The following is a 185,961-nucleotide window of genomic DNA, read 5'->3' as shown; positions in this document are numbered from 1 at the left end:
CACGAAATATGACGCGTATTATTTGCGACGCCACGTAGTACCAGTAGCCCCATCCTCAAGCACAACCCCCATAGCTGTCAGCTCATCACGAGCCGCATCTGCTTGCGCCCAATCTTTATTTTGACGCGCATCTAGGCGTTGTTGAATTAATGCCTCGATTTTTGCCACTTCCGCATCATCTTCAGTCTGTGCGCCACCTTTTAAGAAACTTTCTGGGTCTTGTTCTAACAAACCAAGAACGCCAGCCAGTTCACGAAGTTGTGCCGCCATCGCATTAGCCGCTGACATATCTTCTGATTTCAGACGGTTAACTTCACGTACCATGTCAAACAACACGGAATAAGCTTCTGGTGTGTTAAAGTCGTCATTCATCGCCTCAATGAAACGTGCTTTAAATTCATCACCACCAGCAGGAACTGCCGATTTATCGGTACCGCGCAATGCCGTATACATACGCTCAAGCGCAGTGCGCGCCTGTTTCAAGTTTTCTTCTGTGTAGTTAAGTTGGCTACGATAATGGCCTGATAACAGAAAATAACGCACTGTTTCTGCATCGTAATACTCAAGTACGTCACGAATAGTGAAGAAATTATTGAGAGACTTAGACATTTTCTCTCTATCAACCATGACCATACCGGAGTGCATCCAGTAATTCACATAAGGGCCATCATGAGCACAGGTAGATTGTGCGATTTCATTTTCATGGTGTGGAAACATTAAATCTGAGCCGCCACCGTGAATATCAAAATGGTTGCCTAATGTTTTACTGTTCATTGCCGAACATTCAATGTGCCAACCTGGACGGCCTAAGCCCCATGGGGATTCCCAGCTTGGTTCGCCTTCTTTAGACATTTTCCACAAGACGAAGTCCATTGGATTACGTTTTACATCAGCCACTTCGACGCGAGCACCTGCTTGCAACTGCTCTAAATCTTGACGGGATAACAGGCCATAATTTGGGTCAGTTTTCACCTCAAACATGACATCGCCATTCGCAGCAACATAAGCATGTCCACGCTCAATCAAGCTTTGGGTTAATTCAATGATTTCACCAATATGACGCGTTGCACGTGGTTCGCTATCAGGGCGTAAAATATTCAATGCATCGAAATCTTTATGCATTTCAGCCAACATACGTGTTGTTAGCTCTTCGACACTTTCATTATTTTCTGCTGCACGTTTAATGATTTTATCGTCAATATCGGTGACGTTGCGCACATAATTTAAGTCGTAACCCAAATAACGTAAATAGCGGCTAATTGCATCAAATGCCACAAATGTACGGCCGTGGCCGATATGACACAAGTCGTAGATAGTGATGCCACACACATACATCCCAATCTTCCCTGCGTGGATGGGCTTAAACTCTTCTTTTTGACGACTTAGTGTATTAAAAATTTGTAGCATCTGAACTTTTCCATTTATTTGAAAAATGATTATCGATTTCTACCGATAAAATATCATGTTATTGAACCCCGATCACCTTAAGAATGCAAGGGTTTACCCCGCTTCCTTTTCAGTTTATTCATTAGGTTTAATACACACCTATTATGCTATAAACTACCCGCTAAGCTTCCTTCCGCTTCAAGTCAGGTTTTATCTGTGATATAAACGTGCTGATCTCAACGCTTTCGCAAGTTAGCGCACAAAAAACAATTATTCAGGATAGCTATTATGGTTACATTTCATACCAATCACGGTGATATTGTTATCAAAACGTTTGACGATAAAGCCCCCGTTACAGTCGAAAACTTTTTAACTTACTGCCGTGAAGGTTTTTACAATAATACCATTTTCCATCGTGTTATTAATGGTTTCATGATCCAAGGCGGTGGTTTTGAGCCAGGCATGGAACAAAAAAACACTAAAGCACCTATCAAAAACGAAGCTAACAACGGTTTAAAAAACAGCCGTGGTACCTTAGCAATGGCTCGTACTAACGACCCTCATTCAGCAACAGCACAGTTCTTTATCAACGTTGCTGACAACGACTTCTTAAACTTCCGTTCAGAACGTCCAGATGGCTGGGGTTACTGTGTATTTGCTGAAGTGGTTGAAGGTATGGACGTTGTTGACAAAATCAAAGGTGTCTCAACTGGCCGTAGCGGTTTCCACCAAGACGTTCCACGTGAAGACGTTATCATTGAAAAAGTGACTGTCAGCGAGTAAACCTGACGCATGTCCACTTACATCATTGCAGATTTGCATTTAAGTGAAGATGAACCGGCGATCACCGCCGGTTTTATCAACTTTATTCAACAGCAAGCCATCCATGCCGAAAGCCTGTATATTCTCGGCGATTTTTTCAATTATTGGGTGGGCGATGATGACAACAACCCGCTACATCAACAAGTTGCCAACGAACTAAAACAGCTTACAGATCGCGGAATACCCTGTTATTTCATTCATGGAAATCGGGATTTTTTAATCGGTAAACGCTATGCGAAACAGTGTGGCATGACCCTATTACCGCAAGAAACATTGCTCGAACTTTATGGTAAACGTATTTTAATTTTGCATGGTGATACATTATGTATAGACGATGCCGCCTATCAAAACTACCGTAAAAAAGTTCACACACCTTGGGTCCAACGGCTGTTTCTGCTACTCCCCCTCTTTGTGCGTCGCCGTATCGCGCAAAAAATGCGACAAAATAGCCAATATGCAAGCAGCATGAAAGCCGAGTCGATTATGGACGTCAATTCGCAAGCCGTTATTGATGCATTACAAAGGCACCAAGCGCAATGGATGATCCATGGTCATACTCACCGCCCTGCTATTCATGAGGTGAATATCGGTGGTGAATTGCATTATCGAGGTGTATTAGGTGCATGGCACTATGAAGGTTCTGCTTTTGTCATTAGCGAGCAAGGCATTGAACTGATTTTCTTTCCATTCGAGTAATTTTAATTAGCCCCAGAATTTCTCATCGCATACACGACTCGTTTGCTTAATTATTAATCACGCAAACGTTTTCCTGACTGCATTACCGTGATATGATCACCTTAATTCAATTTCCCCATCTTAGGGTCATGTTTTTTTCACTACAGGAAAGCACCAAATGACTGCCCAAGTTTCTGCTCAATCTGCGGCAAAAATCGCCATTGTTATGGGTTCGAAAAGTGATTGGACGACAATGCAGCACGCTGCTGATGTATTAAATGAACTCCAAATTCCTTTTCATGTCGAAATCGTCTCTGCGCACCGTACCCCGGATAAATTATTTTCCTTTGCTGAAAATGCGAAAAAAAATGGGGTTGATGTGATTATTGCAGGCGCTGGTGGTGCCGCTCATCTACCGGGTATGTTAGCTGCAAAAACCTTAGTACCTGTCTTTGGTGTACCAGTACAAAGCGCTGCTCTCAGTGGTGTCGACAGCCTATACTCCATCGTTCAAATGCCTAAAGGTATCCCTGTCGGCACACTAGCAATCGGTAAAGCAGGTGCAGCAAACGCAGCACTGTTAGCCGCTCAGGTATTAGCAATAAGTGATACTGCTATTTTCAACCGCCTTGCCGCGTGGCGTGAAGCACAAACCAATGATGTGCTAAACAACCCAGACCCGAGGGAAGCATAATGAAACCCGTTTGTGTGCTTGGTAATGGCCAACTAGGTCGCATGCTGCGTCAAGCGGGTGAGCCATTAGGTATCGCCGTTTTTCCTGTTGGGCTTGATGCAGAGCCGGAAGCCGTTCCTTATCAGCAAAGCGTCATCACCGCTGAAATTGAACGCTGGCCAGAAACACCTTTGACAAAAGAATTAGCTCGCCATAATGCCTTTATTAACCGTGATATTTTTCCACGTTTAGCGGATAGGTTCCCACAAAAAAGTTTATTTGATAGTTTGCAACTTTCCACTGCACCTTGGGCATTATTAGAATGCCCTGAACAATGGCCTGAATTATTTGCAACTTTAGGCGATTTCCTCATTGTAAAACGCAGAACTGGCGGCTACGACGGGCGTGGTCAATGGCGTGTTCGCCCTGGTGATGAAAAAGACTTACCCGCTGAAATTTACGGTGAATGTATCGTTGAACAAGGCATCCCTTTTGACGCGGAAGTGTCTGTCATTGGGGCCCGAAATGCAGAGGGGAAATCCGTTTTTTACCCAATTACTCATAATTTGCACCAAGAAGGTATTTTGCGGACGAGTGTAGCCTTCCCTAAGTCAACTAACCCGCAACAGGAACAAGCTCAAGCCATGCTCAGCGCGGTCATGGATGAGTTAGGTTATATTGGTGTGATGGCAATGGAATGCTTTGTCGTGGGCAATAACCTACTGATTAACGAAATTGCGCCTCGAGTACATAATAGCGGCCATTGGACACAAAATGGCGCATCCATTAGCCAATTTGAGTTACATCTACGTGCCATTTTAAACCTGCCAATGCCATCACCTGAAGTGTATAGCCCTGCTGTTATGGTCAATTTAATTGGTACGGATGTAAATATAAACTGGTTAAATTTCCCCCTAGTTCACCTTCACTGGTATGAAAAAGAGGTGCGCCCTGCTCGGAAAGTGGGCCATTTAAACCTTTCTCATCGCGACTGCAATCAATTGTCTGCAACACTTGCTGCTTTAGTTCCACTTTTACCAAATGAGTACAAAAGTGGCATTGAGTGGGCAAATGCAAAATTAGACTGGTACTCTCACCAATAAATAGGGAAAATAGCCCTATTCGATGCCCGAACCTATTTTCGGGCATTATGCTATTTACGCCGTCATCCAGAAAACAAATATCCTGATTTAAGGTGTGCGGCATTACTGGAGTCAATATGTCCTCGCAGCCTTTTAGTCCGTTTTATCAGTGGTGCATTCTTGTTCTATTAGGGCTGGTTTATTTTTTAGCCACTGCAACCACCTTTACATCTCTTGGTGTGGTTTTGCCTGAGATGATAAGTGAGCTCAAATGGAGTTGGAGTGAGGCTGGATTTGGTTTTACGCTACTGGGCTTAACTTGCGGGCTTGCGAGTTTTCTCCCTTCTCTACTGATCCGTAAAGTCGGTGTACGGGCCACTTTATTGCTAGGTACTAGTGTCTTTGTTGCGGGTTTTTATAGCCTTTATTCCACGCAAGCCATCAGCACCTATTTTTTAGGCACCGCATTAATTGGTATTGGTTTCACCTTACTCGCCACAGTTCCTGGGACTTACGTACTTTCACGGCTATTTGAAAAGCAATCCCTTGCCTTTGGGTTATATTTCACCATCGGGGGTTTGGGAGGCGTTGCAGGCCCTTGGATTTACTTTTACGCCTCAAACCAGTTAGGCTCTTGGCGTATGCATTGGGTTCTATGCGCCGTTTATCTGAGCATTGTCACGTTAATCACTATTTTTATGCTGCGTGAAGGTAAACAAGAACAAGAACACGCAAAAAAAGTGATGCAAAAACAAGTGAGTGATGCGAGTAAACCCATTTATCGCACTCCAGAAGTATGGACAGTCGGCAGAGCACTACGTACATGGCAGTTTTACTTAATTGCTGCAACTTATACCTCATTTTTATGGTGTGGTATTACCGTTAATAGCTTTGCTGTTGCCCATATTGAAGAGCGTGGTTTTGGCTTGACCGTGGCGGTTTCATTGTTAAGCACAATGGCATTTGTTAATGCATTCTCAAGGCTTATTGGTGGAGCCGCTGGGGAATGGCTAGAACCAAAGAAACTATTAATTGGTAGCCTAATTACCATGGTATTAGGTGTTATCTTCCTCAGTATTGCCACCTCATGGCTATGGCTAATCTTGTTTGTGTTATGCGTTGGCATTGGCTACGGCATGACTTTTTTGGCATCAAGTGTTTTGCTTTCAAATTATTTTGGCCGAGGCCCATACCTAGAACTATTCTCTGTGGTGAATTTAATTTCAACCGTTGCTTGTTTAGCGCCTTTTATTGCTGGTGCAATAAAAGATTTCACAGGGAGTTTCACCCCTGCATTTTTGATTATTGCTGCGCCTGTTGTCGTGATTTTAGGTCTTACCTTGATGATGAAGCCCCCTGCACTCAATCACAAATAAAAAATCCCGAGTGCTTAGCTCGGGAAAAATTAAAACCAAAGGGAAAACAAGTTTAAGACCAGATATTGGATCAAAACATACCGCTTATTTGTGCCACCGGAAAAATCAAAATGTGGCGCAAAATCAATTATGGTTTTAACAGCTCAGGAACTTTTAATAAGATAAATTCGTTATCATCCGCTTTATTTGGTTCACGACTGGATGAGAACGGGTAGTTATTATCATTGCCAACAATAATGTGTTCGCTATCAACCACATCAACGTTCTCTATGGTAAAGAATGGGAAAGTAAACACCCCGTCATTTAAAGGTTTTCTTGCCATATTGTTCGGGTCTTTGATATTCATTAAATCAATATAAGCCTGCTTATTTACTGGTTTGCCTATATTGTTATCTGAAAATTCAATACGATAAACACGCTTGAATTTAGCTAAATTACTAAAACAATTTTCAGTATTACTGCTTCCCGCCGTGCAGGCTTTATCTGCTGTACCTTCACCATTATCACGCTCAATGATTAGGCCGTGAGTATCATCAATAAGATTAAAATCACCAATGGCGTTTTGGTTATCTTCAAAGACATATAACCAACTTCTGCCAGTCCAATCTTGTTTTTTTACATCAAATTCAAGAAGACGTGCTGCACGTTTGCCATCAACATTTTCATAATCTTGTTTGTCATCAAGCCAAATCGCCCCTTCTAGCATTGGATAGAGCTTAGAACCGTCTGGCGATGATGCCATACCTTCAAAACCTTTCGAACGGTTGACTTGGAAAGTCACTTTATCTGTGGGTTTGCCCGGTGTGGTGATTTGGTAGTGGTCAGGAGAAACGACTTTCTTTCCATCTACTTGCGTTTCAAACAAGGCTAATACCTTGCCATCCAAATCCATTTTGATTAAGTAAGGACCAAACTCATCACCAACCCATAAAGCACCATCCGCAAATTGAAAGCTTTCAGGATCAAAATCACTGCCTGTTAAATAGCGTTCTTTTGTACTTTCATTCGTAATATGAAAAGGGATAATTTTATCGGGATCATGGAAGAAAACCGTTTTTAATGGTGTCGTATTACCCGTTTGAAAATCAATGTCATATTGAGTGACATACAACATAGAGTCAGGAGAGTTTACTTTGTTGCCAAATCCATTATCAGTTAAAACCCAGTAAGTACCATCCGCCATGCGTTTGATACCCGAGTGCCCTTGACGTGGTTGGCCTTTAATTGGAATGTGCATTCCCGTTGGGCGATCTGCAGATTTACCTTCCACTTTCCCTAAACTATCTACACGAGCGCCTGTGGTAAATTTACCACTCACTTGCATGTCTGAAGGTGCATTTTCAGGTGTAGCGACAGTGGAATTAGCCGGAAGAATGGAGTGACCCGCTAATGTAGCTGGCACTTCTTGTTGAGCAAACCCAGTGATGCTAAATGAAATTAAACTAGCCAATAAAGATAACGAGCCCAGTTTACGTTTAATAGAATAGTTATTCTGCATTATTATGTTTCCATTTTAAGGCTATCAATAATTGATGGTGGAATCATAACGTTGATGAATGAAGCTTTTATGAAGGATTGGAGACAGTTATTTTACTGAAAAACAGGTTGTTTTTAGAATATTCAATAAATAGGGGTATCAAGGTATTCCCCTAATACCACATACTCTAAATAATTCGAGTTACAGCTAGGCGACAAGCGAAGATAGACCGATGAGCATACATAAGTCTATGATCCGGCTATCTGAACGCAGTCAACAACGCTGCAACTCGAAGTATGACGAGTATTTAACTATTAGGTAAACGACGGTGCTGATTACCCGTCCCTAATAAACGCAGTCCTAACCACCCACCGCAAATAGACAATAAAATTGCCGCGCACAAAGGCAATAATACCCACATACGCCATTCAGGTTGCCATGGGAAATCAAACACTTTACTTTGCAACAGCCACAATGCAATTTCTGCTCCAAAAGCTGCGGCAAGCCCGGCCATTAAGCCAAGTAATGCAAATTCGCTCCATAGCGTTCTACGCATTAATTTTTTGCTAGCGCCTAATGTTCGATATACCACAAGCTCCCGCTCTCGCTGGCTCATCCCCACTTGAATTTGAGCCAATAGTAGCAATAACCCACAAAAAATAACCAGTACCACCATAACTTCAAGAGCTTGGCTAACTTGCTGAAGAATTTGCTGAATTTGGGTAATAATTGCGCCAGTATCGAGCACATTAATTGTCGGGTAATGACGGCTAAGTTGCGTCAATAGCTGCCCATCACCGTCATAGTGGAAGCTGCTCAGCCAGGTGGCCGGCATTTGAGAAAGACTTTCTTCAGAGAAAATAAAATAGAAGTTCGGTCGTAGGCTCTCCCAATCAACCGTACGAATACTACTGACTGTTGCACTAAAGACCTGAGCCCCTGCGTTAAATGTTAGTTTATCGCCTAATTTCAATCCGAGCTCTTTGACAACCGTTTGTTCGATCGAAACTTCTCCCGCTTTCGGTGGCCATGTCCCTTCGTCAACCACATTAGCTGGCGCTAAATCAGATTGCCAAGTTAAGCTCAATTCACGTCGCACCGTATTATTATTTGGATCACGTTGATCTGCCCATTCAATCGCTGACTGGTCATTAATATCGGTTAAGCGCGCTAACACCACAGGGTTGAACTCTGTTGGCTTGACATCAAACTCAGCCAATAACTTGGTAACAGGTTCAAGCTGTGACTGGTTCATATTAATTAAGAAATAGTTCGGGCTATCTGCGGGTAACTGTTGCTGCCAGCGATCAAGCAAATCACCACGTACTAAAATTAGCAGCGCCAATAACATAAATGATAGCGAAAATGCACTCATTTGTGTGATGGTTTGTAACGGCTGGCGCAATAGGCGACTAACGGATAAACGCAAACTTAATTGGCGAAACTTAATATGACGTAGCCCCCATAAGCCTACCCAACCAATCAGCGCAAGTAGAATGGCCACCACGACAATACCCGCTAAAATTGACCATAACAGAGGGTTTACGCCAGCAAAAATAAATAACCCACCAACCACAATTAAAATAACAATTGGCAGATAATAATACAGCGGCCAAACGGGTGATTTGGCATCTTCACGTAATACCCTTGAAGGCTGGGTTGCCATCAGTTGGTAATAAGGGCGACTGCCAACAATAATAGCAATAATGAATAATGTACCGATTGCCCAAACCCAAGGCATTAAACTCGCAGGTGGCAATTCCTTCGGCAACATAGCCCCTAAGATTTGCATTAAAATGCCTTCAAAAGCCAAACCTAATAATGAGCCGAGTAAAGCCGCAGCGATTAAAATCACTAACCACTGCCCAATAATCCACTGACGTAATGCGCTACGCCCTGCTCCTAGAGTTTTTAATACTGCGATTAGTTGATGACGGCTGCGGCAATAATGCGTCATTGAAACCACGACCGCAGCAATGGCTAGCAACAGTGTTAATAACACTGATAGCAATAAAAATTGTTGAGCACGTTGAAACGTTTTCCCTACTGCGCCATTATCTTCGCTTAATGTATACCAACGTTGATCATTTCGCAGATCTTGCTCATATTTTTGTTGAAATGCATCAATCAGCTGACGATCACCGGCAAACATGTCGCGATACGTTAATCGGCTGCCTACTTGAATAGCCCCCGTTAGTGGCGCATCTTCAATCGCTATTAATACTCTTGGAGCAATCTGGAACGGGTTAAATCCGCTGTCGGGCTCTTGGATTAATTTACCCGAGACTTTTAGCGTTGCATCTCCGATATCAATGTTATCCCCTACATTGAGGTTCAATAATTCTAATAGCCGCGGAGCGACTAATATTTCCCCTTTTGTCGGGGTTAACCCAGCGGGTTCAGTGATAAGCTCGCCATATAATGGATATGCCTTATCTGCAGCTTTCACTAACACCAATTGTGGCCGAGCGTCTTCATCTTCTGTCGCATAAGCCATGGTAGAAAATGATATTTGTTGGCTGAGCGCTAAGCCCTCTTTTTGGGCTTCTTGTAACCATATAGGGTCGCTTGGATGAGAAGAGCGTAAAACTAAATCCCCCGCTAACAACTCACGGCTTTGGTAGCTCATGCTATTTTCAATGCGATCGCTAATTCGCCCTAAAGCCAATACACAGGCAACTGCAAGAGTAAGCGCAAGCCAAACAATCAATAACGAGGGTGTTTTCCATTCACGCCAAAACCAACGCCAAATCATGCTTCTTCCCTCAACTGCCCATCAACCAAACGCAAACGACGTTGGCAACGCGCAGCTAGCTCGTTATCGTGAGTAACCAAAATCAAGGTTGTTCCATGCTCTTTGTTCATCGCAAATAATAAATCTGCAATTTTATCCCCTGTATGGCGATCGAGGTTACCCGTTGGTTCATCAGCAAATAAAATCTGAGGGCGGCCATTAAAAGCTCGAGCAAGTGCAACGCGTTGTTGTTCCCCCCCTGACAACTGTGGTGGCATGTGTTTTAAGCGATCTTTTAAGCCTAAATCAGTCAGTAAACTCGCCGCGTGTTGATAACTTTCAGACTCAGATTCGCCACGTAGCAAAGAAGGAAGTTGCACATTTTCAATGGCATTTAAGGTTGGGATTAACATAAAAGATTGGAACACAAAACCGACACTTTGTGCCCGTAAACGTGCCCGTTGCTCTTCGTCCATTTTAGTGAGGTCTTGGCCTAATAAATTAACCGTTCCACTGGAGCCGTCATCCAACCCCGCGATAATCCCTAACAAGGTTGATTTCCCCGAACCAGACTCCCCAATTAAAGCAATTGTTTGCCCGGACTCGACAATTAGCTCAACACCTTGCAATATAGTCAGTTCATGTTCACCTTGGCCAACACGTTTAATGAGATGATGAACTTCAAGAATATTATTCGCCGACATATATTGGTATTTCTCCTGTTACTGACTGCAAGTGGGCACGCACTTGCGTCAACTAAGCTATTAATCTTAGGTGATAGCCTAAGTGCAGGCTACCGTCTACCGGCTGAGCAGGCTTGGGCCTCTTTGCTTGCCGAACGTTGGCAGAAACTTTCCCCACCCGTTGCTATTATTAACGGTAGTATTAGTGGGAATACCTCTGCGCAGGGGTTAGAACGCCTTTCCATGTTACTCGAACAAAACAAACCTAACTGGGTATTGATTGAGTTAGGTGCAAATGACGGCTTACAAGGTCTCCCAGTAGAACAACTTGAAGCTAATTTACAACAGATTATTAAGCAAATCGTGCAATCCGGTGCGAAACCGCTCTTAATGCAAATTCGTATTCCACCTAACTATGGAAAACGTTATACGACAAGTTTCGAAAAAGTCTATCCGAAATTGGCGCAAAGTAATCAAATTCCATTACTGCCATTTTATATGGAAACCGTGATAACTAAGCCTGAATGGATACAACAAGACGGTATTCACCCGACGGTTGAAGCCCAGCCATCCATTGCTGATTTTATGGAAAAACAACTTTCTGAACATATTTTACCGTCTAGTCAATAAAACAGACGTTAAACAAGGGGGATTAAAACGCTCTTTTATACCCGAAATATATTCAGTTGCATGAAACCAAGGTAAAGTTATGCAAACATCAGCACGAAACAAAAAATCAGTCCTAGTCACAGGTGCTTCAAGCGGTATTGGCTTTTGTGCTGCACAAACACTTCGCCAGCGTGGCTACCATGTTATTGTTGCCTGCCGTAAAGAAAGTGATATTTTGTGCCTGAAAGAACAGGGTTATGACACCGTCTCCCTTGACCTCGATGATAAAGATAGCATAGAAACAGCGGCTCAAACGGTGCTAACACTCTGTAATCATCGCCTTTACGGGTTATTCAACAACGCCGGTTTTGGGGTGTATGGGCCATTAAATAGTGTCAGCCGCGAGCAACTCGAAGCACAATTTTCCACTAATTTTTTTGGTGTTCACCAGTTAACTTTTTTGCTATTACCCGCCATGAGCGCGCACCATGAAGGCCGAATTATCCAAACCAGTTCGGTAATGGGGGTGATTTCAACCCCCGGCCGTGGCGCTTATGCAGCCAGTAAATACGCACTGGAAGCATGGTCTGATGCCTTACGCCTAGAGTTGGCAGGAACGGGGGTAAAAGTAAGCTTAATTGAGCCCGGCCCTATTCATACAGCATTTACTCAAAATGTTGAACAAACTCAAAAAGATAAGCCTGTTAAAAACCCAGGTATTGCCTCACGTTTTACCTTAACACCGGAACATGTGGTAGAAAAATTGATCCATGCGTTAGAAAGCCCGCGCCCAAAAGTACGCTATTCTGTCACGTTATTAACTGTCGCTGTGCGTATCTTAAAGCGTATTTTACCTGACAAAATAATGGATAAAATACTGGCAAATCAGGGGGAAAAAGCTTGAAAAAAGCAAAATCAGCCCCATTTTATTACCATCGCCCAAAAATTCTATTGATAACAAATTCAAAAGAGACTTCTTATGTTTGCTAACGCTCAGATAATTGATATTAACGAAACCAACCTACACCAAGTCATTGAACAATCAATGAACTTACCTGTCATGTTTTACTTTTGGTCACCGCGTAGCCCTCATTGCCAAGATTTCGGTACTATGTTGGAAAAAATTGCCAACGACTACGCAGGGTCATTTATTTTAGCTAAAGTTAATTGTGATGAAGAACAAATGATCGCCAGTCAGTTTGGCTTAAAAGCGATCCCTACCCTGTATGTGTTGCAAAATGGTCGTCCTGTTGATGGCTTTGAAGGGCCACAACCCGAAGAGGTCGTACTGGAAATTTTATCTCGCGTGCTGCCAAGCCCAGAAGAAATGAAAGCAGCACAAGCCGCTGAATTAATAGCAGAAGGTAAAACACAAGAAGCGCTACCATTGTTAAAAGAAGCGCATCAGCTGAACCCAAAAAATAGCGAAATCACATTATTGTTGGCAGAAACCCAAATCGGTTTAAATCTTGTTGATGACGCACAAGCTACCTTAGAAGCAGTCCCATTACAGGATAAAGACAGCCGCTACCAAGGTTTAATCGCACAAATTGAATTATTAAAACAAGCTGCGGACACCCCTGAAATTCAGCAATTGCAAGATGAATTCAATCAAGATCCGCAAAATACAACGTTAGCTGTTCAATTAGCCCTAAAACTGCATGAAGTGAACCGCAACGAAGAAGCGCTGGAAATGTTATTCGGCTTTTTACGTACCGACTTGGGTGCAGGTGACGGCGCAGTGAGAAAAACTATGATGGACATTATGTCTGCCATGGGAACCGGTGATGCCATTGCCAGTAAATACCGTCGCCAAGTATATTCATTACTTTACTAATTAAGGGTTAAATATGGACTTGTTCGCCTTTGGTGCAATACCGATTATCATTTTTGTCGCTGTCGTTATTGTTTTTACCTGTGTTAAAACAGTACCGCAAGGCTTTCAATGGACAGTTGAGCGCTTCGGTCGCTATACCCGTACGTTACAACCAGGCTTGCATATTATTGTGCCATTTATGGACAAAATTGGCCGTCGTATCAATATGATGGAACAAGTCCTTGATATCCCATCCCAAGAAGTTATTTCTCGCGATAATGCCAACGTCACTATTGATGCGGTCTGCTTTATTCAAGTCGTTGACCCAGTACGTGCGGCCTATGAAGTCAGCAACCTTGAGCTTTCCGTACTAAATTTAACCATGACGAATATTCGTACCGTATTAGGTTCCATGGAACTAGACGAAATGTTGTCGCAACGTGATTCCATTAATAGCCGTTTATTACACGTGGTGGATGAGGCAACTAACCCTTGGGGTGTCAAAATTACCCGTATCGAAATTCGTGATGTGAAGCCACCAAAAGAATTAATTAGTGCGATGAATGCGCAGATGAAAGCTGAACGTACCAAACGGGCTGATATTCTTGAGGCTGAAGGTATCCGCCAAGCAGCAATTTTAAAAGCTGAAGGTGAAAAACAGTCACAAATTCTCAAAGCTGAAGGTGAACGCCAATCCGCATTTTTACAAGCCGAAGCACGCGAAAGAGCTGCGGAAGCGGAAGCAAAAGCAACACAAATGGTATCTGAAGCGATTGCCGCTGGTGATATGCAGGCGATTAACTACTTTGTGGCGCAAAAATACACCGATGCACTGACCAGTATTGGTTCTGCCGAAAACAGCAAAGTCATCATGATGCCATTAGAAGCCAGTAACTTAATGGGCGCAATTGGTGGAATTACTGAGCTAATCGGTGAAAGCAAGAAAACCGGTGCCATAAAAAAACAGGTAAAAGAATGATAGAGCTTATCAGTGCTCAACCCGCATGGTTTTGGCTGTGTCTTGGTGGGCTATTGCTGATTGGTGAACTTCTTGGTACCGCAGGCTATCTTTTATGGTCGGGTATTGCTGCGGTGCTTGTTGGGGTTATCGTTTGGGCTCTGCCATTCATCGGTTGGGAGTGGCAAGGGATCTTGTTTGCCATTTTTACCGTTGTCTCTGCTGTGTTATGGCGCAACTGGTTGAGGAACAAGCAAAAAAATAAGGCAGATAACGTCAATCAAATCAGTCATCAACTGATTGGTGTGAAAGGCCGTTTGTTGTCAGATACCGAAGAAGGCTTTAGCCGAGTACGCCTTGCAGATGGTAGTTGGCGCGTGTATAGCGACACGCCATTAAGCGCCAACACAGAAGTGGTGGTCATCGCAGTAGACGGTATCACCTTGCAGGTTAAACCTTCTCATGATGACAACACCCACGTGCCAAGTGGTCAATAATCGGGCAATCTGCGCCATCATCCCCAGGGCATACGTCCACGAGCTCTTGTAATGTATCTCGAATGGCAGACAATTTAACGATTGTCTGCTCTATTTCATTTATCTTAGCTATCGTTGTCGCCTTTACATCAGCACTATGTCGGATTGGGTTGCGAAATAAACCTAATAGTTCGCCACATTCATCCAAGGTAAAACCCACATCTTTTGCCTGTTTTAGCAATACGAGTTCGTTTAGATGGCACTCCTGATAATAACGGTAGCTATTTTCCCCTCTTTCAGGTGGTGTAATTAGCCCTTTGTCTTCATAAAAACGAATAGCTTTTGCAGTTAGCCCCGTTTTTTTGGCAATTTCACTAATATTCATAATTCCTCTTGACCTTAACCTTGCTGGAAGGTGTAACCTTTGTTCATTGTCGAATTATAGACCTAATTGTAGATAAAGTTATAGACCCAATACATCAAACGGGTTTTGGAGGCTGCAAAATGAGTAACATGATTATTTTAAAATTACAGGGGCTAAGCTGCATGCACTGTGTCGGCTCAGTCACTAAAGCGCTCGAAGGGCGCGGTGATGTCACTAACTTAAAAGTCACTATCGATTATGCCGTAATGGAAAGTGATGCCAATGTGGCTGACTTAATTAAAACCATCGTTGACGCAGGTTATGAAGCTGAAGTGGCTACAACCCCTGATATCGAGTTACAGCTTTCTGGCCTCAATTGTATGAAATGTGCAGGTAAAACACAAAAAGCACTCGAAGAGGTTGATGGCGTTGCTGCTGCCGTTGTCGATACCACCAGCGCCAAAGTATACGGTTCTGCTGATGCACAAGCGTTAATCGCCGCTGTTCAACAAGCGGGTTACAACGCAGAACTAGCTCAAACAAAAGCGATCACTTTAGCCCTTTCGGGTCTAAGTTGCATGAAATGTGCCGCTAAAACACAGCAAGCACTAGAAGCAGTCGATGGTGTTCAAAGTGCAACTGTCGATACCCAAACCGCTGTTGTCCAAGGTACGGCATCCGCAGAATCCCTAATTGCTGCGGTTCAAGCCGCTGGCTACCAAGCAACTGTGGGTGAATCTCACCCAAAAACTGAGCCGCTGAGTACCACAACTGAACAGCCGGAAGCTGATTCAGCGGCAATCTGTGAGATCCCGGCACAAGAGTCTGATTTAGGTGAACAACCTGAAATTAGCCCAATGGATGACAGTGTGCAGTTACTGCTTGATGGCATGACCTGTGCCAGTTGTGTCAACAAAGTCCAAAAAGCCTTAAATAGCGTACCAGGCGTTGAAAATGCACGTGTCAACTTAGCTGAGCGCAGTGCTTTAGTCACCGGAACTGCTGAGCCGAATGATTTAATCGCCGCGGTTGTTAAAGCAGGTTATGGCGCGGAAATCATTCAAGATGAAGCTAAACGCCGAGAGCGCCAACAGGAGGTCGTGCAAGCCAATATGCGCCGCTTCCGCTGGCAATCAGCATTAGCACTTGCCCTTGGTATCCCTGTGATGGTGTGGGGGATGATGGGCGATAACATGGTGCTGACTGAGCAAAACCATACCATTTGGCTCACCATTGGTGTATTAACCCTTGCGGTCATGATATTTGCAGGTGGGCACTTTTATCGAAATGCATGGCAAAGCCTAAAAAATGGCAGTGCGACCATGGACACCTTAGTCGCGCTAGGAACAGGGGCGGCTTGGCTCTATTCTATTGTAGTCAATATTTGGCCTGAATGGTTCCCAGACCAAGCCAGACACCTTTATTATGAAGCCAGTGCCATGATCATCGGTCTTATTAACCTAGGTCATGCCTTAGAACAACGAGCTCGCCAACGCTCATCCAAAGCCCTTGAACGCTTGCTAGACCTGACGCCGCCAACGGCCCGTGTTGTCACAGAACAAGGCGAAGTGGATATGCCGCTGGAGCAAGTCAAAAAAGGAATGGTTTTACGCTTAGCAACAGGTGACCGTGTCCCTGTTGATGGTGAAATTATCGAAGGCGAGGTTTGGTTAGACGAAGCCATGCTAACGGGTGAACCGATCCCTCAGCAAAAAAGCAAAGGGGATCAAGTCCATGCGGGAACTGTTGTACAAGATGGTACCGTACTATTTCGTGCCGCTGCTGTCGGCAGCCAAACGACTTTAGCGCGCATTATTCACCTTGTTCGCCAAGCACAAAGTAGTAAACCACAAATTGGCCAGCTTGCTGACCGTATTTCTGCTGTGTTTGTACCGGTCGTTGTGGCTATTGCCTTAATTTCAGGTGCAATTTGGTACTTTATTGGGCCTGCACCACAAATTACTTACGCACTCGTTATTACCACAACGGTATTAATCATTGCGTGTCCTTGTGCGCTAGGCCTTGCAACGCCAATGTCGATTATTTCTGGCGTGGGCCGAGCGGCTGAGTTTGGCGTATTAGTGCGCGATGCGGATGCATTACAGCAAGCAAGTGAGTTAGACACCATTGTCTTTGATAAAACAGGTACATTGACTGAAGGTATGCCACAAGTTACGGATATCCATGTATTTAATGGGTTCGAACAAGACACCGCCTTACAGTTTGCCGCTTCATTAGAAAATGGTTCTAATCACCCACTGGCTCGCGCTGTTTTAAATCGCGCAAAAGGCTTAACACTGCCCGCTAATCAGCAGTTTAGAACCTTAGCAGGGTTAGGTATTAGTGCAATAATTGATGGAAAAACTATTTTATTAGGTAACCAAAAACTGTTAGCACAAAATAATGTTGATACCCGTGATATTGAAGAAACACTACACCAACAAGCCACTCAAGGTGTCACTCCCGTCTTACTGGCTGTTGATGGTAAAGTTGCCGCGCTGTTATCTATCCGTGACCCATTACGAGAAGACAGCATAAGTGCGCTGGCGCGGTTGCACAAACAAGGTTTCCGTTTAGTCATGTTAACCGGGGATAACCCAGTAACAGCTAACGCGATAGCCAAAGAAGCGGGTATTGATGAAGTGATTGCAGGCGTTATGCCAGACGGTAAATCCGCCGCAATTGAAGCCTTGCAAGCCAAAGGGCACAAAGTTGCAATGGTGGGTGATGGCATCAATGACGCCCCTGCTCTAGCCCGAGCTGACGTTGGTATTGCGATGGGTGGCGGCAGTGATATCGCGATTGAAACTGCATCCATTACCCTAATGCGCCAAAGCTTACATGGTGTTGCCGATGCGGTGTCTATTTCAAAAGGAACACTGCGTAATATGAAGCAAAACCTATTTGGTGCCTTTATTTATAATACGTTAGGTATCCCGATTGCCGCTGGTATTTTGTACCCAATAACGGGAACATTACTAAACCCTGTCGTTGCAGGTGCAGCAATGGCATTATCATCGATTACAGTAGTCAGTAACGCAAACCGTTTACTACGCTTTAAACCTGAAAAATAATAGCTTAAAGTGGGAGGAACTGATGTTCTTCCCACTTTTTAATGATTGATATTGTTCATCTCTAAACCTTCTCTCTACAACACTTCATTTTCATACTAATACTAAGTAAAAATTGTATTATCTTATATGTCATTAATATCAAGCTAAGTCTATACTAGTAAATAGTTAGTTATTTCATATTTGGAGAGCAAAATGCTTAATATTGATCGTGAAAAACTTGCCAAACTTGCGGGTGAAGAGTTTAAAAAACAACGTACATTTTTGGTGATATTATCCATTTTATTATTAGCGGGCGGAATTTTTTGTATCATCAACCCAATGATATCGGGTATCGCTGTCAGTACCGTACTGGGTGTGCTCCTGATTATTGGTGGCGTTGGCGCGATTGTGAGCATTCTAAGTACCGTGATCTATACCGGTTGGTCTCGACTGTTTGGTTTTATCATTGGTCTTATTTATATTATTGTCGGCTACTCTTTCATTAAAGACCCGTTGCAGAGCCTAGTCGCGTTGGCTATTTTAGTGGCGGCTTTATTTATCATCGGTGGGGTTATTCGGTTATATGTCGGCTTCCAACAAATTAGCTCAGCCGGCGGCTGGTTACAAATCATCATCGGGCTGTTAGATTTCTTCATTGCTTATTTACTCATCGGTAATGGCCCAATTACATCAATTACTTTACTGACAACCCTAATTGGCATCGAAATGGTGTTTAGTTCCTTTAGTTTATTCACGTTGCTCAGTGTATTTAAAGGTATTAGTAAAAATAATTAATCCTATCATGCCCCTTAATAGGGGCATTTTTTTACATTATTTCACCTCCACGATGACACCAATCGGCTAAAAAATGCGTAATCGACGATGAGCATTCGCAAATTGCGGTAAGATTGTTTACCCTAAGAAAATGAGAAATAACGCAGGAACGAAATCGTGGGTAACTTGTTTGAAAATTTAAAGAATTGGCTTCATACAGAAACTGCTCCGGTTTACCCTTACCCTGCTGTTGATATTCGGCTATCAAAAAAACTGAAATTGCACATTGTGGGTAGCATTCACATGGGAACAGAAACGATGTTTCCTTTGTCTGCCACATTATTAGACAAACTTAATCTCGCAGATGCCTTGATTGTTGAGGCGGATATCACTGAAACCCACTCTCCATTTCCTAGCGATGATATCGCTGAGCTTCTTCCTGTTGAACAACGGCTAACTCGCGATGAATATCACCTTTTTCAACAATATTGTTTAGAGCTCCGCCAATCCCCCGAGCGTTTTGATACCTTACCCTCATGGCAAATTGCCCTGATTTTGCAAGCGACCCAAGCCCAAGAACTCGGGCTAAGAGGCCACTATGGCATTGACTACCAACTTATCCGTAATGCGCAATCACAACTCAAACCAATTATTGAACTAGAGGGCACTGCCTCTCAAGTTGAATTGCTGCTTTCTTTGCCTAATAATGGGTTAGCGTTATTACAAGACTCGCTGAACCACTGGCGTGCAAACGCGCGCTCGCTACAAACGATGATAGGCTGGTGGTTAGACTACCAACCCAATAATCGTACCGCTTTACCCAATACCTTTAGCGAAGACATTTATCAGGTATTGATGAAGCAACGAAATGCGAATTGGAACGAGCAGCTTAGATCACTCCCTGATGGTAACTATGTGGTCGCCGTTGGTGCGTTACACCTGTTTGGTGAAAATAGTCTGGTAGAATATTTGCGAAACTAAGTTATAAATAGAAGGCTCAAAATGACCCCAGCCGTAAAATTACTCGAAAAACAAAAAATTTCCTTCACATTACACCCCTACGATCACGACCCAAATGAAAGTAACTTTGGTGATGAAGCAGTACGAAAACTTGGGTTAGATGCCAAGCAAGTGTTTAAAACCTTATTAGTCGCACTCAATGGCGATCAAAAAACATTAGCCGTGGCCGTAACACCTGTTTCAGGGCAACTAGATTTAAAACTGGTTGCTAAAGTGTTTAAAGTCAAAAAAGTTGAAATGGCAGACCCACAAATCGCTCAAAAAACAACGGGGTATTTGCTTGGGGGCATTAGCCCATTAGGTCAAAAAAAGCGCTTACCAACAGTCATTGACGACCAAGCTCAGCAATATGCCAGTATGTTCGTTTCAGGTGGAAAACGTGGTTTAGATATTGAACTTGCTCCTAACGATCTCGCCAAAGTACTGAATGCAACCTTCGCTGAAATACGTAAATGATATTAAACCCGTGACAGTCGCAGCGACGATTGAATGGTTATCGTCTCAAGAAGGTGGTAGGCAACAGCCGCCAGCAATTGGGACTTATTATGCTGTTGCTCGTTTCAGCCTCAAACCCGATGAATCTTGGAGTGTGATATTCCAGCTAGCGTTTCATTTACGCAATAGCCATAATCGACAAGTAAGCCGAGGAACTGTGCGTTTTCTTGTTGATCATGCGCCTCATGAATATTTATTACATTATCATTCATTTGATATTTATGAAGGCCCTCATTTAGTCGCTCATGCTTTTTTGCTCTAAATAATGACGATAAAAAGCCCCACCGCGAGCGGTGAGGCTTTCAAGGTAATAATGATTTAATTATTTATTATTATAAATAATCTCACCTTTTGGTTCATAATCTGCCGCTTTCAGCGGGGAATGTTTTTCAATATACCCTTTGAGCACTTCCGCATCGACAAAGCCGGTATTAACGTAGTTAGGATGGTTGTCAATTTTCGGGTAACCGTCACCACCAATCGCATTGAAATTCAACGTTGCCATACGATAAGTTTTGGCTGGGTCAACAGGCTTACCATCAATTTTGACATCACTAATCGTGCCATCTTTATTCAGCGTTAAGTTCACGTTGTAGAACTGGCCATACGCACCTGCATCCGGTTTCATATTCGCAACTGCGGTCAGGTATGGGATAACTTCATCCCCTTTGAAATCGACATAAACTAACTCATTAGCAAACGGCTGAACCTTGAGCACATCTTTATAAGTGATATCGCCACTTTCGATAGAGTCACGAACACCGCCGCCGCTCATAATCGCAAAATCAGCCCCTGCGCGTTCTTTTTGTGCGGCTAACAGAAGGTGCCCCATATTTGTTTGCACAAAACGCACTTTACTGCGATCACCTTCAAGTTTACCTTCAACTGAGCCCACTTTAACACTCAATTGCTTGTCACCTTTTTCTTGATAAGGTGTCAATAATTTCATCATGTCAGGGTTATGAGCAATTTCTTGCGTATAATAAACACGCTCGCTAGTCCCATCTTCTTTTGTCACTTTTTTCTTCAAGTTAATTGGGATTAACTGGTAGTGTTTCAGCGTAAACTTGCCATTTTTAAATTCAAAATCTGCACGACCAACATATTTACCCCATTCATGGGCTTGCACAATCCAAGTTCCATTTTGGTTATCTGGCGCACACGGTGTACCTGGTACATAATCCTCTTGTTTGTAGTTTTTCTTTTCTTGAGACATACAAACAGGGTCTTGTGAGTGACCACCCACTATTATATCTAAATAGCCAGCAGGTAAGCTGCGCGCCATTTCTACATCGCCCGGAGCATTTGAACCATGATTACCATCATCATAGTGCCCCATATGAGTTGCTGCGATGATAATGTCTGGTTTTTCTGTTGCGCGAAGCTCTTCAACCACTTTTTTGGCTTCGTCCGCAGGCACACGGAATTCGACATCAGGGAAATTGGCAGGGTTACCGATACGCACTGTGTCGTCGGTTGTCAGCCCCATAACAGCAATTTTCACACCTTGTTTATCAAAGATTTGGTAAGGTTTGAAAAGGCGTTTACCTGTGCTGCTTTGATAAATATTGGCAGATAAAAACGGAAAAGTTGCCCATTTTTCTTGCTGACGCAACGTCTCAAGTGGGTTATCAAACTCGTGGTTCCCTAATGCCATTGCATCGTAACCGACTAAGTTCATTCCTTTAAAATCGGGTTCTGCATCTTGTAAATCAGACTCTGGTACACCGGTATTAATATCACCACCAGAGAGCAGTAAAACACTGCCGCCTTGTTTAGCGACTTCGTCACGAATTTCATCAACTACCGTTTTTTGCGCCGCTAAACCATATTCACCATGGTCGTTATGCCAGAAGTGGCCGTGATGGTCATTGGTATGCAAAATGGTAATATTGTATGTTTTGTCTTTTTCCCACGCATTTGCCATAGTTGCGGGTATTAACGCTAACGATACCGTTAATGCGCATGCCTTAAATGCAAACTTCATACATTTCTCCCTGCTGGTATAGGAATTTTTATACAGTCATATTAGATTATAGTTTGTCACTACCTGCTGTCTTATAGCATAAAAATATGAGCAGGATTTGATACCTATTGCAGAATAAGAAATTCGTTTCATAAAAATGAGATCGCCATCAAATAATTTACGAACACTAGTTATTCACGTGATTTATTTATTTATTTAAATAAATTGTATTTCAGTTATATTGATAACAATTATGTAACACATAAAGTTGATAATGACATGAGTGAGCAAACCACAACACCCAACAACCCAAGCCCGTCAAAGCCATTAAATAAAACAGGGAAAACGGTCTTTAGTATCCTAACCGCGATCAGTGTCTCTCATTTACTTAATGATATGATCCAGTCACTAATCTTAGCGATTTATCCTTTATTACAATCTGATTTTTCACTGAGTTTTGCCCAAATCGGGATGATAACCCTTACTTATCAGATTACTGCATCACTGTTACAACCGATTATTGGCTACTATACGGACAAACATCCACAACCTTATTCCTTGCCAATAGGAATGAGCTTCACGCTAACGGGGCTAATCTTGTTAGCGATGGCAGAAACTTTCCCGACCATATTACTTGCAGCCGCATTGGTTGGAACCGGTTCTTCTGTCTTCCATCCTGAATCTTCTCGTGTGGCGCGTATGGCTTCAGGCGGTCGTCATGGTCTGGCGCAATCCTTTTTCCAAGTCGGTGGTAACTTAGGTGCCTCCCTTGGGCCACTACTTGCAGCACTGATTATTGAACCATACGGAAAAGGCAACATTGGTTGGTTCTCGCTTGCAGCCCTGCTTGCGATTGTTATTTTATTGCAAGTTAGCAGCTGGTACAAACAACAACACCGCGCTGCAAGTAAGAAACCACTCAATTCAGGGAATGTTAAAGTCTTACCACGAAAGACAATTATTGGCTCTTTGGCGGTACTGTTAATTCTGATTTTTTCAAAATACTTTTATTTGGCGAGCATCAGCAGCTATTACACCTTTTATTTGATCGATAAGTTCGGTGTTTCTGTGCAAAATGCGCAAATTCATTTGTTTGTTTTCTTATTTGCCGTAGCCGCTGGTACTATGATTGGCGGGCCAATAGGCGACAAAATAGGGCGTAAATACGTTATTTGGTTCTCAATCCTTGGAGTTGCACCATTTACCTTAATTTTACCCTATGCATCCCTCTATTGGACTGGGGTACTTACCGTCATCATTGGTATGATTTTAGCCTCCGCATTTTCGGCTATTTTAGTCTACGCACAAGAGCTGATCCCCGGTAAAACCGGCATGGTATCAGGGTTGTTCTTTGGATTAGCATTCGGTATGGGAGGTGTTGGTGCGGCAGTTTTAGGCCATATCGCAGACCAGACCAGTATTGAACAAGTTTATCATTATTGTGCTTTCTTACCATTACTTGGGATTTTTACAGTATTGCTACCAAATATTGGTAACAAATAGATTTATTTTCTTATTTTACCCATACTTACCTAAAAATAAGTATGGGTCTTTCCTTCCATAATCTCGATAAATTTCAGATAAAAATCTCACAAACACAAAGCTTGTAACGATTTAGCTCCTTTAACCTGCATTTTTTTTAAAAACATTTCATTTTTTTAAGGAAATTTATCTCAAAAAAAGTTAGAATATAAAAACATGCAATTTGCATTTTAAAATGAAGGCCTCATTTTAAAAGTCAACGGCATGTACCCACCTTTCTATTTTTATACTAACCAGAGGAGACTAAATGGAGCATTCAACGCCCTTAATCACAACCATTGTTGGTGGTCTCGCCCTTGCATATTTGTTAGGTATGATCGCACAGCGATTAAAAATTTCCCCTTTAGTTGGCTATCTTGCAGCCGGTGTCCTAGCAGGCCCATTTACCCCTGGGTTTGTTGCTGATGCAGCACTGGCACCTGAACTTGCTGAAATCGGTGTTATCTTACTGATGTTTGGGGTAGGCCTACATTTCTCATTAAAAGATTTACTTGCTGTTAAAGCCATCGCCATTCCCGGAGCTATTGCTCAAATCGCAGTAGCAACCTTACTGGGCCTTGGCCTGTCGATGTTATTTGGCTGGGGAATATTTACAGGCGTTGTATTTGGCCTATGTTTATCAACTGCCAGTACCGTCGTATTACTTCGTGCATTAGAAGAACGTCAATTGATTGAAAGTCAGCGTGGGCAAATTGCTATAGGCTGGCTGATTGTTGAAGACTTAGCGATGGTCTTAACACTCGTTCTACTGCCTGCGGCGGCAGCTATCATGAACACGGATGATGCCAGCTTCAGTGAGCTCGCATTTGGCCTTGCATGGACAATTGGTAAAGTTGTTCTATTCATATTTATTATGATTGTCGTGGGCCGTAAAGTAATCCCATGGATTTTATCGCGTACCGCATCAACAGGTTCTCGTGAGCTCTTCACTCTTGCTGTTCTCGCACTCGCATTAGGCATTGCCTATGCTGCTGTGGCTATTTTTGATGCTTCATTTGCCCTTGGTGCGTTCTTCGCAGGAATGGTATTAAATGAGTCTGAACTCAGCCATCGCGCCGCACAAGACACTCTGCCACTACGTGATGCCTTTGCCGTACTGTTCTTTGTATCAGTTGGGATGCTGTTCGACCCAGTCGTATTAATTGAGCAGCCTCTGGGAATTTTAGCCGTTCTCGCCATTATCATTATTGGTAAATCCGCAGCTGCCTTGGTACTTGTTAGGATGTTTGGCCATTCACGACGAACCGCATTAACTATTTCAGTTAGTCTTGCGCAAATTGGTGAATTTGCCTTTATCTTAGCCGGAATGGGGTTAACCCTAGGTGTCATGGATAAAGACGCGCAAAACTTGGTGTTAGCGGGTGCAATTGTCTCTATTATGCTGAACCCTGTGTTATTTAGCTTATTAGATAAGTATCTTGAGAAAACCGAAACTATCGAAGAGCAACTGCTGGAAGAGACTCTGGAAGAGGAAACCCAAGTTCCTGTCGATATCTGCGGCCACGCCATCATCGTTGGTTACGGCCGAGTAGGTGGCATGCTTGCAGACAAACTGCGTAGAAGGGAAATTCCGGTTGTCGTTGTTGAAGATACCCGCTCTCGGTTTGAAGAACTTGCTGAAAATGGCTTTAGCGCAATCTTAGGTAATGGCGCCAATAGAGAAATTATTAGCCTTGCCCGTATTGAATGCGCCAAAACATTGCTCTTAACTATCCCTAATGGTTATGAAGCCGGTGAAATTGTCGCAACCGCGAAAGAAATGAACCCAGATGTCACTGTGATTGTTCGTGCCCATTATGATGATGAAGTCAGCTTTATTAAAGAACGAGGAGCAGACCATATCATTATAGGTGAACATGAAATTGCAAAATCCATGGCGACACTCATGTGCAATGATGTGGAAGAGTTCGGTTGTTCTATCGATGATATGATTGATGGTGACAATGATAAAAAAGGTGAAGGCAAAAGTTTAGATGATTATCTAAAACCCGCTCATTAACCTCTATTTCCATTAATAAAAAAAGGAAGCCATTGCTTCCTTTTTTATTACATTGAAATTTATACGCTTATTATTTCTATCCACTCTAGATAGTTTATCTTCGGTTTTTACTTTCCCTCATCGTTCACTCTAAATAGTGAGCGATAAACTCATCCCCAGTCCAAACTGGCAGCCCTTGGTCTTTAAAAAACTGAATTTCAGCTGCAACACCACCGCTTTTTTCCCAGCCAGGTAATGTCAGCACAATTAAACCATCACACCGCTTTAGAAATTCCATATCAATAGAAGACCATGCGACTTTTTGTCCTTGTGAGGCTAAGTATTGGTTAATTGGATGGGTCATTGTGATTTGGCTATAGGTAGCGATACCTTTAAGCGCCAGTTCTGCTGCAAATTTAGTGCATTCAGCAAAGCGCATTTCTACAACATTGCTATCGGGGTCTGAATAAGGGCAAGCAATAAAATAAAGGCTCATAATCTTTCCTAGGTGTTGTTAATTTTCGATGAACATTTTTTAGTTAAAGCAACCCCATGAAAAATAATTAATTATTTTCCATGGGGAGTGTTTAATTTATAGAATTAAAACTTATTCAACGTCCGCAACAATAATTTTCGTTTTAGGATGTTTTTTACTTTCAGGTAATTTAAATTCTTTGCTGGTTGTCACTAAATAATCAATATTGTCCCAACTTGTCACAAAATTAATCGCATGTTTATTCGCTTTCGTGCCATCCGCTAACACCATTAATTTATCGCTGTTTTCCATCATCTTTTGTGCGATTGCCGCTTCATCGACGTGCTGATCCATCACGCCATGCAATGCGTGTATCGCCCCTGCCCCAATGACTGCATAATCAGCAAAAAACTCAGCAATATTTTTTAGTGCAATAGCCCCTAAGCACGCATTTTGCGCTGCGTTAAATTGCCCTCCAATCAAAATCGTTTCGATAGTTGAGTTTTCTTGTAACGTATTTGCCAATAACGGCGAATTTGTAATAACGGTTAAGTTATCAATCAATTTGATTCTTTGGCTAAATTCAAAGGTGGTTGTGCCAAAATCAATAAACAATGTGTCTCCAGGTTTAATCAGCTCAGCCGCTTTCGCCGCAATCGCTTTTTTCTCATCAACCGCGGCTTGTGCTCTTTCCGTAAAATTACGCTCAAATTTTGATTGAATATTGACAGCCCCACCATGGACTTTTTTCAGTAACTTCTGTGTTTCAAGCTTACTAAGGTCACGACGGATGGTTTCTTGCGCGACATTAAAATGTTTAGCAAGCTCCTGTACGTAAACCTGCCCTTGAGTAGAAAGCAGCTCAATGATGGTTTGATGACGTACTTTTGAGGAACGTCCCTCACACATAGTTTAATCCTTCTTAACCATTTAACTTTCCAGCACTATACAACAGTGATACTAATTTCAGTAGCTTCCTGCTGTATTTTTGTTAAATCAATGTTTTTCAGTAAAATACGTCGTGTTGGTAAACAGCGATGGCGTTTTTCATATAACAGGGTATCCCCTGCCATAACACGAATAGTTCCGTTCACTGGCTGTTCAACTTTGATATTAAAATCAATTTGTCGCACTGATAAATTATCCATATCAATACACGCTGGAACACTAAAACAAATTTTCTCATTAACTTGTACAGGAATACGCTGGGTAACTTTGACATGTTGTTGGTGATGATTTGCTAATAAATCGTCTGCAATATATCCGCCAGTTATAAGACCTTCTTGGTAACATTGGTCACCCATATCGGCTGGATGCAACATATTGCCAGCGGCATAGTAGCGAGTATCAGAGCAACGCCCATATTGGTCTGTTACCGGTTTTCCTGTCGCCGCATCAAAGCTCAAATGGCTTTTACGGATTAGCGTATTTTCACCCACAAATTGCCCCGTAAAAATGACCGAATCACACATGATTTTGTGGCTTTTACCTTTCGTTTCAACAACCACATATTCCACACGATCTAAGCCACCAATTTCAGTAATTTTACTATTTAAATAAACGGGGGTTCCCATCGCTTTAGCAAATAAAGTCGCGGGTTTAAAAGCTAAAATCCGCTCACCACTTTCAATCATCGCTTGGGCTTTAACGCCTGCGTTTTTTAGTGTCCATAGCGCAGAAAAACTCACTAATTCACTGCCTACAATCACGGGATTACGGCAAGGCTTCTTGCCATTTAAATAAACAAATTGCTGTAATGCCCCTGCGGTTAAAATTCCTTGTGGCCGCAAGCCTGAAACTAAGCGCGGATGGCGAGGTGTTTCTCTTACCCCTGTCGCTATCAAAACCCGTTTAGCTTGCATTTCAACAAGACCTTCTGGTGTTGAAACGGTTAATTTCCCATTAGGTTGTAACGCAGTCACCGTGCTACGGGTAAAAATCGGGGTATCTCCCAATTGATTAACAATTTTTTCAGCAAATTGGTTGCCTTTCATCGGCCGTTTAAAAGCTAAAATGCCAAAAGTTGGGTGCTGGCAGTGACGTGGAACGCCACCAGCATGGGCTTCACGCTCAATGATGGCGATATTTTGTATACCACGACGACGTAGTGCCTGTGCCGCAGCGACACCTGTAGGGCCCGAGCCAATGATAATAACATCATAATTTACACTCATTTTACGGCCTCCACTGCCAATGTGTGGTCGAAGCGACCATTAATAATTTCAGCCACCTGACTACTACAATAAAACCCATTACAACGCCCCATCATCACTCGCGTTCTGCGGCGTAAAGCCCCTAAACACTCAGGAGGAATATCCGAATCAAATGCGGCTTCAATCTCCCGCTGGGTCACTAATTCACAATGGCAAACAATACCGCCATTACTTTTACATTGGTAATCCCGTTGATGATATTCAGAAATCATTGGCATAGTTGGCCAAATCAGTACTTCTGGTGGTGATAGCTCAAAAAGCGGTGTGAAATTCTCTTGGTACAATTTACCAAGATAGCTTGCCACCCCTAAGGCCGAAGTTAAACCTGTGGAACGAATTCCCCCTGCACATATCCACTGTTTTTCTGGATAGTCATTAATGCGGTAATATTTTTCTTCTGTAGCAGGGCGTAACCCCGCATAGGTTGCGGTCACACTGTAATTGTGCAATGAAGGTAACATGCGAGAACCTTGGGCAATTAAGTCCTCAAGCACTTCTTGTTTTACCTCTGCTTTCCAGCGGTCATCTTGTTCTTCCGCTGTAGGGCCAAGCAAGAGGTTGCCGAAGATGGTTTTCGATAGCAATACACCTTTTGTGATAGCAGTCGGCACTGGTAGGATAATCGCATTGATATCCGCTGCTGCCGCTTTGTCATAAACAAGAAATTGCCCTTTACGTGGCTTTATTTGGAACGGTGATGGGTGGCAAATTGATTCGACAATATCCCCATTAATTCCTGCACAGTTAATGACTAAACGGGCAGAAAACTCACCTTTTGATGTGGTTAAATGCCATAGTCCATCATGGAGTGTTCCACCATTAACCTCACAATGAAAGCGGTACTCAGCCCCATGCTTCACTGCTTGGGTTAAATACGAAAGTGGCGTACTCCATGGGTCAATAACCGCTTCACCTGGCACAGAAACAGCTGCAAGTGCCCCGGGTGCTAAATGGGGTTCTCTGCGATATAGCTCTTCTTTATCAATAATTGCCACATCTAATACGTTGTTAGTATGTGCTTGTTCTACTATCGCCGGTAATTTACTGAGTTGCTCATCATTCCATGCAACCACTAATGCCCCCGTTTCAAGAAGAGGTAAATTCATTTTTTCTCTGATTGCAATGAATTCACGATACCCTTCTTGCATGCACTCAAGTTCTAGACTCCCTGGTGTGGCGTCAAAACCTGTGTGTAATAGCGCACTATTTGCCTTACTTGCTCCCGAAAGGATGTCACCTCCACGTTCAAGTAACAACGTGTTGGCACCCATCAGTGTGAATTTACGTGTCACAGCACAGCCAATGACACCACCGCCGATGACAATGACATCCCAAATTTTTTTATTATTAATATCCATGGCTGAGATCCTTAACTTAAAACTTGCACACATAAAACCACATAATTCCCACAATCACAATAATTAAAACAACACAAAGCACAGCAACAACCAAAAACTTACTCACATTGTTACTTTATTGTGATTTTTGTCACATTAGTGAAACTTACTGTGAGTTTTTTGTGGATTTTATTTCCGATTAAACGATAGTAAGCAAAAAAACAGACCTATTTACAACATTTATAACACTGGGAATACTGTGATGCTCAATCAACGTTATGCGGCTATCGATCAGGGAACAACGGGAACCCGGGTCGTTGTCTTTGAAGAAGGCGGCCATTACCACTCCCCTATGAGTATTCCTCATAAACAAATCACGCTGAATAGTGGTTGGGTTGAACATGACCCAGAGGAAATACTGGCAAACATCATTAAATGCTTACATAGCTGCGAAGTCGTTGATGCTATTGGGCTTTGTCACCAAGGTGAAAGCATTGTCGCATGGGATGCGGATAGCAAGCGCCCTTTATACAACGCAATTGTTTGGCAAGACTTACGGACAGAAAAAACCATCTCAATGCTCAAGGAAGCAGGGTTAGAGCCGCTGGTACAGTCTAAATCAGGCTTACCTCTCGACCCTTATTTTTCCGCCAGCAAAATGGGCTGGATTATTAACAATGTTGTCGGTGCGAAAACATTAGCGGATAAAAATAAATTACGCATCGGTACGATGGATGCTTTTTTTCTCGACCGGTTATGTGGCGTATTCGTCACCGACTATAACTCGGCATCTCGAACTTCATTACTCAATATTCATACGCTAGAGTGGGATCAAGAACTATGTGACATTTTTGGTGTTCCCATCCATTGCTTGCCGCCTATTAAAGATAACATTGGTGACTTTGGCGCTATCAACCTCGATGGGCACCTCACCCCAGTCACCGCCATTATCGTTGACCAATTTGCTGGCACATTCGGCCATGGCTGCCGTGAGAAAGGTGATGCCAAAATCACCTTCGGTACCGGCGCGTTCTTGCAAGCACTAACTGGCACTGATATTCCACAAACTCATGACAGCGGTTTATTGCCCACACTCTGTTGGAAGTTTCCCAATCAACCTCCTGTATTTGGTTTAGATGGCGGCGTCTACAACGCAGCATCTGCCATCAATTGGGCTCGCAAAATCGGTTTATTTGACTCATTCGATGAACTCGGGGATTTCAGAGCTGAATCCGCTATTAAACGCGGCCTAGCCTTTGTCCCTGCATTATCCGGTTTAGGATGTCCATATTGGGATCGCAGTGCTGCTGGCCTTTGGGCGGGTCTTTCATTAGATACCGACAAAAAAGACATGATGCAATCGGTTTTGGAAGGCATAGCCGCACGTTCCGCTGAAGTTATTTTTGCAATGGAAAAAATTTCACCACTAGGCCAGTCAATCTCAGTCGATGGAGGGCTCTCTTCAAATCAATATTTTAAGCAATTTTTAGCCAATTTATTACAAAAAAACATTGAAGCACCAGCAAACCGTGAAGTAACTGCACTAGGCGCCGCCTTGTTAGCTCGCAAAGGTCTCGGGATCACTCATGAAATGGCGGTAAGACGCAATGCAACCGTGACACATCCTGATGGAACGAATATGCAAGGTGTGATGGAACAATATCGCGACATCATTGCCCGTTCTCGCCAATTAAGACACTAAAATAATAAAAGGAAACCCTACCATGGCTGAATTCGGAAATTACATTATTTATTTAATTATGTGTGGCGCCATTATTGGTGCTGTCGCATCCATTGTTAGACCCGCCAGCGAGCTTGGAAAAGAGTTTGTTAATGGGATCTTTTCTATTGGTCCCGTATTTCTCGCTCAAGCCGGGATCATGGCTGCTGTTCCGCTACTCTCGCAATTAATCTCTTACATTCTTGGACCCGTCTTTTCCTCTGTCGGCTCAGACGTTTCTATTGCAGCCTTATCGATTATTGCCGTTGATATGGGCGGCTACCAACTTGCCGATGCACTAACGACTAATCGAGATATGTGGATCACCGCAATGTTGATCGGTTATACCTCTGGAGCCACTATTGTTTACCTGATCCCTGTAGGGTTAACAATGTTAAATCGTAAAGATCATAAATACCTTGCACTTGGTGCGATGGCAGGGTTGATCTCCATACCATTTGGTGTATTGGCTTCGCTGCTATTAATTACCTTCAATAATATTCCTGTAAGGGACATTATTTCTACGAACTCACCAGCGGCACATCAATTAACCTTAGATTTCTTTACCATGTTGCAATACCTGATGCCGTTGTTTGTATTCTGTTTTTTATTAGCCGCAGGGCTAAAATATCGCCCGATGTTAATGGTAACGGGCTTCCTGATTTTTGGTAAAATTATGGATGCATTCGTCAAATTAGTCTTAGCATTTTCCATTGTTGAACACTTTACTGGTGTATTCACCAAAGTTTTCGGCGCATGGGGCTTTGACCCACTGTTTGCTGACCAAAATGAACTATTCCGTGCCATCGAAATTGCGGGTTATATCGGTATCATGTTAGCGGGCACATTCCCCATTTGTTATCTGTTCCAACGCTACTGCAAGCCTTTAGTCCGTGCATTAAGTAACCGTTTAAAACTGAGTGATACAGGTTCTTTAGGTTTTATTATGGTTATGGCAAACATTATCGCTACTTATCATTTATTCAAAGAAATGCGAGCGAGGGATAAGGTATTATGTGTGGCATTTGGTGTTTGCGCACAAGCGACCATCGGTGATCATCTTGCCTTCACGGCCAACTTCCAACCTACTCTCGTTTTACCTATTTTACTGGGCAAACTAGTAGGCGGCTTCTTAGCGGTATTTATTGCGATTAAAATCTCAGTACCACAGGCGATGCGTTATGAAGCTGAAGATGCAAAAGCAGCTGAAATAGTTAAAGAAGAAAGTGAGCTCACTGTTGCTAAACAACATTAATTAGCATTAACCATACTTATATATTTAAAAATAATTAGCTGTATGCCAAATATGAATACTCCTAAAGTAGCATACAGCTTTTATTTATTAGTCTGAAATTAACTCAAACTCTCATCCATTATTAATATTACACTCACCATATGAATATCTATATTAGTCATCATTAAGCATTACATTATTTATAGATATATAATTTGAAGGTAAAAAAATCACCTCAATTAATAAAATTTAGTGACAACAATTCATCAGAATAATTGTTCGAAAAAAAGCACCTCAATAACAATTATATTGAAGTGCCTTAAAATTGACATCATTAATTCAAATGAGAATTATTTCGCTTTAACGTTCCCAATAAGACTCTTCTAAACTATCTTCTTTTTCAGGTAAGCCACGACTCAAACGAGGTGAATGCTGAGTTAATACTTGATAACTCACACGGTTAGCATATTTGCATACTTGAGCTAAAGAGGAATATGTTAAGTATTGGCGTTCATGTTTACTGGAATTCGGTACATTTGAACGATGGTAAGAATTGGCAGTAATATCGTGAAGTAATGCCGATAACGCCCCATCTCCCGCCCCATTCGTGTTCATTATTTTTTCAGGCCCGCCCATATAAGGCTCAATATGAGAGAAAATACGTAATGGAACTTGGCAATCTTGTTGGCGCATTGCTCGGCTAAATTCATATAAGTTAAATTCTGCAATCGCACCCGGTAATAGTGGGTGCTGCGTCGTACGTTTATAAGCGTCTTCGGTGTAGCCGGCCATATATAGGCCTGATGGGCCCGCTGTACATAAAACTAAATCGACCCAGTCTAATGCCATATTAGAGGCGAGTAATGGGTCGCTCAGCCCTGTCAGTTCCTGCGCTTCGTCCTCATTCATTGCAACGACTGAAATATGTTCCGCTAAGAAATCACGCCAGAATTGAGGGTCTTGAGCGATGACAAATTTTGTTCCAAGCGTCAACACAACGGGAACATTGTGCTTTTTCGCATACGCAATAGCCTGCATAGTCGCATCAGGCATGGTTTCTCCGGGTTTACAACGGACTAAATAAGCGGTTAAAACCAATGCAGAAGCCCCCGCAATAATATCCTCTGGAATACTATTTGGGTGCAAGCGATTCATATGGCCAGGGCTGATAGCAAAAGTTCGCTCGCCATTTTCAGTGATCAAGGTAAAACAGCGCCCAATAGGCCCATCCACACCTTGTAGAAAATTTAAATCCATGCGGCTTGAGGTATGGCACAGGTAGCGATATGCATAGCTACCAATTTGGATGTTATTACACATTGTGCCCAATAAAACAGACCTGTCATCCGCTAATACCGAATAATTGTGCAAGGTATTGCCAATCGTTCCACCTGCAAATTCATGAGTAATCAATGCATTATCTGTGAGCTCTTTATACAAAGCTTCGGCGGCATCATCTTCAATAACCAGTGAATGCCCCTTACTCAACTGGTAGCGCTGAATAAAGTCGTCATCCACTTTCGCTTCAATATCGACTAATGTTTGGTCGATACCAACGATATAGGACTTACAATTCTCATCATCTGCCAAGGTTTCTTTTAAAGGCTGTAATAAAGGATCTCTGAGACTAACAGGAAAATAGTGTTTTGATTTGCGCTGACCGGGGAATTTCATAATTAGAAGATTAACAATGGAACATCGCCCTATTCTAACACGATAAAATAAAGCCAGCACCTGCAAAGAAGGCACTGGCTTCATTGTTTGTCATTTGGCGGTAATTTTACTGATTTTGATATTTATAATCGCGATAAAGCTCCCGACTTAACACAAATGCACAGCTCAAAATTAAACCTAATATGGCGCTCAACGCAACAATTAACGCTGATTTAGGCGAATCTTTATGCAATGGTAAGTCTGGCGTTAAAATAAATTTAACTGGCGTAAAATCTAACTCTTTACTGGTTAACTCTTGTAAATCATCAATATAAATCTTACGGTTTTGTAGGTTTTCGCTCATCAATGCTAAATCACGATTTTGAGTTTCAATCAGTAATTTTTTCTCTAAAGCTTCAGTCCCTAACGCAATAGGGTAATCAGGGTCATCATTGATGGCAACAGATTCGCTGGCGATCGGTTTTTCAATTCCAGCGGCTTTTGCAATATCAACAGCTCGTTTAAGCCTTTCAACCTTAACATCGTATTCAGTTTGAATTTTGCTGACTTCGCGTTTTAGTGACTCACTGGCATAAATAAGTTTCTCTGAAATCATATTATCGATTTCAACTTTTAGCTGTTGCCTTACTTTCGATGCACTATAACGAATATAGCCTTCTAGTAAATCTTGGGCTTCAGTTGGCAACGGAGCAGTGAAGCTTAAAACAATATCATTTGAAGTACTGTTTTTTTCTTTTGACAGATCTTGAATTTTAATATCATTTGAAATGATTGAATTCACTAGCCTTTGCTGAGCGATAACATCATCTTTTGGGTCAATTTTCTCTGCAAGGTTATGATAATACTCAGTACTTCTCACATAACTTTCTTGATTAACTTTCGAACGATATTGGTCAATAAACGCAGTAAAAACACGTTGAGCACTTAGATCAACAGGAACATCTAATACATCCAATTGCGCTTTAAATGCATTAACTTCTTTGAGCTCTTCAGATGCGGGGGGAATAACAATAGCAGTACTGCTCCATTTTTGAGGTAATAGTTTAACAACACCAACACTCACCGCAATACAAACAATCGTAAATATAAGAATCAAAAATTTATGTTTTAACAAAATGGAAAACAAGGCCATTAAATCAATCTCATCGTTTTGTTGTATATGAAATTGATGAGCAGAAGACGGCTTCTGCTCTATATTACCTTGTGGGGGCTGCTTATTGCTCATATTAATTCCAAAAGACATAACATTTATTCAATCATTTATAATTTCAGATAAGTGATTATAGTCCATAATGAGCCTATTGATATATCGATAAGCAAACTTTTCTTCATTAATTTGCTGAATTAGTTATTTTAGTACATCTTGAATTATTGAATTAATCATATGAATGCTATTTGGATTATCATTTAAAGCCGGTATGTAATTATATTTATCACCGCCACTACTCATAAAAAATTCTTTATTTTGTTCGCTAATTTCTTCTAATGTTTCTAGGCAATCAACTGAAAACCCTGGACAAATGACCTGAACGGATTTTACGCCTTGGGAGGGTAATTCATGCATAGTTTTATCCATGTAAGGCATCAACCAAGGCTCACGTCCAAAACGTGACTGATAGGTGAGCATGACTTTATCGCTTGGGTAATTCAACGCCTCACGGAGTGCCTCTGCCGTTTTTTCGCACTCTTGCTGGTAAATATCACCTGTATCGCAATAACGCTGTGGAATGCCATGGAACGACAATATTAGCCTATCGGGTTCACCATGCAGGGCAAAGCTTGCTTCTATCGAGGCCACTAAAGCTTGAATATAAGCAGGATGTGTCGCATAGCTACGAATGAATTGCACGCTTGGAATGGTACGTCTACTTTCAAACGCTCGGGTTAATGCATCATAAACCGCTGCAGTTGTCGTGCAGGAATACTGTGGATACAGTGGAAGAACCACTACGTCGGTAACACCTTGGTCTAGCAAACTATCTACCGCACTTTTAATTGAAGGCGAACCATAGCTCATGCCTATCTCTACAGCAATATTAGGCAATAACTCTGCTAACTTTTGTTTTTGACGCAAAGAATAAACCAGTAATGGTGAGCCACCTTCTAACCAAATAGACTTATATAACTTCGCCACTTTAGAAGAGCGAAGAGGCAAAATCGCCCCATGTAAAATCGGCTTCCAAATCAAGCGCGGTACATCAATAACGCGTTTATCACTAAGAAATTCGGCTAAATAGCGTTTCACTGCTGAGGTTGTTGGGGCATCAGGGGTTCCTAAGTTTGCTAACAAAATGCCGTATTTTTTTTCTGACATGAAACAACTCCTAATTGATAATTATTCCCAACTTTAGCACAGTTAATTAACGATTTTTGTCACCAAGTGGTATAAAAAAGAAAGGCAGCGATCATCGCTGCCTCCATATAATACCTTATACTTAAAATAATTCGAATTGCAGTTACAATTACTGCAACACAAAGCATAGTTAGTACAAATATTAACCTAAAATTTTCGCCAGTTCTTCACTAACTTCAGACACTTTACGTGTACCATCTAATTTGAAGTACTTGGTGTTCCCTTGTTTAGCTTCATTTTGGTAATACGCAATTAAAGGTGCAGTTAATGCATGATATTCAACCAGACGCTTACGCACGGTGTCTTCTTGGTCATCTTTACGGATGGTTAGTTCTTCACCTGTTACATCGTCTTTGCCTTCAACCTTTGGTGGGTTAAAGTTGATGTGATAAACACGGCCTGATGGTGCATGTACACGACGGCCAATAATACGCTCAACAATGATTTCGTCTGGTACATCAAACTCCAGTACATTATCAACAGTGATGCCCGCTTCTTTCATCGCATCCGCTTGTGGGATTGTACGAGGGAACCCATCCAACAAGAAGCCATTGCGGCAGTCATCTTGTTTGATACGCTCTTTAACTAATGCGATAACTAATTCATCAGTAACTAATTTACCGTTATCCATCAGCTCTTTAGCTTGTAAGCCGAGTTCGCTCCCTGATTTAACAGCGGCACGTAACATGTCACCTGTTGAAATTTGAGGGATCCCAAACTTTTCCATAATAAATTGAGCTTGAGTGCCCTTACCAGCGCCTGGAGCGCCAAGCAGAATGATACGCATTGCGTAAACCCCTTGCTATTTAGATTTTTATAATTTGAAAAGAAAACAAGCTACCATACCATTAGCATGCTGCTTTACTCAAGAACACACGTAAACGATTTCGCATTTATCTTTTTTCGCAAAAGAAAAAAACCACGCTAAAGCACAAGCAAAAGCGTGGTTTATGCTCAATATCGAAAATATCAAATTAAATTACTTTAAAAGTAATTCATTGATTTTACGTATAAATAGGTTTGGATCTTCCAATGTGCCACGTTCGGCTAACAGTGCTTGATCCAACAAAACATCCACCCAATCAGCAAACACGGATTCATCTGACACTTCTGCAGCTTTTTTCACCAATGGATGCGTTGGGTTCAATTCGAAGTTATATTTTACTTCTGGTGCGGCTTGCCCAGCTGCTGCAAACAGTTTCGCCATTTGTGTACTCATTTCATCCACGTCTGTTGTGACAATGGCAGGCGTATCCGTTAAGCGATGCGTGAGTTTAACGTCTTTAACGCGCTCACCAAGGAATGACTTAACGCGTTCAACAAATGGCTCTAATTGCTTATCCGCTTCCTCTTGTTCTGCTTTGTTTTCATCCGCTAGCTTATCTAATGACTCGTCTGCTTTACTTACGGATTGGAACTGTTTACCGTCGAATTCAGACAGATAGTTCATCATCCATTCGTCAATACGGTCAGATAACAGCAAGACTTCAATACCTTTTTTACGGAATAACTCAAGGTGTGGGCTACCTTTTGCCGCTGCATAGCTGTCTGCAGTGATATAGTAAATTTTATCTTGGCCTTCAACCATGCGGCTAACATACTCTTCTAGAGAGACGTTCTGTACACTGCTATCGGTATGAGTCGTCGCAAAACGCAGAAGTTTAGCAATAGTTTCGCTATTTGCCATATCCTCTGCAGGACCTTCTTTCATCACTAAACCAAATTGTTGCCAGAAAGTTTGGTATTTTTCTGCATCAGACTTGGCCAGTTTTTCCAACATTTGCAGAACACGTTTGGTTAATGCGCTGCGTAAACTACGAGTTAATGCGCTATCTTGCAGTATTTCCCGCGAAACGTTCAACGGTAAATCATTGGAATCCAGCACCCCACGAATAAAGCGCAGGTAATTCGGCATGAACTGTTCCGCGTCATCCATAATAAATACGCGTTGAACATAGAGTTTCAAACCATGCTGTTGGTCACGATTCCATAGATCAAACGGGGCTTTAGACGGCACATACAGCAAGCTAGTATATTCTTGCTTACCTTCTACGCGGTTATGTGTCCATGTCAGCGGGTCTGCATAGTCATGGGAGATATGTTTATAGAATTCTGCGTATTCTTCGTCTGAAATTTCAGATTTACTGCGAGTCCATAATGCTTTCGCTTGGTTAATTTTTTCCCAAGTTACCGTACCGTCTTCTTCATTTTTTTCTTCGATTTCAACGGGTAAAGCAATATGATCAGAATATTTGCTAATCACTGAGCGTAGACGCCAGTTATCGAGATATTCTTTTTCATCATCACGTAAATGCAAGGTAATTTCAGTGCCGCGCTCCGCTTTTTCAATATCAGCGATGGTATATTCACCTTCACCAGCAGATTCCCAGAACACACCTTCATCGGCAGGAGCACCCGCCGCACGACTACGTACCGTCACTTTATCGGCCACTATAAATGCGGAATAGAAGCCGACACCAAATTGACCAATCATTTGGCTGTCTTTGACTTGGTCGCTACCTAATGACTCTAAAAATGCTTTCGTGCCTGATTTTGCGATAGTTCCAAGGTTTTCAATCACCTCTTCACGGCTCATACCGATACCGTTATCACTGATGGTCAATGTACCTTGGTCTTTATCGGCACTAATACGCACACGCAACTCACCATCGTTTTCATACAATTCTGGTTTAGATAATGCTCGAAAACGCAGTTTATCTGCTGCATCTGATGCGTTGGAGATCAATTCACGTAAGAAAATCTCTTTATTCGAATAAAGAGAGTGGATCATTAATTGGAGGAGTTGTTTAACTTCTGATTGGAAACCACGCGTTTCCTGTCCTTTCATACTCATTAATCGCCTCTATTTCATCAATCTAATTGGATAGGTTTGACTTATCGATGCAGATTAGTTGGGGGCGAAAAACAGAAATTCAAGCGAAAGGGATAAAAAATTTAGCAGACCAAACTCAAAAGCCAATGATTAGAAAGAAAATAATAACAACCGCAATCATTTTAAAGGTAGTTAATGAAAGGAATAATTTTACTCATCTCCAATCATATCCTCTAAATAATTTGTGCTGTAGCTAGGCGTCAAATACGTTAATTCCTAGGAGCATACTAGTATGAGAACCAAGTCACCGAGCCCAGCCCCCTACGGCTCAAATTAGTAACTGAATTCTGTAGGGGGATTTTAGAAAAACGAAATCAATATCATCCTCTAAATAATTTGTGCTGTAGCTAGGCGTCAAATACGTTAATCCCTAGGAGCATACACCAGTATGTGACTAGGGTTAACGCATGAAGACAACAACGCTACAGTGCAAAGTATGACGAGGATATCAAAGTTTAAGGCGGCCGGAGAGCGAATGAGACAACGTCGTACTATCGACTAACTCTAACTCCCCACCCACTGGCACACCGTGCGCAATTCGGCTCGCCGCCACCCCATATTGAGCACACATTTGCCCAATATAGTTTGCCGTCGCTTCTCCTTCAACCGTTGGATTGGTTGCTAAAATCACTTCAGTGATAGTCTCGGACGCCAAGCGCTCTTCGAGTCTATCAAGGCCGATATCCATTGGGCCGATTCCATCAAGTGGGGACAAATGCCCCATAAGGACAAAATAACGCCCGGAAAATTGCCCGGTTTGTTCTATTGCATAGATATCTGCTGGACTTTCAACAATACAAATCAAACCATTTTGTTGACGACGTGGGTTATCGCAAATATTACAGATATCTTGTTCTGTAAATGTTCTGCAATCACGGCAATGACCTATTTCAGACATGGCTCGAGTGAGCGATTGCGCTAAACGCATTCCCCCACTTCGGTCACGCTGTAAAAGATGAAAAGCCATTCTCTGCGCTGACTTGGGGCCAACCCCCGGGAGACAGCGCAGAGCTTCCATCAACGATTCAAGAAGCGGACTTGTTTGCATTAGAATGGCATCTTAAAGCCTGGTGGTAATTGCATACCACTAGAAACACTCGCCATTTTTTCTTTTTGAGTTTCTTCGATACGACGTGCAGCATCATTAAATGCCGCTGCAATCAAATCTTCTAACATTTCTTTGTCGTCTTCGAGCAAGCTAGGGTCAATCTCAACACGGCGGCAGTTATGTGAGCCATTAATCGTCACTTTAACTAACCCTGCACCAGATTCGCCTGTAGCTTCTAGTTGAGCGATTTCTTCCTGAACTTTTTGCATTTTATCTTGCATTTGTTGGGCCTGTTTCATCAGGTTACCCAATCCACCTTTACCAAACATAGTTATCTCTCACAACTGAGGCTACAGCTTAATAATGAGACTGTAGCGTTAAACGGGGCGAATACTCTCTTCATCTAATTGCGCATCAAACATTGAGCGCAGTTTTTGAATCGTTTTATCCGCAATAATAGACTGGCGCGCTTGTGCCAGTTTTTCTTCATAAATCGCCTGTCGCCATTCTAACGGGGTTTTCACCTCGCTATTATCATCATGAACGATTTTCAGTTCAACAGTACGACCATATTGTTCACTCAGAGCTTCTTCCAACACTTTGTGGGCCGATGGTTTATCGAGGTGCTTCTGAGCTGAGCGCAAATGTAAAATAATTTGCGAATCACTTAATTCTTCTATATATGAATTCAAAGCTAATTGTTCAACCAGTTTGGGAATATTTAATTTTGCGATTTTCCCTGACCAGCTATCCCGAATTCGCCCTTCTTCAATAATTTTAACGGCTAATTCAGGCGTTTTTTCATATTCCAACGCCTCTTTGATTCCGCTTGGCGTTGTTACCGCTTCTTTTGGAGCCATCGACTCTTCATTTTGCGGTTTCCACTGGTACTGCTTTGGTTTTTGTGGTTTTGCTGCCTGAGCCGCTCTATTTTCCACATTTTGTTGATGTTTGCTGGTCACGGCGGCCAGCCTTTCCAGTGCTGATGCCGCCGGCTTAGCCCTTTCAGGCATCACCGGTTTAGCCTTTTTTGGGCTAGGATCCTCACTTTGGGGAGATTGTAACGCCTGCCTCGCCTTCAATAACTGTAATGTTGGGCTATTGTCTGGCAGATTTTCCGCTCGCACTTGTGTCGGAGGCACCCTTTGCGACATATTTAATGCCGCAGACGGTGCTGATTGAACAGCGGCTTGCGGGATAACCTGTGGCGGAGCTTCAATTTCAGCAATCACATTTTTAGGATGAAAAGCTAATGCACGTAATAGTGCCATTTCAACCCCCATACGCCGCTCAGGGGCATAGGGAAGTTCTTTTCTTCCGACTAATAACGTTTGGTAAAACAATTGGAGATCTGCAGGGGAAATTACCCTTGCAACCTGCCGTAACCGCCCCTCTGTCGAAGATGGGTCTGTTTCTTGCTCAGCTGGAAGCAGTTGGATCATTGCGATACGGTGTAATTGCGACAGAATTTCCACCAGCAAGTTTTCCCAATCTGCACCGCGACTAGCAGCTTGCTCTACCTGTTCCATTACCGCCATGCTATCGGCACGTACTAGTGCTTCAATAATAGCTAATGGCTGTTCGTCATCAAGAGTTCCTAGCATTTGGCTAACGATATCAGCCGTGACTTTCCCTTGCCCCATCGCAATGGCTTGGTCAGTTAAGCTTAATGCATCACGCAAACTGCCATCCGCTGCTCTTGCTATCAACTGACGAGCACGTTGATCATGTTCAATATTTTCTGCATTCAGGATGAGTTCAAGTTGCTCACTGATTTGCGTGACATCTAACGCTTTTAGATGGAACTGCAAGCAGCGGGACAAAATGGTCACAGGGAGTTTTTGCGGATCAGTCGTCGCCAACAAAAACTTCACATGTTCAGGTGGTTCTTCAAGCGTTTTTAATAACGCATTAAAACTATGACGAGACAACATGTGTACTTCGTCAATTAAATAAACTTTGAAGCGCCCACGTGCTGGCGCGTATTGGACATTGTCTAATAATTCACGAGTGTCTTCGACTTTAGTACGAGAGGCTGCGTCAATTTCAATTAAATCGACAAATCGCCCTTGCTCTATTTCAAGGCAGTTGGCACATTGCCCACAAGGCGATGCAGTTATCCCTGTTTCGCAATTAAGGCCTTTGGCAAACAGGCGAGCAATCGTCGTTTTTCCTACGCCACGTGTACCGGAGAAAAGATAGGCATGATGAAGCCGCTGATGCGTTAGCCCATTAGCGAGTGCAGTCAAAACGTGCTGTTGACCAACAACGTCTGAAAATTTTTGGGGGCGCCACTTACGGGCAAGTACCTGATAGCTCATGGATTCCACTGTCATTTAACATGGTACGTGAATATATATAATCATAGTACCATGCTACCACAGCCTCAACCTATACAGCGAGGCTGTGATAAAAATAGAGGGAAAATAAAGATTAGTGGCCTGGGAACTCAACAAGGCTATATGAAGAAACACCTTCTTTTTGTAGACGCTCAACACCGCCAAGATCAGGTAAGCTGATGATAAACGCAGCTTCAACAACATTAGCACCAAGCTGTTTGATCATTTTCACCGTTGCTTCCACTGTACCACCTGTCGCGAGTAGATCATCAACAACTAAGACGTTATCGTCAGGGTTGATGCTGTCTTTATGGATTTCAAGTGTATCCGTACCATATTCAAGGTCGTAAGTCATACTTAATACTTCACGTGGTAATTTCCCTTTTTTACGTACAGGGACAAAACCTACGCCTAAACGTAATGCGACTGGAGCACCGAATAGAAAACCACGTGCTTCAGTTCCTACAATTTTAGTGACGCCTTTATTTTGATAATGTTCGACTAACATATCAATTGTTGCTTGGTATGCAGCAGGGTTATTTAATAAAGTGGTAATGTCACGAAAAATCACACCTTCGATTGGATAATCTTGGATAGATGCGATACTTTCTTTAATCAATTGCAGTTGTTGCTCTTTAGCGGTCATAATAAAAGCCATGTAGTAAACACGAAAGTGTAGAATCTATGTAAAGTACCATAAAAATGCAATAAGAAGCCGTCAATTTGGCATCAGTTTTGTTGCTGAATATCAATATTCCGCTATTTTTGACACTTAATGAGAACAAAAAATGAAAATCCCCGCTCTTTTAGATGCGTTAAAAAAGCAGATTGATGAATTGAAAACTCGAGTGGACCCCATAAAAGACCTTGAGTTTTCACATTCACGCTTCGACATGCAATTGTTTAGCCGCAAATCCACCCGTCTAGGGGATTGCCAAAATGAATTACAGACCTTGTATCAGCAATTGTGCCACAGCGTAACGTTAAACCACAGCGAGCAGGTCAATTTCCTAACGGAGAAAATAGTCCACCAAATACAAGCCATTTCTCGGGAGATTTCTACACAAGCTTTACGTGAGAAAGAATCCAGTTTTACTAAGAAAAAGGAACAGATTGATTTATATGAACGTTTATCACAACACCAAGACTATGAACGACGCTTACAAGCGATGGTGAGTGAAAAAGAGCTTCATTTAAGTGAGCTAACTGACCACCGTCTTCAACACCAGTGCCAAAAAGAACTCGCTGTACTTGCAGGGCGTTTGTACCGTTGCCGCCAAGCACTTTTGCGTATTGAGAAAGCCATTGAACATCAAGAAAATCAATATTTTGATTAAATATTGGAAGGAATCAGTATGAGTTCACTCAAAGATGCTCCACAAGAAATCCAACTTGCTGTTGATTTAATCTACTTATTAGAAACCTCTGAGATAGACACCAATGTGGTTCTCAAAGCACTTGAAATTGTGAAAAATGATTATATGTCAAAACAAGTGCAAGCAGCACAAGCTACCTGCACCAAAGAAACTTAACGGGTCTAGTGCGTTTCACCATCACTATCTTTAGGTCTTCGCTTCACTTCTTGCACTTCATCACCTTTATTATTATGCAAATGAACCTCTAACTGGTTGAATGCAATATCAATGTCATTTTCTCGACATAATTTGTCTATCGCGCGGTTCACTTCATCACTTGTCACGCCACGGTCACCAATTTGCCGCACATAAAAACGTAATTCATGGTCTAACGTACTGGCGCCAAAACTGGTGAAATAAACATTGGGAGCGGGTTCGGTCATCACCTTGTTATTGCTGGTTGCTGCCGATAATAAAACCCGCTTCACTTTATCCAGATCTGAACCATAAGCCACGCCGATCGCAATCGTGATGCGCGTGACGGTGTCTGATAGCGACCAGTTGATCAACCGCTCAGTCACAAAAGCTTTATTCGGAATGATCACTTCTTTACGATCAAAATCGACAATAGTGGTTGCCCGGATACGAATTTTACTTACCGTTCCTGAGTAGGTGCCAATCGTAACAGTGTCTCCAATACGGATCGGCCGTTCGAATAGTAAAATGATCCCTGAGACAAAGTTGGCAAAAATTTCCTGTAAGCCAAACCCTAACCCGACGGTTAAAGCAGCGGCTAACCATTGCAATTTGTTCCATGTCACGCCAATCATCCCTAACGAGGCAATCGCGCCAATCCCCACGATAATATAAGTTAATATTGTCGTAATAGCATAAGTAGAACCCTGACGGAGTTTTAACCGTGATAACACCAATACTTCCAGTAACCCAGGGAGATTTCGAGTCATCACCCAAGACACAATGATGATCACAAGAGCCAATATTAAATTCGCTAAGGTTACGAATTGTAAAATATTTCCCCCTTCTGCCGATGTGGCGGTGTAGCTCCACAAGTTCACGCTATCTAAGAAAGAGAAAATGGTGATAAAGTCAGACCAAATTGCATAAAACGCTAACGCAAAGATAATAAACAACACCATCGTTGTCAGGCGTAGCGATTGCTGGCTAATCAACTCGATGGTCATGGGTGGCTCTTTAATGGGTTCGTTTTCAACATCTTCTTGCTTCAACATCGCACGACGTTCTATAGCACGTTGATATGCCAACTTACGAGCCACCAGTGTTAGTCCCCTTAAGCAAGCATTGTAAGTGATATACCACAGGAGTAGAAGATAGAGGCTATCTAACCAACGATTGGCCAAACGCAATGTGGTGTAGTAATACCCCGCCATCATTAAGCCCACTAAAATTAATGGCGAAAATGTCAGTAATGTCATGACAATACTGCGCGTTAAGTGACTACCTTTCTCTTGCCAAACCTGTTTACAAAATGGGATTGTAAAAATACACAACAGTATAAGAGAAACTAGCACAATTAATTGGCCAATCACGTCCTCAGACACTTTCAGTGGGTTGCTAACGCCATAAGTGGAAAAGAAAATAAGTGGCACCAGAGGAATCGATAGCCTAATCATTCTACGTCGTGTTTGAGATATTTTCTCTTTTTCAATACCAAAATGTTTTTGTGCAATACCTTGGGGTTTCAACACACGAAACGTCAGCTCAAATAACGCCCAAAATATCGCTAACTGTTGGCTGAACTGCCAGAAAAATGGGCCTTGTACATTCCCTGTTTTCAAAAACCAGTAACCAAATGCGAGTAAAAACAGTGAAATAGGCAATGTTTGCATTAATGTCAGCAGAATCGCAAATGGCGTACTTAGTACGCTATCATTGCGCAAACTTGAAAGCCGTTGGTCAATATCTTGCAATCGGTTATTAATTTTACGATTAAACCAAATAAACAGTAGCGCGACCAAAACAAGTGGAATAACCACTAACAGTGAATTACTCACGCCCCGTTTAATGCTGCGGTTTGATAAACTAAAATCAAAGCTATTAATTTGTGTCGCTGCGGCTTCAGGAAAAGCTTTCACCCATTCCAAATCAATCGGTTTATTACTATTCACCCAAAATATTTGCTGTGCCAAGGTATTTTCAAGCGACCCCACTACACTCAATAATTGGTTTTGATCCAGTTGTAGGTTGATTGCTTGCGAAATTTGCCCGCCAAGCTGCTGGTTAAGTTCATCTAATAACCCACGGCGAACTTCCAATAGTTTCAATAACGTGGATTTATCTTCCGTTGATAATAATGTGCTATTGGTAAGCTCATCCCCAGTTTTTATCTCAAATTGCTGTTCCAACTTCGTAATATAATCATTAGGTTGGTAAAGTTCATCACGTTGTTGGTTAACATCAAATTGTTCAAGCCGCAAATCGGCGATCGTTGTGGGTAAATTTTTCGTTAGAATATCAGGTGGTAAGTCAATTTGTTGTTGAAACAAAATTCGTGAAAGCAATAAGCTACCGCGTAATACATTAATTTGTTCTTTTAGATTTCGTTCTGACTGTGTCGCTCTTTCAAGCCAGGTTTTTACACGGATACCATTTTGAACCAATTTATTGCTATTTTCTGTCACTGTAATTAACCGGTCGCTCAGCGCATTATTAATCGCAATTTCTTTTTGAATAAGGGGATTTTGTTGAGCTTTGATATCGGTTTCAGAAGTACTTAATGCTTCACGCACCGTTGATTGGGAGTCATTTAGGCGGCGATGACTAATAGCATTTTGTACTTGCTGAATATGATGTTCCAATTGTTCAATATATGCTGCGGTATAATCACGCTGTTTTTGCAGTACATCTTGTAATTGAGTGTTAGCCTCTAGAATACGTTTTTGATATTCATTTTGCTGCTGTAATAAGTACTGTTCAACTTGCAGCATTGTGATTTGAGTCGGCCTTAAATTCACAGATTCATTTAATGAACTATTTAGCTCATTACGAATTTCCTGCAATCGTCTCGCATTTTCCAACATCATCGCTTGTGCCCTTTCAGGCTGCGTTTGTAAGCCAATTAATTGGCTACTATAGGTTGCGAGGTCATTTTGTTCTGTTTGCAGATTTTCTAAGTAAGAGGTTTGTAATGCTTTTAATTGTGAAAGAGAGCTATCTTGTATTTTTCGTAGGAAATTTTCGGTGAGTTGTTCATTTTCATTTTTTATTTGCAACAAACCTTGTGCAGCTTGTTTTGATTCTTCACTCGCGCTACTGAGTTTTTTTTGCAGATCAGCCGTTCGTTGTTCGAGTTTATCCAGTTCGTCATAAAAATCTGAGGTTTTTTCCAGATCGGCGAGAACAAGTTTATCTTCCTCACTGAGTGAGTTTTTTTTATTCAATGCATTGAGTGCACTTTTAATTTCATTCTTATCAGGTAAGTTATTTGACGTTAGTGCCGTAATTGAGCTGGAAAAAGATGCGATGAAAAAGAACAGTATGATTGATACTAACTGCTGCCACTTCCATTGTTGTTTCATCATAATGGCATTCCTTTATACGAATAATACGTTGCTTAATTAAACAAAGTGCCGATAACAGCCTATCAGCACCTAATTTTACCTAACCAAACACATTTTACGTAGAATATTAGAAAGTTAATACTTTATCAGCCGTTAATGTCCAGCTTGCAAGCTCGACCAATGTACCAACCTCAACACCATCAGCAAGGGTTAATTCACTCACACCACGGGCATCTGTACAAGTTTTGCATAATTTAACGGGAACATTTTGTGCCGTTAAAATCTCTAACATTTGTTGAAGGTTGTAGCCTTCTTTAGGCTTTTGAGCCGCTAAACCTGCTGTCACTGCATCTGACATCAGAAAAATTTTTAAATCTAACTGTGGCTCTTGCTCTTTTAACGTTATCGCTAATCGCAATGAGTTGAACAATGTTTCACTGCCGTAAGGTGCTCCATTGGCAATAATCAAGATAGAGGTCATGTCGGACTCCACTTATTCAGTTTGAATGGGTTTTAACCGGATCGCGGTATTACATTTTAGTGTTTCTAATAGTGTATCAACCAATGTAATTGTATGTTGATTAATATTAAAATTTTCTGATTGGAGTAGCCAGTTTTCTAACAAACCAGACGTTAATGAACGGATCATAATCGCGGCACACTCCACATCAAGGTCTGCTGGAAGCTGCCCCGCATCAATACAGGCAGTCAAGTTATCCACAATTCGGCATTGGCTTGCGACGTAATTAGCGCGTTTAAAATCAACTAACTCTGCCATTTCGCCAACTAATTCGCACTTCAAAAAGAAAATTTCCATCAAAGCGCGGTTTTTAGGGCTTTCAATAAAATCAGTCAAAATATAAACTAATAATTCTCTTAGTATTGAAAGTGGATCGTTGGTATATTTAGAACGATAATATTCTTCGGCTTGTACTATTTGGTTATCACCAAATTCACAAGCTTGATAAAAGAGATCAACTTTGTTTTTGAAATGCCAATATATTGCACCTCGGGTAACCCCCGCTGCTTTTGCAATATCGGCTAATGATGTGGCAGAAACTCCTCGTTCAGAGAATGTTTTGATGGCAGCATCTAATATTTCCTGACGGGTTTCTTCAGCCTGTTGTTTAGTTTTTCGTGCCATTGTGACCCGTTTCTATCGAAAGCTGATTTACATACATTCGTGTATGTTTGTACTATAGCACAGTGATAAATCATATTGTTTACCATTTTTCTTATTTTTGTTTTGAACTCATATTGATTAATTGAGGTTAACTTATGCGAAAAAACAGAGGGGTGTTACCTCTGGCTCTGTTAGTTCTTTCAGGTGGCTTGGCTCTATCCGGTTGTAACGATGAACAACAAGGTGGCGGAGAACGCCCGGCGCCTGAAGTAGGAATTGTTACGCTTAAAGCCGAACCTCTGACGCTCAAAACCGAGTTACCAGGCCGAACATCCGCATTTCGTGTTGCCGAGGTTCGCCCTCAGGTTAGTGGCATCATATTGAAGCGCAACTATAAAGAAGGTAGCGACGTAGAAGCAGGGACATCTTTATACCAAATTGACCCGGCACCATTCCAAGCAACCTATGACAGCGCAAAAGCGGAGCTAGCAAAAGCACAAGCTAATGCGAATCTGGCTGCATTAACGGTGAAGCGTTATAAACCATTGTTAGGGACTAATTACATTAGTCGTCAGGAATACGACCAAGCAACGTCAACCTATGCGCAAGCACTCGCTGCCGTCAAAGCGGCTGAAGCGGCGGTTGAAACTGCACGTATCAACCTGAATTATACTAAAGTGACTGCACCGATTAGCGGCCGTACTGGCAAATCGAATGTGACTGAAGGGGCTTTAGTATCAACAGGGCAAACCACTGAATTAATGCGTGTTCAGCAACTTGATCCTATCTATGTTGACGTAACACAATCAAGTGACGATTTCTTACGCCTCAAAAATGAGATAGCGAAAGGCGCTGTACAGCGGGAATCAGGAAAAGCACCTGTCAGCTTGATCAACAACAACGGTCAAGAATACGCACAAAAAGGTGTTCTGGAATTCTCTGATGTCACTGTTGATGAAACAACAGGGTCTATCACGATGAGAGCCATGTTCCCTAACCCGAACAAAGAATTACTTCCAGGTATGTTTGTTCGTGCTGTATTAGAAGATGGTGTTATTGATAATGCGATTCTAGTTCCGCAACAAGGTTTATCTCGTACGGCTCAAGGAACTTCTCAAGTCATGGTTGTTGACGCTGAGAATAAAGTTGAAGTCAGAAAAGTTAAAGCAGGACAAGCAGTTGGCAACAAATGGCTGGTAACTGAAGGTCTAAAAGCAGGTGATCGTGTCATTGTCATCGGCTTACAAAAAATCAAACCAGGAATTGTTGTGAATCCTAAGGAAGCAAACTTAGAAACGCAATCCATAGACAATCAGGCAAAACCTGAAGAAAAGTCTAAATAAGGGAGCGGCTGATTAATGCCTAAGTTTTTTATAGAAAGACCAATTTTTGCGTGGGTAATTGCTATTATCACCATGCTTGCTGGTCTGTTGGCAATTATCCAGTTACCTGTTTCGCAGTACCCGACCATCGCGCCACCGGCTGTTTCTATTTCAGCTAACTATCCGGGAGCGGATGCTGAGACGGTACAAAATACAGTAACGCAGGTTATCGAACAGAACATGAACGGTATCGATAACCTGGTATATATGTCATCGAGCAGTGATTCATCAGGTTCTGCTAGCATTACGCTGACATTTGAAGCAGGAACTGATGGTGATATCGCGCAAGTACAAGTGCAAAACAAATTGCAACTGGCGATGCCATTGTTGCCACAAGAAGTTCAGCAACAAGGTATTAGTGTCGATAAATCAACTAGTTCATTCTTAATGGTTGCGGGTTTCGTTTCTAACGATGGCTCAATGGGGCAATATGATATTGCCGACTATGTAGGGTCAAATATTAAAGACCCACTTAGCCGAGTTAACGGTGTCGGTGAAACTCAACTGTTCGGTACCCAATATGCAATGCGTATTTGGCTAAAACCAGAGCAACTTGTTAAGTACAACATGACCACTACAGATGTCATTAATGCGATCAAGGTTCAAAATAACCAAGTCGCAGCAGGACAACTCGGTGGTTCACCATCTGTAGCAAATCAGCGTTTAAACGTTTCTATCATTGCGCAGACACGGTTAAATAGCCCTGAAGAATTTAGCAATATTTTATTACGTGTAAACCAAGATGGTTCACAAGTACGTATTAAGGATGTTGCTGAGGTCCAATTAGGTGCTGAAAACTATAGTACGATTGCCCGCTTTAATGGTAAGCCAGCAGCAGGTATCGGTATTAAACTGGCAACGGGAGCGAACGCATTAGATACGTCTAATAACGTTCGTGCCGCGCTTGAGGAAATGAAACCTTTCTTCCCTCAAGGGTTAGAGATTGTTTATCCATACGATACAACCCCATTTGTTAAAATTTCAATTAACGAAGTGGTTAAAACGTTAGTAGAAGCAATCATGCTGGTTGTTGTTGTAATGTATTTGTTCCTACAAAACATCCGTGCAACACTGATACCAACGATTGCAGTACCTGTCGTATTGTTAGGTACCTTTGCTATCTTGTCGGCATTTGGTTATTCCATAAACACGTTGACCATGTTCGCGATGGTACTCGCCATCGGGCTTCTCGTCGATGACGCCATCGTTGTTGTTGAGAACGTTGAGCGTGTTATGCAAGAAGAAGGCTTATCACCAAAAGAAGCGACCAAAAAATCAATGGGTCAAATCCAAGGTGCGTTAGTCGGTATTGCAATGGTGCTGTCTGCGGTATTTATCCCTATGGCCTTCTTTGGGGGTTCTACAGGGGCAATTTACCGTCAGTTCTCAATTACCATTGTATCCTCCATGATCTTATCAGTACTGGTTGCGATGATCTTAACGCCAGCACTGTGCGCCACCATGTTGAAGCCAATTGAAAAAGGCAGCCATGGTAGCCAGAAAGGGTTCTTTGGGTGGTTTAACCGTACATTTGAAAAACAAGCACACCACTACACCGACAGTGTAAGCCGTATGCTTAACGGTACTGGTCGTTATCTCGTCATTTACCTGCTGTTAGTGGTTGGTATGGCGTTCATGTTCGTTCGCTTACCGTCTTCCTTCTTACCGGCGGAAGACCAGGGGGTATTCTTGTCAATGATCCAATTACCACCGGGATCAACGCAAGAACAAACCCAAGCGGTACTAGATGAAGTGAATAACTACTACCATACCGAAGAAGCTAAAAACGTTGAATCGGTCTTTACCGTTGGGGGCTTTAGCTTCGCAGGTCAAGGACAAAATATGGGTCTTGCCTTCGTCGTTCTGAAAAATTGGAGCGAACGTAAAGGCGATGAAAACCACGTTGATGCGATTGTACAGCGTGCGAATATCGCACTATCAAAAAAACAAGAAGCATTGATTTACGCCTTTAACCTACCCGCAATTGTTGAGTTAGGTACCGCAGACGGGTTTGACTTTGAGTTAGTTGATAAAGGTAACTTGGGGCATGATAAACTAATGCAAGCCCGTAACCAGTTGCTTGGATTGGCGGCTCAGCACCCAGAAATGCTTCAAGGTGTTCGCCCAAATGGTCAGGATGATACCTCGCAATACCGTATTTATATTGACCAACAAAAAGCACAGGCTCAAGGTGTCGCTATCAGTGATATCAACGCAACATTGAGTTCTATGTTTGGTGGAAGCTACGTGAATGACTTTATCGACCGTGGTCGTGTGAAGAAAGTTTACGTACAAGGTGACGCAGAAAGCCGTATGTTACCTTCTGACATCAGTAACCTGTATGTTCGTAATAACCAAGGTAAAATGGTTCCGTTCTCTGCATTTATGGACGAATCCAAAGATCCTTGGAAGTATGGTTCACCACGTTTAGAACGTTATAACGGTGTCCCTGCGATGAATATTCAAGGCCAAGCAGCTCCGGGACAAAGTACGGGTGATGCGATGCTGTTAATGGAAAAACTCACCACTGAAAACCTGCCTGAAGGAATTGGTTACGAGTGGACGGGTATGTCTTATCAAGAACGTTTAGCAGGTAACCAAGCCCCTGCACTGTATGCGATTTCTTTGATAGTGGTATTCCTGTGTCTGGCTGCTCTATATGAAAGCTGGTCTGTTCCATTCTCAGTTATGTTAGTGGTTCCATTAGGTATTATTGGTGCGTTATTGTTCACCAGTGTTCGTGGTTTAGACAACGACGTTTACTTTAAAGTGGGCCTCTTAACCACCATTGGGCTATCGGCGAAAAACGCAATATTGATTGTTGAATTCGCCAAAGACTTGATGGAAAAAGAAGGCAAAGGGTTAGTCGAAGCAACACTGAATGCAGTTAAAATGCGTTTACGACCAATTCTGATGACATCTCTAGCATTTATGTTAGGTGTTATCCCACTGGTATTTAGTAATGGTGCAGGTTCTGCATCCCAGAACTCAGTAGGTACTGGTGTTCTTGGGGGTATGTTCGCAGCAACCTCGCTGGCTATCTTCTTCGTTCCTGTATTCTTCGTGGTGATCCGTCGCCGTTTCTCGAAGAAATCAGAGGACATTGAACACAGTCACCCACCAACAGCTCAATAAACGCTGATGAATGACAAAAAGAGCCACTAAATGTGGCTCTTTTTTTATCTAAATGCTGATTCCTATAATGCGCTCTAATACATCATCCCAGTGGACAAAAATAAAAAATCAAGCCAAATTAATTTGGCTTGATAAGCCAATTGGTATAAGTTCAGTTCGTTCATTTTTTCCGTCTAGCATAATATCTACATTTAATTGTTCTATGTGACGCATAAAATTTATTCTGTCCGTTAATAAATCTATAATATCGGTAGAGTCTGACTGTCGTTTTGCTCTTTCATTAAAATATGTCGATAAATACATTAATCCGTAATTTTCCTTTAGCTTGTTAACTAGATTATCGAGTACTATATAATCATGCTCCTGCGCTATTTTAATCATCAAGTGGCGATAAGACTCAGATTTTGAACCATAGACTTCACGTAATATTAACGATGTGTCATTATGGATATCTGTAATAATGAGATCATTACCTTGCCGGTTAATGAACATCTTTCTCCAATTGTCAACTGACGGTATAATAATATCATCTACAGCATTATCTTTTGCGTTATTATCAATAATAATGGCACGATAAGCTTTCCAAGCATCTACACTAAATTCATATGTATCCCCCCCTTCTCCACCACTTAATATTAATGTATCAACATGAGCTATTTTAGATGGATTAATGATATCTGCCTCATGCGTTCCTTTAATTACAAATGAAGCGCCTATCTTGTTCGATTCTTTTGTTCCATTGTCAGGCTGATAAAGTATTTCGTTCTTATCCGTTAGCATCATGAAGCCATTATCAATTTTCTTAATATTTTTAAATACTAACTCTGGGTATATTTTAATGCTATCAGCTATATTATTATTTGAACTCATATAGGTATTAATAACACCGAATGAATGTCGCATAGTATCAATATTAACAACTTGCTGACTATATAATTTACCGGTATTTCTATCAAATATAAACCCGTTTTGATTATCTGAATCAAATCCTAAAAATTGTAGCTCATGTTCTGATAACAAAGAGTGAGCAATAATAAATTTGCGATCAAAGTACCATGCAGGAATGATACTCTCATCTGAGCGCCTTAATCCCAATAAAGCAATTGCCTGTTTTGTTCCATTATAGTTGTCGTCAAGCTTTGATAACCAATTAGATGAATCTAATGTTTTTAACCAATGCTCATTAAATGCGACTATATCTATACTACCATCCGCATTAACTTGCTGTATCTTTCCTGACTTTCTTATAACAATAATATTTCCATTCCAATTAAAAACAGTGTTTATTTGTGTAATCGGGATTGAGTGTCCGTATATTTCTTGTGTGATAATCTTTGTTGTTGGATTGTTGATATCAAATACATCTTGCCCCAAGCCTTCTTGACGATATAATCTATCTTTTTCTTTACTATAGAAAAAAAACACTTCCGTTTCACTGTCGTCAATTAAACTACCAACAAGTGTTAAATCAGCAGGGTTTTCAACAACCTTTGTATATTTATTTACACCAAGGTTAACCTTAATTAAAGTATTTGTGTCACGACGTAGCCAATAACGACGATTGATACCATTTTCATCTTTACCATCAATAGTTACTATCTTTGCAAGATTTAACGTAGAAAAATCTAACTTATCAGATTCTACTTCGCTAAGATTTTGACTGTAACGATCATTAGGTACATTATAATACATTTTTAAAATATGGTATCCCGAACTATTTATTTTTGTTGGTGAATTCGCTAAATATTCTAACAGCTTACTACTATTAAAAATATTAACGAGTTCAGATTTTTTTCCATCTATTTTATATTTAGTGAAAATTTCGTCATTATTATCATGATGAGTTAAACTAAAATAAATATTTTCATGCTCCCTCCATAGCTTATGTACTTTAAACGGTGATGATTTCTCATCAGCTAAATAATAATTATTATCGAGTTGACCACCATTATTAATATTGCTCCGCCAAATAATATTTTCTTCCTGAGAAAAGAAATAGGCATACTCTGCATCAATAGTTCCGAGTGTAGGCGAATGATAGATTTTATTTATTGAATTAGTAAAAAGCATTCTTTTTGTTGCGACCTCATAAAAAGCTCTCCCAACATTTTTCTTACCATATATATAATCATCAACTACAATAAAGTTACCGTGCAATTGGTGTTTATCAGCCAATTCATCTAGGTGCTGTTCAATTGACTGGCCTTTATTACTCCACTGTCGACCATCCTCTCTGATAACTTGAATGAGTTTATTTTTAAAATCTACCTCACGAACTTCATGCTCTGAATTAACTAAAATAACTTGATCAGATAAGGCACTTGGATCAATATTTATATTTAAACTGCCAATTCTTAGATAACCATCATTAACTTCTACTGTAGGATCACCGCCATCAATCAAACTTGTATCAATAACCCATTTTGAATTATGCTTAAAATTTGAATCATTTATTAATGTAATATTAACACCATGGTTAATACTAATAATATATTCACCACCCGCTCCGCTAAGGTTATAAGATAGTTTCCCATACCATTCACTGGATATTTTAGGCACGGCAATATGTGCTTTATTTATGGGTAAAATAATATTTGTTTTGGTACTGACATATTCATGATAAATTCTAGTTACAATATACTCACCAGGAAAAGAATAAAAATCATAATCAAATTTATCTGTTTCTTCTAATCTCCGCAAAACATTAAAACCATAATCATAACGAGTCAATGCACCTGGAAATAGATTAAAAGAATAATTAATATATGACTTTGGCACCCCTGGTAAAATAACGGTATCTGTCTCTTGAAATGGAATGTCATGCTTGCTCTGATAACCAAGTCCTTCTCGAATATTAATGGCTTGTTTTTTATCAACCACCGAATAGGGAAGATACGCTGCCCAAGCAATATAATCTTTGCGCCCACTACCATTTCCACTGCGATGGGGCTGTGTACGGTAGAGATACTGGCTATCAAAGTTAATTTTTTTTGAGCGTAAGTCAATACGATCAAATACAGCCAAAGGACGTGGAACTAAGATCCGTTTACCACTTTTATTATCTATTTGATAATCAAATCCATTCCCACTATACGCATCATCTAAATGTTGGAAGTAGACCCCAACTTCTTTCGCATGCTCGCCAATTTCAGCATATGCACGTGCTAGTCCCACAATTCCAATTCCGAGGCCACCAACAATCACACCCACACCACCAAATACAGCAGCTGCCTCTGTAGCTCCGACAATACCTGCACCAATTGTTGCACCACTTAATAGTAAACTTGCTGAATCGAATGCCAGCTGAGTTCCAAATACAGCCTTTTGTGGATCATTTTCTGCATGTGTTAATTCATAAATATCAAACCCAACCATTGCGCCTTGAAAAGCAGTACCGATCCCTTCATTAGCTACCCGGGCAAATGATGATGAAAAAGTCTTCATCGCAGAGTGGGTAATTCCCGCCTCCTCACACCAAAGCGTTTTAACTAACTTTACAACCTTTGTCACATCATTTACTGCACCATGCGCCATCATACTATAAGTGACATAAGCATGAATTTTTAATGCTTCCGCTAAATTTGATGACATGCCACTGCTTATGTTTTGTCTATTTTTATTCGCAGCCCACTGAATTAATGCGTGAACGGCCATTCCCATGTTCATTCCATCAACATGTTCCGCATTACCTATGCCACCTCGGCGCCGTAATTCAGAATGGTGAAATTCGTAGCTTTGTTCAAATGTATTTATATTTTCATTAAAGTACTCTTTAAATTCCATCAAAGTACTATCTGTTGTTTCAATCCAGCGCTCTCGAAATGCGATGTCTTTATTAATAAATTGAATGCGGTATTTTCCCTCCTCAGTCATTTCTATACTAGAAAAATTAGGTAACCATGTTTCATCTAATTGATACTGTTCAGATATCTCATTAAATACTCTCTCAATTTTGTCCCCCCATCGTTCAGCGGTCAAAATTGTTAACGATGCTTTTATATTTAACTCTTTAGTAATTTGTATTTGATTTTCAATAAATTTAATCGTATTTTTACGCCTTTCAGCAACAAGATTCAAATCATCTGTATTGGATAAATCTGATACGACTAATCCCCCGCCCACTGCCACATTTCTCATCCCGTCAACATCAATAGAAATTAATTCAAAAATAGGTTTCGAATCAGAGCCTAAAGCAACATATAATTTAGCCATTTTTTTATTTATCATAAACTTATTTAGAGCTGAAAAAAGTTTATGACTACTTTCAAATGTAAATATACCGAAATTAGGATCGTAAAAATAATAGGTTACACTATCTTCATATACAATTTTCCCCAACATCATCGCATGCTTCTGGCTATTTAAGGCATACATTTTCGTTGCATTCCCCTCAGTTAATCTAGCCTCAATAGCATTTAAATCTAGGTTACCTTGAGAACTCGAAGACTGTACCGCTTCAATATTTGAATGAAGCCTTATTAATGATTTTTTTAATAGAATTGAGCTGTTATCTGTTGGTGATGCGGCAGCTAAAAAGAGTTTGTCGAGTAGTACATTACTACCATTTGGCCCATTCTCCTCTAATGCAACAGCCATAGCTCTAACAAGCGGATAACAGCGACCATCTGACATATCTCCCATTAAAGGTAAATAAAAATCTTGGGGGGATAGCCTAGAATTTATACTGCCCTCTCTCTTAAATAATTCATTTATTTCCCTCGTATTTTCTAAAATTTGATGACGACCTTCGTTATCTATCGTATTTTGAATATGCCTATACAATGCGCCACGTTCTGTCACGCTCAATTCAGGATTTAAATATAGAGCCATCATCTCTGATGAAGTCATTTCTTGATTAAAGCCTCGAATATCAGTTTTATTATAGTTATCATAACCTTCATTAAATTTATCATTAGCAATATTACGATCTCGCATCACCGCCAATTTATATTCTTTATTTAGCGCTATATTCGTAACACCGTTACCAAGTTCTTCATTTACGACTTGAACAACAGAGTCAATTCCAGTCTTATTTTTTATTTGTAGCCATAACCTGCTTTTTTCTACAGATAATGACTCAGTTAATATCGATAAATGTTTTTGAGAATAGTAATCTTTAATAATTTTTTTTATTTCCAGAATTGATATTAATTTATCGATCCTTATATTTTCGTCATTACTTCGTATTGACTTACTCTTTAGATTGCTTAATTCAACTTTAAATTCATCAATTTGTTTAATTAATTGATTGATTTTATCATAAATTTTATTTTTAACCTTGCCATTTAAATCAACCCATGATTTTATTGCTGAGTTCTCCAGCGAAAACCCCCCATCAATATATTCACCTTCTGAAACCTGGTCCGTATTTATACCAAATTCTTTTGCTATTTCTTTTAATTTATTTTGTGATGCATGGCGATATCGATTGAATTTTTCTAATTGTTTCTCGGAAAATTGATTATCAACATAATAACCTATCATAGAACTTTCGTTGTTACGTAGCTTAGGAATAGGTGTTCCATTGATCAATTCATATTCTTGCTTTTGTAATAATAACCGCCAATGGCCATCCTTAAAATACATATACGCCATCGCAAGGCCTTCATCTGAGCCTGGAACTTGGTAGTCCATATAATCAAATGCCATTACAACGTTATCATACAATATAGAACTATTCACACGGCCATCATGATAAACACGATAGGTTGTTTCATTCAGCTTAGTAACAATAACGGAGCACCCTGTTAAAGAGCCCGTGAATAAAAAACTATCCTCAGCAGCCTGAATAGGTATATCAACATAAGCAGGCGTTGCACTGGACTGATTAGCCCCGTTATAACCTAAAAAATAAGCATGGAATGCTAATGAAGGCGAGATGCTTGAAGGCTCATATCTATATTCAACCGCATAACTATTCGGACCAATTTTAACTAAGTGTGCACGTCCATAAGGTGGTATTTTACCCATTGTTGTCATGCTATCCCCACTAATCGCATGCAAGCGGGTAAACGATAATGTGTCTGCAAGAAAGTTCTTAACATCAGGACTTGCTGGACTATTTTTAAGTGGCATACTGCCAAATAATCCAGATTTTAAACGACTATCACGCAGTACTTGTGCAACTAAATTAGAGTTAACTGTATCATAGCCCATCTCTTGCACTGTTCTCAGTAAAATTTGTTTTATTTGGCGAATTATTAATAATGATTCTTTATTAATAATTAGAAAATTATTATTTTTTTTAATTTCATCCATTTTATAAATGGAATTTTTTAATAAACAACTATTATTAAACATATAATTAAATCCTTTTATTTACCTATGTTATATAAGAGCATCTCCACATATCAAGAATTACATTTTATAAAAAATAATTCCATTAACAATCATTAAACAAATAATAAAATAAATATAATAGCTATCATTAAACAAATAATAAAATAAATATAATAGCTATCATTATCTTTTACAGGGATTATATAAGCAATAAGAATACAACTTTCTAAACTTAATATCTTAGCCGATAGAACTGGGGGAAAATACCAAGCTATTAGGCCGGTTCATTTCATTTGAGAGCTATCAATATCAGTGTCAAGACAGTTTTCTTTAGCTTCAAAATACCATTGATATCAAGGTGCTGGTACAAACAATGAATTTTTCATTACGTGGCGACGGTTATTTTGTAATATGTAGCACAGATAAAATACAGATAGGGGAAAATCAATTTAGTGATATTTCTAGTTTATTCTCAATAGCCTATTAGATTTACTACCAAACATAATATGTTCGGTATCAGTCTGATACCGGTCATTAGACTAGCATTTTTTATTTGGTAATCTTTGTAATCTACGCCATCACTACATTATCAAAAGGAATCGAACTATTAATTCTCCCATCATGATAGACCCGATAAGTTGTTTCATTTAGTTCAGTAACGATCACAAAACTATCAGAAAGTGTACGTGTAAATAAAAATTTTGCTTTAGATGAGTACTTGGGTATATCGATATAAACGAGCGATTTTTTACCTGATGATTGCCGTTATATCCTAGTAAAACGAATTGAACATCAACTTTATTATAAATTGTAGGAATGTGACTTAAATGATTTAATATCTACACTTGCAACTCTATTTGTTACACTTACCCAACTAATCGTTGTTGATTTTAATTTTGCATCATTAAAATTTAAAATAATTATTTTTATAGCATCCATGTTAAATTTTAATATACTAATGAAAAATAAAATAGATTATATTTAATTACACCTATTAGGGTTATTATTACAAGGAAACGTAATGAATAAAAAAATGCAATTTATCTTTCTAACAAACTCTTTTTTATCATGTTTGAGTTTTTCTTCCTTTTCTCAAGCCGATGTATCTAAAGCAAAATTAATTAATATCGAAGCTCCTCTAAAAAATCATATTTCATTTAACTCTTTTGAGAGTTTATCTTCTAATGATCATGGTCTCATTTTTAATAATGATATTAATGATAATAATCAACTTGCAAACAAAGCTGCAAAACTAATATTGGCTGAAGTGACAGGAACAGAAGAAAGTAAAATTAAAGGTGTCCTCGGTATTAAAGGACAAGCCGCGAACCTAATTATTGCTAATCCCAATGGGATCTCATGGGCTGATGGCTCCATAAGTAATATTAATAGCTTATCTTTAATTGCAGGTAAGTTAGAAAAACAATATGTTAAAAATAAAGAAACGAAGCAGCTTGAAGCAAAAGCACTAGATGAATACAGTCAATTGAAATTCTCAGTTAGCCCCGCAAGCCAAATCAACATCAGCCAACAGCATGCCAGCCCGTTACAGCTTTCTAAACTGAATGTGTTCGCCGATCGAATAAAACTACAAAATGCACTAAATATTACGGCTGCGGTTCAAAATTATCTGAGTACATCCGGAAGTGCTTCAATTTCCCCACGAGAAGCAGTCATTCACTCAGGCTCTAAATTTAAAACGGATACACCTTATAGCCAAGGCAGCCACCTAGAACTGGGAGAAAATACCAAGCTATTAGGCCGGCTTATTTCATTTGAAAGCCATCAATATCAGTGTAAAGACAGCTTCCTTTGTCCTCAAAATACAATTGATATCAAAGGTTTGATACAAACAATGAATTTTTCATTACGTGGCGACAGTGATTTTGTAATGCACGGCACAGGTAAAATACAAATAGGGAAAAATCAGCAAGTGCTTGTCGCACAGTAATGAAAAACGGGCTCATTTTTAATGAGCCCGTAGGTCGTTGGGAAAGTGAAATAAAAATGTGTTTCTCTCACTTTATACTTTTAGCTAAAATCAATTTAGTGATTTTTCTTGTTTGCTTTATAGCCAAAAGAACCAAGCAAATAGAGAGATAACAATAATACATGCTACGTTCAGAACTGCACCGACCCGTACCATTTCAATTTGCCTGATATAACCAGAACCAAATACAATCGCATTTGGCGGAGTCGCAACAGGCAACATAAACGCACAAGAGGCACCAATACCAATAATCATAGTTAATACAATAACTGGCATACCTAATGCTTCCGCAACAGTAGCAAAAATAGGAACTAACAGGGCGGCACTTGCAGTATTACTCGTAAATTCAGTCAGGATGATAATAAAGGTTGTCACCGCTAAGATAATCACAAACCAATGACTTGTCCCAAATGTCATCTGCATCCAGTCAGCCATAATTTTACTAGCGCCTGAAGAACTTAAAATTGCACTGAGAGTCAACCCCCCACCGAACAGCATCAATACGCCCCACTCGGTATTTTTTTGGATTTGTGACCAACTAGCAACCCCTGTTATACCAATCAAAATTGCAGCAATCATAGCAATAATGGTGTCGAGATCCTTCACACCACCAAGTGCTTCACTAATAAACGTACTGGTGATCCAACAAACTACCGCAAATAGGAAGATCCCCATTGCTGTAATACGTTTGCCATTCCATTTAACATGCTCTAATTCAATTTCAAAACGGTGTTTCAGATTTGGGCGTAACATCATGTACATCAATACAAACATCATCGGTAGTAAAACTACCATGATTGGAATGCCGTATTTCATCCACGATAAGAAATCTAAACCTAATGCAGCAGCGGCAATTGCGTTTGGTGGGCTACCCACAATAGTTCCTAGACCACCAATACTGGCACTATAAGCAACACCTAATAAAACAAACACAAACGTATTACGTTCATGACGTACATCGAGATTAGATAAAATACCTAATACAAGGGGTAACATCATTGCAGCAGTTGCTGTGTTACTAATCCACATTGATAGCAGCGCGGTAACACCAAACAACAGTAATACTGCGACTGATAAACGACCACGTGCAGCCATTAGTAAGCGGTTAGCAATTAGACGGTCTAAGCCTTGAATATGCAAAGCCGTCGCTAAAGCAAAGCCACCGAAGAATAGGAAAATAATTGGGTTTGCGAATGATTTAAGCGCTTCCCCAGTATTCATTAATCCAAGCCCAACCGCTAAGATAGGAATACAAAGTGCAGTAATAGTGACATGGATAGCTTCAGTTAGCCAAAGCACACCAATGAAAACCATCATTGCAAGGCCTGCATTTGCCTTGTCATCAAAAGGCAAATATTTTAAAAGTAAGATCAGTAGAACAATATCAACCGCTAAAATGATCCAACCCCGTTTATTGGATGGGGTCGGGCTGACCGCTGGTTGTAGGGATTCGGAAGCGTCCATGTAAACTCCATTAGCTCGGAAGCAAATTATTTTCGAGTATTATTGTTAATATTTTTTTGCAAGAGCTGGAATATAAAGTTAATTGTATGAAATTAAAATGTGGAGGAACTAAAAGTGCGATCTACACCGTATAATTTCATCGTTTTTCATGTAAACTCCAAAAAACCTACCCATTCACTCGTAAAAATCGAAGAATTAAATACTAAAATAGCTACTATAAATTAGCATATTATTTCTAAAGAGACGTATATCAATCAACTATCTAATTGATTGATTTTAAATTGATTATTAAATATAAAGTGAGTCAATAAAAGGCTGATCAATCATTAAGCTTACTAAAAATCCAATCAAATTTATTATGATACATTAGAGATAATCATAAATTACTGGGAATATATAGTGAAAATGGCTTCCTCAGCAAAGGTTTCAGTCGAAAAAAAGGAAGCCATCGGCTTCCTTTCGTATAAATTGGTTAACGAACTAAAATTACGCTTGGCCTTTAACTTCTTTTAAGCCATTGAATGGTGCATTTTTACCTAATGCTTCTTCAATACGAATCAGTTGGTTATATTTAGCAACACGGTCAGAACGGCTCATTGAACCCGTTTTGATTTGGCCTGCAGCTGTACCGACTGCTAAATCTGCGATAGTTGCATCTTCAGTTTCGCCTGAACGGTGAGAGATAACAGCTGTATAGCCTGCATCTTTCGCCATTTTAATTGCAGCCAAAGTTTCAGTTAAAGAACCAATTTGGTTGAATTTGATCAGGATAGAGTTAGCAATGCCTTTATCAATACCTTCTTTCAAGATCTTAGTGTTCGTTACAAACAGGTCGTCACCAACCAGTTGGATTTTGTCACCAAGAACTTTAGTTTGGTATGCGAAACCATCCCAGTCAGACTCATTCAGACCATCTTCAATAGATACGATTGGGTACTGTTTAGTCAGTTCTTCTAAATAGTGAGTGAACTCTTGTGAAGTGAAGGTTTTACCTTCGCCTTTCAGCTCATAATTGCCTGTTTCTGCGTTATAGAACTCAGATGCTGCACAGTCCATTGCCAGTGTTACGTCTTTACCTAATACATAACCTGCTTGCTCAACCGCCTCTTTAATTGCTGCTAATGCCGCTGCGTTTGACTCTAAGTTAGGCGCATAACCACCTTCATCACCTACAGCAGTGTTCATACCTTTAGATTTCAGTACTTTTGCTAAGTGATGGAAAATTTCAGAACCCATACGAACAGCTTCTTTCAGCGTTGGTGCGCCAACAGGCTGGATCATGAATTCTTGGATATCAACGTTGTTATCTGCGTGCTCACCACCATTGATGATGTTCATCATAGGTAGAGGCATAGAGTATTGACCGTGAGTACCATTCAGGTCAGAAATGTGCTCATACAGAGGCATACCTTTCGCTGCCGCAGCTGCTTTAGCATTTGCTAAAGATACAGCCAGAATTGCGTTTGCACCAAATTTAGATTTGTTCTCAGTGCCATCGAGATCAATCATGATTTTATCGATGTTAGCTTGGTCTTTAGCATCTTTACCGATCAGCGCTTCTGCGATTGGACCATTAACAGCAGCAACTGCTTTCAGAACACCTTTACCCAGAAAACGTGCTTTATCACCGTCACGCAGTTCCAGAGCTTCACGAGAACCTGTTGACGCACCTGATGGTGCTGCAGCTAAACCAACAAAGCCACCTTCTAAATGAACTTCAGCTTCTACAGTTGGGTTACCACGAGAGTCAATGATTTCACGACCGATCACTTTAACAATTTTGGACATTAGGTTTTCCTCAGTACAAGTTAAATTTTGGGAAGTTGGTGCACCTGCGCCGACTTCCCCATATCTTATTTCAACTCACCTTTCTGGTACTTACCAGCGGCTTTAACAAAACCTGCAAACAACGGATGACCATCTCTTGGTGTAGAGGTGAACTCTGGGTGGAACTGACAAGCCACAAACCATGGATGATTTGGGTTTTCAATAATTTCCACCAGCTTGTTATCTACTGAACGACCTGCAATTTTCAGGCCCGCATCTTCAATGCGTTTCAGCAGTAAGTTGTTCACTTCATAACGGTGGCGGTGACGTTCAATAATGGTTTCTGAACCATACATCTCACGTACAAGGCTACCATTCACTAGGTGGCATGGTTGACTACCAACACGCATTGTTCCACCAAGGTCGCTCTCTTCTGAACGCACTTCAAGGTTACCCTCTTCGTCACGCCATTCTGTAATCAGCGCAACAACTGGGAATTTACAATCCGCTTTAAATTCTGTTGAATTTGCATCTGCCATATTGGCCACATTACGTGCAAATTCAATCAATGCAACTTGCATACCCAAACAAATCCCTAAGTAAGGGATCTTGTTTTCACGTGCATATTGAGCAGTCAGAATTTTACCTTCAATACCACGCTCACCAAAACCGCCTGGCACTAAAATAGCATCTAAATCTTTTAGTAACTCAACACCACGCGTTTCGATGTCTTGTGAATCAATCAATTTGATATTCACAGTTAAACGGTTTTTCAATCCACCGTGTTTTAATGCTTCAATTACAGATTTATACGCATCTGGTAACTCAACATATTTACCAACCATTCCAATGGTGACTTCACCTGCAGGATTAGCTTCTTCGTAAATAACTTGTTCCCACTCAGATAAATTAGCTTCTGGCGCATCAATGCGGAAACGGTTACAAATGTACTCATCCAAACCTTGTGATTTTAACAAGGCTGGAATTTTATAAATTGAATCAACGTCTTTGAGAGAAATAACCGCTTTCTCTGGCACATTACAGAACAATGCGATTTTTGCACGTTCATTTGCTGGGATCACTCTGTCTGAGCGACAGATTAACACATCTGGCTGGATACCAATTGACAGCAATTCTTTCACAGAATGTTGAGTTGGCTTAGTTTTCACTTCACCAGCTGCTGCAAGGTAAGGCACTAATGTTAAGTGCAAATATAAAGTACGCTCACGGCCGACTTCTGCAGCCATTTGACGAATCGCTTCAAGGAATGGCAATGATTCAATATCACCCACTGTACCACCAACTTCAACCAAAACAACGTCATGGCCTTCGCCACCACGGATGATGCGGTCTTTAATTTCATTAGTGATATGAGGGATAACTTGAATTGTAGCGCCTAAGTAGTCGCCACGGCGCTCTTTGCGCAGAACTTCAGAGTAAACACGCCCAGTCGTAAAGTTATTACGACGAGTCATTTTAGTACGGATGAAGCGCTCATAATGACCCAAATCTAAGTCAGTTTCAGCGCCGTCTTCTGTAACGAAAACTTCCCCGTGTTGGGTTGGGCTCATTGTGCCTGGATCTACGTTGATGTAGGGATCCAGTTTCATAATAGTCACATTGAGTCCACGGGCTTCGAGTATAGCCGCCAAAGAGGCTGCGGCAATGCCTTTACCCAGAGAGGATACGACCCCGCCGGTCACAAAAATATAATTAGTTTTCATGCTGAACCTGAAAGTTTAGGTTTAAAAGATGATGGATATAACAGGACGGGAAAACAGTATACCCGAACCTTAATTTCGCTACAAATGTTCTAAGCATAATAAGGCTAAATTTCATCAATACTCTAATATTATCAGCAAGTTAAAAGCGAAAATTATTTATCGCTTCAAAATTAGTCATCTTTGTCTATTTTCATAGATTAACACAGTTCAAATGCAAAAGCTAAATCCTTTCAGCTCATTGTATGGTATAAAAAATGCGATTCTGCACTAACTTTGATTTTGAATAACTATTTACTCTACTTGTCGCTATTTAACACCTCAATATTTCACGTCACCCATTATTTTTGAAGCTTTGTTTGGTGCTATTGAATGAAGTGCTTTTAGAACAAACCAACAACCGCCAGATTTTAAAACAACTAATGGTTTAAACAATTGCAGACAAGGTTCGCATTACAGCTAGGCGGCAAGAGAGGATATATTCGGGGAGCATACACTAAGTATGTCACCCGAGTAGCCGAACGCAGCCAACAACGCTGTAGTGCGAGGCCCGACGAGAATTGGCTCTATATAGTTCGTGCTACAGCTAGGCGGCAAGAGAGGATATCTTCGGGGAGCATACACTAAGTATGTGACCCGAGTAGCCGAACGCAGCCAACAACGCTGTAGTGCGAGGCCCGACGAGAATTGGCTCTATATAGTTCGTGCTACAGCTAGGCGGCAAGAGAGGATATCTCGAGGAACATACACTAAGTATGTGACCCGAGTAGCCGAACGCAGCCAACAACGCTGTAGTGCGAAATATGACGAGCCATTTTATTCTTGGCTCTTAACCTGCTGCCAAAGCGCCTCCATCTCATTAAGTGTAGCACTTTCTGTCGTTTTACCACTTTCCGCGAGGCTTTTTTCGATTTGGCGAAAACGACCTTCGAATTTGTTACACGCTTTTTGCAACGCTATTTCAGGTTTATAACCTAAATGGCGTGATAAATTCACGGTTGCAAACAATAAGTCGCCAATTTCCTCTTCTAAGCGCGCCTGGTCAACAACCGCCTGAGTGGCTTCTTCCATCACTTCTTCAAGTTCTTCATGAACTTTACCAACAACAGGGCCTAGCGTATCCCAGTCAAAACCAACTGACGCACAACGTTTTTGAATTTTATAGGCTTTCATTAGTGCTGGGAGTGAATTTGGAATATCATCTAGCACAGAAAATTGCGATTTTTCAGCTCGCTCTTTGGCTTTTCGTTTTTCCCATCCCTCAATCACTTCTGTGCTACTCAGTGTATTATTTGCATCGAAAATATGAGGGTGGCGATGTTCGAGCTTATCACTAACAGATTGGCAGATATCGCTAAAATCAAAGAGTGATTTTTCATTCGCCATTTGCGCATAGAAAACCACTTGGAATAATAAGTCTCCCAACTCACCTTTTAAGTCGCTAAAATCTTCACGTTCTATCGCATCAAGCACTTCATAAGTTTCTTCAAGCGTATAAGGCGCAATAGTTTTAAATGTTTGTACCTTATCCCATGGGCACCCTGTTTGCGGATCTCGAAGCTGCTTCATAATTGATAATAAACGTTCGATTTGAAGATTTGTCTGACTCATTGTATTAACCTTTAATTTTTTTGTTTCTAGTTGTCCTTTATCCCAAACTTATCAGAGTTGATGAGCAATCGACAAATTTTTCCCAAAAAAATAAATTTTTGCTAACTAACTCATGAAGAAACAGAAGTTGTATAGAAAAGAATAATTAAAAACATGAAGAGAGGGATTTTTAGAATATAAATATACCGATTTTCAAAATAGTTTGAATTGTAGGTAGGCGGCAAGCGAAGATATCTCGGGGAGCATACACAAGTATGTGACCCGAGTAGCTAAGCGCAGCCAACACCCCTACAACTCAAAATATGAAGAAAATCACTGAGAATGACGCTTTGCTTCTATAACATCCGCCAACTGATTCAGCTTAGCTAACACCCGACTCAGCACCTCAATGTTATACAGCTCAATAGTCATATCTATCGTTGCCAGTTGCTGTTTTACATCGCTGCGGCTACTGACACCAAGCACATTGACTTTCTCATTTGCTAATATTGTCGTGATATCACGCAGCAGGCCGCTGCGGTCATTAGCAATAACTCTAACCACAAGAGAATAACCACTCGAGTAGTTTTCTCCCCAAACTGCATCTATTACGCGTTCTGGTGCATGGCTTTGTAGTTCAGCTAATTGTTCACAGTCTGCACTGTGAATGGAAATACCTCTTCCTTTCGTGATAAAACCGACAATTTCATCCCCTGGAATTGGCTGGCAGCAGCGTGCAATATGGTGCATTAGGTTACCAACCCCTTCAACCACCACTCGGCCGCTACTATGAGATGGTGCTCTTGGGAGTGAAGACTTACTTTCTAATGTCTTCATTGCCGCACGGTCTTCTTCTTCGGCAGTGGCTTTGTTAAATTTGCTCTGCAGGAAATTCACTAATTGGTTGATACGGATATCACCGCCGCCAATTCCTGCCAAAACCTCATCCAATGAATGAACATTGTAGCGTGCGATTAGCAGTTTTTCTGCTTCACGAAGGCTAATATCAAGCTGTGATAGTTCGCTATCTAAAATTTGACGCCCTGCAAGGATATTTTTGTCTCTATCTTGTTTACGGAACCAATTTTGGATTTTAGCTCGCCCACGGCTGGTTGTGACATACCCTAAGTTAGGGTTTAACCAGTCGCGGCTTGGATTTGGATGCTTTTGAGTAATAATTTCAATTTGATCGCCCATTTGTAATTGATAGCTAAATGGGACAATACGCCCACCTATTTTTGCACCAATACAACGGTGGCCGACATCACTGTGAATATGATAAGCAAAATCAAGCGGTGTCGAGCCTGCTGGTAAATCCACCACATCCCCTTTTGGGGTAAAGACATACACTCGGTCATCAAACACTTGGCTACGAACTTCATCTAGCATTTCGCCAGAATCTGCCATTTCTTCTTGCCATGCAATCAGCTTACGTAACCATGCAATGCGGTTTTCGTAACTACTGCCTTTACCAATGCCAGTCGCGCCTTCTTTGTATTTCCAATGGGCCGCAACTCCCAGCTCTGCATCTTCATGCATTTGGCGGGTACGAATTTGAATTTCAAGCGTTTTACCGTTTGGCCCTAACACCACTGTATGAATAGATTGATAACCATTAGGTTTCGGGTTCGCCACATAGTCATCAAACTCATCGGGAAGATGGCGAAAATGGGTATGTACAATCCCTAACGCGGCATAACAATCCTGCAAGCGTTCAACAACAATACGCACCGCTCGCACATCAAACAGTTCATCAAATGCCAATGATTTTTTCTGCATTTTACGCCAAATACTGTAAATATGCTTAGGCCGGCCATAGATATCAGCTTGAATATTCTCTTTTAACATGTACTTACGTAAGGTTGTTACGAAAGTATCTATATACTCTTCACGGTCAATACGACGTTCATGGAGGAGCTTTGCAATTTTCTTATATTCATCGGGATGCAAATAACGAAAACAGAAGTCTTCTAACTCCCATTTTAACTGCCCAATTCCTAGGCGATTTGCTAAAGGTGCATAAATATTTGAGCACTCTTTTGCCGCTAAAACGCGCTCATCTTCAGTGGCATCTTTGACTTCACGTAAATGTGCAATTCGTTCCGCTAGTTTAATGACAACGCAGCGGAAATCTTCCACCATCGACAATAGCATACGGCGAATATTATCGACTTGTGTCGAGCTCGTTTCACTCGATTGCGTGGCTTTGAGTTGACGAATCGCATCCATTTCCAGCACGCCTTTAACGAGTTCGTGAATGGATTGACCAAACTCATCAATAACTTCTTGCTCTTCCAACTTCCCCTCTTCCACTAAAGGAAAAAGTAAAGCTGCTTGTAAGCTGCCGATATCCATACTTAATGTCGATAGGATTTCGGTCATTTCAATACCGCGCCACAGTAACAGAGGGGCGATTTCTTGTCCGGCTAGTTTATCGTGACAATATTGCCAGGTATGGATGAGCTTTTCTTCTGATTGTTTATTGCTCAATCCCAGACCGTTAACCCACTTTTCTGGGGCAAACTCACCTGCTGGGGTAAGATGCGCACTTCTTACTGCAACCATATATTCTCCCTACCTATTAAACCTCTGGGCGACGGATAAATAACGCCATTGACTCTAAATGGCTAGTATGCGGAAACATGTCTAGCATCCGCAACTGTAATAACTGATAGCCCCCATCAAGTAAAACTTTGCTATCTCTTGCCAATGTTGTGGGGTTACATGAAACATAGACAATTTTTTCTGGCATCAGTTTAATTAAATGTTCCATAACACCAGCGGCTCCAGCTCTAGCGGGGTCTAATAATACTTTATTAAAGCCATGAGCCGCCCAAGGTTGTGTGTGTATCTGGGCTTCTAAGTTTTCATTATAGAATGTCGCATTACAAATAGTATTGAGCTGTGCGTTATTTCGTGCCTGTTTGACTAAATTTTCCACACCTTCAACACCCACAACGGATTTCACTAACCGTGCGATAGGTAATGTAAAGTTACCCATTCCACAAAAAAGGTCTAATACCCTATCTTCACTGTTTAGATCTAACCATGCTAAAGCTTGTTCTACCATCAACTGGTTAACTTGCCCGTTCACTTGAATAAAATTTAATGGGTTAAATTTTAGTATTTCCCCAGCAACTTGATACTCAGGTTGTGGCGAATTTGGTGACAGAGCTTGTAAGTTTTCATCATTACCCGCTAACCAGATAGACACTCCGTGCTGATTTTCAAAATTGCTTAACTTTTGAGTATCTGATAACGAAAAAGGTGTTAAGTAACGAATCAATACAATTTTGCTATTGTCTGCGTGAATAAGCTCTACGTGGCCCAATTTCGCTTTATTACTGAGCTGGTTAATGCATTCAGAAAGTGGTTTTAATAAGATATCCAAATCAGGAGATAATATAGGGCAATTTTTTATATCAACTAATGTGTTAGATTGAGATTGACGAAACCCCATAACGACATTTTTACTTTTAGGCTGATATTGTAGCCCCAACCGAGCTCGGCGACGGTAGCCATATGACTCACCATAAATCACCTCGGCACAGGATATATCTTGCAATGTTTCGCGTCGCATCAGATAAGCTAAAGCATGAGCTTTACTTTCTCTTTGTAGTGCAATGTCAACATGTTGCTGTTGACATCCCCCACATTGGTTAAAATAACGGCACCGTGGCTTTACTCTTTGAGGGCTCGTGCTCAAACGTTTAATTACCTTCCCTTTAGCAAACTGCCGTTTCTCTTCCGTCAATTCAATTTGGGCTTCTTCTTCAGGCAATAAACCTGTTACAAAAATGGTTTTTCCTTCGATACGAGCAACACCTTGCCCTGCGGCATCAAGGCTATCAGCTACAACCGTGATCTGGCGGCGTGGAGTGGTACGGCGATTAGGAGAGTAAAATTGAGCCATAAAATAGTCACTACAGAATATTAAGTTATAAAAATCATGATTGCCGAGTTTTCAATTTTAATGCGTTGTTTTTTTTCGCTAATTAATCAAGGAAAACGAGCAGGCTATTATACCTGCTTTCCTATCATTTGATTGACTACTTTTCTATTTTTATTAAGCTATTCAGTTATTATATCAATTGCTAACCATAAATTTACGATATTCTTCATAGGCATAGTGGTCTGTCATACCGCTAATATAGTCTTGAATCAAACGAGCTCGATAATAAAACTCAAGGATAGATTTATCTGCTTCATTCGTTGCAGAAATTTTCTCAAGTGCTTCCGTGTAAGATAAGCGATGCTTATTAGATAATTTATGGAATAACCTCGTTTCAATGAAAAAATGCTTGTGGTAATTTTTGTCCACGAGGTCAGCAAAATCGCTTCTATCCATCATCAGTAGTGGACTATAAAAATCTAATAATCCACTGATAATTCGATAGCCTTGTAGTTCTAACTCTTCAACTTCATGGTGGTTAAATACATGTTTAAAAGCCACTGTTTTCAGTACTTTTAATAGCCTATGCTCTGGACTTTTATCTTCTAACAAAGCACTGTTAAAAGTGCCGTTATAAATTTCGGGTAGATTCTTAATGAATTGTTGTGCGCTATAATGAGACAATTTTCCTGTGATATTTACGCGCAAATACATAAAGAATTGATCTTGCTGAATACGCCTTGTGTGGTTGTCACTGATATTATTGAAAGCTCGCATAATGGTTTGATCGAATAAATCATTTTGTTCAATATCTCCCCACTCTGCTTTTAAATACTCAATCAACTGCTCAACAGTAAAAATGCCTTTTTCCGCAGCGTCATCCAAATCAGCAATGCAATATGAAATATCATCAGCCGCTTCCATAATATAGGACAGCGGGAAACGGCAATATTTTTCCATATCGAGCTTTTTGGTTAGCTCACTGACAAAGTCCACCTCTGACCAATAATAGCCTGGTTTTTTCATCAAATAATCAAACTCAGGGGGAATTGGCTCCAAATCATAAGCTCCACGCGTATATTTTAAGATAGAGCCAACTTGCGCATAAGTTAAGTTTAGTTTGAGTAAGCGATGCGCCATACGTAACCCTTGCGCATTACCTTCAAATGAGCATAAATCCTGTTTTAATTGACGGCGGAATAAATCTTGCTTTTCATTTCCAGTTAACTGTAATGCAGGTATTTTGCATGGATCAGGGGAATTCGGAGTAAATAAGTAACTAGGCGATAGTAATTTAGTAAACCACCGTTGAATTGCTGCCTCACCAAAATGCCCAAATGGTGGATTGCCAATATCATGCATTAAGCAGGCCATTTCGACTAAGCTCTCAAAAGCATCACACCGTTCATCTAGCCCATAAGGTTCAAGCAATTTTTTCTTTTTTAGTTCGCCTAAAACCGTTTTACTGATGTAACGGCCAACCTGCTGTACTTCTAGTGAGTGAGTTAAGCGACTGCGAACTGCTGCATTTTGCTCTAAGGGAAAAACTTGCGTTTTTTGTTGCAAACGGCGAATGGCAGCTGAATTAATGATCCTCCCGCGGTCACTTTCGAATAAGCGATTAACCGCATCTTCATCTTTAGGTGAAATTTTTTGGTTTTTCGCACTGCTCATGTAGTTACGCTGAAAGTTTAACTTCTTAACAAAATTAATCTCACCCACTCTGCCACCTTCCCTATCTCGATTGATGCTTCATTATATAGCCTAAATATAGGAAAAAAACTTCACGACTCACCTTTCAATGTTACACTTCGTGCATCTTTGTAATTTCGTTGTCTAAATCCGAGTTGTTGCAATTAAAATTGCGAACCCACTCGAAGAATACAGCAATAACACAATAAAACATTATCGTCCCTAGTCAAAATATTGACACTAATAGTGCAAATTGAGCAGGGAAAAGGAGACAAAATGAAAGTTGGAATAATTGGTGCCATGGAACAAGAAGTGGCGATTTTGCGCTCGCAAATTGAAAACTGCCAAACTATTAACCGCGCTGGCTGTGAGATTTATACAGGTCAAATTAATGGCGTTGACGTTGCGTTATTGAAATCAGGTATTGGTAAAGTCGCTGCCGCAATCGGCACAACATTGTTACTGGAGCATTGCCAACCAGATGTCGTGATTAACACAGGCTCCGCCGGTGGGCTAGACCCTCGTTTAAATGTTGGTGATATCGTGGTTTCTACTGAAGTTCGTTACCATGATGCTGATGTGACAGCATTCGGTTATGAACCTGGCCAAATGGCACAGTGCCCACCCGCTTTCGTCGCGGATACTAAACTGATTGAAGTTGCTGAGCAGTGCATTCAGCTATTGGATATGAACGCTGTTCGTGGTTTAGTTTGTAGCGGCGATGCTTTTATTAATGGTGCTGAACCACTGGCTCGCATCAAAGCGATGTTCCCGCAAGTTGCGGCAGTAGAAATGGAAGCCACCGCGATTGGCCAAGTGTGTCACCAATTTGGTACCCCGTTTGTCGTTGTCCGTGCCATTTCAGATGTGGCTGATAAGGAATCCCACACAAGCTTCGATGAATTCTTACCCGTTGCTGCCCGTCAATCGTCATTAATGATCACTGCAATTTTATCCAAACTCGCTTAATAATTCTCATAAAAAGTATAACTAATTGTTAGTTATACTTTTTTAATGTCACGATGAATTTTGTTATGAAAAGAATAACGCATTATTTCTCTCTTACTATTACCTTATTATGTGGTTTATTGGTGGCTTTTTCGGCACTAGGAGCGGCAAAGCAACGCGTTATCAGCTTATCACCAGCCAATACTGAGCTTGCTTATTCAGCAGGGCTTGGGGATAGCTTAATTGCGGTCAGTGCTTACTCCGATTACCCAGAACAAGCTAAAAAACTAGAGCAAGTCTCTGATTGGCAAGGCTTAAATGTAGAACGTATTATCGCACTAAAACCTGATTTAATCCTCGCATGGCGAGGAGGCAACCCCCAACGCCCTCTTGATCAGCTTGCGAATCTCGGCATTCCAATTATTTATTTTGACCCTCAAACCATTGATGATGTCATTAATTCAGTCACTGAGTTGGCACAATACAGTCCAAACCCAGAGCTTGCACAACAAAATGTGGGAATAATGCGCGCTAAGCTAGCGCCTTATCAAAATACAAAAATTTCTAATAACAAACCTAAGAGAGTGTTCATTCAGCTCGGCTCTCAACCTCTATTTAGCGCTGGTAACCATACGCTGCAAAATGATGTCGTCGAGTTTTGTGGGAGTGAAAATATTTTTGCTAATAGCTCAGTTCAATGGCCACAAGTCAGTCGTGAGCAGGTACTCACTCGCAAACCAGATGTAATAATCATGACGGGCTCAGCAGAACAGGAAAAAGCAGTGAAAGAATTTTGGCACTCCCAGCTCAATATCCCAATAATCCGATTAAATGAAGATTGGTTTCACCGAGCAGGCCCAAGGATTGTGAACGCAACCGAACAACTGTGTGAGCAGTTAAATTCATTATCTAATTAAGAATTAAGAATTAAGAATTAAGAATTAAGAATTAAGAATTAAGAATTAAGAATTAAGAAAATTTTCTAAATAGTTCGAGTTGTGGCAAGGCGGCAAATGAAGGTATCTCGAGGAGCATACATAAGTATGTGACCCGAGTAGCTGAATGAAGCCAACACAGCTACAGGTTGAAGAAGAACTCAATAATTCTCTAAATCATTCGGCCTGTAACAAGGCGGCAAATGAGCTAGAACCTAGGAGCATACAAAAGTATGTGACTAGGTCTAGTGAATGCAGCCAACACAGCTACAGGTTGAAGGATGACGAGAATTAGACGCTGAAGGACGAACCACACCCACAAGTAGACTTAGCATTCGGATTAGTCACAATAAAACGCGAACCTTCCAAACCTTCGGTATAATCAACACTTCCACCGACTAAATATTGTAAACTCATTGGGTCTACGACAAGAGCAACACCTTGCTTTTCAATTGTCATATCGCCTTCGTTGATTTGGTCATCAAATGTGAAACCATATTGGAAACCGCTGCATCCGCCACCAGTGATATAAACACGCAGACGCAGATTTGGGTTGTCCTCATCAGAGACTAGATCTTTAACTTTAATTGCTGCCGCATCAGTAAATTGCAAAGGCAGAGCTGCATCATCACTCATTTTTTACTCCAAACCGGTGACCGGTAAATTCATGCGTAGGCTAAAACCTACTCAGATCAATTAACCTAATTATCCGCCACTTGACTAAATGGTTCAAGTGTTGTTAAGCAATTAGACACATTGTGCATATCTTCGTATCAATATTTGGTTTAATTGGTGTGGTGCTTTAGAATGAGGGCAATTTTTTTCTTAGCCTCTTTCTGGAGCCCTGCGATGTCACAATCTGAAAAACTTTACGCACAAGCAAAAGAACAAATCCCTGGTGGTGTAAACTCCCCTGTTCGTGCTTTTAATGGTGTTGGTGGAACCCCATTATTTATTGAAAAAGCGGATGGCGCTTATATTTATGACGTTGACGGTAAAGCCTATGTGGATTACGTTGGCTCATGGGGACCGATGGTATTAGGCCATAACCATCCTGAGATCCGTGATGCCGTGATCAAAGCTGTCCATAAAGGGTTAAGTTTTGGTGCACCGACTGCCGCCGAAGTTGAAATGGCTGAATTAGTTTGTGAGTTAGTCCCCTCTATGGATATGGTACGCATGGTGAATTCAGGTACTGAGGCGACCATGAGTGCAATTCGTCTGGCTCGAGGTTACACAGGCCGCGACAAAATCATCAAATTTGAAGGCTGTTATCATGGCCATGCAGACTGTTTATTAGTCAAAGCTGGTTCTGGGGCGCTTACGATGGGTGAACCAAACTCTCCAGGCGTCCCCGAAGATTTTGTAAAACACACATTAACTTGTACCTATAATGACCTAGCTTCAGTTCGCCAAGCATTTGAAAATTATCCAGAAGACATTGCCTGTGTGATTGTTGAACCTGTTGCTGGAAATATGAATTGCGTACCACCAACGGCTGAGTTCTTACCGGGTTTACGTGCGTTATGTGATGAATTCAATGCCGTACTCATCATTGATGAAGTCATGACTGGCTTTCGCGTCGCATTAGGTGGAGCACAAGATTACTATGATGTTCAACCTGATTTAACCTGTTTAGGTAAAATCATCGGTGGTGGTATGCCTGTAGGTGCCTTTGGTGGCCGCCTTGAAATTATGGAAAAACTAGCCCCAATTGGGCCTGTTTACCAAGCGGGAACCTTATCTGGTAATCCTGTCGCGATGGCTGCTGGTCTTGCTTGTTTAAAAGAAGTCTCTCAACCGGGTGTGCACTCACGTTTAAATGAATTAACAGAAAAGTTAGCTCGTGGTTTAAAACGTGTTTCCCAAGAGCAAGGTATCCCGATGGTTATCAATCACGTCGGTGGTATGTTTGGTATTTTCTTCACCGACGCACCAACAGTGACTTGCTACCAAGATGTGATGAAGTGCGACGTTGAACGCTTTAAGAAATTTTTCCATTACATGTTAGAGCAAGGCATTTACCTTGCGCCTTCTGCATTTGAAGCGGGTTTTATGTCAATCGCCCACAGTGATGAAGATATTGAGAAAACAGTTAAAGCGGCAGAAACAGCGCTGATGAAGATCAAAACGAATTAATTCATATTGAAATTACGGAGGTGAAATGTTACCTACTTTCACCTCTATTCTTTTGCATCGGTAGAGAAAGATTGGATAGCCACCAGTTGCAGCCTTACACCACAATTTTCTAACTCATTAATTCTCTAAATAATTCAGCCTATAGCTAGGCGGTCAGCGAGCTAGAGCCTAGGAGCATACAATAGTATGTGACTAGGTCTAGTGAGTGCAACCAACAACGCTACAGGTTGAAGTATGACGAGAATTTAGGGATTAATTCTCTAATTCTCTAGCTCATTAATTCTCTAAATAATTCAGCCTGTAGCTAGGCGGTCAGCGAGCTAGAGCCTAGGAGCATACAATAGTATGTGACTAGGTCTAGTGAGTGCAACCAACAACGCTACAGGTTGAAGTATGACGAGAATTTAGGGATTATTGCCAAACATATCCTTAACCCAATCCGGTGCATCATCTTGCTGCTCGCCATTATTACCATTGAGATCCCAAATTGGCGCTTCGTTTTCAGACGCTTGGCATAACCCTTCTGGATTATCCGTCCAAATCGGCAACATTCTACCGCCGCCGAAGTTTGAGCAACTTAATTGGCCGTCAGCTGTGACTTGCATATCAACAATGCCCTCTGGTGCACGGTTGATAAGAGCTAATGGCGCTTGGTTATCTAAGTAGCGTTGGTACACTTTCAGTGCGCCTGTCGCCCCTGTTAATTGTGTTGGGCCGTTATTATCACGGCCAACCCACACGATCGCTACTTCTTTGCCATCAATACCTGCATACCAGCTATCGCGTAGATCGTTAGTTGTCCCTGTTTTACCAGCTAAATTATACTTAGCATATTTGGTCAATAAAACTCTGCCCGTACCTTGTTTAACCACTTGCTGCATACCATACAATGTGAGGTATGCAGCTTGGGAAGGTACTGCTCGCTCAGCTGATGGGTAGCTTTGGTAAATTTCATTGCCATCTCCATCAATAACAGAACGCAATGCCGATAATTTCGCACGATTACCGTTACCACCAATGGTTTGATAAACTTGAGCAACTTCCGCTGGTGTTAGGTTAATTGCACCTAATAGCATCGCAGGAACTTTTTCCATAGCAGCCGCGGGAGCTCCTAAGCGTACAAACGTATTAAACACTTGGTCTAAACCAACCTCTAGCCCTAAGTTTACCGTTGGGATATTTTGTGATTTTGCCAAAGCGTCAACTAACATCATACGGCCGTTGAAATTACGGCTGTAGTTTCTTGGGCTCCAGTTTTGGTTTCCGACTTTTACTGTTAGTGGCTCATCTTTTAACCATGTATTTAAACGAAAACGGTCCGGTTCACTTAGTGCAGCGAGGTATACCGGAGGTTTTGCCAGAGAACCAATGCTACGCCGTGCATTTAACGCACGGTTAAACCCTGAATATTGGGGTTGAGAGCCACCAACCATCGCGCGTACTTCGCCATTAATGCGGTCAACTACCACCATTGCCCCTTCTATGTCATCTAATTTACGAGATTTACGCAAATCAGCGACACCATTTTCAACTGCATTTTCAGCCGCAGTTTGAGCCACTGGGTCTAGAGTGGTAAAAATTTTCGCACCAGAGAGTTCTTTAACTTTATCACCCAATTTTTCATTGAGTTCTAAACGAACCATTTGCATAAAGGCAGGTTGAGAAGCCACCAGCCCTTCTTTGTTTTTCACACCGAGAGGCCTTGCGCTTAGCACTTGATACATTTCTTGGTCAATCACGCCACGCGTTTCCAAGATTTTCAGCACAATGTTTCGACGTTTAATCGCATTTTGTGGCTTAGTCCAAGGATTATACGTTGATGCCCCTTGTACCATACCGACTAATAACGCCTGTTGGTCAAAGCTTAACTCATTGATTGGTCTACCGAAATAATACAGGCTCGCTAACGGGAAACCACGAATTTCGTCATTACCATTTTGGCCTAAAAAGACTTCGTTTAAATACAGCTCTAAAATACGCTCTTTGCTGTAATTGTAGTCCAGTAAAACCGCCATATAGGCTTCATTGGCTTTACGCTTTAATGTCCGTTCATTGGTCAAAAACAGATTTTTGACTAACTGTTGGGTTAAAGTACTTCCCCCTTGAACGGAGCGCCCTGCACTTAAGTTAGCAACAACAGCACGGCCAATAGAGTATAAACTGACGCCATCGTGCTCATAAAAGTTGCGATCTTCGGTTTCTAGTAAGATTTTAACTAGAGACTCAGGAAAATCAGATATCGGTAAAACTAACCGTTGCTCATTATTCGCCGACTGCATCATCGTGATCAGTTTCGGGTCTAAACGGAAAAAGCCAAATGAGCGACCGTTTTCCATGTTTTCAATCTTGCTCAACGCGTTATTTTCAAACACCATGCGCGCAAGGATTTGCCCTTCTTTTTGATCAGGGAAATTAAACGGCCTACGTAAGATTTCGATGCTATTACCACGCACCACAAATTCGCCCGATGTCGTTATCTTACTCACCTTACGGTATTGCATACCTTCAAGTAGGCGAACCATTTCTGCCTGGCTGTAGTCCATCCCCGGCTCAAGGTTGACCATTCGGCCGTATACTGCGGCGGGTAAATCCCAAACCTTACCATCGAGGCGTTCTTTAATTTGTTGATTTAAATAAAAACCATATGCCGCAAGTAAAACAGCAAACACGATCATCAGTTTGACTAGTAGCCAAAACCAACGCCATTTACTTTTTACCTTTCGAGGTTTGTTATTTTTTGAGCCTTTTTTAGCCATTTGCTCTTCTTCATCTTCATCATCGAGATATTGTTCGTCAATATCATCATCTTCGAATAAATCTTCATCGTCATAGTCATCGCGGTCTCTACGGCGGCGGCGGGATGAAGACTGTTTTTTCCCAGCAGTTTTTTTGTTACGTCTGCCGATTGGTTCAAAATCTTTACCTGACATGGTCACTCCATATCACATTACAAAATAACTTAATAACGCACTAGTAATGTCAGTTTAGTGGTTAATTTTGGCCTAGAACCCCAGAGATTTCACCAAAGAAAGCTCTTAATTACATTTCCTTACTCAGTCGGCTCATTGATAGAGCCAATGAGGAAACCCGCTATTAGAGCATAAAAATAGATTATTTCGCACCCATCATCGCTTTTTTTGTTTGTCTCGTTGGCGCAGTATTTACAGGGTCATCTGGCCATAAATGTTTTGGATAGCGCCCTTTCATCTCTTTTTGTATCTCTTTATAGCTGCCTTGCCAAAATGCACCAAGGTCTTGCGTGATCTGTAACGGCCGCATGGCAGGAGACAACAGAGAAACTGTTACGGTTATTTTTCCTTGTGCAACAGTCGGGTTCGCTTTTTCCCCGTACATTTCTTGCATACGAATCGCTATGACTGGTGGTTTATCTAATGCGTAGTGAATGCTTACATCATGTGAAGATGGCGCTCGATAGGTTACCGGAAACATGCGTTCTAACCACTGTTGCTGCTGCCAATCTAATCGATTAACCAATAAGGAGGCTAAATCAATCTGCTGTAATTTTTGTTTATTTGTTATGCCATCAAGATAAGGCTCTAGCCATTCATCCAGTGAATCCAATAGTGCCGCTTCATCAAAATCAGGCAAATTAATATCAGGAAAATACTGCTTAGCTAACGTGCAGCGGATACACAGTTGTAGAGCATTTTCCTGCCAGTTTAATTGCTGCAAGCCATTTTGCTTCAACCAATAAACTAACGCATAACGAATTTCAGTGTTATCAGGGTTGCTTAAACGTTCTGATTTCACCACTAATTGACCGCATTGCAAGCGTTTCCAAGCTAATAATGTCCCTTTTTGTTCATCCCATTCGACCGTTTCTTGTTTGTTAAACAGCGATGGGCAATCTGCTTGTAGTCTGTCAATATCTACAGGGTAAGCCAAGGAAATACGGGCATCTGCCATATTTTCGGGTTGCCATAAAGCCACGACGATTAACCATGGAGAACCGGATAATCTATCCGATTCATTCAATATCGCCCCTAAACCATTCGCCAGTTGATAGCGTTGTTGGTTATCTCGAGATTTCGCTATGTAGTCGGGAAACGCTGTGGCCAGCAACGTTGGTAACCACTCACTAAGGAGTGCATCTTGCTTACCAATGATACTCGATACTCTTTGTTCACAAAGCACTGATGCTCTCTTACACCACCCCTCTGTTGGCCTTTCTATGCAATAGCGAAGATCCGCATCTTGTTGACGAGGTGGTTCCTCGATAATCGCCACCAACAGTGCAGCTAATTGGATAACAGACTGATTTTGGCTTTGTTGTGCTTTACATAACATTGCCGCTGTTCGTACTGAACTGCCTAACTCCGCCATCTGCTGCCCAAAAGGCGTTAACTTGTTTGCTGCATCAATAGCACCTAATTTGCCAAGTAAATTTTTTGCCGCTGATATTGCCGGTTTAGGGGGTAAAGTCAGCCAGTTCAGCTGTGCGGCATCGTGACAACCCCATTGTAATAAAGATAACCATAAGCTGCTCAAGTCACTTTGTGCAATTTCGGCCTCGCTAAATTGTGCCGCACGCTCAGCCTGCTCTTCACTGAATAAGTGCCAGCAAACACCTTCTTCCAAACGGCCTGCTCGGCCTGCACGTTGTGCCATCGACGCTTGGCTAATTCGCTGTTTAACTAGTTTTGTTAGTCCTGTTCGTGGATTGAATTGCCCCACGCGTTCAAAACCACTGTCTATCACAAGGCGGATCCCTTCAATCGTCAAGCTGGTTTCTGCAATATTGGTGGCTAATACGACCTTTCGCACTCCTTCTGGTGCTAGCTGAATCGCCTGTTGCTGGGCTTGTAGGGATAATGCACCGTATAAAGGACATAAAAGTATGTCCTCACTAACCATCAAAGCGAGCTCTGCTCTTACTTTCTCGATTTCCCCCATACCTGGAAGAAATAATAATAAAGACCCATGTTCTTGCTGCAATAACTGCCAAGCCGCCAATGCGACTTCTTTATGAAAGAGTTTATTTGGGTTAATAGGATGATATTCACGTATTACGGGGAATGTACGCCCTTGTGACGTGATAACCGGAGCATCAGGAAACAACTGAGACAGCCCTTGATTATCCAATGTCGCAGACATCAATAGAATACGTAAATCTTCACGTAAGGCTTGCTGTGAATCAATTAGCAAAGCGAGACCAAGGTCTGCCTGTAAATTTCGCTCATGGAACTCATCTAAAATGACTAAACCAACCCCTTCAAGCATGGGATCATTTTGCAGTAAGCGAGTGAGTACGCCTTCGGTAACCACTTCAAGACGCGAGTGGCGACTAACTTTAGTTTCAGAGCGCATGCGTAAACCAATAGTATGACCAACTTCTTCACCGAGTTGCTGTGCAAGGCGAGCAGCCACTGAGCGCGCTGCTAAGCGACGAGGCTCTAACATGATAACCCGCCCGTTAATAACCCCACTCTTTAATATTTCTAACGGTAAAACTGTTGATTTACCAGCACCTGTCGGTGCATGAAGCAAAACTTGAGGAGAAGAGGTTAATGCGGTAAGTATGTCCTCACAAACTTCAAATATCGGTAACACTGGGGTTATCACTCCATGTATTTAACTTTTACTGTTAGACATTGTAGCATTAGCCTCTTTTGCCAGTAAGCATATTACCGACAACGATAGCGGAGACCCCATGGAATTTGAACCCGCCTTACAACCAGCTACTTTAATTAAGCGTTACAAGCGCTTTTTGGCTGATGTCACTTTACCGAGCGGTGAAGAAATTACCATTCACTGTGCAAATACAGGCGCTATGACAGGTTGTGCTACCCCTGGTGATACCATTTGGTATTCGACTTCCAATAATACAAAACGCAAATACCCGTATAGTTGGGAGTTAACCCAAACCGCAGACGGCCATTTTATTTGCATTAATACCCTTCGTGCGAACCAATTAGTTGCACAAGCATTAACCGAAAAACACATTCCAGAATTATCTGAATATAGTGTAATAAAACCTGAAGTTAAATATGGCACAGAAAATAGTCGAATCGATTTTTTTCTAACGCAAAATGGATTGCCAGATTGCTTTATCGAAGTAAAATCAGTAACTTTACTCGAAAATAATCAAGGATTCTTTCCTGATGCAGTGACACTTAGAGGCCAAAAGCATTTAAGAGAGCTCATGCATATTGCGAAAGAAGGAAAAAGAGCCATACTATTGTTTGTTGCTTTGCACACAGGTATTCACGTAGCATCAGCAGCGGCTCATATTGATAAGCAATATGCGCAATTATTAGAGGCAGCGAGACAAAGTGGTGTTGAAGTGCTTTGTTATCAAGCTGATATAACTGTTCAACAAATGGTGTTAAGTAAGCAGATTCACTTTAACTCTATTAAATAAAGTTTTTTTAACCGATTTTTATACGAGGCCGCAGAGTTCTGGGCGCTAAAAAGGGAATAAACACGCTCGCCCTCACAGCATTACAAAACTCATTGCAGGAACGATTGCCAAGAGAGCAGTCTTCTGCTATTTATAGCGACCTTAATTTTTCCCCCTTGGGGTTTTTGTAAAATTTGCGTGTGTAGGAGAAGCATTATGCAAGAAGGGCAAAAACGTAAGACATCGTCCTTAAGCATTCTCGCCATTGCTGGGGTTGAACCCTATCATGAAAAAGCTGGCGAAGAGTACATGAACGAGGCCCAGTTGGCGCATTTTAAGCTCATTCTCGAAGCATGGCGCAATCAACTCAGAGATGAAGTGGACCGGACTGTTACTCATATGCAAGATGAGGCAGCTAACTTTCCAGACCCCGTTGATAGAGCCGCTCAGGAAGAAGAATTCAGCCTTGAATTACGTAACCGGGACCGTGAACGTAAACTGATTAAGAAAATCGAAAAAACGCTGAAAAAAGTTGAAGATGACGACTTTGGCTATTGTGAATCATGTGGTGTAGAAATTGGTATCCGTCGTTTGGAAGCCCGTCCTACCGCTGATTTATGTATCGACTGTAAAACATTAGCAGAAATTCGCGAAAAGCAAATGGCAGGCTAGTGTCTATATGGAGTCCTGAACGGCGCATATTACTGCGCCGTTACAAGGGAAACGCTTCATGCTATTATGTTCCACTCCTGACATGTTCCGCTCCTGACTTTTGATTTACATTAACCATCAAGTCAACCCCATCCTACTCCCTATTTTCTGCCAGTTGATGGCCACGATCGCCTCTCACTCACCTTTAAATAAGATAAATATTTACTTTCACATAATTTTTTACGCAAATAGATTATGTTATTTTTTTGCTCTACAGTTTGAGCTTAAATAATTAACTGACAACAAAAAATCGCTTAAAATAAGGCTTCTAATCGTATCCGCCTATAGCGAGAACGCTTTTCTGGCTATTATTTTACGTAAATTTTATTGGTAACGTTTATAATTAGAGGTGACTTTTATTCGTTTAACCATTCTCAAAGAAACTTCTGTGAGCTATGATTAGCCGCTTATTTTGTTTAATGAATATTGGTAATGACATCGAGGTGTACTATTTTTAACCGAGTAGCAAATTTCTGCCGTAATATTTTATCTCGCAATACAGACGCATCCCCTGAAGATGCAGTACAACATCGTGATCCTTCGCGAGATATACAGGCAGCCGGTAAAAGGCCAGTCACTCATTCTGCTCATGCGCAAACCGCATCTAAAGAGCAGAACACAGCTCAACCCCATAAAACAACCCCTATTAAAAAAACGGTTCGTCAATCTCAACGTGCCGATTCAACACCTGAGAAGCGCCCTACAATGACAACCGTAAACGACGAAAACATTACTGTTATCCCGCGTTCCGAGCACCCTATTTCACGCAGTGATATTAGTGACAATGCATTAAAAGTGCTGTATCGCTTAAACAAAAGTGGCTTTGAAGCCTACTTAGTGGGTGGTGGTGTGCGTGATTTGCTTTTAGGTCAAAAACCTAAAGACTTCGATATTACGACAAACGCAACGCCTGAACAGATCCGCAAATTATTCCGTAACTGCCGTTTAGTGGGTCGCCGTTTTCGGCTGGCACATATTATGTTTGGCCCCGAAATCATAGAAGTTGCAACTTTCCGTGGCCACCATGACCAAAATGCATCAGATGACAAAAACTTATCTGCACAAGCACAAAACGGCATGCTATTGCGCGATAACATCTTTGGCTCCATTGAAGAAGATGCGATTCGTCGGGACTTCACCGTTAACAGTCTATATTACAACATTGAAGACTTCACATTACGTGACTACGTCAATGGCTTGAATGACCTCAAAGCTGGCGTTATTCGTCTAATTGGTGATCCTGAAACGCGCTATCGTGAAGACCCTGTTAGAATGCTAAGAGCGGTACGTTTTGCCTGCAAATTAAATATGAGCATCGAACCAAAAACCGCTGAGCCAATTTACCAACTTGCTCATTTATTGAGAGAAATTCCATCTGCTCGGTTATTTGAAGAGTCTCTCAAATTACTCCAAGCAGGCCAAGGTTACGCTACCTATAAAATGCTCAAAAAGTATGGTTTGTTTGAGCAACTTTTCCCTGTTGTCGCAAGCCGTTTTACAGATAACAGTGATTCGCCAATGGAAAAAATCATTGAGCAAGTTCTTAAAAATACTGACTTCAGACTAAAAAATGATAAGCGTGTTAACCCTGCTTTTTTATTTGCTGTTATGTTATGGTACCCAGTTACAGAGCATGCTGAGAAGTTATCTCAAGAAGGCGGGTTGGCCTATTACGACGCCTTTGCGCTGGCAATGAATGATATTCTAGACGAGCAGTGCCGTTCAATTGCTATCCCAAAACGCATTACAACCACAATGCGTGATATTTGGTTATTGCAGTTACGCTTACCTCGCCGCCAAGGCCGTCGTGCCAATAAATTAATGGAACACCCAAAATTCCGTGCAGCGTTTGATTTATTAGAATTAAGAGCTAATGTCGAGCACCGCAACGAGTTACAAGAGCTAGCGTTATGGTGGACTGATTTTCAGCAAGCAAATAATATCAAACAGCGTGAAATGATTTCGGAATTAGGCAATGCACCCACTCGCCGCCGCCATCGTCCACGTTCATCACAAGGCGGTTCTGGGGCACGTCGGTCAAATAAGTCATAATAGATAGAGAGAATATAATGGAACAAGTCTATATTGCTGTAGGAAGTAACCTTGGTGAGCCACTATTACAGGCACAGCAAGCTATTGCAGCTTTAGATGCGATACCCAATAGCCGCGTTGTTTCTACCTCTTCTGTTTATCGAACTAAGCCTCTAGGCCCGCAAAATCAGCCAGATTTTCTTAATCTGGCTGTGTTACTTGAAACAACTCTTGAGCCCGAAGTTCTCCTCAACTATACACAAAAAATCGAACTTGAGCTGGGCCGTGTACGCAAAGAGGAGCGTTGGGGGCCACGAACGCTGGACCTCGATATCATGCTTTTTGGTAACCGTATCATCAATACTGAACGGTTGATCGTTCCACATTATGGGCTAAAAGAGCGTGAATTTATGTTGTATCCGCTTAGTGAAATCGCCCCTTCTCTTGTTTTTCCTGATGGCGAAAAGCTTTCAGAAAGACTCACACAAGTCCCTCGAAATGGCCTAACGTTTTGGGATATTCCAGCCTGAAATGTTCAACCTCTTATGAGGTATGGTCGCAGGGAGATCATTTCCGGAGGTTATTATAATGAAACCAATTTCTCTGGCTGATTTATGTCAGTTTAAAAAAGACAAACACAAATTTGCAACTATGACAGCCTATGACTCAAGCTTCGCTCAATTATTTTATGAGCAAGGTATCCAAGTGATGCTCGTTGGAGACTCACTTGGAATGACGATTCAAGGTGAATCCTCCACCTTACCCGTTACTGTCGAGCAAATTGCTTACCACACCCGATGCGTTCGCAAAGGCGCGCCAAATGCCTTCATTATTGCAGATATGCCATTTATGAGTTACGCCACACCAGAACAAGCTTGCGCCAATGCGGCTATTTTAATGCAGGCAGGCGCAAACATGGTCAAAATTGAGGGTGGCAGTTGGTTATGTGATACGGTAAGAATGCTAGGAGAACGCTCTGTTCCTGTGTGTGGCCATCTAGGTTTAACGCCACAAGCCGTCAATGTCCTTGGCGGTTATAAAGTCCAAGGACGTGATGAAGTCACCGCCAATCAATTACTCAAAGATGCGATTGCACTAGAAAATGCAGGCATCCAATTGTTGGTTCTTGAATGTGTCCCAACCACCTTAGCCAATCATGTTACGGAAGAGCTACTATTGCCCGTGATTGGTATTGGTGCGGGAAATGGGACTGATGGACAAATTCTTGTTATGCATGATGCGCTGGGTATTACCGCACGAGCCCCTAAATTCGCAAAAAACTTTTTAGCTCAAGCGGGCAACCTTCATGATGCTATTCGTATGTATATCCAAGAAGTGGAAGATGGCATTTACCCAAGTGAAGCCCATTCTTTTTCTTAATTGATGTCAGAAATTATAAGGAACACACGTATGCTTATCGTTGAAACGGCGCTTATCTTACGCCGTGAAATCCGCCGCTGGAAACAAGAAGGCAAACGTATTGCACTTGTCCCAACAATGGGTAATTTACATGATGGTCACTTAACACTCATTGACCAAGCAAAAAAACAAGCTGATGTTGTGATTGCCAGTATCTTCGTTAACCCGATGCAATTTGATAGGCAATCTGATTTAGCCAATTACCCACGAACGTTGCAAGAAGATTGCGAAAAACTAAAACGTCGTGACATCAATTTGGTTTTTGCGCCTTCCCCTCAAGAATTCTACCCAGAAGGGATGGAAAAACAGACTTTTGTTGAAGTTCCAGAGTTATCGACCATATTAGAAGGCGCAAGCCGCCCTGGGCACTTTAAAGGTGTCGCAACGGTTATTACTAAGTTGTTCAACTTAGTACAGCCAGATATTGCCTTGTTTGGTGAGAAGGATTACCAGCAATTACAATTAATTCGCAAGTTAGTTGCTGACTTATCATTTGATACACAAATTGTTAGCGTCCCAACAGTTAGAGCCAAGAATGGTCTAGCACTGAGCTCACGCAACAATAATTTGTCAGCGGAAGAGCTAAAAACAGCGCCTAAGCTGTATCAAATTATGCAACAAGCGGGTGAAAAATTAGTGGCTGAACCTGATGCATCTGAAGTTATTATTGAAGAGATGAACAATAGCTTACGAGAAGCCGGCTTTACTCCTGATGAGCTATTTATTCGCGATGCAGATACATTATTACCACTTGGTGAGTCCAGTAAACGTGCGGTTATTTTAATGGCGGCATGGTTAGGTCAAACGCGTCTTATTGACAATTTACAAGTTGACCTACCAAGTAATATTGCATAAAACAATAAGACTTATAACACTATCACAGCAACCATCTTGCTGCGTTGCTAAGCCTGTTGCGACTTATATACACGTAGTCAACAACGCTGCAGTTTTGAAGGCACTATGATTTTATTCAAAGTCATTCAGATTGCAGCTAGGCGACAAGTAAGTGAGTCCCTAGGAGCATACATAAATATGTGACTAGGGCGAGCGCACGTAGTCAACAACGCTGCAATTTGAAGGACGAAGAAGACATGTTAAGAAGAATGTTGCAAGGCAAACTCCATCGCGTCACAGTCACACAAGCAGACTTACACTACGAAGGCTCATGTGCGATTGATCAGGACTTTATGGATGCCGCTGGGATCCTTGAATACGAGGCCATTGATATTTACAACGTTGATAATGGCGAACGTTTTTCGACTTACGCAATTTCAGGCGAACGGGGCTCAAAAATCATCTCGGTTAATGGTGCTGCTGCCCGCCGCGCTGCGGTTGGTGATAAGCTGATTATTTGTTCTTATGTACAAATGGAAGATGAAGATGCGCGCCTACATAAGCCAAAAGTGGCTTATTTTGATGAAAACAATAAAATGAGTCGCATCGCAAAAGCAGTCCCTGTTCAAGTGGCATAATGTTGGATTTTATTTATCCAACAATTTGATTAGTATTGCCATTTATATACATCTCAATAAAAAACGGCTTTTGATTACGCTAAGTACCAAAAGCCGTTTTTTTTACACAATTTCAGCCCAAAATTTAACTTCTTAAGCCTCTACCTTGCTCAATCAAAAACCATGTTAATGCATAAAAGACGACTAAGAAAATCATTAAGACGCCTAACGTAATCGCGATAGAAACATCGGCTATTCCCAGAAAACCATAACGAAAGCCGCTGATCATGTACACAATTGGGTTCAGTTTAGAAACGGCTTGCCAAAACGGTGGTAACAGTGATAGTGAATAAAATACACCACCTAAATACGTTAATGGTGTTAAGACAAAGGTTGGAACAATACTAATATCATCAAATGTCTTTGCGAAGATAGCATTTAGTAAGCCAGCAAGTGAAAATACAATTGCGGTTAGCAATAACGTTATGACTACCATTGCCCATGAATGTACTTGCAATGGAATAAAGAATAACGATACCAATGTAACAAGAAAACCCACTAAAATCCCTCTAGCAACACCACCGCCGACAAAACCTGCGATAATAATATGCGTCGGAACGGGGGCTACCAGTAATTCTTCGATATTTTTCTGAAATTTAGAGCCAAAGAAAGAAGAACAAACATTTGAATATGAATTAGTGATCACCGCCATCATGATTAACCCAGGGACGATGAATTGCATATAATCCACACCACCCATATCACCAATTCTAGAACCAATTAAGTTACCAAAAATCACAAAATACAGCGACATGGTGATCACCGGTGGTAATAGTGTTTGTATCCAAATACGACCAAACCGTGTGACTTCTTTTATCCAAATGGTTTTCAATGCGACCCAATATAATGAGATCATCTTGCAATCTCCTTCTCGGTTGCATTACTTTCTCTTTTAACTAAGTTAACAAATAACTCTTCTAATCGGTTTGCTTTATTTCGCATACTTAAAATCTGAACACCTTGCTCACTAAATTGGCTAAAGACACTATTTAGACCTTGCTCTCTTTTAACATCCACCTCAAGTGTTGAAGTATCTATCAAACGAGATTCATACCCTAATAATTGAGGGATCGGACTTTTTGGCATTAAATCAAAAATAAAGGTTTCTGATTCTAATTGGCTCAGTAATTGCTTCATACTAGTATTTTCAACTAATTCACCATGTTGAATAATGCCAATATTACGGCACAACATTTCAGCCTCTTCCAAATAGTGAGTTGTTAAAATAATTGTCGTCCCCTGAGCGTTAAGATTCTTTAAAAATGTCCACATTGAGCGACGAAGCTCAATATCAACACCCGCCGTGGGTTCATTCAAAATTAATAGCTTTGGTTGGTGCATCAATGCACGGGCTATCATTAAACGGCGTTTCATACCACCGGACAAATTACGTGCCCGCTCATCACGCTTTTCCCATAAATCAAGTTGGGTTAGGTACTGCTCTGCACGTTGTACCGCAACAGAACGCGTAACCCCATAATAACCGGCTTGGTTAAGGACAATTTGTAATACCGTTTCAAATGGATTGAAATTAAACTCTTGAGGCACTAATCCAAGTTGCTGCTTTGCTTGCACAACTTGTTTTTCTAAATCATAACCAAATACTTTTACAGACCCGCTTGTTTTGTTTACCAGCGAGCTAATGATCCCTATTGTAGTTGATTTACCCGCGCCATTTGGTCCCAACAATGCGTAAAAGTCACCGTCTTCAACGCTCAGATCAATCCCTTTCAGGGCTTTCACACCACCTGGGTAGGTTTTGGTTAACTGCGATAACTCAAGTGCATATGTCATATGTAAAAAAAACCTTTATTCTTAGAACGGTTTGAAGGCAATATATCACCATGATGCCACTTTTTTCTGCTCTATGTTATGCAGAAAAGAGATAATTAGTTTATACAATATAATTCAATATGTTATAAATTTAGGGTTGTCTTGTCTAAAAGACAGGTTCATCATAAGGGCATTAAAATTAGTATAACTAATTATTAATTAATCAATAAATGTTGTATAAGATTTTATCGCAAAGTAACACAACTAGGCTATAAGTCATGATGAGAAAAATCGAAGAGCTGTTTGCTAACAATGAAGCATGGTCAGCATCAGTCAATGAACAAGACCCCGAATTCTTCAAAGAATTATCAAAAGCACAAAAGCCGAGATTCTTATGGATAGGCTGCTCTGACAGCCGAGTACCTGCAGAAAAACTCATTAACGCGGCACCTGGGGACCTTTTTGTGCACCGTAATGTTGCCAACTTAGTCATTCACACTGACCTAAACTGTTTATCAGTCATTCAATATGCGGTTGATGTCTTACAAGTTGAGCACATTATTATTTGCGGCCACTATGGCTGTGGTGGTATTGAAGCGGCGGTTGATAATACCGAACTTGGCTTAATTAATAACTGGCTATTACACATAAGAGATATTTGGTACAGACATAGCTCTATGTTGGGTGAATTAAAGCCTTGTGAGCGTCTTAACCGTTTATGTGAGTTAAATGTTGTTGAGCAAGTTTATAACTTAGGGCATTCAACGATCATGCAGTCTGCATGGAAACGTGGCCAAAAAGTGATGATCCACGGCTGGGTATATGGGATTAATAATGGTCGATTACAAGACTTACATATTACTGCCGATAGTCGAGAAAAACTTGAATTGTGTTACCGTGAAGCCATTTCTACTTTAACTCAAAAAAAGTAATTTAAAATATAAATTGGAAGCTCTTATAATTAAGAGCTTCTTTCTTATTAATCCCCAAATCAGCATAATTAAAATATAAAAAACTTTCCTTTCAATTGACTAAAAAAAAGAAAATAAAATTCAATTAAAGCAAATTTATCATTAACAACAAATGAGAGTAAACAATTAAAATTAAGATATAACGTGTTGTTAATATTATATTAAAACAAAAGGACAGCTTACGCTGTCCTTTTTATTCATGCTATTCTAAAGTTTTATTCTTCAAGTAACGTTACATGGCCAATATAAGGTAAATGGCGATATTGTTGAGCGTAGTCAATACCGTAACCCACCACAAATTTGTCTTCGATAGAATAACCAATCCACTCAACAGGAACCTGTACTTCTCGACGTGAAGGTTTATCCAGCAATGTACAAATAGCGACAGATTTAGGGCCGCGTAATTCGAAAATCTCACGTACTTTATTTAAGGTATTACCTGAATCAATAATATCTTCAACAATTAAGACGTGTTTATCGCGAATATCTTCATCCAAGTCTTTGACAATTTTAACATCACGGCTTGATGTCATCGCATTACCGTAACTTGAAACAGTCATAAAATCGACTTCATGGGGAACATCAATCTTACGGCATAAGTCGGCCATAAAAATAAATGAACCTTTTAGTAAGCCAACAAGGACTAATTCACCATCAAGTTTTTGATAATGAGCACTAATTTTATCGGCTAATTCGCTGATTCGCTGAGCAATCTCTTCTTCAGAGATCATCACTTCAAGGGTATGTTTCATCTTCTATTACGCATCTATGGGAATGGAAAGCGCGTAATTTTATCATAGGCAGCACGCATATACTAATAAAGGAAAATGCAGTGCTAAAATTTCACACTACATTTTCTCTGAAAGTAAATGTGGCTGTTAACTCACAGTGAAGCCCAACATCATCCCTGTATCTTCATGCTCTAAGAGATGGCAATGAGCCATATAAGGGTGCTGTTGTGTTGCAGGGTGTTTAAATTCAACTAAAATTTCACTCACCTGCCCTTCTACTTTGACAATATCTTTCCATCCTTGACGATGAGGCTCTACGGCTTGGCCGTTTTCTTTTAGGATACGAAAACGCGTGCCATGAACATGGAATGGATGCAACATCATATCACCGCGTCCTGAAACGACCCAAATTTCTTGTTGATTCATAGGAGCGTTGAATGCAGGATGCGTCATTGAGAAAACTTGCCCATTTATAGTATTCGCATTATGAATATCCAAGCCATCAGAACCTGTACCACAATGGCCGCCACTTCCCATTTTGCCATTCATATTTCCATGATTCATATTACCTGCATTCATGTTACCGTGGTTCATATTCCCCATCATTGCACCATGACCGCCCATATTCCCCATCGCCTGATCGCCATATTTTTCACGCAACATCATCATGCCTTGCATATCTAAGCGCATATCCATCATTAAATGGAAACGACGGCGATTTAAGCCAGCAAGAGAAGGAATCGCGGGTATGGCTGCTAGTGTTGATGGTAAGTCACCTTCCCCTTTCGTCAACGTTGTTTCGATACGCAGCACTGGCAAAGGCTGGTCAAATGGTGCAATCGTCATTCCCATTTGCCCGACAGGTAGCGTTACCAAATCAAATGCGCGGCCATCGGAGGCGTCAATTAATACCTCAAAACGCTCTCCCATCAAGATAGGTAATTCGGTTAGCGCAATCGGCTCAGCTAATAAACCACCATCACTCGCAACGACATACATTTTACGTCCATCACTGGTGGAAATATTTAAGCTTCTAGCATTACAGCCATTTAATAACCTTAATCGTATCCAACCTTTCGGGGCAACATGTTTAGGATAAACAGCACCATTCGTTAGCATGATATCGCCAAACCAACCCACTGCGGCACTCATCACATCAAGTTGATAATCAATTTGGCCATCATCTTTTAGGCGTTTGTCTTGCAAAATGACTGGAATATCATCAACACCCCAATCGTTTGGTAAGCCATGCTTTGTGCTGTCATCATCTTTAATTAATACAAGGCCTGCTAACCCCATAGCCACTTGATAGCCGGTTTTTCCATGAGTATGAGGATGGAACCAACATGTCGCTTCACTTTGGTTTACCGTAAAATTCACTTTTCGGCTTGCGTTTGGTTCGATTATTGCTTGGGGGCCGCCATCTTGTTCACCTGAAATTTCTAAACCATGCCAATGAACTGTCGTGTCTTCTGCCAGTTGGTTAACAATATTGATATTAACATTCTGTCCATTTTTCAAGCTAATTGCAGGGCCTAATAAATTGCCGTTATAACCCCATGTTGTCGTTTGCTTTCCAGGAACAAATTGTGAAACGCCCTTCTGGATAACCAACTGAATGTTACCTTGCGCATCAGGCTCCAATAAGGGGGGGATCGCTAATGTTGGATAATTTCCCGCTGCGACCGCGATGCGGCTCCAAATAGGCAGCGCACTTGCAGCATATGTGATAGCACTTAATTTAAGAAAATCGCGACGTAGCATTGATAACCTTCCTTTTATTTATCAAATCGATAATCATCTGTGGTGTGATTTATGACAAATTACACTTTCGAAGCAAAACATGGTTTAATGACGGTATGATAAAGCTTCCCCTTACAGGAAGGTCAATAAAACCACTCCATAAATGTGGGTTTATTACATGGATTTAAGAAAAATATAGTTGACTAACAATTCTATTCTTATGCTAACGTAACTTGACATAGAAAACAGATAGAATAACGAATGCGCAAATTTATATTGATGTCATGCTTAATGACTCTGTTAGGGATAACCAATTCTGCCAGAGCTCTTTCCACCAACGAAGCTGAAGATCTTGCTGATCTCACGGCCGTTTTTATTTATCTAAAATATGATTGCGGGTATTCACAAATCCCAGATAGAGAAATTGAACGTGCTATTGTTTACTTTGCGAAAAGTAACAAATGGGATCTTAGTAACTATAATGCGGAAAAAATGACCGTTCTTAACAAAGAAAGTTATAGTGATCTAAAAGGGATACCACTCACCACCGAGTTTAAATGCCAGTCTCTTGCTCGCGATTCACTAGGCCTCTTTGCTTACGTCAAATAAGCAGATGAAAAAAGCCTATCAAGAAAACATGCCAAATATCGCCTGCATGTTTTCTTTCTTTACTTTAAATGACTATTTCTTTTTTGCCTTCTTTCTTGCCAAAACAACGCTATCGATGGAATACTTTGAATAATTACCATCCTGATAATATGGTTTGACATAACAAAGCCCGCATCTAAATTCATGGTGATTGCGGCGAATGTCATCGCTTCCATACTCCCCGGAGCCCACGCTAACAATAGTACCGAAATATCATAGCCTGTAATCCAAGAGGCAAATACCGTGATAAGAAAAGTCAGCACGATATTAACCACCACAACTTGGGCCGAAGAGTATATATTTTTAATTAACGATGAAAGTGGAAACACAATGAAATGGTTACCAATGTTCATCCCAATTAATACCATACTGAGTTCAGTCAACATCAACGGGAAATTTAATGGGATATCCGCCCAACCTTGAATAAGAGTTGCTGCCGCTAATGACGTTAACATAAAAGGTGCGGGGACTTTTAAACGCTGTAATATTGCCCCTGAAATTACCCCAACTGCAATAATGAGCACTAGCCATCCCGTTGCAACTAATGTCAATTCTGGAAATTCTATTATCGGTTGAGGATCTCCATCGCTCCCCACAACAATTCCTGCTAATAAAATAAGAATAATTAAGCGAATTGTATGGGAAATAACAATTTTCTGAGGTGGGGTATGAGTATGGTCAGTTAATGCCAGAATAGCTGCCATAGCACCGGGGACAGAGCCAAGCATCGCTTCTTGTTTTGTCCAACCGACTTTGCGGTAAAACCAAAAAAAACTAAATGAAAATTGTACAGCCAAACAGACAACTAGCATCAATAGTAAAAGAAATAAATTGTCTGCTTCATTAAGTGATACTTGATTAAACATCAAGCCCACAGAGGTCCCGAGCGTGACTTGAACAAAGGTAATAGTATGTTTAGGGATGGCAAACGAAACACCAAAACGATGAAAAATGATAATGGCAATGATTGGGCCAAACATCAATGCAAGGGGAACTCCGAGGTAAGTCAGCCCGCCACCAATCAAGGCACAGATGGAAATCCCACCTAACATTTTTAATAATTTCATCATATGGTATTAACCATTAAGTCTTTTTATAGTCCTAATTTATATCATATTATTTTAAGTCATATGACTTTAGTTTTTATTTATTTATTACCCTAGTGGTATCCACCAGAATTTATCTATTTATTAGGTTTTGATCTTATTATTTTGACTTGGTTTGAAAAATTTCTCTTAACTAAAATTAACATAACGTAGCCATAAAACTATTTTTTCCGTTTTATATTATCAGCACGAGCTTGATTCATTATTGCTTTGGACATCCATTGAGCTAACGCAGTGACTTGGGCATCATCCATTTTCCAAATATCTTTTAATACTAAAAATATTTCGGAACCATAAATAACAGAAAAGGCTCTAATCACTTTATCTATAATTTCTTGCGGATATTCTGATTTCATTGGCGATGTCACCATCGCAAGAATTTCTTTGCGATTTCCACGTTCTAGACGCTTATCATTAACATTTTGTGGATCAGCTCGACCCTGAGCCCACTGCTGCAATGACGCTTGCAATGCAGCCCGTAAAACACCTTCATGTTCAAACATACGCGGAAATGCATAGGTTAATAACTCGTCAATACGATCTTCAGTTTGCTCACTTTGTGGGCGCCAAGTTAAAATTGGCCCTAAGCTCTCATTAACCGTTGCAGTAATTAAATCGGCCTGCGTCGGAAAATAACGATAAGCTGTCGCACGAGAAACTCCCGCTTCAAGCGCTAATTCAGAAACAGAAGGCATTGCCCCTTTTTCAAATAAATCTAAAGCCGTCGTAACCAATAATACATAGGTCCGTTTTCGTGTCCCTTTGTATTCTGAGTATGAATTAGTTTTAGACATTAATTTATCCTTAAAATACTGTCACTTACTATAAATCGAGTTAATACTCATGAAAACATATAAGTGTGAATAGGTAAACATACTTGATTGATAATTTGTAAAAATTTATCCATAAAGATGATTTTAAAAGTAATAACAAAAGACAGAATAATTACATTTAAATATTATAAGTTTCCACATCCATTCAAAATAATTCAAGACTCTTATTGATAATTTATTTCGATTAATCAATAGGATATATTACCCAAACACCAATACCCTTCACCATAAAATGTAAAATGAGACTACAATCTCATTTTACAACCAAACAAAATGATACTATAGTCTCATTATGATGAAAAATTCAACGTTAGTTTTACTCTGAAAGGGTTTTTCTATGAAAAAATATCCGGGTTTTATTTATATTGTAACAACGCTTGACACGAAAAGTGCTGAACTATTTTATGTCAGTGAATTAATCAAAAACGCCGGATTGGCGGTACGTACCGTTGACCTGACAACACAACCAACGCAATTAGATAAAAACGCAGATATCAGCGCGCATGCCGTTGCAAGTTTTCATCCACTTGGCGCTGAAGCCGTTTTCTGTGGTGATCGCGGTAAAGCCATTGAAGCCATGGCACACGCTTTTAGCCTTTACCTTGCCGCACAAACAGATGTTGCCGCTATTCTTGGTTTAGGAGGGTCTGGCGGAACCGCACTCATTACACCCGCCATGCAAGTGTTGCCTGTAGGTATTCCAAAATTAATGGTTTCTACGATGGCATCAGGGGATATTTCCGGTTATATCGGCGCCAGTGATATTTCGATGATGTACTCCGTCACTGATGTGTCTGGTTTGAATATCATTTCCCGTAAAGTATTAAAAAATGCAGCCAACCAAATTGCAGGAGCGGTTTGGTTTGATAGCGAAGAACAACCGCACGACTTAAAGCCTGCGATTGCCCTAACCATGTTCGGGGTAACGACCCCATGCGTCCAGCAACTTACAACACAGTTAGAAGCCCAATATGACTGTCTAGTCTTCCACGCAACAGGCAGTGGTGGTAAAGCCATGGAAAAACTGATTGATAGCCAGTTATTGCATTCTGTTTTAGACATTACAACCACTGAAGTGTGTGATTACTTATTTGGTGGCGTACTAGCATGTGATGAAGACCGCTTTGGTGCTATTGAGCGTACTCAAACCCCTTGCGTGATGTCTTGTGGAGCCTTGGATATGGTGAATTTTGGTCGCCCTTCCACTGTGCCTAAACACTATCAAGATCGCTTATTTTATCATCACAATGCTCAAGTCACTTTAATGAGAACGACCAAAGAAGAAAATCAGCAAATGGGTCGTTGGATTGCCGAAAAGTTAAATCGTTGTCATGGTGAAGTGCGCTTTATTATTCCAACAGCAGGTTTCTCAGCTTTAGATGTTGAAGGTGCTCCATTTTGGGATCCTATCGCAGACCAAGCCTTCATTGATACTTTAACCGCAAATTTAATAATAACAGAGAAAAGACAGCTTATTTTGAGTCCTTATCATATTAACTCCTCAGAGTTTTGTGATCAGGTTATTCAGCTTCATCAGGAAATTTTGAACAAATAATAGAGGTTAATTATGAAACATAACCGCACAGATTTATTAAAAAAATTTAGAGACATGATTGCTCGGGGAGAACCAATCATCGGTGGTGGCGCAGGAACAGGACTATCGGCGAAATGCGAAGAAGCGGGCGGTATTGATTTAATTGTTATCTATAACTCAGGCCGTTACCGCATGGCGGGTAGAGGTTCCCTTGCAGGTTTATTAGCTTATGGTAATGCGAATGAAATCGTTATGGATATGGCAAAAGAAGTTTTACCTGTAGTAAAACAGACGCCAGTTCTTGCGGGTGTGAATGGAACAGATCCATTCTGCCAATTCGATAAGTTCCTTGATGATATCAAAGCAACAGGTTTTGCAGGGGTGCAAAATTTCCCTACTGTCGGTCTAATTGATGGTAATTTCCGCGCCAACTTAGAAGAAACAGGTATGGGTTATGGGTTAGAAGTTGAAATGATCCGTTTAGCCCACGAAAAAGATTTACTTACAACGCCTTACGTTTTTAGTGCTGAAGATGCCATTGCGATGACTCAAGCTGGTGCTGACATTATTGTACCACACATGGGGCTAACGACTGGCGGGAATATTGGCGCAGAAACGGCACTGACGCTCAAAGATTGTGTGCCATTAATCAATGAATGGGCAAAAGCGGCAAAAGCAGTACGCGAAGATGTGATTGTTCTGTGCCACGGTGGCCCAATAGCTACCCCAGAAGATGCTGAATACATTTTAGCCAACTGCCCTGATTGCCATGGCTTCTATGGTGCCAGCTCAATGGAACGTTTGCCAACAGAAGTGGCATTAACCGCCACCACACAAAAATTTAAATCAATTACACGTTAGTTTTTTACTTTATATTTTGCCAACACCAGGCGCCTACTTCGGTAGGCGTTTTTTTATCTTTCTAGCTACAAAGTTATTTCCCTTTTTCCTGGTAAATAGAATGCCCTTTGCATAAAAAATGTGTTAGGCAAGCCATAAATATAGGCATACCAAAATAGAGCACGCCAAAGGCAAAAGCCACATGGGGTTTATCTGGAAACTCGCCCCCCGTAGAAATACTCGAATAATAGTCAATCGACCTTAAATATTCAGGCGTTAATCCGCCATAAGGTACGAGAAAAGATAAAATTAACACCGAGAAAATACAGAACATAAAATTGAGTGCCATTAACGCTGAATAGCCCATATTTTCAGAGCGTTCTTGCTCTGTTCGACTGGTTAAACCAAAAAGCATTCGATTTGCGACAGTGGCACTATACAAATATAAAATTAATGGGGAATCCCCTAAGACTGACATATTAATAGCCAGAGCAAAAAGGCCATAGAAAAGGGCAAATAACGTTAATATTCGCCAATCACGAAATACCGCCATAAAGACGCCTGAGTGAACTAAAATAAATTCAAAAATCAGGATCAGTGTCAGGTTATAAATAATTTCTACTGTATAGTATTCAGGAAAAAACCATACCGATAAAATAAAACCGACATAAAATAATGAAAAGCCATAATTTATTATTTTAGAAAAAGCACGAATAATGCTGAAAGAATGCGGAGTTTCCTTCACACTTTTTACTGAAGATTGTTTTGGGAAAAAACCTTGGTTGTTATCTTTCCCATTCCTTGGTGGCTTTACCATTACCTCACTCCATGTCATCAATATCACTTTACTAATAAGCTACTTGATAACACAAAAAATAAACAGTGGCTAAAGTCCGAATGGCGGATTCAGGATAAGATAAAGTGTAAGGAATATCGACAAGATGGCATGAACGTACACTCGCCATGCCACAGATAGATTAAATTGAAATTAAACCAATTTGGCGATCAGCGTATCTAAATCACCTTGTAAGAAATTCACGGGTGGAATTTCAATCACGGTATATGCACCTGCAGCTTGTTTCATGGTCGCACGTGCGGCAGAAACCATAAACTGAGAAGTGAGTGCGGGATTATTAATACGCATTGAATATTCGAATAACTGGTTATGTGTTACCCCTGAAACCCCTTTATGGGTCATGTGCACACCATGCCCAACATCTTTTAATGCATCAATGCTATCGACTTGACGAATATGTGTTTCATCAGAAGAAAAATAGCTATCTGCTTTAATTGCTTGAGTCACTGCATCAAAATTCACGCCACTTTCTAATTCAACATAAACCATACGGCGATGAACCCCAGTCCCTAATGGGATTGTGACAGAAAGTGCATCTTTGACGCCATCAATTGCTTTGGCAGCCACACTGTGCCCCATACTCATCCCTGGTCCAAAATTAGTAAAAGTTACCCCTTTTGGTGCCATCGCTAACATTAGAGTTCGCATAATCGAATCCGAACCAGGATCCCATCCAGCAGAAACAACTGCCACGCTATTATGTTGCTTCGCAATATCATCTAAGCTGTGTTTTAAAGCGACAATATCTGAATGAACGTCAAAGCTATCAACCGTATTAATTCCCAAACTTAAAATTTTTGCTGCTAATGGACCGATTGCACGCGTAGGTGAACAGAGTAGCGCAACATCAACTTCTCCTAGTTTTTCAATATCATCAACCACTTTGTAGGCTGAAAGTTCAGCTGGAATATCTTGTGTATTGCGACGAACTACCCCGACTAACTCAAAATCTTCAGCGGCCAGAACAGCTTCTAGTGCATAGCGGCCAATATTACCGTAGCCCACTATTGCTGCTTTAATTTTTGTCATTTTTACTCCTATACCGTGCTGATGTTGCTTATTAAATTATTTATACCCGTAATCCTTCAAGTTGCAGCGCTTTTCGTTGAGGTATAAGTGACTACGCTCAGCTCGCCGAGTCACATAGTTTATCTATGTTCCCCGCCTATCTTCCCTTGTCGCCTACCTGCAACTCGAATTATTTAGGGTATATAGCGAAATTAAATTTAACAGAATAATTAAAAGTAAACAAAACATTAGCCTAATTAAATCAGATGCATTTTAACCCTATTTTCATTGTTGAAATCCATGTAGAATTAGCCACTCAACAAGCTTTCCCTAACATTCATGAATATATAAAGGTTCTCAATGCATCAATCTGATGTGACTGAGCGGTCACTCTTTTCGCTCAGCTGGCCAATTTTTATCGATATTTTTCTTCATTTGGCCACATTATTAATTAATACCTATATGGTTAGCCACGTTTCTACTGCCTACCTTGCTGCTATGGGGGTGGGAAACCAAGTGTTTGACCTATTTATTACTATTTTTAACTTTATAAGTGTGGGATGTAGCGTTGTTATTGCCCAATACTTAGGAGCAGGCCGCAGAGAAAAAGCCAGCCAAGCAATTCATATTTCAATCGCGTTTAACTTTATTCTTGGTTTTTCTAGCGCGCTAGTCGCATTATTTTTTGGCTATAGCATTCTAACTATCATGAATATGCCATCACATTTAATGGCTGATGGTTATACTTATTTACGTATTTTAGGGATATGTTTAATTCCTGAAGCGATTTCAATTATTTTAGCCGCATGCTTGCGAGTTTATGGTAAAGCACAGCCTGCAATGTGGGTCACATTAATCGCTAATGTGATTACCGTGTTTGGTAACATCATTGTTCTTTATGGTTTCTTTGGGTTACCACAATATGGCCTTGAGGGCGTTGCTTGGTCAACTGTCGTTGGGCGTATTGTTGCCGTTATTTTACTCTTCTGCCTACTGTTTTATGGGTTGAGGATTAAATTTGTCCCAATGATGCTAATACACTGGTCGCGAAAAATGTTGGGTAAAATTTTACATATTGGCTTACCCTCCGCCGGTGAAAACCTCGTTTGGATCCTCCATTTTATGACCGCATCTGCGTTTATCGGTCTCATGGGAGAAACATCTCTTGCGGCACAAACACTCTATTTCCAATTGTCATTATTTATCATGCTGTTCGGTATCTCTATCAGTATTGGTAATGAAATTATGGTTGGCCATCTTGTTGGAGCAAAACGCTTTGAAGATGCCTTTAGGCGCGGGGTAAAAAGCCTCAAAATGGGTTTTTACGTAACAATTGGTGTCGTTATTGCCTTTTGGTTATTCCGTGATCCTATCCTAAATAATATTACGGACGACCACGGTATTATTGAATTATTGCTGCCATTGTTCTTACTTTCGGTGTTCTTAGAACCCGGCAGAACAATTAATATCGTGATGGTGAATGCCTTACGTGCCTCAGGTGATGCCCGCTTTCCTCTGTGTACCGCCATTATTTTTATGTGGGGCGTCGCTATCCCATTAGGCTACTTCTTAGGCATAAAAATGGAGATGGGTCTCTTAGGTATTTGGCTAGGTTTCTTTGCTGATGAATGGTTACGCGGCTTAACGAATGCATGGCGCTGGCGTTCACGTAAGTGGCAAAGTAAACGTCTTGATGTAGAAAGCTAATCTGTTCCGTTATCACTCAGTCCTGCCGAATTTTATAGGCAGGACTTTTGTGACCAGGCTCAAAATTAGAATTTTTTCATTTTTATAATTCAAATTAGAGATAATATTTCTCTTCACTCTCTTTAAATCCCCTAACTTAGTGAAGTTTTTCTCCAGACTGTTGTTTAAAATAATAAAATCGAAAAAGATTTTATTAAGGGGACTTGCCATGCATGCTCAATCACAACCACTACTTTGGCAATATTTTATCAAAGCAGTAAAACAAGAAGTAAAACCTGCCTTAGGTTGTACTGAGCCAATTTCATTGGCATATGCTGCTGCTAAAGCCGCTTCATTTCTTGATGGGCAAGTGATCCGTGTCTGTGCTTTTGTCTCTCCTAACCTCATGAAAAATGGCATGGGTGTAACCGTCCCCGGGACAGGTATGGTAGGTCTACCTATCGCAGCTGCGCTTGGTGCTGTTGGGGGCGATGCCGATGCAGGTTTAGAAGTTTTAAAATCAGCGTCCGCGGATGCCATTGCTTTGAGTAAAACCATGTTAGCGCAAGGAGCTATTACTGTAGATATCAAACACCCTTGTGATGATGTTATCTACTCTGAAGCCACGGTATACACACAAACTGAATCCGCAACCGTCATCATTGCAGGGTCGCATACCAATATTGTTAAAATCGTTCATAACAATCATACCGTATTTGATGCCACAACAGCTCAACCTCACCATGAATCGCCCGTTGACTGTGCGGCTGATGTCCCTCTGCCCCCCGTCACCGCCAAGTCTGTTTATCAATTTGCTACCGAAGCACCTTTAGAGGATATTCGTTTTATTCTTGAAGCCGCACATTTAAACGAAGCTTTATCTCAAGAAGGCTTACGCAACGTTTATGGCTTACATATCGGTAAAACATTACAAACCCAGCGAGACCGTGGCCTGCTTTCAAAAGACTTAATGTCAGAAATTATGATCCGCACCTCTGCCGCCTCAGATGCGCGCATGGGCGGTGCCGTATTACCCGCAATGAGCAACTCCGGCTCAGGCAACCAAGGTATTGCAGCCACCATGCCTGTTGTTGTGACTGCTGATTACCTACAATCTTCAGAAGAACAACTGGCTCGTGCATTGATGCTCTCCCATCTGATGGCAATCTACATTCATAACCAGCTTCCTGCATTATCGGCATTGTGCGCTGCGACAACAGCGGCGATGGGAGCTGCCGCGGGCATTGCTTGGTTACTAGAATCCCGCTATGAAGTCGTTGCAATGGCAATTTCCAGTATGATTGGTGATGTTAGTGGTATGATTTGTGATGGCGCATCAAACAGTTGTGCAATGAAGGTGTCAACCAGTGCGAGTGCCGCTTATAAAGCCGTGCTAATGGCATTAGATAATAGCTGTGTTAGAGGGTCGGATGGTATTGTGTCTGATGATGTCGACCAATCTATTGCCAATTTATGTTCTTTAGCCGCGGGTTCAATGAAACATACTGACGTGCAGATTATTGAAATTATGGCCGCTAAAGCACGCCCTTAACGCCGTCGCGTTGTTGGCTACATTCGCCAACCCTAGTCACATACTTGTGTATGCTCCTAGGGATTATTTCTTTTGCCGTCTTGCTACGTCGCTAATTCTTCGCCCTTAACGCCGTAGCATTGTTGGCTACATTCGCCAACCCTAGTCACATACTTATGTATGCTCCTAGGGATTGGCTCTTTTGCCGCCTTGCTACGCCGCTAATGACTTTGAATTTCGTTTTGAATTTCTTTTTGAATTTCTTTTTGAATTTCTTTTTTGAAATTATTTTTTTGAATTGTTCTATTTTGAATTAACTTCTAGGGCTGCGAATTTTTCACGAATTATATCTTCTGGTAGGTCAATACCAATAAACACTAATACACTGCGGCGTTGTTCATCAACTTCCCAGTCTCTATCCCAATCCGCACTATAGAGGCGTTGAACACCTTGGAATAATAAGCGTTTTGGTTCACCCATAATGGAAAGAATTCCTTTATAACGCAGTAAGTTATCTGCAAAACCGAGTAATAGGTCTTCCATTACTTGAGAAACGGCCATCAGTTCAACAGGATAATTAAATTCAAGGACAATCGAGCCGACTTCATTTTGTTGTTTAGGCGCGAAACGGAATGTCGGTTGTTTGACATTCAACTGTGAATCCAATAAAAACCCTTCGATATCCAATAATAAACTCAGGTCGATATCACCTTGAATAACTGGGTAAATCGGTGCTCTCGCATTAATACGTTGTAAACGTTCAATTAAAGCTTCGTTATTCGGCTCAATATCTGTTTTGGTCAATAAAATGCGATCTGCATAGCCAATTTGCGCTTGAGCAATGGCAAAATCATTCAATTGTTTATCAGCGTGAACAGCATCCACTAGTGTAATAATGCCATCTAACACATAACGTTCGCATAGGACTTCATGGGAAAAAAAAGTTTGAGTGATCGGGCCTGGGTCTGCCATGCCAGTGCACTCAATGACGAGACGCTCAAAGTCTAATTTTCCATTATCAAGGCCATCTAATAGGTCTAATAAGGCATTTTCTAATTCATTCGAACGACTACAACAAATACAGCCATTACTTAATGTGGTAATTTGTGTCGCACGATCACCAATTATTGCGTTATCAATGGGGACTTCACCAAACTCATTTTCAATCACTGCAATTTTATGACCGTGCTCAGCATGAAGAATATGGCTAAGGAGAGTCGTCTTACCAGCCCCGAGAAAACCGGTTAAAATTGTTACGCTAATAGGTTTCATTATTGCCCTCACACTTCATTGATTAACAGCAGCGAAATCCGCCTTTACCGCTACCACCATACCGTGCATCTTGTCTTTCGCGAAAAAATTCTTTGTAGGTCATCACAGGTTTATCTGGGTGATTATCACTCATATGCTGCACATAGGTATCATAATCAGGAATACCAATTAGCATGCGTGCTGCTTGCCCGAGGTATTTTCCTGTTTTGCCGAGATTTCCAAACATCAGCCTCTCCAATACAAATGCCCTACATCATGAACACACAATGTAGGGCGACCTTTCATTTACCGAACATCTTCCGATGTTCAATTTCGTTGAAGGGTGACTTAATGTGAAGATGAAACTTTCACGCCCTCTTTAGGTACAGGAACATAAGGTGTTTCTTTGTCTGTACGCTCTGGGTTTTTGTGCGCTTTCATCCCAACGCGAATACCATAGAAAATGATACCGTAGACAACCACCAAGAATAGAATACTCAGCCCTGCGTTGGTGTAGTTATTAATAATAATGTGATTCATATTAGTAATTTCTTGTGCAGTTAACTCTGCACCACCTGCCGCAATCTTATCTTTATAAGATTTCGCTAAGTATAGGAATCCTTCCAGTTGTGGGTTATCACTGAATAATTTCAGTCCCAATGCCCAAGTTGTACAGATTAATAGCCATACTGCAGGTAATACAGTCACCATAATGTATTTACTGCGTTTCATCTTAATCAGCACTACTGTACTCAAGACTAAAGCAACTGCTGCTAACATTTGGTTCGAGATACCGAACAGAGGCCATAAGCTCTTAACACCGCCCAGTGGGTCAACAACACCTTGATACAATAAATACCCCCACAGCCCAACACAACCAGCTGTACCTATGATACCAGCAACCAGTGAATCTGTTTTCTTCAAGAATGGAACAAAGTTACCCAATAAATCTTGCAGCATAAAGCGGCCTGAACGAGTCCCTGCATCCAATGCGGTTAAGATAAACAGAGCTTCAAACAGAATACCAAAGTGATACCAGAAGCCCATATTTGCCGCAGGCATGATTTCGTGGAAAACAAACGCAATACCCACCGCTAATGTTGGCGCACCACCTGCTCGGTTTAATACCGACGGCTCACCAATATCTTTCGCAGTTTGCATGATTTGTTCAGGTGAAATCACAAAGCCCCATGAGCTTACTGTAGCTGCTGCATGAACAGACACATCTTTCAGTTGAGCCATGATAGCCGCGCCATCTGGCCCCCCCAGCTCATGTAAGTTAGGCATGGTAATACCTAATGCAGCTGGCGGCGTATTCATAGCAAAATACAGGCCTGGTTCGATAATAGAAGCCGCGACCAAAGCCATAATCGCAACAAATGACTCCATTAACATTGCACCATAACCGATGTAACGCGCATCTTTTTCGTTTGCTAATAACTTAGGTGTTGTCCCTGAGGAAATAAGCGCATGGAAACCGGATACCGCACCACAAGCGATGGTAATAAACAAGAATGGGAATAGAGTACCTTTCCAAACAGGACCTGAACCATCAACAAATTGCGTCACTGCTGGCATTTTTAATTCAGGGTTTAGAATAACGATACCAATCGCTAAACCAACGATAACCCCAATTTTCAAGAATGTCGCTAAATAGTCACGAGGCGCTAAAATTAGCCATACAGGTAATAATGCAGAGACAAATGCATAACCCACTAACGCGTAAGTAATCGTCGTGTCTTTGAATGTCAGTGCTGGGCCCCAGTAAGGGTCGTGAGCAATCACGCCACCAAACCAGATAGAGGCAACTAACAAGACGATACCAATGACTGAAACCTCACCAACACGCCCTGGTCGGATATATCGCATATATATCCCCATAAATAAGGCGATTGGTACCGTTGACACAACAGTAAAGACACCCCATGGGCTTTCTGCCAAGGCTTTCACCACAATCAATGCTAATACAGCAAGGATAATGATCATGATTAGGAAGCACCCAAAGAGTGCCAGCGTTCCCGGAATTGGGCCTAGCTCTTCTTTAACGATTTCCCCTAATGATGCACCATTACGACGTGATGAAATAAATAACACCATGAAATCTTGCACTGCACCGGCTAACACAACCCCTGCAAGCAACCATAAGGTGCCGGGTAAATAGCCGACTTGAGCAGCAAGAACAGGTCCGACTAATGGCCCCGCCCCTGCAATCGCGGCAAAGTGGTGACCAAATAGAACGTTTTTATTTGTCGGAACATAGTTTAACCCGTCATTATTAATGACGGCTGGAGTCGCACGTGTTTCGTCCAGCTTCATCACTTTTTTAGCGATATATAAGCTGTAATAACGATATGCTATGAGATACACCGCCACAGAAGCGACGACAATCCAAAGAGCACTGATGTGCTCACCACGCCTGAGTGCAACTACCCCCAGACAGACCGCACCGATTATCCCAAGGATCATCCACGGAATGTGCTTTAAAATACCATTTTTGTTCATAGAACACCCTTCTGAGGTAAAACGAACATGCCATTGATTTTGTATTAGCCATCATAAAAAACGATATCGCTGTGTTTTCATTGCTTATCATTTATCGTTGATGGGTTTTTAATTGGCAGTGGTTGAACTGTATTGAATCAAAAAATTGAGCTCTGCCATGGTGTATATGGTATGAAATTACACTCAGCAAATGACTAAAGTTATGCTAAGTGGTGCCATATGGAATTAAGCGGTTTGTTTTTTACTTTGAATGGTTTTTAGGGAGGTCAAATGAGCTTAAAAACGTGATCTGCATTACAATTTCAATTTGTTTTCAATAAGTTAAAAAATGACGTATGCATAGTTAAAATGATGTTTATTGTGAATAAATTTCACTAATAACGTAAAAACCTAAAGCTGAGTTACCTGAAACCTTATGATATCTATATACGTTTAGCGTGTAATCGTAGTCCAATTACCACCAACCCACCAACTGTGCTCACCATCAGTTTGTGTTTCACATCCGATACCGACTTTCGCTTTCCCTGCTTCAAAGGGATATGCGCAATCATAAATTGCATCAATCACGACTTCCCCTGATATCGCATCTGCAAAACCAATTTTATTTTCTTTACGAATTCGGTATACCCCGTCCTGTGCTTCATCTGGCCAGTTGTCAAAATAATAAAGCTGGTAAACTTCTTGCCCTTTCTGGTCAAAAACAGCCAAACCGCTATTTGGTCGTTCACCTAAGCAATACTTAAATGATGATTGCGGTTCAAAACACTCGATTTTATCTTTTTCATTCGCCACCCATAAGCTAAATTGTTGTTCAAGATTTTGTGCTGTTGATAAAAAAGACATTAATCCTAATGACATTAAGCCAGCGACATAACGAACCATCATCACTTTCCTTATTCTACTTTTACGCCGGATTATAGTAAGAAGTGGAGCGCATCAATCTTACTCCAATAAATACTCGCTTATTAAAGATAGCGGATATCTCTTTCAATGAAACTAGGAATAAGGGTAAATAAAATCTTGTACAAGAATAACCTTAAGATTCAAATTAGTAAGAATTCAGCCCCAAGAAGATGCATTTAAAAATATTTACGTAACTCAAAATGCTAATGGGGTTAAGTTAGTCAATAAGCTACCTTACTCTATCAATCTGGCTGGATTAGCGATTAATAATAATTTCTTTAATGACGAGCACTTTAACGGGGCTATTGGCATTCAATTATTAGGTGGAATCCCCGTTATTAGTGCCAATCAAACCCCATTAGCCAAGCCAGATGCAACCTCAATTATTTGGGATAATATAAAAAGCAGTAGCGAAACAAAAATGTTCAGCACTAACTTCATTAAAATCAACCAGAAACACACACTGTATTAGCGGTTTTTTGCGCCAGCTCTAATGCACTTTCAATCGAATCTGCAATTGCCAAAGCAACGCCTAACCGGCGAGTTCCTGCAATTTCAGGTTTACCAAATAACCGTAATTGAGTATCCGATCCCAATGCTGCACCAATATTTGAAAAAATCACATTTTGGCTTTGTAAACTAGGTAAAATAACCGCGGATGCACTTGGTCCATATTGGCGGATCACACCGATTGGGAAGCCAAGAAATGCACGAACATGTAAAGCAAACTCAGATAAATTTTGTGAAATCAGCGTCACCATGCCTGTATCATGGGGACGAGGCGAAACTTCATTAAAAATAATATCATCACCGCACACAAATAATTCAACACCAAATATTCCGTAGCCCCCCAGAGAGGTAACAATTTTCTCAGCAACATCCTGCGCTTTTTTCAACGCCACCTCACTCATGTACTGTGGCTGCCAAGACTCACGATAATCCCCTTTTTCTTGTCGATGCCCTACTGGCGCACAAAAGTGAATCCCATCCACGGCACTGACCGTTAATAATGTAATTTCAAAATCAAAATTAACCATTTTTTCAACAATTACACGGCCTTGACCTGCTCGACCACCTTCCTGTGAGTAATCCCAAGCTTGATTTAATTCGTCTCGAGAATGGATCACACTTTGCCCCTTCCCTGACGAACTCATCACTGGCTTAACAATACAAGGAAAGCCGATTTTTTCTGCTGCTGCGATAAAATCGAGTTTACTGTCTACAAATTGATACTCTGATGTTGGTAATTTCAACTCTTCTGCGGCTAAGCGGCGGATCCCTTCTCTATCCATAGTAAGAACAATCGCTTTCGCAGACGGAACCACTTTTTGTCCTTGTTGTTCCAGTTCCATTAATACCTGTGTCGCAATCGCTTCAATTTCAGGCACAATAATATCGGGTTTTTCAATTGAAACTATTTGCTTCAGCGCTTCGCCATCAAGCATGTTTATTGTATAGCTACGGTGTGCAATATGCATCGCTGGCGCATTATCATAGCGATCAACCGCAATGACTTCGATGCCCAACCGTTGACATTCAATCGCAACTTCCTTGCCTAACTCTCCAGCACCTAACAACATGACTTTTGTTGCAGATTTACACAGCGCAGTACCTAATTGATTCATGATTGATAACCTTACCGACAAAAAAGTTACTGCCAATTATATACGCAACCGTTTGCTTTTGCTATCGAGGAAAAAATGCCATAAGACAATAATCTTATAAACTATTGATAATGATGGTTAACTATTTAATCTAATGGTGTTTTGTCACGCCCAGTAATAAAAGGTTCTTTATGAGAAAATTTAATATACTGTTTGCGTAAGATTGCTAACACACAAAATATTAAACCAATCCAAATAAGTGAGAAACTAATGCCTTTGACCCAATCAAATAGCTCATTAAATAAAAATACGGCTAATAAGAATTGAATTGTTGGTTCTATATATTGTGCTAAACCTATTACCGTTAATGACGTTCGTTTAATTGCCGCAGTAAAAAAGAGCAAAGGAATGATCGTGACTGGAGCCGCTAACATATAAAGAACTTTAATTTGCCAATCCCCTTGCGCCACAGCGCTTAAACCATTAGAAGCTAACCACCAAGAGATCGCTATTGCAATGGGCAGCAACCAAAGCGCTTCTAGAAATAAAGACGTAATCACATCAAATCGAATAAATTTACGGATTAATCCATATACCGCAAAAGCACTCCCCATAACTAACGCTAAAATAGGTAATTCACCATACTGCCAAATTTGGTAACCAACCCCCGCACAAATAAAAATAACAGCCATTTTTTCTGCAAAAACAAGCCGTTCGCGAAGAAACAAAACACCAAGTAGAATAGAGAATAATGGGTTAATAAAATATCCAAGACTCGCGGCTAACACCTGTCCGTGAGTTAATGCGTAGGTAAATGTTGTCCAAGATATCGCCATAACCGACGAACTAAATAAACACAAAATTATCGACCGTTTATCAGACCATACCTCGCGCCATAAAGATTTATTTTTAATAATTAAGCGAACAAAAAAAAGTATAGGCACAGACCAAATAAGACGTTCTGCAAGTAGCTCTAAAGGTTCCGCTCCGGGAAGTAAACGATAAAATAATGGTGTGATTCCCCATAAGATATAGGAAAAAATAGCAAGAGCTACTCCCGAGCGAAGCAACATAATTTATCCACAATAAATCTGATTAAATAATATTAGCTACTTATCATACGCCAAAATGCAAAAAATAAAACTTATCAACATCATAATATAGGTTGAATTATATCAAGTATTCTTAAAATAAAAGGTAACTATATCGCTACCTTTTATTTACTCGCTGCATATATATTCATCAAAAAACATCACGCTGATGTAATGGTGGTTGCTGCTGCATAAATGCATATAATTCCTCTTGTGTCGGCGCTGCGGCAATAGCACCTTTTTTGGTTGTCGCCAATGCACCACAAGCAGTAGCTTGCGAAATGACCTTCATCAGCCCCTCTTTTTCATTGATTAGCCCATATTGTGAAATGGCCGCCAACAACCCCGCCATAAATGCATCGCCAGCCCCTGTGGTATCAATACTTTCTACTAAATAAGCACTTACGGCCATTTGAACCAAAGAAGTGAACACCTGACAACCTTTAGCCCCTTGAGTAACAATTTTTAATTGGGCAGGATAGCCTTGCAATTTGGCGATTGCATTTTCAAAACGACTTTCTTGCGTTAACCACAGCAGCTCATCATCAGAAAGTTTTAAAATATCCGCTCGTTTTGCAAAATTATCAACAACTTGGTGCATTTCATCGGGATCAGACCACATTTGTGGACGAATATTAATATCAAAACTCAGTAACCCACCAGCGAGTTTTAGTTGTTCGATAGCTGTTGATAGAGACGCTCTACATTGGTGATGCACTAGAGCTAATGAGCAAAAATGCAAAATATCATGACCAAATTGCGGTAAGTTATTTGTCGTTAAAAATTGGTCAGCCGAAGGAGAAACTAAAAAAGAAAATTCACGTTCTCCGTTTTCATGCAACGAGACGAGAACAGTACTTGTTTTATACTTTTCATCAAATTCCATCGCACTCGTATCAACCCCTATATCAAATAAGGTTTTTTGCATGAAATGCCCGAAAGCTTCTTCACCGACTCGTCCAATAAAACCACTATTTTGCCCTAAGCGTGCAACCCCAGCGGCGACATTTACAGGCGCACCACCAGCACAAGCTTCATATTGCATGTTTTGAAGAGGAATTAAATCAATAACTGCATCCCCTAATGCCCAAACTTTCATTATATCTCCTTTGCGAGTTTTATATTTTTAACCTTTATTCTTATTCATAAATAACACATTACCAACTCATGAAAATAAAACTAGTAAACGCAAACTGTTAACGTTAACATTAAGTATAAAGAAGCCAGCAAATAAACGCACCTATTATTGAATTTCATGTGCCCATTTTGTTATCGCGATCGAAAAATGTTCAGGAAGCCATAATGAAAAAACAACTTGAATTAGCCAACGAAACCATCAAAACAGCAAGAGAAAACATGAACTTGCAGTTCTACCCACAATACCACCTTGCCCCTTATGTAGGCTGGATGAATGACCCTAATGGTTTGATCTATCACCAAGGACAATACCACGCTTTTTATCAACATCATCCATTTAGTGCGATTTGGGGTCCCATGCATTGGGGTCATGCAACAAGCACTGATATGGTCCATTGGCAACACCAACCCATTGCGTTAGCACCAAGTGAAGATTATGACCGAGATGGTTGTTTCTCAGGCTCCGCAATTAGTTACGATAACAAATTGTATTTGTTTTACACAGGCCATATCTGGTTAGCAAATCCAGGTGATGACAGCCAAATCATCCAATCACAGTGTGTTGCAATCAGTGAAGATGGTATTCATTTCGAAAAGAAAGGTGTTGTACTCCCTTCCCCTGATGGCTATATGCACTTTAGAGATCCTAAAGTTTGGCAACAAGATGGTAAATGGTGGATGGTGGTTGGTGCAAGAGACTCTCAAGATCAAGGGCAAATCCTCTTATTTAACTCTACTGACTTATTAAATTGGGATCAAAACTATCAAATCCTAGCAAAAACTGACGACAATAATGTTTATATGTGGGAGTGTCCTGATTTCTTTCCATTAGGCGAAAAATTTATTGCCCTTTTTTCTCCTCAAGGAAAAAAAGCAAAAAATTATCAATATCGAAATTTATTTCAAAATGGCTATTTGGTTGGTAATTGGTCACCTAATTTACCTTATCAAATTTCACATTCATTTACTGAGCTTGATTTTGGCCAAGACTTTTACGCACCTCAAACCTTTTTAGCTAAAGATGGCCGTCGTATTGCTATCGCTTGGATGGATATGTGGGAAAATCATATGCCCACACAAAAACATGGGTGGTCAGGGTGCTTTACTTTACCTAGAGAGCTAACACTGAATGAGCAAGGTAAAATTATCTCTAAACCTATAGAGGAATTGAAATCATTACGCCAGTCTGCAAGCCATTTTCCCGCAACAATGTTAGCCAAAAACAGCACCATAGTATTAAATGAAAATGCGACAAGTTGTGAAATAGAACTTATTTGGGATTTACAGCAAAGCCCAGCTGAAAAATTTGGCTTTTGGATTGGATACGGCGTGCAGTTCTATGTTGATAACCAAAGTCAGCAATTAACCTTAATGCGTCATTACCCTGAATATACCATTAGTGATAATCGTTGTGCTCCGATACCGCAAGGTCATCAACTTAAAATAAATGCTTTTATCGACCACTCTAGCTTGGAAGTATTTATTAATGATGGTGAACTCAATTTTAGTTGCCGTATCTACCCACACCAAAGTGAACGAGATTTAAGATTATTTGCAATAAATCACCAGGCTAAGCTAGAAAAAGCGATTTATTGGGAACTCAAGAAAGCGATTGAATAACTGTCTATTCGATTTGCCTTCTCGGCGAAACTAAAAAGAATTACGTTCTAACAAGTCGCAAGCAACATATTCAACACTATTTTGCTGCCGTTCTTCTATGATGTGCAAAGCGGCTTGTTGACCTAACTGATAGTGCGGTAACACAACCGTACTTAATGGTGGATAAAATAGTTCTCCAACACCTATCATATTATCGTAGCCAAGTACTGCGATATCTTGTGGGATACGTAAACCACGGCTAAGTAGTACTTGGTAAGCTAAAAATGCAATACGGTCATTTCCACAAATAATGACATCAAAATCCGGTTTTTTATTCTTAAAGTGACTATTAATTAAAGCTATAACATCTAAATAGTGTTCATCACCTAACTCTAAATGGTATTGCTGAAGCGATTCTAGAGGTAAATTAGCCGTTGCCCACGCAGATTCCACCGCTTCACGGCGCGTTTTTCCAGCAAGTGTTTCTTGCGGGATATAAAGACAAAGAGGATTCCGATACCCTTTCTCTATTAAGCGATTAACTGCATTCAATTGACCATTAAAATCATCTGGTACATAGGCTGGAAACTGCCCTTTTTTATCTATGCAATTGGCAAGAACCAAACGATTATTATGTAATCCTTCAGGAATAGTCACTTCTCGAAGGCCCATCGTAGTATAAATAATACCATCTGGTCGCTGGGATAATAATTGCCGGACAGCTCTTTCACTATCTTCACTGGAGGTAATATTAACAACAAAGCTACTCCAGCCGAATTGCCTCGCGGTTTGCTCTATTGAAAGAATGATTTCCACAGAAAACGGAGTTGTCGCTGTATCAAGGGCCAAAACGCCAACTGTCGAAACCCTAGAACCTTTTCCTCTAATCTTACGAGCAGAAAAATCAGGAACATAATTGAGTGACTCAATAGCTTGTTGGACCTGTTTTAAGGTTTCAGGCTTGAGTAATTCAGGGTTATTAATTGCCCGTGATACTGTCATCAATGAAACATTTGCAAGTCGAGCTACGTCTTTTAAAGAAGCCATTAAGTATATTCACTCATCAAAACTAGATTAGAGTAAATTTTAACATGTCAGATATAAAAAGCACTTAATCTTCGTCAATTCACAGATTAAGTACTATCACCTAAGAAAACAGCATAAAGTGTACATCTAAGACTTTTTATGACTAATGATTTAAGATATTATTGATTAGCTTTAACAATATTTCTGTCTATTACTTTATGTTAAAAAACACATTTAATAAGTAAATTCACATAATATGTTACACGTCATTAATCGAATATTACCCAATGACACAAACTTTAACTATTGTTTCTATTTTTATATTAAATTTAACTAGATGATGTTTTTAATATAAATTAAGGTCAGTAATACACTAATAAAAAGAACAACGATCAGTAGAAAATATTATTGTGAAATTTTAATTTCACTTTATTTATCTACGTATTTAATCAGATTGGTATGAATATCAAATCAGTTCAACAGGAGTATGGTGATGAATAACACCATTCACGTAATCGTAGAAAGTGATAATGTCTTTAAGAATAAACTGAAACTAATGATGGAATCTTTTGGTTTTATCTTTAGATTTTATAATAACGAAGAAGTGTTTATGAGTAATTATACTTACCCTAATGAGGGTAATGTAAAAGAATGTATTTTATTATTCTTAAACAATGATGAAAATCGTATTAGTAGATTAAACAATATAAATAATTCATTTGGTATTGTTCCATTCATTGTGCTTGCTGAAGAGCCTTCTATCAGTTTGTGCCGTGAGAGTTTTAAAGCCGGAGCTTTTGATTTTTTCCCTTTGCCTTTCAAGGACATTGAAATTTTAAACTCCATCAGTAACGCAACAGAATTATTTTTAAATATGCATGAAAAGTATAAAAAATATACCTACCTCTCTGATAAATTTAACCGTCTTTCGGTTAGAGAACGAGAAATCATGGATATGATATTAGAAGGTAATACCAGTAAAGAAACCGCTGAAAAACTGTCACTATCACCAAGAACTGTAGAAGTTCATCGCTCTAACATTTATACGAAACTAGGTATTAAATCACTGCCACAACTTATTCAAGAATACGAATACATTAATACCTATCCTAAATATATTTAATTTATATGATATGTTCATCTTGTTATAGCGTAATTAGTTTCTGGTGGTTTGACTCTAAGCCATCAGAAACTAATTACCTAAAAAATGCCAAGAGCACTATAATTTAGATAAATATAGATAAAAATCCTGTCAATTTTAAAATAATAACTTGTTTTTATAAGTGATAAACAATAGTTCTACTCTATCACAGATTAAAGAAACCTAAGTGAATTGATAATTCCACTAGTAATAATAACTACTAATACTTGTAAAATAAAATAATACTTTTTTGTGTTACTGAAATATCATTTAAAATAATAGTGCACCTATCACACCATTTTTTAGTAAGACAATGCGCTTTCTCATCAATATTTATCCATCACAAATCTAAAAAAATAGGGCTGTAAACGACATACCAACTTACCTAACTCAAGCATAATAAGTATCGTTTTCATTTTCTTTTCTCGATACATCAAGTAACGACACAAGCAGATAGATTATGCTTTATTTATCTATCGACTGTCGTTCAAAATGTTGGTAAATTCTTCGCGCTTCGCTGTTTTTATGCTTTTTTGTTGTTGTCCACAAAACATGCGAAAGCGCTTTTTTTTTACGGTCCAAAGCATATGTAAGAAGCTATTTGTAGTCTTTAATGTTAATTTCATACTGCTTTAGTTTGCGCCATAACGTTGTCCGCCCCATATCAAGGACTTTATGCATTTTTTGAATTTTACCTTCACAAGCCTGCGCCACTTCAATAATCAAAGCTTTCTCAACTGAATGAATATCCAAGCTAGCGAATCGTTGCTCTACCTTATTTTCCTTAAAAATTTCTTGTTCATAATAGTGAAATTTCAATTTCCCACTCGCTTCCCTTGCTAAAGCCTGCGTGAGTGCAAACAAAATATTGCAGCTATTCTGAGTTGAAGATAAAGCGACAACTAGAACTGGCTCTCCAGCATGTGAATACACTGGAGCTAGATAATAAAAAATCCCATGTAATTCGATTGGCGCAGTATACAACTTAGCCCGCGCACCATAAGTCAAATTATCAGATAATAAAGCTGCTATCTCAAAATTGCCCCCAAACTCATGACTAAGCCAAAGCGTTTTTCCATCAGAGCTAATCAGAGAACTTCGAATATTATTATCATGTAATGAGGCTAATCCACCTTCAATAGTTGTATAAGCAAGCTCTACAATATATTTATAATCATCTGAATTATAAATACTTTCTTTTACAGGTGTTGTAGTTGGAAATATTAAATGAACCGACATAGTTATCCTTATTCTTCGATAAGAGTTATCTGATTATGTCAATTTCCCATTTAATTATTATATTCTAGATCAAGTTATTAATTGATAGATTTAAACCGCTTGATCCACATCAATTCTTCACAATTAAAAGCAGTAAATCAATGTGGTAAAAAACAAAATGGCTAACTTAATTTACCTAAGTTAGCCATTTACACTTTTAAAACGCTCTGATTCACTTAGGAAGTGACAATATTTCCCCACAGGTCATATTCATCTGCATGCTCAACGAATACTTTCACTATATCCCCCGCGTTAACACCAAATTCACCATTAAGATAAACCATACCATCAATTTCTGGCGCGTCTGCCATACTACGCCCAATAGCACCTTCATCATCAACTTCATCAATAATGACTAAAATTTCTTTACCAATTTTATCTTGTAAACGCTGTGTAGAAATTTGTTGTTGTAATTGCATAAAACGATGATAACGATCTTCTTTAATTTCCTCAGGGACTTGATCCGCCAGCTCATTCGCTTTCGCTCCCTCGACAGGGCTATACTTAAAGCAGCCTACTCGGTCTAACTTCGCTTCCGATAAGAAATCGAGTAGCATTTGAAAATCGTCTTCTGTCTCACCAGGAAACCCCACAATAAATGTTGAACGTAAGGTGAGTTCAGGGCAAATTTCACGCCAACGCTTAATTCGCTCAAGTGTTCTTTCTACAGCGCCAGGGCGTTTCATTAACTTTAAAATTTTGGGACTTGCATGCTGCAGCGGAATATCTAGGTAAGGTAAAACTTTACCTTCTGCCATCAAAGGGATGACATCATCAACATGTGGATAAGGATACACATAATGTAAACGTACCCATACACCCAGTGAAGCAAGTTGTTCACATAACCCCACCATGCTAGTTTTTACCGGCTGCCCATCCCAAAAACCCGTTTTATTTTTAACATCAACACCATACGCAGAGGTATCTTGTGAAATAACCAGTAACTCTTTTACCCCTGAAGCGACTAAACGCTTAGCTTCATTTAACACATCTCCAATTGGACGGCTATCTAAATCCCCTCGCATAGAAGGAATAATGCAAAAAGTACAACGATGATTGCACCCTTCGGAAATTTTTAAATAGGCATAATGCTTTGGAGTCAGTTTTACCCCTTGTTCTGGAACTAAACTCAAGAAAGGGTCATGTTCAGGTTTTGGAACGTAGTGGTGCACGTGGTTAAGTACTTGCTCATAGCTATGTGGACCAGTGATTTCTAAAACTTTTGGATGTACTTCACGAATTTGGTTCTCTTTCGCGCCAAGGCATCCTGTGACAATCACTTTGCCATTTTCATTCAGAGCTTCCCCAATCGCTTCTAGTGATTCCTGCACCGCGCTATCGATAAACCCACACGTATTCACAATGACTAAGTCAGCATTATCATAGCTTGGAACGACTTGGTAACCATCAGTGCGCAACTCAGTTAAAATGCGTTCTGAATCAACTAGATTTTTCGGGCAGCCGAGTGAAACGAAGCCAATTTTTGGCACCGGATTAGTATTTTGCGACATAACTCACTTCTTTTATTGTTTTAAAAAATGGGCGAAATTTTACCTGAAGAATTGAGGGAATTGTATAAATTTTTATCGAAAATAATCTGTAATTAACGCGAGGATAATAGAAAAAACTTATGTTAAATAGGTGATTTCTACAAACCATTTTTGTAAAAATCACCTAAAAATGTCAACTAGCGATTAACCGAACGAGCAATACGTGAATAGGTGTGACGAACACCACGGATCACAATACTATAATTTAAAATATTCTCAGGTAATGCGATTCCGTTATAACCCGAATCACCAATATGGTGTAAATCTGTCCCGGCCATTTTGCACATTAATGCAATTTGCCGAATAGTTTGTAAATCTGCACCTTCTTGAGAAGTGCCAATCGCCGTCATTGTCATCACGCCTTGGGAATGGCAATAACCTACCATTTTTTGCACAAATTCTAATGAAATCCCAGGTACCGTTCCCGGAGCTGGGAGCAAAATAATATCCGCACCATTGTTAATAAAGGTACGAATATCATCATCTGTGATGAGTTGCTCTGCGGAAGCATTTAAAACACCAGCAGCGTGCATTTTTCCCGTAATAAGCACAATATCTTCACCCACAACAGCTTTAAGCTCTTTAAGGCTTTGGTTAATTTCCTGATTAGTTACTCCATTGCCAGGGTTCCCCGTTAGAACAATAATATCCGCACCCATTTCTTTTAATTTAAGAGCATTTTTTACTGTTGCTAATCGCCCTTCTGACATTTTCCATTGCGCATCTTGTGTCGGATTATTAAAGCCCTCAGGTACAGGCTCTAAATTAACACCGATTGCTCGTCCCGTTAAATGCTTAAGTGTGCGAATGATTTCCTCAGGTTCAACCCCTTCGGGTAGGCCTTGCATAATCGGTTGATTAACATCAAAAACATTCAATAATAAAATGTCTGCACCTTGGCTTGCGGCTAATTCAGCATTCGTCACTGTCATTAATACGGGTTGAATTGTGCCTATGGTTTCAGAAACCAAAATTCGCCCTTCACTTGCTTTAATTGATTCTAATAGATTCTTTTTATTGAGTTTTACAATTTCTGAAGCAGAGCAGTCAAGATAACGTCGTTGCATGGCTATACCTTTATTTTCAACAAAATGAATGAAGTGTTCTTTCGCAGTAAAATTCACACCTTCAAAATATATCATGTAGACAATAATAAACTGCCTAATAGAACACACTATTAGCAAGTTATTTTTCAAAGAATAATAACTTTTTCTAACACTTAGATTTTTATATAAAAACAAACATTTTTAGCGACGAGTAATTTACTTATCGTAAATTACCACTTGTTTTTTAGTAATAGTAATGATTATCATTACAGCTCTATATCACTTATGGTAAGGACGAAAATAATGAAACTCGCCTATAAAGCTGCTGTTTCAGGTCTCGCGTTGTTTTCAATCTCAGCATTAGCTCAAGAGTACCCTCTCGGTCACCCTGTGATCAAAAACGGAATGGAAATCCAAGGTGTTTACCTACAACCAATTACAATGGATACCGAAGAAGGCCATCATGCAATGTCTCACTTAGCTGCAGATAAAGCAGATGTCCACTTAGAAGCAGATATCCACGCTGTTGAAGATAACCCAAATGGCTTTGCAGAAGGCGATTGGATCCCTTACCTAACCATTGAATATTCAGTCACTAAACTTGGTGATAAACCACAAACTCAAACAGGCACATTTATGCCTATGGTGGCAAGTGATGGCCCTCATTATGGGGAAAACATCAAATTAGATGGCAATGGTAAATACCGTGTCACCTATAAAATCTATCCGCCATCACACAATAAAGATGTTGCCTTTGGCCGTCATATTGATAAAGAAACGGGTGTGGCCCCTTGGTTCCAGCCTTTCGAAGTCTCTTGGGATTTTGACTACGCAGGTGTTGGCCGTAAAGGTAGTTACTAATTTTTTAACCTAAATTAGTTAAGGGCTTAACCAAGGGAATTTTCTTGCGTAAGCCCTTTTTTGTTTGTCGTTATAAAAGGATAAACCAAGCCAAAATGAAAACATTACTGAGCTTTTTACTGGTTATCACTTGTACAATAATTCCCCTATCTTCATTTGCTGCAGAAAAATATACTGTCGAATTAGAAATGAAAAATGGTGATCTTATCCCGCGAGTTCTTGAAGTCCCTGCAAAAACAATTATCCGCATTAAAATTACCAATACAGGCACTGAGCCCGCAGAATTTGAAAGTATTCAATTAAGAAAAGAAAAAGTTTTAGCCCCCGGAGCAAGCTCTGTTGTTGTTATCGCACCATTGAAACCTGGCACATATACTTTTTTTGATGACTTCCACCTTTCTCACCCCAAAGGCGAGATCATTGCGAAATAAAAGGATTTAGCATGGGACAAGTTCTGTTTGTTGTGTGGCGTGAAAGTTTTGAAGCGTTGCTTGTCATTGGTATTATTTATGCATGGATTAAACGTCACCCTGACGCACATAATGGTATGAAATACCTTTGGGCCGGTGTCGCTATTGGGGTTATTACCTCCATCTTACTCGCACTTCTCATCTATGGCGTATTTAATGTCCTTGATGATACAGGGCAATCACTGTTTATGATTTTTATGGAGCTACTCGCTTGTATCCTGATTGTCCAAATGGTGTATTGGATGAACAAGCATGGCAGCTCAATGAAATCAGAAATTGAATCAGGAATAAGCCGTAATGCGGCTCACCATAACTGGTGGGGCGCCGCATTGATTATTGCCATTGCCATTGCCCGTGAAGGAAGCGAAATCGTCGTCTTTTTATCTAGCTTTATTATGTCGTTAACCGCGTCTAATGCATCGGCTTTCTTTATTGAAGTCGGTGGTGGAATTGCAATTGCAGGCCTTACACTCTATGCATTCTTATTAACAAATCGTTTAGTTTCATGGTCTATCTTCTTTAAGGTTACCGGCGTTATTCTATTATTCCTCGCGTTATCTCTCCTACTTAAAGGGGTAGAAGAAAGCGCTAACTTACTGATTGAATATGATTTTTCCATCCCTGATTTTTTAATTTATCCCGCTTGGGATACAACTGCATTTCTTGACGATTCGGGTATTGCTGGTAATTTTATCTCATCTTTCTTTGCCTATCGTTCACAGCCTATTTGGCTCAGTGTCATTACCTTTATCCTTTATTGGGCTATTGTGATCCCATTGTTTACTCGGAGCAAAAAAAATGTCTAGCTCACTGAGGCATAACATCAAATGGGTCTCGATTAGCTTAATACTCAGTATGGCACTACCTAACTTGGTTCAAGGTAAAGCACTGAGATCCCCTGTACAAACAGGGGATAACATCATTATCGCTAAAGGGGATATTCCTACTCCTGAAAAATATCAACATGCTATCCAAACCTATTTAGCCTTTGCCACTGCTGAATTGGCAGAAATGGTGACGCAATTGGAATTGTTACAACAGAGTTTACAACAAGGAAAGCTAGAACAAGCCCAAGCCGCGTATATTCAGGCTCACCAACATTATGAAACAGTACGCCCGATTATTATTTTATTTGGTAATACGGATAGAACAATTAATCCAAGAGCCGATTACTTCCTTGATAAAGAAACTGATTACCGCTTTACGGGGTTTCATCTTGTTGAATACCAATTATTTATGCAAAAAAATACTGAACTTGCCTCAACGGCAAACCAAGAATTATTACTTAAAGGGCGTGATTTGTATAAACGGGTAGCAACTGAAACCATTGAAATTCCTAAGCTCGTGCAAGCCTCAGCTGATTTTATTGAAATGATCTTAGAAACAAAATTGGGCGGTAAAGAAAATATCTACAGTTTGTCTGATTTAACTGATATTGCTGCTAATTTAAAAGGGTCACAAAAGATAATTGAAATTATTAAGCCTTTTATCAAGCCAGAGACCCTTGAAAAAATACAAAAAAATGACCAACTGATTAACCAAATAATGCAGTCATATCAACTATCAAATACGACATATCAACCTTATAGCCAATTACAACTCAAAGACAAAATGGCGCTTTATTCATTACTCACTCAGCAAGCCGAAACTTTAGCAAAATTACGTGCTGAGCTCGATGTCGATGTTTACTATAAATATTAAGGCATACATTTATGCAAGCTAAACTGAGAAATATATTGCAAACCAACGGAATGTCCCGGCGTAATGCCCTAAAAATGCTCGCAATTAGTAGTGCAGTTTTAGCCGCCCCAGCATTAAAAGCACAAGATAAAATCGCCGATTGCCAACTCACTTATGACAAAGCAATCAATTATCTTGGGCCACACCAAGCCGGTGTTTTGACGCCTGAACCCAAAAATGCCTCCTTTATCGCATTTAATATGACGGCAAATTCCATCGAAGAATTACAGACTGTTTTTACTCTACTGACCCAGCGCATTGCTGATTTAACCCAACCCCAAAAAGCACCTTCAATCAATAATGATAAAATGCCTCCCGCTGAATCCGGTATTCTGGGAACGCAACAGCAACCCGACTCACTAACCATCACCGTTGCTTTAGGTAACTCTCTGTTTGATAACCGGTTCGGATTAAATAAAATCAAGCCTAAATATCTTAGTGAAATGACCAGTTTCCCCAACGATAGGTTAGAGCAGAAATGGTGTGGTGGCGATCTTCTTCTACAAATATGCGCGAATAGCCAAGAAAGCGTTATCTATGCATTACGTGATATTTTGCGTCATATTTCTCCATACAGCTTTCCTCTCTGGAAAATCGACGGCTTCTTACCTGCACGAGATATTGATAACCATTCCACTCCTATCAATCTTTTTGGTTTTAAGGATGGAACGGGAAATGCACCCGCTGATGACAATTTATTGATGAACGAATTAATTTGGATAACAAAAGGCAGTCAAGAACCATCTTGGTGTGACGGAGGGACATACCAAGCAGTACGTCTCATTCGTTTTAATTTAGAATTTTGGGATAGAACGCCATTAGAAGATCAAGAAAATGATTTTGGTCGGCATAAAGATTCAGGAGCCCCTATCGGCATGAAAAAGGAGCACGATGATCCTGAGTTTGGCCAAGACCCTCATGGTGACCGTATTTTATTTGATTCCCATATGCGCCGTGCAGAACCCCGTAATCCTGAACGTTATACCGCAAAACTAAGGCGAAGAAGCTACAGCTATTCACTCGGGTTAACCGAAACAGGGGCTCTCGATATGGGTTTAATTTTCGTCTCTTTTCAGAAAAATTTAAAAACAGGCTTTATCGACACTCAAAAGCGCCTTAATGGTGAACCGCTTGAACGCTATATCAAGCCCTTTGGTGGTGGGTACTACTTTGTATTACCAGGAATCGAGTCGGCACAAAACATACTTGCTGAAAAAATGTTTACAGCCTTAAAACAAACTAAATAATGATAATAATAAAATAAAAGCCCCTATTACCCTTGCTATAGGGGCTTTACTGGCAACTCTATCATCAACTATTAGGCATTTTAAATAATAAAATACTGCGTAGATTTGAACATATTATTATTTTTTTCGTTCCTTCACATCCGCTTCAACTTCTTGTTTCCAATCCTCTGATATTGGCGCAGACTTTTGTTTAGCTTCCACCGCTTTATTTACCGCACGGTAAGCCTTGTCGTATCCAGTCCCATCTTGGACATAACCAGTGGCATTTGAACTTTTAATTCCAATATTTTCTGCTTCAGAAATGGCATCAATATTCGCTCCCAAGAAAATAAAATCCCATTTATCTTCTGTTTCTGCGGACTTAATCATGGCTTTAATTTTTGCTTGAGAATATTTACGGCTACTATTTTCTTGTCCATCTGTAATTATCACAAAAAGAACATTATTATTTTTTGTAACCTTTCTATTTTCTTGCATTTTTTCAATGCCGTCTCCTATCGCATCTAATAATGCGGTATAGCCACCAACGGGATAATCATCAAGTGTTAGATTAGAAACCTTTTCAATGGGTTCTCTATTATGAAGTAAACTTGTTTTGTCATTAAATAAAATAGTTGTAATGTAGGTTTTTGCTTTTTTTCCCTTATTTTCAGTTAATACACTATTATATCCACCGATTGTATCGGTTTCGAATCCTGACATTGAACCACTTTTATCTAGAATAAACACTAAATCTAAAATATCGGGATCTTTTTTAGTATTAATAATAGTAGTACTACTAGCAATAGAGGAAAATAAAAACAAAAATGCAGCTGATATGACGGTGAAAACGGATTGTATGGATAAATTCATCGCCGAGTTCCTTGGTGTGGTTAATATAACCATACCAATCTGGCTTTTTCATCAGTTATTTAAAATAAGATTACTCTGTATACTTAATAAGCATTTTCTTAATTAATTCCAAAAATTATTACTTGAAAATAATCTTCCTAAGTAAGTATATAAATAGTATATCCCCTTAAACCATTACTGTTTTAACCAAATACCATGTTCTCTTACTACATTAATTTCTTGAATAAAATTATTATACTTTATATTTTCTGTAACAGAGTTTGATGAAGCGCTTCGAGCCTGCTCATGTACTAACTCAGTAATAGCATGGTGAAATTCTTGGTTTAATTCTTTATGGATATCAACATCATCAGTATTTTTTAATCGTGTAGCTAACTGAATTAATTTTTCGGCTTTTATCTGTACATCCGTATTATCAAAAGTAACAGTTGGAACTTCATATATAAATGCCATATTGATAGAATCTGCAGCTTCATGATTAGCAGGATCCGGTAATAATTTTTGCCCATATTCATTATCTAAATAGGCAATTAATTCATGTTTATCAAAGCATTTAGATTTAATATTTCCATCTAACTTATCATCATAGAGTGTGATTGAATCAGGAAAGCTTTCTCCTACTGGGTAGCTACACCTAAATATATTTGCATCAATAAGCGTTGCGTTAGAACTGCGGGCCGGTAGCTCAAGCTCGTGCCCATTAATTGTAATGGGATAGCTAGCAGGTTTAAACCTATCTTCTTTACCATCAACAGCATAAACTTCAGACAAGGTGTAGTAAACAAAATGATTTGGGTTAATAATCCCGCCAGAGTTATTTTCAAAAACAAAGAAATCCGTCACGTCACCTTCACCACTAACTAATTGGTGTGGTCCACTAGAAAGTAAAACAACGCCTTTATCATCCGGTAAAACATCATAACCTTTGCCATCTAGCTTAAACGTAATCGTGTTTGTACTTGGATTACTATAATAAAACTTACCCTTACCACTTAAAAGTTCCATATCGTCACAAGCGGAAAGTAATATAGTTACAGTTATAAAACAGCTATATTTTAGTATAGTATTCATAATGTTATTCCAAAAATCATTAACCCTGACTTATTAACTAAAAATTAGAGCTATTGTATGACGCTCTTTAAAATATTATTTTGGATATTAGAAACCATTATTCAGTTATTCGAATAAAATAACTTTACGATAAATGCGGTAGTTACCAATTTAATGGATATAACTTATGCGTTATTATCACGCAATACTTTTAACAATACCTGAAAAACCTCATCCATTAACGGCGTCGTTTGTTGGCTATTGCGAATTAAGGCTACTGTACGAGTTAACTCGGGTTGTTGTAATTGTAAAACTTTCAATTCTGGATCACGTAAATGTACAGTATAAAGCTGTGGTAAAATCGCAATCGCGAGTTTTGAGCGAACTAAGCCATATAGCGTTTCAATGTAATCCACTTGATAGCGAATCTTTAATTTTAAACGGTGACTTTCCACTGTCGCAGCGACCAAGCGTTGAATATTACCCTTCGAAAATACAGCCACATCACGGTTATTGAGTAGCTTCCATGGCATATGAAATCTATTATCCGCTACTGCGTCATCATTATGGATAACAGCCACAAAAGGGTCATCTTGTAGTGGAAAAATAGCTAAATTCTGAGGTACTGAACTATCTAACACCCCAATACCGAAATCAATTTCATGATTGATAAGTTTATTAATCAAAGCGTCATTCGTTTGGTCATAAAACTCAATATTAAGCCTCGGAAAATATTGATTTAATAGTTCAGGCACAGCAGGAAATAACAGAGAACTTACGGAAGGAACTAAGCCAATACGTAATGTTCCATCCCCTCCTTCCGCGATTATTTTTTGAATTTCACTAAATGCGCGATGAGAAACACTCAGTATTTGCTGTGCATGTGGCAAAATTGCAGCACCTAGCTCCGTTAATGTTACGGATGAAGCTGTGCGATTAATTAGCTTTCCTCCGATAACCGTCTCTATTTGCCGCAAAGCACTACTCAAAGCAGGTTGACTTACCGCTAGACGATTAGCGGTCTCGGTAAAATGACGAAGTTTCGCTAACGTCACAAAATACTGTAGCTGTTTGAGCGTGAGTGCAGGCAGCCTCTGCCAAGGTTCTATCATAATAATGTTCTTTTACTTTTATTGGATTAGCCAATATCTCGATTCATTATAACCATTTCTTATCACATGATAAATTTTATCATCTTGGCAAACGTTTGCGTTGCTCATAAAGTAACAATCATAAATTGTAGGAATGGTATCTTTATGTGCATAACAGAACAAAATAGGCGTCACGTCATTCAATCTGCTAAAGGCGAAAAGCCTTTTGACCTTTTACTCGCTAATGCCAATATTGTTGATATGGTAACCGGTGAAGTTCGCCTTGCAGATATCGGGATCACCGGCAACCTAATTGCTAGCGTTCATCCTACTGGAACCCGTACGGACGCAAATGAAACCCATGATTTATCAGGCTATTTCATTTCACCTGGCTTAATAGACACTCATGTCCATTTAGAAAGCTCACACTTACCCCCTGTACGTTATGCCGAAATAGTTCTAGCTCAAGGAACAACGGCTGTATTTTGGGATCCCCATGAGCTTGCCAATGTATTAGGCCTAGGAGGTGTACGTTATGCTATTGATTCTAGCCGAAATTTACCGCTAGATGTCATGGTTGCAGCCCCTTCGTCAGTGCCATCAACACCTGGCTTAGAAATGTCTGGAGCAGACTTTGCTGGGAATGAAATGTCAACCATGCTGAGTTGGCCGGAAGTTCGTGGCGTAGCCGAGGTCATGGATATGTTTGGTGTGCTCCATGGCAGTGACAGAATGGAAGAAATTCTAAATGCAGGAATTACATCAGGCAAGCTTATAGAAGGCCATGCAAGAGGTTTAAAAGGAGCTGATCTCCAAGCATATCTGGCTGCCGGCGTCACCTCTGATCACGAGTTAACCTCGGCTGAAGATGCCCTTGAAAAGCTACGTGCGGGCCTTACATTACAAATTCGTGGCTCACATCCTTACCTCCTTCCTGATATTGTTGCCACATTAAAATCCTTACCGCATTTGTCATCACAAATCACAGTATGCACGGATGACGTGCCTCCCGACATATTAATTGAAAAAGGTGGCATTATTGCGTTATTAAACCTGTTAATTGAGCATGGAATGCCAGCAACGGACGTACTACGCTTTGCTACATTTAATGCTGCAATACGCTTGCAACGCCATGACCTTGGCCTAATTGCTGCAGGGAGAAAAGCAAATTTAGTCATCTTCGATTCATTGGAAACGTTGAAAGCACAAGCCGTGTATGTATCAGGCCAAAAAATTGCAGAAAATAACCAACTTATCAATGCATTAAGTGCACATAATGATATTTTACCACCGCGAGACACCATGCAACTCTCGCCAATCACCCCAAATGATTGCACGTTAAAAATTGATGGAATCAATAATGGTAGTGCGCGTTTACGTCATATTCGTGGGGCACGTTTTACCCAATGGGGCGAAATTGACGTACAAATCAAAAATAGCGTGGTACAAGTGCCGAATAATTTCAGCCTTATTCGAGTTCAACACCGTCACGGCCGCCACGATGCTTTACCTCAGATAGCCTTACTTGAGGGTTGGGGGGAATTACGCGGAGCCATTGCGACTAGCTATTCACACGATTCACATAACCTCGTTGTCCTTGGTCGTGACCCTGATGATATGGCCATCGCCGCTAATTTATTAATCGAGAGTGGTGGAGGTATGGCGTTAGTACAAAATGGTCAGGTTTTAGCTCATGTCGCTATGCCAATTGCCGGTATGCTATCTGATTTACCCGCAACTGAGCTGGCTGCTCAATTTCGCCAATTGCGTGAATTAAGCAGTGAAATCGCTGATTGGGAGCCACCTTATCGAGTCTTTAAGGCTATTGAAGGAACCTGTCTTGCTTGCAATGCAGGCCCACATTTAACCGATTTAGGATTAACGGATGGAACAACACGTCAAATCGTTGACGCTGTCATCCATACTGCTAAGCACGCATAGAAAATTAATAATAATGATAGGAGAGCCAATTAATGGCTGACAATTCAATAAATACGCCAACATCAGGGAGTTGGCTAGAAAGGCGCTTTGCTTTACGTGAGCGCGGCAGTTCAGTAAAAACAGAGTGTTTAGCTGGGGTGACCGGTTTTTTAGCCGCAGCTTACTTGCTCGTGGTGATCCCCGGTTTACTTGCCGTTGGAGGGATGGATAAAGGAGCCGCAACCACCGGAACAATTATTGTCTTCGTCATTGCCAGTTTATTAATGGCATTCTATGCAAACTTACCTTTTATTGTTGGCCCTGGTATTGGAGGCTCAGTCCTTGTCGGTATTACACTTGCAGGCAGTGAAGGTATTGACTGGCAAATAGGGCTCGGCATTGCTTGTTGGTCAGGGATCTTATTTTTCCTATTAACTAAATTTGGTTTGCGTGAAGTTGTTACGCGCTCTGTCCCACAATCAATTAAACTCGGATTAACTGCATCAATTGGTCTTTTCGTTGCCGTATTAGGCTTTCGAAATGCAGGATTAGTACTCGCTAACCCAAAAACAAATGCATTAATGCTTGGTGATTTTCTTTCCCCCGGAGCATTAGTTGCACTTGCTGGCTTTTTCGTTGCAATTGCACTACAAGCTCGCAAAATACCGGGCGGAATTTTATGGGCTATTTTATTTGCAACCCTCTTAGGTATTCCTTTTGGTGTCACAAAATTACCTGAAAGCTTTATTGGTATTCCACATTCTGTGGCTCCTGTATTAGGGCATGTAGACTTAATTGGCGCATTAAATATCGCGTTTCTTCCTTTCTTATTTGTCTTTTTTGCTGCTGAATTTTTCTCAACCATGGGGACAACATTAGCGGTTGGCGGAGAAGCTGGTTTATTAGATAAAGAAGGTAATATGCCCAATATTAACCGTCCCTTTCTCGTTGACTCAATTGCTGCAGCACTAGGCCCATGGGTCGGTATTCCAGCCGCAACCGCACTTATTGAGTCCTCAGCGGCGGCAGAGGCTGGAGGTAAAACAGGTATGACAGCTCTTGCTGCAGCCTTTATGTTTTTATTAATGCTGCTATTTACACCAATCGCATTAATGATCCCAGCACAAGCCACGGCTCCTGCTCTGATTTTAATTGGACTAAATATGTTCAGTGGTTTACGAAAAGTAGACTTAGGCAATTTTACCGATGGCTTACCCGTATTAATGATGGTGATGATTACGCTAATCGCTAATAGCTTTGGTACGGGTATCGCCGGTGGGTTGTTATTCTATATCTTAATTAAAGCCGTTGCTGGCAAGTGGAGAGAAATTCCAATTAGCTTGTGGATACTTGCGGTACCTCTTGTTTATTATTTCTCAACACTAGTGAAACACTAAACCATTAGTGCCAGAAAAGCCGATTTTTCCACTGTCGGCTTTTCTATTCTAATAAATTTAGTTTAAAACTGCATGAGCTTCTATTTCTATTAACCATTCCGGCAAGGAAAGCCCAGAAACAATAACCCAAGATGAAGCAGGAGGATTGTTTGGAAACTTTTCTTTTAATGCTTTCGCAATATCCGCTTGTTCCTCATGGCTATTAAAGCCCTCTTTGATATAAATACGTAGCATAGCCACCTGAGATAAATCACCACCTGCCTCATGCAATACATATTCAATATTGATTAATGATTGTACGGTTTGTTCGTAAATACCCCCAGCAACAGTTTCTTCCGCGGCATTTACTCCAACCTGACCCGATAAAAATAATTGTCGGGTTCCCGTTATTTCTATAGCTTGGCTAAAGCCATACTGCAAAGAATTAAAGATAGAAGCCGGGTTTATCGATTTTTTAGTCATTTTTATTTCATTATTAATAAAACAATAATGCAGTATAAGCCATTTGCTTTTTGATTCATTAAACATCAAGCAAACGTCATTTGATTGGTATTAAGAAAGCATCAAAAGACACATTGATTTAAGTTACCTAAGAATAAATACGAATACGCTCAGCTAAATAATTCGCGCATTGCGTGACACTCATCAACTGATTTTCCCAATCAACAGAATCCCCTGTTAAATAGGCGTTTTTTGCTACCACTAGGATCGAAGTCAGTTCCACTGGCATTAATTCAGCTACCCAAATAGCGGCCTCACACTTTGAAGTAAATAGCCCCTAATTAGGAGCCATTTAATCAACGATACATAGTTAAATCAGTGGAGGAATTGACGGTAAAATAGGCACTTCAATCACTGTTGGTCCATTACGCCTAAATGCCTCTTCACAGGCTTGCTTAATGTCTTCTATCGTTTTGGCTCTCACCGCAGCACAACCATATCCTTTTCCTAAAGCCACGATATCTAAATTTGGAATATCAAGCCCCGGAACCCCTGGTGTTTCCTCCAATACTGCAAATGATTTTAAAATGCCATATTCATTGTTTTTCGGAATGATAAACACAATAGGTAAGTTCTGCTGCGCAGCACTCCATAAGCCTTGAATTGAATACTGCATAGAGCCATCACCAATAATTGCCATCACTGGGCGATGGCGCCCGCTGTCCCTTTCGGCTAATGCAATTCCCACACTTGCTGGTAAATTCCAGCCTAATGAACCACTTGCAAAAGTATAGAATGAATCAGGAAATTCAATTGGCCATTCACGATGAAGTTCACCGAGGTTTGAAGGGGACTCTTCCACCAAGACGGTTTCTTTTGGTGAAACTTCCCTCAAGGTGCGAAATAATTGCGTTGCACTCAGTGTTGGGCTATTACTGCTTTGTTCAGCTGCAGCTGGGTACGGTGCCATTCCATGAGGTTGTTTTTCCACCGTTTTTGTCCCAGTACGAGGCGCAACCAAGTTAATTAACCCTTCTAGTGCGAGTACAGCATCACTTAACAAGCTATCTCCAATAGGAGCTCTAGCCACTTCGATTGGGTCATCTGTAATGTGTAGTAATTTCAGTCCTTCAGGGATATAACTGCCTGCAACATAAGGGTAATACCTAAATACAGGAGCTCCAATAACAATGGCTAAATCATGTCCTTCGAGTTTTTCAGATAACGGTTTTGTCGCAAAAGGTAACCCACCTGCATACAGAGGATGAGTTTCTGGGAATGGCGGCCGTTCAGATGCAGGCGCAGCCCACACTGGCGCATTTAATTTTTCAGCAAGTTTAATGCCGATATCCCAACCTTCCCCTCTTGCAATGGCGGAACCATAAATAAGTACAGGATTCTTCGCATTCGATAGTGCTGAAGCAAACTCTTGTAGTCGAGCTGGATCATAACCAATGCGCTGCGGTACAGAACGAACAACAGCTTCTTGTGCTAGTGCGGGCTTATCCCAATCATCCAGTGGGATAGATAAAAATACTGGCCCAGCAGGTGGTTGCAGAGCCATTGCATACGCTCGCATAAAAGCAGCGGGGACGTCTTCCGCACGCACTGGTTGATAGCTCCATTTTACCCAGGGTTTTGGCAACGTTTCAGGCTCAATGTTGGTTAGCCAAGGCTCAATCAATAACATTTCTCGTGTTTGATTTCCCGCCGTAATAATTAATGGTGTTCGGTTCATATAGGCAGTCAAAATATTACTCATGGCATTACTTAACCCTGCGGAAGTATGCACATTCACCATCGCAACTTTACGCATTCCCTGCGCGTAACCATCTGCGGCGGCAACAGCAGAGGCTTCCTGTAATGTTTGGATATAACGAAAATCACTCGGAAAATCTTTTAAAAATGTTTCTTCTGTCGAACCTGGGTTGCCAAAAATGGTTGTAATACCTAACTTACGTAATAAATCATAGGTGACTTGACGGATCGTTTTTTGCATTTAAAACACTCCATAAATAATCTTCAAATTATCTAATAAATAAAAAATTTAGATTTGAAACACCCTGTTAAACTTACATGCCATCTCATTATTAAATAATCAAAATATAATCTAACCCATTGTAATTAGGTACTATAGCAAAAAATTAATTAACGATATATTCAGGTGAATTTTTCTTTTATATCTCTCAAAAAGAAAGGTAATGACAATATACTTATGAAAACAAGCTATTAAATAACATCCAAATTAGACAGTCTCAATAAGATGGTAAAAAAACCAAATATAAACCTAAAACAAAATTATCAAATAGCGTTTAATGATTATATTTGTACTTATTATATTCAAAAGTAACCATCAACGATTTGCTATTGATAAAAGGTCGTATATTTAACGCTAACGGCAACGCCGTCCCCTGATCTCTGAAGATTGTCCTATCTATAGGCTAGACAATATTTTCACTCAGTATCCAATAATGGATTATTTACCTCATTTTTCACTCTAATCTGTCCATTTTCTTTTATGTTGTACATCACACTTCTTATAATTACTTGGTAGCATAAGCCTTCAGTTACATGAGTTCCCAAAAAAAACAATTTTATCCTTACATGCCATCTTCAAAATGATCCCTTTCAACAGAAACCTGCTGTTCATGCTGTCTCTCGCTATTTTTAGCCAAGAAAATTTGCATATAAGACCTCGTTGTCACCCATTTAATACTCAGGCTAGGGTTAACTAAAAGTTATAGATACCCAAACAAAACTCATTGTTAAATAAAAGTTGCACAAAGTAACTTAATTTATCGCTAATGTTAAATAACAACAGTGAAAGTTCTGGTAAACTAACTTGAGGTAAAATAATGATCCTAGATGCCAGCTACACTTTATTAGTCGCTTGTTTGGCGCTGTTGATTGGTATGTTTGTTGTCAAATACACACCTTTTCTACAAAAAAACCATATCCCTGAAGCCGTTGTTGGCGGCTTTATTGTTGCTATCATTCTATTAATTGTTGATAAAACTGCAGGGTATTCATTTACTTTTGATGCTTCACTACAAAGCATTTTGATGATTACGTTCTTTTCATCAATTGGATTAAGCTCAGATTTTTCGCGTTTAATAAAAGGTGGTAAGCCACTTGTCTTATTAACGATAGCAGTGACTATATTAATTGCTATTCAAAATACCGTTGGTATGGGAATGGCTGTCATGCTTAATGAAAGTCCATTTATTGGTTTAATTGCGGGTTCAATCACACTTACGGGTGGCCACGGTAATGCAGGGGCTTGGGGACCAATATTAGCTGATAAATATGGTGTGACAGGTGCTGTTGAATTAGCTATGGCGTGTGCAACCTTAGGCTTAGTCCTCGGTGGGTTAATTGGTGGCCCTGTTGCTCGCCATTTATTGAAAAAAGTTGCGATCCCTAAAAGTACTGAACTCGAAAAAGAAACCATCGTTGAAGCTTTCGAACAACCGAGTGTTAAACGTAAAATTAATGCCAATAATGTTATTGAAACCATCTCAATGCTAATTATCTGTATTGTTGTTGGTGGCTATATTAGCGAATATTTTAAAGATACCGTCATGCAATTGCCAACCTTTGTTTGGTGCTTATTTGTCGGTATTATTATTCGCAATGTCTTAACACATATATTTAAACATGAAGTTTTTGAACCAACCGTTGATGTATTAGGTAGCGTAGCCTTGTCATTATTCTTAGCAATGGCGCTAATGTCCTTAAAATTCGGTCAACTCGCTAGTATGGCAGGCCCTGTTCTGATTATTATTGCAGTACAAACGGTGGTTATGGTTTTATTTGCAACATTTGTTACCTTTAAAATGATGGGCAAAGATTATGACGCCGTTGTTATTAGTGCCGGGCACTGTGGATTTGGAATGGGTGCAACACCAACCGCTATCGCTAACATGCAGACCGTCACTAAAGCATTCAGCCCTTCCCATAAAGCCTTTTTAGTGGTGCCTATGGTGGGTGCATTTATTGTCGATATTTCAAATAGTATCTTAATTAAAATCTTTATCGAAATCGGCACGTATTTTACCTAGTACACAACCATAAAGGCTGGGCTATAACCCAAGTATATAGTCTGGCCTTCACTTTTTATCTCTATTTAATTTAAACCGCCTAATTTCCTTTCACCATTTTCAGCACAAAATGAATAGTTGTTCAGATTAATTGGTATTAATTCGGTAGAATATGCGAATTAATACCAATAGTCGGTTTCTGTGAGTAAAAGCAAATAATAGGTTTCTGAAAATGAAGTTAAGGCATCTCGATATTTTTTATGCGGTCATGACCTGTGGTTCTCTAACTCGCGCAGCTGAGGTTTTACATATCTCACAACCTGCTGCCAGCAAGGCCTTAAAACATGCAGAACAACAACTTGGCTTAGTATTATTCCAACGGATAAGAGGGAAGTTAATTCCTACAGCTGAGGCAAACCTGCTATTTGAAGAAGCGAAGGAAGTTTATCATAATTTAGATAAGCTCAGAATTTTAGCGCAAAACTTATCACGTGATCCGCAAGGCAAATTAGCCATTGGTTGCTTACCTAGCTTAGGGCTAAACTTAGTACCTGAAGTGACCGCTCAATTTATTAAAAAGCACCCCAATATCAAACTTACGATCGGTACACATCATACAACCGATATTCTGCAGTTATTAACCCAACAAGATCTCGATATTGGTATTGGCTTTAACCTTGAAATTGAAGGTGGTATTACGGTTTTACCTATTGCAGATATCCCATTAGTTTATGTGGATAGCAAATTACCATTGCACTCACCTGTTTCGCTCACTGATATCGACCAAGAGCGTTGGATCCACCCTGGTTCTGATTCTTTATCTCAGCTATTACAAAAACGTCATGAGTTTGCAGAATCGAATATTAGTGTGCATACCTATCATATGGCTGCAGAATTTGTTCAGGCAGGTTTAGGTTGCAGTATTACCGATATTTTTTCAGCCGAACATACATTGCCTGAATCAATGATTTACCCTTTACAGGAAGGTTTACACCTTGCCGTATCCGTTTTTCATCGCGCAGATAAACCATTAACCAAAGCTGCACAGAATTATGTTAATACCTTGGCATCCACACTTGAGAAAAGAAATAAAGTAGTTAACCAAAAGTTATACTCTAGTGATGAAAACTCAATTGTTTAGTTAGCTTATTCACCGTTAAATAATAACATCTTGGTTATTATGGGTTACGGATTATTATGACTAAACATGTAGTGGTTATTGGAGCTGGTGTGATTGGTTTAAGCACCGCCTATGCATTAATTAAAGCAGGCCAAACCGTAACATTAGTTGAATCAGATACAGATGTCGGTATGCACACCAGTTTTGCTAACGGTGGGCAACTCAGCTATCGCTATGTTTCTCCCCTTGCTGATGCAGGTGTTCCTTTACAAGGCCTACGTTGGATGGGGAAAAATGACTCCCCCTTAAATTTAAAAATAACGCCTTCATTACAACAGTGGTCTTGGCTAGCGCAATTTACATTAGCTTGTAACCGTAATACCAATAAAATTAATGGTACCCATCTTTTACGTTTATCACTCCTGAGCCAAGAAATAATGAATAAATGGCGTAACAATGGTGATATTGCCGATTTTGCTTGGGAAAAATCAGGGAAATTAATTATCCATCGTGATAATAAGAGTTTTCATAAAGCCAGTGAAACGGTTGATAAACAATTTCAAAAAGTATTAACACCCGCTAAAATTATTGAGCTAGAGCCTTCATTAAAAAATATACAGCCTCAACTAGTCGGGGCAATATATGCTCCTGATGATGAGAGTGCAGATTGCTATTTATTCTGCAAAAATCTACTGCAATATTTACTCATGCAACCGCAATTTAAGCTTTGTTTGCAACACAGTGTTGAATCTTTCATTACACAAGATAACAGCATTACAGGAATAGCCACTCACCAGGGAACTATCCAAGCTGATGATTTTATTGTTTGCGCAGGTAATGGTAGCCGCGAGTTATTAAAACCACTGAATATTAATGTCCCTATTTTAGGGTTAAAGGGATATAGTCTAAGTGTCGAATACCCGCAAGCTGAGCATATTGTTCCGAAAATTAACGTGACTGATTACGGCAATAAAATTGTCTATGCCAAACTTAATGAGCAATTACGCATTGCTGCGATGGTTGATATTGGTTATGACAAGCATGGTTTACGTGAAAATAGAATACAAGCTCTTAAGAAGATTATTAAACATACCTTTCCTGAACTACCTAAAATTGACGATGCTGAAAGCTGGTGTGGGTTACGCCCTTCAACACCAAAAGGCCCACCAATATTAGGAAAAACAACCTATAAAAATTTATGGCTTAATGTTGGACATGGCAGTTTAGGGTTTACTCTTGCCGCAGGCAGCGCGGAAATATTGACTCAATTAATTACAGAACAAAAAACGCCAATTTCTTTAACTGGATTAACGAGGTAATCATGTCCATCAAACGTAACAACCCGAAACCACGCTTAGCTGACAGTGTTGAATATGCAGGGATAGTTTATTTATCAGGGCAAGTACCTAATGACCTAACAGGTGATATTACCCAGCAAACTGAAGATGTTTTAGCTAAAATTGATACGTTATTAGCAGCCAGCAACAGTAATAAAACACAAATTTTATCTGCTCAAGTTTGGATTAAAAATATGGCGAGAGATTTCTCGGCCTTTAATGCAGTATGGGAAAATTGGATGCCTGTAGAAAATAGCCCAGCCCGCGCAGCAGTTGAAGCAAATATGGCTCGAGAGCAAGTCCTTGTTGAAATTATGGTGATTGCGGCTCAGCGTTGATCTCTGTTTAGTGATATTTTAAATATAAAAAAGCAGTGAGGCTGACTGCTTTTTATTACTCTACCAATTTAATCTTCTATTTGATTTTATAATATCCGATTAAATAATGAATTTAATCAATTTCGTTAGACTTATTATAAAATAAAGACTTTCATTTTCACCCTCCTTAACTATTATCAAATCAATTTCAATAAAAATAAATAGCTAATAAAAAATTATAAATGAAGAAAAAATAATTATTAACTGGAGAGACTAAATGAAAGAAACCGTGATTGAATATATTTTATCGAAGTTATATGACTTAGGCATTGAAGATATTTTTGGTGTTCCTGGTGATTATTCATTTCCTATTAATGACGCTGTTTGTGTTAGTTCTCGACAGCGTTGGATTGGTAATTGTAACGAACTAAATGCAGCCTATGCCGCTGATGGCTATGCTCGAATAAAAGGTGCCGCTGCATTATCAACCACATTTGGCGTTGGCGAATTAAGCGTACTCAACGCAATAGCGGGTTCCTATGCAGAAAGGTTACCGATATTTCATCTTGTCGGAATGCCACCAAGCCAATCAAAGAAAAAACGTCTAATTAACCATCATTCTTTAGGTGATGGTGATTATGATGTTTTCTATAAAATGAGCCAGCATATTGTCTGCGCCCATGCCATTATAACCCCAGAAAATTGTATTGAAGAAACAGAGCGATTAATCACTTGTGCCTTACACGAGCGTCGCCCAGTTTATTTTGGATTACCTGCTGATTATGCTGTAAAAACTGTAGTTAAGTCACCTCATAATATGGTTCCATTAATACCAAAAACCAATCCAGAAATACTAAAAAACATTATCCATCTCATCTTAAATAAATTAATAAATAGCCAGCAACCCTGTTTATTAGCAGGGTCAATATCTCTACGTTTAGGATTACAAAAAAGCTTACAAACTATTATCGAAAAAACCAATATTCCCTATACAACCTTTTATATGGATAAGAGTGTTTTAGATGAAACTAATACACAATATATTGGAATGTATGCGGGGGAGTTCATCAATCCACAAGTGACTTCATTTGTAGAAAACTGTGATTGTGTTTTAAATATCGGCACTATAATGTCAGATTTTAATACTGCTTGTTACACCTCTAATATTGAAGAGGGAAACATAATACACATTATGGATAATTACGTTGTGATTAGTGGCCAACGCTACGATGAGATTTATATGAAGGATGTCATCTCATCGTTAAAAGATAAATTGATATCAACTTCTAATTATTATTTTTATCATAATAATTACCCTAAAGCACAATCACTTGGTACACCAATAAGTTCAAAAACACAAGAAATAACGGAAACATTCTTATACCCTCGTTTAGAAAAAATGCTCAAGCCTAACGATATTATATTTGGTGATACAGGAACATTTACCATGGGCTTATCATTTGCACTTTTACCTAAGGGGGCATCATTTCATTCTCAATCTTTATGGGGATCAATTGGCTGGGCCACTCCTGCTGCATTAGGAGCAGCTTTAGCATCTCCCTCCAGCCGTCTTATTTTAATAACTGGTGAAGGTGCTCACCAATTAACAATACAAGAAATTAGTCAATTTTCACGATTTGGGCTTAAGCCTATTATTTTTGTTCTAAATAACGACGGCTACCTTATCGAACGACTATTTTGTAAAGAACCTGAATATTATTATAACGATGTTACTCAATGGAATTATGCACAACTGCCTTCGGCATTTGGGTGCGATGATTGGTATTGCCAAAAAGTAGCAACCTGCGATGAACTCAATGATGCCTTACAACATATTGAAACTCTCGATAGCGCAGCTTACATTGAAATAATGACAGACAGGTATGACGCATCAAAGTATTTAGTAAAAATGGGAGAAGCTATTACTTCTACATACTAACTATATTGTTTGTAGCTAGCTCCGCCATCTAAAATGGCGTGAGCTATTAGAAATAAAATTACATTGTATTTAATTTATACTCACTAACTTTTTCGTTTTACATGTGATCTCTGATGAGATCACGCCATTTTTATAAGCAACAATGTCGGCCATTATCGCTAAAGCAATTTCTGGCGGTGTTTTACTACCAATTGGAATACCAATCGGAGCATGAATGCGTTCTATTTCCTCTTCCGTCATCCCACCGGATGCTATAAGCCGTTCACGACGGCGAGCACTAGTTCTTACTGACCCCATTGCACCAATGTAAAAAGCATCTGTATTAACCGACTCCATCAGTGTTAAATCATCAATACGGGGATCATGGGTTAAGGAAACAATGGCAGTATTTGGAGAGCAACCCTGTTCTTCTAAATAGCGGGCGGGAAATAAAGAAATAACCTCAACTTGAGATGGAATTTGTGGTGCAAACCGCGCTATTTCTTCTTCTCGGTGATCGCAAATAATGACCTCAAAACCCAATGTTAACGCAAAATTAGCGCAATAAGCCCCCACAGTGGAAATACCTGCAATGATTAGGCGAGGAGGAGCAGCAATGTATAACTGAATTTTATCGCCATCACGTTCTATCTGTGTTGGTTGTTCTGACTTATTAGCTATATGAATTTCACCACTCTGCGGCAATAGAACTTTTTTGATAATGGCAGAATAACCTAATAACGCATTTTGGATCTCAACGAGATAATTAAGTGATTTTTCATTATTTGGTAGATATTCAATCAAAACATCTAAACTACCATCACAGGGTAAATTAACTTTAGTCTCAATCCCGCCTCTTCCATAGCGAACAACTTGGCTGCTACTCACATAATTATTATTTTTTATGCGCTGAATAAAATCCTCTTCAATACATCCACCAGAAAGTGAACCTATATATTGACCGTCCTGTTTTGCAACCAACAAAGAACCCGGGCTTCTCGGCGAAGAACCATAGGTATTTAATACGGTACATAACCAAATTGGTTGCTCTTTTATCCAAGCAACGGCTTGAGAGATAACAAAAACATCTTCACGCAACATATTCATCCCTTATTCGTTATCAACACTTGGATAATCAATATCTTTCACAACATTTTCATCATTTATGTCCAGTTTATAGACAAAATTATCCTGTAATATTGATTTTGCCCCTTCATCGCCGGACAATTTAATTAAATCTGAATAATATTTTGCAGATATTCCCACTGGATGCCCCGGTAAACTATTATATACTGGCCGTACTAACGTATGTTGTTTTAATTCATTTGCTATACGTATAAATAATCTACTATTGATGTATGGCATATCTGCTAAATGAATTATCCACCCATCTAAATTTGAAGTATTTTTAACACCAAATGCGATTGAATCACCTAACCCAGTACTATTTATCAATGAGTATGGAATATTAAATTGTAAACAATTATTAATGACGCCTTCATTCTCAGGCCGAGTTACTACATGAATAGGAATTCCGCTATCTATTGAATTAAAAAGTGTTTTTTCAAATACCGTGCTTTTCCCTAGCCCAAAATTTAATTTACTGCCTTTACCTCCAGCGTTTTGAAAACGCTCACTTTTTCCTGCTGCCAATATCAAAATACAAATATTCATGGTTTTTATTCTAAATCGATATACTGATTGCGTATCTCATAAATAAAGTATATTCAGTAAGATCACAAGAACTACCTATCATTAATTTGAAAATTATTAAGAGAAGTATAATATTAACGTGATACAAATAATTTTTTCGATATGACTATAAAAATAAAAATACCGATGTAATAAAAATAAGTGTAAGGGTGTATTATGAGCAAAAGCAATGTCGAACTCTCCCGCAGACACTTTCTAAAATGTGCCGTTATAGCGGGAATATCTGTTTATTTAGCCCCTTTGTATAGCCGTGCTTTTGATGTGCTATTCGAAGAAAAAATCCTTCAATCTCCTGACTGGAATCCAGTCGATAAACAAATCAAATTTCGTATTGATGGGTTTGCCAAAGTCCAAGGGGAGAAAGTCTTTGCCAGAGACATTCGCGCACGCGATATTCCTCACTGGCCAAAACAGCAAGGTCATGCATTTTTACTACGCGTAACTCAAGCCGATAAAATTTACCAAGGCTTTAATCTTGATCTGCTGAAAGATGGCCTCATGCCTGACCGCATCGTAACCGCGAGCGACTTAGAAAAAGATGGTGTCGCTTTCCCTGAATTTTATGGCGATGATTTATTGCTTCCGGAAGGGAAAACCCCCGCTTACCTTGGCCAAGCCGTTGCATTATTGATTTACCATGATTTTGCTAAATTCCGCTTTGCCAAAGAAACCCTAAAATTCCGTGACGATGTTATCCAATACGGTGCATTTACCGGCCCACTGGAACGGGACCCATGGGGAAGCTACCGTGGCGTGCGAATTGGCAGTGAAAATCCTTATGATCCTGATATTTACTCAAGCCTAAAAGATATGCCAATCTCCCCTATTGGCATGAAAAAACACTTGCCCGTTTGGCCAGAAGGCCGTGAAGGTGGGAAATTAGATCAACAAGGCATGCTATATGCTGATGAACTCGCCAAACAGTTGGAAAATCCGCCAGAAGACTGGCTCGTAATCAAACGAAAATACTTTTCTCAATCGATTGATACTGCTGCCTTAGAGCCTGATAACGCTAACGGTTGGTACGACGTCAAAACACAGTCATTCCATCTGGTTATTCCTACGCAGTCCCCTCAGGAAGTGGCGGAATCATTACCCGAGATGCTGGCAAAATCGCATTTCCCAATTAAACAAATTTTCCTACACCCTTGTTTTACAGTTGGTTATGGTTCTAAAGACCATACCCCATTCCCGTATTATGGTGCGATGGCAACGTTATATGGTGACGGAGTTCCTATTCGTCTGGCTAATGACCGCTATGAACAATTTCAATCCACCATCAAACGCCATGCTTTTGATATGGATTACACCTTAGCGGTGAATAAGAAAACACAGAAAATCGAAGCCCTTTCAGCGTCTTTTATTGGTGATGGCGGTGGCCGCTGTAATTTTACACCTTCCGTTGTCATGGTTGGCGCAACAGGCGCCCAAGCTATCTATTACATTCCGCGTAGTGATTTATCTGCGGTCGGTATTGCATCACGAGCCGTGGATGCGGGTTCAGCCCGCGGTTATGGCACCTTACAAGCCATGGCAGCAACCGATATGTTGATGGAAGAAGCTGCAAAACTACTCAAAGCCGACCCCATTGAGTTCCGTCTTAAAAATATCATCAAGTCTGGGATGAAAAATACCCAAGGGGCAATCCCTGGCGGTGCAATTCGTGCCGATGAAGTGTTAACCCGCTGCGCTGCCCATCCAATGTGGACTGACAGAACCAAGCGTAAAGCTGATTTTGAAGCAAAAAATAGCGGTAAACTATTCGGTACTGGGATTTCTTGTGTGCAAAAAGACTTCGGGACAGGTGCGGAATCCTCCTTTGCTCGTGTAGAACTTACCCCTGAGGGTAAAATTGCTATTTACCATAGTGGTGCAGAAATTGGTACGGGCATGTCCACGTCCCAATCGGTGGTTTGCGCTAAATGGTTAGGAAAACCTGCGGAACAAGCTCATTTTTCGGTTGTAGATTGGTCAATTTTACCTATGGTGTCGACAGGTAACCCGTTTGCCATGTCACAAGATGAGCAAAACCACCTCGCGCAAAACCCATTATGGACACCGAATTACTGCTCACCGGCAAGCGCCAGTAATTCAGCCTATTATTTCACTCATAGTACAGACGCAGCCGCACGCATTATATTTGAGCATGGGTTATGGCCCGCTGCCATGTCAATTTGGCAAGAAGGCATTGGTGGCGGACAAGCTGCCCCTCTAGTTGTTCGCCGTGAAGATGCACGTTGGGTTGCTGAAGGCTTAACGGCTGATGGGCTTGAGGTGCTTAGCTTACAGCGCTTAATTGAACGCACTTTTGCAATGGGCGGGGTAACTGGCGCAGTGTGCCACGTATTTAACCGCTGGCAATGGGCTGAAGCCGATTTCCCTATTCAGGGTGAAACTCGCCGTTTACCGATTGATGGGCTATCACTACGATTTGCCGATAAAGAATACCAAGTTTGCCACCGTGAAAAAGCCTATTACCCTGATACGCAAAGAAATAATGCCGGAGTCACTTACTACAGTGCAGTCGCTACCGTGAGTGAGCTATCCATTGATAAGGCAACTGGACAAGTCGAATTGCTGAATCACCATAGCGTAGTGGAGTGCGGTAACCTTATCGTGCCACAACTGGTTTCAGGGCAAATTCAAGGTGGTTTAGCAATGGGGATCGGCCATGCCCTCCATGAATATTTACCTCTCTACGAAGATGGTCCCGGTAATGGGACGTGGAACTTCAACCGTTATCATCTCCCTCTGGCCAGCGACGTTGCAGTTTGGCAGCAAACCAATGAAGTCCTACCAGGACTTTCGGATACAGACCCGCCAAAAGGCGTTGCTGAGGTTGTTATGATCCCGGTGGTTTCATCCATCGTCAATGCTATTGCAGATGCAACTGGTCATCATTTCTTGCATTTGCCTGTACGCGCAAAAGACATTTTAGAGGTAATATCATGAGCCTAAATTTCCTTCCCCTCACTTTAACCATTAATGGCCAACAGTATGGACCAATGGACGTGCCTGAAGGCCTCATGATGATCGACTTCCTTCATGAATATGTTGACCTAACGGGTTCTCGTCTAGGCTGTGGCCAAGGGATCTGCCATGCTTGCGTCGTTATCTTAGATAACCCATCCGGCACCAGCGAAGAGATCCGCACCTGTATTACTGGCGCGCATTTTTTCAATAATAAAAGCATTCGAACTATCGAAGGGGCTGCCACCAAAGAAGAAAACGGGGAAGTAAAATTATCCCCAGTTCAGCAAGCTTTTGTTGAACATTTTAGTTTTCAGTGTGGCTACTGTACCCCAGGGTTTGTGAATGCGGCTACCGTGTTTATTGAAGAACTTCAGCGAAACCCCATTGCAGAAGCGGACTTAGAAGATGCTATCAAGCAAGCCCTAAATAACCATATTTGCCGCTGCACAGGCTATGTACGCTATTATGAAGCGGTACGTGACGTTGTTCTGGCGACTCCTGGTCTTATCAAGGAGGCAATAAAATGATCAAACGAATTATTTTATGGTTGATAGCCATCGCTATCATCGTTTGGGCGGTGCTGTATTGGTATGAAAGCCGTACCTTAGATGGCCCGGTACAAAAAGTGACAGCGACACCTCAGGAAATTGAGCGAGGCCGTTATCTCACCCTTGCCGGTGACTGCGCTGCGTGCCACACCAGTGCTGATGGCGCGCCATTAGCCGGTGGTTTTCCACTCGATACCCCATTTGGTACTATCTACAGCAGTAACTTAACCCCTTCAGCCGATTTTGGTATCGGTCGCTGGACAAAAGATGATTTTTATAAAGCACTGACCCAAGGTATCTCTCCACCGAGTAAAAATCTTTACCCGGCAATGCCTTATACGTCTTACAAAGGGATCACTCGTGAAGATTCTGACGCTATTTACAGTTATTTGATGAGCCAACCAGCGGTTGATGTCGCGCCACCTGAAAATTCATTGCCATTCCCACTAAACCAACGTATGGCCATGATTGGCTGGAATTTATTGTTTTTTAATGATAAACCACTCCCAAATAGCTCACAAGGTAGCTCCCCTGAATGGTTACGTGGTCGGTATTTAGTTAACGTATTAGAGCATTGTGCTGAATGCCATACGCCAAGAGGAAAACTGGGTGAAATGGATTTAGATAACTTTATGCAAGGCGGCGCTTTAGGTCGTTTTGTGGCGCCGGATATTACCCCAAAAGCGCTTGCAGAGCGAGGATGGACAAAAGAAGATTTACAGCAGTTTTTCATGACTGGGCTCGCTCCGCAAGGTTCCGCCTACAGTGATATGCACCCTGTAATTTATCTGAGTTCACAACATTTAACCCCAGAGGATAATAGCGCTATAGCCACCTATTTAATGGGCGATAACCCACCAGCAACTTCGCCATTAAGAATGGGGGAAGGTAACGCTCAAGGACGCCAAATTTATTTAGAAACCTGCTCAGGTTGCCACTCCTATGATGGCAGCGGTAAACCGAATGTGGCGGTGGCAATGAAAGGAAATTCGACATTGCGTGATGCGGATAGCACTAACCTAATTAATGCGATTTTAGATGGTTTGCCTGAACAACCATTCCCTAATAACCAAAACATGCAAAGTATGCCCGGGTTTGCCAATAAGCTAAATGACCAACAAATTAGCGACTTAGTGAACTTCCTTCGCGTTCAATGGGGAGGACAACCTGCGGATGTCACCCCGGAGCAGGTTAAATCTTTGCGTCAATAATGACGAAAAATGAACTATCTGGCTTGTTAATATTTAACGAGCCAGCTAATTCTCTAATTAATGTCCATATAATAATATGCTTTATATAATAAAATACATATTGATTTAATTATTCATTAATAAGAACTACTATCATTTAAATAAATTACATTTGAATAAAACTCAGTTATTTTATTCAATACTGTCATATTAAGATGACTCCAACAGTATTATTCACTTTCTTGTCTAAATCCCTTTACTCGTTCTTGATATATCAATACAGATACCCATACTATTTATGTAACTTACTGAGCTATCTGATATTAGTCATCGAATTGTGAGCCAATTTAATCGAAATAAAACAATCTTACAGTGCATGGCTAAAAAGTATTATTTATCTCCATTGTTCATAATAAAAAACCCTAAAAATATAATCAGGGAGCACACTATGTCGGGACATATTTCTAGACGCAATTTTATCAAATTAGGCACTATTGCGGGCATTGCAGTGATGGTCGGCAAACTCCCTTTTGCGATAGCAATGGAGCTCGATTCTGACTCTCCATCAACTGATTGGATTGGTCAAAATGGTAAAGCACGTTTTCGCTGGGATGGCGTTGAAAAGGTCACTGGCCGTAAAAATTTTGCTCGTGATTACCGCGCTAAAGACATTCCTGGCTGGCCTAAAAAACAAAGCTATGCCTTTATGTTAAAAGCAACAGAGGCAGATAAAACCTTTGAAGGCATTGATATTTCAATGTTAGGTCCAAATTTACAGCCTGATAAAGTTGTTTTACAAGAAGACCTTATCCGTGATGGCTTAAATATCCCTCAAGACACCAGTATGGGAAAAGGCTTCTATGGCACTAATATTCTAGTGCCTCTAGGGGATACCCCGCCAATTATTGGCCACCCAGTTGCTATCTTGATTTATCATGATTTCGATAAATACAGTGCAGCGCAGCGGATGTTACGCTTTGCGACAAATACCGTAAAATATGGAACGGTGACAGGGCCAAAACCGCCCGCTAATTACGGTGCCGCGCGATATGTGCGTATTGGTGGTGACACCCCGCTTTCACCTTCTATCTTTTCTCCTTATCAAGATTCAGGTATTAAAGGCGGATTCGATGGCAATACGCCTATTTGGCCACCTTATGACCCAAAACACGCCATTTCTATTCCGCCAGTGATCCGTAAAGATCGTGGTGGTGGTTTTATTCAAGCCCTTCATCAGGCAGAAAAAAGTCCTGATAAACAAGAAAAAGCGATGGATTACGCACGGCAAATTGAGCAAGAAATCGCAGCCGCTCGTCAGGATCCCGATAAGTTTGTGATTGAGCGCCATGGTTTTTCACAATCCATTGACCCTTGTGCAATGGAGCCTGATAACTGTAATACTTGGTATGACGCTCAAACCAAAACACTGCATATCTTAACCGCGACACAGTCTCCTGCAGGAGTCGTCAACGCCGCTGCTGAGTTATCGAAGCACAACAAACATTTTTCCGTCGAGAACATTGTGCTATTAACTGGTTCGACCGTCGGTTATGGCTCAAAAGATTATTCGGTTTTTCCTTTCTATTCCATGGTCGCCAGTTTCTACGCTGATGGCTTGCCTGTTCGCATGGCAAATGACCGTTATGAACAATTCCAGATGGGAATGAAACGCCACTCCATTGAAATGGATGTCACGATCATTGGTGATAAAAAAACGGGCAAATTTGATGTATTAAAAGGCACTTATAACTGTAATGGTGGCGGCCGAGAAAACCTCTCCGTTGCCGTATCACACGTTGCGGTACGTGGCGCCCAATCTATTTATTATTTCCCTAAATCTGACCTTACCGCTCTCGCCATGGCCACTCCGGCTGTCGAAGCGGGCTCAATGCGTGGCTTTGGTTCCTTACAATCGATGGCAGTCACTGAATTGATGGTCGATGAAATCGCTCATAACCTCAATATTGACCCGATTGAACTGCGCCGCCGTAATGCCATTTTAGAAGGTTATCCAAATACACAAGGAGGTGTAATAGCCGGTGACCCACGCAATGTCGAAATGTTAAATCTTGCGGAAAAGCACCCGATTTGGGTCGATCGTGAGAAAAATAAAGTTGATTATGAAGCGAAAAACCCCGGTAAGCTATATGGTGTTGGCTTTGCGCAAGTGCAGCAAGTTTATGGCTCTAGCGGTGTTCCTACGATTCTTTCTCTTGAATTTGATACCAATGGTAAACTCACTATGCGCCATTGCATGCAAGAGATTGGTACCGGTGGTACAACCGCACAGCAAGTGATGGTATGGCAAGCACTCAGCAAAGCCCCTGATGTGGTTGAGTTTGGGGTAACTGAATTTGCAGAACTGCCACTCAAAACCAGTTGGGCAGATCAGAAAAAACAAGACGAACTGTCAAAAACGGATCCCTATTGGACACCTGCTCTGATCCCTGACATGAGTTCATCGAGTGGTGTTTATTATATTGGGTTTGGTACACGCCAAGCGGGCCATTTCTTATTGGAAAATACCCTATGGCCTGCAGCCAAAAGCATTTGGAGCGAAGGCCCTGGTGGCGGTGCTTTCAACGGCTTAAATGTTGAATTTGCAGACATTCGTGTCGGGCCAGATGGTATTGGTGGCGGCGGAATGAAACCCATTCCTTTTGACATTTTAGCCAAAAGAGCCCATGAGATGGGACTCATCACCGGGGTTGCTGTTCATGGCTATTCAAGCTGGCAGTGGGCTCGCGCAGAGTTCGATATCCCAACTGTCGGTTTGAAAAACCTCCCTCTTGATGCAATATCCGTTCGTTATGGTGACGGTGCGCCACAGGAACTGAAAAAACAGATGACCACTGGCGGTTACCATTTTATTAAACGTAAAATTGCCTATTACCCTCCAACACAACGCGCAAAAGCGGACCCAACAACGGTCACACCCGCTTCTTGCCTAGTCGAGCTCAATGTCAACACCATGACGGGTGAGGTCGATGTCATGCGCCATCATATGATTATGGACCCCGGTACGATGATTGTCCCTGAATTGGTTTCAGGCCAAATTCAAGGGGGGACCGCGATGGGTATTGGCCACGCATTGATGGAAGAATTACCACTGTATGAAGATGGGCCAGGTAACGGAACATGGAACTTTAATCGCTATGTCCTGCCGCGAGCAAAAGATGTTGCGGTTTGGCAGCAAACCATTGATTACTTACCTCCGCTATCAGAAACTTCACCACCAAAAGGCATGGCTGAACTGGGCATGATCCCAATCTTACCTGCGACGAGTAACGCATTAACCCATGCGACAGGCAAGCGTTTCTATGAATTCCCTATTACGGTAGATAAAATTAAAAAGGCACTCTCATGAAAATCAACAATGCCGTTCCGATTATTGAGCGCAAGCCACTCACACTGACTATTAACGGCCAAAAAATTGGTCCTATTGATGTCCCTGTTGGGATGCCAATGATTGAGTTTCTACATGAATACCTTGACCTCACCGGCACTCACTTTGGTTGCGGCCAAGGGATCTGCCATGCTTGCACCATTATGGAAATTCAGCCCGATGGCACAACGGTTGAAAGCCGCACTTGTATCTTTGGTGCCCATTATTTCAATAATAAAAATATTGTTACCATCGAAGGGCAAGCCAAACTGGATGAACAAGGCAAAGTCGTTGAGTTAACGCCAATTCAACAAGCTTTCATCGAAAACTTTTCATTCCAGTGTGGCTATTGTGCTCCCGGTTTCGTCACAGGTGCGACAGTATTTCTTGATAAACTGAAGAAAAACCCAGTGAAGCGAGACCAACTCGAACATGCGATTGAAGAAGCCCTCAATGAGCATATTTGCCGTTGTACAGGTTATGTACGCTATTATGAAGCTGTGAGGAAAGTCGCTCTCGACACTCCCGGCTGCGTGATCGACTAGGGAGAAACATCATGGCTAAATCCAGCTCTCTACGTAAAAGCATTTATATTATTATCTTATTATTTATCGTATTAATGCTTGCGATCCTATTTGGTGCTTTTCGTACTTCCAGTATCGGCCCTAATTTAGATAAACCACTGACTTCAGAAGAAGTCGCCAAATTACTGCCAAGAGGGCAAGAATTGGCCACCGCTGGAGATTGCTTTGGTTGCCACTCATTACCTGAAGGGCCATTGGCTGCGGGCGGGCGCGCTATCGGAACCCCTTTCGGCACCATTTACTCCACAAATATAACGCCTGATAAGCAATTTGGTATCGGTAACTATACCCGTGCTGATTTCCATCGTGCTTTGAAAGACGGAATTGGCAAAGAAAGAGGTAATCTCTACCCTGCCATGCCGTTTGTATTTACCCATATGACGACATCGGATGATATTGATGCCCTGTATGCTTATGTGATGTCACTTCCGCCAATCAATGTGCCAAACAAAGAAAATACAGGTGTATTTGTCCTACCCGTTCGCCCATTTATGAACTTCTGGACTTTGCTCAATTTCCCTAAACAAAATGCGCCTCATGACCCACAACGTTCTGCCGAGTGGAACCGAGGTGCTTATATTGTTGAAGGTCTAGCGCACTGCGGCGCTTGTCACTCACCACGTAACTTAATGATGGGTGTCGAGTTTTCACGGTCACTTCAAGGGGGGGAAGAAGCCGGCTTAGCGATCCCTGATATCACGGCCGAAGCGCTTTCCAAACATGGATACGATACCGCCTCCTTGAGCCAGTTTTTACTTACAGGTAATGCCCCGCAAGGCTCTGCATTTGCAGATATGAGCACAGTGACTCATTTTTCGACTAGTCAGATGAAAAAAAGCGATGTTGATGACATGGCGATTTATTTAATGACGGATAAACAAGGAAAAATACTTGGCGCCAAAGCTTCGCCTGCTCCATTGCCAGAGGCAAACTCATCAGAAGTGGGTGATGTCAGTCAAATCATGGAAACTGGCCGCTTAATGTATATGTCTACCTGCGCAGGCTGCCACGGGATCACCGGAGAAGGTGTACCTAATGGTATTCCAGCGTTAAAAGGTAACGCCATCTTAGCGATGGACAGCCCTGAAACCTTTATCAGTGTAGTGTTAACGGGTATTCCAACCACCACTTTCCCAAATGGGCAACGTATGTATGCGATGCCAAGTTTTGCTGATGATTTAACGCCACAAGAAATGGCAGATTTAATATCATGGGCGCGCGCCGAATGGGGGGGACAAGGTAAACCCGTCACCGCCGAACAAATTGAGAAACTGAAAAAAGCGGCGCAGTAATCATTCGTCGCTTCTCTTCAAATAACTTATTTATTGAAGGGAAGCGACATTATTATTTTCATTGATACATTCAAGTGAAATATATCAACGCACCCCACATTAAATAAGAATTTCAAATTAAAGATATTCACTTATTTCTATTAAAAGAAAACCAATATATAAACTGGGTTTCCTCTCACTTCGCCTGACTCAAACATTCACTCAATCCATGAGTATTTTCCAATATTAACCTTCATTAATAAGTACTTACTAAATACCTAACAAAAATTTCCCTTAGCACATACAGTCACAATTCAAATTAATAACCTATGTTATAGTTAATATACAAATAATAACATTAGATTATCATTTATTGTGATTAGCAATGTGAAAGGAAAATATATGCAACTAAATATCAATGGAAGATGGATTGAACTAAGCAATATTTCTCCATCAACACCACTTCTTTACGTATTACGTAATGATTTAAAACTCAATGGCCCTAAATATGGCTGCGGTTTAGGCGAATGTGGCGCTTGTAGTGTACTTATCGATGGCAAAGTCGTTCGCTCGTGTTCGACACCGGTATCAACAGTAGAAAATAGAAAAATTACCACGCTAGAAGGCATTAGTGATAGCGAGACACTCCATCCTGTGCAACAAGGATTTATTGATGAGCAAGCAGCACAATGTGGTTATTGTACGAATGGCATGATAATGACATTGGTTGCTCTGTTTAAACGTACCCCTAATGCAAGTGAAGAAGAGATAAAAAAAGAACTCGCTTTTAATTTATGCCGTTGTGGAACCCATGTAGAAATATTAAAAGCAGCTAAAAAAGCTAAAATGATCATCGCACAAGGTGGTAAAGCATGAGCATTTTAGATATCACTCGACGCCGTTTGCTGCAAGCTGGTGGGCTCATCGTTGTCAGTAACATGTTGCCTTCCATTTCATTTGCAGCAGAAAAGATACCAAACAAAAATGCGGCTATTCCTCTTAATTATGTCGATAGTTTTATTGCTCTTGCCGCTGATGGTTCGGTGACTGCATTTAATGGTCACGTGGATTTAGGTACAGGAATTCGTACCTCACTTGCACAAATTGTCGCTGATGAAATTGGTGTCTCTTTTGAATCAGTAACAATGATACTTGGGGATCCACAAAGTACACCGGATCAAGGGCCGACTATCGCCAGTGCGACCATTCAGGTCACGTCTATCCCCTTACGCCATGCTGCTGCTCAAGTTCGCATGCAGCTAACATCTCTTGCTGCCAAAGCGTTAAATGTGCCAATGGAAGCCGTTCGAGCACAGCATGGATATGTTTTTGTCACCGCCCAACCTGAACGCCGTTTGAGTTATGCGCAATTGGCAAAAGGACAAGATCTCCATTTTGAATTAGATGAAAACGTAACTTTAAGACTCGCTTCTGAAGCTATTTATGTCGGAAAGCCGATTCAACGCGTAGATATTCGTGCAAAAGTAACGGGTGAGTTGACTTGGGTACATGATATGCGAGTACCTGATATGTTACATGGAAGAGTTATTCGTCCTCCTTATTCAGGTGCAGACAGTAGCGCACCGCTTGGAAATAGTTTGCTTTCGATTGATGAAAGTTCTATTGCTCACCTAAAAGGCATTGTAAAAATTGTACGCATTAATGACTTTGTTGGTGTCGTTGCCGAACGTGAAGAACAAGCGATAGACGCTATGCGTCAGTTAAAAATTCAATGGAAAGAATGGCAAGGATTACCCGATTTAACCCTCGATAAGCTTCATGACACCCTTGATGCATTACCCAGCCAAGATAGAGTATTACGAGATGATGACGGTGTTGACAGCGCCTTAGCCAATTTACATAAAACTGTGAATGCAGACTATGTTTGGCCATACCATTTACACGCATCAATTGGGCCATCTTGCGCTATCGCAGATGTCCGCGACGATAAAGTCGATGTCTGGTCAGGCACACAAAACCCTCATGACCTGCGAAAAGATTTAGCACTACAACTCGATAGAGAACTATATCAAATACACATTCATCGCATGGAAGCATCAGGGTGCTATGGTCGTAACTGTGCTGATGACGTGGCAGCCGATGCCGTTTTACTGTCTCAAGCGACAGGACGACCTGTGCGAGTGCAATTAATGCGAGAACAAGAAGCGGGTTGGGAGCCAAAAGGCACCGGCCAATTGATTAAAATTCGAGGGGGAATTGATCAAAATAATGATGTCAGCGCTTACGAACTCAGTACTCGTTATCCATCAAATAACGCCGCTACTTTATCGTTGATTTTAACTGGGAAAAAAGAAAATAAACCGGATATTCAACAGATGGGAGACCGCACGGCTATCCCTCAATATCGATACCCACATATGCGCGTTATCGCTAAAGATACCGCGCCTGTTGTTAGGGCATCATGGATGCGCGGAGTTTCAGCACTTCCAAATGTATTTGCTCATGAATCTTGGATTGATGAAGTTGCTTATTTAGCGCAGCAAGATCCTATAGCATACCGCTTAAAATATTTAGATGATCCTCGAGCTATCGCTTTAATTAGTGCCGTGAAAAAACAGGCGAATTGGGTTGATGGGCCGATGCATCAAAAACCATCCCCTGTCACCGAAGAAATTGTGAGTGGTCGAGGGTTTGCCTGGGCGCGTTATTTCCACAGTAAATTTCCGGGTTTTGGTGCTGCATGGGCAGCTTGGGTCTGCGACTTAACTGTTAATCGCCGAACAGGACAAGTGCTTATCAAAAAAATCTATGTCGCCCATGATTGTGGCCAAATGGTTAACCCAGATGGCGTTAAACACCAAGTCCATGGAAACATTATTCAATCCTGTAGCCGGGTATTAAAAGAGTTTGCCACCTTTGATAAATCAGGCACAACCTCCCTTGAATGGGGCGGATACCCTATTCTACGTTTCGATGAGTTACCCGAAATTGATATTCAATTAATGGAGTATCCCAATGAACCCCCTATGGGAGCGGGCGAATCTGCATCAGTACCAAGCGCCGCCGCGGTAGCAAATGCGCTATTTGATGCATTAGGTGTGCGTATGCGAGAAGTTCCATTTACCCCTGAACGTATTCTGCGAGCAGTAGGTATGGCAGCCAAGAACCAAGGAGTGGCTCATGAGTAAGGCAAAAAAAATATTTGGCTACAGTGCGCTTGCTATCGTTATTGTTGCGGTGGGGGGACTCGCGCTGAGTTGGCAATCTGCCATTGAGCCATTACACACTAATTCGACACAAAGTTTTACTGACGCTCAAATTGCCCGTGGTGAAAAATTAGCGGCACTAGGCGATTGTGCCGTTTGCCATACGCGGCCTGGCGGTGAAACAAATACCGGGGGCTTTGCGATGGAGATCCCCTTCGGCACGATTTACACCACAAATATAACACCTGATATAGAAACAGGCATTGGCAGCTGGTCATATGAAGCGTTTGAACGGGCTATGCGTTATGGTGTTGATCGTGAGGGGAATTATTTATACCCTGCGTTCCCTTACACGGCTTTTACTCATACTTCCGATGATGATTTATATGACCTCTATGCATGGTTAATGAGCCAAAAACCCGTTCGTTATCAACCACCAAAGACATCGTTAAACTTTCCCTTTAATATTCGCCAAGGAATTTGGGCATGGAATCAGCTGTATTTAACCGCAGGGCCAATAAAACCAAACAGTTCACAAACTGATGAATGGAACCGAGGTGCATACCTTACCGAAGGGCTCGGCCATTGCAGCGCTTGCCACTCCCCTCGTGATATATTATTTGGTGAAAAAGGCGGAGATAGCCACTTGATGGGTGGAGATGCTGAAGGATGGAGTGCACCAGCGCTGCGAGGTGACCAAGCCTCACCTGTTGCTTGGAGCCATCAGGATATGGCGGAGTTTTTGCGTACGGGATTCTCGGCTAACCACGGCGTCGCAGCAGGCCCAATGGCACCAGTCATCAGAGAAGGAACCTCTCAACTAACCGAAGAAGATAGACAAGCTATTGCAACTTATTTGACTTCTGAAGTTGAGCATCCGCAGGTCACATCGCAAGCCGTAACAATCGTACAGCAAACAGAAGATAAAATTGAACCTCTCTCTTCTGAAGGGGCAAGGTTGTATTCAGGGGCCTGTATGGCATGCCATGCCCAAACGAAAGGTGCGCAAATGTCAGGTGTACGACCCGCTTTAGCCTTAAATACGAATCTTTATGCAGATACCCCAGATAATGCCATTCGCGTTGTATTAAATGGAATTGAGTATGAGGCAACAGAAGGGCTCGGCAGCATGCCTGCTTTTCGTCATAATTTAAGTGATCAGCAAATAGCAGTACTCTTAAATTATCTAAGAACAACGTTTACTGACAAGTCACCATGGCCTGATTTGGAACAACAAGTTAGCCAGCTACGCGCGGAAACAGCAGCTAAATAATCCGTTCATCTTTAGCGTAAATAGCGGTCATATCTATGACTGTTATTTACGCTATTTATATCTACTCAAGAAAATGAGATATTCCATCTCAAAAAAGAAATAACTAAAAGCACGACTTATTATTTTCTGTAATGCCTAAATAACTCTCAAACTAAGCAGATATCTACCAATTATTATTTAGTGGTTATCGTGAACCTATTTTCTAGATGAGGAAAAAACATACACTCTACTTAACAATATTTCAGACTATTAATGACCAAACACGCATTGTCCCTGTGATAATCACGTCATACTATAGAGAATTGCATGGCTAACACGTTTGCCTACTCTCATTTGTTGCGATTTGTGGTATTTTAGTCTCTGAAAATAATCGTCAAATACACTCACAGAATTTAGTTAACTCAATACGTTAAAACAGACAATACTATGACTGATAAGCAAAGTTTCGAATCCCATACACCAATGATGCAGCAGTATCTAAAACTAAAAGCACAACATTCAGACATACTGCTGTTTTATCGCATGGGTGACTTCTACGAACTGTTTTTTGATGACGCTAAAAAAGCCTCTCAATTATTGGATATTTCCCTCACTAAGCGGGGGCAATCTGCAGGGCAACCGATCCCTATGGCCGGTGTTCCCCACCATGCTGCCGAGGGTTACTTAGCCAAATTAGTACAAATGGGGGAATCCGTCGCCATTTGTGAGCAAATTGGCGACCCAGCCACCAGCAAAGGGCCGGTTGAGCGCCAAGTAGTACGTATTGTCACCCCGGGAACTATCACCGATGAAGCGCTATTAAATGAAAGGCAAGACAACCTGTTAGCCGCAGTATGGCAAGACCAACAAGGTTTTGGTTTCGCAACGTTAGATATCACCTCAGGGCGTTTTATTATTAGTGAAATCGCCGATGAAGAAGCACTGCAAGCTGAGCTGCAACGCACCCGCCCGGCTGAACTTCTGTATCCAGAAGACTTCGCCAGTATGGCATTAATTGAACACAATAAAGGCTTGCGCCGCCGCCCATTGTGGGAATATGAGCTTGATACGGCAAAACAACAGCTCGGTTTACAGTTTGGTACGAAAGATTTAATCGGCTTTGGGGTTGAAGATGCCCATAAAGCGCTCAGAGCTGCGGGTTGCTTATTACAATATGTGAAAGACACACAACGCACGTCACTGCCCCATATTCGCAGCATTGTGATGGAAAAACAAAATGATAATGTCATTTTAGATGCAGCAACTCGTCGCAATTTAGAGATCACCCAAAACCTTGCAGGTGGCACAGAAAACACACTCGCCGCCATTTTAGATAGGTGTGTGACTCCGATGGGTAGCCGTATGCTAAAACGTTGGTTACATACCCCATTACGTAACATTCAAATATTAAATAACCGCCAACAAGCTATCAGTGCACTGCAAGAATGCGGCTTTGAATTACAACCATTTTTACGTCAAATCGGCGATTTAGAACGGGTATTAGCGCGCTTAGCGCTGCGTTCCGCTCGCCCACGTGACTTAACCCGTATGCGTTACGCATTCCAGCAATACCAAGATATTCATCAAATACTGAGCCAATCGAGTAGTTCGTATTTACAAGCCCTTCAAAATCGTATTGGCCAGTTTGATGAGCTACAAGACTTACTTGAAAAAGCCATTATTGATGCACCACCTGTGTTGGTACGTGATGGCGGTGTTATCGCCCCAGGTTATAATAGTGAGCTTGATGAATGGCGCGCCCTTGCTGATGGAGCAACTGACTACCTCGATAGGCTCGAAATACGCGAAAGAGAAAAATTGGGGATCGATACCCTAAAAGTTGGTTATAACGCTGTTCATGGCTACTATATTCAAGTAAGCCGAGGCCAAAGCCATTTAACACCTATCCATTACGTCCGTCGCCAAACGTTAAAAAATGCGGAACGCTATATCATTCCTGAACTCAAAGAGTATGAAGATAAGGTATTGACATCAAAAGGAAAAGCGTTAGCCATTGAAAAAGCACTGTATGATGAGTTATTTGACATACTATTACCTCATCTTGCTGCGCTGCAAACCAGTGCCGAAGCTCTCGCTGAGTTAGATGTCCTAGCCAACCTAGCTGAAAGAGCACAAACTCTAGGTTATGCTTGTCCACAACTCACTGAAAAACCAGGTATCCAAATTACTGAAGGTCGCCACCCTGTGGTTGAACAAGTACTCAGTGAGCCGTTTATCTCCAATCCGTTATCACTATCGCCACAACGTCGTTTATTGATCATCACAGGTCCAAATATGGGCGGTAAAAGTACCTATATGCGCCAAACAGCATTGATTACCCTGTTAGCGTACATCGGTAGTTTTGTCCCTGCAAGCAAAGCGGTGATAGGCCCAATCGACCGTATTTTTACCCGCGTCGGTGCCTCTGACGACCTTGCATCTGGCCGTTCAACCTTCATGGTCGAAATGACAGAAACCGCGAATATTCTTCATAATGCAACAGAACATAGCTTAGTACTGATGGATGAAATTGGTCGCGGTACTTCAACCTATGATGGTCTTTCCCTTGCTTGGGCTTGCGCCGAAAACTTAGTTAATAAAATCAAGGCAATGACGTTATTTGCAACGCATTATTTTGAATTAACAACACTACCTGAAAAACTCGAAGGTGCGGTCAATATTCACCTAGATGCTATTGAGCACGGTGATACCATTGCCTTTATGCATAATGTTCAAGATGGCGCCGCCAGCAAAAGCTATGGCCTTGCTGTCGCTTCTCTTGCGGGTGTACCAAAAGATGTGATTAAACGGGCAAAACAAAAGCTTAAAGAACTCGAAGTTATCTCAAACAATGCCAATGCAAGTCATGTAGATAGCGCCCAGCTTAGTTTTTTAACCACAGAAGATGCTGAACCCTCACCCGTACTCAGCGCATTGGAAGGGATTGACCCAGATAAGCTCACACCCCGCCAAGCTCTAGATTGGATTTATCGGTTAAAAGATATGGATAACTAAGATGGATGAGTATACACAATTACTCGCACCAATCAGGCAGTTTTTGCAATGTGAAACGCCTGATTTGTGGGTAGAAAAAGCCAGTTTGCCTGAGAACTTGCCCATTATTTTAAAAGATCATCTGTTATGTGAATTAAAAGCCGCGCAAAGTGCCATGTTTTTAATTCGCAAGTATGCTGTCGATAAAGAAAGTGCTGCAGTGCTACTTGAATGGTTTAAACCTTATGAATCATTTGCTTATGACAGGGTTGGTGACATCCATACATTAAGAAACAAAAATCAGGTTTCTAAACAAATATTGGCAAAAAAACAATCACCTTATAGCCAAGATTTAATTGATAAAATGGTCTTGCTGATCAAAGAAGAGCTTCATCATTTTTACCAAGTTTTAGAGATTATGCATGAACGTAATATTCCATATGATGGTATCACTGCAGGCCGTTATGCTAAAGGGTTGTTGAGCCATATCGACCCTCACGATCCAAAAACCTTAGTTGATAAACTAATTATTGGTGCTTATATCGAAGCGCGTTCTTGTGAGCGCTTTGCTAAACTAGCCCCATTTCTTGATGAACAGCTGGCAAATTTTTATATTTCGTTATTACGCTCAGAAGCTCGCCACTATCAAGATTATTTACACTTAGCGCAATTAATTAGCAAACAAGATATTACTGAGCGAGTTAATTATTTTGGTACTATTGAAGCAGAATTAATTTCGACACCTGATGATGATTTTAAATTTCATAGTGGACTCCCCATTAACTAAGTTCATTCTTTATTACTTATAAATAAAAGGCCCCTATAAACCTTAGCTTATAGGAGCCTTTAGCTATCTAATTAACACCTTACATATTAAATAGCGACTCTAGGGTCAACTCTTCACCATGTAAAATATCCTTTAATCGCTTTAAACCTTCAACTTGGATCTGGCGAACACGTTCTCTTGTTAACCCAATTTCACGGCCAACTTCTTCCAGAGTTTCAGCTTCATAGCCTAAAAGCCCAAAACGTCGTGCTAAAACCTCCCTCTGTTTTGGGTTCAATTCATATAACCACTTAACAATATTATCTTTTAAGTCATTATCTTGAATTGTATTTTCTGGACCTGAATCATTATCATCAGACAATACCTCAAGCAAAGATTTCTCTGAGTCCCCTGCAATTGGTGTATCAACAGATGTGATACGTTCATTTAAACGTAACATCCTACTGACATCTTCAACAGGTTTATCTAGCTGCTCAGCGATCTCTTCAGGGCTTGGCTCATGGTCCAACTTTTGGGCTAATTCACGTGCAGTACGAAGGTAAATATTGAGTTCTTTAACGATATGAATAGGAAGGCGAATAGTTCGAGTTTGGTTCATGATAGCGCGTTCGATCGTTTGACGGATCCACCACGTTGCATACGTTGAGAAGCGAAACCCTTTTTCAGGATCAAACTTTTCAACTGCGCGAATCAACCCAAGGTTCCCTTCTTCAATCAAATCGAGTAATGCAAGACCTCGATTATTATAACGACGTGATATTTTTACAACGAGACGGAGGTTGCTTTCTATCATACGCTGTCGTGATGCAATATCACCACGCAATGCACGTCTTGCATAGAAAACTTCTTCTTCTGCTGTAAGGAGTGGTGAGAACCCAATTTCACTAAGATAAATTTGAGTGGCATCCAGAACACGCTGATTTGTGTTCTGGAGTAAATCCATTTCGTCATCTAGCTCAGTAACCAGATCCTCTTCTTTAAACTGACTCTCGTCAAAAGTGTCATTTAAATTACTTTCATCGAGGTCATTATATAACTCGTTAACTTTCAGCGAACTTTGGCTCATCAGTGACTCCTACCCTAGATAATGCGGACAGAATGTCAAAGCACTCTGCCCAGTTTATCGTTGCGGCAAATAGCGCAACGGGTTTACTGATTTTCCCTTGTAACGAATTTCAAAGTGTAATCTAACTGAACTGGTTCCAGTACTACCCATAGTAGCTATTTTTTGACCTGCAGTGACGTCCTGCTGATCACGCACAAGCAATGTGTCATTGTGGGCATAAGCACTTAGGTAGTCATCGTTATGTTTTATAATTATTAGATTTCCGTATCCACGCAAAGCATTACCTGCGTAAACGACTTTTCCTGGCGCAGCAGCGAGCACAGCTTGACCACGAGAACCGGCTATGTCTACCCCTTTGTTCCCGCCTTGAGCGTCAGAGAAACCTTCAATCATTTTCCCATCAGCTGGCCAACGCCATTTTATTGACGAATTATTCGTGCTACTGACTGCGGTAGAAGCGGTTGTTGTCGAGGTTGTTGTTGTCGTTGAAACTTGCGTTGCAGGTTTCTTATTATTAGGCAACATTTTACCTGAGGTTTGACCACCACTATTTGCAGGATACTCATTAGTTGTTCGAAGATCAACCGCTTGCTGATGACTATTTGATGAATTTGCGGCTAATTGAGTGCTCGAGTTCACATTTGTGTTACCAATATTAATAACCTGTCCTACATTGAGGCTGTATGGTTCTGGAATATTGTTTCGCGATGCTAACTCACGGAAATCATTACCTGTTAAGTATGCAATATAGAATAACGTGTCACCACGCTGAACCGTATAACTATTGCCACTATAGCTACCTTTTGGAATACTGCCATAGTCGCGGTTATAGACAATCCGCCCTTCACCATTGGTTGTTACCGGTGCTGAGCTACGACTTACAGGTTGTGTATTTGAATTATTCGATATATTAGGACGAGACGACGGCATTGCCGTGCTCATACCCGTATTTGGTGACGAGGCCGGTGTCGTCCTTTGCACCGTTTGCTGGCGAGACTGACTATCATTCACACTCGAAATAGGTGCTGCTGTATGATACGGTGTAGAACAACCAGCCAATAGCGCTCCGCTAAATGAAAAGATGACGGCCCATCGAATTCTGCTTATAGGGCTAACAATTTTCATGCTTCTTCTCCCGTGAAGAAAAATCTGACGTGACAATTCAAAACAATGTCAGCAATAGAGTTATCATAAAATATTTCACTTATTAAAGCAGAAATACAAAATAGTGAACAAGTTAAATATATTAAAAATATAATAAATTGAGAGTATGACCTAACGCTTTAAGCTATTCTCTCAAATTCAGTTGGGTAAAGTATCATATTTGGAATGGTTTTACTGCTATTTGAGTTAATGAAACCTTTGCAATGATATTTTATTTAAACCCATTATAAAAATAGTCAGGCTTTTATTAAATATCATTGCAAGTAGATTAAAGAAGATCACCCGCGATCAATGGGACAAAACGAACTTTTTCGATAACATTAGTATGGTAATCATTACCTCGTCGGGTAATTAGCTTTAGTGCTTGTTCTTTATCACCGACAGGTAGAACCATTCGCCCACCATCTTTTAATTGCCCTAATAGTAGAGTTGGTATTTCTGTTGGTGCTGCAGTAACAATGATGGCCTCAAAGGGGCCTTTTGATTGCCAACCTTCCCAACCATCACCATGACGAGTTGAAACATTGTGTAAATCAAGTTGCTTCAAGCGCCGTTTAGCCGCCCATTGCAAGCTCTTCACCCGCTCAACAGAAAAAACGTGCTTAACCAAGTGAGCCAATACTGCGGTTTGATACCCTGAACCAGTTCCTATCTCAAGAACGTGATCATCCGGTGCTAAAGCCAATAGCGCTGTCATTTTAGCAACAATATAGGGCTGTGAAATAGTTTGCCCATGACCAATAGGTAATGGGATATTGTCATAGGCTTTATGGGAGAGCGCTTCATCCACAAACCGTTCCCGAGGAACAAGTGAAATGGCATCTAATAGGCGCTCATCGTGAATTCCCTGTTGGCGTAATTGAGCCAAAAGTTCTTTCATGAGCCCTGTTTTCATTTTACTGACACTCCTGATTTTTCGAGCCACTCTTCCACTAGTGAGTGTGCTTTATAAGCGGTTAGGTCAACTTGTAATGGCGTAATTGAAACGTACCCATTTTGTACAGCCTCAAAATCCGTTCCCGGACTGGCATCACGGATCTCCCCAACTGGCCCTAGCCAATACAATGTATTCCCTTTTGGGTCCTCTAGGCTATACACCTCAGAAGCGGCATGACGACTGCCACAGCGAGTGACTTTGATACCTTTAATTTCTTCGTACGGGATATCCGGTACATTTATATTTAAGATATTCCCTGCACGCAATGGGTTCTTCTGTAAGAGCGCAAGAATATCGCATGTCACTTTCGCCGCACTTTCATAATGCGTTTCGCCATCTAACGATACCGCAATTGAAGGTAAACCTAAATGACGGCCTTCAGTTGCTGCTGCAACAGTACCTGAATAAATAACATCATCCCCTAAATTAGGGCCACAGTTAATACCAGAGACAACAATATCAGGACGTGGACGTACTACTTTATTAACTCCAATATAGACACAATCTGTTGGCGTTCCCTCTTGTACAGCAAGATCACCATTACTTAGCGTTTGAATTTTAAGTGGTTTATCTAATGTTAATGCATTAGAAGCCCCACTACGATTGCGATCAGGCGCAATCACCTGAACATGATAATATTGGCGTAGCGCTGCCGCGAGGGTTTGAATCCCGGGCGCATTTACCCCATCGTCATTACTCAATAAAATCTTTAGCATCGACATTATCCTGCCCATTTTGATTAATAATTTCTCTCACAACACTGGTTGCAAAACAACCTGAGTTTAAGAAAAAATTCAGTTTTACCGTCGAGTCGTCCAACCATTCCCACTGTAAGTTTTTAGGTTTAGTTATCACCGCTCGTCTAGCTGGAGAAACTCGTTCACGCTGCATTAAAGAGATAAAGGGTTGATAATCCGCTAAACACTGAGTTTCAAATGCCAGTGCTTCATCCTGAGTTCCCAACTCCCCATCACCCGGTAATGGCGCGGTAATGCTTAATTCGTTGGATTCCAAGCGAGGTTGCAATGTAGCAAACTCATCTTGTGTCGCGACAAACCAACTTCCTCTACCGGTTAATTGCAATGCGTCTCCCAACATCACGTGTTGAGCGGTATTATTTGCAATACGTTCGCTTGCCACATGGTTAAACATTGCACTACGAGCAGCTGAAAGATAGAAGCTACGCTTGTTGCGTTCACGTACGTTGGTTTCTTGGTTTGCCCAACGTAACGCTTGCGTTAAATTTTGTCCATCACGCCCAAAACGTTGTTCACCAAAGTAATTAGGCACCCCTGTTAATGCAACTTTCTGTAAACGCTGTTCAACATCTTTTGCATCCGAAATATCACGCAACGTTATTTCAAACTGGTTTCCTTTCAAGGAACCAATACGTAATTTGCGTTTTTGCCGAGTAACAGCCAGTATTCGGCAGCCTTCGAGTTGCCAAGTCGAAAAAACAGGTGTTTCTTTACCCGGCATTTGCAGGCAAAACCACTGCTCTGTCACTGCATGCCTATCTTTTAAACCTGCGTAACTGACAGCTCTCGCTGAAATTTTAGCAAATTTTGCTAGTTGTTCAGCAACAAACACGGTATTACAGCCTGTTTTTTCCACACGAACCATAACATGTTCGCCTTCGCCATCTAGCTCAAAGCCTAAATCTTCTTTGACGATAAAATCTTCAGGGACACTTTTTAACGTGCCAGAAGATAATGGCTTACCATGCAGGTACTGAACATTCATTACTTTCATTACTATTATCTTTTATTAAAAGAACAACCGCAGCACAGGCAATGCCTTCTTTACGCCCCACAAAACCGAGTTGCTCTGTTGTGGTCGCTTTCGCATTCACATCATCCATGTGGCACTCAAGATCTTCGGCAATATTCACACGCATCTGAGCGATATGAGGCAACATTTTTGGCGCCTGAGCCATGATAGTAATATCAATGTTACCAATGCGATACCCTTTGGCACGCACATGGCAAAATGCGTCTCTCAATAAGACTCGGCTATCCGCCCCTTTATATGCAGGGTCCGTATCAGGGAATAATTTACCAATATCCCCCAGTGCAGCAGCGCCGAGAATTGCATCGGTTAACGCGTGTAAGACCACATCACCGTCAGAATGCGCGAGCAAACCTTGTTCATAAGGGATACGCACGCCACCAATGATGATAGGGCCTTCGCCACCAAATTTGTGTACGTCAAAACCGTGTCCGATTCTCATTTTTTTTCCTTAGTTGTTCATTCTTGAAAGATAAAATTCCGCTAAAGTGAGGTCTTCTGGGCGCGTCACTTTTAAATTATCAGCGCGGCCAGCAACTAACACAGGTTGGTGGCCGCAATATTCTAGCGCAGAAGCTTCATCGGTGATCACTGCGTTTTCTTTCAAGGCTTTACTTAGACAATCCCGTAATAATATTAACGGAAAAAATTGTGGTGTAAGGGCATGCCATAACGCTTCACGTTCAACGGTATGGTCAATTAATTGGTTGGCTGTTGAACTACGTTTCATGGTATCACGCACTGGGGCAGCGAGGATCCCACCACAACAATTTTGTTCCGCTGCTAATTGAATAATTTCATTTAAATCTGATTGATGAAGGCAGGGACGCGCTGCATCGTGCACTAATACCCAGCAATCTGAAAATTGGGGATTAGCAATTAAAAAATCCAGTCCCGCTAATACTGAATCGGCGCGTTCTTTGCCACCAATAACCGTCGTCACTCGAGGGTCATTAGAAATTTCAAGTTGTTGAAAATAATCATCTTCCGCACTCAACGCAACCACAATTTCTTGCACTTTATCATTTTCTAGCAATGCGCTGATGGTGTGCTCAATGATTGTTTTACCTGCAACCTGCAAGTATTGTTTTGGGCACTCAGCATTCATACGGCTACCTACCCCAGCAGCAGGAATCAGTGCAACAATTCGCGGAAGATTATTTTGTGGGGCATGGTTTGGATTTGTCATTGTTGAATTCTTACATCAGAAATTATCAGGCTAATGGGTATACTATTTTGACATCATATTATTGTGTCTATTTCTGGTTATTACTTTCTTTAACCATTCGATAAAATGACTCTCCAGGTTTGATCATCCCAAGCTCTGTTCGGGCTCGTTCTTCAATCGCATCTTGGCCATCATTTAAGTCGTTGATTTCAGCGAATAGCTGTTCATTACGCATTTTTAAGCGCGAATTTACAATTTCCTGAGCGGCGACATCATCTTTGACTTGTACGTAGTCATGTATGCCATTTTTGCCTAACCATAAGGAATACTGTAACCAAGCTAATATCGCAATTAATAGTAGCGTTAATTTACCCATCTTGCCCCCTGAAATGATTTGCTAATCATCCCATAACTCAACGATTGACGCTACTGTGATACTAAAATTGTGCTAAAAAGTCAGATTAAGTCGGGTTTGAATACGCAAAATACCGCCTTATTTTACCATCAGATAAAATAAAGGGGGTATTTAAGCTGTATTAATAATCTAGCTGAATGACATGATTGCGCAATAAAAGCGCAATGATTTGGGAAAGGGAATCCGAAATGGGTTGTTGTCCATCCAGATGCAGCTCAGGGTTTTGAGGTATTTCATAAGGGGAATCAATCCCCGTGAATTGTTTTATTTTTCCTTCCCGTGCTTGTTGATATAACCCCTTGGGGTCTCGCTGTTCACAAATACTTACGGGGGTATCCACGTACAACTCAAAAAATTGCTCAGGTTCAAATAAATCACGAACTTTTTGTCTATCCGCTTGGAAAGGCGAAATAAATGCGGTCGCAACAATTAACCCTGCATCAACCATTAACTTCGCCACCTCCCCCACTCGACGAATATTTTCTTGCCTATCGGCCTCATTAAACCCTAAATCACGGCATAAACCATGGCGAATATTATCGCCATCCAATAAATAGGTTTTCATTCCCATGGACGTCAATTGGTGCTCTATTGCCCCTGCTAATGTCGATTTCCCAGAACCTGATAACCCGGTGAACCACAACACAGCACCTTTATGGCCATTATTACTTTCACGTAATTGGCGAGTTACTTGATGTTGGTGCCAAACAATATGGTTTTCTTTTGTCATCCGTATTATTTCCCACCCAATACATCACGCGCACCCCAATGTGGGAAATGGCGGCGTACTAATTTGTTTAGCTCAATTTCAAATTCACTAAAATCACTGGGTTGATCAAAAACAGGGGCTTGTGTTTCGCGGACTAAACCCGCGCCAACCGTCACATTTGTGAGCCTATCAATAAAAATCATTCCACCAGTGTCTGCATTGCGTTGGTAGTTTTCCAGTAACAATGGCTCATCAAAGGAAAACTCGACTAAACCAATCCCATTCAACGGCAGCTCTGTCGCTACTTTCTGGGTTAAATTATTGATATCAACTTGGTATTGAATATTTTCTACTTTTGCTCGACTGCGTTTTCCCGCAATTTTAATATCAAGTTGTTGGCCTTGAACTAATGGCTGTTCAGACATCCACACGACATCGACAGAAGCATGCTGCGTCGTTTGTAAGGTTTCATCTTGTGCAACAATTAAGTCGCCACGACTAATATCAATTTCATCCTCAAGTACTAATGTAATCGCTTCCCCCGGTATAGCAAAATCTTGTTCCCCTGAAAAAGTCACAATTTCTTTAATTGCTGAAGTGGCGCCTGATGGCAACACTTTGACCTTTTGACCCACTTCCACGATCCCTGCTGATAATGTCCCGCTGTATCCGCGAAAGTCTAAATTTGGGCGGTTCACATATTGCACAGGGAAACGCAAAGCTTGCTCCGAAGCTTTTTGTTCCACTTGAACATTTTCTAATATCGATAATAGCGTATCACCTTGATACCACTTAAAATTATCGCTAGCATTTACAATATTATCGCCATCTAGGGCTGAGATCGGTACAAACCAGACCGTTAAATCCACAGGCAACTCCATTGCAAACTTTTGGTAATCCTGCTTTATTTTTTCAAAAATGGCTTCACTGTAATCCACCAGATCCATTTTATTGACGGCAACAATAAGATGGCGGATCCCAAGCAATGTACTAATAAAACTATGGCGACGCGTTTGTTCCTGTACCCCTTTTCGAGCATCGATCAACAAAATAGAAAGTGAGCAAGTTGATGCCCCTGTCGCCATATTGCGCGTATATTGCTCATGGCCGGGGGTGTCCGCAATAATAAATTTGCGCTTTTCTGTTGAAAAATAACGATAAGCCACATCGATGGTGATCCCCTGCTCACGTTCAGCAGCAAGGCCATCCACCAGCAGAGCAAGGTCAAGTTTTTCCCCTTGAGTCCCTATCCGCTTACTATCACTTTGCAAAGTTGACAGTTGGTCTTGGTAAATTTGGCGAGTATCATGCAGTAAACGGCCAATTAAGGTACTTTTACCATCATCCACATTACCGCAGGTTAAAAAGCGTAATAATCCTTTATGTTGCTGCGCCAATAAATAAGGTTCTACACCACCTTGCTGTTCAATTTGATGAGCGATTGATTCATTATAAACGGCTTGTGCCATGATTTTTCTCCTGACTTTGCGTATTAACCTTGCCCACTAAAAATAACCTTGGCGCTTTTTCAACTCCATCGAAGCGGATTGGTCGCTATCAATCAGCCGCCCCTGTCGCTCACTCGTCGTAGAAATCAACATTTCTTCTATAATCTCAGGCAGCGTTTGTGCTTCTGATGGCACAGCTCCCGTCAGTGGCCAACAACCTAATGTTCTAAAACGCACTTTTTGCTGACTAATGACTTCACCCGCTTGTAGGTCAATACGGTTATCATCCACCATTAACAAAGTACCGTCCCGCTGAATAACTGGCCGTTCTTTTGCAAAATACAGGGGAACAATATCGATGTTTTCCAAATAGATATATTGCCAAATATCGAGTTCTGTCCAATTTGATAGTGGGAAAACACGAATACTTTCCCCTTTATTGACCTGCCCATTATAGTTATGCCACAGCTCAGGCCGCTGGTTTTTAGGGTCCCAACGATGAGATCGGTCACGAAAAGAGTAGATCCGCTCTTTTGCGCGTGATTTCTCTTCATCACGACGAGCACCGCCAAATGCAGCATCAAAACCATATTTATCCAAAGCCTGCTTTAAGCCTTCAGTTTTCATAATATCGGTGTGCTTAGCACTGCCATGTACAAACGGGTTGATCCCCAGCTTTTCTCCTTCAGGGTTACGATGAACAAGTAGCTCAAAACCGTATTTTTCTGCTGTTGCATCACGAAACTCGTACATTTCACGAAATTTCCACCCCGTATCAACATGTAAGAGAGGAAATGGCAGTTTTCCCGGATAAAATGCCTTGCGTGCTAAATGGAGCATCACAGAGGAATCTTTACCAATAGAGTACAGCATGACTGGGTTAGCAAATTCGGCGGCAACTTCACGAATAATATGAATACTTTCTGCCTCTAACTGCTGTAAATGAGTCAATTTTTTGTCGTTCACGATAGCCCCTTACTTAAGCCAGTTCCAATACGGCACTGCGCCATCTGATGTCTTCGGTTTGAGAACCAAACCACGCGAGTTGTTGGTGCAATGCAGCTACTTCACCAACCACTATCAAAGCAGGAGCGGGTGCCTGCTGTGCTAATACTTCAAGCTCGTTTAATTTGCCAGTCACTACTTTTTGTTCACGCCGAGTGCCACAGCCGATAACAGCAACAGGGGTATTTTCAGCACGGCCGAATTGAATCAACTGTTCGCTGATTTTCGCGGCCTTTACGGTGCCCATATAGATAGCTAGCGTTTGGTTCCCTCGAGCAAGCGCCTGCCAATCAAGTTCCATTCCATTTTCACGACAATGACCTGTAATAAACGTAATACTCTGTGAATGCTCTCGGTGAGTCAGCGGAACCCCCGCGTAAGCGGCTGCACCAATCGCCGCTGTTACACCAGGAACCACTTGAAATGGGATCCCCGCTTGTGCCGCAACTTGTAGCTCTTCTCCCCCTCGCCCAAACACAAAAGGATCACCACCTTTCAGGCGCACCACTTTTTTACCTTGTTGAGCAAATTTCACGATCAAAGCATTGGTTTCTTCTTGGGAAACACTGTGATTTCCTGCGCGTTTCCCAACACAAATTTTGTCAGCATCGCGACGAACTAGTTCGAGTATTTCTTCACTCACCAGATGGTCATACAAAACCACCTCTGCACTTTGTAAAACTCGCAACCCTTTTAACGTCAGTAGCCCCGCATCTCCCGGACCGGCACCGACTAAGGTTAATTCGCCATGGTTATCAGGTTCATACAATTGACGTTCCAATTGTTGTTCCGCTTCACTGAATTGCCCTTTTTCAACTAGCGAAGCAAAACGTCCACTGAAACTTTTTTCCCAGAAGCGCTTCCTTTCACGCATACTCGTTAGTGTTTCTTTGACTTTATGACGCCAGCGGCCGGCTATTTCTGCCATTTTTCCCAAGGAAGTTGGTAGCATCGTTTCCAGTTTTTCTCTAAGTAAACGAGCCAAAACAGGTGCCGTCCCTCCTGAAGAGATCGCCACAATCACCGGGGAACGATCAATAATAGAAGGTACAATAAATGAACATAACGGCTGGTCATCAACCACGTTAACGAATACTTTCCGTTCATTAGCGTCATAGAAAACGGTTTCATTCAGTAATGCATCATCTGTTGCTGCGATAACTAAAAAAGCATCATCTAAATGAATGGATTGGTAATCCTCAGCTAACCAAACAAATTTATTTTGTTGGTGTTCAGCTTGTAATTGCATACATAACGTCGGTGAGATGATCACTAAGTCAGCTTGTGCTTTTATTAGCAATTCTGCTTTTCGAGCTGCGACAACACCGCCGCCAATTAACACGACCTTTCGCGTGCGGACATCGACAAATAATGGTAAATAATCCATCTTGCTCACCCATCGTTATATAAACTGATTATAAGAAATATAAAATTGACTATATGGCTTCAAACAATAGGTTTGAAATGACAAAAAGCTCTTTCTTGTAACTGAAAGGAATAAGCCAAATAATCATCACAACCCTGATAGAAAATCGATAAATACAAATAAAAAATAAAACTTAGATTAAATTTAACAAGTTAACTAATTACTGATTTAATTTAATAATTAGCTTGAAATACTTTTTTAAATACAAAAGTATTCCTTTGTAATTAAACAAATATTTTATTTATTTAGTTATTATTTGCTTATATTCAATACCCTAAATAATTCGAGTTGCATGTAGACAACAACGCTGCGGCTTGAATTATGACTAAATTAATACTCTAAATAATTCACGTTGCAGCTAGGCGGCAAGTAAATGAGTCACTAGGAGCATACACCAGTATGTGACTAGTGCGAATGCACGTAGCCAACAACGCTGCGGCTTGAATTATGACGAGTATTTAGTTTTCATGCAGCCCGCATTCACGCTTTAATCCAAAAAAACGAGTATCTTCTTCATTCATTCCCTCTTCCCATTTGCGAGTTGTATGGGTATCACCAACCGATAAATACCCTTGCTCCCACAGAGGATGATAGGGTAAATCATATTTTGTTAGATATTCATAAACTTGCTTATTATTCCAATCAATCACTGGTAAAACTTTAAAAATGCCTTTTCCGATACCTAGCACAGACAAATTTGCGCGGCTTGCTGATTGCTCTCGCCGTAAACCTGAAAACCAAGTTTGTGCCTGTAATTCATGTAACGCGCGCTCCATTGGCTCAACTTTATTCAATTGGTTATAACGCTCAATACCATCAAGCCCTTGCGTCCAAAGTTGACCATATAGCGCTTCTTGCCAAGCAGGTGACTGCTTTGCTCGATACACCTGTAAATTTAAATTCAACTTATCTGTTAACGCCTCAATAAATTGATAGGTCTCTGGGAACAAATAACCGGTATCCGTTAAAATAACTGGGATATTTGGCACAATTTGCGTCACCATATGCAATGTTAGTGCCGCTTGGATACCAAAGCTGGAAGACAACACAAACTCTGCGGGTAAATATTCAATCGCCCACTCAACCCGTTGCAATGCATTCATAGCTTCTAACTGGGAATTAAACTCCGCGAGATAAGCGACTTGTTGGGGCTTATCGAGTGCGGTGAGTGTTGCTAGCTCAAGTCGACTCATACCGCCTCCTTTACCTCATAAAAATCGATGGCTGAATTCAATACCGGTTTTACGACATTGGTGCGAATAAGAAAATCGCCAAACCCTTCGTCAGGCAAGCGTGCCTTTGCCCAGTCACCGATTAATTCATCTAAAATGGTTAGAATTTCCGCACTGCTAATATTTTCACGATACATGCGTGGAATACGAGTACCAATGCGATTTCCACCTAAATGTAAGTTATATCTATCAATAGCTTTACCGACCAGCCCAACCTCTGCCAACATCGCTCGCCCACAGCCATTAGGGCAACCCGTTATCCGCAAAACGATATGTTCATTGGCCACTTGATGAGAGGCCATAATACTTTCCACCTGACTAATAAATTCAGGTAAAAAGCGTTCGGCTTCCGCCATCGCGAGCGGGCAAGTTGGATATGATACACAAGCCATGGAGTTTTCACGTTGCGCCGTTATGTCATCACTCATTAACCCATGAGATCTGGCAATCGCTTCAATTGCCGCTTTTTCACTTTCAGGCACCCCCGCGACAATTAAGTTTTGGTTTGCCGTTAAACGAAAATCACCTTGATGAATACGCGCAATTTCGGCCACACCGGTTTTTAATGGCTTATTTTCTAAATCAATTAATCGACCATTTTCAATAAATAATGTTAAGTGCCAGCGATTATCAATCCCTTTGAGCCAGCCAATTTTGTCACCACGTTCAGTGAATTGATAAGGCCGAATGGGCTCAAAAGTTACACCAGAGCGCCTTTCGACCTCTGCTTTGAAAGTATCGACTCCTACACGTTCAAGGGTATATTTGGTTTTTGCATTTTTACGTTCAGTTCGATTGCCCCAATCCCGTTGAGTGGTGACTATCGCTTCTGCAATGGCTAATGTTTTGTCTAATGGAATAAACCCAAACTCACTGGCTAAGCGAGGAAATGTTGCGGTATCCCCATGAGTCATAGCAAGGCCACCGCCCACCAGCACGTTAAAACCGATCAACTCACCGTTTTGGGCAATTGCAACAAAGTTCATATCATTTGCATGCAAGTCCACATCATTTAGTGGTGGGATCACGACTGAGGTTTTAAATTTTCGTGGCAAATAAGTTTGCCCTAAAATTGGCTCTTCATCCGTTGTCACTATCTTTTCTTTATCTAACCAAATTTCCGCGTAAGCACTAGTGCGCGGTAATAAATGTTCAGATATTTTCTTTGCCCATTCATAGGCTTGTTGGTGCAATTCGGATTGCACAGGGTTAGAAGTGCATAACACGTTACGGTTAACATCATTCGCCGTTGCAAGGGCATCTAAACCAACATGACTTAGCATTTGATGGGCAGGCTTTACATCCCCTTTGAGGATGCCATGAAACTGAAATGTTTGCCGATTCGTAATACGCACACTGCCATACAGCGTGTGCTCCGTGGCAAACTTATCAATATCAAGCCATTGCTTGGGCGTAATTATGCCGCCCGGCAAACGACAACGCAGCATCATTGCATGGCGAGGTTCGAGTTTTTGTTCCGCCCGCTCGGCACGAATATCACGGTCATCTTGTTGATACATCCCGTGAAAACGAATCAACAGGAAATTATCACCCTCAAAACCTCCCGTTAACCCATTTTTTAAGTCATCCTTAATGGTTCCACGTAAGTAATTACTGTCTTGCTTCATGCGTTCACTGTCAGCAAGTTTACCTTCGACAATTAAGGGCTTTTGTTGTTGTTCATTGCTCATTAATAAACATCCCTCTGATAACGGCGCATTACGCGCAGCTCACTTAAAAATTCATCAGCTTCTTCACTATCCATGTTCCCATATTGACTGACGATATCTAATAATACCTGTTCGACATCTTTGGCCATCCGGTTTGCATCACCACATACATAGATGTGCGCACCTTCTTGTAACCATTGCCATACTTCTTCACCTTGTTCGCGAAGTTTATCTTGTACATAGATTTTTTCTTGCTGGTCGCGGGACCATGCTAATGAAATATGGGTTAATAAACCGTCTTTGACATAGCGCTGCCATTCCACCTGGTAGAGAAAGTCGTCAACAAAATGTGGGTTACCAAAAAATAACCAGTTTTTCCCTGTCGCACCGTCATTGTCACGCTGCTGTAAGAAAGCGCGAAATGGCGCAATCCCGGTGCCAGGGCCAATCATGATCACAGGCGTATTTGGGTCTTGTGGAAGACGGAAGTTATCATTGTGTTCAATGAATATGCGAAGTTCATCATCCTCATTTAAGCGGTCAGCTAAGAAACCTGATGCACCACCAGTACGTGCCTTACCATCAATCTCATAGCGGACAACCCCAACCGTTGCATGAACTTCATTTTCTACCTCAGATTGGGAAGAAGAAATCGAGTACAAACGAGGGGTTAGCGGACGCAGTAGGTCAACAAATTCTTGGGCAGTAGGCTGAGATGCCGCTTGGCGTACCATATCGACGATTGGCGTATTTTGTGCGTAGTGCAAAATAGCGGCTTTATCGCTAATCAATGACAACAACGCATCATCTTTTGACAACTGAGCATATTTTTCAACAATTACTGGGGTATTTTGTGTCAGTTCTAATTGATAAATTAGTGCATCACGTAGTGAATGGCGCTGTGAACCAATAAAGACTTCTTCGTCACCTTGCAACCACAACAAAGCCACCAGCTCATCAACTAAAGCAGGGTCATTATCGAACCAAACACCTAGCGCGTCACCAGGTTGATAACGTAAACCAGAGTCACCGAGATCAATTTCAATATGGCGAACATCTTTATGCGAGTCTCGACTGGTGATCTTTTGATTGCTCAGAAGAGACGCTGTTAATGGCGCAGTTTTACTATAAGGTGATGAATGAATTTCATTCACACTTCCTGTTTGAGTCGCCAATAATTGGCTATCACTTTGAGCAGGAACGCGAGCTTTTAAAATTTGTGTGAGGTTTTCAACCCACTCACTCGCAATCGCTTGATACTCAACATCGGCATCAATTCGCTCGGTTAACGATATAGCCCCTAATGATGCAAGTTGCGAATCGAAATCTTTACCCGCTTGGCAAAATTTTTCGTAAGAAGAATCTCCCAGCGCGAAAACCGCATAGCTGGTTTGTGATAAATTAGGGGCTTTTTTAGAATGAAGGTATTTATACAGTGCAACCGCTTCTTCGGCTGGTTCCCCTTCACCTTGTGTTGACGCTACAATAACCAACACTTTCTCTTGGTTGATTTGCTTGAATTTATAATCCCCTGCATTCACTAAGTTCACACTAATTTTTTCAGCAACCAAGCGCTCTCTGAGCTGCTCTGATAGGCGACGTGCATTTCCTGTCTGTGAAGCTGAGATAATTGTGATAGTGTCTTGCGTAACTGCAGGCGTACTGACCGATGCATCAACTTGCGTATTTTGATTTACCACTCCCCACAAATACCCAGAAAGCCATGCGAGTTGATGAGATGAAAAATCATCAACGGCCGTCTGTAAACGTGTTAATTGCTCAACAGATATTGGCAGCGCCGCTAATGGCGGCTGTTTTTTTGTCATTATCTTGTAACCCCAGCGTTATTCATCTTTGATTTAAAAAAACGATGCCATGTCATTACCCCAGAAAAGACCGACAACCTAATACCTGCCCATTCCCCCAAATAATTAGGGTAATAAAGCAAAAAATACCGCAGTACCTGAAACATATAGGGTATGCCGTTAGGTTATAACAACCCTAGATAATGGGATAAGAAACGATAGCCATAATTAATAACTAAAAAGCCTAAAGCAATTAACTGATGGATCATATTGATAAAAGCGGTTAACGCTATTTTAGTAATTAAAGATATTTTCACCTAAAAATGCAGTACAATACGCTGTTTATTCACAACAAGGAGCCACATATGAGCACAACAATCTATAAAGATTTCACTTTCGAAGCCGCCCACAAACTTCCTCATGTACCAGAGGGTCATAAGTGTGGCCGACTCCATGGCCATTCTTTCATGGTGCGTTTAGAAATCACCGGTGAAGTCGACTCACATAGTGGTTGGATTATTGATTTCTCCGATGTAAAAGCCGCTTTTAAGCCTATTTGGGAACGCTTAGACCATCACTATTTAAATGATATAGAAGGGTTAGAAAACCCAACTAGTGAGGTGTTAGCCCAGTGGATTTGGCAACAAACTAAGCCTTTACTACCATTATTAAGTGCGGTTACTGTAAAAGAAACCTGCAATGCAGGCTGCGTCTATCGCGGGGAAGCTTAAAAGTTAATGCGTTAAAAAAGTCACATAACATAGGGATACACGCTCCTCAGACCGCTGACTTAGCGGCAAGCCTAATAGGTTTTGAACATAAATGAGGGGCTAAATCCCTATATCCTCACTTTCGACTCATCACCCATCACTCATCACCAATATCAATGCCCAACGCTGTATAGAAAGCTTCCTGACTGCCTTTTACAGGCTAAATCCTAAAGCTCCATACGTTATTAAGGTCGAGATTAAGGCAATAAATCAGTGGCTGATATTCCCCCCTTAACATTAAGGATATAAAAACATTTATTTGACATAGTGCATCAAATTATAACCTGATCTATTATTTATCATTATTTACTTTTAATAAGGCAGGGAAAATGAATCTATTTCAACAAACACCTAAGTCCAGAAGGCGCTATGGGCTGGCAGCATTTATCGGTTTAATTGCAGGTATTGTCTCTTCGTTTGTCAAGTGGGGCGCTGAAGTTCCATTACCCCCAAGAAGTCCAACGGATATGTTTAATGCCGCTTGTTCACCTGAAACACTGATTCGTGCAGCAGAACAAATTGACTGCTCACGCAATTTCCTCAATCCACCTTATATTTTCTTAAGAGATTGGTTAGGAATTGCAGATCCTAACTCTGCAGTTTATACCTTTGCTGGGCACGTTTTTAACTCTGTGGGTGTTACTCACATCATATTTTCTATCGTGTTTGCGGTCGGGTATTGCATTGTTGCTGAAATATTCCCTAAAATTAAGCTATGGCAAGGGTTGTTAGCAGGTGCACTGGCGCAATTATTTGTCCACATGATTTCATTCCCTCTAATGGGGCTCACCCCTCCACTTTTCGACCTGCCATGGTATGAGAATGTGTCAGAAATATTTGGTCATTTAATTTGGTTTTGGTCTATTGAAATTATTCGCCGTGACTTACGTAACCGTATTACTCACGAGCCAGATCCTGAAGTACCATTAAACCAACCATTTAGATAATTTAAAGACCCCCAATAAGCGTTTTCAAACTATTGGGGGTTACTGCTAGGTTATCGCTATTTTTATTATTGAATATCCAAATACTTATGTGTCTGAATCGATAACCGCCAGTTACGTTGAATGCAGGTTGCAATACACAATTTTGTTGCTGCCGCCTTTTGACTAATTGGCTGCAATGCCACTGATGGAGAGGGCTCGACAGTACGTAATGCTAAAATTTTCTCAAGAGCCTCAATATCTTTTTCGCGAGCAACAGGATGCTTAATTTCATTAGCACGATTTACTGCTTGGCTGATCACCTGTAACCCTCCTTTCATACCGACTTTTGGTGATACGGTAACCCATGTGTTATCTGTGCATTGAATAGGGTATGTGCCGCTAGTTTCAATTTGGCATTGATATCCGTGTTGTTCTAATATCCCAGTCAGTGGCTGTAAATCATAAATACAAGGCTCACCGCCGGTAATAACAATATGCTGTGCGCTGAAGTGTTTTTCTTTCATTAATTGAATCAATGCCTCACCGCTTGCCATGGCCCATAAATCTGAATCAATCGTTTTAAGTGCGATATCCCCTAGGGTCGATTCTTTATCTTGTTCTTTTTCCCATGTTTGTTTGGTATCACACCAGCTACATCCAACTGGGCAGCCCTGTAAACGAATAAACACAGCAGGAACACCAGTAAAAACCCCCTCTCCCTGAATGGTTTGGAAAATTTCATTAATTGGGTATTTCATATCACTCCTAAAATAGTTAGCTAAGCACGCATTATATTGCAGATATCTATCTCACGAACAAGGAAGTTTGTGATAATGTAGCCACCTTAGGGTTCAATAAAGTACGTCCGACTGAATAAACAATACCGAAAGCATATTCGGAACAACATATCGAACGAAGAAAAAGACAGGAAAAGACATGCAAAGTAGTGAACAAAATCAACTCAGAAAGGGGCTGAGTGTTCGGCACATTCGCTTTATGGCTCTAGGGTCAGCGATTGGTACCGGCTTATTTTATGGTTCTGCTTCTGCCATTCAAGCGGCAGGTCCAGCAGTTTTACTCGCTTATATGGTCGGTGGTGCCGCTGTATTTATGGTCATGCGAGCCTTAGGCGAGATGGCAGTGCATCACCCAGTACCCGGTTCATTCTCTCACTACGCTAGCCATTACATGGGCCCCCTCGCTGGTTTTTTGACTGGCTGGAACTACGTATTTGAAATGTTAGTCGTGTGCTTGGCTGATATTACCGCTTTCGGGATGTACATGGGGTTCTGGTTTCCACATGTTGACCAATGGGTATGGGTATTAAGTATCGTGCTATTTATTGGTGCGCTCAATTTATGCCATGTTAAAATTTTCGGTGAAATGGAATTTTGGCTGTCTATCGTGAAAGTCTCCGCAATCATCGCAATGATTGTTGGTGGTACCTTCTTAATGTTCTACGGTTTCGGCCAAGAAACTGACCATGCGGTAGGTATCCAAAATCTCTGGGAACACGGTGGCTTTATGCCTAACGGTATTGAAGGTGTTATTGCATCCTTAGCTATCGTAATGTTCGCCTTTGGGGGTATCGAAGTGATCGGTATTACCGCCAGTGAAGCACAAAATCCAGAAAAAACTATTCCTAAAGCAATCAATGCAGTACCCATTCGTATTTTATTATTCTATGGGTTAACACTTTTTATTCTGATGTGCATCTATCCGTGGAATCAAATTGGTCAGAATGGCAGCCCATTCGTCCAAATTTTTGATAGCTTAGGTATTCAATCAGCGGCAAATATCTTAAATATCGTGGTGATCACAGCAGCTGTCTCAGCTATCAATAGTGATATTTTTGGTGCTGGTCGTATGATGTATGGTATGGCTCAAGACAAGCAGGCACCTAAAGTCTTTACCAAGTTAACGAAAAGTGGGGTGCCTTGGGTCACTGTGATGGTGATGTCCGTGGTAATGTTACTCGGCGTGTATTTGAACTACCTACTTCCAGAAAAAATCTTTGTGATTATTGCATCAATCGCAACCTTTGCAACTGTTTGGGTCTGGTTAATGATCCTACTTTCTCATGTCGCAATGCGTCGCCAAATGAGCGCTGAAGAAGTTAAAAAACTCAAATTCCCAGTTCCATTTTGGCCGATTGGTCCTGCAATTACTATTGCATTTATGGTCTTTGTTATTGCATTACTAGGATTCTTTAAAGACACCCAAGTTGCCCTTCTCGTTGGGTTTGCATGGGTCGCTATATTGAGCGTCACCTTCTTTGTAATGCGTAAATTTCAAAAATCTTAATCGACTAAAGTATTCGTAAAGTGAATTTAGGCCCTATATTTATATGATATAGGGCCTTTTGTTACCTATTGTGGTATCAAAAGAGCGCTTGCTTAATATCGGCAATCAAATCATTAGCGCTTTCTAACCCAACTGATAAACGAATAAGCCCATCACTAATCCCATACTGTTTTCGTTCCTCAGCAGTGTAAGTAGAATGGGTCATACTTGCAGGGTGCTGAGCCAATGACTCACAATCACCGAGGCTAACCGCACAAGAAAATAGCTGTAGACGGTTCAGAAACTGCTTACCCGCCTCAAGGCCCCCTTTAAGTTCAAAAGCAATCATCCCTCCAGGTAACTTCATCTGCTTTTGAGCTAATGAGTATTGCGGAAAACTCGGTAAACCTGGATACATTACCTGAGAAACTTCAGATAACGAGGCCAAATATTTTGCAACTTTCTGTGCATTTTTAACCACCCTTTCCATTCTGATTGGCAGTGTTTTCATTCCTCGCAATATCAGGTTTGCATCATGAGGGGATAAACATGCTCCAGTCATATCTTTCAGGCCAACCAATCTGATTTGCTTCGCTAATTCCTCAGTTGTTATAACAGCGCCAGCCATCACATCACCATGCCCATTCATATATTTCGTTAATGAATGAACAACGATATCCGCCCCAAGCTCAAGTGGTTTTTGAATGTAAGGAGTACAATAGGTATTATCTACTGTCACCAATATTTCTTGGTTATTTGCAAGGTTATATTGATGAACGATATTACTCACAGCATTAATATCAACTAAGCGCATATTTGGGTTTGCAGGTGACTCGAAAAATATCATCTTTGTTTTTTCAGTGAGTTCCTGTGCCACATTATTTGGGTCACTCATATCAATGTGACGAACTTTGACACCAAATTTAGCTAACCCATGATGAAAGAATGCATATGTACAGCCATAAACCGTCATATCAACTAACAGCTCATCTCCTGGGCTTAGTAAGGTCCAAAGAGTCGATGTTATTGCCCCCATCCCTGAAGAAAATACAATTGCTGCATTTCCCTCTTCTAAATCAGCAAGCCGCTTTTCCAACAAACTTAATGTTGGGTTATTTATTCGTGTATAAATATACCCATCCGATTCACCGCTAAAACAAGCGGCACCTTCTTCAACACTATCAAATACGTAAGTTGACGTTTGATAAATAGGAGAAGCGAGTGATCCTAAATTTTCGGCTGCATCATAGTAATTATGTATCACACGCGTATCAAAAGAATACAATTTATCTAATATCATACCACCTCCGAAATATTATCCCTCTTGGGGGGAAGACAATCGAGAACCCATTATTTGCAAGGTTCGTAAAACGGTACTAATTCCACGTAATGTATTTGGATCTTTTAATAAAGCATACACCGAACGAAAATTTGGATTTTTACTATTATATATTTCCTCCATTTTAGCCATATTATATGCAGTGCCGAATTCCCAGACTGGCGCTAGAGTATCCTCAAATGAGTTTGCCAGTTTTTCTACCGTGCTATTATCAGTAATGTCAATAAGGTCAGAAATTAGAGAAAGTAAATCAACAATATTATCTAAACGATTCAATTGTAATAGCGGTGCTAATTTGTCTGCGAAATGATCACCCGACTCAGAATTAAGAAGTTCAACTAGTTTACTTTGATTTTCATTATTAGACATTTTGATTTCCTCCTTAAACTAAGCCACGAATAGCAGCCCAATAAATACCTCTATTAAAGCCATTTCTTAGTAATCCCCCTAATTTAGTCGGAGGCGTAGGAATAACATCGTGTTTATAATCGTATTGTAAAGGCATCCCTGCCGTTAATCCCATTTGAGCAACAGCTTGAACTCGGCCATCATAAATAGCGGCAGGATAACCATAAATTAATTCTCCGCAAATATTATCAGCTATAATTGCAGCTTGATTATGGCAACTTCCACCTGCTTTACTGATCGGTAAATCAACGGTATCACCTATAACATAAACGCTATCAACACCATAAACTTGCATAGTTTCATGGTCGGTAGGTAACCAACCTTCACCATTATTATGCTCACTTAATCCGGTATTAATAACTGCCTCAACCGCGGTAATTGGCGGAGTACTGATCAATAAGTCGAAATTTTGCTCATCACCTTCTTTCGAATAAGCTATTTTTTTATCTGGATCAACTTTATCTAAAGTAAACCCTCTTTGAGCTTTAATATTTTTAGCAGTAAATACTTCAGGAATAACTTCACAAACAGGTTGTTGCATGAATAAACAGTTACGCAATAATTGTGAAACTGTTGGATAGGTATAAACGATTTCAATACTATCCCTAACTCGACGTTTACGTAAAAATTCATCAATCATTAAAGTTGTTTCCATCGGTGCGATACCACACTGATGGGGTACATTTGGCGTTTCAGGGAATGATACCGTAATAAAAATTCGACCTTTTTCAATCTTAGCCAATTGGTCAGCTAGCTTTCTCGATGCATCATAAGCATAAAAATGGTTACCAATATCCTTTAAACCTTCAATGCGCTCAGGTTTCGGCACGCAACCTGTCGCAATAACAAGAAAATCATAATTATATTTTTTTCCATCCTTTGAGTTTAGCGCTTTATTTTTAAAATCAAAGGACTCAATTTTATCAATGGCTAACTCTATTTCAGGTCTTAGCAATTCTCTTTCAGGGCGACTCAGTTCATCCTTAAAAAATAAATTAAAAGCAACATACATAAATGCAGGTTTATAATAATGGATTGGATTATCAGTAATTAATGTTATTTTTATTTTCTTCGAAAAAATTTCTTTACTCAATTTTCTGGCAAGTGTATTCGCTAGCATCGTTCCACCAGTCCCACCGCCTACAATAATTATATTTTTCATTACATTAACCACCGTATATATAATTAATTAAGTTTTATACGCTATGCCTACCAGTTATAAATATAGCCCATGGAAAATTAATTCCAATACAATAATTAGGGTATAGTTTAAAAAACAACAAATAAAACTAATCACTTATATATATATAACCTGACGAATAAGTTAATTATGGAAATTATAATTATGAGAATTATATTACATAAAAACAATTTCATTTAATAAGAATAATGTCCAACAATATCCCAACGAAATAAAACATCTTCAGCAACTTGGCCATATCCTATATTGTGCATAACTAAATAACTTTGTGTACTTGGTGACTTTATCGAAGTTACAACACCGATATGTGGCCGACCATTATCTAAACGCCATGAGACAATATCGCCAGGTACATAATCACTGGCACTCTTTGAAATAGGCTTATTTTTCCCTTTACGTGAAAAAAAAGCCTCTAAATTAGGCACGCGACGATGATCAATATTTGTATCTGGCTTACGTAATCCCCATATACGTTGGCTGGGATATTGGCTAAAGTTTGCTTTCATGTCTTCATGTACTAATTTTTGTAAATCAATACCAATTTTTCGGTAGCTTCGTATAACTACATCAGAACAAACACCATATTGTTCGGGCACATCACCATTTGGATAAGAAATTTGTCGATAAGATGAGTCATAAATAACTAAACGAGGCAACTGTTCAGCATGTTTTGCCAACAATAAGCTAGACCCATTAGCTATTTGTGCAAAAAAGAAAAGAATGTATAAAAACGATGATTTCAATCTGATATTCCCTATAAAAGTAGTTCATCGAATCTACAATTAAATACGAGGGAAAATAAGGGAGATAATCTTAATTACTTAGAAAGCGTAAATTTGGTCATAATAGGGTTATGATCAGAAGCATCTGTTGGTAGTACAATGCTGTTTTTAACCTTCAATCCACGATAAAATACGTAATCTAAAGGGCGCCCAAAGGCCTTAGTACGGTAATCATCATTAAATGCAATTTCTTTTAAACCAACACTACGAATAAACCGTTTTAATGCATTTACTCGTTGCCTGCTCCATGCATTAAAATCACCCGCAAGGATCACTGGGCCAACATGTTTAGCAATATGAATTCCCAGCTTACTTAATTGCCGAGTATAAACATCCACACCAAAGCTGAAGTTAATTGCATGCACATTTGCTACCATCAAGTGTTTTCCATTTGGTAACGGATAAACCGTAATCAGTGCAGATTTAGCTAGCCGTAAAAGTGGCTCTTTTTCTCGTAAAGGACAGCAGTATATCGGATGTGAAGCTGCAAGAGTCATCACTCCAGCAGGGTGAGGCGAGAAAGGTAATGCAGGTACTTGATCAGCGATTAATTTATGTGATGCCGCAAAAGATATTAGCTCAGGTGACATTTGAGCCTCTTGCAGCAAGATTAGTTTTCTATCTTTCACTAATTCGTTAAGGGTGTGTTTCCAATTTGGACGTTGCTGTTTGTAAATATTCCATGTAACCACATCAAGAGTTTCACCCGCTGCAAACAGTGGTAAACCGATTGGAAGTGATTCACCTAACATATGAACAGGCATCGGCTGAATACGTTTAGCGGGCTCACCTGCAATATACCGAACAGAATAGGTTCTTTTCGCCAAATTTGAAGTCCCTATATCACAGAAAAATAATGAAAATTTTATACTTTTTGATTAGTTACTATAGGTAGTATATCAAATTTGAGATGTTATAGCTTATCAAATTTAACACAACCACTAACTTACCCATAAGGCCTTTAAGTTTTACACTAAAACTATAAAATGGATAATATTGAATTAGTGGCTATTCATACCACTTACCTTCTTTTATCCTCACCCTCTAAATAATACGTGAGTTGTTACTCACTACTTTATATCGAGAGCTGCCATTGACGGTAGTTATATTCATGACTAATGACCCTACGAAGAGGAA

General features: G+C 40.7%; 148 protein-coding genes and 1 pseudogene. 68 read left to right on the top strand and 81 right to left on the bottom strand.

Annotated elements, in window-relative coordinates; all coding sequences use genetic code 11:
* Positions 1 to 18: 18 nt before the first annotated feature.
* Entirely contained in the window at positions 19 to 1,407 is a 1,389-nt protein-coding gene (cysS, locus tag PR683_RS17870) for a cysteine--tRNA ligase (protein WP_004913536.1), read from the bottom strand.
* A gap of 267 nt (positions 1,408 to 1,674) precedes the next feature.
* Here cysS and ppiB point away from each other — a divergent pair, with 267 nt between their 5' ends.
* The 5 genes from ppiB (at position 1,675) to PR683_RS17845 (ending at position 6,014) form a co-directional block, all read left to right on the top strand.
* Entirely contained in the window at positions 1,675 to 2,169 is a 495-nt protein-coding gene (ppiB, locus tag PR683_RS17865; protein ID WP_004913539.1) for a peptidylprolyl isomerase B, read from the top strand.
* Positions 2,170 to 2,178: 9 nt separating this feature from the next.
* Positions 2,179 to 2,904, top strand: a complete 726-nt coding sequence (gene lpxH / locus PR683_RS17860) for a UDP-2,3-diacylglucosamine diphosphatase (RefSeq protein WP_110732201.1) — start codon at positions 2,179 to 2,181, stop codon at positions 2,902 to 2,904.
* Positions 2,905 to 3,061: 157 nt separating this feature from the next.
* Positions 3,062 to 3,577 carry a 5-(carboxyamino)imidazole ribonucleotide mutase gene (gene purE, locus PR683_RS17855; RefSeq protein ID WP_004913545.1) on the top strand — a complete coding sequence of 172 codons (516 nt, stop codon included), beginning with the start codon at positions 3,062 to 3,064 and terminating at the stop codon, positions 3,575 to 3,577.
* Positions 3,577 to 4,659: a 5-(carboxyamino)imidazole ribonucleotide synthase gene (purK, locus tag PR683_RS17850; protein ID WP_117162695.1), complete on the top strand. Its 1,083-nt coding sequence runs from the start codon at positions 3,577 to 3,579 to the stop codon at positions 4,657 to 4,659. The genes purE and purK overlap by 1 nt, the downstream gene beginning before the upstream one ends.
* A gap of 116 nt (positions 4,660 to 4,775) precedes the next feature.
* Positions 4,776 to 6,014, top strand: coding sequence for an MFS transporter (locus tag PR683_RS17845; protein WP_004913552.1), 1,239 nt, complete (start codon positions 4,776 to 4,778; stop codon positions 6,012 to 6,014).
* 127 nt (positions 6,015 to 6,141) lie between these two features.
* Here PR683_RS17845 and PR683_RS17840 read toward each other — a convergent pair whose 3' ends face one another.
* From PR683_RS17840 to ybbA, 3 genes are all read right to left on the bottom strand, one after another.
* The gene (locus tag PR683_RS17840; protein ID WP_272581928.1) at positions 6,142 to 7,512 is read right to left on the bottom strand and encodes an esterase-like activity of phytase family protein; all 1,371 of its coding nucleotides are present in this window, start codon (positions 7,510 to 7,512) and stop codon (positions 6,142 to 6,144) included.
* 286 nt (positions 7,513 to 7,798) lie between these two features.
* On the bottom strand, positions 7,799 to 10,246 hold the full coding sequence (gene ybbP, locus PR683_RS17835) for a putative ABC transporter permease subunit YbbP (RefSeq protein ID WP_110732202.1): 2,448 nt from the start codon (positions 10,244 to 10,246) through the stop codon (positions 7,799 to 7,801).
* Entirely contained in the window at positions 10,243 to 10,929 is a 687-nt protein-coding gene (gene ybbA, locus PR683_RS17830) for a putative ABC transporter ATP-binding protein YbbA (protein ID WP_004913560.1), read from the bottom strand. The genes ybbP and ybbA overlap by 4 nt, the downstream gene beginning before the upstream one ends.
* Between ybbA and tesA the strand changes: the two genes are divergently transcribed.
* From tesA to PR683_RS17805, 5 genes are all read left to right on the top strand, one after another.
* A complete protein-coding gene (gene tesA, locus PR683_RS17825) occupies positions 10,897 to 11,538 on the top strand; it encodes a multifunctional acyl-CoA thioesterase I/protease I/lysophospholipase L1 (protein WP_042851644.1) in 642 nt (213 codons plus the stop codon). The two genes, ybbA and tesA, sit on opposite strands and share 33 nt — an antisense overlap.
* A 79-nt stretch (positions 11,539 to 11,617) precedes the next feature.
* The gene (locus tag PR683_RS17820; RefSeq protein WP_272581927.1) at positions 11,618 to 12,421 is read left to right on the top strand and encodes an SDR family oxidoreductase; all 804 of its coding nucleotides are present in this window, start codon (positions 11,618 to 11,620) and stop codon (positions 12,419 to 12,421) included.
* A 75-nt stretch (positions 12,422 to 12,496) separates the two neighbouring features.
* Positions 12,497 to 13,354: a co-chaperone YbbN gene (locus PR683_RS17815; RefSeq protein ID WP_004913567.1), complete on the top strand. Its 858-nt coding sequence runs from the start codon at positions 12,497 to 12,499 to the stop codon at positions 13,352 to 13,354.
* A 13-nt stretch (positions 13,355 to 13,367) separates the two neighbouring features.
* Positions 13,368 to 14,312 carry an SPFH domain-containing protein gene (locus PR683_RS17810; RefSeq protein ID WP_109912071.1) on the top strand — a complete coding sequence of 315 codons (945 nt, stop codon included), beginning with the start codon at positions 13,368 to 13,370 and terminating at the stop codon, positions 14,310 to 14,312.
* Complete coding sequence (locus PR683_RS17805) at positions 14,309 to 14,788, top strand: NfeD family protein (protein WP_004913573.1); 480 nt, start codon at positions 14,309 to 14,311, stop codon at positions 14,786 to 14,788. The genes PR683_RS17810 and PR683_RS17805 overlap by 4 nt, the downstream gene beginning before the upstream one ends.
* On the opposite strand, the gene cueR is transcribed toward PR683_RS17805, so the two are convergent.
* The gene (gene cueR / locus PR683_RS17800) at positions 14,742 to 15,152 is read right to left on the bottom strand and encodes a Cu(I)-responsive transcriptional regulator (protein WP_123382358.1); all 411 of its coding nucleotides are present in this window, start codon (positions 15,150 to 15,152) and stop codon (positions 14,742 to 14,744) included. The genes PR683_RS17805 and cueR overlap by 47 nt on opposite strands.
* Before the next feature lie 119 nt (positions 15,153 to 15,271).
* Here cueR and copA point away from each other — a divergent pair, with 119 nt between their 5' ends.
* The 5 genes from copA (at position 15,272) to PR683_RS17775 (ending at position 20,735) form a co-directional block, all read left to right on the top strand.
* Positions 15,272 to 18,205, top strand: a complete 2,934-nt coding sequence (gene copA, locus PR683_RS17795; protein ID WP_272581926.1) for a copper-exporting P-type ATPase CopA — start codon at positions 15,272 to 15,274, stop codon at positions 18,203 to 18,205.
* A 192-nt stretch (positions 18,206 to 18,397) separates the two neighbouring features.
* A complete protein-coding gene (locus tag PR683_RS17790; protein ID WP_004913580.1) occupies positions 18,398 to 18,979 on the top strand; it encodes an HdeD family acid-resistance protein in 582 nt (193 codons plus the stop codon).
* 156 nt (positions 18,980 to 19,135) lie between these two features.
* A complete protein-coding gene (locus tag PR683_RS17785) occupies positions 19,136 to 19,939 on the top strand; it encodes a TraB/GumN family protein (protein WP_004913582.1) in 804 nt (267 codons plus the stop codon).
* 21 nt (positions 19,940 to 19,960) lie between these two features.
* Positions 19,961 to 20,434: a Cys-tRNA(Pro)/Cys-tRNA(Cys) deacylase YbaK gene (gene ybaK / locus PR683_RS17780; protein ID WP_004913586.1), complete on the top strand. Its 474-nt coding sequence runs from the start codon at positions 19,961 to 19,963 to the stop codon at positions 20,432 to 20,434.
* Positions 20,406 to 20,735, top strand: coding sequence for a hypothetical protein (locus PR683_RS17775; RefSeq protein ID WP_123382361.1), 330 nt, complete (start codon positions 20,406 to 20,408; stop codon positions 20,733 to 20,735). The genes ybaK and PR683_RS17775 overlap by 29 nt, the downstream gene beginning before the upstream one ends.
* A gap of 60 nt (positions 20,736 to 20,795) precedes the next feature.
* On the opposite strand, the gene ushA is transcribed toward PR683_RS17775, so the two are convergent.
* Positions 20,796 to 22,460 (bottom strand): bifunctional UDP-sugar hydrolase/5'-nucleotidase UshA, encoded by a 1,665-nt coding sequence (gene ushA, locus PR683_RS17770; protein ID WP_272581925.1) that lies wholly within the window; start codon positions 22,458 to 22,460, stop codon positions 20,796 to 20,798.
* 258 nt (positions 22,461 to 22,718) lie between these two features.
* Here ushA and PR683_RS17765 point away from each other — a divergent pair, with 258 nt between their 5' ends.
* A complete protein-coding gene (locus PR683_RS17765) occupies positions 22,719 to 23,942 on the top strand; it encodes an MFS transporter (protein WP_004913594.1) in 1,224 nt (407 codons plus the stop codon).
* Positions 23,943 to 24,228: 286 nt separating this feature from the next.
* A complete protein-coding gene (ybaL, locus tag PR683_RS17760; protein WP_123382362.1) occupies positions 24,229 to 25,980 on the top strand; it encodes a YbaL family putative K(+) efflux transporter in 1,752 nt (583 codons plus the stop codon).
* A 124-nt stretch (positions 25,981 to 26,104) separates the two neighbouring features.
* On the opposite strand, the gene PR683_RS17755 is transcribed toward ybaL, so the two are convergent.
* From PR683_RS17755 to PR683_RS17740, 4 genes are all read right to left on the bottom strand, one after another.
* On the bottom strand, positions 26,105 to 26,455 hold the full coding sequence (locus PR683_RS17755) for a DUF1937 family protein (RefSeq protein ID WP_004913600.1): 351 nt from the start codon (positions 26,453 to 26,455) through the stop codon (positions 26,105 to 26,107).
* Between the two features lie 111 nt (positions 26,456 to 26,566).
* Positions 26,567 to 27,343, bottom strand: a complete 777-nt coding sequence (locus tag PR683_RS17750; protein WP_004913603.1) for a DeoR/GlpR family DNA-binding transcription regulator — start codon at positions 27,341 to 27,343, stop codon at positions 26,567 to 26,569.
* Between the two features lie 35 nt (positions 27,344 to 27,378).
* The gene (locus tag PR683_RS17745; RefSeq protein WP_109912067.1) at positions 27,379 to 28,608 is read right to left on the bottom strand and encodes an NAD(P)/FAD-dependent oxidoreductase; all 1,230 of its coding nucleotides are present in this window, start codon (positions 28,606 to 28,608) and stop codon (positions 27,379 to 27,381) included.
* Positions 28,605 to 30,005: an NAD(P)/FAD-dependent oxidoreductase gene (locus tag PR683_RS17740; RefSeq protein ID WP_164528510.1), complete on the bottom strand. Its 1,401-nt coding sequence runs from the start codon at positions 30,003 to 30,005 to the stop codon at positions 28,605 to 28,607. Before PR683_RS17740 ends, PR683_RS17745 begins: the two co-directional genes overlap by 4 nt.
* A 241-nt stretch (positions 30,006 to 30,246) precedes the next feature.
* Here PR683_RS17740 and PR683_RS17735 point away from each other — a divergent pair, with 241 nt between their 5' ends.
* Together PR683_RS17735 and eutH are read left to right on the top strand one after the other, a co-directional pair.
* Positions 30,247 to 31,686 carry an FGGY family carbohydrate kinase gene (locus PR683_RS17735; protein ID WP_110732206.1) on the top strand — a complete coding sequence of 480 codons (1,440 nt, stop codon included), beginning with the start codon at positions 30,247 to 30,249 and terminating at the stop codon, positions 31,684 to 31,686.
* A gap of 22 nt (positions 31,687 to 31,708) precedes the next feature.
* The gene (gene eutH, locus PR683_RS17730; RefSeq protein ID WP_110732207.1) at positions 31,709 to 32,959 is read left to right on the top strand and encodes an ethanolamine utilization protein EutH; all 1,251 of its coding nucleotides are present in this window, start codon (positions 31,709 to 31,711) and stop codon (positions 32,957 to 32,959) included.
* Between the two features lie 339 nt (positions 32,960 to 33,298).
* On the opposite strand, the gene PR683_RS17725 is transcribed toward eutH, so the two are convergent.
* The 9 genes from PR683_RS17725 to apt form a co-directional block, all read right to left on the bottom strand.
* Positions 33,299 to 34,612, bottom strand: a complete 1,314-nt coding sequence (locus PR683_RS17725) for an inosine/guanosine kinase (protein ID WP_004913614.1) — start codon at positions 34,610 to 34,612, stop codon at positions 33,299 to 33,301.
* 106 nt (positions 34,613 to 34,718) lie between these two features.
* The gene (gene wzz(fepE), locus PR683_RS17720) at positions 34,719 to 35,837 is read right to left on the bottom strand and encodes an LPS O-antigen length regulator Wzz(fepE) (protein ID WP_004913617.1); all 1,119 of its coding nucleotides are present in this window, start codon (positions 35,835 to 35,837) and stop codon (positions 34,719 to 34,721) included.
* A gap of 123 nt (positions 35,838 to 35,960) precedes the next feature.
* A complete protein-coding gene (gene hemH, locus PR683_RS17715) occupies positions 35,961 to 36,926 on the bottom strand; it encodes a ferrochelatase (RefSeq protein WP_123382363.1) in 966 nt (321 codons plus the stop codon).
* A gap of 181 nt (positions 36,927 to 37,107) precedes the next feature.
* Positions 37,108 to 37,752 (bottom strand): adenylate kinase, encoded by a 645-nt coding sequence (gene adk, locus PR683_RS17710; protein ID WP_004913624.1) that lies wholly within the window; start codon positions 37,750 to 37,752, stop codon positions 37,108 to 37,110.
* A gap of 192 nt (positions 37,753 to 37,944) precedes the next feature.
* Complete coding sequence (gene htpG / locus PR683_RS17705; protein ID WP_004913627.1) at positions 37,945 to 39,813, bottom strand: molecular chaperone HtpG; 1,869 nt, start codon at positions 39,811 to 39,813, stop codon at positions 37,945 to 37,947.
* Positions 39,814 to 40,306: 493 nt separating this feature from the next.
* The gene (recR, locus tag PR683_RS17700) at positions 40,307 to 40,906 is read right to left on the bottom strand and encodes a recombination mediator RecR (RefSeq protein ID WP_004913633.1); all 600 of its coding nucleotides are present in this window, start codon (positions 40,904 to 40,906) and stop codon (positions 40,307 to 40,309) included.
* Positions 40,906 to 41,235 (bottom strand): YbaB/EbfC family nucleoid-associated protein, encoded by a 330-nt coding sequence (locus PR683_RS17695; RefSeq protein WP_004260403.1) that lies wholly within the window; start codon positions 41,233 to 41,235, stop codon positions 40,906 to 40,908. Before PR683_RS17695 ends, recR begins: the two co-directional genes overlap by 1 nt.
* A gap of 48 nt (positions 41,236 to 41,283) precedes the next feature.
* A complete protein-coding gene (dnaX, locus tag PR683_RS17690; protein WP_123382364.1) occupies positions 41,284 to 43,227 on the bottom strand; it encodes a DNA polymerase III subunit gamma/tau in 1,944 nt (647 codons plus the stop codon).
* Between the two features lie 112 nt (positions 43,228 to 43,339).
* Positions 43,340 to 43,891, bottom strand: coding sequence for an adenine phosphoribosyltransferase (gene apt / locus PR683_RS17685; RefSeq protein ID WP_004913642.1), 552 nt, complete (start codon positions 43,889 to 43,891; stop codon positions 43,340 to 43,342).
* Between the two features lie 142 nt (positions 43,892 to 44,033).
* Between apt and priC the strand changes: the two genes are divergently transcribed.
* Both priC and rsmS read left to right on the top strand, forming a co-directional pair.
* Complete coding sequence (priC, locus tag PR683_RS17680; RefSeq protein ID WP_109912058.1) at positions 44,034 to 44,582, top strand: primosomal replication protein PriC; 549 nt, start codon at positions 44,034 to 44,036, stop codon at positions 44,580 to 44,582.
* Positions 44,583 to 44,600: 18 nt separating this feature from the next.
* Entirely contained in the window at positions 44,601 to 44,777 is a 177-nt protein-coding gene (gene rsmS, locus PR683_RS17675; protein WP_272571632.1) for a pleiotropic regulatory protein RsmS, read from the top strand.
* 5 nt (positions 44,778 to 44,782) lie between these two features.
* Here the strand turns inward: rsmS and mscK are convergent, their stop codons facing one another.
* The 3 genes from mscK to acrR form a co-directional block, all read right to left on the bottom strand.
* A complete protein-coding gene (gene mscK / locus PR683_RS17670; RefSeq protein ID WP_109912057.1) occupies positions 44,783 to 48,160 on the bottom strand; it encodes a mechanosensitive channel MscK in 3,378 nt (1,125 codons plus the stop codon).
* A 106-nt stretch (positions 48,161 to 48,266) separates the two neighbouring features.
* Complete coding sequence (locus PR683_RS17665; RefSeq protein ID WP_004913652.1) at positions 48,267 to 48,620, bottom strand: DsrE/DsrF/TusD sulfur relay family protein; 354 nt, start codon at positions 48,618 to 48,620, stop codon at positions 48,267 to 48,269.
* 12 nt (positions 48,621 to 48,632) lie between these two features.
* On the bottom strand, positions 48,633 to 49,283 hold the full coding sequence (acrR, locus tag PR683_RS17660) for a multidrug efflux transporter transcriptional repressor AcrR (protein ID WP_123382367.1): 651 nt from the start codon (positions 49,281 to 49,283) through the stop codon (positions 48,633 to 48,635).
* A 134-nt stretch (positions 49,284 to 49,417) separates the two neighbouring features.
* On the opposite strand from acrR, the gene PR683_RS17655 reads away from it, so the two are divergent.
* The gene (locus tag PR683_RS17655) at positions 49,418 to 50,605 is read left to right on the top strand and encodes an efflux RND transporter periplasmic adaptor subunit (RefSeq protein ID WP_004913654.1); all 1,188 of its coding nucleotides are present in this window, start codon (positions 49,418 to 49,420) and stop codon (positions 50,603 to 50,605) included.
* Between the two features lie 15 nt (positions 50,606 to 50,620).
* A complete protein-coding gene (locus PR683_RS17650) occupies positions 50,621 to 53,779 on the top strand; it encodes an efflux RND transporter permease subunit (RefSeq protein ID WP_109912056.1) in 3,159 nt (1,052 codons plus the stop codon).
* Between the two features lie 108 nt (positions 53,780 to 53,887).
* Here PR683_RS17650 and PR683_RS17645 read toward each other — a convergent pair whose 3' ends face one another.
* On the bottom strand, positions 53,888 to 60,079 hold the full coding sequence (locus PR683_RS17645) for a TcdA/TcdB pore-forming domain-containing protein (RefSeq protein WP_272571631.1): 6,192 nt from the start codon (positions 60,077 to 60,079) through the stop codon (positions 53,888 to 53,890).
* Positions 60,080 to 61,079: 1,000 nt separating this feature from the next.
* Between PR683_RS17645 and PR683_RS17640 the strand changes: the two genes are divergently transcribed.
* On the top strand, positions 61,080 to 62,009 hold the full coding sequence (locus tag PR683_RS17640) for a two-partner secretion domain-containing protein (RefSeq protein WP_231136892.1): 930 nt from the start codon (positions 61,080 to 61,082) through the stop codon (positions 62,007 to 62,009).
* Positions 62,010 to 62,126: 117 nt separating this feature from the next.
* On the opposite strand, the gene PR683_RS17635 is transcribed toward PR683_RS17640, so the two are convergent.
* The 7 genes from PR683_RS17635 to dgt all read right to left on the bottom strand — a co-directional run bounded on the left by PR683_RS17635 (position 62,127) and on the right by dgt (position 74,204).
* On the bottom strand, positions 62,127 to 63,512 hold the full coding sequence (locus PR683_RS17635) for a DASS family sodium-coupled anion symporter (protein ID WP_004913667.1): 1,386 nt from the start codon (positions 63,510 to 63,512) through the stop codon (positions 62,127 to 62,129).
* Between the two features lie 486 nt (positions 63,513 to 63,998).
* On the bottom strand, positions 63,999 to 65,300 hold the full coding sequence (gene eno / locus PR683_RS17630; RefSeq protein ID WP_004260453.1) for a phosphopyruvate hydratase: 1,302 nt from the start codon (positions 65,298 to 65,300) through the stop codon (positions 63,999 to 64,001).
* Positions 65,301 to 65,365: 65 nt separating this feature from the next.
* Positions 65,366 to 67,003 carry a glutamine hydrolyzing CTP synthase gene (gene pyrG / locus PR683_RS17625; RefSeq protein ID WP_004913671.1) on the bottom strand — a complete coding sequence of 546 codons (1,638 nt, stop codon included), beginning with the start codon at positions 67,001 to 67,003 and terminating at the stop codon, positions 65,366 to 65,368.
* Between the two features lie 813 nt (positions 67,004 to 67,816).
* A complete protein-coding gene (mazG, locus tag PR683_RS17620; protein ID WP_210782259.1) occupies positions 67,817 to 68,611 on the bottom strand; it encodes a nucleoside triphosphate pyrophosphohydrolase in 795 nt (264 codons plus the stop codon).
* Between the two features lie 312 nt (positions 68,612 to 68,923).
* On the bottom strand, positions 68,924 to 71,155 hold the full coding sequence (gene relA / locus PR683_RS17615) for a GTP diphosphokinase (protein ID WP_004913677.1): 2,232 nt from the start codon (positions 71,153 to 71,155) through the stop codon (positions 68,924 to 68,926).
* A 16-nt stretch (positions 71,156 to 71,171) separates the two neighbouring features.
* Positions 71,172 to 72,503 carry a 23S rRNA (uracil(1939)-C(5))-methyltransferase RlmD gene (gene rlmD / locus PR683_RS17610; protein ID WP_110732209.1) on the bottom strand — a complete coding sequence of 444 codons (1,332 nt, stop codon included), beginning with the start codon at positions 72,501 to 72,503 and terminating at the stop codon, positions 71,172 to 71,174.
* A gap of 174 nt (positions 72,504 to 72,677) precedes the next feature.
* Positions 72,678 to 74,204, bottom strand: coding sequence for a dGTPase (gene dgt / locus PR683_RS17605; protein ID WP_109912052.1), 1,527 nt, complete (start codon positions 74,202 to 74,204; stop codon positions 72,678 to 72,680).
* Between the two features lie 246 nt (positions 74,205 to 74,450).
* Between dgt and mtnN the strand changes: the two genes are divergently transcribed.
* Both mtnN and btuF read left to right on the top strand, forming a co-directional pair.
* Complete coding sequence (gene mtnN, locus PR683_RS17600) at positions 74,451 to 75,143, top strand: 5'-methylthioadenosine/S-adenosylhomocysteine nucleosidase (RefSeq protein WP_115166792.1); 693 nt, start codon at positions 74,451 to 74,453, stop codon at positions 75,141 to 75,143.
* Positions 75,144 to 75,208: 65 nt separating this feature from the next.
* Positions 75,209 to 76,039, top strand: a complete 831-nt coding sequence (btuF, locus tag PR683_RS17595; RefSeq protein WP_164528503.1) for a vitamin B12 ABC transporter substrate-binding protein BtuF — start codon at positions 75,209 to 75,211, stop codon at positions 76,037 to 76,039.
* A gap of 309 nt (positions 76,040 to 76,348) precedes the next feature.
* On the opposite strand, the gene erpA is transcribed toward btuF, so the two are convergent.
* A complete protein-coding gene (gene erpA, locus PR683_RS17590; RefSeq protein WP_004260480.1) occupies positions 76,349 to 76,693 on the bottom strand; it encodes an iron-sulfur cluster insertion protein ErpA in 345 nt (114 codons plus the stop codon).
* A gap of 213 nt (positions 76,694 to 76,906) precedes the next feature.
* Here erpA and hemL point away from each other — a divergent pair, with 213 nt between their 5' ends.
* The gene (gene hemL, locus PR683_RS17585; RefSeq protein WP_004913690.1) at positions 76,907 to 78,196 is read left to right on the top strand and encodes a glutamate-1-semialdehyde 2,1-aminomutase; all 1,290 of its coding nucleotides are present in this window, start codon (positions 76,907 to 76,909) and stop codon (positions 78,194 to 78,196) included.
* 404 nt (positions 78,197 to 78,600) lie between these two features.
* Here the strand turns inward: hemL and mrcB are convergent, their stop codons facing one another.
* Both mrcB and hrpB read right to left on the bottom strand, forming a co-directional pair.
* Entirely contained in the window at positions 78,601 to 81,126 is a 2,526-nt protein-coding gene (mrcB, locus tag PR683_RS17580) for a bifunctional glycosyl transferase/transpeptidase (RefSeq protein ID WP_004913692.1), read from the bottom strand.
* Positions 81,127 to 81,307: 181 nt separating this feature from the next.
* The gene (hrpB, locus tag PR683_RS17575) at positions 81,308 to 83,767 is read right to left on the bottom strand and encodes an ATP-dependent helicase HrpB (protein ID WP_210845171.1); all 2,460 of its coding nucleotides are present in this window, start codon (positions 83,765 to 83,767) and stop codon (positions 81,308 to 81,310) included.
* A gap of 100 nt (positions 83,768 to 83,867) precedes the next feature.
* On the opposite strand from hrpB, the gene sfsA reads away from it, so the two are divergent.
* The 7 genes from sfsA (at position 83,868) to panD (ending at position 90,190) form a co-directional block, all read left to right on the top strand.
* Complete coding sequence (sfsA, locus tag PR683_RS17570; RefSeq protein ID WP_004913698.1) at positions 83,868 to 84,578, top strand: DNA/RNA nuclease SfsA; 711 nt, start codon at positions 83,868 to 83,870, stop codon at positions 84,576 to 84,578.
* Between the two features lie 195 nt (positions 84,579 to 84,773).
* A complete protein-coding gene (dksA, locus tag PR683_RS17565) occupies positions 84,774 to 85,229 on the top strand; it encodes an RNA polymerase-binding protein DksA (RefSeq protein WP_004260494.1) in 456 nt (151 codons plus the stop codon).
* Between the two features lie 744 nt (positions 85,230 to 85,973).
* On the top strand, positions 85,974 to 87,320 hold the full coding sequence (gene pcnB, locus PR683_RS17560; protein ID WP_206608472.1) for a polynucleotide adenylyltransferase PcnB: 1,347 nt from the start codon (positions 85,974 to 85,976) through the stop codon (positions 87,318 to 87,320).
* A gap of 17 nt (positions 87,321 to 87,337) precedes the next feature.
* Positions 87,338 to 87,829 carry a 2-amino-4-hydroxy-6-hydroxymethyldihydropteridine diphosphokinase gene (gene folK, locus PR683_RS17555; RefSeq protein ID WP_004913705.1) on the top strand — a complete coding sequence of 164 codons (492 nt, stop codon included), beginning with the start codon at positions 87,338 to 87,340 and terminating at the stop codon, positions 87,827 to 87,829.
* A 58-nt stretch (positions 87,830 to 87,887) separates the two neighbouring features.
* Positions 87,888 to 88,679 carry a 3-methyl-2-oxobutanoate hydroxymethyltransferase gene (gene panB, locus PR683_RS17550; protein WP_004913707.1) on the top strand — a complete coding sequence of 264 codons (792 nt, stop codon included), beginning with the start codon at positions 87,888 to 87,890 and terminating at the stop codon, positions 88,677 to 88,679.
* 30 nt (positions 88,680 to 88,709) lie between these two features.
* On the top strand, positions 88,710 to 89,573 hold the full coding sequence (gene panC, locus PR683_RS17545) for a pantoate--beta-alanine ligase (RefSeq protein WP_004913709.1): 864 nt from the start codon (positions 88,710 to 88,712) through the stop codon (positions 89,571 to 89,573).
* A gap of 236 nt (positions 89,574 to 89,809) precedes the next feature.
* Positions 89,810 to 90,190 (top strand): aspartate 1-decarboxylase, encoded by a 381-nt coding sequence (panD, locus tag PR683_RS17540; RefSeq protein WP_109912045.1) that lies wholly within the window; start codon positions 89,810 to 89,812, stop codon positions 90,188 to 90,190.
* A gap of 124 nt (positions 90,191 to 90,314) precedes the next feature.
* Here panD and PR683_RS17535 read toward each other — a convergent pair whose 3' ends face one another.
* Entirely contained in the window at positions 90,315 to 91,085 is a 771-nt protein-coding gene (locus tag PR683_RS17535) for an ABC transporter permease (protein ID WP_004913713.1), read from the bottom strand.
* Complete coding sequence (locus tag PR683_RS17530; RefSeq protein ID WP_272581924.1) at positions 91,082 to 92,023, bottom strand: ABC transporter ATP-binding protein; 942 nt, start codon at positions 92,021 to 92,023, stop codon at positions 91,082 to 91,084. Before PR683_RS17530 ends, PR683_RS17535 begins: the two co-directional genes overlap by 4 nt.
* Before the next feature lie 257 nt (positions 92,024 to 92,280).
* Here PR683_RS17530 and can point away from each other — a divergent pair, with 257 nt between their 5' ends.
* A complete protein-coding gene (can, locus tag PR683_RS17525) occupies positions 92,281 to 92,934 on the top strand; it encodes a carbonate dehydratase (protein ID WP_042851647.1) in 654 nt (217 codons plus the stop codon).
* A 254-nt stretch (positions 92,935 to 93,188) separates the two neighbouring features.
* On the opposite strand, the gene hpt is transcribed toward can, so the two are convergent.
* Positions 93,189 to 93,725, bottom strand: coding sequence for a hypoxanthine phosphoribosyltransferase (hpt, locus tag PR683_RS17520; RefSeq protein ID WP_004260548.1), 537 nt, complete (start codon positions 93,723 to 93,725; stop codon positions 93,189 to 93,191).
* Between the two features lie 126 nt (positions 93,726 to 93,851).
* On the bottom strand, positions 93,852 to 95,468 hold the full coding sequence (gene cueO, locus PR683_RS17515) for a multicopper oxidase CueO (RefSeq protein ID WP_004913722.1): 1,617 nt from the start codon (positions 95,466 to 95,468) through the stop codon (positions 93,852 to 93,854).
* A 240-nt stretch (positions 95,469 to 95,708) separates the two neighbouring features.
* Between cueO and PR683_RS17510 the strand changes: the two genes are divergently transcribed.
* Positions 95,709 to 96,056 carry a YacC family pilotin-like protein gene (locus tag PR683_RS17510; protein WP_004913725.1) on the top strand — a complete coding sequence of 116 codons (348 nt, stop codon included), beginning with the start codon at positions 95,709 to 95,711 and terminating at the stop codon, positions 96,054 to 96,056.
* A gap of 59 nt (positions 96,057 to 96,115) precedes the next feature.
* On the opposite strand, the gene PR683_RS17505 is transcribed toward PR683_RS17510, so the two are convergent.
* Positions 96,116 to 97,165 (bottom strand): AbrB family transcriptional regulator, encoded by a 1,050-nt coding sequence (locus PR683_RS17505; RefSeq protein ID WP_110732211.1) that lies wholly within the window; start codon positions 97,163 to 97,165, stop codon positions 96,116 to 96,118.
* 197 nt (positions 97,166 to 97,362) lie between these two features.
* Positions 97,363 to 97,995, bottom strand: coding sequence for a TetR/AcrR family transcriptional regulator (locus tag PR683_RS17500; RefSeq protein WP_109912041.1), 633 nt, complete (start codon positions 97,993 to 97,995; stop codon positions 97,363 to 97,365).
* A 376-nt stretch (positions 97,996 to 98,371) separates the two neighbouring features.
* Between PR683_RS17500 and PR683_RS17495 the strand changes: the two genes are divergently transcribed.
* The gene (locus tag PR683_RS17495; protein WP_109912040.1) at positions 98,372 to 99,589 is read left to right on the top strand and encodes a Tm-1-like ATP-binding domain-containing protein; all 1,218 of its coding nucleotides are present in this window, start codon (positions 98,372 to 98,374) and stop codon (positions 99,587 to 99,589) included.
* Positions 99,590 to 99,601: 12 nt separating this feature from the next.
* Positions 99,602 to 100,429, top strand: a complete 828-nt coding sequence (locus PR683_RS17490) for a phosphoenolpyruvate hydrolase family protein (RefSeq protein WP_004913739.1) — start codon at positions 99,602 to 99,604, stop codon at positions 100,427 to 100,429.
* Between the two features lie 73 nt (positions 100,430 to 100,502).
* Here the strand turns inward: PR683_RS17490 and PR683_RS17485 are convergent, their stop codons facing one another.
* Both PR683_RS17485 and PR683_RS17480 read right to left on the bottom strand, forming a co-directional pair.
* On the bottom strand, positions 100,503 to 101,225 hold the full coding sequence (locus PR683_RS17485; protein WP_004913743.1) for a hypothetical protein: 723 nt from the start codon (positions 101,223 to 101,225) through the stop codon (positions 100,503 to 100,505).
* Between the two features lie 171 nt (positions 101,226 to 101,396).
* Positions 101,397 to 102,293: a diaminopimelate dehydrogenase gene (locus tag PR683_RS17480; RefSeq protein WP_272581923.1), complete on the bottom strand. Its 897-nt coding sequence runs from the start codon at positions 102,291 to 102,293 to the stop codon at positions 101,397 to 101,399.
* Between the two features lie 339 nt (positions 102,294 to 102,632).
* On the opposite strand from PR683_RS17480, the gene PR683_RS17475 reads away from it, so the two are divergent.
* Together PR683_RS17475 and PR683_RS17470 are read left to right on the top strand one after the other, a co-directional pair.
* Positions 102,633 to 103,979, top strand: a complete 1,347-nt coding sequence (locus tag PR683_RS17475; RefSeq protein WP_004913749.1) for an MATE family efflux transporter — start codon at positions 102,633 to 102,635, stop codon at positions 103,977 to 103,979.
* 208 nt (positions 103,980 to 104,187) lie between these two features.
* Positions 104,188 to 105,510, top strand: a complete 1,323-nt coding sequence (locus PR683_RS17470; protein WP_109912037.1) for an L-cysteine desulfidase family protein — start codon at positions 104,188 to 104,190, stop codon at positions 105,508 to 105,510.
* A gap of 282 nt (positions 105,511 to 105,792) precedes the next feature.
* On the opposite strand, the gene yjiA is transcribed toward PR683_RS17470, so the two are convergent.
* From yjiA to PR683_RS17435, 7 genes are all read right to left on the bottom strand, one after another.
* Positions 105,793 to 106,761 carry a GTPase gene (gene yjiA / locus PR683_RS17465; RefSeq protein WP_109912036.1) on the bottom strand — a complete coding sequence of 323 codons (969 nt, stop codon included), beginning with the start codon at positions 106,759 to 106,761 and terminating at the stop codon, positions 105,793 to 105,795.
* A 22-nt stretch (positions 106,762 to 106,783) separates the two neighbouring features.
* A complete protein-coding gene (locus PR683_RS17460; protein ID WP_004260586.1) occupies positions 106,784 to 106,987 on the bottom strand; it encodes a YbdD/YjiX family protein in 204 nt (67 codons plus the stop codon).
* 101 nt (positions 106,988 to 107,088) lie between these two features.
* Complete coding sequence (locus PR683_RS17455) at positions 107,089 to 109,242, bottom strand: carbon starvation CstA family protein (RefSeq protein ID WP_004913760.1); 2,154 nt, start codon at positions 109,240 to 109,242, stop codon at positions 107,089 to 107,091.
* A 432-nt stretch (positions 109,243 to 109,674) separates the two neighbouring features.
* A complete protein-coding gene (locus tag PR683_RS17450; RefSeq protein WP_123382371.1) occupies positions 109,675 to 110,127 on the bottom strand; it encodes a WG repeat-containing protein in 453 nt (150 codons plus the stop codon).
* A gap of 464 nt (positions 110,128 to 110,591) precedes the next feature.
* Positions 110,592 to 111,770 carry a formate-dependent phosphoribosylglycinamide formyltransferase gene (purT, locus tag PR683_RS17445; protein ID WP_004913766.1) on the bottom strand — a complete coding sequence of 393 codons (1,179 nt, stop codon included), beginning with the start codon at positions 111,768 to 111,770 and terminating at the stop codon, positions 110,592 to 110,594.
* Between the two features lie 125 nt (positions 111,771 to 111,895).
* Positions 111,896 to 112,822: an EamA family transporter RarD gene (gene rarD, locus PR683_RS17440; RefSeq protein ID WP_109912035.1), complete on the bottom strand. Its 927-nt coding sequence runs from the start codon at positions 112,820 to 112,822 to the stop codon at positions 111,896 to 111,898.
* Between the two features lie 169 nt (positions 112,823 to 112,991).
* Positions 112,992 to 113,939 carry an aminoimidazole riboside kinase gene (locus PR683_RS17435; protein ID WP_272581922.1) on the bottom strand — a complete coding sequence of 316 codons (948 nt, stop codon included), beginning with the start codon at positions 113,937 to 113,939 and terminating at the stop codon, positions 112,992 to 112,994.
* Positions 113,940 to 114,142: 203 nt separating this feature from the next.
* Here PR683_RS17435 and PR683_RS17430 point away from each other — a divergent pair, with 203 nt between their 5' ends.
* The gene (locus PR683_RS17430) at positions 114,143 to 115,597 is read left to right on the top strand and encodes a glycoside hydrolase family 32 protein (protein WP_109912034.1); all 1,455 of its coding nucleotides are present in this window, start codon (positions 114,143 to 114,145) and stop codon (positions 115,595 to 115,597) included.
* Between the two features lie 30 nt (positions 115,598 to 115,627).
* On the opposite strand, the gene PR683_RS17425 is transcribed toward PR683_RS17430, so the two are convergent.
* Positions 115,628 to 116,623, bottom strand: a complete 996-nt coding sequence (locus PR683_RS17425; protein ID WP_004913775.1) for a LacI family DNA-binding transcriptional regulator — start codon at positions 116,621 to 116,623, stop codon at positions 115,628 to 115,630.
* Positions 116,624 to 117,095: 472 nt separating this feature from the next.
* Here PR683_RS17425 and PR683_RS17420 point away from each other — a divergent pair, with 472 nt between their 5' ends.
* A complete protein-coding gene (locus PR683_RS17420; protein ID WP_123382372.1) occupies positions 117,096 to 117,725 on the top strand; it encodes a response regulator transcription factor in 630 nt (209 codons plus the stop codon).
* Between the two features lie 615 nt (positions 117,726 to 118,340).
* On the opposite strand, the gene PR683_RS17415 is transcribed toward PR683_RS17420, so the two are convergent.
* The 3 genes from PR683_RS17415 to PR683_RS17405 form a co-directional block, all read right to left on the bottom strand.
* Complete coding sequence (locus PR683_RS17415; RefSeq protein ID WP_004913781.1) at positions 118,341 to 118,982, bottom strand: helix-turn-helix domain-containing protein; 642 nt, start codon at positions 118,980 to 118,982, stop codon at positions 118,341 to 118,343.
* 215 nt (positions 118,983 to 119,197) lie between these two features.
* Positions 119,198 to 120,532, bottom strand: a complete 1,335-nt coding sequence (gene rimO, locus PR683_RS17410; RefSeq protein ID WP_004913782.1) for a 30S ribosomal protein S12 methylthiotransferase RimO — start codon at positions 120,530 to 120,532, stop codon at positions 119,198 to 119,200.
* Positions 120,533 to 120,708: 176 nt separating this feature from the next.
* Positions 120,709 to 121,638 carry a DUF7916 family protein gene (locus tag PR683_RS17405; protein ID WP_109912089.1) on the bottom strand — a complete coding sequence of 310 codons (930 nt, stop codon included), beginning with the start codon at positions 121,636 to 121,638 and terminating at the stop codon, positions 120,709 to 120,711.
* 282 nt (positions 121,639 to 121,920) lie between these two features.
* On the opposite strand from PR683_RS17405, the gene PR683_RS17400 reads away from it, so the two are divergent.
* The 5 genes from PR683_RS17400 to efeB all read left to right on the top strand — a co-directional run bounded on the left by PR683_RS17400 (position 121,921) and on the right by efeB (position 125,935).
* Entirely contained in the window at positions 121,921 to 122,478 is a 558-nt protein-coding gene (locus tag PR683_RS17400) for an iron transporter (protein ID WP_004913787.1), read from the top strand.
* Positions 122,479 to 122,573: 95 nt separating this feature from the next.
* Positions 122,574 to 122,909: a cupredoxin domain-containing protein gene (locus PR683_RS17395; RefSeq protein WP_110732217.1), complete on the top strand. Its 336-nt coding sequence runs from the start codon at positions 122,574 to 122,576 to the stop codon at positions 122,907 to 122,909.
* Between the two features lie 11 nt (positions 122,910 to 122,920).
* Positions 122,921 to 123,754: an FTR1 family iron permease gene (locus PR683_RS17390; protein WP_004913791.1), complete on the top strand. Its 834-nt coding sequence runs from the start codon at positions 122,921 to 122,923 to the stop codon at positions 123,752 to 123,754.
* Entirely contained in the window at positions 123,747 to 124,649 is a 903-nt protein-coding gene (locus PR683_RS17385) for an EfeM/EfeO family lipoprotein (protein WP_109912030.1), read from the top strand. The genes PR683_RS17390 and PR683_RS17385 overlap by 8 nt, the downstream gene beginning before the upstream one ends.
* An 11-nt stretch (positions 124,650 to 124,660) precedes the next feature.
* A complete protein-coding gene (gene efeB / locus PR683_RS17380) occupies positions 124,661 to 125,935 on the top strand; it encodes an iron uptake transporter deferrochelatase/peroxidase subunit (protein WP_196719110.1) in 1,275 nt (424 codons plus the stop codon).
* Between the two features lie 117 nt (positions 125,936 to 126,052).
* Here efeB and PR683_RS17375 read toward each other — a convergent pair whose 3' ends face one another.
* The 3 genes from PR683_RS17375 to PR683_RS17365 form a co-directional block, all read right to left on the bottom strand.
* Positions 126,053 to 126,787, bottom strand: a complete 735-nt coding sequence (locus tag PR683_RS17375; protein ID WP_117162682.1) for a vWA domain-containing protein — start codon at positions 126,785 to 126,787, stop codon at positions 126,053 to 126,055.
* 174 nt (positions 126,788 to 126,961) lie between these two features.
* Complete coding sequence (locus tag PR683_RS17370; protein WP_109912027.1) at positions 126,962 to 127,858, bottom strand: hypothetical protein; 897 nt, start codon at positions 127,856 to 127,858, stop codon at positions 126,962 to 126,964.
* Between the two features lie 164 nt (positions 127,859 to 128,022).
* Positions 128,023 to 128,949 carry a LysR family transcriptional regulator gene (locus PR683_RS17365; RefSeq protein ID WP_109912026.1) on the bottom strand — a complete coding sequence of 309 codons (927 nt, stop codon included), beginning with the start codon at positions 128,947 to 128,949 and terminating at the stop codon, positions 128,023 to 128,025.
* A 144-nt stretch (positions 128,950 to 129,093) separates the two neighbouring features.
* Here PR683_RS17365 and PR683_RS17360 point away from each other — a divergent pair, with 144 nt between their 5' ends.
* Together PR683_RS17360 and PR683_RS17355 are read left to right on the top strand one after the other, a co-directional pair.
* Entirely contained in the window at positions 129,094 to 130,869 is a 1,776-nt protein-coding gene (locus tag PR683_RS17360) for an adenine deaminase (RefSeq protein ID WP_109912025.1), read from the top strand.
* 32 nt (positions 130,870 to 130,901) lie between these two features.
* Complete coding sequence (locus PR683_RS17355; RefSeq protein WP_109912024.1) at positions 130,902 to 132,245, top strand: NCS2 family permease; 1,344 nt, start codon at positions 130,902 to 130,904, stop codon at positions 132,243 to 132,245.
* A 57-nt stretch (positions 132,246 to 132,302) separates the two neighbouring features.
* Here the strand turns inward: PR683_RS17355 and PR683_RS17350 are convergent, their stop codons facing one another.
* The 3 genes and pseudogenes from PR683_RS17350 to mdlC all read right to left on the bottom strand — a co-directional run bounded on the left by PR683_RS17350 (position 132,303) and on the right by mdlC (position 134,685).
* The gene (locus tag PR683_RS17350; protein WP_226537885.1) at positions 132,303 to 132,773 is read right to left on the bottom strand and encodes a RidA family protein; all 471 of its coding nucleotides are present in this window, start codon (positions 132,771 to 132,773) and stop codon (positions 132,303 to 132,305) included.
* Positions 132,774 to 132,834: 61 nt separating this feature from the next.
* Positions 132,835 to 133,008 (bottom strand): annotated as a pseudogene (locus PR683_RS17345) (aminoglycoside adenylyltransferase domain-containing protein); the annotation flags it as partial.
* Positions 133,009 to 133,056: 48 nt separating this feature from the next.
* Positions 133,057 to 134,685, bottom strand: coding sequence for a benzoylformate decarboxylase (gene mdlC / locus PR683_RS17340; protein ID WP_164528492.1), 1,629 nt, complete (start codon positions 134,683 to 134,685; stop codon positions 133,057 to 133,059).
* Positions 134,686 to 135,541: 856 nt separating this feature from the next.
* On the opposite strand from mdlC, the gene gltS reads away from it, so the two are divergent.
* The 5 genes from gltS to PR683_RS17315 all read left to right on the top strand — a co-directional run bounded on the left by gltS (position 135,542) and on the right by PR683_RS17315 (position 141,439).
* On the top strand, positions 135,542 to 136,747 hold the full coding sequence (gltS, locus tag PR683_RS17335; protein ID WP_004913824.1) for a sodium/glutamate symporter: 1,206 nt from the start codon (positions 135,542 to 135,544) through the stop codon (positions 136,745 to 136,747).
* A 211-nt stretch (positions 136,748 to 136,958) separates the two neighbouring features.
* Positions 136,959 to 137,867: a LysR family transcriptional regulator gene (locus PR683_RS17330; RefSeq protein WP_004913826.1), complete on the top strand. Its 909-nt coding sequence runs from the start codon at positions 136,959 to 136,961 to the stop codon at positions 137,865 to 137,867.
* Between the two features lie 56 nt (positions 137,868 to 137,923).
* On the top strand, positions 137,924 to 139,165 hold the full coding sequence (locus PR683_RS17325) for a D-amino acid dehydrogenase (protein ID WP_196719107.1): 1,242 nt from the start codon (positions 137,924 to 137,926) through the stop codon (positions 139,163 to 139,165).
* A gap of 2 nt (positions 139,166 to 139,167) precedes the next feature.
* Positions 139,168 to 139,521: a RidA family protein gene (locus tag PR683_RS17320; protein ID WP_004913831.1), complete on the top strand. Its 354-nt coding sequence runs from the start codon at positions 139,168 to 139,170 to the stop codon at positions 139,519 to 139,521.
* A gap of 256 nt (positions 139,522 to 139,777) precedes the next feature.
* The gene (locus tag PR683_RS17315) at positions 139,778 to 141,439 is read left to right on the top strand and encodes an alpha-keto acid decarboxylase family protein (RefSeq protein WP_196719106.1); all 1,662 of its coding nucleotides are present in this window, start codon (positions 139,778 to 139,780) and stop codon (positions 141,437 to 141,439) included.
* Between the two features lie 69 nt (positions 141,440 to 141,508).
* Here the strand turns inward: PR683_RS17315 and PR683_RS17310 are convergent, their stop codons facing one another.
* Entirely contained in the window at positions 141,509 to 142,519 is a 1,011-nt protein-coding gene (locus PR683_RS17310; RefSeq protein WP_109912020.1) for an XdhC family protein, read from the bottom strand.
* Positions 142,520 to 142,528: 9 nt separating this feature from the next.
* Positions 142,529 to 143,092, bottom strand: coding sequence for a nucleotidyltransferase family protein (locus PR683_RS17305; protein WP_004913840.1), 564 nt, complete (start codon positions 143,090 to 143,092; stop codon positions 142,529 to 142,531).
* A gap of 195 nt (positions 143,093 to 143,287) precedes the next feature.
* On the opposite strand from PR683_RS17305, the gene PR683_RS17300 reads away from it, so the two are divergent.
* The 11 genes from PR683_RS17300 (at position 143,288) to miaE (ending at position 161,282) form a co-directional block, all read left to right on the top strand.
* Positions 143,288 to 146,083, top strand: a complete 2,796-nt coding sequence (locus tag PR683_RS17300; RefSeq protein WP_109912019.1) for a xanthine dehydrogenase family protein molybdopterin-binding subunit — start codon at positions 143,288 to 143,290, stop codon at positions 146,081 to 146,083.
* Positions 146,080 to 146,631 (top strand): (2Fe-2S)-binding protein, encoded by a 552-nt coding sequence (locus tag PR683_RS17295; RefSeq protein ID WP_109912018.1) that lies wholly within the window; start codon positions 146,080 to 146,082, stop codon positions 146,629 to 146,631. Before PR683_RS17300 ends, PR683_RS17295 begins: the two co-directional genes overlap by 4 nt.
* On the top strand, positions 146,628 to 147,863 hold the full coding sequence (locus PR683_RS17290; RefSeq protein ID WP_209102398.1) for a c-type cytochrome: 1,236 nt from the start codon (positions 146,628 to 146,630) through the stop codon (positions 147,861 to 147,863). The genes PR683_RS17295 and PR683_RS17290 overlap by 4 nt, the downstream gene beginning before the upstream one ends.
* Positions 147,864 to 148,290: 427 nt before the next feature.
* Positions 148,291 to 151,209: a xanthine dehydrogenase family protein molybdopterin-binding subunit gene (locus PR683_RS17285; RefSeq protein WP_115166762.1), complete on the top strand. Its 2,919-nt coding sequence runs from the start codon at positions 148,291 to 148,293 to the stop codon at positions 151,207 to 151,209.
* Positions 151,206 to 151,772: a (2Fe-2S)-binding protein gene (locus PR683_RS17280; RefSeq protein WP_004260707.1), complete on the top strand. Its 567-nt coding sequence runs from the start codon at positions 151,206 to 151,208 to the stop codon at positions 151,770 to 151,772. The genes PR683_RS17285 and PR683_RS17280 overlap by 4 nt, the downstream gene beginning before the upstream one ends.
* Before the next feature lie 11 nt (positions 151,773 to 151,783).
* Positions 151,784 to 153,103 carry a cytochrome c gene (locus PR683_RS17275; protein ID WP_004913855.1) on the top strand — a complete coding sequence of 440 codons (1,320 nt, stop codon included), beginning with the start codon at positions 151,784 to 151,786 and terminating at the stop codon, positions 153,101 to 153,103.
* A 381-nt stretch (positions 153,104 to 153,484) separates the two neighbouring features.
* Positions 153,485 to 153,958: a (2Fe-2S)-binding protein gene (locus PR683_RS17270; protein WP_004913857.1), complete on the top strand. Its 474-nt coding sequence runs from the start codon at positions 153,485 to 153,487 to the stop codon at positions 153,956 to 153,958.
* Positions 153,955 to 156,231 (top strand): xanthine dehydrogenase family protein molybdopterin-binding subunit, encoded by a 2,277-nt coding sequence (locus PR683_RS17265; RefSeq protein WP_272581921.1) that lies wholly within the window; start codon positions 153,955 to 153,957, stop codon positions 156,229 to 156,231. Before PR683_RS17270 ends, PR683_RS17265 begins: the two co-directional genes overlap by 4 nt.
* On the top strand, positions 156,224 to 157,522 hold the full coding sequence (locus PR683_RS17260) for a c-type cytochrome (protein ID WP_198634966.1): 1,299 nt from the start codon (positions 156,224 to 156,226) through the stop codon (positions 157,520 to 157,522). Before PR683_RS17265 ends, PR683_RS17260 begins: the two co-directional genes overlap by 8 nt.
* A 426-nt stretch (positions 157,523 to 157,948) precedes the next feature.
* On the top strand, positions 157,949 to 160,516 hold the full coding sequence (gene mutS / locus PR683_RS17255; protein WP_123382378.1) for a DNA mismatch repair protein MutS: 2,568 nt from the start codon (positions 157,949 to 157,951) through the stop codon (positions 160,514 to 160,516).
* A gap of 1 nt (position 160,517) precedes the next feature.
* The gene (gene miaE, locus PR683_RS17250) at positions 160,518 to 161,282 is read left to right on the top strand and encodes a tRNA isopentenyl-2-thiomethyl-A-37 hydroxylase MiaE (RefSeq protein WP_117162675.1); all 765 of its coding nucleotides are present in this window, start codon (positions 160,518 to 160,520) and stop codon (positions 161,280 to 161,282) included.
* 79 nt (positions 161,283 to 161,361) lie between these two features.
* On the opposite strand, the gene rpoS is transcribed toward miaE, so the two are convergent.
* From rpoS to cysJ, 15 genes are all read right to left on the bottom strand, one after another.
* Positions 161,362 to 162,348 (bottom strand): RNA polymerase sigma factor RpoS, encoded by a 987-nt coding sequence (gene rpoS / locus PR683_RS17245; RefSeq protein WP_102140104.1) that lies wholly within the window; start codon positions 162,346 to 162,348, stop codon positions 161,362 to 161,364.
* A gap of 54 nt (positions 162,349 to 162,402) precedes the next feature.
* Complete coding sequence (nlpD, locus tag PR683_RS17240; protein ID WP_109912008.1) at positions 162,403 to 163,473, bottom strand: murein hydrolase activator NlpD; 1,071 nt, start codon at positions 163,471 to 163,473, stop codon at positions 162,403 to 162,405.
* Positions 163,474 to 163,780: 307 nt separating this feature from the next.
* Positions 163,781 to 164,407, bottom strand: a complete 627-nt coding sequence (locus PR683_RS17235) for a protein-L-isoaspartate(D-aspartate) O-methyltransferase (protein WP_210850842.1) — start codon at positions 164,405 to 164,407, stop codon at positions 163,781 to 163,783.
* Positions 164,404 to 165,165 carry a 5'/3'-nucleotidase SurE gene (gene surE / locus PR683_RS17230; RefSeq protein ID WP_004260729.1) on the bottom strand — a complete coding sequence of 254 codons (762 nt, stop codon included), beginning with the start codon at positions 165,163 to 165,165 and terminating at the stop codon, positions 164,404 to 164,406. Before surE ends, PR683_RS17235 begins: the two co-directional genes overlap by 4 nt.
* Positions 165,143 to 166,201: a tRNA pseudouridine(13) synthase TruD gene (truD, locus tag PR683_RS17225; protein WP_109912006.1), complete on the bottom strand. Its 1,059-nt coding sequence runs from the start codon at positions 166,199 to 166,201 to the stop codon at positions 165,143 to 165,145. The genes surE and truD overlap by 23 nt, the downstream gene beginning before the upstream one ends.
* Positions 166,167 to 166,679, bottom strand: a complete 513-nt coding sequence (gene ispF / locus PR683_RS17220; RefSeq protein ID WP_004260732.1) for a 2-C-methyl-D-erythritol 2,4-cyclodiphosphate synthase — start codon at positions 166,677 to 166,679, stop codon at positions 166,167 to 166,169. The genes truD and ispF overlap by 35 nt, the downstream gene beginning before the upstream one ends.
* Before the next feature lie 9 nt (positions 166,680 to 166,688).
* Positions 166,689 to 167,426 carry a 2-C-methyl-D-erythritol 4-phosphate cytidylyltransferase gene (gene ispD, locus PR683_RS17215; protein ID WP_004913881.1) on the bottom strand — a complete coding sequence of 246 codons (738 nt, stop codon included), beginning with the start codon at positions 167,424 to 167,426 and terminating at the stop codon, positions 166,689 to 166,691.
* A gap of 67 nt (positions 167,427 to 167,493) precedes the next feature.
* Positions 167,494 to 167,781, bottom strand: coding sequence for a cell division protein FtsB (gene ftsB / locus PR683_RS17210; protein WP_004260736.1), 288 nt, complete (start codon positions 167,779 to 167,781; stop codon positions 167,494 to 167,496).
* Between the two features lie 160 nt (positions 167,782 to 167,941).
* On the bottom strand, positions 167,942 to 168,550 hold the full coding sequence (cysC, locus tag PR683_RS17205; RefSeq protein ID WP_109912005.1) for an adenylyl-sulfate kinase: 609 nt from the start codon (positions 168,548 to 168,550) through the stop codon (positions 167,942 to 167,944).
* Positions 168,551 to 168,555: 5 nt separating this feature from the next.
* Positions 168,556 to 169,998 carry a sulfate adenylyltransferase subunit CysN gene (cysN, locus tag PR683_RS17200; RefSeq protein ID WP_109912004.1) on the bottom strand — a complete coding sequence of 481 codons (1,443 nt, stop codon included), beginning with the start codon at positions 169,996 to 169,998 and terminating at the stop codon, positions 168,556 to 168,558.
* Positions 169,999 to 170,034: 36 nt separating this feature from the next.
* Positions 170,035 to 170,943 carry a sulfate adenylyltransferase subunit CysD gene (gene cysD / locus PR683_RS17195; protein WP_004913887.1) on the bottom strand — a complete coding sequence of 303 codons (909 nt, stop codon included), beginning with the start codon at positions 170,941 to 170,943 and terminating at the stop codon, positions 170,035 to 170,037.
* A gap of 13 nt (positions 170,944 to 170,956) precedes the next feature.
* Complete coding sequence (gene cysG, locus PR683_RS17190; protein WP_248445561.1) at positions 170,957 to 172,369, bottom strand: siroheme synthase CysG; 1,413 nt, start codon at positions 172,367 to 172,369, stop codon at positions 170,957 to 170,959.
* A 497-nt stretch (positions 172,370 to 172,866) separates the two neighbouring features.
* Positions 172,867 to 173,601, bottom strand: a complete 735-nt coding sequence (gene cysH, locus PR683_RS17185; protein WP_110732230.1) for a phosphoadenosine phosphosulfate reductase — start codon at positions 173,599 to 173,601, stop codon at positions 172,867 to 172,869.
* Positions 173,598 to 175,331 (bottom strand): assimilatory sulfite reductase (NADPH) hemoprotein subunit, encoded by a 1,734-nt coding sequence (gene cysI, locus PR683_RS17180; protein WP_196719904.1) that lies wholly within the window; start codon positions 175,329 to 175,331, stop codon positions 173,598 to 173,600. The genes cysH and cysI overlap by 4 nt, the downstream gene beginning before the upstream one ends.
* On the bottom strand, positions 175,331 to 177,136 hold the full coding sequence (gene cysJ / locus PR683_RS17175; protein ID WP_110732232.1) for an NADPH-dependent assimilatory sulfite reductase flavoprotein subunit: 1,806 nt from the start codon (positions 177,134 to 177,136) through the stop codon (positions 175,331 to 175,333). The genes cysI and cysJ overlap by 1 nt, the downstream gene beginning before the upstream one ends.
* A 344-nt stretch (positions 177,137 to 177,480) precedes the next feature.
* Here cysJ and queD point away from each other — a divergent pair, with 344 nt between their 5' ends.
* Together queD and PR683_RS17165 are read left to right on the top strand one after the other, a co-directional pair.
* Positions 177,481 to 177,846, top strand: coding sequence for a 6-carboxytetrahydropterin synthase QueD (gene queD / locus PR683_RS17170; RefSeq protein ID WP_004913900.1), 366 nt, complete (start codon positions 177,481 to 177,483; stop codon positions 177,844 to 177,846).
* Positions 177,847 to 178,214: 368 nt separating this feature from the next.
* Complete coding sequence (locus tag PR683_RS17165) at positions 178,215 to 178,832, top strand: YagU family protein (RefSeq protein ID WP_004913904.1); 618 nt, start codon at positions 178,215 to 178,217, stop codon at positions 178,830 to 178,832.
* 65 nt (positions 178,833 to 178,897) lie between these two features.
* Here PR683_RS17165 and queE read toward each other — a convergent pair whose 3' ends face one another.
* Entirely contained in the window at positions 178,898 to 179,569 is a 672-nt protein-coding gene (gene queE, locus PR683_RS17160) for a 7-carboxy-7-deazaguanine synthase QueE (RefSeq protein WP_109911999.1), read from the bottom strand.
* A gap of 178 nt (positions 179,570 to 179,747) precedes the next feature.
* On the opposite strand from queE, the gene PR683_RS17155 reads away from it, so the two are divergent.
* A complete protein-coding gene (locus PR683_RS17155) occupies positions 179,748 to 181,115 on the top strand; it encodes an amino acid permease (protein WP_109911998.1) in 1,368 nt (455 codons plus the stop codon).
* 76 nt (positions 181,116 to 181,191) lie between these two features.
* Here the strand turns inward: PR683_RS17155 and megL are convergent, their stop codons facing one another.
* From megL to PR683_RS17130, 5 genes are all read right to left on the bottom strand, one after another.
* On the bottom strand, positions 181,192 to 182,394 hold the full coding sequence (gene megL, locus PR683_RS17150; RefSeq protein ID WP_109911997.1) for a methionine gamma-lyase: 1,203 nt from the start codon (positions 182,392 to 182,394) through the stop codon (positions 181,192 to 181,194).
* A 15-nt stretch (positions 182,395 to 182,409) separates the two neighbouring features.
* Positions 182,410 to 182,802: a hypothetical protein gene (locus PR683_RS17145; RefSeq protein ID WP_004913913.1), complete on the bottom strand. Its 393-nt coding sequence runs from the start codon at positions 182,800 to 182,802 to the stop codon at positions 182,410 to 182,412.
* 13 nt (positions 182,803 to 182,815) lie between these two features.
* Entirely contained in the window at positions 182,816 to 184,003 is a 1,188-nt protein-coding gene (locus PR683_RS17140; RefSeq protein ID WP_109911996.1) for an NAD(P)/FAD-dependent oxidoreductase, read from the bottom strand.
* Between the two features lie 215 nt (positions 184,004 to 184,218).
* Positions 184,219 to 184,764, bottom strand: a complete 546-nt coding sequence (locus PR683_RS17135) for a DUF1287 domain-containing protein (RefSeq protein WP_375372867.1) — start codon at positions 184,762 to 184,764, stop codon at positions 184,219 to 184,221.
* A 95-nt stretch (positions 184,765 to 184,859) separates the two neighbouring features.
* A complete protein-coding gene (locus PR683_RS17130) occupies positions 184,860 to 185,651 on the bottom strand; it encodes an endonuclease/exonuclease/phosphatase family protein (protein ID WP_004913919.1) in 792 nt (263 codons plus the stop codon).
* Positions 185,652 to 185,961: the final 310 nt, after the last annotated feature.

Source organism: Providencia sp. PROV269 (assembly GCF_028477785.1).
Classification (GTDB): Bacteria; Pseudomonadota; Gammaproteobacteria; order Enterobacterales; family Enterobacteriaceae; genus Providencia; species Providencia rettgeri.
The sequence above is the reverse complement of the archived record's forward strand: the minus strand, read 5'-3'. Positions and strand labels throughout refer to the sequence as shown.

What these genes read in the sequence shown, in the direction of transcription:
- PR683_RS17140 (WP_109911996.1), bottom strand. Translation starts at nt 184,003, where the DNA reads ATGAAAAATATAATTATTGTAGGCGGTGGGACTGGTGGAACGATGCTA.
- ppiB (WP_004913539.1), top strand. Translation starts at nt 1,675, where the DNA reads ATGGTTACATTTCATACCAATCACGGTGATATTGTTATCAAAACGTTT.
- PR683_RS17325 (WP_196719107.1), top strand. Translation starts at nt 137,924, where the DNA reads ATGACTAAACATGTAGTGGTTATTGGAGCTGGTGTGATTGGTTTAAGC.
- miaE (WP_117162675.1), top strand. Translation starts at nt 160,518, where the DNA reads ATGGATGAGTATACACAATTACTCGCACCAATCAGGCAGTTTTTGCAA.
- mscK (WP_109912057.1), bottom strand. Translation starts at nt 48,160, where the DNA reads ATGATGAAACAACAATGGAAGTGGCAGCAGTTAGTATCAATCATACTG.
- PR683_RS17260 (WP_198634966.1), top strand. Translation starts at nt 156,224, where the DNA reads ATGAGTAAGGCAAAAAAAATATTTGGCTACAGTGCGCTTGCTATCGTT.
- pyrG (WP_004913671.1), bottom strand. Translation starts at nt 67,003, where the DNA reads ATGAAAACTAATTATATTTTTGTGACCGGCGGGGTCGTATCCTCTCTG.
- ybaK (WP_004913586.1), top strand. Translation starts at nt 19,961, where the DNA reads ATGACCCCAGCCGTAAAATTACTCGAAAAACAAAAAATTTCCTTCACA.
- mazG (WP_210782259.1), bottom strand. Translation starts at nt 68,611, where the DNA reads ATGAGTCAGACAAATCTTCAAATCGAACGTTTATTATCAATTATGAAG.
- hemL (WP_004913690.1), top strand. Translation starts at nt 76,907, where the DNA reads ATGTCACAATCTGAAAAACTTTACGCACAAGCAAAAGAACAAATCCCT.
- PR683_RS17655 (WP_004913654.1), top strand. Translation starts at nt 49,418, where the DNA reads ATGCGAAAAAACAGAGGGGTGTTACCTCTGGCTCTGTTAGTTCTTTCA.
- pcnB (WP_206608472.1), top strand. Translation starts at nt 85,974, where the DNA reads ATGACAACCGTAAACGACGAAAACATTACTGTTATCCCGCGTTCCGAG.
- PR683_RS17430 (WP_109912034.1), top strand. Translation starts at nt 114,143, where the DNA reads ATGAAAAAACAACTTGAATTAGCCAACGAAACCATCAAAACAGCAAGA.
- truD (WP_109912006.1), bottom strand. Translation starts at nt 166,201, where the DNA reads ATGAAAGTAATGAATGTTCAGTACCTGCATGGTAAGCCATTATCTTCT.
- purE (WP_004913545.1), top strand. Translation starts at nt 3,062, where the DNA reads ATGACTGCCCAAGTTTCTGCTCAATCTGCGGCAAAAATCGCCATTGTT.
- efeB (WP_196719110.1), top strand. Translation starts at nt 124,661, where the DNA reads ATGCAAGCTAAACTGAGAAATATATTGCAAACCAACGGAATGTCCCGG.
- panC (WP_004913709.1), top strand. Translation starts at nt 88,710, where the DNA reads ATGCTTATCGTTGAAACGGCGCTTATCTTACGCCGTGAAATCCGCCGC.
- PR683_RS17530 (WP_272581924.1), bottom strand. Translation starts at nt 92,023, where the DNA reads ATGACATATGCACTTGAGTTATCGCAGTTAACCAAAACCTACCCAGGT.
- PR683_RS17370 (WP_109912027.1), bottom strand. Translation starts at nt 127,858, where the DNA reads ATGAATACTATACTAAAATATAGCTGTTTTATAACTGTAACTATATTA.
- mtnN (WP_115166792.1), top strand. Translation starts at nt 74,451, where the DNA reads ATGAAAGTTGGAATAATTGGTGCCATGGAACAAGAAGTGGCGATTTTG.
- copA (WP_272581926.1), top strand. Translation starts at nt 15,272, where the DNA reads ATGAGTAACATGATTATTTTAAAATTACAGGGGCTAAGCTGCATGCAC.
- apt (WP_004913642.1), bottom strand. Translation starts at nt 43,891, where the DNA reads ATGACCGCTAAAGAGCAACAACTGCAATTGATTAAAGAAAGTATCGCA.
- panB (WP_004913707.1), top strand. Translation starts at nt 87,888, where the DNA reads ATGAAACCAATTTCTCTGGCTGATTTATGTCAGTTTAAAAAAGACAAA.
- PR683_RS17385 (WP_109912030.1), top strand. Translation starts at nt 123,747, where the DNA reads ATGTCTAGCTCACTGAGGCATAACATCAAATGGGTCTCGATTAGCTTA.
- PR683_RS17155 (WP_109911998.1), top strand. Translation starts at nt 179,748, where the DNA reads ATGCAAAGTAGTGAACAAAATCAACTCAGAAAGGGGCTGAGTGTTCGG.
- PR683_RS17735 (WP_110732206.1), top strand. Translation starts at nt 30,247, where the DNA reads ATGCTCAATCAACGTTATGCGGCTATCGATCAGGGAACAACGGGAACC.
- PR683_RS17265 (WP_272581921.1), top strand. Translation starts at nt 153,955, where the DNA reads ATGAGCATTTTAGATATCACTCGACGCCGTTTGCTGCAAGCTGGTGGG.
- folK (WP_004913705.1), top strand. Translation starts at nt 87,338, where the DNA reads ATGGAACAAGTCTATATTGCTGTAGGAAGTAACCTTGGTGAGCCACTA.
- PR683_RS17280 (WP_004260707.1), top strand. Translation starts at nt 151,206, where the DNA reads ATGAAAATCAACAATGCCGTTCCGATTATTGAGCGCAAGCCACTCACA.
- rarD (WP_109912035.1), bottom strand. Translation starts at nt 112,822, where the DNA reads ATGTTGCTTCGCTCGGGAGTAGCTCTTGCTATTTTTTCCTATATCTTA.
- cueO (WP_004913722.1), bottom strand. Translation starts at nt 95,468, where the DNA reads ATGCTACGTCGCGATTTTCTTAAATTAAGTGCTATCACATATGCTGCA.
- PR683_RS17650 (WP_109912056.1), top strand. Translation starts at nt 50,621, where the DNA reads ATGCCTAAGTTTTTTATAGAAAGACCAATTTTTGCGTGGGTAATTGCT.
- eno (WP_004260453.1), bottom strand. Translation starts at nt 65,300, where the DNA reads ATGTCCAAAATTGTTAAAGTGATCGGTCGTGAAATCATTGACTCTCGT.
- gltS (WP_004913824.1), top strand. Translation starts at nt 135,542, where the DNA reads ATGATCCTAGATGCCAGCTACACTTTATTAGTCGCTTGTTTGGCGCTG.
- PR683_RS17635 (WP_004913667.1), bottom strand. Translation starts at nt 63,512, where the DNA reads ATGGACGCTTCCGAATCCCTACAACCAGCGGTCAGCCCGACCCCATCC.
- PR683_RS17645 (WP_272571631.1), bottom strand. Translation starts at nt 60,079, where the DNA reads ATGTTTAATAATAGTTGTTTATTAAAAAATTCCATTTATAAAATGGAT.
- PR683_RS17820 (WP_272581927.1), top strand. Translation starts at nt 11,618, where the DNA reads ATGCAAACATCAGCACGAAACAAAAAATCAGTCCTAGTCACAGGTGCT.
- queE (WP_109911999.1), bottom strand. Translation starts at nt 179,569, where the DNA reads ATGAAATACCCAATTAATGAAATTTTCCAAACCATTCAGGGAGAGGGG.
- PR683_RS17460 (WP_004260586.1), bottom strand. Translation starts at nt 106,987, where the DNA reads ATGTTTGGAAATCTCGGCAAAACAGGAAAATACCTCGGGCAAGCAGCA.
- PR683_RS17840 (WP_272581928.1), bottom strand. Translation starts at nt 7,512, where the DNA reads ATGCAGAATAACTATTCTATTAAACGTAAACTGGGCTCGTTATCTTTA.
- PR683_RS17285 (WP_115166762.1), top strand. Translation starts at nt 148,291, where the DNA reads ATGTCGGGACATATTTCTAGACGCAATTTTATCAAATTAGGCACTATT.
- PR683_RS17420 (WP_123382372.1), top strand. Translation starts at nt 117,096, where the DNA reads ATGAATAACACCATTCACGTAATCGTAGAAAGTGATAATGTCTTTAAG.
- dksA (WP_004260494.1), top strand. Translation starts at nt 84,774, where the DNA reads ATGCAAGAAGGGCAAAAACGTAAGACATCGTCCTTAAGCATTCTCGCC.
- ispF (WP_004260732.1), bottom strand. Translation starts at nt 166,679, where the DNA reads ATGAGAATCGGACACGGTTTTGACGTACACAAATTTGGTGGCGAAGGC.
- PR683_RS17455 (WP_004913760.1), bottom strand. Translation starts at nt 109,242, where the DNA reads ATGAACAAAAATGGTATTTTAAAGCACATTCCGTGGATGATCCTTGGG.
- rlmD (WP_110732209.1), bottom strand. Translation starts at nt 72,503, where the DNA reads ATGGCTCAATTTTACTCTCCTAATCGCCGTACCACTCCACGCCGCCAG.
- sfsA (WP_004913698.1), top strand. Translation starts at nt 83,868, where the DNA reads ATGGAATTTGAACCCGCCTTACAACCAGCTACTTTAATTAAGCGTTAC.
- yjiA (WP_109912036.1), bottom strand. Translation starts at nt 106,761, where the DNA reads ATGAAACCTATTAGCGTAACAATTTTAACCGGTTTTCTCGGGGCTGGT.
- PR683_RS17805 (WP_004913573.1), top strand. Translation starts at nt 14,309, where the DNA reads ATGATAGAGCTTATCAGTGCTCAACCCGCATGGTTTTGGCTGTGTCTT.
- cysH (WP_110732230.1), bottom strand. Translation starts at nt 173,601, where the DNA reads ATGAGTCGACTTGAGCTAGCAACACTCACCGCACTCGATAAGCCCCAA.
- queD (WP_004913900.1), top strand. Translation starts at nt 177,481, where the DNA reads ATGAGCACAACAATCTATAAAGATTTCACTTTCGAAGCCGCCCACAAA.
- PR683_RS17330 (WP_004913826.1), top strand. Translation starts at nt 136,959, where the DNA reads ATGAAGTTAAGGCATCTCGATATTTTTTATGCGGTCATGACCTGTGGT.
- PR683_RS17485 (WP_004913743.1), bottom strand. Translation starts at nt 101,225, where the DNA reads ATGGTAAAGCCACCAAGGAATGGGAAAGATAACAACCAAGGTTTTTTC.
- purT (WP_004913766.1), bottom strand. Translation starts at nt 111,770, where the DNA reads ATGAATCAATTAGGTACTGCGCTGTGTAAATCTGCAACAAAAGTCATG.
- PR683_RS17475 (WP_004913749.1), top strand. Translation starts at nt 102,633, where the DNA reads ATGCATCAATCTGATGTGACTGAGCGGTCACTCTTTTCGCTCAGCTGG.
- PR683_RS17320 (WP_004913831.1), top strand. Translation starts at nt 139,168, where the DNA reads ATGTCCATCAAACGTAACAACCCGAAACCACGCTTAGCTGACAGTGTT.
- PR683_RS17750 (WP_004913603.1), bottom strand. Translation starts at nt 27,343, where the DNA reads ATGTGTGAGGGACGTTCCTCAAAAGTACGTCATCAAACCATCATTGAG.
- PR683_RS17450 (WP_123382371.1), bottom strand. Translation starts at nt 110,127, where the DNA reads ATGATGGTTCGTTATGTCGCTGGCTTAATGTCATTAGGATTAATGTCT.
- mdlC (WP_164528492.1), bottom strand. Translation starts at nt 134,685, where the DNA reads ATGCAAAAAACGATCCGTCAAGTCACCTATGATTTATTACGTAAGTTA.
- can (WP_042851647.1), top strand. Translation starts at nt 92,281, where the DNA reads ATGATGAGAAAAATCGAAGAGCTGTTTGCTAACAATGAAGCATGGTCA.
- ybbP (WP_110732202.1), bottom strand. Translation starts at nt 10,246, where the DNA reads ATGATTTGGCGTTGGTTTTGGCGTGAATGGAAAACACCCTCGTTATTG.
- PR683_RS17695 (WP_004260403.1), bottom strand. Translation starts at nt 41,235, where the DNA reads ATGTTTGGTAAAGGTGGATTGGGTAACCTGATGAAACAGGCCCAACAA.
- PR683_RS17355 (WP_109912024.1), top strand. Translation starts at nt 130,902, where the DNA reads ATGGCTGACAATTCAATAAATACGCCAACATCAGGGAGTTGGCTAGAA.
- ispD (WP_004913881.1), bottom strand. Translation starts at nt 167,426, where the DNA reads ATGACAAATCCAAACCATGCCCCACAAAATAATCTTCCGCGAATTGTT.
- PR683_RS17775 (WP_123382361.1), top strand. Translation starts at nt 20,406, where the DNA reads ATGCAACCTTCGCTGAAATACGTAAATGATATTAAACCCGTGACAGTC.
- PR683_RS17315 (WP_196719106.1), top strand. Translation starts at nt 139,778, where the DNA reads ATGAAAGAAACCGTGATTGAATATATTTTATCGAAGTTATATGACTTA.
- PR683_RS17365 (WP_109912026.1), bottom strand. Translation starts at nt 128,949, where the DNA reads ATGATAGAACCTTGGCAGAGGCTGCCTGCACTCACGCTCAAACAGCTA.
- PR683_RS17395 (WP_110732217.1), top strand. Translation starts at nt 122,574, where the DNA reads ATGAAAACATTACTGAGCTTTTTACTGGTTATCACTTGTACAATAATT.
- PR683_RS17165 (WP_004913904.1), top strand. Translation starts at nt 178,215, where the DNA reads ATGAATCTATTTCAACAAACACCTAAGTCCAGAAGGCGCTATGGGCTG.
- priC (WP_109912058.1), top strand. Translation starts at nt 44,034, where the DNA reads ATGAAAATCCCCGCTCTTTTAGATGCGTTAAAAAAGCAGATTGATGAA.
- PR683_RS17300 (WP_109912019.1), top strand. Translation starts at nt 143,288, where the DNA reads ATGAGCAAAAGCAATGTCGAACTCTCCCGCAGACACTTTCTAAAATGT.
- rsmS (WP_272571632.1), top strand. Translation starts at nt 44,601, where the DNA reads ATGAGTTCACTCAAAGATGCTCCACAAGAAATCCAACTTGCTGTTGAT.
- PR683_RS17275 (WP_004913855.1), top strand. Translation starts at nt 151,784, where the DNA reads ATGGCTAAATCCAGCTCTCTACGTAAAAGCATTTATATTATTATCTTA.
- PR683_RS17490 (WP_004913739.1), top strand. Translation starts at nt 99,602, where the DNA reads ATGAAACATAACCGCACAGATTTATTAAAAAAATTTAGAGACATGATT.
- nlpD (WP_109912008.1), bottom strand. Translation starts at nt 163,473, where the DNA reads ATGAAAATTGTTAGCCCTATAAGCAGAATTCGATGGGCCGTCATCTTT.
- tesA (WP_042851644.1), top strand. Translation starts at nt 10,897, where the DNA reads ATGATGAACTTCAAGAATATTATTCGCCGACATATATTGGTATTTCTC.
- eutH (WP_110732207.1), top strand. Translation starts at nt 31,709, where the DNA reads ATGGCTGAATTCGGAAATTACATTATTTATTTAATTATGTGTGGCGCC.
- ybaL (WP_123382362.1), top strand. Translation starts at nt 24,229, where the DNA reads ATGGAGCATTCAACGCCCTTAATCACAACCATTGTTGGTGGTCTCGCC.
- PR683_RS17145 (WP_004913913.1), bottom strand. Translation starts at nt 182,802, where the DNA reads ATGTCTAATAATGAAAATCAAAGTAAACTAGTTGAACTTCTTAATTCT.
- PR683_RS17405 (WP_109912089.1), bottom strand. Translation starts at nt 121,638, where the DNA reads ATGCAACGACGTTATCTTGACTGCTCTGCTTCAGAAATTGTAAAACTC.
- PR683_RS17765 (WP_004913594.1), top strand. Translation starts at nt 22,719, where the DNA reads ATGAGTGAGCAAACCACAACACCCAACAACCCAAGCCCGTCAAAGCCA.
- PR683_RS17435 (WP_272581922.1), bottom strand. Translation starts at nt 113,939, where the DNA reads ATGAAAGTTTGGGCATTAGGGGATGCAGTTATTGATTTAATTCCTCTT.
- ybbA (WP_004913560.1), bottom strand. Translation starts at nt 10,929, where the DNA reads ATGTCGGCGAATAATATTCTTGAAGTTCATCATCTCATTAAACGTGTT.
- htpG (WP_004913627.1), bottom strand. Translation starts at nt 39,813, where the DNA reads ATGAAAGGACAGGAAACGCGTGGTTTCCAATCAGAAGTTAAACAACTC.
- PR683_RS17500 (WP_109912041.1), bottom strand. Translation starts at nt 97,995, where the DNA reads ATGTCTAAAACTAATTCATACTCAGAATACAAAGGGACACGAAAACGG.
- btuF (WP_164528503.1), top strand. Translation starts at nt 75,209, where the DNA reads ATGAAAAGAATAACGCATTATTTCTCTCTTACTATTACCTTATTATGT.
- relA (WP_004913677.1), bottom strand. Translation starts at nt 71,155, where the DNA reads ATGGTTGCAGTAAGAAGTGCGCATCTTACCCCAGCAGGTGAGTTTGCC.
- PR683_RS17535 (WP_004913713.1), bottom strand. Translation starts at nt 91,085, where the DNA reads ATGATCTCATTATATTGGGTCGCATTGAAAACCATTTGGATAAAAGAA.
- erpA (WP_004260480.1), bottom strand. Translation starts at nt 76,693, where the DNA reads ATGAGTGATGATGCAGCTCTGCCTTTGCAATTTACTGATGCGGCAGCA.
- PR683_RS17505 (WP_110732211.1), bottom strand. Translation starts at nt 97,165, where the DNA reads ATGATGAAATTATTAAAAATGTTAGGTGGGATTTCCATCTGTGCCTTG.
- hpt (WP_004260548.1), bottom strand. Translation starts at nt 93,725, where the DNA reads ATGAAACATACCCTTGAAGTGATGATCTCTGAAGAAGAGATTGCTCAG.
- dnaX (WP_123382364.1), bottom strand. Translation starts at nt 43,227, where the DNA reads ATGAGCTATCAGGTACTTGCCCGTAAGTGGCGCCCCCAAAAATTTTCA.
- PR683_RS17725 (WP_004913614.1), bottom strand. Translation starts at nt 34,612, where the DNA reads ATGAAATTCCCCGGTCAGCGCAAATCAAAACACTATTTTCCTGTTAGT.
- lpxH (WP_110732201.1), top strand. Translation starts at nt 2,179, where the DNA reads ATGTCCACTTACATCATTGCAGATTTGCATTTAAGTGAAGATGAACCG.
- PR683_RS17235 (WP_210850842.1), bottom strand. Translation starts at nt 164,407, where the DNA reads ATGAAAACAGGGCTCATGAAAGAACTTTTGGCTCAATTACGCCAACAG.
- mrcB (WP_004913692.1), bottom strand. Translation starts at nt 81,126, where the DNA reads ATGTCAGGTAAAGATTTTGAACCAATCGGCAGACGTAACAAAAAAACT.
- PR683_RS17845 (WP_004913552.1), top strand. Translation starts at nt 4,776, where the DNA reads ATGTCCTCGCAGCCTTTTAGTCCGTTTTATCAGTGGTGCATTCTTGTT.
- PR683_RS17810 (WP_109912071.1), top strand. Translation starts at nt 13,368, where the DNA reads ATGGACTTGTTCGCCTTTGGTGCAATACCGATTATCATTTTTGTCGCT.
- megL (WP_109911997.1), bottom strand. Translation starts at nt 182,394, where the DNA reads ATGATATTAGATAAATTGTATTCTTTTGATACGCGTGTGATACATAAT.
- cysC (WP_109912005.1), bottom strand. Translation starts at nt 168,550, where the DNA reads ATGACAAAAGAAAACCATATTGTTTGGCACCAACATCAAGTAACTCGC.
- PR683_RS17310 (WP_109912020.1), bottom strand. Translation starts at nt 142,519, where the DNA reads ATGTTGCGTGAAGATGTTTTTGTTATCTCTCAAGCCGTTGCTTGGATA.
- PR683_RS17400 (WP_004913787.1), top strand. Translation starts at nt 121,921, where the DNA reads ATGAAACTCGCCTATAAAGCTGCTGTTTCAGGTCTCGCGTTGTTTTCA.
- PR683_RS17665 (WP_004913652.1), bottom strand. Translation starts at nt 48,620, where the DNA reads ATGACCTCTATCTTGATTATTGCCAATGGAGCACCTTACGGCAGTGAA.
- PR683_RS17745 (WP_109912067.1), bottom strand. Translation starts at nt 28,608, where the DNA reads ATGAGTGTAAATTATGATGTTATTATCATTGGCTCGGGCCCTACAGGT.
- PR683_RS17415 (WP_004913781.1), bottom strand. Translation starts at nt 118,982, where the DNA reads ATGTCGGTTCATTTAATATTTCCAACTACAACACCTGTAAAAGAAAGT.
- PR683_RS17510 (WP_004913725.1), top strand. Translation starts at nt 95,709, where the DNA reads ATGCGCAAATTTATATTGATGTCATGCTTAATGACTCTGTTAGGGATA.
- PR683_RS17295 (WP_109912018.1), top strand. Translation starts at nt 146,080, where the DNA reads ATGAGCCTAAATTTCCTTCCCCTCACTTTAACCATTAATGGCCAACAG.
- PR683_RS17425 (WP_004913775.1), bottom strand. Translation starts at nt 116,623, where the DNA reads ATGGCTTCTTTAAAAGACGTAGCTCGACTTGCAAATGTTTCATTGATG.
- purK (WP_117162695.1), top strand. Translation starts at nt 3,577, where the DNA reads ATGAAACCCGTTTGTGTGCTTGGTAATGGCCAACTAGGTCGCATGCTG.
- PR683_RS17270 (WP_004913857.1), top strand. Translation starts at nt 153,485, where the DNA reads ATGCAACTAAATATCAATGGAAGATGGATTGAACTAAGCAATATTTCT.
- ushA (WP_272581925.1), bottom strand. Translation starts at nt 22,460, where the DNA reads ATGAAGTTTGCATTTAAGGCATGCGCATTAACGGTATCGTTAGCGTTA.
- panD (WP_109912045.1), top strand. Translation starts at nt 89,810, where the DNA reads ATGTTAAGAAGAATGTTGCAAGGCAAACTCCATCGCGTCACAGTCACA.
- cysN (WP_109912004.1), bottom strand. Translation starts at nt 169,998, where the DNA reads ATGGCACAAGCCGTTTATAATGAATCAATCGCTCATCAAATTGAACAG.
- PR683_RS17815 (WP_004913567.1), top strand. Translation starts at nt 12,497, where the DNA reads ATGTTTGCTAACGCTCAGATAATTGATATTAACGAAACCAACCTACAC.
- PR683_RS17480 (WP_272581923.1), bottom strand. Translation starts at nt 102,293, where the DNA reads ATGACAAAAATTAAAGCAGCAATAGTGGGCTACGGTAATATTGGCCGC.
- PR683_RS17350 (WP_226537885.1), bottom strand. Translation starts at nt 132,773, where the DNA reads ATGTTTAATGAATCAAAAAGCAAATGGCTTATACTGCATTATTGTTTT.
- PR683_RS17790 (WP_004913580.1), top strand. Translation starts at nt 18,398, where the DNA reads ATGCTTAATATTGATCGTGAAAAACTTGCCAAACTTGCGGGTGAAGAG.
- cysS (WP_004913536.1), bottom strand. Translation starts at nt 1,407, where the DNA reads ATGCTACAAATTTTTAATACACTAAGTCGTCAAAAAGAAGAGTTTAAG.
- ftsB (WP_004260736.1), bottom strand. Translation starts at nt 167,781, where the DNA reads ATGGGTAAATTAACGCTACTATTAATTGCGATATTAGCTTGGTTACAG.
- hemH (WP_123382363.1), bottom strand. Translation starts at nt 36,926, where the DNA reads ATGTCAGAAAAAAAATACGGCATTTTGTTAGCAAACTTAGGAACCCCT.
- PR683_RS17495 (WP_109912040.1), top strand. Translation starts at nt 98,372, where the DNA reads ATGAAAAAATATCCGGGTTTTATTTATATTGTAACAACGCTTGACACG.
- PR683_RS17470 (WP_109912037.1), top strand. Translation starts at nt 104,188, where the DNA reads ATGCATGCTCAATCACAACCACTACTTTGGCAATATTTTATCAAAGCA.
- mutS (WP_123382378.1), top strand. Translation starts at nt 157,949, where the DNA reads ATGACTGATAAGCAAAGTTTCGAATCCCATACACCAATGATGCAGCAG.
- PR683_RS17360 (WP_109912025.1), top strand. Translation starts at nt 129,094, where the DNA reads ATGTGCATAACAGAACAAAATAGGCGTCACGTCATTCAATCTGCTAAA.
- PR683_RS17755 (WP_004913600.1), bottom strand. Translation starts at nt 26,455, where the DNA reads ATGAGCCTTTATTTTATTGCTTGCCCTTATTCAGACCCCGATAGCAAT.
- PR683_RS17740 (WP_164528510.1), bottom strand. Translation starts at nt 30,005, where the DNA reads ATGGATATTAATAATAAAAAAATTTGGGATGTCATTGTCATCGGCGGT.
- adk (WP_004913624.1), bottom strand. Translation starts at nt 37,752, where the DNA reads ATGCGTATCATTCTGCTTGGCGCTCCAGGCGCTGGTAAGGGCACTCAA.
- cysG (WP_248445561.1), bottom strand. Translation starts at nt 172,369, where the DNA reads ATGGATTATTTACCATTATTTGTCGATGTCCGCACGCGAAAGGTCGTG.
- cysJ (WP_110732232.1), bottom strand. Translation starts at nt 177,136, where the DNA reads ATGACAAAAAAACAGCCGCCATTAGCGGCGCTGCCAATATCTGTTGAG.
- PR683_RS17390 (WP_004913791.1), top strand. Translation starts at nt 122,921, where the DNA reads ATGGGACAAGTTCTGTTTGTTGTGTGGCGTGAAAGTTTTGAAGCGTTG.
- PR683_RS17375 (WP_117162682.1), bottom strand. Translation starts at nt 126,787, where the DNA reads ATGAATTTATCCATACAATCCGTTTTCACCGTCATATCAGCTGCATTT.
- cueR (WP_123382358.1), bottom strand. Translation starts at nt 15,152, where the DNA reads ATGAATATTAGTGAAATTGCCAAAAAAACGGGGCTAACTGCAAAAGCT.
- surE (WP_004260729.1), bottom strand. Translation starts at nt 165,165, where the DNA reads ATGCTAAAGATTTTATTGAGTAATGACGATGGGGTAAATGCGCCCGGG.
- PR683_RS17305 (WP_004913840.1), bottom strand. Translation starts at nt 143,092, where the DNA reads ATGAATATTTGTATTTTGATATTGGCAGCAGGAAAAAGTGAGCGTTTT.
- rimO (WP_004913782.1), bottom strand. Translation starts at nt 120,532, where the DNA reads ATGTCGCAAAATACTAATCCGGTGCCAAAAATTGGCTTCGTTTCACTC.
- PR683_RS17290 (WP_209102398.1), top strand. Translation starts at nt 146,628, where the DNA reads ATGATCAAACGAATTATTTTATGGTTGATAGCCATCGCTATCATCGTT.
- acrR (WP_123382367.1), bottom strand. Translation starts at nt 49,283, where the DNA reads ATGGCACGAAAAACTAAACAACAGGCTGAAGAAACCCGTCAGGAAATA.
- PR683_RS17640 (WP_231136892.1), top strand. Translation starts at nt 61,080, where the DNA reads ATGAATAAAAAAATGCAATTTATCTTTCTAACAAACTCTTTTTTATCA.
- recR (WP_004913633.1), bottom strand. Translation starts at nt 40,906, where the DNA reads ATGCAAACAAGTCCGCTTCTTGAATCGTTGATGGAAGCTCTGCGCTGT.
- rpoS (WP_102140104.1), bottom strand. Translation starts at nt 162,348, where the DNA reads ATGAGCCAAAGTTCGCTGAAAGTTAACGAGTTATATAATGACCTCGAT.
- cysI (WP_196719904.1), bottom strand. Translation starts at nt 175,331, where the DNA reads ATGAGCAATGAACAACAACAAAAGCCCTTAATTGTCGAAGGTAAACTT.